This window comes from Pseudoalteromonas neustonica (genome assembly GCF_001653135.1).
In the GTDB taxonomy this organism is placed as follows: domain Bacteria; phylum Pseudomonadota; class Gammaproteobacteria; order Enterobacterales; family Alteromonadaceae; genus Pseudoalteromonas; species Pseudoalteromonas neustonica.
This window is the reverse complement of record NZ_BDDS01000005.1, coordinates 173015-341197: the sequence shown is the minus strand read 5'-3', so window position 1 is coordinate 341197 and position 168183 is coordinate 173015. Positions and strand designations below refer to the sequence as shown.

Annotated in this window: 150 protein-coding genes, 2 tRNA genes and 4 pseudogenes (1 of these 156 running past the window's edge); 77 read left to right on the top strand and 79 right to left on the bottom strand. The window is 39.7% G+C overall.

From position 1 onward, the window contains the following. Nucleotides 1-593 precede the first annotated feature (593 nt). On the bottom strand, nt 594-2087 hold the full coding sequence (gppA, locus tag A7967_RS10290) for a guanosine-5'-triphosphate,3'-diphosphate diphosphatase (RefSeq protein WP_054205209.1): 1494 nt from the start codon (nt 2085-2087) through the stop codon (nt 594-596). A 47-nt stretch (nt 2088-2134) separates the two neighbouring features. Then, nucleotides 2135-3412 carry an ATP-dependent RNA helicase RhlB gene (gene rhlB, locus A7967_RS10285; protein WP_054205210.1) on the bottom strand — a complete coding sequence of 426 codons (1278 nt, stop codon included), beginning with the start codon at nt 3410-3412 and terminating at the stop codon, nt 2135-2137. A gap of 91 nt (nt 3413-3503) precedes the next feature. Here rhlB and trxA point away from each other — a divergent pair, with 91 nt between their 5' ends. From trxA to A7967_RS10270, 3 genes are all read left to right on the top strand, one after another. Further along, the gene (gene trxA, locus A7967_RS10280; RefSeq protein ID WP_054205211.1) at nt 3504-3830 is read left to right on the top strand and encodes a thioredoxin TrxA; all 327 of its coding nucleotides are present in this window, start codon (nt 3504-3506) and stop codon (nt 3828-3830) included. 179 nt (nt 3831-4009) lie between these two features. Next, nucleotides 4010-5269: a transcription termination factor Rho gene (gene rho, locus A7967_RS10275; RefSeq protein WP_054205212.1), complete on the top strand. Its 1260-nt coding sequence runs from the start codon at nt 4010-4012 to the stop codon at nt 5267-5269. A 354-nt stretch (nt 5270-5623) separates the two neighbouring features. Continuing rightward, the gene (locus A7967_RS10270) at nt 5624-6883 is read left to right on the top strand and encodes a methyl-accepting chemotaxis protein (protein WP_054205213.1); all 1260 of its coding nucleotides are present in this window, start codon (nt 5624-5626) and stop codon (nt 6881-6883) included. On the opposite strand, the gene A7967_RS10265 is transcribed toward A7967_RS10270, so the two are convergent. Beyond that, entirely contained in the window at nt 6880-9702 is a 2823-nt protein-coding gene (locus A7967_RS10265; RefSeq protein ID WP_054205214.1) for an ATP-binding protein, read from the bottom strand. The two genes, A7967_RS10270 and A7967_RS10265, sit on opposite strands and share 4 nt — an antisense overlap. Before the next feature lie 79 nt (nt 9703-9781). Here A7967_RS10265 and A7967_RS10260 point away from each other — a divergent pair, with 79 nt between their 5' ends. Beyond that, nucleotides 9782-10378, top strand: coding sequence for a DNA-J related domain-containing protein (locus tag A7967_RS10260; protein ID WP_054205215.1), 597 nt, complete (start codon nt 9782-9784; stop codon nt 10376-10378). A gap of 3 nt (nt 10379-10381) precedes the next feature. Here A7967_RS10260 and dbpA read toward each other — a convergent pair whose 3' ends face one another. Then, nucleotides 10382-11770 carry an ATP-dependent RNA helicase DbpA gene (gene dbpA / locus A7967_RS10255; RefSeq protein WP_054205216.1) on the bottom strand — a complete coding sequence of 463 codons (1389 nt, stop codon included), beginning with the start codon at nt 11768-11770 and terminating at the stop codon, nt 10382-10384. Between the two features lie 190 nt (nt 11771-11960). Here dbpA and A7967_RS10250 point away from each other — a divergent pair, with 190 nt between their 5' ends. From A7967_RS10250 to A7967_RS10240, 3 genes are all read left to right on the top strand, one after another. Next, the gene (locus A7967_RS10250) at nt 11961-14039 is read left to right on the top strand and encodes a TonB-dependent siderophore receptor (RefSeq protein ID WP_054205217.1); all 2079 of its coding nucleotides are present in this window, start codon (nt 11961-11963) and stop codon (nt 14037-14039) included. Between the two features lie 129 nt (nt 14040-14168). After that, nucleotides 14169-15566, top strand: a complete 1398-nt coding sequence (locus tag A7967_RS10245) for a M20/M25/M40 family metallo-hydrolase (protein ID WP_054205218.1) — start codon at nt 14169-14171, stop codon at nt 15564-15566. Nucleotides 15567-15650: 84 nt separating this feature from the next. After that, on the top strand, nt 15651-16592 hold the full coding sequence (locus A7967_RS10240) for a tetratricopeptide repeat protein (protein ID WP_054205219.1): 942 nt from the start codon (nt 15651-15653) through the stop codon (nt 16590-16592). A 48-nt stretch (nt 16593-16640) separates the two neighbouring features. Here the strand turns inward: A7967_RS10240 and A7967_RS10235 are convergent, their stop codons facing one another. Further along, nucleotides 16641-18599 carry an alpha/beta hydrolase family protein gene (locus A7967_RS10235; RefSeq protein WP_054205220.1) on the bottom strand — a complete coding sequence of 653 codons (1959 nt, stop codon included), beginning with the start codon at nt 18597-18599 and terminating at the stop codon, nt 16641-16643. A gap of 469 nt (nt 18600-19068) precedes the next feature. After that, nucleotides 19069-19563, bottom strand: a pseudogene (locus tag A7967_RS10230) (DUF808 family protein); the annotation flags it as partial. A 92-nt stretch (nt 19564-19655) separates the two neighbouring features. On the opposite strand from A7967_RS10230, the gene A7967_RS10225 reads away from it, so the two are divergent. From A7967_RS10225 to A7967_RS10210, 4 genes are read left to right on the top strand one after another with little or no spacing between them, the layout of a single operon-like run. After that, nucleotides 19656-21686, top strand: coding sequence for a hypothetical protein (locus A7967_RS10225; protein WP_064435679.1), 2031 nt, complete (start codon nt 19656-19658; stop codon nt 21684-21686). A gap of 9 nt (nt 21687-21695) precedes the next feature. Then, nucleotides 21696-23774, top strand: coding sequence for a site-specific integrase (locus tag A7967_RS10220; RefSeq protein WP_064435678.1), 2079 nt, complete (start codon nt 21696-21698; stop codon nt 23772-23774). Beyond that, on the top strand, nt 23761-24762 hold the full coding sequence (locus A7967_RS10215) for an ATP-binding protein (RefSeq protein ID WP_064435677.1): 1002 nt from the start codon (nt 23761-23763) through the stop codon (nt 24760-24762). Before A7967_RS10220 ends, A7967_RS10215 begins: the two co-directional genes overlap by 14 nt. After that, nucleotides 24759-26168: a tyrosine-type recombinase/integrase gene (locus tag A7967_RS10210; RefSeq protein WP_064435676.1), complete on the top strand. Its 1410-nt coding sequence runs from the start codon at nt 24759-24761 to the stop codon at nt 26166-26168. Before A7967_RS10215 ends, A7967_RS10210 begins: the two co-directional genes overlap by 4 nt. Nucleotides 26169-26178: 10 nt before the next feature. Here A7967_RS10210 and qatD read toward each other — a convergent pair whose 3' ends face one another. The 8 genes and pseudogenes from qatD to merR all read right to left on the bottom strand — a co-directional run bounded on the left by qatD (nt 26179) and on the right by merR (nt 31731). Further along, nucleotides 26179-26931, bottom strand: a complete 753-nt coding sequence (gene qatD / locus A7967_RS10205; protein WP_064435675.1) for a Qat anti-phage system TatD family nuclease QatD — start codon at nt 26929-26931, stop codon at nt 26179-26181. After that, nucleotides 26928-27833: pseudogene (gene qatC / locus A7967_RS10200) on the bottom strand (Qat anti-phage system QueC-like protein QatC); the annotation flags it as partial. The pseudogene qatC and the gene qatD, both read right to left, overlap by 4 nt. A gap of 226 nt (nt 27834-28059) precedes the next feature. Beyond that, entirely contained in the window at nt 28060-28497 is a 438-nt protein-coding gene (locus A7967_RS10195; protein WP_008110853.1) for a MerR family transcriptional regulator, read from the bottom strand. Between the two features lie 113 nt (nt 28498-28610). After that, nucleotides 28611-30050, bottom strand: a complete 1440-nt coding sequence (gene merA, locus A7967_RS10190) for a mercury(II) reductase (RefSeq protein WP_064435674.1) — start codon at nt 30048-30050, stop codon at nt 28611-28613. Between the two features lie 20 nt (nt 30051-30070). Continuing rightward, nucleotides 30071-30490: an organomercurial transporter MerC gene (gene merC / locus A7967_RS10185; protein WP_064435673.1), complete on the bottom strand. Its 420-nt coding sequence runs from the start codon at nt 30488-30490 to the stop codon at nt 30071-30073. Beyond that, nucleotides 30490-30774 carry a mercury resistance system periplasmic binding protein MerP gene (gene merP / locus A7967_RS10180; protein WP_064435672.1) on the bottom strand — a complete coding sequence of 95 codons (285 nt, stop codon included), beginning with the start codon at nt 30772-30774 and terminating at the stop codon, nt 30490-30492. Before merP ends, merC begins: the two co-directional genes overlap by 1 nt. Before the next feature lie 46 nt (nt 30775-30820). Beyond that, complete coding sequence (locus A7967_RS10175; protein ID WP_064435671.1) at nt 30821-31168, bottom strand: mercuric transporter MerT family protein; 348 nt, start codon at nt 31166-31168, stop codon at nt 30821-30823. Nucleotides 31169-31359: 191 nt separating this feature from the next. Then, entirely contained in the window at nt 31360-31731 is a 372-nt protein-coding gene (gene merR / locus A7967_RS10170; RefSeq protein ID WP_064435670.1) for a mercury resistance transcriptional regulator MerR, read from the bottom strand. Nucleotides 31732-31943: 212 nt separating this feature from the next. On the opposite strand from merR, the gene A7967_RS10165 reads away from it, so the two are divergent. After that, nucleotides 31944-32477, top strand: coding sequence for a hypothetical protein (locus A7967_RS10165; protein ID WP_064435669.1), 534 nt, complete (start codon nt 31944-31946; stop codon nt 32475-32477). Nucleotides 32478-32775: 298 nt separating this feature from the next. Here the strand turns inward: A7967_RS10165 and A7967_RS10160 are convergent, their stop codons facing one another. The 3 genes from A7967_RS10160 to A7967_RS23345 are packed head-to-tail and all read right to left on the bottom strand — an operon-like array spanning nt 32776 to nt 35068. After that, nucleotides 32776-33042, bottom strand: coding sequence for a hypothetical protein (locus A7967_RS10160; RefSeq protein WP_064435668.1), 267 nt, complete (start codon nt 33040-33042; stop codon nt 32776-32778). A gap of 1 nt (nt 33043) precedes the next feature. Then, nucleotides 33044-34804 carry a KAP family P-loop NTPase fold protein gene (locus A7967_RS10155; RefSeq protein ID WP_024596196.1) on the bottom strand — a complete coding sequence of 587 codons (1761 nt, stop codon included), beginning with the start codon at nt 34802-34804 and terminating at the stop codon, nt 33044-33046. An 18-nt stretch (nt 34805-34822) separates the two neighbouring features. Further along, entirely contained in the window at nt 34823-35068 is a 246-nt protein-coding gene (locus A7967_RS23345; RefSeq protein ID WP_016899212.1) for a helix-turn-helix domain-containing protein, read from the bottom strand. 509 nt (nt 35069-35577) lie between these two features. On the opposite strand from A7967_RS23345, the gene A7967_RS10145 reads away from it, so the two are divergent. The 4 genes from A7967_RS10145 to A7967_RS10125 all read left to right on the top strand — a co-directional run bounded on the left by A7967_RS10145 (nt 35578) and on the right by A7967_RS10125 (nt 42314). Next, the gene (locus tag A7967_RS10145) at nt 35578-36477 is read left to right on the top strand and encodes a cation efflux transmembrane domain-containing protein (protein WP_013465880.1); all 900 of its coding nucleotides are present in this window, start codon (nt 35578-35580) and stop codon (nt 36475-36477) included. A 452-nt stretch (nt 36478-36929) separates the two neighbouring features. Continuing rightward, complete coding sequence (locus A7967_RS10135; RefSeq protein WP_013465882.1) at nt 36930-38222, top strand: TolC family protein; 1293 nt, start codon at nt 36930-36932, stop codon at nt 38220-38222. Nucleotides 38223-38293: 71 nt separating this feature from the next. After that, complete coding sequence (locus tag A7967_RS10130) at nt 38294-39190, top strand: efflux RND transporter periplasmic adaptor subunit (protein WP_058155246.1); 897 nt, start codon at nt 38294-38296, stop codon at nt 39188-39190. A 10-nt stretch (nt 39191-39200) separates the two neighbouring features. Beyond that, nucleotides 39201-42314 (top strand): efflux RND transporter permease subunit, encoded by a 3114-nt coding sequence (locus A7967_RS10125; RefSeq protein ID WP_064435667.1) that lies wholly within the window; start codon nt 39201-39203, stop codon nt 42312-42314. A gap of 98 nt (nt 42315-42412) precedes the next feature. Here the strand turns inward: A7967_RS10125 and A7967_RS10120 are convergent, their stop codons facing one another. Beyond that, nucleotides 42413-43300: a cation diffusion facilitator family transporter gene (locus A7967_RS10120; protein WP_008464143.1), complete on the bottom strand. Its 888-nt coding sequence runs from the start codon at nt 43298-43300 to the stop codon at nt 42413-42415. Next, a complete protein-coding gene (locus A7967_RS10115; protein ID WP_008464145.1) occupies nt 43287-44018 on the bottom strand; it encodes a transglutaminase-like domain-containing protein in 732 nt (243 codons plus the stop codon). The genes A7967_RS10120 and A7967_RS10115 overlap by 14 nt, the downstream gene beginning before the upstream one ends. A 79-nt stretch (nt 44019-44097) precedes the next feature. Here A7967_RS10115 and cadR (A7967_RS10110) point away from each other — a divergent pair, with 79 nt between their 5' ends. Continuing rightward, the gene (gene cadR, locus A7967_RS10110; RefSeq protein WP_008109677.1) at nt 44098-44487 is read left to right on the top strand and encodes a Cd(II)/Pb(II)-responsive transcriptional regulator; all 390 of its coding nucleotides are present in this window, start codon (nt 44098-44100) and stop codon (nt 44485-44487) included. A gap of 526 nt (nt 44488-45013) precedes the next feature. On the opposite strand, the pseudogene A7967_RS23340 reads toward cadR (A7967_RS10110), so the two are convergent. Then, nucleotides 45014-45376 (bottom strand): annotated as a pseudogene (locus tag A7967_RS23340) (recombinase family protein). A 433-nt stretch (nt 45377-45809) separates the two neighbouring features. On the opposite strand from A7967_RS23340, the gene A7967_RS10100 reads away from it, so the two are divergent. Together A7967_RS10100 and A7967_RS10095 are read left to right on the top strand one after the other, a co-directional pair. Continuing rightward, nucleotides 45810-46331 (top strand): DUF305 domain-containing protein, encoded by a 522-nt coding sequence (locus tag A7967_RS10100; protein ID WP_008109672.1) that lies wholly within the window; start codon nt 45810-45812, stop codon nt 46329-46331. Between the two features lies 1 nt (nt 46332). Next, nucleotides 46333-47064 (top strand): MauE/DoxX family redox-associated membrane protein, encoded by a 732-nt coding sequence (locus A7967_RS10095; protein ID WP_008109669.1) that lies wholly within the window; start codon nt 46333-46335, stop codon nt 47062-47064. 216 nt (nt 47065-47280) lie between these two features. On the opposite strand, the gene A7967_RS10090 is transcribed toward A7967_RS10095, so the two are convergent. From A7967_RS10090 to cadR (A7967_RS09975), 24 genes are all read right to left on the bottom strand, one after another. Then, entirely contained in the window at nt 47281-47631 is a 351-nt protein-coding gene (locus A7967_RS10090; protein WP_024602002.1) for a hypothetical protein, read from the bottom strand. Between the two features lie 50 nt (nt 47632-47681). After that, on the bottom strand, nt 47682-48053 hold the full coding sequence (locus A7967_RS10085) for a hypothetical protein (protein WP_008467865.1): 372 nt from the start codon (nt 48051-48053) through the stop codon (nt 47682-47684). A 10-nt stretch (nt 48054-48063) separates the two neighbouring features. Continuing rightward, nucleotides 48064-48486, bottom strand: a complete 423-nt coding sequence (locus A7967_RS10080) for a hypothetical protein (protein ID WP_008467863.1) — start codon at nt 48484-48486, stop codon at nt 48064-48066. After that, entirely contained in the window at nt 48470-49135 is a 666-nt protein-coding gene (locus A7967_RS10075) for a methyltransferase family protein (RefSeq protein ID WP_008467861.1), read from the bottom strand. Before A7967_RS10075 ends, A7967_RS10080 begins: the two co-directional genes overlap by 17 nt. Next, nucleotides 49128-49463: a DUF2933 domain-containing protein gene (locus tag A7967_RS10070; RefSeq protein ID WP_008467859.1), complete on the bottom strand. Its 336-nt coding sequence runs from the start codon at nt 49461-49463 to the stop codon at nt 49128-49130. Before A7967_RS10070 ends, A7967_RS10075 begins: the two co-directional genes overlap by 8 nt. A 9-nt stretch (nt 49464-49472) precedes the next feature. Beyond that, a complete protein-coding gene (locus A7967_RS10065; RefSeq protein WP_004589267.1) occupies nt 49473-49826 on the bottom strand; it encodes a cupredoxin domain-containing protein in 354 nt (117 codons plus the stop codon). A gap of 11 nt (nt 49827-49837) precedes the next feature. Next, on the bottom strand, nt 49838-52081 hold the full coding sequence (locus A7967_RS10060) for a heavy metal translocating P-type ATPase (protein WP_008109658.1): 2244 nt from the start codon (nt 52079-52081) through the stop codon (nt 49838-49840). Between the two features lie 101 nt (nt 52082-52182). Continuing rightward, nucleotides 52183-52596: a MerR family transcriptional regulator gene (locus tag A7967_RS10055; protein ID WP_008109656.1), complete on the bottom strand. Its 414-nt coding sequence runs from the start codon at nt 52594-52596 to the stop codon at nt 52183-52185. Between the two features lie 305 nt (nt 52597-52901). Continuing rightward, complete coding sequence (locus A7967_RS10050) at nt 52902-53324, bottom strand: hypothetical protein (RefSeq protein ID WP_036984768.1); 423 nt, start codon at nt 53322-53324, stop codon at nt 52902-52904. Nucleotides 53325-53471: 147 nt separating this feature from the next. Then, complete coding sequence (locus tag A7967_RS10045) at nt 53472-54308, bottom strand: formyltransferase family protein (RefSeq protein ID WP_008109649.1); 837 nt, start codon at nt 54306-54308, stop codon at nt 53472-53474. A 2-nt stretch (nt 54309-54310) separates the two neighbouring features. Next, entirely contained in the window at nt 54311-55006 is a 696-nt protein-coding gene (locus A7967_RS10040; protein WP_259413530.1) for a heparan-alpha-glucosaminide N-acetyltransferase, read from the bottom strand. Continuing rightward, nucleotides 54997-55872 carry a copper resistance protein B gene (locus A7967_RS10035; protein ID WP_008128029.1) on the bottom strand — a complete coding sequence of 292 codons (876 nt, stop codon included), beginning with the start codon at nt 55870-55872 and terminating at the stop codon, nt 54997-54999. The genes A7967_RS10040 and A7967_RS10035 overlap by 10 nt, the downstream gene beginning before the upstream one ends. Beyond that, nucleotides 55869-57743: a copper resistance system multicopper oxidase gene (locus A7967_RS10030; protein ID WP_064435666.1), complete on the bottom strand. Its 1875-nt coding sequence runs from the start codon at nt 57741-57743 to the stop codon at nt 55869-55871. Before A7967_RS10030 ends, A7967_RS10035 begins: the two co-directional genes overlap by 4 nt. A gap of 27 nt (nt 57744-57770) precedes the next feature. Further along, complete coding sequence (locus A7967_RS10025; protein ID WP_064435665.1) at nt 57771-58241, bottom strand: YybH family protein; 471 nt, start codon at nt 58239-58241, stop codon at nt 57771-57773. 15 nt (nt 58242-58256) lie between these two features. Further along, a complete protein-coding gene (locus A7967_RS10020; RefSeq protein WP_024601999.1) occupies nt 58257-59144 on the bottom strand; it encodes a CopD family protein in 888 nt (295 codons plus the stop codon). Between the two features lie 19 nt (nt 59145-59163). Then, nucleotides 59164-59511, bottom strand: coding sequence for a copper resistance CopC family protein (locus tag A7967_RS10015; RefSeq protein WP_064435664.1), 348 nt, complete (start codon nt 59509-59511; stop codon nt 59164-59166). 24 nt (nt 59512-59535) lie between these two features. Beyond that, nucleotides 59536-61368, bottom strand: coding sequence for a 2Fe-2S iron-sulfur cluster-binding protein (locus A7967_RS10010; RefSeq protein ID WP_064435663.1), 1833 nt, complete (start codon nt 61366-61368; stop codon nt 59536-59538). Then, entirely contained in the window at nt 61368-61979 is a 612-nt protein-coding gene (locus A7967_RS10005) for a PepSY domain-containing protein (protein ID WP_244507097.1), read from the bottom strand. Before A7967_RS10005 ends, A7967_RS10010 begins: the two co-directional genes overlap by 1 nt. Before the next feature lie 88 nt (nt 61980-62067). Next, nucleotides 62068-65232 carry an efflux RND transporter permease subunit gene (locus A7967_RS10000; RefSeq protein WP_064435661.1) on the bottom strand — a complete coding sequence of 1055 codons (3165 nt, stop codon included), beginning with the start codon at nt 65230-65232 and terminating at the stop codon, nt 62068-62070. Between the two features lie 14 nt (nt 65233-65246). Then, nucleotides 65247-67019, bottom strand: coding sequence for an efflux RND transporter periplasmic adaptor subunit (locus A7967_RS09995; protein WP_064435660.1), 1773 nt, complete (start codon nt 67017-67019; stop codon nt 65247-65249). Continuing rightward, the gene (locus A7967_RS09990; RefSeq protein ID WP_064435659.1) at nt 67019-68431 is read right to left on the bottom strand and encodes a TolC family protein; all 1413 of its coding nucleotides are present in this window, start codon (nt 68429-68431) and stop codon (nt 67019-67021) included. The genes A7967_RS09995 and A7967_RS09990 overlap by 1 nt, the downstream gene beginning before the upstream one ends. After that, complete coding sequence (locus tag A7967_RS09985) at nt 68431-68928, bottom strand: DUF411 domain-containing protein (protein ID WP_004589252.1); 498 nt, start codon at nt 68926-68928, stop codon at nt 68431-68433. Before A7967_RS09985 ends, A7967_RS09990 begins: the two co-directional genes overlap by 1 nt. A gap of 107 nt (nt 68929-69035) precedes the next feature. Then, complete coding sequence (locus tag A7967_RS09980) at nt 69036-69416, bottom strand: hypothetical protein (RefSeq protein ID WP_064435658.1); 381 nt, start codon at nt 69414-69416, stop codon at nt 69036-69038. A 485-nt stretch (nt 69417-69901) separates the two neighbouring features. Further along, nucleotides 69902-70291 (bottom strand): Cd(II)/Pb(II)-responsive transcriptional regulator, encoded by a 390-nt coding sequence (gene cadR, locus A7967_RS09975; RefSeq protein ID WP_064435657.1) that lies wholly within the window; start codon nt 70289-70291, stop codon nt 69902-69904. 79 nt (nt 70292-70370) lie between these two features. Between cadR (A7967_RS09975) and A7967_RS09970 the strand changes: the two genes are divergently transcribed. The 7 genes from A7967_RS09970 (at nt 70371) to A7967_RS09940 (ending at nt 78936) form a co-directional block, all read left to right on the top strand. Continuing rightward, a complete protein-coding gene (locus A7967_RS09970; protein ID WP_064435656.1) occupies nt 70371-71003 on the top strand; it encodes a cation efflux transmembrane domain-containing protein in 633 nt (210 codons plus the stop codon). A gap of 38 nt (nt 71004-71041) precedes the next feature. Then, nucleotides 71042-71767: a transglutaminase-like domain-containing protein gene (locus A7967_RS09965; RefSeq protein WP_064435655.1), complete on the top strand. Its 726-nt coding sequence runs from the start codon at nt 71042-71044 to the stop codon at nt 71765-71767. Further along, the gene (locus A7967_RS09960; RefSeq protein WP_064435654.1) at nt 71760-72668 is read left to right on the top strand and encodes a cation diffusion facilitator family transporter; all 909 of its coding nucleotides are present in this window, start codon (nt 71760-71762) and stop codon (nt 72666-72668) included. Before A7967_RS09965 ends, A7967_RS09960 begins: the two co-directional genes overlap by 8 nt. A 61-nt stretch (nt 72669-72729) precedes the next feature. Further along, nucleotides 72730-73080 carry a hypothetical protein gene (locus tag A7967_RS09955; protein ID WP_064435653.1) on the top strand — a complete coding sequence of 117 codons (351 nt, stop codon included), beginning with the start codon at nt 72730-72732 and terminating at the stop codon, nt 73078-73080. 82 nt (nt 73081-73162) lie between these two features. Further along, a complete protein-coding gene (locus tag A7967_RS09950) occupies nt 73163-74380 on the top strand; it encodes a TolC family protein (RefSeq protein ID WP_064435652.1) in 1218 nt (405 codons plus the stop codon). Between the two features lie 54 nt (nt 74381-74434). Further along, on the top strand, nt 74435-75724 hold the full coding sequence (locus tag A7967_RS09945; RefSeq protein ID WP_064435651.1) for an efflux RND transporter periplasmic adaptor subunit: 1290 nt from the start codon (nt 74435-74437) through the stop codon (nt 75722-75724). Nucleotides 75725-75735: 11 nt separating this feature from the next. Next, nucleotides 75736-78936: an efflux RND transporter permease subunit gene (locus A7967_RS09940; RefSeq protein ID WP_064435650.1), complete on the top strand. Its 3201-nt coding sequence runs from the start codon at nt 75736-75738 to the stop codon at nt 78934-78936. 157 nt (nt 78937-79093) lie between these two features. Here the strand turns inward: A7967_RS09940 and A7967_RS09935 are convergent, their stop codons facing one another. The 5 genes and pseudogenes from A7967_RS09935 to A7967_RS09915 all read right to left on the bottom strand — a co-directional run. Further along, nucleotides 79094-79441 (bottom strand): hypothetical protein, encoded by a 348-nt coding sequence (locus A7967_RS09935; RefSeq protein WP_064435649.1) that lies wholly within the window; start codon nt 79439-79441, stop codon nt 79094-79096. 13 nt (nt 79442-79454) lie between these two features. After that, nucleotides 79455-79772 carry a hypothetical protein gene (locus A7967_RS09930; protein ID WP_064435648.1) on the bottom strand — a complete coding sequence of 106 codons (318 nt, stop codon included), beginning with the start codon at nt 79770-79772 and terminating at the stop codon, nt 79455-79457. Further along, complete coding sequence (locus tag A7967_RS09925; RefSeq protein WP_064435647.1) at nt 79769-80806, bottom strand: hypothetical protein; 1038 nt, start codon at nt 80804-80806, stop codon at nt 79769-79771. The genes A7967_RS09930 and A7967_RS09925 overlap by 4 nt, the downstream gene beginning before the upstream one ends. 208 nt (nt 80807-81014) lie before the next feature. Then, nucleotides 81015-81377: a hypothetical protein gene (locus A7967_RS09920; protein ID WP_064435646.1), complete on the bottom strand. Its 363-nt coding sequence runs from the start codon at nt 81375-81377 to the stop codon at nt 81015-81017. A 362-nt stretch (nt 81378-81739) separates the two neighbouring features. Continuing rightward, nucleotides 81740-82177: pseudogene (locus tag A7967_RS09915) on the bottom strand (DUF808 family protein); the annotation flags it as partial. Between the two features lie 118 nt (nt 82178-82295). Between A7967_RS09915 and A7967_RS09910 the strand changes: the two are divergent. Continuing rightward, nucleotides 82296-82583 carry an MliC family protein gene (locus A7967_RS09910; protein ID WP_054205222.1) on the top strand — a complete coding sequence of 96 codons (288 nt, stop codon included), beginning with the start codon at nt 82296-82298 and terminating at the stop codon, nt 82581-82583. A gap of 76 nt (nt 82584-82659) precedes the next feature. Continuing rightward, nucleotides 82660-84681 carry a methyl-accepting chemotaxis protein gene (locus tag A7967_RS09905; RefSeq protein ID WP_054205223.1) on the top strand — a complete coding sequence of 674 codons (2022 nt, stop codon included), beginning with the start codon at nt 82660-82662 and terminating at the stop codon, nt 84679-84681. On the opposite strand, the gene A7967_RS09900 is transcribed toward A7967_RS09905, so the two are convergent. Next, nucleotides 84671-87304 (bottom strand): sensor domain-containing protein, encoded by a 2634-nt coding sequence (locus A7967_RS09900; RefSeq protein ID WP_231659038.1) that lies wholly within the window; start codon nt 87302-87304, stop codon nt 84671-84673. The genes A7967_RS09905 and A7967_RS09900 overlap by 11 nt on opposite strands. Before the next feature lie 168 nt (nt 87305-87472). Between A7967_RS09900 and ubiD the strand changes: the two genes are divergently transcribed. From ubiD to A7967_RS09875, 5 genes are all read left to right on the top strand, one after another. After that, nucleotides 87473-88939, top strand: a complete 1467-nt coding sequence (gene ubiD, locus A7967_RS09895) for a 4-hydroxy-3-polyprenylbenzoate decarboxylase (RefSeq protein ID WP_054205224.1) — start codon at nt 87473-87475, stop codon at nt 88937-88939. A gap of 106 nt (nt 88940-89045) precedes the next feature. Continuing rightward, on the top strand, nt 89046-89759 hold the full coding sequence (fre, locus tag A7967_RS09890) for an NAD(P)H-flavin reductase (protein ID WP_054205225.1): 714 nt from the start codon (nt 89046-89048) through the stop codon (nt 89757-89759). 126 nt (nt 89760-89885) lie between these two features. Continuing rightward, nucleotides 89886-90206 (top strand): hypothetical protein, encoded by a 321-nt coding sequence (locus A7967_RS09885; RefSeq protein WP_054205226.1) that lies wholly within the window; start codon nt 89886-89888, stop codon nt 90204-90206. A 77-nt stretch (nt 90207-90283) separates the two neighbouring features. After that, on the top strand, nt 90284-90997 hold the full coding sequence (locus A7967_RS09880) for a helix-turn-helix transcriptional regulator (RefSeq protein ID WP_054205227.1): 714 nt from the start codon (nt 90284-90286) through the stop codon (nt 90995-90997). 119 nt (nt 90998-91116) lie between these two features. Beyond that, nucleotides 91117-91530 carry a CBS domain-containing protein gene (locus A7967_RS09875; RefSeq protein WP_054205228.1) on the top strand — a complete coding sequence of 138 codons (414 nt, stop codon included), beginning with the start codon at nt 91117-91119 and terminating at the stop codon, nt 91528-91530. Nucleotides 91531-91546: 16 nt separating this feature from the next. Here A7967_RS09875 and add read toward each other — a convergent pair whose 3' ends face one another. The 8 genes from add to cyaY all read right to left on the bottom strand — a co-directional run bounded on the left by add (nt 91547) and on the right by cyaY (nt 101201). Further along, nucleotides 91547-92548: an adenosine deaminase gene (gene add / locus A7967_RS09870; protein ID WP_054205229.1), complete on the bottom strand. Its 1002-nt coding sequence runs from the start codon at nt 92546-92548 to the stop codon at nt 91547-91549. A gap of 151 nt (nt 92549-92699) precedes the next feature. Beyond that, nucleotides 92700-95381: a CHASE domain-containing protein gene (locus tag A7967_RS09865; RefSeq protein ID WP_054205230.1), complete on the bottom strand. Its 2682-nt coding sequence runs from the start codon at nt 95379-95381 to the stop codon at nt 92700-92702. A 39-nt stretch (nt 95382-95420) separates the two neighbouring features. After that, nucleotides 95421-96530, bottom strand: coding sequence for a heme biosynthesis HemY N-terminal domain-containing protein (locus tag A7967_RS09860; protein ID WP_054205231.1), 1110 nt, complete (start codon nt 96528-96530; stop codon nt 95421-95423). After that, a complete protein-coding gene (locus A7967_RS09855; RefSeq protein WP_054205232.1) occupies nt 96527-98374 on the bottom strand; it encodes a uroporphyrinogen-III synthase in 1848 nt (615 codons plus the stop codon). The genes A7967_RS09860 and A7967_RS09855 overlap by 4 nt, the downstream gene beginning before the upstream one ends. Continuing rightward, nucleotides 98375-99313, bottom strand: a complete 939-nt coding sequence (gene hemC / locus A7967_RS09850) for a hydroxymethylbilane synthase (RefSeq protein WP_054205233.1) — start codon at nt 99311-99313, stop codon at nt 98375-98377. 50 nt (nt 99314-99363) lie between these two features. Continuing rightward, nucleotides 99364-100200, bottom strand: a complete 837-nt coding sequence (locus tag A7967_RS09845; RefSeq protein WP_054205234.1) for a DUF2914 domain-containing protein — start codon at nt 100198-100200, stop codon at nt 99364-99366. A gap of 24 nt (nt 100201-100224) precedes the next feature. After that, nucleotides 100225-100881, bottom strand: a complete 657-nt coding sequence (locus A7967_RS09840; protein WP_054205235.1) for an alpha/beta hydrolase — start codon at nt 100879-100881, stop codon at nt 100225-100227. Next, nucleotides 100878-101201: an iron donor protein CyaY gene (cyaY, locus tag A7967_RS09835; protein ID WP_054205236.1), complete on the bottom strand. Its 324-nt coding sequence runs from the start codon at nt 101199-101201 to the stop codon at nt 100878-100880. The genes A7967_RS09840 and cyaY overlap by 4 nt, the downstream gene beginning before the upstream one ends. Nucleotides 101202-101335: 134 nt before the next feature. Between cyaY and lptM the strand changes: the two genes are divergently transcribed. The 8 genes from lptM (at nt 101336) to A7967_RS09795 (ending at nt 107499) form a co-directional block, all read left to right on the top strand. Next, complete coding sequence (gene lptM / locus A7967_RS09830; RefSeq protein WP_054205237.1) at nt 101336-101527, top strand: LPS translocon maturation chaperone LptM; 192 nt, start codon at nt 101336-101338, stop codon at nt 101525-101527. A 3-nt stretch (nt 101528-101530) separates the two neighbouring features. Beyond that, on the top strand, nt 101531-102784 hold the full coding sequence (gene lysA / locus A7967_RS09825) for a diaminopimelate decarboxylase (protein ID WP_054205238.1): 1254 nt from the start codon (nt 101531-101533) through the stop codon (nt 102782-102784). A gap of 63 nt (nt 102785-102847) precedes the next feature. After that, nucleotides 102848-103678 carry a diaminopimelate epimerase gene (dapF, locus tag A7967_RS09820; RefSeq protein ID WP_054205239.1) on the top strand — a complete coding sequence of 277 codons (831 nt, stop codon included), beginning with the start codon at nt 102848-102850 and terminating at the stop codon, nt 103676-103678. Further along, nucleotides 103675-104304: a DUF484 family protein gene (locus tag A7967_RS09815; protein WP_054205240.1), complete on the top strand. Its 630-nt coding sequence runs from the start codon at nt 103675-103677 to the stop codon at nt 104302-104304. The genes dapF and A7967_RS09815 overlap by 4 nt, the downstream gene beginning before the upstream one ends. Further along, nucleotides 104301-105266, top strand: a complete 966-nt coding sequence (locus A7967_RS09810; protein WP_054205241.1) for a tyrosine recombinase XerC — start codon at nt 104301-104303, stop codon at nt 105264-105266. Before A7967_RS09815 ends, A7967_RS09810 begins: the two co-directional genes overlap by 4 nt. Before the next feature lie 9 nt (nt 105267-105275). Next, nucleotides 105276-105998, top strand: a complete 723-nt coding sequence (locus A7967_RS09805) for an HAD-IA family hydrolase (RefSeq protein ID WP_054205242.1) — start codon at nt 105276-105278, stop codon at nt 105996-105998. Between the two features lie 7 nt (nt 105999-106005). Beyond that, nucleotides 106006-107127: a retroviral-like aspartic protease family protein gene (locus A7967_RS09800; protein WP_054205243.1), complete on the top strand. Its 1122-nt coding sequence runs from the start codon at nt 106006-106008 to the stop codon at nt 107125-107127. Between the two features lie 12 nt (nt 107128-107139). After that, a complete protein-coding gene (locus A7967_RS09795; protein WP_054205244.1) occupies nt 107140-107499 on the top strand; it encodes a HopJ type III effector protein in 360 nt (119 codons plus the stop codon). A gap of 294 nt (nt 107500-107793) precedes the next feature. Here the strand turns inward: A7967_RS09795 and A7967_RS09790 are convergent, their stop codons facing one another. After that, on the bottom strand, nt 107794-108099 hold the full coding sequence (locus A7967_RS09790) for a DUF6482 family protein (RefSeq protein WP_054205245.1): 306 nt from the start codon (nt 108097-108099) through the stop codon (nt 107794-107796). Nucleotides 108100-108184: 85 nt separating this feature from the next. Here A7967_RS09790 and A7967_RS09785 point away from each other — a divergent pair, with 85 nt between their 5' ends. The 3 genes from A7967_RS09785 to A7967_RS09775 all read left to right on the top strand — a co-directional run bounded on the left by A7967_RS09785 (nt 108185) and on the right by A7967_RS09775 (nt 110554). Further along, nucleotides 108185-108877: a pseudouridine synthase gene (locus A7967_RS09785; RefSeq protein ID WP_054205246.1), complete on the top strand. Its 693-nt coding sequence runs from the start codon at nt 108185-108187 to the stop codon at nt 108875-108877. Between the two features lie 81 nt (nt 108878-108958). Further along, the gene (locus A7967_RS09780; protein ID WP_054205247.1) at nt 108959-109333 is read left to right on the top strand and encodes a BlaI/MecI/CopY family transcriptional regulator; all 375 of its coding nucleotides are present in this window, start codon (nt 108959-108961) and stop codon (nt 109331-109333) included. A 9-nt stretch (nt 109334-109342) separates the two neighbouring features. After that, a complete protein-coding gene (locus tag A7967_RS09775) occupies nt 109343-110554 on the top strand; it encodes a M56 family metallopeptidase (RefSeq protein WP_054205248.1) in 1212 nt (403 codons plus the stop codon). Between the two features lie 127 nt (nt 110555-110681). Here the strand turns inward: A7967_RS09775 and A7967_RS09770 are convergent, their stop codons facing one another. Then, the gene (locus tag A7967_RS09770) at nt 110682-111065 is read right to left on the bottom strand and encodes an MAPEG family protein (protein ID WP_054205249.1); all 384 of its coding nucleotides are present in this window, start codon (nt 111063-111065) and stop codon (nt 110682-110684) included. 292 nt (nt 111066-111357) lie between these two features. On the opposite strand from A7967_RS09770, the gene A7967_RS09765 reads away from it, so the two are divergent. After that, nucleotides 111358-112239, top strand: a complete 882-nt coding sequence (locus A7967_RS09765; protein WP_197279073.1) for an EamA family transporter — start codon at nt 111358-111360, stop codon at nt 112237-112239. A gap of 65 nt (nt 112240-112304) precedes the next feature. Here A7967_RS09765 and A7967_RS09760 read toward each other — a convergent pair whose 3' ends face one another. From A7967_RS09760 to A7967_RS09750, 3 genes are read right to left on the bottom strand one after another with little or no spacing between them, the layout of a single operon-like run. Further along, nucleotides 112305-112622: a DMT family transporter gene (locus tag A7967_RS09760; RefSeq protein WP_054205251.1), complete on the bottom strand. Its 318-nt coding sequence runs from the start codon at nt 112620-112622 to the stop codon at nt 112305-112307. Between the two features lie 3 nt (nt 112623-112625). Continuing rightward, nucleotides 112626-114158 carry a carbon-nitrogen hydrolase family protein gene (locus A7967_RS09755; protein ID WP_064435645.1) on the bottom strand — a complete coding sequence of 511 codons (1533 nt, stop codon included), beginning with the start codon at nt 114156-114158 and terminating at the stop codon, nt 112626-112628. Nucleotides 114159-114215: 57 nt separating this feature from the next. Next, nucleotides 114216-115064 carry an MBL fold metallo-hydrolase gene (locus A7967_RS09750; RefSeq protein WP_054205253.1) on the bottom strand — a complete coding sequence of 283 codons (849 nt, stop codon included), beginning with the start codon at nt 115062-115064 and terminating at the stop codon, nt 114216-114218. Nucleotides 115065-115183: 119 nt separating this feature from the next. On the opposite strand from A7967_RS09750, the gene A7967_RS09745 reads away from it, so the two are divergent. After that, nucleotides 115184-116266, top strand: coding sequence for a GGDEF domain-containing protein (locus A7967_RS09745; protein ID WP_231659040.1), 1083 nt, complete (start codon nt 115184-115186; stop codon nt 116264-116266). Here the strand turns inward: A7967_RS09745 and A7967_RS09740 are convergent. Beyond that, nucleotides 116248-118569, bottom strand: a complete 2322-nt coding sequence (locus tag A7967_RS09740) for a penicillin acylase family protein (RefSeq protein WP_054205255.1) — start codon at nt 118567-118569, stop codon at nt 116248-116250. The two genes, A7967_RS09745 and A7967_RS09740, sit on opposite strands and share 19 nt — an antisense overlap. Nucleotides 118570-118793: 224 nt before the next feature. Between A7967_RS09740 and A7967_RS09735 the strand changes: the two genes are divergently transcribed. From A7967_RS09735 to folX, 6 genes are all read left to right on the top strand, one after another. Beyond that, on the top strand, nt 118794-122156 hold the full coding sequence (locus A7967_RS09735) for a response regulator (RefSeq protein ID WP_054205256.1): 3363 nt from the start codon (nt 118794-118796) through the stop codon (nt 122154-122156). A 189-nt stretch (nt 122157-122345) separates the two neighbouring features. After that, nucleotides 122346-122975 (top strand): YceH family protein, encoded by a 630-nt coding sequence (locus tag A7967_RS09730; RefSeq protein WP_054205257.1) that lies wholly within the window; start codon nt 122346-122348, stop codon nt 122973-122975. A gap of 60 nt (nt 122976-123035) precedes the next feature. Beyond that, nucleotides 123036-123872: an NAD(+) synthase gene (nadE, locus tag A7967_RS09725; protein ID WP_054454440.1), complete on the top strand. Its 837-nt coding sequence runs from the start codon at nt 123036-123038 to the stop codon at nt 123870-123872. 240 nt (nt 123873-124112) lie between these two features. After that, nucleotides 124113-124832, top strand: a complete 720-nt coding sequence (folM, locus tag A7967_RS09720; RefSeq protein WP_054205259.1) for a dihydromonapterin reductase — start codon at nt 124113-124115, stop codon at nt 124830-124832. Between the two features lie 25 nt (nt 124833-124857). Then, complete coding sequence (gene folE, locus A7967_RS09715; RefSeq protein ID WP_054205260.1) at nt 124858-125412, top strand: GTP cyclohydrolase I FolE; 555 nt, start codon at nt 124858-124860, stop codon at nt 125410-125412. Between the two features lie 4 nt (nt 125413-125416). Further along, entirely contained in the window at nt 125417-125776 is a 360-nt protein-coding gene (folX, locus tag A7967_RS09710) for a dihydroneopterin triphosphate 2'-epimerase (protein ID WP_054205261.1), read from the top strand. Here folX and A7967_RS09705 read toward each other — a convergent pair. Then, nucleotides 125773-126207, bottom strand: a complete 435-nt coding sequence (locus tag A7967_RS09705; protein WP_054205262.1) for a YqaA family protein — start codon at nt 126205-126207, stop codon at nt 125773-125775. The two genes, folX and A7967_RS09705, sit on opposite strands and share 4 nt — an antisense overlap. 94 nt (nt 126208-126301) lie before the next feature. Beyond that, complete coding sequence (locus A7967_RS09700; protein WP_054205263.1) at nt 126302-126673, bottom strand: DUF4870 domain-containing protein; 372 nt, start codon at nt 126671-126673, stop codon at nt 126302-126304. 89 nt (nt 126674-126762) lie between these two features. Between A7967_RS09700 and A7967_RS09695 the strand changes: the two genes are divergently transcribed. The 5 genes from A7967_RS09695 to A7967_RS09675 all read left to right on the top strand — a co-directional run bounded on the left by A7967_RS09695 (nt 126763) and on the right by A7967_RS09675 (nt 131135). Then, nucleotides 126763-127293 (top strand): TlpA family protein disulfide reductase, encoded by a 531-nt coding sequence (locus tag A7967_RS09695; RefSeq protein ID WP_054205264.1) that lies wholly within the window; start codon nt 126763-126765, stop codon nt 127291-127293. 100 nt (nt 127294-127393) lie between these two features. Further along, nucleotides 127394-128095, top strand: coding sequence for a spondin domain-containing protein (locus A7967_RS09690; protein ID WP_054205265.1), 702 nt, complete (start codon nt 127394-127396; stop codon nt 128093-128095). 10 nt (nt 128096-128105) lie between these two features. After that, complete coding sequence (locus tag A7967_RS09685) at nt 128106-128810, top strand: spondin domain-containing protein (RefSeq protein ID WP_054205266.1); 705 nt, start codon at nt 128106-128108, stop codon at nt 128808-128810. Between the two features lie 71 nt (nt 128811-128881). Further along, a complete protein-coding gene (locus A7967_RS09680; protein WP_054205267.1) occupies nt 128882-129610 on the top strand; it encodes a response regulator transcription factor in 729 nt (242 codons plus the stop codon). Nucleotides 129611-129653: 43 nt separating this feature from the next. Beyond that, nucleotides 129654-131135 carry a sensor histidine kinase gene (locus A7967_RS09675; RefSeq protein WP_054205268.1) on the top strand — a complete coding sequence of 494 codons (1482 nt, stop codon included), beginning with the start codon at nt 129654-129656 and terminating at the stop codon, nt 131133-131135. Between the two features lie 24 nt (nt 131136-131159). Here the strand turns inward: A7967_RS09675 and A7967_RS09670 are convergent, their stop codons facing one another. The 3 genes from A7967_RS09670 to A7967_RS09660 form a co-directional block, all read right to left on the bottom strand. Beyond that, nucleotides 131160-133340, bottom strand: coding sequence for a S9 family peptidase (locus A7967_RS09670; protein WP_054205269.1), 2181 nt, complete (start codon nt 133338-133340; stop codon nt 131160-131162). Nucleotides 133341-133556: 216 nt separating this feature from the next. Then, nucleotides 133557-137048, bottom strand: a complete 3492-nt coding sequence (locus tag A7967_RS09665; RefSeq protein WP_054205270.1) for a S8 family serine peptidase — start codon at nt 137046-137048, stop codon at nt 133557-133559. Between the two features lie 200 nt (nt 137049-137248). Beyond that, entirely contained in the window at nt 137249-140938 is a 3690-nt protein-coding gene (locus tag A7967_RS09660) for a S8 family serine peptidase (RefSeq protein WP_054205271.1), read from the bottom strand. 232 nt (nt 140939-141170) lie between these two features. Here A7967_RS09660 and A7967_RS09655 point away from each other — a divergent pair, with 232 nt between their 5' ends. Both A7967_RS09655 and A7967_RS09650 read left to right on the top strand, forming a co-directional pair. Next, nucleotides 141171-141641: a DUF2721 domain-containing protein gene (locus tag A7967_RS09655; protein WP_054205272.1), complete on the top strand. Its 471-nt coding sequence runs from the start codon at nt 141171-141173 to the stop codon at nt 141639-141641. Nucleotides 141642-141780: 139 nt separating this feature from the next. Next, nucleotides 141781-142233: a c-type cytochrome gene (locus A7967_RS09650; RefSeq protein WP_054205273.1), complete on the top strand. Its 453-nt coding sequence runs from the start codon at nt 141781-141783 to the stop codon at nt 142231-142233. 64 nt (nt 142234-142297) lie between these two features. On the opposite strand, the gene A7967_RS09645 is transcribed toward A7967_RS09650, so the two are convergent. After that, nucleotides 142298-142969 (bottom strand): cytochrome b/b6 domain-containing protein, encoded by a 672-nt coding sequence (locus A7967_RS09645; protein WP_054205274.1) that lies wholly within the window; start codon nt 142967-142969, stop codon nt 142298-142300. A gap of 172 nt (nt 142970-143141) precedes the next feature. On the opposite strand from A7967_RS09645, the gene A7967_RS09640 reads away from it, so the two are divergent. The 3 genes from A7967_RS09640 to A7967_RS09630 are packed head-to-tail and all read left to right on the top strand — an operon-like array spanning nt 143142 to nt 145005. Further along, complete coding sequence (locus tag A7967_RS09640; protein ID WP_082379035.1) at nt 143142-143993, top strand: AraC family transcriptional regulator; 852 nt, start codon at nt 143142-143144, stop codon at nt 143991-143993. A gap of 29 nt (nt 143994-144022) precedes the next feature. After that, nucleotides 144023-144709: an AzlC family ABC transporter permease gene (locus tag A7967_RS09635; protein ID WP_054205319.1), complete on the top strand. Its 687-nt coding sequence runs from the start codon at nt 144023-144025 to the stop codon at nt 144707-144709. After that, a complete protein-coding gene (locus A7967_RS09630; RefSeq protein ID WP_054205275.1) occupies nt 144706-145005 on the top strand; it encodes an AzlD domain-containing protein in 300 nt (99 codons plus the stop codon). The genes A7967_RS09635 and A7967_RS09630 overlap by 4 nt, the downstream gene beginning before the upstream one ends. A gap of 39 nt (nt 145006-145044) precedes the next feature. Here the strand turns inward: A7967_RS09630 and A7967_RS09625 are convergent, their stop codons facing one another. After that, nucleotides 145045-146199: an iron-containing alcohol dehydrogenase gene (locus tag A7967_RS09625; protein ID WP_054205276.1), complete on the bottom strand. Its 1155-nt coding sequence runs from the start codon at nt 146197-146199 to the stop codon at nt 145045-145047. A 158-nt stretch (nt 146200-146357) separates the two neighbouring features. Here A7967_RS09625 and A7967_RS09620 point away from each other — a divergent pair, with 158 nt between their 5' ends. Beyond that, nucleotides 146358-147227: a LysR family transcriptional regulator gene (locus tag A7967_RS09620; protein ID WP_054205277.1), complete on the top strand. Its 870-nt coding sequence runs from the start codon at nt 146358-146360 to the stop codon at nt 147225-147227. A 162-nt stretch (nt 147228-147389) separates the two neighbouring features. Further along, entirely contained in the window at nt 147390-147872 is a 483-nt protein-coding gene (locus A7967_RS09615) for a glutathione peroxidase (protein WP_054205278.1), read from the top strand. Nucleotides 147873-147914: 42 nt separating this feature from the next. On the opposite strand, the gene A7967_RS09610 is transcribed toward A7967_RS09615, so the two are convergent. Further along, nucleotides 147915-148103 carry a PA3496 family putative envelope integrity protein gene (locus A7967_RS09610; RefSeq protein ID WP_082355672.1) on the bottom strand — a complete coding sequence of 63 codons (189 nt, stop codon included), beginning with the start codon at nt 148101-148103 and terminating at the stop codon, nt 147915-147917. 398 nt (nt 148104-148501) lie between these two features. Between A7967_RS09610 and A7967_RS09605 the strand changes: the two genes are divergently transcribed. Then, nucleotides 148502-149299, top strand: coding sequence for a YggN family protein (locus tag A7967_RS09605; RefSeq protein WP_054205280.1), 798 nt, complete (start codon nt 148502-148504; stop codon nt 149297-149299). Nucleotides 149300-149355: 56 nt separating this feature from the next. On the opposite strand, the gene A7967_RS09600 is transcribed toward A7967_RS09605, so the two are convergent. Next, nucleotides 149356-150798 carry an aminotransferase-like domain-containing protein gene (locus tag A7967_RS09600; RefSeq protein ID WP_099458982.1) on the bottom strand — a complete coding sequence of 481 codons (1443 nt, stop codon included), beginning with the start codon at nt 150796-150798 and terminating at the stop codon, nt 149356-149358. 124 nt (nt 150799-150922) lie between these two features. Between A7967_RS09600 and A7967_RS09595 the strand changes: the two genes are divergently transcribed. After that, nucleotides 150923-151852, top strand: coding sequence for a DMT family transporter (locus tag A7967_RS09595; RefSeq protein WP_064435644.1), 930 nt, complete (start codon nt 150923-150925; stop codon nt 151850-151852). 59 nt (nt 151853-151911) lie between these two features. Here the strand turns inward: A7967_RS09595 and A7967_RS09590 are convergent, their stop codons facing one another. Continuing rightward, nucleotides 151912-152802, bottom strand: a complete 891-nt coding sequence (locus tag A7967_RS09590; RefSeq protein WP_082355671.1) for a diacylglycerol/lipid kinase family protein — start codon at nt 152800-152802, stop codon at nt 151912-151914. Between the two features lie 322 nt (nt 152803-153124). On the opposite strand from A7967_RS09590, the gene A7967_RS23100 reads away from it, so the two are divergent. The 4 genes from A7967_RS23100 (at nt 153125) to A7967_RS09575 (ending at nt 155019) form a co-directional block, all read left to right on the top strand. Continuing rightward, the gene (locus A7967_RS23100; protein ID WP_167349695.1) at nt 153125-153265 is read left to right on the top strand and encodes a hypothetical protein; all 141 of its coding nucleotides are present in this window, start codon (nt 153125-153127) and stop codon (nt 153263-153265) included. Between the two features lie 211 nt (nt 153266-153476). Then, nucleotides 153477-153567: transfer RNA gene (locus tag A7967_RS09585), tRNA-Ser, on the top strand. A 52-nt stretch (nt 153568-153619) separates the two neighbouring features. Then, a tRNA-Ser gene (locus A7967_RS09580) sits at nt 153620-153712 on the top strand. Between the two features lie 290 nt (nt 153713-154002). Beyond that, on the top strand, nt 154003-155019 hold the full coding sequence (locus A7967_RS09575) for an Abi family protein (protein WP_054205283.1): 1017 nt from the start codon (nt 154003-154005) through the stop codon (nt 155017-155019). A 227-nt stretch (nt 155020-155246) separates the two neighbouring features. On the opposite strand, the gene A7967_RS09570 is transcribed toward A7967_RS09575, so the two are convergent. After that, the gene (locus tag A7967_RS09570; RefSeq protein WP_054205284.1) at nt 155247-156029 is read right to left on the bottom strand and encodes an amidohydrolase; all 783 of its coding nucleotides are present in this window, start codon (nt 156027-156029) and stop codon (nt 155247-155249) included. Beyond that, nucleotides 156017-157159, bottom strand: a complete 1143-nt coding sequence (locus tag A7967_RS09565; RefSeq protein ID WP_054205285.1) for a methionine aminotransferase — start codon at nt 157157-157159, stop codon at nt 156017-156019. The genes A7967_RS09570 and A7967_RS09565 overlap by 13 nt, the downstream gene beginning before the upstream one ends. A 98-nt stretch (nt 157160-157257) precedes the next feature. Here A7967_RS09565 and A7967_RS09560 point away from each other — a divergent pair, with 98 nt between their 5' ends. The 5 genes from A7967_RS09560 (at nt 157258) to A7967_RS09540 (ending at nt 161749) form a co-directional block, all read left to right on the top strand. After that, on the top strand, nt 157258-157887 hold the full coding sequence (locus A7967_RS09560) for a methylthioribulose 1-phosphate dehydratase (RefSeq protein WP_054205286.1): 630 nt from the start codon (nt 157258-157260) through the stop codon (nt 157885-157887). Then, nucleotides 157884-158570, top strand: a complete 687-nt coding sequence (mtnC, locus tag A7967_RS09555; protein ID WP_054205287.1) for an acireductone synthase — start codon at nt 157884-157886, stop codon at nt 158568-158570. The genes A7967_RS09560 and mtnC overlap by 4 nt, the downstream gene beginning before the upstream one ends. Beyond that, nucleotides 158567-159109, top strand: a complete 543-nt coding sequence (locus tag A7967_RS09550) for a 1,2-dihydroxy-3-keto-5-methylthiopentene dioxygenase (RefSeq protein ID WP_054205288.1) — start codon at nt 158567-158569, stop codon at nt 159107-159109. Before mtnC ends, A7967_RS09550 begins: the two co-directional genes overlap by 4 nt. 31 nt (nt 159110-159140) lie before the next feature. Next, the gene (locus A7967_RS09545; protein ID WP_054205289.1) at nt 159141-159482 is read left to right on the top strand and encodes a gamma-glutamylcyclotransferase family protein; all 342 of its coding nucleotides are present in this window, start codon (nt 159141-159143) and stop codon (nt 159480-159482) included. Nucleotides 159483-159583: 101 nt separating this feature from the next. Further along, nucleotides 159584-161749: a winged helix-turn-helix domain-containing protein gene (locus tag A7967_RS09540; protein ID WP_054205290.1), complete on the top strand. Its 2166-nt coding sequence runs from the start codon at nt 159584-159586 to the stop codon at nt 161747-161749. On the opposite strand, the gene mtnA is transcribed toward A7967_RS09540, so the two are convergent. After that, entirely contained in the window at nt 161746-162768 is a 1023-nt protein-coding gene (gene mtnA / locus A7967_RS09535; protein WP_054205291.1) for an S-methyl-5-thioribose-1-phosphate isomerase, read from the bottom strand. The two genes, A7967_RS09540 and mtnA, sit on opposite strands and share 4 nt — an antisense overlap. A gap of 134 nt (nt 162769-162902) precedes the next feature. Here mtnA and mtnK point away from each other — a divergent pair, with 134 nt between their 5' ends. Continuing rightward, nucleotides 162903-164120: an S-methyl-5-thioribose kinase gene (gene mtnK, locus A7967_RS09530; protein ID WP_054205292.1), complete on the top strand. Its 1218-nt coding sequence runs from the start codon at nt 162903-162905 to the stop codon at nt 164118-164120. Between the two features lie 85 nt (nt 164121-164205). On the opposite strand, the gene A7967_RS09525 is transcribed toward mtnK, so the two are convergent. Together A7967_RS09525 and A7967_RS09520 are read right to left on the bottom strand one after the other, a co-directional pair. Beyond that, complete coding sequence (locus A7967_RS09525; RefSeq protein WP_054205293.1) at nt 164206-165687, bottom strand: FMN-binding glutamate synthase family protein; 1482 nt, start codon at nt 165685-165687, stop codon at nt 164206-164208. A gap of 116 nt (nt 165688-165803) precedes the next feature. Further along, the gene (locus tag A7967_RS09520; protein WP_054205294.1) at nt 165804-167582 is read right to left on the bottom strand and encodes a DUF885 domain-containing protein; all 1779 of its coding nucleotides are present in this window, start codon (nt 167580-167582) and stop codon (nt 165804-165806) included. 355 nt (nt 167583-167937) lie between these two features. Here A7967_RS09520 and A7967_RS09515 point away from each other — a divergent pair, with 355 nt between their 5' ends. Continuing rightward, on the top strand, nt 167938-168183 hold the beginning of the coding sequence (locus A7967_RS09515; RefSeq protein ID WP_054205295.1) for a GGDEF domain-containing protein. The gene runs 741 nt beyond the window's last position; 246 of the gene's 987 nt are visible here — the first part of the coding sequence; its start codon is at nt 167938-167940; its stop codon lies beyond the right edge, outside the window.

The window sequence follows — 168183 nt, the reverse complement described above, 5'->3', positions numbered from 1 at the left end:
TTCAATCTGAGCCATGATCAAACTCTTCAATTAAAAGTTTTTTCTGTTCTCATCCAATAAAGAATGAAGAACCTGCTCAATGAATTCTGAATTTATTTAATATCTTTCGATATTGAATTGACTGTGCCGAATAATTATTAAAAATAACTATTCTGTTGGTCACTCAGTTTCTCTTTCGAGAAATCACATTGAGACTCTAAATATGTTTGCCTTGCTTAGTAAACTAAGTTCGGCTGTTAGAACTCAATCTGCACGAGTGCCCACACAGATGATTGCTTTATATTGTTAAAGAACGTTTTGATTCGCTTTAGCGACTCAAGGGATGCGAATAATACACCTTTTATTTTTCGAGTCAATACTTTGCTTTAAATTTTCTTTTGGAATATTTAAAACCGAAGTTTTATTTAACTCTCTGATAAGTCCGTGCCTCGCTATACGTTGGCGTTTCCCGTCTCAGTGGGGTCGCATTATAGGGAGATCCAAAAACAGATCAACACTTTTTTTGAACTTTTTTGATTTAATTGGTTGTTCGAGTGAAATTAGTACAGAAAGGCGGTTTTTAATACTATAAAAGGGCTTTATAGCCCTTTTATCTACTTAACTATAAACTTCCAACCTGCCTTTTCTTGCTGTTTAGACTCTTGTTGAAGCTCACTTGCCATTAAAGGGTGTGCTTTTAACCAATCATTTTCAAATGATAGTGTTAAAGCCTCATTATTAGCAATTAAGGTAAGTTTTGGTAGCACATCATCTTGACGACGCATTGATAGAATCACTGCAATTCTTATTAAACGTGTTACGTATTGAGTTAACTGGGCATGACAACCTAAATAATCAAAACCATTTTTTTGCAGATCCGAACGATGTGCATTTGCAGTCGCCACTATTATCTTATGTTCTGATTGTGAGAACCCTGGCATCTCAGTATTTTCAAGAATATAAGCGGTGTGTTGCTGATATTGCTTGTACTCTATTAATAATCCAATTTCATGTAATTGTGCAATCGCTTTGAGCAAAGGCAATCCGCTTGTATCTAGTAGTTTCCATTGCTCACTAACTTGAAGCGCTAGCTGGCTGGAAAGATCTGCTACACGATTAGCTTGTTTTTGGTCTACATGATAACGCGCCATTAAACCATCAATAGTACGCTTACGAATGTTATGGTTATGAAACTCAGGGATCATGCTATACAAGACGCCTTCTCGGAGTGCTCCTCCGGCAAGTCCCATTTTGTCAATTTCAAGCGACTCAAATAAAGCAATCAAAATTGCTAGCCCAGAAACAAAGACTAATCTGCGTTCTTCACTTAAGCCTGGCAAATCTAATGCGGCAATAGTTTTATAGGTAATTGACTGCTCTTTAATAGCATTGAGTTTGTCTAGACTCAGTAATTCATCTAAAGATTGCGCGACCATAATTTCTTGGATCGCTTGCACTGTACCAGAAGCCCCAGAGGCAATTTCCCACCCAGCGCTCTTATAATCAGATGCTATTTCATCAATCACGAGACGCGCGGCTTTTATTGCTGCATTAAAATTGATTTCATTTAGCTGACAATCTTTGAAGTAGCGTTCAAGGTAGGTAACGCAACCCATATTTAGGCTTTTATAATGCAGTGCATCAAAACCTTTACCAATTACAACTTCAGTGCTCGCACCGCCAATATCGATCACTAACTGACGACCACTACAAGAAGAAGTATGCGCGACACCTTTGTAAATAGTTCGCGCCTCTAACTCACCACTGATAACGTTAATTTTATGGCCAAGAATTTGCTCTGCTTTAATTCTAAATACATCAGCATTTGTTGCTAAGCGTAAAGTAGCTGTGGCAACAATTGTAATATTTTTTTTAGGGATATCCTGTAGACGCTCAGCAAATAAGGCAAGACATTCCCAGCCTCGCTGCATTGCTTGCGTGCTCAGTAAATTATCGTCATTAAGCCCAGCAGCTAATCTGACTTTGCGTTTAACCCGGCCTATGGTTTGTAAGCCGCCAGCAATTGATTTAGCAATCAGCATATGAAAGCTATTTGATCCCAAATCAATTACTGCGTAAACATTTTTTTGCGGTTTAAGTTGCCCCACCGTTCAAAAACCTCTAGTTACTACTACGACTATAATGACGGTCGTAATTACGACCGTGCTTTTTGGTAATTATTATTAGGTCTACGTCCGCTGTTATTATTACGATTACGAGGACCTGTTGAATAGTTACGCTTTCTTTGAATAGTAGGTTTTGTTAAATCATCAAGCAATGCACTTTTATCGTAATGCGATAAAGGAATGCTATGTTCTATATATTCTTCAATTTCATGAAGGTTGTACGCGTATTGTTCACATGCAAAACTAATCGCTTTACCTGATGCGCCTGCACGACCAGTACGACCAATACGATGTACGTAATCTTCACAATCATCTGGTAAGTCAAAGTTAAATACATGACTCACTTCAGGGATATGTAATCCTCGTGCTGCAACATCCGTTGCTACTAGAAAATCTAGATCACCTTTAGTGAACTGCGCTAAAATTGATTGGCGCTTTTTCTGATTTACATCACCGGTAAGCATACCAACACGATGTCCATCTTCTTTTAACCATGCGTACACTGTTTCACAACTATGCTTGGTATTAGCAAAAACAATCGCTTTTTCAGGCCATTCTTCTTCAATCAAGGTTAATAACAGCTTAACTTTGTCTTCTTGAGATGGCTGAAATAACTCTTCACTGATTCGCTTGCCCGTTTTTACATCTGGCTCAACTTGTACATGCTCTGGGTTTGTCATGTGCTCAAACGCCAGCTCTTGAACACGATATGAAAGTGTTGCAGAAAACAATAAATTAAGGCGTTGCGATGTATCCGGCATACGGCGAAACATGTAACGAATATCTTTAATAAAGCCCAAATCAAACATACGATCGGCTTCATCAAGTACCACTACTTCGATTTCATTGAGGGTATAACACCCTTGTTTATATAAATCGATTAAGCGCCCTGTGGTGCCAATTAAAATATCAACGCCTTTTTCTAACTGCGCACGTTGTTTTTCGTAATCTTCGCCACCATATACTAAACCTAAGTTAAGATTACAGTGTGGCGCTAAAATTTTTGCATCTTTGTGGATCTGAATCGCAAGCTCCCGAGTCGGGGCCATGATCAGGGCTCTTGGATGTTTACTAGGTGCTTTGCTAGATTGTAATAACCGATGGCACGTGGCTGTTAAAAACGCCAACGTTTTGCCTGTACCTGTTTGTGCTTGACCCGCAATATCACGGCCATCACAAATAAAAGGTAGGCATTTAGCTTGAATGGGTGTGCAATATTCAAACCCACTTTCGGTTAACCCGGCAACCACTTCCGGTGCAATAGCAAAGTCTGAAAACTTTTTATCGGTCAAATGTGTCTTAGTCATAGCGTTTAAGCATAACGTTTAAACTTGCAATAAGAAACAAGAGTGTTTAAATACGCATTAAATAAATTCGCCTAACTTATCGGAGAGCGCAATGAGCGAGAAAATAATTCAATTAACTGACGATGGCTTTGAAGCTGACGTACTACAATCAGACAAACCTGTACTGGTTGATTTTTGGGCAGAATGGTGCGGACCTTGTAAAATGATCGCCCCTATTCTTAATGAAGTAGCTGACGAATTTGACGGCCGTGTTGTTATCGGTAAATTAAATATCGATCAGAATGCTGGCACACCACCTAAGTTCGGTATTCGTGGTATCCCTACATTATTACTTTTTAAAGATGGCCAAGTTGCAGCAACAAAAGTTGGTGCATTATCTAAAACTCAGTTAATTGAGTTTTTAGAAAATAACATCTAATATTGAATCTAAAAAAGGGCAAATGCCCTTTTTTAGATTTTTTTTGTATAAAGACTGGACGCTACGCCAGTGAGCTGCTAGTTTATAAAGCCAACTAATCCTTAGTTTACCAACGAACCTCTCTCATTAATTAATATCGATTATATGAGCATGATAACTGTAATAAAGAACCCACCAATATGCATTTACGCGAATTAAAAGACAAGTCGATTAAAGAGCTTGTAGACTTAGCTGAGTCCATGGGGCTCGAAAACGTAGCCCGCTTAAGAAAGCAAGATATAATCTTTGCTATCCTTAAAGCCCACGCCAAAAGTGGAGAGAACATTTTTGGCGGTGGTGTACTAGAAATCTTACAGGATGGTTTTGGTTTCTTAAGATCATCAGAAGCCTCTTACCTTGCTGGTCCTGATGACATTTATATATCACCTAGCCAAATTCGTCGTTTTAGTATGCGTACTGGTGACTCTATAATGGGTCTCATACGTCCACCTAAAGACGGTGAACGTTACTTTGCACTACTAAAAGTAAACGAAGTAAATTTTGATAGACCAGAAAATTCTCGCACTAAAATTCTTTTTGAAAATCTAACACCACTTCATGCTAACGAACGTTTACGTATGGAGCGTGGTAATGGTAGTACTGAAGATATTACTGCTCGAGTACTTGATTTAGCCTCACCTATCGGCCGTGGTCAACGTGGTTTATTAGTAGCACCGCCAAAAGCGGGTAAAACAATGCTACTGCAAAATATCGCGCAATCAATTACCCATAATCACCCTGATGCAACGTTGATGGTATTACTAATCGATGAGCGTCCAGAAGAAGTAACTGAGATGCAGCGTCTTGTAAAAGGCGAAGTAATTGCATCTACGTTCGATGAGCCTGCGAGCCGTCACGTTCAAGTTGCTGAAATGGTAATTGAAAAAGCAAAACGTTTAGTTGAACATAAAAAAGATGTCATCATCTTACTAGATTCAATCACTCGTTTAGCGCGTGCTTATAACACCGTAATTCCTTCATCAGGTAAGGTACTCACCGGTGGTGTTGATGCTAACGCATTACACAAGCCAAAGCGCTTCTTTGGCGCTGCACGTAACGTTGAAGAAGGTGGTAGTTTAACAATTATCGCAACTGCCCTTATCGATACCGGCTCTAAGATGGATGAAGTTATCTACGAAGAGTTTAAAGGTACCGGTAATATGGAACTGCACTTAAATCGTAAGATTGCTGAAAAGCGTGTATTCCCTGCAATTGACTTCAATCGTTCAGGTACTCGTCGTGAAGAATTACTGACGAAGACAGATGAACTACAAAAAATGTGGATTTTACGTAAAATCGTACATGAAATGTCTGAAATTGATGCTATGGAATTTTTAATTGATAAACTTTCTATGAGCAAAACCAATGATGAATTTTTTGACTCTATGAGACGTCAGTAAAACTATTCATATTAAAAAAGCCCGTTTAAAACGGGCTTTTTTTTTCTCTTATTTACCAACCTACCAATGATTATTTGTCTTACTCTATGCTTTACCCTATAACTTAATTAGTATGCAAAATAAAATCATATGAAGTGATTGCTGCTCTGCTAGGGCATGTTGACCTTTCGTGATTGATTTTGCAGCAGTGTGCTTGGTATTTAGGCAAGGCAGCGCCTATAGTGTGTGGTTGTTCCCCATAAATAGGCGATAATGCAGTATAAATGCCAAACATGCGCTGCCCAAAGAGTTCTTCCTAGGGGCGATTAAATACATTATTTTATCTGACAAAATTAAGATTTTAAGGTGTAACGGATGACAATAACTAAAAGTATTTTAATTCTAACTGGCTTTTTAATACTTGGTACGTGTCTAATATGCTACTTTTTTGACCTACAACTCTCTGCACTTTTGAGCTTATTATTTATAATAATGGTAGGTAATGGCACAACCTTACTCATTTATAAAAATGTTGTGTTACCAACTCCGCACTTAGATAACCTAGTCGAAAATTTAATCACCAGTGATTATATAAATTTCACTTTTCGTTTTGACGAAAAACCTAATATCACCCCAAAATCATGCTTTGCACTCAATGCAAGTTTAACCACCATAGAGCATATGTTTCATGAGATATATTGTACTTCATCGCGCTTACTCCCTATGGCAGATGCATTACGAGATACTTATGCTTCAATGACCCAAAAAGCCAGTATTCAACATGCACATGGTGAAGAATTAGCCACAACTATAGAGCACACTATACGTATATCCAGAGAGCTAGAAGGTGATGTTGAACTTATTTACACCTCTGTCGCCTCTGCAACTCAATCAGTTCAACAGACACGTATTGATAGCGATAATAGCCAAGCAAGCTTATCAAAATTAGCTACAAATATAGAGCAAACAAGTGAACATATGAAAGTCTTAAAACAAGATAGCGATAATATAGGTTCAGTGATTGAAGTAATAAATGCAATTGCAGAACAAACAAATCTATTAGCTCTCAATGCCGCAATTGAAGCGGCCCGTGCTGGCGAGCAAGGCCGAGGCTTCGCTGTTGTCGCTGATGAAGTACGTAATTTAGCAGCACGAACAAGTAATTCCACACAAGAGGTTCGTACTATGGTGGGGAAAATTCAAGAAAGCACTGATCGTGCTGACACTTTGATGCGCAATGCACTAACTGAAGCACAACAAACCGTTAAGCTATCGCATGCAACAAGTAACGAGATTAATACCATTGAACAAGCTATGCTGGCCATCAACGCACTATCAGAAAAAATTAACCATCAAGTTGCTCAACAAAAAATAATGTCCGATGAAGCCCAGTCAAACATTGAAGCAATGGTGGAGCTAAATTCGGATGCACTTTCGAGCACATTGATCCAATCGGTTTCCAGTGAAGATCTTCGAAATTTAGCAAAAAGCCTACATGAAAAGTTGGGGTTATTTCATGTTAGCGAGGGCATTATTGATAACACTCAACGTAATGATAGCGCTAGACGCAACGAAAACACCTCCAGTAGCAACCAAAACACGACCGCACCAACAAATGATATAGAGTTATTCTAAACCTTAAACTGCTCTAACTCATGGATTAATGACTCAACTAATTCTGTTAACCCTGTATTATTTTCGGCTTCGGTACTGTTTAACAATGCCTTATCCAATAATAATGCTGGTTGAATGACACTATCTAATGCGAACATTTGTGCTGCACCAAGGATCCGATGACTATCTTGTTGCAAAGCAGACAGGTCACCTTGCTGATAGTGATCTTTTAATGCATTTACTTCATCATCAAAGCTGGCTACAAAACTTCTGATTAGATCACTAACATCGATATCGATAGCCATTTCTTTTGAAGCTGGTAACACACTTAAGTGCTCGCTAAGTTTAGTGTAAAAATCTTCTTTATCTAGGGGTTTACTTAAATACCCCGAAAAACCTAAGGCCAGATAATCTGCAATTTCATGGCTCATTGCATTGGCTGTCAGTGCAAAAACCGGTTTATTAAAACCACACTTCTCTAGCAAATCGAAGGCTGTTAAGCCATCCATTATTGGCATTTGTATATCTAGTAAAACTACGTCGGGAAATTCACTAAGGCATTGTTCAACAGCTTCTTCACCATTGCTTACAGCAATAACATCTAGCCCTAAGGTGTTTAAGAAGCGTGTAATTAAGCGACGGTTATCCGGATGGTCTTCAGCAAGTAATACCTTCCCAGCCAATGTTTTCGCTGTAGTGGTTACTGGTAATGATGAAACTGGTATGCCTGGTAGATATTGTTTACATGGCAAATAAAGCATAAATTCACTGCCTTTACCGTATTCACTTTGTGCATTGATATAACCCCCCATCATCATAGCTAACTGTTGTGATAAACTTAAACCAAGCCCCGAGCCACCAAAGCGTCGACTGATTGTGTTATCCCCTTGTTGGAAACACTCAAAAACTATCTTTAACTGCTCAGCCTGAATACCGATACCTGTATCTATTACTGCAAACTGGACGCCCAAAGCGGTTTCATTGATGCGTAATGTAACCGAGCCTTGTTGAGTAAACTTAACTGCATTACTAAGTAAGTTGATTAAAATTTGCTTTACTCGCATCAAATCTAGCTTAACCCAGTACTGCTCACCAATTTGATTATCCAATGTAAGCGTCAAACCCTTGCTTCTCGCTTGCAAACTAGACATTGAATACACATCCATTACCAACTGCACTAAATCAAAATCACAAACACTCAGCTCTAAACGATTTGCTTCTATCTTACTGAGATCAAGCACATCATTAATGAGCTCTTTGAGATGATCACTGTGCTTTTTAATTACCAGTAACTCCGTACCTAATTGCTCCGTGTCATATAAACCATTTAATAAATCATCAGTTTGCCCCAAAATAGCTGTTAGAGGAGTGCGGATCTCATGGCTAATATTTGCTAAAAATTGGCTTTTCACTTCATTTGCTGACTGTAATTTTTGAGCAACAGATCGTAACTCTTGCGTACGCTTTTCAACTTTCTCTTCTAGTTGTACTTTAGCTTTTCTTTCAATTGTACGGCGATATAAAGCAACACTGCAGATCAAAACCAGTACGAATACTATCGCCAACAAAATAGTGAGTTGTGAGCGCTTTGCTATCTCTAACTCTTGTAATCGACTAGTTTGCTTCAGATCTTGAATCTCCTGATTCAATTTATTGGATTCAAATTGAGATTGAAACACATTTAGGGCTTTAATTATTTCCTCGCTTGTCATACTACGTTGATACTCTACAAATTTGTCATGTAAGTGCATCGCTCGGTCAAAATCACCTAAACTTGCACTTAACAACGCTTCAATTCCTAAGCCATCTCTTAAGCGCATTTCATCTTTGTATTGTTTCGCCAGCGCTATTGATTGCTCTAAATTTTTCTTTGCAGCATCAATATCACCTTTGACCAACTGTATTTTTGCTAACACATGCAAAGCGGCTAATAACAGCTGTTTATTATCAATTTGTCGTGCATATCCTTGTGCGGCATTTGAGTGATAATATGCAGCATCCAGTTCGTTTATTTTTAAATTAATGTTGGCTAAATTATTATGTCTTGTAGATAGTTGAAAGGCATTATTGGTACTTTGGTAATAACGTAAAGCCAACTGGTAGTAATGCAGAGCTAGTTGATTTTGACCCGACTCATCATATGCAACGCCCATATTACCGTGCACTTGAGCAACACCATCTTCATCGCCCAACGCTTGAAATACACTTAGTACTTTGCGGTATATTTCCAATGCTGAATCATACCGAGATAAACGAATATAAACCCCTGCAATATTATGCAAAATGTCGGCTTGATCTTGTGCACTGCCATCTTGCTCATAAATAACTTTAGCTTGCTGATAGTAATCAAGGGCTAGTTCCATATTATACATATCGAAATATGATAATCCTATATTACTCAATAAATTAGCTTGTTTTAAAGGGCTATTTAAACGAACGGCAAGACTTAATGCTCGACTATAATCAATAACGGCTTGTTGCATCAAACCTTGGTAATACAGCACCACACCCTGCATTTTTACAGCTCTAAAATGCAACTCAGGTAAATCATTAAAATCGCTGCCTTGCTCCAATAATTTATAGTAATGAAGCGCTTGAGTGTAATCGCTTATTTCAAAAGCATTTTTAGCCATTTCAGAATAAATAGCATTTTTTTGTTTATCTGATAGCTGCACTGAAGATAATAACTCACTAGCCAACAACTGTTTTTGAGGCCAATTTTCAGCCAAATCAAACTGCTCTAACATACTGCTTTGTTGCTTTGCAAAACTCGATACTGCAAAAACACTGATGTAGACCATGAGGCCAATAAGCAATGAGCGTTTCAACTGGCTCGGCATAATTATATCCTTGAAACTTTTGTAGCCGTGAAAGCTGTGATAGTTTGTCAAAGATACACTAATTACTAGATTGCAAACAATGCTTAACCCTCTGATTGATGAGATTTTTGAATTGATTTTAACAAAGCAAGTGTGGATGGTTCATACTTTAGCATTGAAATTAAAAGACCGTGGTGTCATTGATAATTTAGACCCTCTTCCTGAACGTGACTTATTTAAACGTAACTTTTTAATCATGAACGCTTTGTATCAGCTTCAACAGCAAGTATTGCCAACGCAGCAATTACTGATATCCAGTTTACATATTGAATTAATCACTGCGCCATCTAATCACTCAGCATTAGATGCAACTGATCCGCTACGTATTTACTACCTTGACTGGAATAATTTTGAGACATCCAGTGTTGAAATAGAAAAGTTATTAAATAGCTTTTGGCATAGCTTCACAACTAAGACTGGTTCGACATTAAAAGTAGATATAACAACCCGAGAACTGCTTTTAAAACGCTGGCAATTACCACCGCAAAGTAAGATAAAAGATGTGCAAAAACGCTGGCGACAGCTAGCAATACAATACCATCCGGATAAAACACACGGCAATGCAGATAAATTTAAACAATTGAAGAGTGAATACGAGCAGCTAAAGAGTAGCTGCTCAACAATATGTAACGGGTAATTATTAACGCGTTAAGCGACGAGCGCGAATTTTACGGCCTTTAATATTACCTTCGGTCAATTTACGTAGTGCAGGTTTTGAAGAGTTACGCTCAACGGCTACAAATGCTACGTTATCAAGTACATTAATTTTACCAACTTGACGCCCTGCAACACCATCTTTACCTGTTAGTGCTCCTAAAATATCACCTGCACGGACCTTCTGCTTTTTACCTGAATCAATCATCAGTGTCACCATTTCAGGCTTGTAAGGCGGTTTTTCTAGTAAGCTAAATGGTGGTAATTGCTCTGGTAAAAAGTCGCATTCATAGTGGTCACCAATTTGCGCCACTTTAAACTGCTCTGCATCACCGTAAATAGAACACGCAATACCTTTTTTACCCGCACGGCCAGTACGACCAATACGATGTACATGCGTTTGTGGGTCATGAGCAAGGTGATAGTTAATTACCATATCCATGTCGTCAATATCCAAACCACGCGCTGCAACGTCTGTAGCCACTAATATTGACGCGCTTTTATTCGAAAAATGGATAAGTGTACGCTCTCGATCTCGCTGCTCTAAATCACCATGCAATGAAACTGCACTAAACCCTTCATCAGCTAGATCGTCACATACTTGTTGAGTTTCAACTTTGGTATTACAAAACACCACACAGCTTTCTGGCTGAAACTTTAACAACAACAATTTTAATGTATTAAAACGTTGTTTGTTATTATCCATTTTATAGAAGTACTGTTTGATAGTGCTTTTTTCTTGCTCTTCTTCAACTTTCACCATTACAGGGTTACTTAACACCCGTTTAGCGATTGCTTCAATAGCGCGCGGGAAAGTAGCACTAAATAGTAATGTTTGACGTTGTTTTGGTATACGCTCGATAATTGCATCTAACGTATCTTGAAAGCCCATATCAAGCATTTGATCTGCTTCATCAAGCACTAAAGTTTCTACGTCGTCTAAACGTAACGTACCTTTGCGGATATGATCATCAACACGCCCTGGCGTACCAACAATAATATGCGCGCCGTGTTCAAGCGAGCCTATTTGCGGTCCAATCGATACACCACCACATAAGGTGAGTATTTTAATGTTATGAATGCCGCGTGCTAATTTACGCATTTCAACAGCAACTTGCTCCGCTAATTCACGCGTTGGGCAAAGCACCAAAGATTGAATACGAAAGCGCTTAACATTAAGCTTGGCCAATACACCCAAACTAAACGCCGCAGTTTTACCTGACCCCGTTTTAGCTTGTGCAATAATATCTTTACCTTCAAGTACTGGAGGAAGACTTTGAGCTTGTACAGCAGTCATGTGGGCGTAACCTAAAGTAGATAAGTTATCAACCAAACCTGATGGTAAAGCGAGTGATGAAAAAGCAGTAGCAGTCACAATAAATCCCGAAACAAAAAATAAATTAGCAAGGAATAGCCCTGCCTCTAGTTGCGCTAATGATAGCAGAAATCAGCCATAGCAACCATTAAGGCCTGTATTATAAATCAATCAATAAAGGCATTGTAAATAAAATCTATTTTCATTAAAAACCGCATCGCTTTTTATCTCACTCAGCCGGAACCATTTAATGAAACTTTGCCCGCTTTATCTTGCACTGCTTACCTCTGTAACCGCTGCACACGCCTCAACTACGGATGAAAACATAGAAAAAATTGAAGTTAAAGGTACTTACTTCAATGACTATAAAGTAGACCATGCAAAAGGCGCTATGCGCACATCAGCTTCATTGCTTGAAACCGCACAATCAGTCACCGTCATCACTGACACAATTGTGAATGAACAATTAGCCACAACACTGGGCGAAGTATTAACAAACGATGCCAGCCTAACCGCTGGCTCACAACAACGTAACCGCGAAGTATTTAATTTACGTGGCTTTGGGTTAAGTTCATCAACAGGTTACTTACGTGATGGTCATCAGCATTGGTCTCACTATCAACAGCCGATTGAGATTTTACAGCAAGTAGAAGTTATTAAAGGACCATCAAGTATTTTATATGGTCAATCAGGTCCTGGCGGCTTGGTTAATATGGTGACAAAAAAGCCAACTGCACAAACAATTTTTAATGCCGGTGGCGATGTCGACCAGCATGGTTCTACACGTTTTATGGTCGATGCCGCAGGTGCGCTCACTGATGCTGAAGATTTACGCGCCCGTGGTATTTTAGTAAAACAAGATGTGCAGTACTGGCGTGAATACCAAAATGGCGAAAACCGCGAACGCGACCGTTTTTTAGGTGCTTTCGTGGTTGATTACGATATCAGTGATAATGCATTAGTACGCGTACATTATGATCGTACAGATGATAAAGCAGGCCTAGATACAGGCGCATGGATTGATGAAAATACCAATGTAATTGGTGATGATAAAACAATTCGCGATATGTCTTGGGCATTTACTGATATTACAGTTGAAAACCTAGGCATTGATTTTAATGTGTTTTTATCTGACAACTGGCAAGTAAACCTTGGTTATAACGAACAGACGTTTGAACGCCAACGTTTTGAATCTTCACCAAGTAAAAGTAGTTTTAATGAGGCAACAAACAGTTATAAATCAAACCCGTACGATCGCTATGATGATTGGCAGTTTACCACCGCATTCGTTGATTTTATCGGTGAATTTGAAACTGCGGGCATTGAACATCAGTTTTTAATTGGTGCTAATTCACTTGACTACTTTTACCGCCAATTACGCACCTCTGCAGACTCTTTTAACTTCACTGCTGGTCAAAATGAGCCTGCTCGACCTGATATAAGCTATAAAACACCAGATAGAACAAGCGAAACTGAATACGATTACTACGGTATTTATATACAAGATTTAATTACTTTCTCACCACAGTGGCAAGTTTCACTTGGTGGTCGTTACGATAAACAAACGAGGAAAGGTAGAAATAACGAATCTTTCTTACCTAAATTCGGCGTGCTATATCACCCCAATGAATCAGCGACGATATATACTAGTTACTCTGAAGGATTTGAACCTCAAAACGAAACTATTAATAATCAAAATGATATTAATGATGGTATGAAGATTGATGCGGTTACCTCTGAGCAAAGAGAAGTAGGCATTAAATGGCAATTGTTTGATGATCGCTTAATGCTTAGCAGTGCACTTTTCGACATTAGCAAAACAGGCACGCTCGTTACTGAAGATTTACCTGTCGCTATTGGCGGTATAACAACTATTACCACTCAAATTGGTGAACAACGTCATAAAGGCTTTGAACTTGCAGCACAAGGGGCGGTAACTGATCGCCTATTTGTGATGGCATCAACCATGTATTTAGATGCAAATTACGAGCGCGATGCTAAATTACAAGGTAAACGCCCTGCAGATGCACCTAAATGGTCTGCATCATTTTGGACTCGCTACGAATTAAACGATGCGATTGCGTTCAATGCTGGTGCTTTTTATGAAGGGGATCGCTTTGCTGATAGTAAAAATACAATTACCAAAGACGCTTATACGCGTGTAGATGTGGGTGCAACTTATAAATTTGTTATGAGTAACACCGATATTAACTTACGCCTTAACGTTGAAAACCTATTTGATACCAACTACCTTGGCGGTGGTGGTACAAACAATGTAACGGTCGGCGAAGGCACTAGCTTACGTTTAGCAGCGCAGTTTAATTTCTAAATTAGTTAGTAATTTTAAAAAGCCCGCACGTTAAACTGCGGGCTTTTTACTTTTTATCTTATTATATTTTTTAAGTCGGTCATTTAATGGTTAAATAGTCGGTAAATATCTAACAAGCCAAGGTCAATAATGAAAAAAATCATCACAGGGGTTCTGCTTGCTAGCAGCTTTTTGGTAAGTGCAGCAGAGCCTGAGTTTACAGCTCAACAACTTAAGCAAGTAGCAGAGCTCAGAACAAATGCTAGCAACAGTGACTTAAGCTATCAATTACTGGAATCTCTTACTACTGAGATAGGCCCACGCCTTCCTGGTACAGAAAATGATAAAAAAGCCGTTGCATGGGCACAAGAAAAATTTCAAGCGCTGGGTTTTGATAAAGTATGGCTAGAAGAAGCCACGTTCCCTGAATGGCGCCGCTTCAGTGAAAGCGGTAAAATTCTTACCCCGAGTGAACAAACACTACATTTAACCGCACTTGGTCATAGTGTGAGCACACCAAAAGACGGTATTACTGCTGAAGTTATATTATTTGAAACCCTTGATGAGTTGATCGCAGCCCCAGCAAATAGCTTGAAGGGTAAAATTGCTTATATTAACTACCGTATGAACCGCGACATTGATGGTAATGGTTATGGCCCTGCCGTTCGTGCACGCTCAACTGGCTCTGTTGAAGCCGCTAAAAAAGGTGCAATTGGTTATATGATGCGCTCAGTCAGTACTGCACATCACCGTTTTGCACATACTGGTGGTAGCCACTATAAAGACGGTGTAACAAAAATCCCTAACGTAACAATTGCTAACCCTGATGCCGACCAAATTGCTCGCCTCATTGCGCTGGGCAAAAACGTTACTGTAAATATCAATGTGCAAAATGAAGATCGTGGTCAAGGTACTGGCTTTAATGTGATAGGCCAATTCAATGGTACCCAAAACCCTGAACAATATGTACTTATTGGCGGTCATCTAGATTCGTGGGATTTAGGCACTGGTGCGCTCGATGATGGTGCAGGTGTTGCATTAACAATGGCAGCAGCAAAACATATTAGCGAAATAAAGCGTCCTAAGCGTAGTATCCGCGTGGTATTATTTGCCGCCGAAGAACTGGGGTTATGGGGTGCTAAAGCCTACTTTAAGCAACATGCTAAAGAGCTTGATAATATTGTTGCCGCAGCTGAATCTGATTTTGGGGCTGATGTAGTATATGGCTTTGAGTCAAATGTATCTGCGCAGTCACTCCCGGTGGTGCGTGCTATTGCTAAACAACTTGCCCCACTCAATGTTCAATACATTGCAAAAAATACCGCTAACGGTGGACCTGACTTAATTCCATTGAAAAATGCCACCAGCGCACCTATTTTTGATTTACACCAAGATGGTACCGATTATTTTGATTACCACCACACGGCTGATGACACACTTGATAAAGTAGACCCTGAAAAACTGAAGCAAAATACGGCCGCTTATGCTGTGTTTGCTTTTATGGCTGCTGATGCTAGAACAACAATCAAACCAAAACCTGCAAAATAATACATATTTTCTTACAGTTTGCAGCTTTGCTTCTCACCTTCCTTGTTTTAACTTATGTAAAACAAGGAAGGGACCAAGGACTACATGCTACTTTTTAATACCAGCAACTCACTGTCATTCTTCAGCAAAACAAAAACCTGCCCACAGTGCAACAGCAATGACTATCAATTAAAAAACCATAGTCGCTTTTTACGTTTTACTATCCTACCTATCCTGCCACTGGCATGGCGATATAAATACCAATGTGCTAATTGCCGCCACAGCGAACCTGTGTCAATCATCAAATTGCCATTGTTAGAGCAACTGTCATTAGTAAAGTATTTTGCAGGCTCACTCTTACTGATATGTTTATGTATATATTTTTACGCACAACATCTTGAGGAACTCACAACAAAGAAAATGATTCTAGATTCACCTCAAGCATTTGATACCTATTTAGTAAAAGCTGACAAGTTTTCGCATGAACCATTACGTCCAGAAAATTTGAAAGTGGCACAAGTACTCGAGTTCGATGAAAAGTTTATTACCTTTCAAATCAGCAATTATCGTTACAAACGCGATAGAGCAATCACAATGGCAATGCGCACTAGCTTATTAGTGCAAAAAGATTACTTTTCATCAAAGACACTGACCTTACCCCGCAAGGAAGTAAAGCGCTTATACGATGACGGTGCTATTTATAATGTACTTCGCCCATACGCATACAGTTTATATGGTGGGTTTGTTATGTTTCCACCGACACCAAAACCCTTATATGAAGGTGTAAAGCTCAATAAGAATAATCAGCAAGGGATCGTATATTATAAAGATGGCTTATTTGAAGATGCATTTGAAAGCTTTTTGCTCGCCAGTAAGGAAGGTTCTCAGTGGGGACAACTTAATACTGCGCAAATGTATCGTGATGGTGAAGGTGTAACAAAAGATATAACTCAAGCTATCTATTGGTATCAGCAAGCCGCACAACAAAATAACCATAAAGCAAAAGTGCAACTCAAAGAGTTATGCCAAGAGAATAGCTGCAAATAAAAAATGGCAAGCTATAAGCTTGCCATTTTAATTATAAAGATCATATTTTTACAAGGTTAAATGCTGGTCTAAAAATGCCAACACCTGCTTATAATAACGAGTGCGATGCTCTGGCTTGTAAAACCCATGCCCTTCATCTTCTAATAACTCGTAAACATAAGGATGATTCGCTTTTTTAAGCGCGGCCACAAGTGATTCAGCTTGTTCAATAGGTGCTCGCTCATCTTCCCCACCATGTACTATTAACACAGGTGCTTTTAACTTATCGATATTGTAGCTTGGGGAGAAGGCCTTTAGTTGGGCTTCATCAGTGCCAAGTACATTTTTAAGGTAACGCTGACCACTCTCACGCTCTGCCACATCGCCTTCATCAAACATCAGTGGTAAATCGTAAACACCAACAACACCGATAGCACACTTAAACATATCAGGCTCTATAATCGCACTTTGCAAGGCTGAGTAACCACCAAAACTGGCCCCCATAATACACATGTTATTTTTATCAACAGTTCCCTGCTCAATTAGGTGTTTTACGCCATCAATAATATCGTACTGGATCTCAGCTCCCCACTTTCTATGCCCTGCATGCTCAAAGTTACGACCAAAACCACCCGAACCTCTAAAATTCACTTTTAATACCGCCATACCGCGATTGGCTAACAGCTGTGCATCGGGATCAAACCCCCACCAATCGCGCGGACCATGAGGGCCACCATGAGGCATAACAACCAGAGGCAAGTTTTTCTCTGTCGTATTGTTAGGGAGTGTTAAATAGCCATGAATAGTTAAACCGTCGCGGCTGGTGTAGCTAATTGGTCTTGTTTCAGCCATTAATTCAGGCTTTAGCCAACTACGTGCTGAAAATAAATAACGTAGCTTGTTAGCTTGTGCATTAAACATATAATAGTCACCAGGATTTCGGTCACTTGATGCAATAATGATATTGGTATTGCCATCTTCAGTGCTACTAACAAGTTGCACTTGATTCCCCTCCAACGCTGCAAGTAATGACTTTAAGTGCACACTCTTCTTTGACTCACTATCAACAAAAGCATACGTTGGATAATTTAACTCACTTTCAATGGCGAATAGCTCTTTTGATGTTTCATCCACCCAGATCTTCTTTGGCGATACACCTTCTTCTTTATGAATCAATTCCATTGCTTTGGTTTTTAAGTTGAGCTTGTACAAACCAGCAGCCTCACCACTCACTGACGCGGTTACATAAATTGAACTGCCCGTGCTATCAAAAGCGTGTAGCTGCACATCACCGTAAACCAAACTACCTAAATCAAGTTCTTGCCATTCCCCACCAGACTTTGCGCGAGTATAAATTGTTGAACTTATATAATCATCCGTTGAGACGGCTATACGCACATTACCTTTATGATCAGTTAAAAATTGTGCCATTCGAGAAGGTGAACGTGCTACCTTTCGACGGTGACCAGAAAACAAATCAACCTCATAAACCACAGTAAACGGCTCACTACTAGAAGACCACGGATAAGTCACTATTAACATTTTACGTTCATCAAAAACTAATGGGTCTAACAAGTAAGAAGTACCGTAAAGAGGTGTCGCCTTTTTCAAACGAGAGCCTGTTTGCATTTCCCCTTGATAGCCAACTAGGTACTTCACTCGAGAACCATCAGCATTTACAGCAAATAATTCACCATGATACTGAGGATGATCTTGCCATCCTTTTAAATATTCTTTTTGAAGCACTATTCGCTCATCGCTAACCCAGCTATAAGCACCCACTTGTGCATTATCTGGAAATCTCACGGCATGGCTAACCTGAAAGTTTCTAGCGTTGAGGATAACTAATATACTCTTTCCCTCAGGCTTACTAATAACAGATATATAACGACCATCAGGTGAAAGCTTAACTTGACTATATTCACTGCTTTTACTGAAGCTTTCTATAGAAAGCGACTTTGTACTTGCATAACTACTAACACTAAACTGTGCTATAAAAAAAATTAATACTAACAGCCACTTTTTCACGGCAATTCCTTTTTGATATTATTATTAAAAAAACACAACATTACCTATCATACCAACACAAAAACCCTCTTAGAAACGATTTATTTACTACCAGCATTAGTATGTCGTAATTGTCGAATAAAACTGCAGAGGTTTATAACGTAAACTAAGCCAAACAGAAGAGCAATCAACATGACCAGAAACTCAAACCTATAATGGATTAAAAATGCCAATTAGAATCACTACAAAATTAATTGGCCATCACAGCTTAACACTGAAGATAATTGACGAGTGATCGATCCATTTCTAGTTACTGAAAAACTTACTAACAGTGTTAAGTATTGATACCCATGAGCAGATAAACGAAACGATACTTACCCTTGATTTCGTGCTAAATAAAATACATCGTTAGGTAATCAAGCGAACTCTACACATAAACATTAAGTACCACCAATCAATTTAATAATACTCTAACACTTTGCCAACAAAGTTAAGTTGTCGGCTTTTTTGCTATAAACCTCACCATAATATGATGTATTAGCACAATCATCGCACCAGCCAACAAACCTAAAGTACCATCAAACAAAAGCGGCGCAATTACCTCTCCAACACTTCCTAAATGCGATAAACCATAATCAGTAACAGTTAGTTGCCAATGATGAAGTATACTAATACCGTGCACTAAAATACCGCCCCCCACCAAAAACATAGCCACAGTGCCTGCAAAAGCCAAAAACTGCATTAAACGTGGGGCAGCCGCTAGTAAACCCTTACCTAATATTTCTTTAAAGCGATTACCTGTTTGCTGGGCTTGTTTAAGCAAATATAATCCGGCATCATCCAGTTTTACTATCCCAGCAACGAGACCATATACACCTATCGTCATCAGTACGGCAATTACACTTAGTACAAGTGCCTGATTAAGTAAACTCGCTCCCGCAACAGTCCCAAGAGTAATTACTATTATTTCTGCTGATAAAATATAATACGAAAAGACATATAAATAGTATACTTTATTAGTTTATGATTTAGATAATGAATACTATAATTCAACCGTGTTTTTAAAGTGAAGTATTAATGGCAAAGAAGAAAGAAACTAGAATTACTCAATCATCTGCTAAAGATAATTCTAAGGTAACAAAACTTAATGTGAAAGGTGGTGATGGTCTTCCTGATTATCAACGTTTTTATACAGGTAAGCATTTACGCTTTTTCTTTGAATATGTGCAAAGTGAATCAGATCTTCTAACAGATAGAATTAACATTGGACAAAGAGACAACACCTTTAAGATCGTTAGTGATGGTAAAGATATAGTTGGAATTGAAATAGCTAAAACATTCAGTAGGTTGATAATGCAACATTTCAATATTAACAACCCTGTCAACGCTAAAAACTTTAACTCCGTTTGTGAGTCATTATTCAAATATATTGCAGAACACAACGAACAGCCAAAGATTTTCGAAGACATTACTTACACGACTTACGTTAATTTTATATTAAGTTCTCCGAATGTAGTCGCGGCACGAACAAGAAAATTATTCCTTAAGAGTATGTTGGCTTTACACCCATTCAGTAAAACTTTTAACTTATCATCTGTTGTTTACAAAGACAGTGAAGCGCCAATTAAAGACATCGATTTTGATCAATTTGTTGAAGGAAAAGATTATTCGGATCGGGTAATGATGCAGATGTTAGGCTATGTATTTTATGAGCTGGAAGTATGGAAAAAGCGCTACAATCAAATGCTAAATGTCTCTCCAGAAAGTCTTGGTGAAAATTATATTGATGTTTACTCAGCAAAGAATGAAACACTCAGAAAGTTGCTAACAAGTGGTAAAGAGGGACATGACCAGCTCTTCTTAAACTACCTATTACAAGTTAAAGAAGCTAGAGCCGGAAAGGAGATCACAAGACACAACATTCAAACAAACAAGATACGTAAAGTCTCTAAAACAGACGCATATCAAAATATTGGCGGCTTAAAGCTTTTTCAAGACTATTCGGATTACCTTCATAATAAAAAGTGGTCCGGGTATGAAAAGAGTAACAAACCCAAATATCACAACTATCTGAATTTTAAGACAGATCACCTACCAGTCACGTTAGCCCTTTACTTGATAATCTCCACTGGTAATAACCAAGAATCTATTCTGAGCATAAAGCGCAACTACAGAGGGAAAGCTTGGTATGAAAACTACGATGTAAATCTTGGTATTGACGAGGAAACACCAGCGTCTCTAAAAGAAATTAGAGTAGTAGGTTATAAGAATCGATGTGTAACAGGCGTTAAAGCGATACCAATACGTATCCCTATAAACTCACCTATATTCGAATATATGAAGCTATACGATGACATCGTAGATGATCCTCAACGAGAAAATTTCTTTGCATTCGATGTCGATGGAATAGCAAAGTTTTATGAAAAGTTCTGTGCCTCATTTGAAATCTTGGGGGATGACAATAAGCCACTTACGAGTATTCAAACGACTCGACTAAGAAAAACCTTCGCTGGGCACTTACTAACTCAGTTAGTTGAAGACGTTGAAAACGCAGATGACTTGGTAAGTAAAATGCGCGAAGCATTGAATCATCAAAAGTTCGACACAACCCTATTTTCATATATTTTGAAAACAGGTATGGGTAACCAAGTAATAAATACGGCTATTGTCGCCCTTACTTCAGATATGCTCGAAAAGGCGATGGAGTTCCAAGGTGATATTTGTGAGGATCAAAGTCGCTCTACATCTAACAAAGAAGTCTACCTGTGTGATTGCACCGATGATACTCAACCGACTCACAACCTTCCTATTGCAGAGAAATGCAAAAAATACGACATGTGCCTCGGTTGTGAACGGGCTGAAGTCTACGCTATGCATCTCCCCAACATCTGCTACAGAGTTTTACAATTAGAAGAAATAGCTAACGAAAACCCACTCACCTTTAGCGGTTTACTTGAAGACAGAAGACAAATTGCGCTGGATACAATTAATAAGTTCCAAATCAAACATAGTAGAGGTGTACAAGTTGTAGAACACGCATATTTTGAAGCATCCAGAGCGATGAAAGAAGGTCGCCCTTTGCTACCACCGATAATACAGTTTCAATAAGGAGATAACATGTCAGCAATTATCGAAGTCCAAAGTTATGAAAACTCTCCTTACGAAATAGGTAAACAACAATGGGAGCTGCTTGACGCTATTGCAAATAAGTATTCCCAGATGGACATGTCTAAAATATTACGTAATGGGAAATTCCTTGACCCTATATGGGAAGTCAAAGGTGGTAGCAACATACATACGGTAGACTTTAATCAGTTGTTTCCTGACAAGAAGCAATACCCTCTTGAGCTTATTTGTCGCGTTGTATGTTTTCAACTTTCAGTATTTCAAAATCTTGCGACGGAGACTAACTTCTCAAGATTAAGAAGCTTTGTCAGGCAAATAGTGGAGTCTGAGCATTGGAATAACATTATGTGTGCAGAACGAAATCAACCTTTTGAGATGTTTTCTGCAATCGAATCTAAGGCGATAACTAACATAACTCAAATAAGGTTAATCTCTAATGGAGGCATTTCTAACCATGCCTTCGATTTTTTAAACAAGTGCTACCACTTAAAAGACCTAGAAGATATAGGCGTCTTTCTTCTTGGAATGGGGTTACCTTGGGTTGAACAAAACATTGGTGTTAACGAGTGGCTTGAACAACAACGAGAAGTAACAGGCGTTATAAAGGAAAACACCTTTTACGCTCCAATGCCTTTTGAAAATGTCGCGAATATAGTTCAGCACGCTTTACCATTCATCGAAAACAGTGATGAGTTTTTAAACTTTTTTACAGAGTTTCAATTACTGCTGGATGGTTTTACAAACCCACACAATGCTAAAAAAAGCAAAAGGGTTAAAGATCTCATTGAACAATACGAAGAGCTAATTTCTCCCATGCTCCCAATAGAGTATGAAAAAACCAAGAATAATAATGGAAACTTTTATCCTGTTAACAATAAGTGGATATCCAATTTTTTCAATTTAGCCAAGAGTGCTTGCATCTGGATAATATTATTATCGAGCGGTTTAAGAAACTTTGACATTCGTAACCTGCGCATAGGATGTTGCCAGCCATCCAAGCGATATGACGGCATTTGGTGGTTAGTAGTTGACGTCCAGAAGACTAAAAACCGCCTTGTTATTCCTGTCGGTGAACCAGCGTATATAGCGACAAAATTACTAGAAGTGATCAGGTTTTCACCTGAAGGAGATTACCTCGTTAGCTCAAGTAAACATGTTGCAAGCAAGACTTCTTGGGGTAGAGAGTTAACCGAAGATGAAATTGGCAAAATTCGAAATGGAGATACGCTAAACGATATCCTAAAAATCTTGCCAAACACCTATAACTTCTCAATTGCAACTATCGCTGATGATGATCCTGAAGCAACTGCACACTGCGCAAGAGCAACTCTGGCTGGTTATATTGCACAAAACACCAATGCAGCAATTCTTATATTGAAGCGCCTGTTTGGTCACAGTAATGCGCTAATGCCAAATGAATATTTGTATAGAAACCCACTAGTTGTAAAAAAGCGAAACCAACTTCAAATGAAACTTAGTGAAGACATGGCGAACGATATGGCTCATGCCGTTACGTATAGACAAGTTGGAGGGCGCAATGGAGAAAGGCTTCTAAAAGGGGCTGAACATGTCAAATCAGAAATAGAGAAAGAGTTCCAGTTAAAAAATGAAAGCTTAACTGAAATGGAGTTATTTCAAACACTAGAGGAGCGCCTTAAAAACATATACTTAGATGACATAAAAAACGGTGAAACGTACTCACTTCTGACCCCAATGGCCGTAATTTGTAATAGAGCCTGTAACAATACCTCAGACAGTCCTTGTGCTGCGCAAAGTAATAACCAGAAAAGAATTTCTTCTGGTATAAAGAAAGCTATAACTAATGCCCTTAGTACGCTACCTAACCCATCTCAGTGTGTTGGTACAAGTTGTTCAGATGCCTTGCTAGGAAAGAAGTGGTCAAGAAAGCTGCTAGAAGACTTTGACTTTTTCCACAAGTACCGAAATGTTGCCGAGCCTTCATCAGCTATAGAAGAAGACGCACTAGCTTTCATTAAGATGTATGCGGAGCCATTGAAATCAATTTATGCTGATGAACGAAAAGAAGGTTACTTCGATGTTGTTAGATGATAAGAGCGAAGAAAAAATGAGCTATGATAAACGCTCTCATGATGAGCGAATAGCTGACCTAAAATCAGCATCTACTGAGCTATTTTCAAAGGCAAAACAAACAGGCAAAGTAACTGACGCCTCAATAGCTAAAATCATAAAGCACGCAAAAGTCCACAAAGACTATTTGTATAAGGACAAAATCAAAGATAAGAAGATTCAACAACGATATTTTGCGGTTCGGGATGATATTACGAAGTTTCGGGAAAACTTTAAAAAGCTGTCTGATAGTGAAAGTCCTCTTAGCAAAGAAGAGGAAAGATACGAGCAAGAAAAAGAGCGGTCTATTAATCTTGAGCAGCAACTAATTAAAAGTCGGGAACAGGTTGCTGGTCTATACGACCAAATAGCTACTCTTAAAAATAAGAGCAAAGATAAAAACGATGATTTAGTAAGGTTATCTCATCAAGCGCTTCAAGCAGGTAAACAAAGTAAATCTAATCACGTAAATTTTACCAATATAAAATACATATCCCCAGATAAATATTTAAGACGAAATGGCGTGTATTGCTTCGATGACTTAGCTTTAAGAGAAAGTGCTTGGTCTCGTTCTGAAAAAGAACTACATGCTGCATTAGAGCGAAACTTGCCAACAAGAGTTTATATACTGATTGGTCCTATGTGTGCAGGCAAAACTTATTGGTCTAATAATGCTAAAAGTTTTTGGCCTGATCGACACCCGGTTGTTATTGATTCAACTAACCTTAGCATTTTTCAAAGGATGAAATGGTTCAACATAATCAATCAATATATCCGTACCAACGATATACATGTTTGTGGCGTTGTATTTGAAACTCCTTTAGATATCTTGCTTGCGAGAAACAAAAATAACGAACCCGGTAAGAAAATGCCAGAAGCCACAATAAAAGAGAAGCATAACTCTATGGAATGGCCTGACTTAAAGGAAGAAAAGTTCAACGAGATAGTAGTAATCAGGAATAATCTGTGAAACTAGAATTTGCTCATAGAGGCTCAGCAGGCATCCCTATACCCTATATTATAGAGACAAATGAGGTTGAAACTAACGTCTTAGATTTTCTGATTTTTAGAAAACGTAATAGTAAATTGATCCATGACAAGCTAAGGAATGCTAGTGCTCAAACAATTCAAAATGATTCTCAACGGGTTAAGTACCTTATAAACCTGCTTGCCGAACAACAATATATCGATCATGAAAATAAACCTGTTATTGGTGTTCACTATAGTGAAGCGACATATGAGAATAATATGGAGCCGATTATAGAGCTTTTACGTCATAGAGATTGGAAAGAGGAGTCCATTCAGCAATACGTAAAAACATGGCGAAATTTCTACCGCTTTTTAACAGCGGTAGGGGTAGATCATTCAATGTTTATGCCTGACACAGTTGAGTCCACATTCGCACAAGACCAAGACGAAAATTTATTGTCGCATACCAGTTATGCTGAAAATTATATTGGAGAAAAGGAAACTGCGATTAATGAAAAGAATCTGGAGTTCAAGGACGATTATGTTGATTCCATTATTTCAATGTCCGACTTTTGGAGAATATACGAACATTTATATACTGTAGATGAAGTGTATGCGGTCATGGCATTTATCGAATTTTCAACACTATTGCGCGTTTCAGCTTTAGTTCGAGATTTCCCGCTAAAACAAACAAAGTTAAATCCGAACTTCGAGCCTTACGGAGTAGCTGTTAGAGACAATCAAAGAATACAAGACCTTTTCTACATTGCCAAAGGCGGCAAAAAGAAGGTGACTAAGCTCTCAATCTCAGCTCAAAAAATTTTTAATGATGAATACATTAACTCTGAGATTTGCAGCTATGAACAGCGTTGGAAAAAGTATCAAGACAATTACTGTAAAACAAAATGGGCGAAGAAGAAAAATAGAACTAAACAAATGAGGTTTTGCTGGCTTAACAAAAATGGTACTCCTGTTTCGGTGAGAGAATACCAAGCAGCCCTTGAAGGTGCAGCAAAAGAGTTAGGCATCGATATACATAGCCATATGCTACGACATACTGGTGCAACGCAGTTACTATGGCGATATATAAAAGAGCATAACCTCACCGCGTCGCATACAAATGAATTACTAATTGCAGATGCTCACATAATCTTACAGGGGCTTCTAGGGCATAAAAATATTGAAACAACAAAGATGTATGTGAAAACAATAGAGCGAATGATTCGTTCTGAAAAACTAAGCATGTTGTTGAATTCTGCCCTATCCATATCAAGAAAGCACCATGACGACCTGCTTAAGGATAATGAAACTTTATATGCTGGCCTTTCGGCTATGGAGCGTGCTGTTAATAGATTCGAAGAACATATGACTGGTAGCGACATCATTACGAGAGTTAAGAGAGCCTAAGATGTGAGATTCATAGAGATCGTGTCAATTGTGCATTGCCTGATGTTAAACACCTAAGGTTTACTGACAATTGCTCTGTTACCGAAATCTTATTTTTACACCAAATTTCTGACAGAAATTCAGTAACAGTATCAACATTTGAAGGAAACAGAATACTCCCCGCCACTTTGGCGAAAGGTCCATCAGTTTCGAGTAAAATCCTATCTTGAGGTATCCAAGATATTACTTTTTTAGCTCTGGCTGAAGTTAGCATGGCTGGGCCAATAGAAAAGAAACAACCTAGCTCGACGGCTTCTAGAACTTGTTTCTTAGTACCCAAAAACCAATGAAGAATGGGAATGCCAGCCTCAGGGTGCTGCCTAAGTTTCAGAAGTACCTCACCAGTCGCGTTGAGACTATGGATAGTTAGTATTTTGTCATCAAAGCCTTCACATTTTTTTAGAATATGCGTGAAAACCTCTAATTGATCATCAAAGTAATCAGCGTAACCTTTTGAGCCATCCAGTCCAATTTCTCCAATATATCTAGTTCTATCAACTAGCTTATCGAATAGTGCTAATTCATTTTTTCTTAGATGAGCAAGTTGAGGGTGAAGCCCCAAAGCCGTTTTGCAGTGCTTTATGCCACTTGTTAATTGGACAGTACCTTCAAAAGCTGAAGGCACCGTAGTTACTGATAGCACGTAATAATTACTGCTTTTTATATCGTTCAATACTTCTTGGTGATCAGGGTATAAGTCAACGTGGCAATGAAGATCCATCATGACGATATATCCGCTTGGAGAAATAACTCAACCTCTGCCAATCCTCGCTTAATAGTTGATTCTAATTTTTCTCTTATATTTTTATCTTGCGGTATCGGCCCCGACATTCGTAACCAAGAACGATAATTATCTGTCTGCTTCAACCGAATAATGGCAGCTTGAACCGCTTGCAGATCATCACGCGTATCTTTTTCTTTGATAAGCCCTTTCAACCGCTTCGTCTTGTATGGCGCATCTTGTGTGATACCAGCATGAAAAACTGACGCTCTTCGAATAAGGCAAGGCACACAATGCCCGCACTGTTTATGCTCTCTGTGCCAATGGCTGCATGAGACACTCAGGGGAACTACTTTTCTAATTGCGTCTTGATCAACACATTCCGCTAACATTTCACCTTTAGTTTTGAATTGATACGGGTTTACAAATTTGACATGAAACCCAGTGTCTCTAAGCAAAGATTCAAGCCTGCTTAGAAAATTAGGATGAGTAGTTCTAGTGCTATGGCTACCAATCCGTCTTCTGGTAAGCGGTGGATTTATAGAAATATAGCCATTCTCAGGGACGACAATAGTTTCAATTCTGCTATCGCAATTAGCATTTCTTAAGGCTGATATACCAAGTACCGCCATAGCTAGGAAGTTGAAACTTCTTCCCCTCATGCTAATCTCAGTTTTACCTTCTAAATGCTTGATAATATGAGGAGACATTGAATAGGACAATTCGCCGAATGGCGGGGATAATAAGTGCTTAATATCTTTCTGTTTCGCACCATCACCACGATAAGCGTGGCTAACCAAAAGCGGTTTTAAATTTGACTCTCCGTTTAAAATATCAATTGCACCAACTGCGCTATCAAGACCACCAGAAAAAAGGCAAACTGAGTTGAGTCCAATTAGTGATTTTGCCTTGGCTTTTGTGACTGCGCATAATGCTTGAAATTGCTAATCACTGAATGAGAACCAGTCCATCTAAGGCTCACTTTGATACGATTATAGTCCTTTTAGTCTGAATAACACCATAATTAGGGTCGTTGCTATTCTATATGCTTGATATATACAAGCTAACATTGATAGAAAACAGATAAGCTAACAAGTTTTTAGTCGAGCTATGAACTGTTCTATAATTGTTCTAATTGCAAAACTCTTCAATTTGGTTTGTTACTAGATTTAAAAATACTTTTCTATGCTCGATTTTAGTAAGTAGCAGCTTTTGGATGTCTTCAGGAACTTTTCTTTCTCCTGCATCTATTGCCATTAGTAATGGCTTGATATCAACTACAAGAAGACCTGCCGCCCTTGCTGCCCGAATGAACTTTAATCTCTTTAATGCACATAAGCCATAAAGTGAATGGCCTGACTTAGTTTTTTCTTCGCAGTGTACTAAGTTCTCAAGAACATAATTTCTTACCGTATGGACAGATGTTTGTGCAGCTAGTGCCAGTTGAGAAATACTCAAAGGAAAATCCAACGCATCATCATCACTACTAATGAACTTATTGATGTCAGGTATCTCTGTCAAAAAACTGACTTCACCAACAGGAATGTTTTCAACCTTAGATTTAATCATGATTTAGCATGCTTCCAATTTGTGTTGTTAATGGAATGCCTTAAGATATCTTGATTACATTCAATCAATTGGCACTCCATTAACATTTCTGTAAGTACATTACCGTTAAATGATTACCCTGCGCAGCAAGATAGCTCTTTAACGTCTTTGCTAAAGGTTTGAGCGCATAACTTCAATCCTTCAACCATCGTCAAATACGGAAATAGTTGACCTGCCAATTCTTCGACTGTCATTTTATTATGAATAGCAAGAGCCGCACTTTGAATCAGTTCTCCGCCTTCATGGGCTAAAATTTGTGCGCCTATCAGTTTCCCCGTGGATTCTTCAGCTACCAACTTGATAAAACCATCCGTTTCAAAATTTGCTAAAGCTCTTGGTACGTTTTCCATATCAAGTACACGACTTATCGTATTTATTCCTACCGCTGAAGCTTGTACTTCGGTTAGACCTACCGTAGCAACTTGTGGGTCGGTGAATATAACAGCAGGCATGGTAGATAAATCGAGTTGCGCATTTCCACCTGTCATATTAATTCCAGCCCTACTTCCGGCAGCAGCAGCAACATAAACAAATTGTGGCATATTGGAACAATCTCCAGCGGCATAAATGTTAGCTGTTGATGTTTCCATCATACTATTAACAACAATGGCACCACTTTTATCTGTTTCAACACCAACATTTTCTAAACCAAGCTTGCCAGTATTTGCATGGCGACCCGTAGAGATAAGCAATTTTTCAGCGATTAATGTTCCTTCGTTAGTTTTCAATGTAAACCCATTACTACCATAAGAAACATGACTTGCTTGCGTATTATTAAGTACACGAATGCCTTCTTTTTCAAAACATTCAGTCAGCTTTTCACCTAATAACGGATCTTCTGCATACAAAAGCGTATGTCGTGCTAATACTGTTACACTGCTTCCTAAACGGGCATAAGCTTGTGCAATTTCCAGAGCAACAACGGAGGAGCCGATAACAATCAAGCTACTTGGTAATTCTTCGGTAAACAAGGCTTCTGTTGATGTCCAGTAAGGCGTGTCAACTAACCCTTCAATTGGTGGAATACTTGGTGTAGAGCCTGTTGCAATTAAAATGCGATCTGCAACCAGCTCTTCTTCGCTACCATCAGACTTTTGAACTAGCAAGGTATTTTCATTTTTAAAACGTGCATAACCTTTAAGTAAAGATAGCGCTGGATTGCTCTCTAAAATACGTTGATATTTAGCATCGCGTAATTCTTCAACGCGAGCATTTTGCTGATGTGCTAATAAGGAACGGCTAAGTTGTGGCTGAATATTCTCTAAACCATCAAATGGGTTAGTACGTTGCTGGTGCGCTAATTGCGCAGCACGGATTAATATTTTTGAGGGAACACAGCCGACATTTACACAGCAACCACCGATAACATCAGCCCCCTCAATGATAGTAACTCTTGCTCCGCCTTCTGCTGCTTTAATCGCACTGGCAAAGGCCCCTGAGCCACTACCAATAATGGCTACATGTAATTGTTCTGGCTGAGTGTCATTTGACGAGCAACAACTATTCGTTGACATATTTTATTCCTCTTAAAAAGTTAAGCGGTACAAGTTTCATCATCACAGCGTTTATTCGCTGGAGAAACCATGTCCCAAATTGATACAACAACCATTAGTCCTAGCCCCGTATAAGTAACGTATGAACTCCAGCCGTACTGGAACCAAGGGTATAAAGAGAGTAAAACCAAAATTGGGCCAATTGAACCGATTAAACTACGGTGCCATTGACGATGGCTAAACCAGCCTAAAATATTCATTGCCAGCGCTAATGCTGCAAACAGTGGTAACAACGTATTGATAAATAACCCTTCCCACTGACTAAGAAATCCCATCCCAATTGCCGCACCTAGACTAGCTATCGCAGGAAAACACATAGCGCACCCCATTGCCGAAACAAGTGCACCTATAGAGCCTGCTTTATCTCCGATACGCGTAACAAGTTTTAAGGGGCTAAACATTACTTATTTTCACCTTTTAAATTTGATGGGTAGCCAGCGTTGGTAGTCGCTGCAATTAATGCATTGATGTTGGTTTTAGTGTCATCAAAAGAAACAACAGCTAGCTTAGGCTTGTAGGTAACTTTCGCTTTTTCAACGCCATCAACATTTTCTAATGATTTTTTAACTGTGATTGGGCATGTCGCACAGTTCATCGTTGGCACTTCCAGCGTAACTGTTTTTACTTCGGCAAAAGCACCAAAACTAGAAAGTGAAAGCAGTGCGGTTAATAATAATTTTTTCATAATTAGCTCCAAATTTTAAAATGTTATAAATTTCTTGATCTGTATATTAAGCAAACAAAAGTATCCAATAATTACTGGTCACTAAAATTGTCGCAACTATAGCGCTCAGCCAGAAAATGGCTTTTCGTTGTTGCTGTTTCTTAGGAATTGCACAGGCCGTTCCCGGCTCACACTCTTCTACTGGACGATAAATTTTCCAACCTGAGTAACCAAACAACAACACTACAAATGCGATAAATAATGGCCTATAGGGTTCAAATGCAGTTAAATTACCAATCCATGAGCCACTTACCCCAAGTAGTAACAGGAGCAAAGGACCTACACAACACACGCCTGCGCCTATTGCTGCGATGATGCCACCTATCATTGGAAGGTTTGATTCTTTTTGATTCATATGGATACCTCATTAAGTGATAATGCAAGTGTATTGTATGTACCTAAGTACGGAGTCAAGGGTGATTTATAAAAAAATTTATCTTGGATAATCTGCTACGACAGATAAGGGGAATAAGCTAACTTGAATTAAGGCGCAGAAGTAAAATTGGATATGCTGTTTTAGTGGGAAATGGTAGTTAAGTGAATCATTTACTTCGGTTGCAACGAATCAATTATTGGGCAGTGGCTATCGTCATCATTATTTTGGCATTGTCCTAAATGTTCTTCCAAAGCGTGTTCTAACAACAACAAGTCAGCCATCTTTTTTTGTACTGCGATCAGTTTTTTATTAGCTAATTCTTGTACTTTACTACATGGACTATCGTTTAACGCAAGTAACCCTTCAATCTCTTTCAGTGTAAAACCTAATTCTTGAGAACGCTTAATAAAGTGTATTCTGTTTACCGTTTCATTCGGGTAATGTCTATAGCCCTGCATAGGTTTGGGTGGCTGATTAATTAAGCCTTTGCGTTCATAAAAACGAATTGTCTCGACATTTACGCTCACTTCTTTAGCCAACATACTTATGGTTCGTTTAGACACGTTATCAATTACCTTACCGATTTTTTGTTTACTTACTTTATATCTAATTAGAGTGACCAGCAATGAATATGAGCTTTAACACCTGTGCTTTACATGCATAAACCAACGAATGGCATCTATACTAAATTAGAATATATTGAATAGTTCATATAAGGCATTAATAGATCAACAGATAGTCAAAGAGTAATTGCATGAATACATATCTAGAATCGGGAAGTATTGAACCACCGCGAATTATTGGACGAATTGTTCGCCTACTTTTAGGTATAATCTGTCTTGATTTAGTATGGCAAATTGTTGACGACATACCGGGAATGATTGACCGTGGGTGGCCCGTGAATTTTGTTAGTATTTGCACCATTGCTCTTGGTTTCTATCTGATTAAACCAGTCGTAAACTTAGGTTTTTCTGTCAAATGGGCTTGGCTAGTGCAACTTTCGATTTTTACAATAACATTGCTAACTCTTGGTTTAGTTTGGCAAGATAAAGATTCTCAAAATTGGGAGTATATTACCGCATGGCTTATGCTTTGGATGACGTATGTATATGGACATCTTGGCTTGTCATTTGTTTTATCAGCAATAATCAAAACTCCGGGTTGTGAAATGCGCTCTATTCCTCATTTATGGGGGATCTTATCCGGCCATAAATCATTGGAACATCATTGTCCCGGATTTATCAAAAGTATTGATCATTGGGAAAGTAAACTGAAAATAAATAGGTAACGATTAACACTTTGCATGCCCTAATCTGACCAAGAACTTTTACCGCTTAGCTCGTTTATCTTGAGCGCATTAGAATGACTTACAAACATAATTACATAAATTGGTAGCTTTAGGCTCTGAGCAGCCGTTATTAACCCAAAAGCTAATGACCGCTTTTGGCTACAAGTGATCAATAAGATTACTGACTGAATATCAAGTATTATGATTGAAAAACAAAGAAATCAATAAACTCTTATTTGTTTTAGTCCATTAAAATAAGCTACTTCAATATGAGTTCAGTCCCAAACATTATGAGTAGTCACACAAATGCTCTTCTGGCACTGGCAAACCTATTTGGAGGCGGTGTTGCTGTAGGTGAACCACCGATTTCTTGTTGAACCTTGTCATTGTCAATATCATTGCTATTGTCATTCTGATCATCAGCTTGATTATTATCAGAGCCAGCTTGCTCATCCCCATCAGTACCTGATGCAGGTTCTATTGTGACAGGATCTCCTTGCTCTGCCCAAGATGGAATAAGTGGACTCTTATTATTTGGTCCTGTTGACGATGCGGACGTACCCATATTACTTAGTTCCCTCTAGTTCTTTTAAAATTGGATTAAGCCATCTTTGGCGGGGCAAGCTTTTTAAAAATGTAAGAAGACTTAAGCTACATTTATCATCCTGCTTGGCAAGTAACACAGCCCCATAAATGCCTGTTGGTCTTTCGGTCCAATCACCAATCAACTTAAAGTTTTCAATCAAACCATCCATGACTGACATGTATTCTTCCTTCGGAGTTGTGGTAATCGCAGTAGAGTTAACGCCACTGACCCTTACCTTTTGCTTCATTAATTCTTCTACGAGTTTTTGAGCGGCTCCAGACATTACCGAATTAACAGCCCCCATTGGAATGCTTTCTCTGCTCAGATATGCCGCTGGTGTCAAATCCATTTCAGTGAACATGGGAGGTAATTTCGACCATTTATCAATAAAAGCTAGGTCGAGTTTCCACTCTTCAGGTAAATTAATTTCGTCAAATTCGACTTCTGAATTTTCAAGATCCGCTAATACTTTTGGATATCCGTTTTCCTTATCAATTAATTCATAAAGCTTGTTGGTAGCCTGAGTGCCTAAGCACCTCTCAAAAATTACCAGCTTAGTGATAGTTTTTTCATCAAGCTGCATTCCTCTGCGATGAGCGGTTTTCTTTCTCATCTTAACCTGATTGAGTAATCGCTTAACTATGCGAGGGTTGCCGTTAATGTTTGTGGATTCAGCTAATAGTGGAGCTAACTGTTCAGCAACCACAAATTTACTTCTGAGTTCGGAATGCTTTTCAATCTCGTGATCTTGAAGTAGCTCGTCAACGGTAATTTGTGGTTGTTTCCACGACAGCCTTAATGACTCTTCAAGGGCACATCTTATCGTTTCTAATTGCGCATCGGTAACGCCGTGATCTTGAGCAGTAAGCATCATTAAATATGCCCTTATCTCCAGAACGCCGGGTCTTGGTACATGCACAGGAATTTGAATAAGCTTGTCTAAATAATCAGTTTGATGTCGTTGAGATGCACCTTTGTGATACTCAGGCACTGCCAAGCGGATCATGTCCTCATCGGCGGCAATAACAAATGCAGTATTGGGTAAAAATAGAAATAACCTGATCGCCTCAAGGGTCGAAATAGCATTAAATGGAGAGCAGCGATCTAAATTATCGACATAGACAATAAGTGGCTTATCAAACTCCTTTAACAGATCAGAATATGCTTTTCGGAATTCTTTAATTTCTTTAGGAGGTGAAAATGATTTATTATCTTTGATCAAACCTTTGTTTTTCTTCGCGACATCCTTAGCGCCATCGACAGCACCTTTTACATCATCAACATCCAGTTCACCATCGTCACCACCACTGAATAGTCCCATGATCTTCTGTATACCACCCATAGTTGGTATACCAGCTAATGCTGCACCACCATCCATTAGCAATCCCATCAGTCTGATCTTATCTATTCGTCCAGCAAACTCTTTTGCTTTTGCACTGAGATTTTTATCGTCTGCTGCTTTTTTAACTAAAGTAGATGCAATTGTTTCTAGTAACGCCGCTTTAGCGTCATCATACCCTTGGAAAGTCCATGCATCGAAATGTACTTGGATATATTCTTGTTCATCACTTTCCAGAGAAGCCTTAGTAAGTTCAAGAATCGTCGATTTTCCAGCGCCCCAATCACCAAAAACGCCTATACTAATAGGCATTAACTCCTTTTCTGTTATAAGATCTTTTATTGACTCAGCCGTTTCATTAAAATTTAAGAAATCAATTTTTGATTCTTTATCAGACCACATAACGTCTCCTTTTATTTATTATTTCTTTTGTTCCATTCTTTCAATAATTCGGTGAACCGTGGGGCGGCTAACAGAATATTTCTTCGCTAATGCAGAGATCGATTCACCATTTAATTTATCTTTATATAATTCTTTCGCTTGTTTGTCTGATAAAGCAGGCAATCTGCCCATGTGTTTGCCTTTAGCTTTAGCCTCTTCACGACCTTCTGTGGTTCTGGCTTTTATAAGATCCCGCTCAAGTTGAGCGAATATGTGGCTACGCATAATGTTTGAGATTATTTCTCATCAAGCCAGATTGGGTGAGTACTAGGAAATCTTCGTCAGATTTGAGCCTGAAGCAGTCGTAAACGATGGTACAAAATTACTTCAGCTAAAATTCACTTTGATACGAAACCGGACATTAGGCTTAGCGTATCTCATGACAAGTGTTCCAACAATATAGTCGTTGCTCTTACTTTTAAATTTAAATCTTGTTTTAGATCCTCTGTACAATTAGTAACACACCAACGCGACTTTAATGTGGAATTAGGATCATCGGTTAATTTATTCTATCTAGATAGTTCTTCTATTTTTTATCTTTGATAAACATCGGTATAAAACGGGCAGTCCAAATAATGTTAGCAGTGTTTGCTGTCACTACCCCCCAACAATTATTTTCTTGGAATAGCTATTTGAGTTACTTCCCAATCTTTTCAAATTAAATAACTTTTTATTTGACTCTATAGCCACTATAGATTTTATACTTATTTTAATATTGTTTCGGAATGTTAAATATGTCAGAAAAATGTAGTGGTCAGTGTCAATCATCTCCTACCAACGAAGACGTAAAAATTGATACACAATTAGATAACTATAGTGGCGCGTTTGTCAGTACATATAAAGTGCCTCAAATGGACTGTCCTTCAGAAGAGAGATTGATCAGATTAGCACTTGACTCAATTCAGCCTTCAGTTGGATTGCAGTTTGATATTCCTAATCGCTTAGTCAAAGTTTTTCATGATGAAAATTTAGATGAGATAACAAAAAAGTTACAACAACTTAAACTCGGTGCAGAGTTAGAGTCAACTAAACAAAGTTGCAGTACAGAAGCTGCAAAAGCAAAAGACTTAGCCCAAAAAAATGAGATGAAAGAAGCATCAACCCTAAAATGGTTGTTAGCCATTAATGGAGTCATGTTTTTTATAGAAGTAATTGCTGGGATTATTGCACAGTCTGCTGGCCTAATTGCAGACTCATTAGATATGTTTGCTGATGCTGCTGTGTATGGTTTAGCTATTTATGCCGTAGGTAAAAGTATTAGCATGAAACTTAGAGCAGCACATATATCTGGTGTGCTTCAAGTTATTCTAGCGCTAGGTGCTTTGAGCGAAGTCGTAAGACGCTTTGTTTACGGTAGTGAACCGATCTCTTCTTTAATGATGATATTTGGTGGAATAGCACTAATCGCTAACGTTGCTTGTCTGTTTTTGATATTTGGCAACAAAGAAGACGGCGCTCATATGAAAGCGAGTTGGATTTTTTCCGCAAATGACGTTATCGCAAACGTTGGTGTAATTTTAGCTGGCTTATTAGTTACAGCAACAAGCAGTCGTTATCCAGATTTAGTGATTGGTTTGATAATTGCTCTTGTCGTTTTAAACGGTGCTCGCCGCATCTTACAGCTAAAGTATTAAGCAGAGAAATGAAAATAATGCACTCATCGTATATCAAATCAAATATATCATACGTGATAATGATTTTAATCGCGGTGCAGTCTGTGTTTTTTTCGCTAGAAGAGCTTGAAATAAACTTAAGTGAAAGTTCTTTTAGTTCATCACTAACTAAGTCTATTACCCCGCTAAAAGCTCCAGAAGACTCCAATATGCTTGAGGTGAATAATAGCAACTCTTCAATTGATAATTGTAATTTTTGTTGCTGTTGTCACTTATTTTTAAATGCTGATTCTTCCTGTAACATTTTCCAAGCAATAGAATATTTCCTTACCTACGCCTTAGTTTCTCCTGAGCTAAAAGGCTATATCTCGGTGCCATTCCGCCCACCTAAATACGCCTAAATTTTATAGAAAATTATGAAAGGTCAAATGTTAATGACCGAAAAAAACATATAAATTTATAGGAAAGTATACATGGCACTTAATACCTGTGTGCATCGCAAGATAGCAATTTTGAGGTGTGTAACACCTCGGCTTAAATATATCGCGTTTCTCGCGTTGTCACTTTTTACATTTAATGTTTATGCCTTTGAAAAGCAGTTAAATCTTCAAGAGGCAATTCAGTGGACGCTTAAACAAAATCCTGAACTCAAAATATTTGATTTCAAACAAACCGCATTAACAGGACAAGAACAAACAGCAAGTTTAAATCCTGCTTATGAACTAGAAGTTGAAGCTGAGAACTTTGCAGGCTCAGGTGAATTTAATGCATTCGACAGTGCTGAATTAACAGTCGCTCTATCTTCGGTTATCGAAATGGGAGATAAACGCTCAGCGCGGATTGGACTTGTTTCAAAATCAAGAGCACTACTCAATGCTGAGAAAGAAGTCTCTGCGCTTAATTTAATGGCTCAAGTCACTGAGAAGTACGTGGAAGTACTTGCAGCCCAACAAAGAGTTATATTGGCAGAAAATGCTTTGAGCTTAGCACAAGAAACGTTAGAGATTGTATCTCAGCGTAACCGCGCAGGTGCTACTCCTGAGGCTGAAGTGAAACGCTCAAAAGCAGTTATTGCTCAGGCTAACCTCACCCTTCAATCTGAACAAAAGCGCTTGGAATATTTGAAGCTCTCATTAGCAGCCTACTGGGGGGAAAACTCTGTAACCTTCTCTGAAGTACAAGGGGATCTTTTTCAGTTTGGCAATGATAGTGACTTTAACAGCCTTTTTGCGAAGTTAGAGAAGAACCCTGCTATTCAAATCTATGCAAGTGAACAGCGACTAAAAGAGGCTGAAATACAGTTAGCTAAAACAGAGTCAACGGCCAATATCAAATGGTCTGTTGGTGTTAGGCGCTCTCAAGAAGCCAATGATACGGCACTGGTCGCTGGCTTTAGCTTACCTTTGTTTGCTGAAAAGCGAAATTCTGGTGCAATCGCTAGTGCGCTAGCAGAGCGTGACCAAGTTGCCATAGAGAAAGAGGCGACTAAGTTGAGGTTTAGAAATCACTTACTACGAGCATACTCCAATAGAAAACAAGCCATATTAACAGCTAATTCATTAAAGCAGTCGGTTATCCCAATGCTTGAAGATGCACTGGAAGATACTCAAGACGCCTATCAAAAAGGTCGATATGGATATCTTGATTATGTATCGGCTAGACAAGAGCTGTTAAATGCTCGGCGAACCCTCATTGATGCGGCATCTGCTGCCCTAATTTATGGCGCAGAGATAGAAAAACTAACAAACGAAGCGCTGTCACTCTAAAAAAAGCATCACTTTAAGCTTAATAACAATTTATTGATTCAGTTATTAACTGAATCGTTTAGGAATTAAAAATGAAAAACTATTTACTCGCACTATTGATTTTTATTGGGTATTTGTCACCCATTCAAAGTGTTTTCGCTAGTGAAGATGAACATGAAGGCGAAGAAGGCATAAGCAAAATCGACAATAACATGGCAAAAAAGGTTGGTGTTGAAACAGCCTATTTAGCTTCAAAAACGTTGAACCAAACTATCCCTGTATACGGCTCTACGACGATAGGCGCTGAACAATTATTTCAAGTTGGCGCTAGATATAACGGCGTTATAAAGACAATAAACTCCACTGTTGGTGATACGGTAAAAAAAGGCGATCTATTAGCCGTTATTGAATCTAATGAGAGCTTAAATACTTATAAAATAACATCGCCTGTTTCTGGGACTGTTTTACAGCGAAATGGAAATATTGGCGGTATCACGCAAAACACTAGCTTGTTTGAAATCGTCAATTTTGACACCTTGTGGGCTGAATTTAAGGTGTTTACCAGCCAATATAATCAAATTAAAGTCGGTCAACCTGTTGATATTGAGCATGGTGAACAGGCATTCAACTCAACCATCACCAATATAATTCCAGCTAAAGATCAGTCTTATGTTTTAGCACGTGTACGTTTAAACAACACTGAGTTAAAGCTAACGTCAGGTCAATTATTAAAAGGCAACGTCAAAATAAATCAATTCAAGGTGGATTTAGCCGTTGAGAAAGTTGCTATCCAAGAACTGGGGGGACAATTAGGTGTATTTGTTAAAGAAGATGAAGAGTACGAATTTGCACCGCTTGTATTAGGACGTTCAGATAAGAACTATATCGAGGTTATTGGTGGCCTCAGTAAAGACACTGAATATGTAAACAAAAACAGTTATCTGATAAAAGCAGATATATTGAAATCTGAAGTAGAAGACGACGATTAGGAGACGCAATATGATTGAATCAATTTTGCGTCTTGCAATAAATAGGCGCTACTTAGTATTAAGCTTGCTGATGGTAATCATCGGCGTTGGTATGTGGAGTTATCAAAAACTTCCCATTGATGCTGTTCCAGATATAACAAACGTGCAGGTACAAATAAACACTTCTGCCCCCGGTTATTCACCTTTGGAAGCGGAACAAAGGGTGACCTTTCCTGTAGAAACAGCCTTAGCCGGATTGCCAAAGCTGTCTCACACCCGCTCCCTGTCAAGATATGGATTATCTCAAGTAACCGTTATCTTTGAAGAGGGAACCGATATTTATTTTGCTCGCAACTTAATCAATGCAAGATTAGCTGCGATAAAAGGCGTTATTCCCTCTGGCTTAGAGCCAGAAATGGGTCCTATTTCGACAGGGCTTGGCGAAATATTTATGTATACCGTACAAGCTTCTCCTGATGCTAAAATGCCTAATGGAGAGCCTTATACCGCTATTGCCTTAAGAGAAATACAAGACTGGATCATTAAACCGCAATTGGCTCAAGTTAAAGGCGTCATTGAGGTCAACAGTATCGGCGGCTACAACAAGCAATATCACATAACACCGAAACCTGAAAAATTACTTTTTTATCGTGTGAGCTTTGAAGAAATATCTGATGCATTACGTAAAAATAATGATAACCGTGGCGCGGGTTATATCGAGCAAAACGGACAGCAAGTTTTAGTACGCTCCATTGGGCAACTAGCGACAATAGATGAGATCCTCAATGTCATCATCAAAAAGAACGATGGTATTCCTGTAAAAATAAGTGATGTTGCCAATGTTGCTATAGGCAAAGAACTTAGAACAGGGGCTGCTACTCGTAATGGCATTGAGACAGTGCTTGGTACAACCATGATGCTGATTGGTGAGAATTCTCGCACCGTTGCTTTAGAAGTGGAACATAAGCTCAGCGAAATACAAAAATCTCTGCCAAAGGGCATTACCGCAGAGCCTGTTTACGACAGAACAACGTTAGTAGATAAAGCGATTGCAACCGTTACCAAAAACCTCGTTGAAGGTGCGCTTTTAGTTATTGTTGTGTTATTTATTCTACTTGGAAATTTACGTGCAGCTCTCATTACCGCTGCTGTTATCCCTATTTCCATGTTAATGACAATCACAGGTATGGTGCAAGCAGGAGTATCTGCCAATTTAATGAGTCTCGGCGCATTGGACTTTGGCTTGATAGTGGACGGGGCTGTCATCATCGTTGAAAACTCTGTCCGTAGGTTAGCACAGGCCCAACACAACGGTCATAGGCAAGACTTAAGAGAACGCCTAAATACCGTTTTTGAAGCCACTTCAGAAGTGATACGTCCAAGCTTGTTTGGTGTGGCAATTATCACTGTTGTTTACATCCCCATTTTCACGCTAACTGGCGTTGAAGGGAAAATGTTCCACCCTATGGCGGCAACTGTCGTTATGGCGTTAATTTCCGCAATGATCCTTTCAGTTACACTGGTTCCTGCTGCTGTAGCTGTTTTTATGAAAGGTAAAATCAGCGAAAAAGAAAGTGTTGTTATTCGTTCAACCAAGTCTATTTATGAACCATTGCTAAAAATGGCGTTGAAATTTCGTTGGGTTATCGTTTCATTTTCGACGCTCTTAATGGGGTATAGCCTTTGGTTAGCAACAACGCTGGGTAGTGAATTTGTTCCACAGCTAAATGAAGGGGATATAACAGTCCAAGCGCTAAGAATACCTTCTACCGGCCTAGAGCAATCAGTAGAAATGCAAGAAGTACTTGAGCAACGTATTAAAGCGTTTCCTGAAGTTGATAAAGTATTCTCGCGCATCGGCACACCAGAAGTAGCAACTGATCCAATGCCACCGAGTATTGCTGATATCTTTGTTATTTTAAAACCACGTAAAGATTGGGCCGAACCTTCAAAGCCAAAGAGTGAATTAGTTGAAGAAATGGAAGAGGTGCTAAAAAACATTCCGGGCAACAACTATGAATTCACTCAGCCTATTCAAATGCGTTTCAACGAATTGATTTCTGGTGTTAGAGCTGACGTGGGTATCAAAGTATTTGGGGATGATTTGGATCGGTTATTACTTACCGCAAAAGATATTCTAAATATTGTGAACACCGTGGACGGTGCTGCTGATGCCCGAATGGAACAGGTCACAGGTGTTCCATCTTTATCAGTAATTCCTAAACGAGAAGCGCTTGGTAGGTATGGTTTGAGCGTTACCGAACTGCAAGACTGGGTTGCTACTGCAATTGGCGGTGAATCTGCGGGGATCATTTATGAAGGTGACAGAAGATTTGAGTTAGTTGTTCGCCTACCAGAGCAAACAAGAACAGATATCGATGGCTTGAAGCACCTGCCGCTTCCACTTGAGGGTGGTAACTATGTGCCACTTGAAGAAGTTGCAGAGCTTAAATCAGAGTCTTTACCTGCTCAAATTAGCCGTGAGAACGGAAAAAGAAGAGTTGTGGTTACCGTCAATGTTCGTGGCAGAGATTTAGGCGGCTTTGTAAAAGAAGTGAAAGCTAAAATTAATCAGGAAGGAGAAATCCCAGCAGGATACTGGCTTGATTATGGTGGAACGTTTGAACAACTAGAGTCAGCGAGTAAAAGATTAAGCTTAGTTGTACCGATCACATTAGTTGTAATCTTAGGTATTTTGGTTATCGCATTTGGTTCATTAAAAGATGCATTAATCATTTTCAGTGGCGTGCCTTTAGCATTAACTGGGGGCGTATTTTCACTTTATTTAAGAGACATGCCCTTATCAATTTCGGCAGGTGTCGGCTTCATAGCATTGTCAGGTGTCGCCGTATTAAATGGCTTGGTTATGTTGGCTTTTATTCGAGATCTTTGGCATGAAAAAGGCGACCTTTACGTAGCGATCATTGAAGGTGCCATCATTCGTTTAAGACCTATTTTAATGACGGCACTGGTTGCTAGTTTAGGTTTTATTCCAATGGCGCTAAACACTGGAATTGGTGCAGAAGTACAACGACCACTAGCAACAGTCGTTATCGGCGGTATTGTATCTTCTACCATTTTAACTTTGTTTGTATTACCTGTTTTATATCAATGGGCGCATGGCTCTGAGAGTAACAAACAGTAATCTGACGAAATTTAAAGCCCAAAAAGCAGCTTAATTAATAGGTTATGCCTAATTAAGCTGCTTTTTATATTGTATGCCCAACATTTTATTGATAAAGCTTACTGCGCTTCATCCCGACAATTTTCATTTAAAAACTCAAACTCTATCGTTGTATGCGATAAATGATAGGAAGATAATTTAGCTGCAACTTCTTGTTTAAGCCTAATTAATTCTTTAACGTCAAAGTTGTCACTCAGCTCAAGGTGCGCTGTTAAAACGTGACTTTCACCATCTAGTGACCAAAAGTGCATGTGGTGGATACCATTAACTTCAGGAAATTCCATTAGTGATAGTTTAATACGCTTTTGAGTCTCTTTATCGGGTGCAGCTTGAAGAAATAAAACGAGTGTTGATTTCAGGTTTTTGAAAACATTAAACAAGATGAACAGCGTGAACCCTATTGATAAAAGGGGATCTAATATCGGCAGTTCAGCGAACAACAGTACGATAGAGACTATAAGAACGGCAACCCATCCAAGTACATCTTCAAGAAGGTGCCATGTCAGCACTTTCTCATTTAATGTTTCACCCGCTTTTAATTTTAATACCGCATATCCGTTAACGGCAACGCCGAGTATCGCTAGCCCTAACATCCCCTCGACTACAGGCATTTCAGGATTGGACAGCCTTGGAATTGCTTCAAATAAAATCCAAATTGAGCCAATGATTAAAACAATACTGTTTATCAATGCGCCAAAGAGAGTAAGTCTACGATAACCATAACTAAACTTATCTGATGCTTCTTTATCTGAAAAACGACTTAAAATCCACGCAAAACCTATTGAAAGACTATCACCAAGATCGTGAACTGCATCTGCCATTATCGCAGTACTGTTAGTGAGCCAACCACCTATAAATTCGATAATAGTAAATGTCACATTCAGAAAAAATGCCCAACCAATACGATCATCTTTAGAATGCTGATGACTGTGACTATGGTTGTGCATTTTGTACCTCCAGTGCTTTTGTATTTCTAATTTTTGATACATTCATATTAATCAAATGGCGAATCACACCTTGATACATCCAACGTTTTACTCCCGACAAATTAGTACCCTTTTCAAGATAAAACTCATCAGGGGAATCATAAAGCCCAAAGTCGTCATGAATACCTTCTTTTTGAATATAGGTATCTTGGCCGCACCAATTTGTGTTTGGTGAAGAGAAACACTTTGTTGCAACACCATAGACACAAAAGTCATCTTTTGCTTGGCTAAATTTCTGCTGTAGTGAGCTTAAGTATTGCTCATCCAATATAAAGCCCTCTAAGTTTATCCAGCGTCCATCGAAATAAACTTCTACCCAACTATGAATGATGTATTTAGGTGCTAACCAAAATACATAGCTAGGTATAGCCCCTTTTTGTAATTGCTGATCAATGGTAAAACCATGGAAACGACACTGGATACCTAGTCCACGCAATAGCGCCATTAACAGATTACCCTTAGTATTACATTGCCCATAACCATCTGCTAGTACATCGCTTGCTGCTATATCATCACTCTTGTTATAGCCAAACATTATTTCATCTTTCACAAATTGGTATGCTGCTCCAATTTTGTTGAAATCGTCTAAGCTTTGCCATCCTCGCTGATCGATCAGGGATTGGATATCTTTGTGTTCAAAATTAACGATATTCGTATTGTTTAAATATTTCTCGGTCATTTTTTATATATCCTTTTCGTTGCATACTTATACTACAGACTCTATAGTAACTATAGAATCAAATGTCTGGGGGAAATTGATGAAAATAGGCGAATTGTCTAAAAAATCGGGCTGTTCTATACAAACAATTAGATATTATGAAAGAGAAGGATTACTGTTAAATCCAAACCGTTCAGAAGGTAATTTCAGGCTGTATGATAGTAAAGCACTTAAACAATTGGAGTTCGTAAAACATTGTCGCAGCCTAGATATATCACTCAATGATATTAAACGTCTTATCGAATTAAAAAATAAGCCAGAAGAAAGCTGCTCTAGCGTTAATGCATTAATTGATCAGCAACTTGCACTAGTGAATAAACGCATGAAAGAATTAAGGGCGCTTAAAGCTGAATTACAACAGATGGCTAGTGCTTGTGGTTCGAACAATACTATTGAAGCATGCGGGATCATTAAGTCACTAGATAGTTAACTCTGTTAGAGGCATACGGGCAGAATATAGAACATTAATCGACTATTGCATGTCCTAAATGTGGACAGATAAAAACGGAAGAAATGCTGACAAATTCATGTCAGCGGTATCACAAGTATGAGTCACACAAGGTTTTGCCAAACTATTGAATGGTGACTGGTGTGTTTACTTCTCATATGGAACAGCAAAATTCCGCCAATTCTAGAACGACAAAATTAGTTGCAGCCGTTAATGCACTAGAGTGTTTAAATTGAAGTTTATTATTGACTCTTCAACGTCTGCTTTACACTCTGAATTTTCGTTAATAACTCAAAAGCTAACTTCCGCTTTTGGCTAAGTGAAGTCATAAGGTATTCATTGATGCTAATGTTCGCAATGTCGGAGGAGCTGCCGTTAGCAAATAGCATCAAATTATCGTAATATAACTGATTGAGTCTCAGATATTATGATTAAAAAATCATACTTTCATAAAAAGAGAGATTGGCGGCATCCCTTTAAAACCTTTCAGTCTAAAATGAGATCAATCTCAATCATTATGCACAGTCACAAATACTCCACATAGGTTGATCATGGCAGTGGCAAACGGATTATCATTTTTGGTATTGAGAGAGCCGTCGATAATATTCAAACAAGCACCTTTCTTATGGATGCTTTCAATTGCCTCAAGAATAGATTTTAACGACCGTCCCAAACGGTCGAGGCGAGTAACAATAACTTCATCACCTTCCCTGATAAAGTCGATGAGTTCCTAAAGCTTTTCTTCATTTCGAATCGAAGCACCAGACTGTTTGCCTTGGAATATTTTTTCACAGCCCTGAGCGTCCAACTTGGACAGTTGAACATTTAAATCTTGTTCTTTAGTTGAAACTCTTGCAAAACCAACTTTCATATATACGAAACCTGTAACTTTCGCACACCTTAACAATTAAATGAACGAAAGTATATTAAATAAATTTCGTACATGAACGTAATAAAAAATAGAAATTCGTACACTACGGATAGAAAATGAATGACAATTCTAACTATAAAGTGACTTAATTATTTCACACGCTTCACTTGTACACGAGCTTGCCATTTGTTGAAGCTCAGCTTGTAGTGCTTTGAGTTCTCCCATTAGATTGTTAACTAAAGCCAATTTAGCCTGTGTCTATCATAAGTTCAAAACTTAAACTTTAGATATAAGCTGAAATTGAGTCAATCGTATTACAAATACTCTTATTGATACTGGCTCATTACTTGCACTTTTTCGAGAACATGACCACATGTAGAGAATAATAGGCTAACAGTGGGAAATATTTACACTATCAATGTAAGGATTACTTATGAAATACTCAAGATTTGCTGCAATGATCATCACCTCAACCATTGCTATGTTTGTCATGATGTATCTCAACACTTACGCAGTATCACATATATGGTTTAGTGAAACGCGTATCTATATGGCGTTGTATATGGGAGCAGGTATGGCAATGATCATGCTGGCCTTTATGCTTGGCATGTACAGTAACAAGAAGCTCAACATGGCTATTTTTCTATTGGCGACAATACTGTTTGCCATATGTCTTTATCTTGTTCGCTCTCAAAGCACAATTTCTGACACTGCTTACATGAAAGCGATGATTCCTCATCACTCCATTGCTATTCTTACTAGTGAGCATTCAACTTTGGAGGATGTACGCGTGCGTGAATTGGCAAATGGTATTATTAAAGCCCAACGAAAAGAAATAAAAGAAATGGAATGGCTGATTAAAGATATTTCTGAAAATGGAAAGGTCAGCTCACAAGCTCAGGCTGAGCAACGACCGCTCCCAAAGTTTGAAGGCACACTGAACAAAGGAGACTAAGATGACTAAGACAGCTACCCTGTACAGAATGGTCACTGACGAACATATCTGCCCCTATGGTTTAAGGTCGAAAGATTTGCTGGAGAGGCAAGGGTATGATGTAGAAGATCATAAGCTCACGTCAAGACAACAAGCTGATGACTTCAAAGCTAAGCATGATGTCAAAACTACGCCACAAACCTTTATTGAAGGAAAGCGTGTCGGAGGATACGATGACTTAAGAGAGTATTTTGGTAAAGATGAAGCAGGTCAAACTGGCACAACCTACACGCCCGTTGTAGCCATTTTCTCGATAGCTGCACTTCTTGCTGTCGCATCTCAACATTTTGCTTCCGGCTCATTTATCTCCATCAGAACACTGATGCTATTTATAGCTTTTTCAATGACGCTCTTAGCGGTGCAAAAACTGAAAGACCTATACAGTTTCACAAATTCGTTTATTACTTATGATTTACTAGCGATGAGATGGATAAGATATGGTTATATTTATCCCTTCATTGAAGCATATGCAGGTATTGGTATGGTTGCCCAACTACAGCCTCTCGCAGTGGCACCATTTTCATTGTTTATCGGCACAGTTGGAGCAATTTCAGTTTTCAAAGCCGTTTACATCGACAAACGCCAGTTAAAGTGTGCCTGTGTAGGCGGCGATAGCAGTGTGCCACTTGGATTTGTATCGCTATCTGAAAACTTATTTATGATCGCGGGAGCATTGATTATGCTGCTGATGTAAAGGTATAGCTCTATTCGGCGGCCCCTTAACTGTTAAGATTAGACCTAGGATGCCAGCCCACACCTTTCTAATTCATATGTAACATTTTTTCTGTCGTACTGGCATCAAGATAACCAGAACTGAGCAAACAATCTCAAAGGTTGTACAAAATAACACTAAAGTTTTTTCATTAAGTTTTATTGTTATGCTCTTGTGGTGGCTTTCGCCACCACTTTATTAGTTTTCAAGTTCCACCATATCTTTCGCTGCAATGTCACCAGACACTAGCTTTACAGTTGCGAAATGATCATTCACAATTTTAGTAATTTGTACCGTTCCTACCTTTTCGATAGTGTAGGGATCTTCACCTTCACTCAATACTATTCTTTCATGGAATCTAATAACACTGTATTTTTGCCCAACCTCTGCGCCATGCTTAGCACCAATACAGATTAGAGTTCGATTATCAGAACTTTCTACTACCTGACCTCTCACCATGTATTTATGATAAAAAGTGGTATTGGAACAACCCACTAAATATAAACCGAATGTAAGCAATAAAAGAGCTTTTATATAGGGTGTTTTCATCACTGTTACCTCATTTGACTAACTAATTATCTATACACTTTTTTATGAATTCATTTGTTTTTCCGGCCAGCCCCCGAAGGTGCTTGATGACAACTCCAAGGCTTATGAACAGAGTTATCTTTGATGTTCTGATCAACAAATTTATAGTAACTTTCTTTAGTATGTGTCCACCAATCATCATGAACATCTGCGCCATACTTACGGATTACCTCCTCAATCCCATCAAGGCTTACGTTTGCGGCATCATAGGCAAGGTGTATTTCACCTTCTTTGATGTTGTAACTAACTTCATCTATACCAAAAAGCTGATCTATTTCTTTTACTAACTCGTCACAGCTTTCTTCTGTGACATTGCTAAGCTTTAGGTTTCGAACAACTAAATTTTGCTCTTTAACGCCAACTCTATGATTTAAATCGCTCATAATTTTTCTCCTAATGTTTGTGTGAATGCTGTTGATTGCTATCTTTCATTTCTTCCATTTTACGGTTCATCTGCGGCATCATGTTCCCCATCATTTCTAAATGATGTTCAGCCATCTTGATTTGTTGATGCATTGGCATTTCTTCCATGTTTTTGTGCATGGATTGCATCATCTTCATCATTGAACGGTGATGTTCAACCATCATCTGCTGTTGCTTTTCAGGATCTTTTTCAGTTTTAATGGCATGGACTTCCTTTTTCATTTCCATCATCTTTTTGTGCATTTCTCCCATGTTCTCATGTGGTATTGCCATGCCTTGATGCATATCAGCTTTGTTCGCACCTTCATGCTTATGCTCATTGTTTTGGGCAAATGAGCTAGTGGTTATAAGTAGTGAACTAATAAATAAAATTGATTTAGTTAACGTTTTCATGATTTTTACCTTCTACACTTTTATTAAAATTTGGGATCCAACTTGGTGTCGATTCCATATACCTGTGGTACTCCGAACCAAACTCAGCAATCGCTTGTGCTTCTTCGCGTTTCGCTAGCTTGACGTAAACAACGACTAAGATCGGAAACATCGCAAGTGTTGGGATTGTCGGCCACTGCAATAAAAAGCCGAACATGATTAGAATGAAAGCTACATACTGTGGGTGGCGACACCTTGCATACCATCCAGTTGTAGCCAATTGATGATGTTTTTGCGCGTGATGCAATACATTCCATGCTGAAGACAACATAAAGAAACCTGCAACAATTAACACCATACTCACTATATGAAATGGGTCCCAATGGGCATCACCTTGAAATCCAAAGAAAGTATGTAATAAATGCCCATTTTCATGCGCAAAGAAATTTACTTCTGGATAGGTCTCCGTCAGCCACCCCGACAGAAAATAGATAGTTAAAGGAAAGCCATACATTTCAGTAAATAGGGCAACAATAAAGGCAGAGAACGCGCTTAGACTTCTCCAATCAGTTGATGTTTTTGGTTTGACAAAACTAAAGGCAAAAAAGATAAAAATTGCTGAGTTCAGTATCACCATTGACCATAAGCCATAATCATATGTTTCATTCATCACTGCTCTCCTTTTTATGTGATTCCTTACGTGCCTTTTCTAACCCTTGTATGTAGCCATCGCGATAGGCTGCATTTTTATCCGTGAGTTCTTGAAAGCTCTCTTCCTTTTTTTCATCAGGCGCATGTGAATGATCGTGACCATGTTTACCATGACTGCCATGCATAAATACGTGCATCAAGGGGCATAGCAATAAAATCAAGTAGGGAAGAAATTGCAGCATATGTTGACCATGCTCAAGCACTAAGAAGTAGGTCACTGCGGCAATAAGTGCCAGTGCAGCCCAGCCTGTAGGTGTTGACCAAAAATTAGGGTGTTGATTTTTCATATTGCCCTCCTAAACGACTTTTAAGACACCGCGATACATTTGCATCTGACAGTGAAACTCATGCTCTCCCGGTGATAAGTTCAATAGGGTAATTTGAGTAATTTCATTTAATTTAAGCTGTTCGCTTATATCCAATGAAGGAATAAGCATTGTTTCAGCGCAGGGGGATTGATCTTTGCGCATAAACTTCAGAGTGACAGGTTGGCTAGCAGACACCTGAATTGAGGATGGGGAATACACACCATCCCTCACTTCAATGAGTACTTCATTACCTTGAACGATTGTTTTATTGGGTTTATATAGCCAAAACCACCAAACAATCAGCGCGATTAACATTAAGCCTAATAAGTTAATAACCATCATTGTGATTCTCCTTAATGCTCTTTTGCTTTAAAAAAGCGAAGTCGATTTGCATTTGACACTACAGTCAATGACGAAAACGCCATTGCAGCACCTGCAATTACAGGGCTAAGCAGAATGCCAAAGAAGGGATATAGAACCCCCGCAGCAAAAGGAATCCCGGCTACGTTATAGACAAACGCGCCAAACAAGTTTTGTTTGATATTTCGTAAAGTAGCTTTGCTTACCGCTATGGCATCAGCAAGGCCATGAAGTGAACCACGCATTAGGGTAATGTCAGCACTTTCGATAGCTACATCAGTCCCTGTGCCTATGGCGAAGCCAACATCGGCTAACGCTAGCGCAGGAGCATCGTTGATGCCATCTCCTGTCATACCAACAATTTCGCCGCCTTCTTGTAGCTCTTTCACCTTGTTGGCTTTATCTTCTGGCAGCACTTCAGCAAGAAACTCACTAATACCCACTTTTTTAGCTACGGCGGCAGCGGTTTCCTTGTTATCACCCGTTAACATGATGACGCGTATACCATTAGCCTGAAGCCGTTTGATAGCAGAGATTGAGTCTGACTTGATAGGATCTGCAACAGCAATGATTGCTGCAAGTTCACCATCTACAGCAAAGTACATAGGTGTTTTGGCTTCTTTGGCTAAAGACTGTGCTTGTTCAACAAAGCCTGTGAGGTCTATGCCTTTTAACTTCATTAGTTTATCGTTTCCGAAAAGCAGGGCTTTGTTGTTGCAGCTTGCTTCTACACCAAAACCCGTAATGGCGTTAAAGGCTTCAATTTTTAGTAACTCAATATCCTGATCTAACGCACTTTCAACAATCGCTTGCGCTAAAGGATGCTCTGAGCCGCTTTCTAAACTTGCTGCAAGCTGTAGTACGTCTTTTTCGTCAGTAGCTTTTGCTAAAATAATATCGGTTACCTTAGGTGCCCCTTCAGTAATAGTGCCCGTTTTATCTAAAATCATGGCAGTGATTTTAGAGGCGGTTTGCAGTGCCTCACCGTTGCGAATAAGCACTCCGGCTTCTGCTGCTTTTCCTACTCCCACCATGACAGACATGGGTGTTGCCAAACCTAAAGCACACGGGCAGGCAATAATAAGCACAGTAGTTGCTGAAACGATGGCAAAAGCAATGGCTGGCTCAGGTCCAAAGTTAAGCCATGCTAGCGCACTTAACACAGAGGTGATCATCACGACAGGTACGAAAAAAGCTGAAATAACATCGGCCAAACGGCCAATCGGCGGTTTTGAATTTTGTGCTCGTTTCACCATATTGATGATCTGTGCAAGCGCCGTGTCTTTACCAACGCGTGTGGCTCTAAATAAAATCATGCCTGATTTGTTCAAAGTACCTGCGACAACCTCATCTTCTTCAGCTTTTTCAGCAGGCATAGGTTCGCCTGTCAGCATGGACTCATCAATAGAGGTGTGTCCTTCCAATACCACGCCATCGACGGGAATTTTTTCACCCGGTTTTACCTTCACAATATCGTTAAATAAAACCTGCTCAATACCTATCTGAACTTCTTTGTTGTCACGAACCACGGTTGCTGTTTTGGCTTGCAAGCCGATAAGACGTTTAATGGCCTCAGAGGTTTTACCTCTGGCTTTGATTTCTAATGCTAAACCTAAATCAATTAAGCCAATGATCATGGCGGTAGCTTCAAAATAAACATGCCGTGCCATCAATGGAACAGCGTCAGGTGCAAACACGACAACCATCGAATACAACCAAGCCGTGCCTGTTCCTAAAGCAATTAGGGTGTCCATATTGGCTGAATGATTTTTGAAGCTCTTCCATGCTCCTACATAGAAATGCTTGCCTGAAAAATACATAACACCAAAAGTTAAAATGCCTACAACCAACCAAGAAATTCGTTCAAGGTTTGTTTCAACCGTCATTTCTCCAACTACAATGCTGTAGATCATCAAAGGAACGCCGAGTGAAAGGGCAATAAACGTATCGCGCATTAGCTTTTTGTAATATGCAAAATCCGCCGCCTCTTTCTCATCAAGCGCATCTGTTGCTGAGCTATCATCAATTGGCTTCGCGTTATACCCCACAGACTCAACAGCTTTGACCAATTCTTCTGTCTTAGCTGTCCCAGAAACTGTTACAGTCCTATCAGCAAAATTCATTTCCGCACTGACGACTCCAAGAGTTGCATTTAATGCCCCTTCAATTTTGCCTACACAGCTAGCACACCCAGCGCCTTCAATGATAAGCTGTTGGTTATGTGATACTTTCTCCAACGTATTCTCCTTACTTTTACACGAAGAGGATTGAGCTTTTGCCTGACAGCAACAGCCTGATTCAGTTTTTATATTTGTGTTAGTAGCCACCCTTTTTCCTCCTATGTTTTTTTAATTTGCTCAAAGTTTTCGATGAGATGACAAACCATGTTTGCAGTCGGTGCTTTGTCTTCCATTTCTTCCCATCGAGAAAGCGCAGAAGACATTTTTCCTCGAAGTGCCAACATTGCTTGAAACTGTTTTTCTGTTTCTTCGAGCCGCTCTTTGATCAGGCTTCTGACTAATGGGCACGCACTTTTACCATCTTCAGATTCATTAATAATTTCCTTGATATCTACAACGGAAAAACCAAGGTTTCTGGCACTTAAAATGAATTTAAGTCTCGATACTTCTTTATTCGAGTATGACTTGTAGCCGTTCACTGACTTGGCAGGTTTTAACAGTCCCAATCGCGAGTAATAGCGCACCGTATCAGCAGTCGTTCCAAGGCTTTTTGCCAGCTCTGCAACTTTCATGTTCACTCCTTAGTTCTTCACCTAAGTTTGTAATCTCACCTACAGCTTAGACCTGTGTCTAAGACACAGGTCAAGTGATTATTCGTGATTAATAATGCAAAAGCTAAAAACTAATTTTTTGGTAAAAGAGAAATCTCGGTCAAAATCGACAGTATTAATTACTGTAAATGGCAATAACTTGAGCATTTTCATAGTGCCTTCAAAATATCGTACTAATCGTTCAAAACAATTGATTATTTAAATCAATGAATAAGTCATTCTATTTTTGATGGGAGTGGCGAAAAAAAGACGCACTGATCCTGTGATTAGCCAATAATTGGTGGACGATAAAGTAAGAGATGGATACCAGATTTTGGTAGGGGTGTACGCTGTAGAATTAGCTCAGAATGAATATTGCAAATACCTTCGTCTTGCGCTTGCACAAGATAGGCATTTAAATGAAAGCTTGTACAAAAACCGCCTTCACAACAAACACAATCACCAGCTTTACATTTTTCACAGTCTTCATCACCATGACGGTTTTTAGAATCTTGCGAATTTTCAGTGTGATAGTGACTATTGTCAATCATTGATTGATGATGCATATTTTTGCTTGGTTGTATAATATGCGTGTCGGATGAGCCATTATGATGCTCTTCACAATTCATTGGTTTAGCAATCGCAAAGCCATGCTGCGTAAGCAACACAGTTATTATTACTATTTTAAACCACCTGAAAAGTCCAAACATTATCATTCCTTCTTTAGCACCTACAATATTAGCCACTTTATAAAAATAATTTTATGATCTTGATCAACCTTTGAACTAAAACCTACGTTCTAACCTAGCCCTTAAAGTCTGCTTCAAAACATTTTATACACACTTTTAATATACGAATTACTCTAGTACTGCTGAGTTTACTAGCACCATAGAACTTTTAAAAACAACAGCAAAGCCACCATTCATAGCCACACTAATCAGCGCTTGGTCTTCAAAAATTATGCTGCCTAGCTTGTAGTCATGTTTGAAATCGGCCACCTCTAATTGGCTGACAATAAAAAGCTCTTCATAAATTGTTATTAAGATGCCAAAATGCCCATATTGACGTATTGCTTGCCTAAATTGTTGAGTATCATTGAGCCACGACATGATTCTCCTTTCTATACTAGGTTGCTTCCAATAAGTAGCTAATCGTTTTTGTTGTGGCGTAGCACTCTCATAGATAGTTTCGAGATCATTTAACAAGGTTTGCAGTAAAGATTCCGCAAGTAAGCTTGACTTCACCATTAAGGAGGAAATGGATTCATTTTGTCCTACTTCAAATTGTTCTTGGAGTAAGATATCTCCGCCATCAAGCATATATGTGATTTTGTGTATGCTTACACCTGCAAATTCTGGTAGATCCACAATGTAAGTTAATGGCGTAGGGCCTCTACCTTTAGGTAAAAGTGAGGGATGAATATTAAAGGCATATTTTATATCTGTTATGGGCAGTCTATATCCATAGTCAGCAACGACAAAAAGAGTTACTCCAGATTTTATATATTCATCAAGTTCTTCTTTAGTCGGTCTTAAAGAATGTGTCATTATCTTATGTATGCCACAAATTCGTTTAACGATACTTGCGTTTTCCTCTACATCATTAATATAAACAGCTTCAACACTAAAGCCTTGGTTAACCATAAATGTTAAACAGTTTGAAAAGAGATTATTTCCGAAATAGAGGACTTTCATATTCAATTGATCCATTCGATAGCGCTAAAGCCAGCAAAAAGCAAAGGTTGGTGAAGTAAATAAATCAGTAAAGAGTGTTGACTAAGCAATGTCAAATAAGGGTTTATCGCATGTTGATTGGCGGGAGCCAGACGAAAGATTCGGAAATTTGCAGCCCAGATACCGAGCAAGGGCAAAGCCAACCAAGGAAAAAGAGTAACCAAGTCACTAGGATGTTTTGAAATATATTGTTCAATATAGCTAAAAGGCCAATTCCACGGTATTTCTATCGCTATGTATGCGCTAAAAATAAATAAAGATAGCAGCAAAGCAAGTTTAGGTTTCCCCACCAACCAAACTAATAGAAGTGTTGCAACTGCTATGAAGTGTAAAATACCAAAGTAAATCCAATGTTCTGGCAAGGTAAATAGTGAGGATAAAGTCACTAGTAACGCAGCACTAGATATCTTAACCGTTCGCCAAGCTAATTTCTTCGCTGATATACCACCTTGATAGGAATAAACCAGACTGGCACCAACAGAAAACAAGAACAAACTTACAATTATTGCTCTTAGCTCTTTCCAGAAAAAGCCGTTAGGTATGTCTGTTCTAATATAACCAAAATAGTTTAAATCCCAGACAAAATGAAAAGCTACCATCAATATAATTGCGGTAGCTCTCATTAAATCAATGTAGTTATTTCTTCGTATTAAAACCAAAATCTTAAACCGGCAACAAACTCAGTATCGTTGCTGCTCTGCTCGTTTAGCTTGGCGTAATCTGCTGTGCTACCAAATTTATTAGTCCACTCTACACCTACATAAGGTGCAAATTGGCGAGTAAATTCATAACGAACCCTAACGCCAATAGCAGTACTAGATAGCCCACTGCCTAGCTCATTTTGTTCATCGTCTTTACCATAAAATGTTATTTCAGCACGAGGCTGTATAATGAGCCTTTGTGTTAAAAGCAGCTCATATTCAGCTTCTGCTGTAAATGCTGTATTGCCGCTCTCACCTACATACGCTGTCATATCAAGCTCAAACCAATAAGGTGCTAAGCCTTGAATACCAAACGCTAACCATTGACGGTTTTTGCCTTCTTTATAATAATCGTAGCGAATACCGACTTGCGTATCCCAATAAGCCGAAATTGCATGACCCCATAAAATATCAGTTTGATTTTCTTCAAGCTTGCCATAACTAACATCGCCCTCGGTTTTTATCACTAATCGATTAAAGGTGGTGCCGTACCAAGCTTGTAAATCGAAAACAGCAGCATCGGCTTGTTCGTTATACTCAAGGCGATCACCTAAAATAGCGTAAAACTTATACTCATCTGCAAGGGTTAAGCGCTCGCCATCTGCTAAAGCATATGGCCCTTGCGTTAAGGTTGTGCCATTAGCATAAGCGTGTGGATCGCGAGCATTTTTAGGGGCATCGCCGCCTTGCGGCTGCATTTTATCGCCCGCCATATCGCCAGACATGTCGCCCATTTCAGTTTGAGCAAACACATTCAGGCTCAATAACGGTGCGCTAATTAATAGTGCACTAGTAAGTACTGTTGATAAGGTTAAATTTCTCATGATACAACCACCTCTCTAAACATACCTGCATCCATATGAAACAGTAAATGACAATGCCAAGCCCAACGACCAACATCATGTGGCGTAGTTAAAAAGCTAATTCTTTGGGCGGGCTGTACCATTATGGTATGGCGGCGAACTAACACATCGCCTTGATCGTTCTCCAAGTCGCTCCACATACCATGTAAATGCATAGGGTGTGTCATCATGGTATCGTTTTGTAAAATAACTCGTACCCGCTGATTATGCTTCATATGCACAGGGGTACTTTTACCAAACTCTAAGCCATCAAAAGACCAGCTGTAGCGTTCCATGTTGCCGGTTAAATGCAGCTCAATTTCGGCTTCGGGTGCTTGGTGGTCAACTATGCCATCAAGAGAGCGTAAATCTGCAAGTGTTAAAACTCGACGGCCGTTATTGCGCAGCCCAACACCAGGATCGTCTAAGTTTGTGCGTGGCGTATCAACGCGCATATCAATTGAGGCGCCATATTCTGTTTTAGCGTGGCGAACTTTCTGACTTGGAACAGCCAGTGGGTTTTTACCCATATTATGCTTACTATGGTCCATTGCCATTGCACCGTGGTCCATTGTGCTATGATCCATTGCCATTGCACCGTGGTCCATTGTGCTATGATCCATTGCCCCCTGATCCATACTGGTTTTGTCCATGCTAGCGTGGCCCATAGCGCTGTGATCCATTCCAGGCATAGCAGAGTGATCCATATTGCCCATCATATCCCGCATTGCTAACCACTCAACTGGGTCAAGTGCAGGCACTGGCGCATCAATATTAGCAGCGACAGACAAAGTCCCTTTGGCATAACCTGAGCGGTCCATGCTTTGTGCAAAAATTGTGTATGCGTCATTTTTAGGCTCAACAAGTACATCATAAGTTTCACCTGGACCAAAGCGAAACTCATCTACGGTAACGGGTTCAACATTTTGTCCATCTGCTTGTACCACAGTTAATTTTAACTCTGGGATACGTACATCAAAAAAGGTGTTACTTGAGCCATTAATAAATCTTAAACGTACTTTTTCGCCCGCTTTAAACAGCCCACGCCAATTAGCCATTGGCGCAGTACCATTCATTAAATAGGTCATTGCCGAAGCCGATAAATCAGCTAAATCGGTTGGACTCATTCGCATCTGGTTCCACATTTCACGTCGTTGAAGTGCATTAGCAACGCCGCTTGTTGCTATGTCATCAAAAAACTCAGGTACAGTGGGCTGATTAAAGTTAAACACATCCCCCTGAATTTTTAATTTACGGAATAACTCCATAGGATCATCATCAGTCCAATCAGACAATAGGATGACATGCTCATTGTCAGCACTAATAATATCCTTTTCTCTTGGCTCAATAATTAACGCCCCATACATACCGGTCATTTCTTGAAAGCCACTGTGTGAGTGATACCAATAAGTACCGCTTTGTTGTAACTTAAATTTATAAACAAACGTTTCGCCAGGCATAATGCCTTTAAAGCTAATGCCCGGTACACCATCCATTTGATACGGAAGAATGATCCCATGCCAATGAATTGAACTCGGCACTGATAATTTATTAGTTACCCTGATAGTAACGTCATCACCTTCTCTGAGGCGCAAGGTAGGAGCTGGTATTGAGCCATTGATTGTTGTAGCCATTCTTACAACACCTGTGAAGTTTACGGGTGACTCATCTATCACTAAATCTATTACTTCTCCACTTAGTTCGGGCGCAGTACCTGTTGAAGTTCCAGCAATCAAAGATGAAGCTGCATGAAGAACACTTGGAAAAGCAGCTAATACACCGCCAGCAATTACACCTTGTACAAAGCGTCTACGTGGCGTAGAAACTTGATGTAATGGATTTTTAATTCTCATTTTGTACTCCGTTATTTAACCAATAAATTAATGTGACCAATGAATGTGCTTAATCTTCCATTCACCATTTTGCTTTTCGAGAACCATTGTTTCCATCCCTTGATAATCACGTTCTTCACCATTGTAAGTACCTTTAGTTTGACTACGCGAGGCAGAGATAGCTGTATTTCCAAGTATCGTCACTTGATGTTCAAGTGTGTCGCTCTTCATCGCTGCTAAATACTTCATATCCGACAACATATGATGATGAGCATATTCATCAGCGCTCCTTTCAACGCGGCCTCCCTCGAAAATGGTGACATCATCCGCTAACTGCGCTCTAGCCTGTTTTTGATTGCCAGTTTCAAGTGCTTGATGAAATGCCAAAACAACTTTTGCGGCAGGGGTATCTATACCTTTAAACAAACCTTTGTCTTTGTTCTTATCACCATGAGCGTTTGCTGCGAAACTAAACGTCATTAATAAAACGAGTAATATATTTATTGTTTTCATTTTCATTCTCTCTTTTAGGTTTTAATTTGCAGGGCCAACAACACTAGTAAGCCCAGCCGTTACAGATAAAATGGCAAAAGCTACTAGCATTTCTATCGAGATAGATTTAGATAAAGCCTCTCTGCCTTGACTATTTTTAAGTTGTGGAACGAGTATTAGTTTATGTTTAGCAGCAAGTGCCAAAATAGACACTACAAGGGCCAATTTAAACAACAGTGTTTGTCCGTAACTTGAGCTTATTAGTGCATCAAGACTTCCGACCAATTGAATCACGAGCCAGAGGCCTGCTACCAACAATAGGCTCACTGTAAAACTTGCTTGTTTGCCAAAGCTTTCCATCAGCAAATGAAGTTCTGCATAACTTAGCTGATGGCAAGCCTGTTTTAGTGGCAATAACGCCCCAAACCACCATGCCATAACGAGCACATGCAAAATAAGCAAGCCTTTTTCAATTGTGCCTAACTCAGAAATATGACCCAGTAACGTGAATGAGTATGCAAGGATTAATAAACTCAACATTAAAGCGCTTTGTTTTAAGTACGAGTTCACAGCGAGTTTGAACCTTAAAGCTAAAGCGATTATTGCGGTAACTAGCCCAAGCGCTCGAAGCAAAGCTCCAGTGCCGACAGAGGAGTCCCACATAATAGCCAACATATCAGCGTCTATCGCCCCCTGAATTCCCTCTTCTGCCATTGCACCAGTACTGGCAAAGAACCAAGTAATATTAGCGATCAAAGCCATAACTATATAAGTTCTTGTCCACGTTAAATTCGCTATTACAGCATTAGTATGAGATTCATTATTCTCAAATATTTGCCTGAAAAATGTATAACCAGCAATACAGGCAAAGCCGACGTAAAATACAATTTTTGACAGTACAATGACTGTATTCCAGATATACATTTCCATATCAATCACACCGCCTATTTTAGTGAACCATAAAGCCGAAGCTATGTTTCATTTTATGACCATCGTTACCTAAGAAGGTTACATCCACAGTATAGTTTGCAGGAGCTAATTTAGGTAGTTTCCATGTAAATTTGCTAGTAGCGACTTTAGAAGGCTCGAATCCAAATTTAAATTCTTCGCCTTGTTTATTGGCCAATGAAACTTTTACAACCCGTACCTCTTTGGTGAACACCAAAGTTAACTCTTCTGGAGGATTCATTAGCATTGCATTATCAGCAGGCACACTTTTTTCAAGATGCACATGCGCAAATACCGCACTACTAAAAACGACACTGATTACGGTTAAAAATTTAATTAATGTTTTCATATATACCTCTATTTATTTAATGGATTAACGACTAAATTTATCTTTGAAAATTTGATTACTTGGAATCCCAGCATCTGTAATTATTTTTTCCACTTCACTCATCATTGCTTCTGGACCGCACAAGTAAAACTCAGCCAAAAGCAGTTCTGATTTTTGGTTCATATACGGCAGAAGTACTTTTTGAACATAGCCTGAGTGCCCTTGCCATTCTTCTGAAGGATTAGAAAGAGTAGGAATATAAGAGAAGTTTTTATGCTTCTCACTCAGTGACTTCAATTCATTATGGTATAGCAAGTCATCTTCAGTTCGCGCACCATAGATAAGAGTCAAACCACTTTTATCTTTATGCTTTTTCAACTGTTCAAAAATAATAGACCTCAGTGGTGCAAGTCCTGAACCCGCACCAATAAACACGCGACTAACTTTTTTATTTGAAGTGGCATAAAAATCAGAAAAAGGGCCTTTTGCAGTTATCGTTTCACCTACTTGGAGTGAACCTAAATAACTTGAACCTATTCCTGCTTTAAAACCATTCTTTGCGGTCTGCCAACGGATATTAAACATTAACTCATCAGACTCCTCGTCAAAGTTAACTAATGAGTAGTGGCGAGTTACACCGTTATGAGAAAATTTTCCATGATAGTAGCTATCCCAGTATTTTTCATAGCACTCTGGCATATCATCTGGACGTAAGCTATTCATCCCTGCTGGCACATCAAATTGCATATATGCACCAGCTTTAAATGCCAACTGTTTGCCTGATTTCAGCTTAAATTTCACTTCCTTGATAAAAGGAGTAATGAAGTTAGTCGCAACCACAACTAGCTCATGATTTTCAATATTGAGATCCGTATTAACTTCAATTGAGCTAATTTCAGAGAATCTGTGCTGACATCCTAACCGATAGCCTTCCTTAAGCTGCTCATCTGATAAATGTTCCTGCTCAGAAAGTGTGATAGGTAATTGAGTTGAACTTAAGAACACGCATTTGCCACATGTACCGCCTCCACCACAACTTGACGGAAGGTAAACATGTGAACTAGCTAATCCTTCTAATACTGTTGAGTAACCAGTTGCTGAAATGTCAGTAATGGTATTTTCATTGGAAAAGGTCACAGCCACTTTTTGCTTGTTGCTACTCCAAACAGGCTTCAGAAAACCGTTTTGATATTGCTGTATCAGCCAAGTTACGCCAGTAACTGAAAGTAATAGCGTTGAAAAAGCAAATGCAATGATCAACCAATGGTTAAACCCTCCAGAGTTGCCATAGTCCATAAAGTGAAGCTTCATCATCAGATCTTTTAGCCTGAAATCATCATTGGCATGGCGAAGCACTTGGCCTGTAATACTATCTAAATAAATAGTTGTATTATTCTCATCCTCAACGACAACTTGCCACATAGGATTTTGTTGCCTTACGTGATCAGAAAATGGGGGCTGAGATAACACTGGTGTAGTTAGCTTGCCCTCACCTGAATAGGAGTTTTTTGCCAAAGTTAGTACTTGTTCTTCAGACAGGTTAAATGGCTTTCCTGTTAAAGCATCAAATAGCTTTGAGTGAAGTTCTTGGTAGCTATGCTGGCCCTTATCGAACACAAAATGATAGTAAGGCTGATGTAAAATCCATATAAGTTTTACTTCTTGAGGTGCTTCATTAGTAATGTCTTTAATAGGGATAAATCTAAAGTCTGTAATGTTACCTTCATGATGAGAATGAACTCTAAGCTCATTACCACTGGCTTTACTGTGATCCATCAAATTGAAGTAAAGACCCGTTCCCAACCAAATAAGCAGTTGTAAACCAACAAATAAAGAAAGCCATTTGTGTAACGTAGTATTCAACTTAAATAGTCGCATCAAATGACTCCCTTTTTATTTGGGGAAAGCACTCGATAATAAGTCAATACAGCGCCAGTAATTGCGCCCATTAGACCTAGAGTTGCGACCAAGAACAAAAACCAGTTAGATACATTTTCACCATCATCATAATCCATAATGTGGAAACGCCACATCCAATCAAACAACCTCCAGAAATCATGTCGCTTGGCAACAAGTGCGCCTGTTTGTTGACTGATATAAAATGTCGGAGTGGCGAATTGGTCAAACGTTACTCTCCAAACGGGTAAGTGTCTTGGAGATAACTCAGCAGGCATATCTGTGATTGATTGAATCAGCCTTATGCCGTTGATTTCATGATTCATTGCGTAATGGTATTGCGCGATTTCTTTAGCTTTGACTTCATCAACAGGTGGACGAACAGCCCCAGTTTTAGCGTCAATTGCTACTTTCCCCTGATCTCCATTAATAAAAGAATACAAGGGACGGCCCATGCTTTGAGTAAGCGTGACTTGGCTAGCTTCTGGGTAATCAGCAGCAAGTTCTGCAATGGAGTAATCCACTCTTGCTAAATCTATTTTGACTTCCTCACTCTTAGCTAAGGACTCGCCATGTATATAGTGAATATCCATAGTCACCATATACACGCCAGTTATAGACCAGAACAGAAGTTGTATTCCGACAAATGCCATAAGCCATTTGTGATACTTTCTAACTTTGCTAAGCATTATTATCTAGCTCCAAGTTAGACAGTCCTTTGTTAAAGGCATTTACTTCAGGCTTTTTAACGATTGAATAAATTGCTGGAAGCACAATTAGAGTTAGCAGTACAGCACTTGTCATGCCACCTACCATTGGTGCAGCAATACGACTCATTACCTCTGAGCCAGTTCCTGTACCATATAAAATAGGCATTAAGCCGATAATGATTGTGGCTACCGTCATCATTACTGGACGCACACGCAAACCAGCACCTTGCAATAATGCATCTTGGTAGGCATCATCTGAGATGGCTTCTGCTCGCTCCTCGGCTTTTTCCTTCAGCTCAGCAAGTGCTTGATTGAGATAAACCAGCATTATCACGCCAATCTCAACAGCAACACCAGCCAGCGCAATAAAGCCCACGCCAACAGCCACAGAGAAGTTAAATCCTTCTAGATACATCAACCATAAGCCACCAATCATTGCCATCGGCAAAGTCACGATGATGATAGCCACTTCGCTAAACGCTCTGAAGTTTAAGTAAAGTAGAATAACAATAATGGCGAGTGTTAAAGGCAATACATAGGTGAGCTTTTCTTTCGCTCTTTCCATATATTCGTATTGCCCAGCCCAAGTAATTGAATAACCGGCTGGTAGTTTTAGATTATTAGCCAAGTGTATTTTTGCACTTTCAACATAAGTACCTACGTCAACACCGTCTATATCGATAAACGTCCAGCCATTTAATCGAGCATTTTCACTCTTAATCCCCGGCGGACCATTTTCTACTCGGATATCTGCGACATCACCTAGTGCAATGCGTTGTCCATTTGGTGTTACAACTGGCAACCTTGCAAGCTGCTCTGGAGAATCACGATAATCCTGCGGATAACGTAAGTTAACAGGGTAACGCTCTTGACCTTCTACCGTTTGGGTAACGTTCATACCACCAATAGCTGTAGAAACCACTTGTTGAACATCTTCGATATTTAACCCAAAGCGACTTGCCTTATCGCGTGAAATATCAACCTTGATATATCGTCCACCTGCAACTCGCTCAGAGTAAACTGATGCTGTGCCTGTAACTTCGGGTAAAATTTGCTCTATTTGTTGGCCGATTTCCTGAATCACATCAAGCTCTGGTCCGGCGACTTTAATACCCACAGGAGTTTTTATGCCTGTAGCTAACATGTCGATTCGGGTCTTGATTGGCATAACCCAAGCATTTGTTAAGCCCGGAAACTTAACCAATTTATCAAACTCAGCTTTTAACGATTCAGTAGTCACACCTTCTCGCCACTGTTCTTGTGGCTTCAACTGAATAAAGGTTTCAATCATGGTTAAAGGTGCAGGATCGGTTGCAGTTTCAGCTCTTCCTACTTTACCAAATACAGTTTCAACTTCTGGCACAGTGCGAATAAGCTTGTCTGTTTGCTGCAATAACTCCCTTGCTTTACCAATTGAAATACCGGGATAGGTAGTAGGCATATACATGAGATCGCCTTCATCCAATGGCGGAATGAATTCACTACCAATTTTATCTACAGGCCAAAAGCCAACGATAGTCACTAATATTGCTGCTACTATTGTCGATTTTGGAAACTTCATCACTTGCTTTAAAACAGGCATGTAGATAGCAATCAATAATCGGTTTAACGGGTTTTTCTTTTCAGAAACAACTTTGCCTCGAATAAAGTAGCCCATCAAAACAGGCACCAATGTGATCGCCAAGCCTGCTGATGCAGCCATTGCATAGGTTTTAGTATAGGCAAGCGGTGAAAACATTCTGCCTTCCTGCGCTTCCAAGATAAAAACGGGTAAGAATGAGACTGTAATGATCAGCAAGCTAAAAAATAAAGCAGGACCTACTTCACTCGCAGCCTTAGCTACTATTTGCCAACGGTTTTCATCTGTTAGCGGTGTTTTTTCCATATGCTTATGCATATTTTCAATCATCACTATTGCGCCATCAGTCATCGCACCGATCGCAATAGCGATACCACCTAAAGACATAATGTTGGCATTGATGCCTTGCATATACATGATGATGAACGACACCAATATACCTAATGGCAGAGTGACAACAGCTACAATTGATGATCGAAGATGAAATAGGAAAGCAACACAGACAATAGCAACGACTGCAAGCTCCTCTAGCAACTTGCTCCAAAGGTTATCAACAGCACGATCTATTAACTTCGATCTGTCATAAACAGGGACAATCTCCACCCCCTCTGGTAGAGAAGATTTAAGCGATTCAAGTTTTTCTTTTACACCGTTTATGGTTTGTTGGGCATTCTCACCAAAACGCATAACGACAACACCACCAACAACTTCGCCTTCACCATTAAGCTCTGCTATACCACGGCGCATTTGAGGCCCTAAATTAACGGTAGCAACATCACCAATACGCAATGGCGTGCCTTGTTCGTTAATACCAAGTGGAATTTTCTCTATGTCTCCAACTGATTGAATATATCCCGTAGCAGTAACCATGTATTCAGCTTCCGCCATTTCCACAACAGATGCGCCAGTTTCTTTATTGCCTCGTTTAAGTGCCATTTGGATATGACTTAACGGCACGTTATAAGCTCTTAACTTATCTGGATCGACTTGTACCTGATATTGCTTAACCATACCGCCAACGGCGGAAACCTCAGACACGCCCGGAACAGTTTGTAGTTCATACTTTAAAAACCAATCTTGAATACTTCTTAATTGGCTTAGGTCATGGTTTCCAGACTTATCTGTTAAAGCATAAATGTATACCCAGCCCACACCTGTTGCATCAGGTCCTAATTGAGGCTTTGCTGAATCAGGCAGGCTTGATGCTACTTGGCTTAAGTATTCAAGTACTCTGCTTCTAGCCCAATACAAATCAGTATCATCATCAAAAATGATATAGACGTAGGAATCACCAAAAAATGAGTAACCACGAACAGTTTGCGCTCCCGGTACTGACAACATCGCTGTAGTAAGGGGAAACGTCACTTGATCTTGCACTACTTGTGGTGCCTGTCCCGGATAGCTCGTCTTAATTATCACCTGCACATCAGAAAGATCTGGGAGTGCATCTACTGGCGTTTTTTGTAATGAGTACAAACCACCAAACGCGACAATTAAGGTAATCAACAAAACAAAGAAGCGATTGCCGATAGACCATCTAATAATTGATTCAATCATTATTTTTCCCCCACTTAATGATTAGAATGATCAACAGCAGCTTTATTTTCCTTGCCGTGTTGTTCATCTGATTCAAGAGAGATTTCAGTGATAACTAAGTCATCTCTAACCTCAAAAGTGAAAGTGACATTATCACCAACATTGAAATCAACTATTTCTATATTGTCCGCGACGATAAAATCCATCGTCGCAGCAGGTCTATCCCATTTCTCTATTGGCCCTCGGCTAATATTCAATGTTCGCATATCAATGTTAATGTCATTAATAAGACCAGATACCGTTGCCAAAGATACTTCTTCACTCATATCAGCAGGCTCACTCATGATATGAATTCCAGTAATTTCATATCCACCATCTTCGGTTTTACTCACTTCAAAGTGCAAAGATTGCCCAGACTTTAATGAGTCAATATCGACTTTTTCAGCCACAGTAAAATCCATAACCATCTCAGGCCAGTCCCAAGCTTCAGCAGGGCCATGCGAAATATTAACCATACGGTGTCCTGCCATAACACTATTAACATCACCTTGCATCCAAACAGAGTTAGGCACTTCATCATGAGTCATTCGTTTAAAGTCAGAGCTTTTACTTGATTCAGAATCAATCAAGAACTGAGCTGATGTCACCACAACGTCATCTTCATTTAAGCCGTCTAATATTTCGATGCTGTCGATATCAACCCGGCCAATCGTCACTTCGATAGACTTAAATTGCCCATCCCCCAAGGCAAGTACAACTCTGTCTTGTTTACCTGTGCGAATGACGGCTTCTTTAGGTACGAGTATCGTGCTATCAGATTGATTAGCGTGAATAGAGACTTGTGCAAACATGTTTGGTTTTAGCTGGTAATCTGTGTTGTCGAATTTCAATCGCACTCTAAGAGTACGAGTTTTACTGTTCAACGTTGGATAGACATAATCAACAACACCAGCCCAGTCCTCACCCGGTAAATAATCCAGAGTCATTGATACTGGCAATCCTTCTTTAATCAAAGCCGCATCACGTTCAAACACTTCTGCTTCAACCCAAACTTGATCTAACTGACCAATGCTTAATAAGGTGTTTCCCGGTTTTACATAAAAACCTTCCCTAATCTTCAAACCATCAACAACACCTGCTTGTGGTGAGTAAAAAGTGATTGTTTGCTGAACCTTTCGTGTCTTTTCTAGCTTTTGAACAAAGTCTGCTGAAAGCTGTAACGCTTTAAGGCGATCTTTGGCTGCTGAAATTAAAGAGCTATTATTGCGTTTTAACGCTATTAACAGCTCTTCTTGCGCATTAACTAACTGAGGAGAATAAAGCGTGTAAAGAGGTTGCTCTTTCTCTACAGGATTACCTGCTGCTTTGACGTAGAGCTTTTCAATCCAACCATCAACACGTGGGTGGATATGAATTAGCTTATCTTCATCATATTGAACGTAACCTACGGTTGAGATTTCAGTATGCATATTTTTAAGCTCAACAGGAGCAGTGCGAACCCCAAGATTATTCACTACATGAGGCGCGATTTTTACGGCTCCGGGGCCAAAGTCATCACCAGATGATTCCTCCTCATACACAGGAATTAAATCCATACCCATAGGCGACTTACCGGGCTTGTCCCGGCGGTAATTAGAATCCATCGGTGCAACCCAATACAGCGGTTTTTTCTCTGCTAATGTTGCTTCATCAGCATTGCTGTTTGAACCTGCACCTTGATATAAGCTCAATGCTCCAGCACCTAGTGCTGCTCCAATGATGATGGCGGCAACTAGTTTCAAATTTGGTGTTTTAGTATTCGTTGACATTATTTTTCTCCAAAGTGCTGATTCATTCTGTGCGAAGTGTGCATTGGCTTATGTTCAGCATTTGAGTTAGATTGAGAATGCGCAAAGAAATAGTTGATGCGAGCTACTGTTTTAAGTGCGTCAACATCAATTCTTAAGGCTGATATTCTGGCGTTTAATTCTGCGATTCTTGCACGAACAACTTCGGCAAAATCACCATCATCATTGGTGTAAGCCGTCAAAGACGCTTCCGCTTGGTCATGAGTTTGTTTAAGGAGTTGTTTTTGATAAATAGATTGTCTATCAGATAAACGTTTAAGCTGTCTAAGCTCCTTTTCCACCGCACTGATCATTTGTTTTGTTAGCAATAATTTCTCGGTTTTTACAGCTTCTGAATCAGCAATAGAAGCTGCAACTTGCTTATCTTGCCTATTCTCAGTGAACAAGGGTAAATCAAACGTTACCCCAACAGAAAATAAATCAGCTCGGCTATCACCAGAGGGCATATTGTCGCGATAGGCATAACTAGCATTAACACCCCATTGCGGCTCATATTGCTGTTTGGCTAACTCAATTCCTTTTTCTGAAGCTTTGCGTTTTATATCAATTGCAAGTATGGCTGGGTGATTCGAAAGCTCCTGAGCCAATAGATTTCTTGAGTAATTAGATGCTTTTAGGACTGTTGGATTATTCAGAGTAATTGCAGGTAACTTTTTAGAAACCCTAAACTCTAATGGTTGCGCGTCAAAGTTGAATGATTCATTCAAACGATCCGCATCGTAAATATGAAGCCACTCATTGAGACGAGCGATTGTCGTTTCTAGTTTCTGCTTTTGCGAAGTTAATCTGTCATCTAACTGCACGATTTCCAACTGAGCACGAATAACATCTTGCTGTCTAGTTTTACCAACAACGTTTGAATAGCTAGCTTTAGCCACTTCCGCCATCTGCTCAAAGAGAGACCAATCATCTTCAATCAATTTAATAGTTTGTTGGGCTAAGTAAGCATCTAACCAAAGTTGTGACACTTGGCTTTTCAACTTAGCTTTACGATCCTCTCGTAACAGTGGAAATTTCGTGGACTCAATTTGTAACTGGTCTTTCTTGATCTCTAGACTGTCGCCTCTCGGAAACATTTGAGAGACGCCAACCTTTAGCTGAGTCATTCCTTCCTGATCTAAATCCCAAGTATCTGTTGGTAAATTCATTATCCCTAGCGATACTTTCGGATCAGGCAAAGTACCTGAAGCAATACTTCTATTTTCAACTGCACTTTGTTTCAATCGGCTACCATGAAGCCAAGGATCATTTTGCTGAGCTAAGGTGATAGCTTGTTCAAGCGACACTACTTTCTCAGCTTGAGCTGAGAATACAGATAAGCCGAGTATTAATGCAGTTGAAAGTGAAGTAAGGTTTGAAGAGTTCAATTTCATTAGAATTGCTCCTCGTATGTCTTAACTTTTGCATAGACTTTGCTCGTTCCATCTTTAAATAGAATTAACACGTTGTATGGCATAAAGCGGTCATCGACTTCCATACCGGGAGAGCCAACTGGCATTGCTGGAACTGAAAGCCCAATCGCATTGGGATGTTCTTCTGATAAGAACTGCTGAATAAATTTAGCAGGTATATGACCTTCAAAGGCAAATCCATTTCTACTCACTGCCGTGTGGCATGAACGGTAATTAGGTTTGATACCATACTTAGTTTTGATGTTGCCGATGTTTCGGAAATCTTTGGAATGCGCAACGATCCCTTTGTCTTCAATATGAGTTATCCATTTTTTACAACACCCACAAGTAGGGGTTTTATAAACGATTAACTCCAAAGGTGTTACGTCGTTATTGTGTGCATGGTTATGTTCGTTGGCGTTTGCAAACGCAGGTGAAAGCAGCATTACTACTGCTATTTTTAAATACTTATTGATCATTTTTGCCCCCAGACATCGCTGGAAAATATCTATAGCGCTACTACGCTATATTGACTAACAGAAAAATTTATTACATGTGCGCGAAATTTGGGCGCACTAATCCTGTATTAGGCAAAAATCGGTGGACGATAAAGGGAAGTGGAAATTGAATGAGGTTGTTTAGATTGCAGAGCAGCTACAGATTCACTCAATATTTGAATATCTGTCGAATCAATACTGGAATTTAGGACTGTAGTAGATGAACAAGCATTTGCAGGACAAACACATTCAACATCACAACAATCTTCTGTTTGACCATTGCTGCTTTTATTCATTTCACCGTGGTTCATTCCTTCATGATGACTCATCTTGGAATGATCCATGTTCATGTGTGACTCGTGAGAACCTGACGACATTTCGCAAGACATAGCAGAATACGCAAATGCTTGCCCTACAAAGGCAACCAGCATAAACGTTATTACTAAGACTTTTGAAAATGCTTTAGACATAAAATTCTCTTACAAATACACAACTCCAATACTAATGTAAATTTTCGACTAAGTAAATTGATACTGTGTAAACATTTATGAATATTTGATTATCGTCAGTTTTTTCAAAGGGGTACATGTAGCATTCATAATCTCATTTGACGGTTAGTAGTCAAAAGTTATACCAGTGCACATGGTTGATACATCTCTAATTCTGACTCGTTTATCTTGTAAATGCATATACATCCCCGTCAAAGGTATTGATATACAGCGAAGGAGTATGCTCGCTTATTGATAAACAATACGTCCTTAATGACATTAATTTAATGTCTCATAGACTCAAAATGGTCACGTTAGGTGCTCACGATACTAGCGACAAATCTGTATTGTTAGTTGAGAGAGTTTGTCGGGGAACTCAAATCTGTTCGTGTGGGTAAGAAAATAACTATTAATTAGCCTGTATCAATAATCAAGGTGAGTTAAAAAAGAGTCTTTTATACATCACTTTAGCTATCTAATGACTTAATTATCCCACACCCTTCAATGGTATTATCAGAATTACACGTACTAGCCATTTGTTGTAATTCGTTTTTTAAGGCTTTTAATTCTTTCATGCGTTTATTTACCAAAGCTAATTGTTGCGCAATCAGCGCATTTACACTTGAGCAACTTTCCTCTGGTTTATTTTTTAGGTCGATAAGACGTTTAATATCTATAAGAGAGATATCGAGACTGCGACAATGTTTTACGAATTCTAATTGCTTCAAAGCGGTAACGTCATACAACCTGAAGTTACCTTCTGTACGCTCTGGATCAGAAAGTAATCCTTCTTTTTCATAGAATCTAATAGTTTGTATAGAACAACCGGATGTTTTCGATAATTCACCTATTTTCATAATATTTCCTTTTTAAACTTGACTCTATAGTTACTATAGGTTTTACACTTGAATTATACAAGTAAGGCGGAGTTAAAAAATGAGCGGTTGTGGCTGTGAAGTAGAATTAAAAGATGACCAACAAAAAACAGTGCTTTATTGGCTTTTAGCTATAAATGCCACGATGTTTGTATTTGAAATTGGTTTAGGTTGGTTATCTGAATCAACCGCATTAATTGCTGATTCGTTAGATATGCTAGCTGATGCTATCGTCTATGCCATTGCCTTATATGCCGTGGGGAAGTCAATCCAACATAAAGCTAATGCAGCATTAGTTAGTGGTTATTTCCAATTGGGGTTAGGGGTTCTAATTTTTCTCGATATAGCTAGACGAATAGTTGGAGAAAGTGAGCCTCATTCTTGGTTTATGATTGGAGTTGGTTCTGTGGCTTTAATCGCTAATGTCATTTGTTTGATGCTTATACGAAAACACAACAATGATGAAGTGCATATGAGGGCTAGCTGGATATTTTCAGCTAATGATGTGATCGCAAACCTTGGTGTCGTATTCGCTGGCATACTTGTCATGGTGCTAGAACAACGCTGGCCTGATATTGTTATTGCTAGCATCATTTCAATGTTAATTCTTCGAGGCGCTTACATGATATTAACGGATGCCAAACAAGAATTAGTATCGGCTCAATATACATCTGAAGTATCAGATAAAAAATAAACAATCAACCTGCTGCAATTCAAGGTAAGGAAGCTCTTATGAATCAAGAATATCTTAAAAAAACTGAGATAGTCAATTTTGAACACCCCACTATCCAATCATTAATAACAGAGCGAAAATGGCATGAGCTTGATGACTACAACAAGATTGGCACTGCTTATCAGTTTGTAAAAGACGAAATACTATTTGGCTATAACGAAAGCGACGATATTTCCGCAAGTGAAGTTTTATCTGACGGATACGGGCAATGCAACACTAAGGGCAACCTTTTAATGGCCTTATTACGTGGATTAGGAATTCAGTGCCGATTTCACGGGTTTACAATAGATCAGCAATTACAAAAAGGAGCTATTCCTACCTATGTCTTTTGGTTAGCGCCCAAATACATTATTCACAGTTGGGTTGAAGTTTACTTTGAAGGACGTTGGATCAATTTAGAGGGCTTTATTTTAGATAATCAATATCTCACTTCAATACAGCAAAAGTTTAATCAAATAAAAGACAATTTCTGTGGTTATGGTGTTGCAACAAAATGTTTTTCATCACCAGATACAGATTGGCGCGGAACCGACACATATATTCAAAAAGAAGGGATTCACGACGACTTTGGACTTTATAATTCCCCTGATGAGTTTTACCTTGAAAAAGGCACTAATTTGTCTGGAGTCAAACGCTGGATGTATCAAAAAGTGATCCGCCACCTAATAAATTTCAATGTCACTAATCTAAGAAAAAATAAAGCGCTGGAGGTACAAAATGCATAGTCATAGTCATAGTCATAGTCATAGTCATCAACATGGAACAGACGACAGAATTGGTTGGGCATTTTTTCTGAATGTTACCTTTACGATCATCGAATTTATTGGTGGTTGGCTCACCAACAGTACCGCTATTATGGCTGATGCGGTGCATGACTTAGGAGATAGTTTATCGATTGGCTTTGCATGGATATTAAGTCGTTTTTCAAACAAAGCAGCGCCAGATAAATACAGCTATGGTTACCGCCGACTTACACTGTTCGGGGCATTGGTAAATGGCGTTGTGTTAGTAATTGGTTCAATTTGGGTGTTGTTTGAAGCAATTCCAAGGTTATCTAACCCTGAAATGCCTGTGGTTGAAGGAATGTTAGGGCTTGCGATACTCGGTGTTGCCGTCAATGGATATGCCGTATTCAAATTAAAAGCTGGTGAAACTTTAAATGAAAAAGTACTAACTTGGCATTTACTAGAAGATGTTTTCGGTTGGGTCGCTGTTCTAATTGTTTCAATTGTATTGTTATTTGTAGAACTGCCAATACTAGACCCACTGCTATCAATTGGTTTTACATTATTTATCTTATTTAATGTTTTCAGAAATCTAAAATCTACACTTGTTTTGTTTCTTCAAGCCGCACCAGATGAAGAAACTCAACAAAATATCAAACAAACTTTAATTCAATTACCTGAAGTTAATGGGGTTCATCACATGCACTTTTGGTCGTTAGACGGAGAAAGTCATGTACTAACAGCTCATTTGGAGTTATCTAAAAACTCAAGTGTGAATGAACTCGTGGCATTAAAACAAACTATCGCAATTGAACTTTCAGAATATCATTTGTCTCATACAACCATTGAGTTTGAGTTTCCCAAAGAAACTTGCAGAGATGAGCATGAAAAAGAAACATAGAGCTAGTCTCAACTGTCGCTTCTTGTTATAGTTTTATCTCACAATTTTATGGGTGTCTATTTTGAATTTCACTGTTGCTTTAAGGATAATATTAGTTCTTTCGATTGTTCTACAATCGATAAGCTCTATTGCGTCTGCAACTTCTGAGAATCATCAAATCGATGTAGAGCACCTGCAAACTCAACATGACCATAAAGTTGATCGCGATATTTTAAATGAAAACGCTGATGATGAACCTCATGATATCAAGGATTGTCATCATTGTGGTCATTGTAGCGGCAGCCACTTATCTTGGATATTAATTAGCAATTCAAATAGTGCAACAAAGTTATATAACAACAACCTAATACCTTATCAATTCGATCAAACAAAAGAATTTTTAGACGCTATATTACGCCCTCCTATTTCTTAAATTTCTAAATTTATATCCGTCCATTTATCGATTAAAAATCGGTAAATGAGAGATGATTAATACTTAAAATTTAAGAAGTCTTATGTATAAATATATAAAAAATACAGGCACTTGCCTGTCATTCTGCCTGCTTGTAAGTATTTCATATGCCGCTTACAGCAAGCAAAAAAGTGAGTCGTGGTTAGACACACAAATAAATAAAGATCCCGAAATAATTGAAGCAAGAGAGTTGTTAATCGCAAGCAATCATCATGCAAAAAGCTTAACTCAGGCAATATATAACCCTGAGCTTGACGCAAGTTTTGAGAAAGAAGGTGATTTTAATAACTATTCAATCGGTTTGAGTCAGACCATTGATTTTTGGGATAAACGCTCTGCCAATACGTCAATTGGCGAGATAACTCTTTATGCCAGCCAGCAGCACTTATTGAATTTAATCGATTCAAAAAAGGCCGATGCGTTAATTGCTTTGACAAATTGGCAATCAGCGAAAGATACTGCACAGCTATCTACGGAGAGAGAAAGTCAACTGCAAACCTTACTTAGTATTGTGGAAGACAAACAAAAGGCGGGAATACTTGAGCCTCTAGATGCTGAGCTGGTTTACTTAAACTTGTCTCAAGTTTTTAGTGAAATAGCTGAAGATCAAATCGAGCTAAAAAATGCTGAGGTTAAAGTTAAAGAGCTGCTGCCTGATTGGACACCAGAGTTAGCCAGTAAAATCTCTATTGATTTCGATGTTGAAAACTATTCATACAAAGCTGAATGGATTGAACAACACCCCCAAGTACAATTCGCTAAAGCAAAATGGAAAGAGCAACAAGCTAAAGCACAACTAACAACCATTGAGAATAAAGCTAATCCCACCATAGGGATTAGCGCAGGAAAAAATAGTGACGATAATATCGTTGGCTTAACATTCTCTATGCCTTTGAATATCAGAAATAACTATTCCGATGCTACTAAAGCGGCATATTCAGAAGCCGTTGCTGCGGAAGCTTATTTCCAATCCATTTATCGAAAATGCTCTTTTGAAGCTCAGGCCAACTATGAATCCCTCATGATCAGTAAAAAATACTATCAGCGATGGCAAAACCTTATGCAAAACCGAATTGATAATAGCGCGAGGTTGCTAAACGCTCGTTGGGAGGCTGGAGACATCAATACTTCAGACTATCTAATAGCGTTGAGCCAAAGAGCTGATGGATTGCACTCAGGCATTCAACTAGAAAAACAATTTAGACTCTCTGAAATAGCCTTCATTTGGAGCATGGGTCAATTATCTAAGTTTAAGATTTAATTAGTTAAAACGGCAATTAGAAATCTTAAACGTTAAAAGAATATAGGTAAAAAAATGAATACATTATTTAGCAAAAAATTATTAGCAATAGTAATTAGTGGACTTTTTTTAGGTGGGACATTAAGCGGTGAAGTGTATGCTCTACAAGTAAATACAATTGAACCTGTAACAGCAAATCCCAAAAAACATAAACACGAACACTCGGAAAGTGAAGAAAATCATGTAGAAGAAGGCCATCAGGAAAATGAAGGCAACCATTCTGAAAAAGACACAGAACATGACGAACATGGTCACGACCAAGAGAGCAAAAATAAAGAAACTGAAGAGGAACATGAAGAAGGTATTACTCTAAGCCCTCAAAAAATGTCACTAGCCAATATTAAAGTTCAAAGCATAAGACCTGATTATCAATTCAGTACAATCTATGCGCCCGGAGAGGTCAAAGTAGATGGTTATAGCAGCTATGTCGTTTCTCCCCGTACCGAGTCAGTGATAATAAGCAGACATACTGCACTCGGTGAACACGTAGAAAAAGGACAAAAGCTGGTCACCCTATTTAGTGAAGCAATGGCTCAAGCTCAAGCTGACTACTTGATTGCGTCAACTGAATGGCAGCGAGTAAAGAAATTAGGCAACAAAACAGTAAGTGAAAGTCGTTTACTTCAGGCTCAAACCACATTTAACGCCACATACGGAAAACTTATCGCACTAGGGTTAACTGAAAAAGCTATAAAAGACATATCAAATAAAGACATAACTTCGTTTGGCCAATATTCGCTAGTAGCTCAGCGAGAAGGAGTAGTTTTACAAGATGACTTCACCCAAGGCCAACGAGTCGATGCGGGTGATACTATCATGCTTTTGGCAGATGAAAATAAGCTGTGGGTGGAAGCTAAAGTATCACCCAACAAAAAGCTCAATCTATCAATCAACTCTCCGGCAATAGTTAAATTAGAAGGAGAGGATTATAAGGCAAAAGTTATTCAGGAAGCCCACACGATTGATCCCATCACTAGAACTCGAATCATTCGCCTAAGTGTTAATAATGCAGATGACAATCTCCATTCAGGCATGTTTGTTAAAGTATATTTCCAATTTGCCACTGAACAAAAAGTTATGGCCGTTCCAGAAGAAGCGCTAATTAGAAGTGCGGACGGAGATTGGACCGTATTTGTTGAGGATCATCCCGGTGAATTCAAAGCGACAGAGGTTGAGTTAGGTCGTTCTCTAGGTAATTTCAGAGAAATATTTGGTTTAGAAAGTGGTACTCGTGTGGTCACTCAAGGAGCGTTTTTTGTTGCTTCTGAAATAGCTAAAGGCGGATTTGATCCGCATAACCATTAAGGAGAGCCGCTATGTTTAATAAAATTATAGATTGGTCTGTAAACAACCGACTCCTTATTTTGATTGCCTTATTTGCCACTATTGTTGGCGCAATAATGGTGATCCCAAAACTGAACTTGGATGCTTTCCCTGATGTGACTAATGTTCAAGTCGCGGTTAATACAGAAGCGCCGGGGCTTGCCGCAGAAGAAGTAGAACAACTCATCACTTATCCGATTGAAGCGGTCATGTATGCGTTACCTGATGTTGAACAAGTACGTTCAATTTCCAAAACGGGGCTGTCTGGCGTTACTGTCGTTTTTAAAGAAGGGACTGATATCTATTTTGCACGGCAGCTCGTCTTTGAACGGCTTCAAGCTGCAAAAGAGTTGATACCTGACGGTGTAGGTACGCCTGAAATGGGACCAAATACGTCTGGGTTAGGTCAAGTATTTCAATACTTGCTCGTGTCAGATAAAGACGCAGGATATGACTCAATGGCGCTCAGAAGCCTCAATGATTGGATAATCAAATTGCTAATTATGCCAGTTGATGGTGTCACAGATGTCTTATCTTTCGGAGGTAATGTTAGGCAATATCAAGTGAACATAGCTCCCTCTAAGCTCCTTGCATATGGATTGTCGCAAGAAGATATCGTTAATGCACTTGATAGTAACAATGCCAACGTTGGCGGTTGGTATATGAACCGAGGACAAGAGCAGCTTGTTATTCGAGGAACGGGTTGGTTCGAAAGTGGTGAAGCAGGCATTAGCAACATTAAGCAAGTACCTGTAAAAACCGTAGATGGTACTGTTGTGACGGTTTCTGATGTCGCCAAAGTTGAACTAGGTAGTGAAATTCGACAAGGTGCGGTCACTATGACCCGTAAAACGTCCGAAGGAAAAGTTGAAAACCTAGGTGAAGTTGTATCAGGCATTGTACTCAAGCGTATGGGTTCCAATACAAAAGCAACCATTGATGGTATTAATGCACGAATTCCACTAATCAATCAGGCATTACCTAAAGGTGTTCGATTCGAACCCTTCTATGATCAAGCTGATTTAATCGAACAAGCTGTCAGTACTGTAGTCAATGCACTAGCACTTGCCTTTATCTTTATTTGTATCGTGCTTGCCCTGTTCTTAATGAATTTAAGAGCAACGTTTCTTGTTCTTATTTCCATTCCAATATCGGTAGGTATTGCATTAATGATCATGGCTTGGTGGGGAATTTCTGCCAATCTTATGTCACTAGGTGGCATTGCCGTAGCTATTGGTATGCTTGTGGACGGCTCAGTGGTCATGGTTGAAAATATGTTTAAACATTTAAACCACCCTGATTCAACACACCAACAAAGTGTAGAAGCACGTGTTCCTAGTGATGATACTGATCCCTTTGCAATAGAAAAAGATGATCATGGTATCGAGTTGCGGCTAAAACAAGCAGGCAAAGAAGTGGCTCGCCCAGTATTTTTTGCTGCTTCTGTCATTTTAGTCGTGTTCTTGCCTTTGTTTAGCTTTGAAGGCGTCGAAGCAAAATTATTCCAGCCAATGGCAATTAGTATTATTTTAGCCATCATTTCAGCTATTGTTGTTGCCTTGTTTATCGTACCAGCACTCGCCACTTTCATGTTCAAAAAAGGCATAAAAGAAAGAGAAAGCTTTGTCGTTAAACCTTTAGATAAGCTATATAAAAAGGGGCTTAAGTTTGCACTTAAACGTACCAAGTTAATTGTTGTTACCTCGCTAATTATGGTTGTTTCGGCTTTTTCAATTATACCTTACATAGGTACTGAATTCGTTCCAGAGCTAGAAGAAGGAACAATTAACTTAAGAGCAACTCTTGCTCCTTCTTCTAGTTTAGATACTGCATTGATGGTTTCACCTATATTAGAAGAAAAGTTGATGGCATTTCCTGAAGTTACTTATGCGCTAAGCCGTATCGGGCGACCTGATATTGGCGGCGATCCTGAACCAGTTAATAACATCGAGATTTATATCGGACTTAAACCTGTATCCGAGTGGACCAGTGCTTCAAACCGTTATGAACTGCAAAACAAAATGGAACAATCGCTTGAAGAGTTTCCGGGACTTTTACTGAACTTTTCTCAACCAATTGCCACCCGTGTAGATGAGTTACTATCTGGTGTAAAAGCACAACTAGCGATAAAGCTGTTTGGGCCAGACCTCAATCAATTGGCAGTTAAAGGGCAAGAAATAGAATCGGCAATTAAAGAAGTTGAAGGCGCTAGAGATGTTGCGCTTGAACAAATAGCTGGTGAAGCTCAATTAGTTGTAAAGCCAAACAGACAAGAGCTTTCACGTTTTGGCCTATCGGTCGGTGATATAATGGAAGTGATACGAGATGGTATAGGTGGAGTTGAAGCAGGACAAATCATCAACGGGAATGAGCGTTATGATATATATGTGCGTTTAGAAAAAGAATATCGTAGTAATAAAGAAGCTATTTCTGATATTCGCATTCAGTCTCCAACAGGGGCTTGGGTTCGTCTTGGTGATGTTGCAACAATCTCTTTTGAGTCAGGCCCTCCGCAAGTGAGAAGAGATGATGTGCAACGACGTGTTGTTATCCAAGCCAACGTACAGAATCGAGATATGGGCAGTGTTGTTGCCGATATCAGACAAGTAATCGCCGAGAAAGTCGATTTACCTGCTGGCTACTCTGTTGCCATTGGTGGTCAATTTGAAAGTCAACAACGAGCACAACAACGGTTAGCTATAGTGGTTCCTTTATCTTTGGCGCTAATTGCTCTTTTGCTTTACTTCGCATTTGGCTCAGTTGGTCAAGCCATGTTGATTTTAGTTAATGTCCCATTAGCTGTTATCGGTGGTGTTTTCTCCTTATATTTCTCTGGGCAATACTTGTCCGTACCAAGCTCCGTTGGCTTCATTACACTATTTGGTGTTGCAGTGTTAAATGGTGTGGTTATGGTTGAAAGTATAAACCAGCGAATTAGAGATGGCTTAGAAGTCACTGATGCTGTTTTTGAAGGAGCAACTTCTCGTTTGAGACCTGTTCTTATGACAGCAATAACATCTGCATTAGGTTTAATACCGATGTTAATGTCAAATGGTGTAGGAGCTGAAATACAACGACCACTGGCAAGTGTTATAGTTGGTGGTTTGATAACAGCAACATTACTCACATTGTTTGTTTTGCCTGTTTTATATCGCTGGTTCTCCAAAAAGAAAATTGAGGAGTTATCCCGCTAATTCAATTTTCATCAATTGTGAAGCTTCCGAATCAAGGAATATGAATTGGAAGCTTCGCTTTATTGCTATCACTAAAAAGCTAGCTATTACGTAAAATTACTAATCTGATCGAATATTGAATTTGTTGAAGTCATTCTAGACTCCTTATTTTCGTTATTTAATGACTTTTATGTTGAGACTTAAGTTGCTCTCTCATTTCTAAAACTCGATCTGCCGAATAAGCTCCTGCTCTCATAACAACCAATTCAACAAACGAAATATCAATTAACTTGTGGTCAACATCAATCACATAGTAACTCCCATTATGTGTGGTTATTTCTAGTTTATCCTCGACAGCAGTTTTGCTAATAATCTTTGAAGTTACTATTTGCTCAAATGGCCGAAATCTGAATGTTTCATCGTCAATAACCACCCCTGATAAAAACTCGCCAATAAATGATTTTTCAAATTCTTTATAGTCATAGACTGAGACTATGTAGGCATCCTTTAAAAATGTTTTATCCATGTGTTACTCCCTACTAATAGCTAGCAGGGAGCATATCTCGCAACTCTAATAACTCATTTGGAGAATACATACACTCATGCATTAAATTGAACTCAAATACATTTACATCAAACTCTTTTGGTTCAGCATCTAAGGTATAAAAGTCAGCACCAAAAGTTCGGAACTCAAGGCCATTGATTTCGATAACTTTTGTTGTGAACAAAACTTCTCCCTTTTTACCGCAATCACTATCTTCAGCAAATGTGGCGTAAAGCACCTGTTCAACTTTTTCCTCTGTATCAGATTGAATTGAGATAAGTGTGGCGTTAGTCAGTTTGATTTTTGGTCTCATGCTTGTGCTTCCTTGTTATCCTCAATGCTAAACGGGCGAAAAAAACTTAGATATTTAACCCCATCGACTTCTAGTAAATTCTTGTCAGCATCAAAATGTGACAGAACACTAGATTGATACAACGAAATGTATTTTTCATAATCTATGGTGTTAAAAAAATTGGTATCAACGCGACGGGCATAGAAAATTAAGCTCTGCTGGTCTATACGAATAGTAAACTTTTGATCTCCATCTACGTTTTTGACCTGTAGACATAAATCGGGTTTGTGCCAATCAGATACATAGGAAGGAACCAGTGGGAAGCCATAAACCAAATAACGCATGCCCTCGATTTTGAAGGTTGTTGGACTGAACTGAGTCTTGCTTACTTTGCCGCTGTTGAATAGTTCGAGTGTCAACATCAGCCAATGTTCATGTTTCGAAAAGCTATTTCCGTCAGATATACAGCCTTCGAATTCACCATCATGGTTTACATGATTGATGTACATGTATTTTTTAATGTTATCCAAGGAAAGCTTTTCAAACGGAAACTTTGAAGCGATGAGCCTGAAATAACAACCATGAACTTTTAAATCTGCATATTGAACTATCAACGGATCATCAAAGGCATCAAAGTATGGTCGCCACTCTAAGCGGAAGTCAGCTCCTGTATTTACAATAAACTTGGCATCTTCAGGTAACCCTAAAGCTTGGTAGATCACTGAAACTAACTCTAATGTTTCGATATCTACCAGCATCAGGCTTTCAATGCGGTTTGCCATTGACTCAATTTCTTTATGAAGCGACTCAATGATTTCTTGATCATCATATTCATTGATCATCAAGTATTTCAGGGAATCGTGCTTTAGAATTGAATCCAGATTTTCCTGTTCAAACACCTCAGTGAGACAATTATGGGTATCAGAAAAATGAGGGCTGTTATAAACACCTCTAGCCCACAGACCTTGTGCGTAAAGATCAGGAAACTCTAATAACTCAGCAAACTCTTTAGCTTGTTTGTTAAGCTTATTCTTTAATTGGTATAGCGAGATCATATAGTTCTCCAAACAGTGCTTGCAAACAAACAATGGCCTACTAACACACTGTTTATCTGACTATTTGAATCACCAAATTTTTCGGATGCTCCGCTTCACTGCTCATATTTTTAACGAAAAAAATATGCGTAGGCGTAGGCTGTCCGGTCAGCCTTCATCTTATAATATCGCCAAAAAACAAAATGACAACTTACGTATTTGTACAAATTTATGTAGATATTTTGAGTTTAAACTCTGAAAAGCTAAGCCCAAAAAGGGATATGACCAATTCTTCATTTATATTGGAGCCGGGAAATTTTTTTTCAAAATTTCCGATGATGCTATCTAGGTGGCTAGCCAATATTTTTACTAAAAATATTTCCGAGTTTGGTGAGAGAGCGGAAAGTACTATCAATGGATTGTCAAAAGATTCAGCTTTTATTTTTACTAGTAAATCACTGTAACTGTCACAGCCGTATAGACAAATAGATACTCCTTCTTGGGCCTGCCCAAGGGGAATTGATAACTTTTTTGACAACCTCTTTGCCTGACGCTTTATATTACTTATAAGCGCTTCTGATTCAAAAGACATACGCACACCAAAACATAACAACTAAGGTCCACAGCACCCAAGTCATTACATCTTCAATGTATGATTAATCTTTTAAACCCAGAGTAAATCCATTTCGTCCGCATGTGTGGAAACTGGCTTCTCTGAAAAGCCACCTATATTGTTACAGTTATATGTGTAAAAGTGAATTAGTGCTAAAGGGTCTTAGAAACGAAAACTTAGTAATTCGTTGGGTTTGAGTTTCTTAACTCTCTTAATTCAGTTAAGAAACTCTAAAAGTATACTGTTACCAAAAAAATAGAAAAACAAAACGGTATACTTGATTTTCCATAAAGCACATGCTATATATAGATTATAGGAAAGTATCCTATCTAACTTTTCATATTAAGAATAAAATCTGTCCGGATTGCCCCTTTTATTTTTTGTTTTTCATATTCAACTAAATCAATATCTGCCGCCTCATTATGATCATTAGATTTAGCCGCAGGAAAAGCTTTCTCCACTAACTTTTCAGCACCTTCAAAACATAAAAAAAGACCACCAATCATTAATAAAGGCGTTATCAACCACGGCAGCCACACACTGATCAACAATGCCGCAGGAACTAACATGGTTTTATTTAAAAATGAGCCTTTAGCAACAGCCCATACAACGGGTAATTCTCGATCTGCACTTACCCCTGTCACTTGCTGTGCGTTTAAGGCTAGATCATCACCGAGCACACCCGCCGTTTTTTTAGTCGCAACCTTGCTCATAGTAGCTATATCATCCAATAGCGCAGTTATATCATCAAGCAATGTTAAAAGGTTTGTGCCTGCCATCCTTGTTCCTTAAATTTTAAAATTATTTGATTTTAACATAGCGTAAAGCGACACTTTCACCAACGGTTAATTTTCGTTTGCTATGCTGTGCAAATACCATAACTCAAGGATACCTTTTATGTATAAAGCACTACTATTGACTACGAGCTTATTAATCACACTCAGCGCCTGCACACAGCAGGAGAATATTGATACATTTACATGTGATAGCAAACTCAACGCAACCATAACCAACCAAGATGAAGAGTCTGCAACGCTTGATTACAATAAACACCAATATCAACTAATAAGGCAACGCAGTGCATCAGGCGTAAAATACACCAACGAAAACGTGCTATTTTGGACTAAAGGCAAAGAGGCTATGCTGATTATCGATGGCAATAAATACCACTGCAATTTACAATAACTCAATATCCTCTCATCCTTATATTTTATAAAAAGACTGCTACACTCATTATTTAGCCTGTATTTATGAGTGTGCTATGCAAACAATTGCAATAAAATATAAAGTGGTATTTGCATTTTCCGCAATTGGTCTGCTGATGCTAGCCAGTAGTAGCTTTTTTTATTGGTCTCTTGGCAAAATTAGCATCGCGAACTCAGATATTGAAACGCTCGCAGTCCCTGTGCAGCAGCAAAGTAAGGCACTGCAACTATCACTGCTGTCGATCACTAAATTTAATGCCGTCGCGTATAGCCAAAGTACAGTAGTAAAATTACAGCAAGAGCAGCAACGCGCAATAGCTGAGCAAAAAAAGCTAAACGAAAAGCTCTCTCAACTGCAGCAACAGCTACAAGATCAGCCAAAAATGCAATCGCTACTATCACTTATAGGTAATAGCTATACAAACCTCGCTGAGACTAGCTCCAGCATGTTCAGTGCAAAAAAATCTGGCTTAGACGCTGGCATTGCTGTCGAAAAATCAAGCAGTTTTTATACAGTGAATCTCGCTACTTTAAGTAACGCGCTACTTGATTTAGAGCTTTTAGAAGTAACCAGTCAACAACAGCGATTATTGGATTCAATCGTGGGTACTGCAACTCGAATAGATGATCTACTTTTCACTCTTGCCAGTAATGTAAAAAGTATTAAGTACATTAGTTCACTAAAAGTGCTTAGCGAGCACCAACAAGACACCGATTTTTTACTTGATAATATTCGCTCAAACTTTACCTATTTACAGCAACAAGCCAGTGAACTACACAATGCAGCAAACTTTACGTCTCTTACAGCTCAAATGGCTGACGTTAATGAACAACTAGCTACCATTTACCAGCAGCAAAATACAATGCTTACTAATCGCATTTTAGCCGAAAAAACATTCACAGATTTTCAGCAACAATTTCAAGATACCGAACAACTAATAATCCAACTTACTCAACTTGCTGATCAACGCTTTACAGCCTTACAAAACGATGCAAAGTCAACAATAAGTACAGGCTCTACATTGGCTGTAATTATTAGCCTCATACTGATTTCATTTGCAGCTTTGATCTCTGTGCTGACTACAAGATCAATGCTTAAACCCTTAAATGCGGTAAATAAAGCGCTATCCAGAATAGCATCAGGAGATTTATCAAGACGTACTCACCCACGCAGTGATGATGAGTTCGGCGCATTATTAAATAATATTAATCGGCTCAGTGATGATTTAAGTAAATTGCTCGTTGATATCAGCGACAATGCACATACTTTGGACCAATCAGCAATTAGCACCAGCGAACAAGGGCAGCAAATGACTCTTGCAGCACAGCAGCAACTTACACGAATCGCAGACGCGACATCACTTGCCGAAAATATGCTAAACAATTCTCAAACAGTATGTGAACAAGCTGATATTACCTCTAATGAAATAGCCAATGCTTCGCAATTTGCTAATGACGTAAACCAAATTGCTGATAGGAATAGTCAGCGAATTGAAGCGCTACTTACTCGTCTTGATCAAGCAGTACTTTGTACAGAAGAGCTCACGCAACACACCCAATTAATTGGCGCAATTGTAGATACTATTAGCAGCATTGCCGAGCAAACTAATTTACTTGCCCTCAATGCTGCGATTGAAGCCGCCCGAGCGGGTGAAAATGGCCGCGGTTTCGCTGTTGTGGCCGACGAAGTTCGCTCTCTTGCTGCGCGAACGCAAAGTTCAACGAGCGAAATCCATACCATGATCCAAACGTTACAACATCAAGCCAGTTCTGCCCATCATGAAATCAACGATGGCCAACAACAAGCACAACAATGCGTAACAAACAGCAGTGAGCTAAACCAAGCAGTCGATAAAATAAAAAGTACCTTAGCCACAATTAACCAAATGAGTCAGCAAATAGCTAACTCTTCACACCATCAACTTGATAACAGTAATGATATTAAACAAATCATGGCTAAAGTAACTATACAAGCACAAAATAATGCTAACCACGCCAACACTTTAGCCAGCCAAAGTGAGAATGTAAACCAACTAGCTCACTCTTTAGCAAGTGCTGTTGAAAGGTTTAAATTTTAATGTGCGAGCTATTCGCTTCTAAAAACAACTCAAATTCATCATTCGGTAAGCCCTTACTATATAAAAACCCTTGTATGTAATCGCAATTTAAATTGCGTAGAAAATCCTCTTGCTCTTGGGTTTCAACCCCTTCGGCAATCACTTTTAGTTTTAAATTATTTGCCATGGAAATAATGGCACTGACCAAAGCACAATCTTCAGTGTTATCAGGTAGTTCTTTTATAAACTCGCGATCAATTTTGAGCTTAGTTAACGGAAAGCGCTTTAAATAGCTTAAAGAAGAGTAGCCGGTCCCAAAGTCATCTATTGCTAAACCAACGCCTTGGGCGCGAATTGCTTGTAATTGCTTTAATGTTGTATCACTACTATCTGCAAGCACTGTTTCAGTAATTTCAAGACTTAAACACTCTGCTGCGAGTCCTGTTTCAGCCAAGCACTCTTTAACTAATTCAGATACATTCTGTCGGACAAACTGCACACTAGAGAAGTTAACCGTAATAAAGAAGTTACCATCGAGCTTACAACACCAGTTACTGGCTTGCTGACATGCTTCACGCAATACCCATGCGCCAATTGGCACTATCAAGCCTAGCTCTTCACAAATAGGGATAAAATCAGCAGGCGAAACATGACCTAATTCTGGGTTATACCAACGCAGTAGAGCTTCGCAACCGAGCCTTTCACCATCAATACTTATAATTGGTTGATAATGAATCGTAAACTCATTGTTACTGAGCGCTTTGTGTAACGCCCCCTCAAGCTGACTGCGAGCTTGTGCCTGTTCATGCATGCCTGGTGTAAAGAACTCAAAACAGTTTCGCCCCTTTTCTTTCGCTTTATACATTGCACTATCTGCATTGCGAATAAGAATTTTACGCTCCAAGCCATCATCAGGGTAAAGCGTTATACCCATACTGCCCGAAACAAATACTTCATGCTCTGCGATTACAAAAGGTGAGTTCAAAGCATTAAGTACTTTTAACGCAATATGTTCAATTTGATTAACAGTATTGATGTTCGTCAGCAGGAGAGAAAACTCATCCCCTCCTAAGCGCGCAACAAGGTTACCACTACTCATACACGCCTTTATTCGTTTTGACGCCTCTAATAATAATAAGTCTCCCGTTGCATGTCCGAGGGTATCATTCACACTTTTAAATCGATCTAAATCAATAAAGCAAATAGCTAAGCGTTTTTGCTCTGCTTGAGCATGCAACATTTGCTGATCAACCTTATTATAAAAGTGCTGCCTATTTGGCAAGCCTGTTAACGTGTCTAAATTAGTTTGTAGCCACATTTCTTGTTCATTTTCTTTGCGTAAGCTAATGTCGTTTAGAATTGCCACAAACATTTCTATATTTTTTGTATCATCAAAAACGACTGCAATACTCAGCCAGCAAGGGTAAATACAACCATCTTTACGTCGGTTCCATATTTCACCTTCCCACTGCCCTTGTGTATTTAATTGCAAATACATCGCTTTGAAAAACTCACTATTATGTCGGCCAGAGTTAAGTAAACTTGGCGTTTTCCCTAAGGCATCATCTTGTGAGTAACCTGTAATATTTATAAAAGCACGATTCACCATAATGATTTCGTTTTTGCCATTGGAAACAAACACTCCCTCATTAGTAGTCGCAAAAACAGTACTCGCTAAACGTTGTTGACGTCGCGTGGCTATACGCTCTGAAATATCATGTATAAAATGAATGCTTCCCAAGTGACGAGCATCATTATCAACCACTTTCGTACAGGTATATTCCCCCCAAAAATTTCCTTCTGCACCTTTATATTCATGCTCATTAATTGCATCGCTAGATAGTGTTTGGCTCACCTCAAACTCATACATAAAACGACCAAAAAGTGGCATTTTAGCGGTTAGTATTTGTTGTGCTTTTTTATTTGCAGCAGAAATACGTTGGTTCGGTTCAGCAAAAATAAGTAAGTCATCAATACTATCAAAAATAGCTTGCAGCTTAGAGCTATCTTGCTGCGCTGCTCGCTTTGCTCTTCGTAATCGTGTTGCCAGTACACTTAAAATTAGTAATAGTACGCATAGTAAAGCAATTGAAATAATCGCTAGTAAAAGCTGATCACTTTGCTTCTTTTCTATTTCACCTATTTGTATACGAATTAGCTCTTCGAGGTTTTCTTGGTAACGCCATAACTCTTTTTCTAAACTTCGTTGTGAAGAGATATCATGAATCACCGACAACAGCTGTGTTTTACCATTAACATTAAAGGGGGTTGAATAGACACTGACAGTACGCATATCACCGCTTGCTAAACGATGTTTAAAAACAAAATAATTACGACCTTCAGTACGTGCAGCTGCACGCTCTTGTGCCACCTGCTCGTTAGTAAAAATATTAATTTGCTGAATAGATTTTTTTTCCAGCTCACTTACATTGAAACCATAAAATAAGGCCGCGGCATCATTTGCTTGAACAATATCACCTGACTCAGGGTCAATAATTAACATAATAGCACTGTGGTTTTTAAAAAGAGCCGGGGAAATAATAGTGGATAAATCATCGGCAGCAATACCCGTACGACAATGAAGGCAGGCCATAAAAATAATTACTTTTAAAATTAATACCTTATAAATAAAAGTTTTGCGCAAGTGAACCCCCCTTTCTTATCTAAAGTATAACTATAGCCCAATGAAACTTTAATGTGAGAAAGGCAATAAATGAAAAATAATAATGTAGCATAAACAAAGCCGAGTAAACTCGCTAATAAAAATGACTCAAGTATAATGACTCTAATTTAAGCCTTAAAGCAGCCGACAATGAAATATAAAGATCTCCGTGATTTTATCAAATTACTAGAAGAAAAAGGTGAGCTTAAACGTATTCACCAAGAAATTGACCCTTACCTAGAAATGACCGAAATAGCCGATCGCACGCTGCGAGCTCAAGGCCCAGCTTTACTGTTTGAAAACCCCAAAGGGCATTCGATGCCTGTTTTAGCCAACCTATTTGGCACACCTAAACGTGTTGCTATGGGCATGGGTAAAGATGATGTTAGTGAGCTTCGTGAAGTTGGTAAACTACTGGCATTTCTAAAAGAGCCAGAACCACCAAAAGGCATTAAAGAAGCGCTAGGGCAAATTCCGGTATTTAAGCAAGTACTTAATATGCCAGCCAAAGAAGTAAAAAAAGCACCTTGCCAACAAATTATCATTGAAGGCGATGAGGTAGATTTAACTAAACTGCCAATCCAACATTGCTGGCCTGGCGATGTAGCTCCCCTTATCACTTGGGGCTTAACCGTCACCAAAGGACCTTACAAAAAGCGTCAAAACTTAGGTATTTACCGTCAACAATTACTTGGTAAAAATAAAATAATCATGCGCTGGCTTTCACACCGTGGCGGCGCACTTGATTTTCAAGAATGGTGTAAAGAAAACCCTGGCGAACCTTACCCTGTATCAGTCGCACTTGGCGCAGATCCTGCTACAATTTTAGGTGCAGTAACGCCTGTACCTGACACCCTAAGTGAATACGCATTTGCTGGCTTACTTCGTGGTAGCAAAACAGAAGTAGTTAAGTCGATATCAAATGATCTACAAGTGCCTGCCAGTGCTGAAATCATATTGGAAGGCTATATCATGCCTGGTGAAGTAGCGCCAGAAGGTCCTTATGGCGATCACACTGGTTACTACAATGAAGTGGATGAATTTCCAGTTATGACCGTCACGCATATGACGCATCGCAAGGATCCAATTTACCACAGTACTTTTACCGGCCGTCCACCAGATGAACCTGCAATTCTAGGCGTTGCACTAAACGAAGTATTCGTACCAATCTTACAAAAGCAATTTCCTGAGATTGTCGATTTTTACTTACCGCCTGAAGGCTGCTCATACCGCATGGCTGTCGTGACCATGAAAAAACAATACCCTGGCCATGCTAAACGAGTAATGATGGGTGTATGGTCGTTTTTACGTCAATTTATGTACACTAAGTTTGTAATCGTGTGTGATGACGACGTCAATGCCCGAGACTGGAACGACGTAATTTGGGCTATTACAACACGCATGGATCCCGCTCGTGATACAACTTTAATTGAAAATACACCGATTGACTATTTAGATTTTGCATCACCTGTTTCTGGCCTTGGTTCTAAAATGGGTATGGATGCAACCAACAAATGGCCTGGTGAAACAACGCGCGAATGGGGTGAACCTATCGTTATGGACCAAGCCACTAAAGACCGTGTTGATGATATTTGGCAAAGTCTTGATATTCTATAGTTTGATCATCTAACTGATGAATTAACAGTCTATAAAATCCCTGTGCAGATATGCTAGAATTGAGAAATTCGAATGCGTATCTGCAAACAGTGCTAAAAGGTAAACCATGCAAACATTACATGCTGACGTTGTTGCTATCAGCCCATTAACTGAATTTGTTCACAAAGTTATTTTAAAACCAATTGAAAGTGTTAAATTTGAAGCAGGCCAATACTTACAAGTTGTGCTTGGTGAGAAAGACAAGCGTGCATTTTCAATTGCTAGCCGTCCTTCACAGTGTGACGAGCTTGAATTACATATTGGCGCATCTGCAGTTGACTCATACGCCATGCAAACCCTTGAACATTTACGTGATGCACACACTAACAATACCAAAGTAACCATTGAAACGGGCTTAGGTATTTCGCAACTACGCCTACAATGCGAACGCCCGATTATTTTACTCGCTGGCGGCACTGGTTTTTCATACGCAAAATCAATGGCTGATCATTTAAGCGAAATTGGTTGTGACCGCCCTGTTTTATTTTATTGGGGTGTACGTGAAGAATCGGCTTTATATGCACACACTGAAATGCAAACGTGGGCTAATAGCCGAGAAAACTTTACTTTTATCCCTGTCGTTGAAAACCCAACAGTCAGCTGGACAGGCCATACTGGCTACGTACATAAAGCCGTGATGAGCGATATTGCCTCCCTTTCGCCATATGATATTTACATGGCAGGGCGTTTTGACATGATTGGCATCGTACGAGATGATTTTATTGCTCATGGTGCAATCCGCGAAAACATGTACGCTGACGCATTCGCGTTTATTAAGTAATAAAAAATCCATTATAGCCAGCTTAATTATTTCAATTGCACCAAATTGATATAATTAAGCTGGCTACTGACACTCCCTGACAATACATTATGGTTTACTGTTCGCTCTTAAACAAGGAGCACAATTATGACCACTAACGTAATCGAAGTTATCACTTTTAAACTAAATAACGACACAGATTTGGCACAATTTCATATCGCCAATAATACCTTCCAAAACTTTATCGACAAGCAACCAGGAGTGTTTTATCGCTCACTTGCTAAACAAGCAGAAACCCAGCAATATATTGATGTTATATACTTTGCGACTCCCGCAGATGCGAAACGAGTGAGTGATATGTTTTTTGAAAACGAGCAGTGCCAACAATTTGCAGCATTAATTGAAAAACAAAGTGTACAATTAACCCATTACGAAGTATTAAGCCAAACAGCTTGCCAGCAAAGTTGAGCTACCTAAAGTCTGAGTTAAATTACTTCCCAAAAATCCGCTTAAATACATTAACTTAAACGATAAAGGATACGTTCGTGCATAAATCAGAGCGGCTGTTTCAATTAGTAAATATGCTAAAAGGTCGCCGCTTTGCGGTTACTGCAAATGAACTTGCTAATCGACTGCAAGTATCTCAACGAACCATTTATCGCGATATTCAACACCTTCAAAGTTCTGGCGTGCCCATTGAAGGTGATACGGGGGTGGGTTACCTAATAGCACACTACGATCTTCCCCCAATGATGTTTACATTAGAAGAATTACAAGCGCTTCTACTAGGTAGTAAAATGGTGAGTGCATGGACTGACCCACAATTAGCTGCCAAAGCCCAAGCTGCAATAGCTAAAATAAATGCCGTATTGCCTGAAAAGCTAAAACAGCAAGTCGAAGAATTACCTTATTTAGTGTCGGCCTTTAACCATGATAAAACCCACCAAGAAATTACATTGCAACTTCGTAAAGCTATTACCAATAAAACCTGTATTGAATTTCATTACCTAGATGTTAACCAGCAGCCAAGCCACCGCATTGTAGATCCTCTTGGGCTCGTATATTGGGGCGCAAAATGGACGCTCATCGCTCACTGCCAATTACGTAATGACTATCGGGAATTTCGCTTAGATCGCATCCAAAGCATTACCTCACTAGCGAATACATTCAACACCAGTTCACACAAAAGTCTCTCACACTATATTGAGTTAGTTAAAGCAAAATACCACGTTGATATTGATTGCCCGGAAAATAAATAAATTACCAACAACTGGTGATCTGATTGTTTTAACCTATCAGAGCAATCAACATAAACAATTTCCCAAAAACCCATTCATTAACCATACTTTGTACAAGTCATTAACGGGGAGAGACCCAAATGTTAAATACAAAAGTAAAAGATTTTATGCAACGCAAACTACCCAATATCACACCTGAAACTGAAATGACTACGGCTATTTCAGAATTACAAAAATTCAAACTGATGGGGGCACCTGTATTTAATGAGGATAAGTGTTTGGTAGGTTTTATTTCTGAACAAGAACTACTAAAGCCATTAATGCAAAATAGTTATTTTTGTGATGGCGTAGTCAAAGTAGCTCAGCTGATGCAAACTGATGTGGTTACCGTCAGCGGTGATACCAATATTATTGAACTAGCCGAACAAATGAAAACGGGAAAGCCAAAAAATTACCCTGTTGTAGAGGGCACAACGGTGATTGGTATGATTGGCCGAAGCGATATTCTTAAAGCTCTTTTTGACAACTACTTAAGCTGTCAAAAAGAACATTAGGTGGCGTACGTCGCTGCTATTTAGCAGCGGCACTCTGTTTTAACTGTTGCTTTTCAGCATCACTCAAATAGGCTATCTCGAGTGCATTTACTTGCGCTTTTTCCATGTCAGCTTGCGTCAGACCAGCCGCTGGTGCGGCAACTGCATATTCATGCTCAATTTCAATGCCTTCAACAGCAGGATCATCCGTATTAATACACGCTAAAATACCATGATCTAAAAAGCGTTTCAGTGGATGCACATCTAAGCTAGCAACGGTACTCGTTTGCACATTACTGGTTAAGCATGATTCAATGCCTATGCGATTATCTCGCAGGTAGTCCATTAGCTTTACATCTTCAATCGCTTTTACACCATGGCCAATACGCTCTGCTCCAAGCTCATTAATTGCTTGCCAAATACTTGCAGCACCAAGTGCTTCGCCCGCATGAATAGTAGCGGCTAGGTAGGCATTTCGGACCTGTTTAAAGTGATCAACAAATAGCTCTCCCGGAAAACCAATTTCATCACCGGCTAAATCTACAGCCACTAAATCACTTTTAAATGCAAGCAACGCATCAAGCTCTTGTTGACAAATTTTGGTGCCATAAGTACGTGACATAATGCCAATTAAATTAGCTTTAACACTGCTGCTTTGAGTGGCACTTTTTATACCATCAACCACGGCTTCTACAACGCCTTGCGGATGCAGCCCTTGGCTTTGCGCCATATAATAAGGGCTAAAACGAAGCTCAACATAATCTAAACCTTGCGCTTGTGCATCTTCAATGTTTTCAATTGCAATACGACGACAGGCATCATAATCACCCAGTACGGCGACACCCCAATCTAATTTTTGCAAAAAGGCCATTAGGTTTGGTTCTGGATCAATGACTTGCACATGCGGTATTAGCGCCGCCACATTATCGGCGGGTAATTTGATATTGAACTGACGGCCCAAATCAAGAATAGTTTGCGCACGAACATTACCGTCTAAATGGCGATGGATATCTAGCAAAGGGAGTTTTTTATTAATCATAATTAGCACTCAGTCAGTTAAATTTGCGCGGATCATACGCACTTAAATAGGTAATTCAAGTTTAGATGATTTTGTTTTCTTTATTGAGGTCATTTGTCTGCATGACAAAGATGAAAACATTTAAAATAAATGCCAAAAACGCTTTATACACTTATTGTAAATAATGCCACATCGTTTTAAATAATTTATCAGCATCAATTGGTTTAGTTAAGTAATCGTCCATACCTGTTGCTAATGCTTTTTTCGCATCCTCATCATGCGCATTTGCTGATAAGCCAATAATAGGCAGCTCGCTCATAAATAGCTCATTACGAATAACCTTAGTCGCTTGTAAACCATCCATATTAGGCATTTGAATATCCATAAGAACTAGGTCATAAGGTGTCTGTGACACTTTTTCAATCGCCTCAAAACCATCATTAGCAATATCCGCAACGCACCCTTTTGTTTTTAATATTGCAGTTGCAACATGTTGGTTTAGGGGGTTGTCTTCTACTAATAATATTTTAAAATCAACAAACGATAAGCTGCTTGTATCTATATCGTTGAAGCGTGTTTCTAACTGCTCTGTTTTTGCTAGCGGTGAAATGCGTGGCAAAGTAAAAGTAAATGTAGAGCCCAGCCCTTGTTTACTTTCCAGGCCTATTGCTCCTCCCATCAACTCAACCAGCTTCCTACAAATACTTAAGCCTAAGCCTGTACCACCATACTGGCGTGAAGTAGAACTGTCAGCTTGTGCAAACGGTTGGAATAATTGCTGTTGAGCATTGTCGTTAATACCTATGCCTGTGTCATTCACACTAAAATAAGTAACGCTCTCACTTTGCCATATTTTTAATGTAATAGTCCCTGTTGCGGTAAACTTAATGGCATTATTTAGTAAGTTTAATAACACTTGCTTTAGCCGAATTGGATCGGTATCTATCTGTAATTGTGCGCCACGATCTAACTCCAACTGCAAATTGAGTGCTTTAATATCCGCCTCAAATTGCACTAAGTTCATAACCTCATCAATAAGGTGATTAACCTTTATGGGTTCTTGTGCTAAATCAAGCTTATCGGCTTCCATTTTTGAATAGTCGAGCACATCATTCAGCACCCTCAAAAGCACGCTAAGTGCACCATCAGCTTGTTCTATGTAACGGCGACCTTGTTGCCAATCTTGCTGTTGCAACGCTAAATAATGCAAACCTTTAATACCGTTTATTGGTGTGCGTACTTCATGACTCATGTTCGCTAAAAATTGGCTTTTGATTTGACTCGCTTCATCTGCTTTTTGTTTTTCTTGACGTAAAATCCGTGTTTGCTGAGCGACTTGCTCCCTCACCTGAATATTAGTACCCGTTACTGATATCAAGAAGGTAATTAACAACCAAACAAATAACATACCCACTATTTGTGCAAGCCAATACATGACCCATGATGTTTTTGATTTAGGCTCAAATAGCTGCACTTGCCAAATACGTTTTCCAAGTAAAAGTTGATACTCGTTTAGCAATTCAACATTCGCACTTTGAGTTTGATAAATTAATTGCTGATCATTCTCATCTGTTACATCGTAAAAATGGGCGCTTATCTTACTGTCATGATTAAACCATAACGATTGAGATAAGCGCGATAAACTCACCACCCCAACAACAAACCCTTTAAAATCACCCTGAGTATCTAAATCTCCAAACACAGGGAAGAAAAACAATACACCATTACCATCAGCATTACTTTGGACTAACCCTATAGGTTCACTTATTACCAATTCATTCAATGCTTTTGACATCATTAACGCATCATATCGCTGCTCATTGGAAGCCAAATCAAACCCAAGTACAACCTCATTTCCTACTATTGGATGGGCATATTGCACAGGGTAGTACTCATCTCGAATTGAGACAGGCTGCCAGCTTTGTCCTGATGACTTTTCTTTAATATAAAAATCATCAACCCCTTCAAGCTGAATACCCTGTTGGTATTGGGTTAGCTCGGTTTTAGTAACACGCGGTACCCATTCAAATGCTAAAATTTCATGGCTATAATCCAACTGCTTTGAAGTGAAGCGCTTAAACTCTTGGTAATTAACCTCATCACTACTGGCAAAAAAGGTCGCGAGAAGAGTCAAATGCCCTGTTATTTCAGATATTTTATGATTGATTTCAGATTGCACAGCAGCAACCTTAGCACTTTGTTTTTGAATGTTTTTTTCTTTTTTGACACTAGCCGCAGCGTAAAAACTCAGGCTAATCACCATATAGATAAATAACGAAGGGAGAATAACCTGTAGTCGATGGCGCATTTGTGAATAATTGAACGCTGCCAATATTAGCGGTGTAAAAATCAACACCCCTATACTGTCGCCAATCCACCATGCTATAAAATTATCAACGGCGACATGGGCAGGAATAACCTGATTATAAACTAACAGTGTAGTGCCTATTGACGCTGCAATAACACAACAAATAGGGCCTGCAACAATTAAGCTATGAACGCTGCGTTTTAAAGATGATAAATCTAAAGGGGCTTTAATTACATTTACAATGAGGTAGCTACCAAACCACGCCTGAAAAGTTGCAGCTAAAGAAACTATTAAAGCCTGAAGGAATACTTGCCAATGTAATATATCAACAACACGATCAAGGTGAGCAAGATTAGTAAGCAGTGCACCGAGCAAAATCCCCGCTAAAGCTCGGCGCCCACATAATAAAAAACCAGCTAAAGCGATACCCGATGGCGGCCATGAAGCAACAGCATATCCATCAACAGCCAATAATAAATTACTAAAAAAACCAGTCGTAAAATAAGCAAAAGCAAGGCTAACAGTCAGAGTAAATATATTCTTCATATGCTCTGGCGCTCCTATGCCGATATAAGCCTATTTAGATTATAGGTAAAGATCCAGCGCTTTTTGTGGCTGTGCACTTTTACTATAACTAAGCTGAGCTTGTGCTAAGTAATCTTTACTGTTTTCAGGGTTTAACGCCTTATCAAATACACGTGCAGCAAGCTCGTATTCGCCATGTGCATTCGCTAAACACGCTAGCGATAGTAATAAGTCTTGATTATCTGGTTCTTTTTTCAGCGTATCTTGTAAGCTCGCCTGTAATTTCAGCGCATCTCCCGGTGCAGAAACGTTTAATACTTTGGCAAGATCATTATGTTGCTCTGATTTTTTAAGCATTTTTAATAAAGTTAGCTCAATTTCATTTAAACGCCCTACTTTTGCCATCACAGATAAATAAGCCATATGCGCTTTTACTTTCAAGCTTTTTGAGAGCTGTTGATATTTATCAATTAACTGCGAGTGCGGCTGTGCCATAAAATAAGCTGTGAATAATGACGACCACTGTGTATCGGTTAATGCTTGTTTACTTAATAAACGTGGCATAAATTGCTCAAGAGCCGTCCACTTTTGTTGTTGAACTAACACTTCCGCGTACATTTTCAGCTCTAATGCAGTTGCTTTTTTAGCTTCGGCTAATGCTTTTAAATCACCAGTCACCGTACTGCAATCGCCTGTGGCTAACCAAAGTTTAGCTGCTTTTAATTGATTTTCTGCTGAAATTTTCTCAAGTAAGGTAATTGCTTTATTTATCTCACTTTTTTGCAAAGCGGCTTTGGCTAATAAAGCATAGCGTACATCATGCCAATTATCTGCCACACTATTGTTTTCCAGCGCAAGCTCTAACTGCTCACTATCGCTGTTAATTAAACTCCAAATACCTTGTTCAATGGCTGCTTGCTTGCGCTCTTCACTGCGAGCAAAAAAGCGATGACGAGTATTACTGTATAAAGACCAAACATAGCGAATGAGTTTATAAGTAACATACAGTCCAAGTGCAATAACTAAAAATGCCGCACAAAAAGCAACAATTGAGCCCTCTAATGTAGTGTGATTAAACGAGATAAGTACATAGCCAACTTCACCGATTAACAAGGGTGATACAGCAAGCAAAATTGCAATGGCTAAAATAACCAAAATAATGCGTATCATTGTGCCCACTCCTTGACCTGCTCAGTACTTTTCAAAGTGATTTCAGGGTTAAAGTTTAGTGACTCTTTATTTAAGCCTGCCAATGTTTTAAGTACACTTTGTGTATGTGGATCATCTTGCTTAAAGTAATCGCTCACTAATACATGAGCTTGGTTTAAAGCGGTAAAATATATACTTGCTTGTTTAGTTAAAAGTGCATCTTGCGCTTGAGATAAATACAGACTTAAACGCTGCTTAATTAAATGACGCTCTTGCTCTGTTAATAAAGGCTCAATTGCAATATCTTCACGTTGACGAATTTTAATAAAATTATCTTGCAGCTGTTCCCATGTTTTAGCTACGTTTTGTTGCCAGTCACTGACATCTTCACTCAAAGCATCCTGCTTCGTCGTAGTTGCTACTTGTGGTAACGCCACCGCATTAAAATCTAACTTATCTATTTGTTCTAACACACCGTGAAGTTGTAAATAAATCGCTTCAGCAGGGATCGGTTTTACGATACTAAGCGCTTGCATATCACTATGAATTGCTTGGCGAATAGCACCGGTTCCTGGATGCTCTGCTAGTAAAGCATCTAATCGCGCCAGCACTGCGGCTGCACCTTTATAATCTTTCTCAGCCCATAACTTAAACTCGGCCATGCGTTGTAAACTTGTGACTTCGTGCGGATTAAGGCTGTATGCTTGTTGCTGAGCACGTTGCAATGCACTCTCTAGTTGCTTAGCTGTATTATCCGCATTCTCAGCCAAACTAGCAGCTACTTTTTGCTCACTATTAAATAACGCTTGTTGCAGTGTTTGCTGCGCTGCTTTCACTGCTTGCAATTCTTTACTCAATAATTGATTGTCAGCAGATAGCTGAGTAACTAATTGATTGGCTTGCTGCTCTGTATTAAATTTTTGATAAAATTGATAACCCACACCCGATGCAACGATTAGCGAGATAAGCAACGCTAAGCTGCCTGTTTTACTTATTTTTTGTTTATTATTTTGGTTCATCATGGGTTCTTTTTTAGCAGCTGGAGAAGTTGCCGCTGACTTTGCTGTTTGATTAGTTGATGATGCTGTTTTTACTTCAGCTGCCGGTGTTGTTGGCTTTGCATGTTCGCTCATAGTATTACCTTGACTGATGCAGGTAAACATAGCGCTATCGCTCGCACCTGCAGCAATGTGAATATTTTCCGAATTTACATGTTGTAGCTTGAGGTGTTCACAAATACGACTGCTAGCAACATAAAACTGGCACTGTCTTAACCATTCTAGTTGTTTTAAAGGAAGTTGATTAAAAATAGCATCAACCGCCGCATTACTAGTAATGACTATACCTTTAACATTAAGGCTTTGCCAGTGGTCTAGCCAGTTGCTTGGTTCCCCTTCGATTGGGGCTCGCTGATAAATCACTAAGTTATTTAAAAAAGCACTGCGCTGCTTTAATATTTTAGCTATTGTAGGACGACCATCTTTCCCCTTAACAAGCACAATATTTTGCCCGTCAATCTGTTGCAGCGACTGTAATGCAAGTAAACCTTCCGAATCATGCTGCTTAGGCACAGCGGCACGCACACCAAACCCTTGCCAAATGGCCTCTGCGGTTTTTTCACCTACAGCGTAAAACTGCGCTTTGGTGTTTATATCTGGTTTAAGTGCTAATAAAGCTTTGACCGCATCTTGGGAGATAAAAATAATTTTATCTGCGTTCAACAAAGGGGTTAATTGAGCGCTTTGTAGTGTGAAGTAATCAAGTGTTAAAACTGGAAATAAGGTCGCCTGATAACCCCCTTGCAGCAGCTTTTCTGCAAGGTCAGCGCCTTTTCCCTCTGGGCGAGTTATCAGGATATGTGACATTTATGCGTCTCGGTATACGTCAGCTAAAATTTTATCTGCACCTAATGCTAGTAGTTGCTCAGCTAATTGCACGCCCAACGCTTCTGCATCAATCGTGTTACCGCTAATTTCAGCACGTAGTATTTCACTGCCATCGATAGCGCCCACTAAGCCACGAAGATGAACCTGTTCGCCATCAACTAAAGCATAGGCACCAATAGGAACTTGACAACCTCCTTCTAAACGACGATTCATAGCACGCTCAGCATTCACGCGAATACGCGTTTCACTGTGCTCAAGTGGTGCAAGCAATGCTTTGGTAGCCTCGTCATCAATACGACACTCAATACCAACAGCCCCTTGTCCATTGGCCGGTAGCGATACTTCAGGCTCAATAAACGCTTTAATACGCTCATGCATGTCAAGACGAATCAAGCCAGCCGCAGCTAAAATTATCGCATCATATTGGCCGTCATCAAGCTTTGCTAAACGGGTATTTACATTACCGCGTAGATCACGAATCTCTAGATCCGGGCGCAACGCACGAATTTGACACTGACGACGCAAGCTTGAAGTACCCACAATTGCACCTTGTGGTAACTGCGCAATATCAGCGTATGTATTGGACACAAACGCATCGCGCGGGTCTTCACGCTCACAAATCGTGTGCAGCGCTAAACCTTCGGGAAAATCTACAGGCACATCTTTCATTGAATGCACGGCAATATCAGCACGGCCATCTAACATAGCTTGTTCCAGCTCTTTAACAAATAACCCTTTTCCACCAATTTTAGCCAGAGGTGTATCTAAAATAATATCCCCTTGAGTCGACATCGGCACGAGCTCAACAGTAATGTCTTTATGAAAATGCTCAAGTTGCGCTTTTACAAATTCTGCCTGCCAAAGTGCTAAGGCGCTTTTTCGGGTTGCTATACGAACGAGTTTATTTGTGTTTGTCATAATAAAAAGTATCCAATTTATGTTCTTTACTTAGCCCTGCGCTGCAGCGTTTATCTGGCTAATATACGAAATTCTTTTTGTGCTAATAAGTGACCTTGCTGATCAATCACGTCAACACGCCAGTGGCCAAGTTGCTCTGATAAAATATGCTTCTTTGAATAAGTACGATAACGCGGTGATGTGACATCAAGTTCAATACTAGCCATTATTTCGTTTTCATAACGCCAAACATGGGTCACTTTTTGCCCTTGTAAATTTTTAAGCTCACTAAAAAAAGCTATAGTATCAACAAATTCACCAATTCGAATATCCGCTTTTAAGACATTAACAGGCTCGCGCCCCACTACATCACGCGTCAATACTGCTCGGCTTACTTTGTCTGTATCTATTTTTGCACCCAACGCAACACTTGCAACATGGGCGGTACTGGCAAAACTTTTTGGCTGAGCGACTGTTGAATCAGTCTCATCTGATACTGTCGTAATGTCAGCTTCAATATTCAGTGCTGTTGTTTCACTTAGTTCTGACTCATCGTTATTAGCGCTCTGTAAATCAATGGCATGTTCAATCTCAGCCATCGAGTTATTTGTAATTAGCGCAGGCTCAACCTGCACATCATCACTTTGTTCAATTATAGGCGTAACGAAAGGGAGATCTTCATCAGCACCCTTCGTAGAAACTAATATCGGTACGTCATTTGACACATTAGGCAGATCATTTTGCTCAGCATTAACCGAGCCCAATAGGCTATAAGTAAAAACAACTAATGCAAATAAACCCAGTAAAGTCACAGTGGCAATGCGTTTCCAATGCCATTGATAGGTTACTGACGGTGCACTTGGTTCTGCACGCCTCATATTTGCTGTAATTACTATTTTTTGTTTCATTTTAGCCTCGGTTACTCAACACTATTAACTTAAGCGAGCAATTAACCATTGGCGAATAGCCGCTAGTTCTTCCCCACAAACCTGATGGCCCATTGGGTATTCTTGCCAACTTACATCCATGTTATGCGCTGATAATATGTCAAACGCATGACGACCCGCGCCGTAAGGCACAACCTGATCTTGGCTTCCATGAGCCATAAATACAGTTAAGTCTGTATGTTTTGCTTCTGCGGTTAATTTCTCTGGCACGCACATATACGTTGAAAGTGCCATTACTCCTGCAAGCTTTTGCTCTAAACGTGGAGCTAAATGCAGTGAAACAACACCGCCCTGAGAAAAACCAGCCAATATTATTTTATCTGCTGGAATACCTTTTTCAATCTCATGGCTGATCAACGCTTCAACTTGGGCGGCAGATTCCCGTACCCCAGTTTCATCCGCACGTTTATCAAGATCCATTGATTTAATGTCATACCACGAGCGCATTGCCATGCCACCATTAATAGTGACGGGTTGCACCGGCGCATGTGGAAATACAAAGCGTACGCCTAAATCATCAGGAAGTGAAAGTTGAGGTGCGACCGGTAAAAAACCATCACCAGAATCGCCTAGGCCATGTAACCAAATAATCGTTGCTTGATGCTTTGCTTTAGCTGGATATTCAACAAACTCTAAACTCATAATTCAGACTGCCATTGTACAGGTTGGCCGGCTTGACGAGTTGTTGCTTCATTCATAAACTGCCAAAATTCAGCACCAGAGCGGTTATCTATCCATTTATCGCCACGTAATTCAAAGTGGTGACCATTAAATTTTGTTGCAACCCATACTTGATGTAATGGTGCTTGCTTATTAATTACAATTTTACTGCGATCGGCAAAAATAATCTCCAAAATACCTTGTGCAGATTCATAATCAAGATCGGCTTCACAGTCATCCACTTGCTCTTCAATTGTGAACATAAGTGCTTCGGCTAATTGGTGGTATTCATGATCAGTCATTATTATTTCCTTTACGGCAGTAGGATAAATTTGCTTACGGTTAGTGTAACAGGAATAAAATCATCCGCGAATAGCTGCATTTTTTAGATATTCTGTTAATCTGCGATTATAAAGCCAGCAACACGATTAATCTAATGAAAGAGATGCATCTTAAAAAATTAAAACGACTTACCCCTCTTGGTGTACTACTTATCGCTTTAGCTGGTTGCGGACAAAGCGGACCACTGTATTTGCCTGAAGAAAATACGCAGCCAAATCAAACAGAACAAGTAACTGAATCAGTAGCAAACCAAGACACGCCAACAACCGAATCGAAACAGGACTAACAAATGGACTTTTTTGACTATAAAAATAATCAGCTGCATGGCGAAGACATCGCTGTCAGTGACATAGCAGCACAATATGGTACACCTTGTTATATTTACTCACGCAAAACATTTGAACGTCACTACCTTGCGTTTGCACAAGCGGCTAAAAACCATAAAAATTTAGTGTGTTATGCCGTTAAAGCTAATTCAAATATTGCAGTATTAAATGTGTTGGCTCGCTTAGGTTCTGGTTTTGATATTGTCTCTAAAGGTGAGCTTGCCCGTGTTATTGAAGCGGGTGGTGATGCCAGTAAAGTGGTTTTTTCCGGTGTTGCAAAAACAGCTGACGAAATTGCTTATGCGCTAAAGCTTGGAATTAAATGCTTTAATGTTGAATCTGTATCTGAACTTGACCGTATATCTGAAGTAGCCAATGAGCTTAATTTGGTTGCGCCAATTTCGATTCGTGTTAATCCTGATATTGATGCAAAAACTCATCCCTATATTTCAACTGGCTTAAAAGAAAATAAATTCGGTATTGATATTCTCACTGCAGTGAGCGTTTATCAATATGCCGCTTCATTACCTGGTTTGAAAATCACCGGTGTTGATTGCCATATTGGCTCGCAGCTCACCGAAATAAAACCATTTTTAGAAGCGTTAGATAAAGTACTCGCCCTTATTAATGACTTAAAAGCCAATGGTATTGAGCTAAGTCATTTAGATATTGGCGGTGGTTTAGGCGTGCCATACAATGGTGAAACACCACCACATCCAAGTGAATATGTGGCTCATATCACTGACCGTTTAACTGACTACCAACACCTAGAGCTGATTTTTGAACCCGGCCGTGCCATTGCCGCCAATGCTGGGATTTTAGTAACAAAAGTTGAGTTTATTAAGCAAAACCAAGATAAGTTCTTTGCAATAGTTGATGCGGGCATGAACGATATGCTGCGCCCTGCGTTATATCAAGCATGGCAAAATATTGTGCCGGTAACGCCACGCAATGACGATACCCCCACACACAACTTTGATATTGTTGGGCCGGTATGTGAAACAGGTGACTTTTTAGGTAAAGACCGCATGCTTGCACTACAACAAGGGGATTTACTTGCCCAACGTAGTGCCGGTGCTTATGGTTTCACAATGAGCTCAAATTACAACTCGCGCCCGCGCGTAGCTGAAATTATGGTTGATGGCGAACAAAGCCATTTGATACGCGCTCGTGAAACTGTCGAAAGCTTATGGCAGGGCGAGAAAATTTTACCATAAACTTTTTGTAACACGGCTGCTCTGTGGCATGATTAGCGCAGAGCAAATCCGAATTAGAGCGCTATGTTAGTTAATTTTTCCAAAATGCACGGCCTAGGCAACGATTTTGTTGTAATTGATAACATTACACAAAACGTTTTCTTGTCACGAGATCAAATAAAAAAACTGGCCGATCGCCATTTCGGCATTGGCTTTGACCAATTGTTAATGGTTGAAGCGCCCTATTCTCCCGATCTTGATTTTCACTATCGTATTTTTAATGCTGATGGCAATGAAGTCGAGCAATGTGGCAATGGTGCCCGCTGTTTCGCCCGCTTTGTGCGGATGAAAGGCCTGACCAACAAACACAAAATTACTGTGTCTACAAAATCAGGTAACCTCACCCTGTATATCGAAAAAGACGGCCAAGTGACCGTTAATATGGGGCACCCTAATTTTGAGCCAAGCAAAATCCCGCTTAAAGCCACTAAACGTGAACTGACATATATTATTCGTGCACAAGAACACACTGTTTTTAGCGGTGCGGTCTCAATGGGCAACCCTCACTGCGTATTAGAAGTTGACGACATAGTAACAGCCGATGTCAGCACGTTAGGACCATTGCTTGAGAATCACGAGCGCTTTCCGCAGCGCGTAAATGTAGGTTTTATGCAAGTAATAAACGAAGAGCACATTAAATTAAGAGTGTGGGAGCGCGGCGTAAACGAAACACTAGCCTGTGGTACAGGCGCATGTGCTGCGATGGTCATTGGCCAAATTCAAAATAAGCTAGCCACCACAGTGCAAGTTGACTTACCAGGCGGAAGTTTACAAATTCGCTGGCAAGGTGAAGGTCACCCAGTGCGTATGACAGGCCCTGCGGAGCATGTATTTGATGGTCAAGTTGCCTTATGAGTAACATTCCCAGTAAACTAACAAATGAACAAGTTAGTGAGTTTTTGCTAGAAAACCCTGATTTTTTACTGCAAAACCCAGCACTGTTAACGCAACTTGAATTGCAACAGCATGCTCAAGGCGCCACCTCTTTAGTGCATATTCAGCAGCGTCAATTGCGTGAACATAATGCAATGTTAAAACACAAAATTGATGAACTTATTGAACACGCAAAAGAAAACGAGCAAATTTATAGTTTATTTAGTGAGTGCCACCGCCAACTGTGGACTAATTATGACTTTAAAACGCTAGCAGTAAACTTACGTAATATTATTTGTACCAATGCGGCTATTAGTGAATGCCATTTACTTAAGTATGACACTAAGTTTGATGATTTAATTACACATCGCTTAATGAACGATGGTACGTACCTTGGCCGTGTAAGCCAGCAAGAACGCGATTTACTGTTCCGCCCACAAACACAATCAACTGCGCTTTACTTAATTGGCAATAGTAAACACCCAGTGGCTATTTTGGCATTTGGCAGTGATGATGCAAACCACTTTGAACCCGCCAAAGACAGCCTGTTTGTGCTTGAATTTGTACGCTCATTACAATTGAGATTACTGGAACTTGAGCTGGCATGATCGAGCCGCAGCCGCCAAGTGTTGATGAATTGCATGAGCAATTAAGCGACCAGTGGCGCACACCTATTCAATCATTTAGTGATTATCTGCGTTTTGAAAGGCAATACTCTCCACATACGATCACCCAATACACAACGCAACTGAACTTTGCTGCGTTGTATTTCAGTAAGCTATGCGATGATTGGTCAAGCGTACAAGGTGAACATATTCGCCGCTACAGTATGCAGCTCAGAAGCAAGCAACTGAGCGGGCGTACAATTAGTTTAAAGCTCAGCTGCATTCGTAGTTTATATAAATTTTTAAAAGCTAAAAATATCGCCCAACAAACACATTATCATAACCCTGCAGAGGCAATTAAAGGCCCTAAATTTGCCAAGCCATTACCTAAAAATCTTGATGTAGACCAAATGGCACGGTTACTTGATATTCAAGATGACGACCCTCTTGCGATTCGTGATCAAGCGATAATGGAATTAATGTATTCTTCTGGCCTACGTATAAGTGAGTTAGTTGGTGCTAACCTACAAGATATAAACCGCAGCGCCAAAGAAATTTTAGTACGGGGTAAAGGCAGTAAAGAACGCTTATTACCCGTAGGCGGTAAAGCATTAGAATCATTAAATAAATGGCTAAAAATACGCCCTCAATTTGCTCATCCTGACGAAATTGCGGTATTTGTTAGCAGTAAAAAATGCCGAATATCAGCACGTCACGTTAGGTCACGCATGCAAGAATGGGGAATAAAGCAAGGCATAAGTAGCCAAGTCCACCCGCATAAATTACGCCACTCTTTTGCATCTCATATTTTAGAATCTTCTGGTGACTTACGCGCTGTGCAAGAGTTATTAGGGCATAGCAGCTTATCCGCAACACAAGTTTACACTCATTTAGATTTTCAGCATTTAGCAAAAGTGTACGATAACACGCACCCTCGCGCCAAAAAGCGCACAGACCCAGAATAAGGAGCTTTTATGATCCGCTTTAATCGTGCTATTTCCCCTTTTTCCGTGCTTAGTTTTGACTTAGACGATACCTTGTATAACAATCGCCCCATCATTAAAGCCGCCGTACAGGCGCAGTTTGACTATTTAAACTCACTCACTCAGTGGCAAGCACAAGGTAGACATTATTGGCAACAATGCCGTGACCAAGCAGCTCAATCAAATCCCGCTTTAATTGATAATGTAACCCTATGGCGTAAACACACGCTTATGCTAGGGTTAAGTAAAATTGGTTATCAAGATGCTGAACTCGAATATCATGTAAATAATGCCTACACAGCATTTACTGACGCGCGCAGCAATATTGTCGTCAGTGAACAGGTACTCGAATTACTCTCCCAACTAGCTAAGCAATATCGCTTAATTGCTATTACAAATGGCAATGCTGATGTTGAACAGTTTAACTTAAAGGGAGTGTTTGAACTCGTATTACAAGCTGGCATGCATGGAAAAGCCAAACCACACCCAACCATGTTTGAGCAAGCTTGCGCGTATTTAAATGTCGCTCCACAGCAAATTTTACATATTGGTGATAGCTTAGATTCTGACGTACACGGCGCTCATAATGCAGGTTGCCAATCTGTGTGGTTAAACGATCAGCATATTAATTATGCTTACAAGGGGTTACCTGACATAGAAATTGCGAATGTGTTTGCTCTCAAGCAATTACTTAATTCTGCATCAGGGCAATAAAAACAGGATGCAAAGCACGCTATACGTCAAAGTCATCACACTGTTATTATTGGCCTCAGTCGCTTTAAATGGCTATTTTTTATGGCCAAAAGAGCAGGTGCAATTAGCATCAAAGCCGACGTTAATAACACACGAAAACACCTTGATAAATGATAAAAGCAAAACCAATCCGCTATATGAACAAGCCACAGCTGATTTTCAGCAACAGCGTTTTTCTCAGGCGGTTACAAGCTACCAAAAACTAAAAAAAATACACCCTTTACACGCTGAGCGCCTTTATTTTCACTGGCTCGATACGCTCGATAATTGGCTTAAAAATAATGAGCTCACCGTTGCAGATACTTTTTTACAAGCGTTTTTAAACAAGTACCCTTATGATATAAAAATGCTACGTCTTAATGCTGAGCACTTAGTTAAAAATCAGCAAATTCATCAAGCGATTGTCGCGTTTTTTTCTTTAAATTCATTCGCAAATGAGAGTGAGCAAGCTGTTATTTTACAACGCTTACAGCAATTGACCTTCGCACAAATAAATACGTTGAGCAAACAACATGCTTGGCAAAAAATCGTTTCTCAAACTTCTGTGTGGCTTGATTATGATAACGACAATCCTCATTACTTACTCGCATTGGCAAATGCGTATTATCAACTCGATGATATAACCAGCTCACAATCAACTTTAGAGCGCTTTGCAGTGGAACACCCGCTACAAAAACAAGTTGATGAACTACAAATGCAGATAACACATGCACAAAGTGGTGTAGATTTAATCTCACTCAAATCATACGGCGCGCACTATTTATTAAACATGCAAATCAATAGCTCATTCAATACCGAGCTAATGATAGACACCGGCGCGAGCTATACGGTGATACCCAATACAGTATTTCAAGCATTACGACCAATACCAGACTATATTGATAGCATAAGAGTTAATACTGCCAACGGCCAAGCAATTGCGCAGCGCTACCAGGTAGATTCCATTTTAATTGGCAAACAATATATTGAGAACTTTGAAGTATTAGTAATTGATAGTCATAGTGACTATGGATTGCTTGGTATGAACTTTTTACAATTGTTTAAATTTAATATAAACCAACAAACTAATCAGCTAGAGCTAGCTAAATAATTAAGGATAACTATGACACTCAATGACTTTTTAAGTCGCCTAGCGGACGAACCACAGAATATCGCTTTTGCAGATACAATGGCCGTGATCGAAGCAAATTACACATTTACACCTAGCGCATTTAATAATCATGGGCTGAAAAGCACTGCAACTGAAAACAATGGTTCATGTAAAATTTTTGCTTTTGCCAAACTCAATCAGCTAACGAAACAAAACACCTTAGATTGCTTTGGCGCATTTTACCGTGATGACGTTCTGAAAAATCCTGATAACAACGACCATATGAACATTCGTACTTTTATGTTGGCACCAGAGGCAACACCGTTTTTAGGTCTCACTTTTGAACAGCAGCCGCTATCAGAAATAGCCTAAAATACCCTAGTGCGAGTTGAACTTTGTGGATTGAAATTTGTTCAATCTAGGGGCGATTTAATCGCGGCGCGAGGTTTGTAACCTAGCGGGATCGATAACTGCTCCTGCGTTATTCTACTGGCTCACATCCATGTGAGAATAAGTAAAAATCGAGTAACAAAGAGTTAATCGCCCCTAGGAAGAACCCTTTGGGCAGCGCATGTCTGGCTTTATACTGCTGCAAAATTAATCACGAAAGGTCAACACGTCCTAATAGCGCGTTCTACATTGAATAGTCTCGCGCTACTAACAAATTTAGTATAAATGATTTTTACCATAAGGAACTTCTAACATATTGCTCGCTGTTTTTTCGCTTTGACCACACATTTCATCGTATGCACTGGTATGGCGTAACACCATTTGTGCGTAGCTCAAATGATCAAGGCGCTTTTGAATATGCAATGGACTCAGCCCTCGAATAAATTCACCTTTTTCGTCAGTGACATAATATTCAACGTTATTAATCATTACTGATACTTGGTATAACGCCATTTCCAATGAATGAACAATGACTTTTTGTAACGGTTGATGATCTTTAAGTTCTGATAATTTAATAGCCATGATCTGACCTTTTTAGTATTAGGTTAAATTATCTGTACGCAGGTTTGATATACTTTGATCAACTTAAAACCAAATGAATTAATTAATGACTGAACAAACTCGCCTTGCTAAATATATCGCTCATGCGGGTGTTTGCTCTCGCAAACAAGCCTCTCGCTTAATTGACGAAGGCATAGTAAGTGTTAATAACCGCCCAGCAAACCATATTGACCATGTTGATGATAACGACAATATACGTATCGATGGCAAACGAATTCAAGGGCGTGCTGCGTTAACCTATTTTGCTTATAACAAACCCGTTGGCATTGATTGTAAACTCAATCCAAATGATGCAAGTAGCCTCATTCACCATTTACCTAGTGGTACGCGTGTTTACCCCATTGGCAGACTTGATAAAGATTCCCGAGGCCTCCTAATACTCACTAACGATGGCGAGTTTTGTAATCAACTGATCCATCCTGACTTCCACCAGCCAAAGCGTTATTTAGTGACTGTTGATAAACCACTTGATGATAAATTTTGCCAAACAATGGCAAAAGGGGTGCCTGTTGATAAGCACATCACCTTGCCTTGCACAGTTGAAAAAATAGCTGAGCACCAATTTAGCATTATTTTAAAACAAGGCCTTAACCGACAAATACGTAAAATGGCGCATTATTGTGGCTATAAAGTTGTTGATTTATACCGTGAGCAAATTGCCGACCTTAATTTAGCGACTCTCAACTTAACTGAAAACACCCACCTTAAAATAGACAAATCTAACATTTTAAAAAATTAATTTATTTTTCATAAACTAGTTGCAAATTATGATTACAGGTGTAATCTGTTATTGAAGATTACACTTGTAGGCAATATATTAATGATTGAGTTATCTAAAGCAGAATTTGAAGTGCTTGATGCCCTGTGGGTTAACTACCCTGCCACAGCAAGCCAAATTATCGAACGCTTAAGTGACGAAAAACAATGGCACGAAAAAACCATTAAAACTTTACTCGGACGCTTAGTAAAAAAAGGCGCTCTGAGCTTTGAAAAAGACGGTCGCCAATACATTTACACGCCTTGTATGGAGCGTGCTGAATACACACTAAAAGAAAGCCAAAACTTTATCGAACGCTTTTTTAGTGGCCGTATTGCACCTTTGGTAAGCGGCTTTGCTAAATCCGAGCAACTTTCTCAACAAGACATCAATGAGCTAAAAAAAGTGATTGATGAGTGGGAAAAACAGCAAAAGTAAGGGATTACTATGTTAGAAATTACCTTTAACTGGCTTATTGAACAGCAATTATTAATCAGTGTAATCATATTCAGTTTACTCATTTTAGAGCGCTATTCGCTTAAGTGGCTCAGTGCAAATTTTGTGTATAAGTTATGGTTATTACTACCCGTTGCACTGCTGCTCGTTAATTTACCCGCGCATTTAAAGCCATTACAAAGCTCGATTATAAGCACGATGCTGATCACCCCAAATCAAGCACTGAACACTCATTTCAGTATTAGCTGGGCACTATTGTATAACGTAGTGCTTGGGTTATTGCTTATTGCTACGATTGTGACGCATCAGCGCTTTATCAAGCAATTAAGACTAACCAAGCTTAATGATGAACAACTGACCATCAGCAACCCTAATATACAGTTACTACAAAGTGAGGTCGTCAGTACCCCCATGGTGATTGGCCTATTTCGTACTCAATTAGTGATGCCAACCGATTATATGCAAAAAGTCGATAGTGCGTCATTAGCACTGATCATAGAACATGAAAAAGTACATATAAAACGCGCCGACAATTTATTCAACATGCTGCTATTAACAACCACCTTGGTGTTTTGGTTTAACCCATTAGCATGGCTTGGCTACATCAGCTTTAGGCGTTTACAAGAGCTTTCATGCGATGAAAAGGTACTCAAAAATAAAACCACCCAACAACGGATTTTATACAGTAAAGCGCTAGTAAACTGTGCTGCAAATACCCGCACCGGCTTAATGGCATATTCACACTATGGAGATAAAAACACGATGTTACAACGACTCAATCAAATCAAACACACTGGTAGTAGCTCAATTATTGCCAAAGGCGCACTCCTGATTTTTGCTGCGGGAATGCTAAGTAGCTTTGCTATTGCAAAACAACCTGATGGGATGAAAAAAGTGGATAAAATCACGCCAATTATCCGTATTGAACCAAAATACCCCACTCAAGCCGTCGAACAAAGTATAAGTGGCTCAGTAGTATTAAAATACGATATTAGCCCAACAGGAAAAACACTTAATGTATCGGTTGTCAGTGCTAGCCCTGACGGTGTATTCAATAAGGAAGCTAAAAAAGCGCTAAAACAATGGGAATATAAGCCGTCGGATTCAGGCTTTAAAGATTTGCTCGTACAGTTAGACTTTGCAATAAATGATGATTATAAATCAAAAGATTTAATAGAAAAAATTACGGTTGCTTCCAAGTAAGCATTTGTACCCAAAGACCCCAAAGCAAGCGCCTTGTTTAAGCCGCTTGCTTTGGCGTTTATACTGCAGCAAAATCAATCACGAAAGGTCAACACGCCCAAGTAACCTCAGCTTTTTAATCAACGTATTACATACTGACCGCAATCATTGCCACGGCAGAACCTAAGCCCACAAACCACACCAATGAACGTAATACATCTAAATTTAAGTAATAAAAAACACAATATAATACACGTGCAATAATATGGGTAATAGCGAGCAATTCGGTTACCTGATGAACACTGTTTGTCCCTAACACCACCGCCAAAGCCACTGCGAATACCGCCAAAGCTTCAAAACAGTTTTGATGTGCAGCTAAAGCTCTTGCGCCAAACCCTGTTAGCTTAGTTTGCTGGTCGCGCGGATGTTTATTATCGTAGCCATCGAGTTTGTTCATCGCGAACGCCACCGGAGCCTTAGCAAAGTAAGGCATCAGTACAGCAAGTAGTGCGCAAATAAGTAATATCGTCATTGTTATTCCTCGTTAACCTGAGTTTAAGTTAGTTAAAATTTTAATCAACTTAGCACAGCTAAACTCAACTCGTTATAACTTAAGACACAATTCGAGTAATAAAAAAGCCGCGAGCGCTTATATAAGCAATCGCGGCTAGCAATAACATCACACTAACTATAGCGCAGCGTGAGGTATTTGAAACTGTGGCATATTGTCGCAGTTGATGAATATTCATAAGCGGTAATCCTCCCTCGCTTTAAACTTCGCTGCCTGTTAACTTACCTCTCACTGCTATTTTTTTGTAACGATCATGATCTGGATATTTTTCACTTTTTTAGCCGCCTTTATGCAAGCGTGGCGTAATGCACTGCAAAGTAAATTAAGTAATGATATGAGCGTAGCGGGTGTAACATTAGCGCGCTTTATTGTTGCCAGCCCTATTGCCGCGATTTATCTCTATTCACTTTATCAATACCAGCCGACTGCTATGCCCTCATTTAATAATACCTTTTGGGCCTTTATTGTAGGTGCAAGTGTGATGCAAATTATTGCTACTGGTTTAATGGTTAAGCTATTTAAAATGAACAATTATGCTGTGGGTGCTGGGCTTGCAAAAAGTGAAGCGCTGGTTGCCGCAATTCTAGGCGTACTGTTTTTTGGTTCTGCACTGAGTTTACTCGGTTGGTTAGGGGTGTTTTTAGGCGCTATCGCTGTATTGATACTCAGCGGTATTACTAAAGTTAAACAGTTTAATTTAACCACCGCCTTGCTTGGGCTTACCTGTGGCACCTGCTTTGCGCTTACTTCGTTGTGGGTGCGTGAAGCAAGCTTAAACTCGGGCCTATTATTTCCTCACTCTGCAGCATGGGTCTTACTATTTGTGATCAGCCTACAAAGTATTATGTTACTTGTGTATTTAGCTATTAAAGAGCCGCACACATTAAAGCAAATGTGGCGCTATAAAAGAATGGTCAGCTTAGTGAGCTTCTTTAGCTGTATAGGATCAATTGGCTGGTTTAGTGCCATGAGTTTACAACATGTCCCCTACGTTAAAACGCTGGGGCAGGTAGAGGTTTTCTTTACCATGTTGATCTCGGTGTTATGGCTCAAACAGCCTTTAAAGCGCCAAGATACCGCGGGGCTTGTATTAATCGCTATTGCCGCGGTATTGGTAATGTTGCCCACCAATTAAATAACTTCCACTTAAATAAAAAGCGGCTCACCAAGTAGCCGCTTTTTATTTTTTAGTTATTCCACTTAATGACTTATTTTTAAGGTAATTACACCGCTGATAATCATTAATACACCGGCTATACGGCCAAATGTAGCGGCATCATTATAAAAAAGGATCCCCACTATAAATGTCCCGGCCGCGCCAATACCAGTCCATACAGCGTAGGATGTCCCCATTGAAATATCACGCTGTGCCAGCCATAACATAAAGCCACTGGCAACCATAAACGCCACGGCAACACCTATACCCAACCAACGATTTTCACCCTCTTGTGACATTTTCAATCCAACAGGCCAACCTATTTCAAGCAGGCCTGCGATAATTAAATACACCCATGCCATTTTTTAGCTATCCCTCTTTTTCAAAATAACGTCGTATAAGTCTTCACGACGATCTTTTAAGTTACGGACGGTGCCTTCGCTGTGGAGTACCTTTAACTTATCCATATCTAAATCACTGAATAACAGCATTTCAGTATTGGGAGTGGCCTCGTTGAGCGTCGCATCGTGTGGGAATGAAAAATCCGACGGAGTCAGTACGGCTGATTGCGAATATTGCACATCTAGGCTTTCTACTTCTGGTAAATTGCCGACAGAACCTGCAATGACTACATAGCATTCGTTTTCAATGGCGCGAGCCTGTGCACAATGGCGAACACGTAAATAACTGTTTTTAGTGTCTGTCCAAAATGGTACAAACAGAATGTCGAGCCCTTGCTTTGCTAAAATGCGCGACAATTCAGGGAACTCTACATCGTAACAAATTTGAATACCCACACGCCCTGCATCAGTTTCAAACACCGCTATTTTATCGCCACCTTGGATCACCCAATCATTTTGCTCATGCGGGGTAATATGAATTTTACGTTGCTCATCAATTTTACCGCTACGGTGACATAAATAGCTGACATTATAAATTTTATCGCCTTCGGCAAGCGGCATTGAACCGGTAATTATATTGGCGTTATATTCAATCGCCATTCGCGACATCGCATCACGAAAAGTCTCTGTGTATTCAGCTAAATAACGAATTGCTTCGGTTTGATTTCTTTGTTCGCTGAGCCCCATTAATGGGGCATTAAAAAATTCAGGGAATAAAATAAAGTCACTTTTGTAATCAGATACTGTGTCTACAAAATACTCAACCTGCGTGAGCATTTCCTCAACCGATGCAACACTACGCATTTGCCATTGCACAGCACCAACTCGCACTATCGATTTGGTCGATTCGAGTACAGTGTCAGTTGGTTCAAACATAATGTTATTCCACTCAAGCAACGTGGCATAACCAACCGAGTTTTGATCTTCAGGCAAATACTTTTTAAGCAATCTTTTAACCTGAAAGTCGTTCGATAATTGAAAGCTCAATATAGGATCATACAGTTCCTTATGATCCACCTTGGCGATATATTCTGTTGGTGTCATTTCATTGCTGTGATTGTAATAACGAGGAATACGCCCGCCCGCTAAAATGGCTCGTAAGTTATACTGACGGCACAATTCTTTACGTGCATCATAGAGTCTGCGGCCTAAGCGCATACCTCGGTGAGTTGATGAAATAACAACATCAAGCCCATACAACGCATCGCCATCGGGGTCACTAAATACCCGATCATGACCGTCAACAATATCTTCGTAGGTATGTGGATTTGAAAAACGTGTGTAGTCAACTTGCACACTGAGCGCAATCCCTACTAATACACCATCATCAACCATACCTAATTGACCTTCTGGGAATTGGTCTATCAACCTAAAAATAGTATGGCTAGGCCATGCCCCGCCTAAATCAGGATAGGCTTGGTCCATCAATGTTTTAATTTGTGGATATTGTTCTTTTGTTAAGTTACAAATCTCTAGATGGGTCTTTTCTGCCGGCATACACAACTCCTTTAGGCGTAGGACATTAGTTTGTGGCCACCGCAGTGGCCAAATTTATTATTTTAAGCTTCGATAAAACAGTGTAGTAACGCGCTCTTTTGGTAACCACCCTGCAAATTCAATATTCAACTGGGCAAGAGGATCCGCTTTTAGTACATGTTCTAAACTGGCATTATCTTTCATCGCATTGAGCATAATTGCTTTTGCTCTAGCAACCAAGTCACGATATACCACCAGCTCTGAACGCTTGCTTAGCGGCCCATGACCAGGAATAATGTGCGTGTTATCGTTAATGCTTAGTAAAACATCGTCAACCGCATTTAATATGCCGTCAACACTACCACCACTGTCTACATCTACAAATGGTAAACCACCTGTATTAAAGAAGATATCACCCATGTGCACAATATTTTCTGATTCGAAAAAAACAACGGCATCGCCATCGGTATGCGCATGAGGGTAATGCTTGAGCTTGGCGTGCTCGTTATTGAAATGCAACGTTAAATCATCATTAAAACTGATGCGCGGTAAGTAGTCAGAGCCCACACCATGCTTTTCAGTTAATCGCTTATGTACATTATTATGTGCGATGACATGAGCCCCCGCTTTCGCAAAGTTTTCATTACCCCCAGTGTGATCGCCGTGATGGTGTGTATTTATGACAAACTGAGCACTGCCGGGTTTTAATTCAGTTAACGATTGCTTGATCTGCTCAGATAACGTTGCAAACTGGTCATCAACAATATAAATGCCATCGTCACCAACACTTGCAGCAATATTGCCACCTTGGCCAAATAATACATACACATGCTCACTGATTTTTTGTGTTTTAACAACGCTTTGTTCAGCATGACAACTTAAACTTAAAAGTGCTGACGTAATGAATACCGGAATTAATTTTTTCATTATTGTTCTCTTATTTTATATGTAGGATAAATATAGAACGTTATGCTCATTATTTTCGCTCAAATTAATTTTTTATCTCCTATACTTTTAAAATGACTCACTCACATTTAGGAGCCCTTTTGACAACATCAGAACAACCCCTACATGCAAGTCTTGATGACGTTGAGCAAGTGAAATTTCAAATTATCAAAAAAGTGGCGTACTTTGCCTTAGCAACCCACGTATTACTGATATTATTTTTTGCGCAAATTGGTGCTCTGACTTTAGCAATTGTCAATATTTTTAGTGTCCTTGCTTGGGGCTCTGGGATCTTTTTAATAAGCCAAAGGTTGCATGCATTAGCCTTGCGAATATTTTGCATAGAAGTGGTATTACACTCGATTTTGGCATGTGCAACATTAGGATTAGAGCTCGGTTTTCAATTTTATCTATGGACCATTTCGTCAATGCTGTTAGTTGATTATCAGCTTAAATTGAAGCAAGCTGTGATTTACAGTATGACATTAATAATTACCTTTGCTGGATTGTATTTTTTCTTTGCTGATGTCACTTACAACTATGCATATGTATCACTTTTACCTTACATTAATATTATTAATATTATTATCGCCGGGCTTCCCATGATTTATGCATTTAGCTTGATCAGAGAGATCTCGATTTCACAGCGTATTGAATTAACTGAAATGGCAGCAAAAGATCACCTTACTAAATTATATAACCGGCGTTTTGCTAAACAGTTAATTATAGAAACTCGTCAAAAAAGCATCATGGCCGACAACCAAATTTGTGTAGTTATGGCTGATATAGATATGTTTAAACAGATCAACGACACCTATGGTCATGATAAAGGTGATGCTATCTTAACGATTATTGCAAGCGCACTAACAAACCAATTAAATTCAACCGATATTATTGTACGCTGGGGTGGCGAAGAGTTCTTGATCGTCCTCGCTAATACTAATGAAGCGGATGCTTTTGTACGTATTGAAGCATTACGCAATCACATACAAGCGCTATCACTTTTATCTATTAAACCAAATCTAACCATTACTATGAGTTTTGGTTTAATAGAATGGCGTCCTTTGGCATCATTAGAAAAAACATTACAACAAGCCGATGCTGCACTTTATAAAAGTAAAAACGATGGCAGAAATATGACCACCATCGCCACACCAGAACAAGACTACATGATAGGTGTATAATTTAGACTTACAGGTGTTATTACAATTTGATGGTTCAGCTTTTGCGGTAATAATGGCGTGAGTTCCGCTGCAATATAGCCCATGAAACCCGCTCGATAAAAAGGTGATAACGGATGCCCAGATTGCCCTCCAGGAATAGCCATTACTGCTTTATCTAGGTGGCCTGGTTGAGCTATAAATCGCTGTGAAGCACCAAAGTTTGGCCCTTGCACTGCTGGCATAAAACTATCACCAAACCCTGCCGCTTTAGGCATATTTAATAAATTACTTAATTGAGGGATCTGCTTTGAAAACGGATGTTCAATGACTAATTCATTCACCTTACCCCATTGCCAATTTTGAATATCACTGCCAAATTCCAGCGTTAAATTTTCAATCGTTTTAATAAACGCACCGACTAATTGAGCATCCCAACTTTTAAATTGAGGATTGAGCCAACTGCTTGGCTGCTGCTCAATTAATTGCCAAATTGCAGGCTCTAAATCACGCTTAATATAACGCAGCGATCCACCCTCGGTTTTTAGCTTTGCCTGCATTGCACTAAAGGCAATGTTAATTACTTCATCACGATAGCGCCTTACTAAAGTGTACCCTATAGACTCTGCACATGCGCACGCTTGCCAGTTTTCAACTGCGCTAATATAGCGCTTATTCTCAAGACTATTTTGATTAAGCTGCCTAAGCAACAAGGTATGCCATGGCTTTAAAAAGCGCGCCTCATTATCATGTTGTAATTGATTAAAGTCAGCTTCAGTAAACTGCTGTTTTTCGTTAAGCCGGTCACGTATTTGACTAGAACGTGCGCCAAGCGCATAACCACCATTACCAAAACGCTTATTATCTTGCGCTGACACAACGCGAGAATTACCCGTCCATAAACGACCATTTTCAGGGTTTTTAACGTCCGGCCTAATTAATTCATTATCCTGCCACTGCGCTGAATAATCACTTTCCTGCACAGCGAGTTCACTAGGTTGAATACGCCCAGGAATTGCCCCCATATTTTTCCATGCGGCATTCCCCTGACTATCGACCACCATTAGGTTTTGTACGGGTATACCCACATCACTTGCAATTGTCAGCGCATCGTCAACCGTAACTGCCTGCTCGAGTTTTAGTAAATCCATATCAACCGCATAAGATTGATGTGCAACCCAACTTAATGCGTAACGTTTACCGCTAATTTCACGCACTGGTCCATAATTACTGAGCGTAAGCTCATAGGGCTGTGTTGTACCATCAGGCAACCTAATTTGCTCTGTCACTTGCCAAGTTTTACTCTCTGCATCAAGCGCAACCCAATCAGCCGTATCAAGGTAACCGTTCGTGAAACCCCAGGCGATTTTATTATTAGTTCCCACCACGATAGCCGGCGCGCCGGGTAAAGAAACCCCCGTTACTTGAGTCGCTTGCCCCGACACTACATAATTAAGTTGAGCTCGATACCAAATAACAGGAACCGCCATCGATAAATGCATATCGTCAGAAAGCATACCCGCACCCGTTTGTGTTAATTGCCCTGTGACCGCCCAGTTATTACTGCCACGCTCTTGATTAACTGCAATTGATTGCCATGCATAAGCATCTGGTATTGCAGGATCTTGCTTTCGCAGCTGCGGTATGTCATCTATGTATTGACTAAGGAGACTGCCATCTAATGCTGCTTGGAATTTACTTGGCTGCGTTAAAAAGGCCACCATTTCTGCGCCATATAATTGCTCTATTTGTATTAACGCTTTATCTCGTTCGAATGTTGCCGTTTGCAAATCCAAATACATACTAAAAATCACCAGTAAACTATCTTCACTGCGCCACGGTTTTTGAGCCGCGCCAGTTAATATATATTCAAAACTAGCAAACCCTATTTGCGCTAACCCTTCATTGACACCCGCAGCATAGCTTTTTAGCAATAGCTGATCAGCCGCTGGCAACTGCTTAACAATCGAGACACTACGTTTACGCAATTGATGAAAACGCATTTTTTTATCCAACTCTAAAGCTGCCTCACCAAATAGCTCACTCAATTCTCCTGCTGCGTTTCGGCGCAATAAATCCATTTGAAAAAACCGATCCTGCCCATGCGCAAAACCTAAACCATAGGCAGCATCATTTCGGCTATTAGCATTAATCACCGCTTGCCCTAATTCATCTCGGGAAATTGTCACTTTGTTACCGACTTCATGGCTGTGTCCGTTACCATCAAGAGTTGGTAAGCTTAATGACAGAGCACCATAAATGATACCGGTAGCAGCAAGCCCTAAAATCAGTACTGTTAGTCCCAACCACTTAATAATTTTTAGCATGAACGTAATCCTTACAAATGAGTTGCCCTATTCTAAGCATACTTTTATGAAAAAATAATGTTCATTTATTGAAAAATGAAACAAATCAAAACGAAGGACTTTAAATGAGCTAACAAGCCAAAAAGCTGAATAAAAACATATAGTGTAATTTTTCCACACTATTTTTCTTTCCGTGATAAATTGACTATAGTTGAACAGTCTAACCATAAAAAGCTTAATCACTAATGCCGTTGTCACAAACACAAGATCACAAACAAATATATAAGTTTAAGCTGGCATTTTGGTTGTCACTTACTTTTATAGTGCTTACGAGCCTAGTGTTAGATCAAATAAGTTATAGCCGCGCTAAAGATGCGCATCGCTTGCTTATCCTATCCGAAATTAGCACCTATCGCACACGCCTAGAATCAAAGCTTGTTTCTAATATCCAATTAGTACGAGGCTTAGCTGTTGCTGTAGCGGCGGAGCCCAATTTAGATCAGCAGCGTTTTGCACAAATTGCTGCACCATTATTTGATACCTCATCAGAGCTGCGCAATATAGGTGGAGCGCCAGATATGGTGATCCGCATGACCTACCCATTAAAAGGTAACGAAAAAGCCATTGGCTTAGATTTTCGTAAAAATAAATACCAACGCGCAGATGCCCTTCGCGCTCGCGACACTAATCAAATAGTGATGGCAGGGCCGCTGACTTTAGTACAAGGCGGTGAAGCACTGATCGCCCGAGTTCCTGTTTTTACCCCACCAGAACAACTGTTCTGGGGATTGCTTTCTGTTGTACTAGACATTGAAAAAATTTATAAAAATTCAGGTATTTATGAGCTTGAAAAAAATTATGACGTGGCCATACAAGGCCGCAATGGGTTAGGAACTAAAGGTGCTTTTTTTCGGGGTTCAGCAGAAATATTGGCCCGCGACCCGCTAGCATTTAATTTAAACTTTCAAGGGGGGGAATGGGAAATTTATGTCACCCCTAAAGCAGGCTGGGCCCCTCCAGGTTCAGCCATCTGGCCATTAAGGCTCGCCATATTAATCATTTGCGGATTGTTAATATGGGCATTTATGTTCTTCTTAAAAATGCTAAACCGCCAGCAACAAAGTGAAAAAATGCTGATCACCATGAGTAATATTGCAAAAATCGGCGCATGGTCATTTAGCCTTGAAAATCAAAAAGTTTATTGGTCTGATATGACCAAAGAGATTTTTAAATACCCGCTGGATAAGCAACCAGATTGGCCCACAAACCTTAATTACTTTAAACAAGGTGAAAGTAGAGACACGATAAAAAAACTCATTGAGCGCGCAATTAAGTTTGCCGAGAGTTATGAGGTTGAACTCCAGGTGATGAACTCTGAAAGTGAATCGATTTGGGTGTTAGTTCACGGTGAACCGGAGTTTCGTAACGGGCGCTGCGTGCGTATTTTTGGATCCTTGCAAGATATTAATACCCGTAAAATTGTTGAGCTAGAAAACAGTAAAATTGCACTTCATAATGAAGTTCTTGCATCTTTGACCGTTAATAATGCTGTTTTAACCGGCTATTTAAAACAATCTAAAGATATTATCACGCAGGCTATTTGCCAAGGGCTCACTGTTGAGCGCGCAAGTATATGGCTTTTTAATGAATCTAAAACCCAACTAATTCCTTTTGCTTATCATGGTAAAAATGTACATGAACATTCGATGCTGCAAGTATGGGAAAGCACTGAGCTCCATGATTTTTTCATTGCGGTAAACAAACAAGCAGTCGTCGATGCCTCAAATGCCAAAAGTCATAAGCTTACAGCCCCACTGAGTCAAAGTTATTTAACGCCTTTAGGCATTCAATCAATGCTCATCGCCAGCCTTTCCGGCGGAAGTGGGACTATTGGCATTGTGTGCGCCGAACAATGCCAACATCCTCGCGTGTGGTCACGAAACGAAGAAAGCTTTTTAATTGCAGTTGCCGCTTTAATTGGCAGCTTACACTCTAGTGAGCAACGCATTGAAACAGAGCAAAAATTAGTAACCGCTAAAGAGGCCGCTGAACAAGCCGTTGCTGCTAAAAGCGAGTTTTTAGCCAGTATGAGTCATGAAATACGCACACCAATGAATGGTGTATTAGGCATGCTTAATATTGTGCAACAAACTGTGCTTGATCAACAACAAGCGCATCATATTGAATTAGCACAATCGTCAGCACAATCGCTGCTGAATATAATTAATGACATTTTGGATTTTTCTAAAATTGAAGCAGGCAAATTAGATATAGAAGAAGTGGCTTTTAATTTACCTAAATTACTCGGTGAAGTAGTCGAATCTTTTGCCTTGAAAGTAGAGCAAAACAATACTAAATTAATTTTAGACGCCACTCGAATAAACGTTAATAAGATCGTTAGTGATCCGAATAGATTACGCCAAATTATTAATAATCTATTAGGCAACGCAGTAAAATTTACCACCGATGGTGAAATTATTGTAATTGCTGACTTAAAAGACACCACCGATGGGACTTTCCTACATTGTTCTATTATTGATACTGGAATTGGGATTAAACTAAATAAACAAGCCACTTTATTTGATTCATTTACTCAAGCTGACACCTCAACTACACGCCAATATGGTGGTACGGGCCTTGGTTTAGCTATTGTAAAGCAGCTATGCCAATTAATGGATGGAGAAATTAATGTTACCAGCGTGCATGGACAAGGAAGCACTTTCACATTCTCCATCAAAGTAAAACCATTGCTCAGTAAAGCCAGTGACTTGCCAAGCCATATCATTAAAAATAAACATATATTAATTATTGAAAACTGCCCATTAAATAGCACGATTGCAAAAAAACAGTTAACGACATGGGGAGCTGAAGCAGAAATCATTAATGATTATTCACAAGTGGTTGAAATAATAAATGAGGAGCATAAAAATCCAGACGCCATCTTGCTCGACTATTATTACTTTAAACAAGTAAATAATCATGATATCCAACGCTTAAAAGCATACATTAGCAAACATAAAATCAAGCTTATCTTAATGGCGCCTATGAGCTTATCTCAAGAAGATGCCAAACTAGAAATCAATGTAGATTGCATGATTTTCAAACCCCTGACTCCTTCAGATTTATTTGACTCTTTAGCAAATGAGAAGTTTATTGAGCAACAGCTTAGTAATAGCTCGCCAATCACTGATATTAAACTAACCAACCAAGGCACTGAAAATATTTCCACCTTATTGCTTGTTGAAGATAATAAAGTCAACCAAGTAGTCGCTTCTGCACTACTCAAACAAGCGGGTGTTAATTTCGATATTGCTGAAAATGGTTTGCAAGCTATTAACCAGTTAAAAGAGCGAGTCAAACAACCCTACCAATTGATATTAATGGATTGCCAGATGCCAGAAATGGATGGCTACCAAGCGACGCAAGCGATTCGTAATGGGGACGCCGGCGAGCTTTATAAAAACATAACGATCATTGCCTTAACAGCAAATGCAATGCAAGGCGATAGAGAAAAGTGCCTAACAGCAGGAATGGACGATTATTTAACTAAACCACTCGATGCAGGCGCACTTAACCCCAAACTACAGCAATGGCTTGGCAAACAATAAACGTGTAAGCTCAGAGTCAGTAATTTGAATTCAGGATAATAAAGCTATCTCCTGCGGCTATTTTAAACGCTAACTGCGTTGAACTCACTTGCAATAGGCCTGCTTAAAGGATAGTAAATAATTAAATCAATGTGTTAATAAATATCTTAACCCCAGTTTAGGTTAAGTAACAAAAAGAGAACATTTATTATGCTACTTAGCGCAATTCAACAACGAGTCATTGGTTGTTTGCTTGAAAAACAAAGTACAACACCCGAACATTATCCACTTTCACTTAATGGATTGACCAATGCCTGTAATCAAAAATCGAATCGCGACCCCGTACTCGCTCTAAGTGAAGCACAGGTGCAAGATGCACTTGATGAACTTACTACACAACGCTTGGTAACAACCGATGAGGGTATTTCTGGGCGAGTAAATAAATACGCCCACCGTTTTTGCAATACCGAATTTGGTAGCCTGCAACTGACTGAACAACAACGTGCAATTATTTGTTTACTGCTTTTACGAGGCCCACAAACACCGGGTGAACTACGAACGCGTAGTAACCGCTTAGCTGAGTTTACTAATGTAAATGAGGTTGAAGCTGCACTTAATGAGTTAATTGGCGCAGAGCATGTTGTTAAACACCCTCGCGAGCCGGGTAAGCGAGAAAGCCGCTACAGTCATTTGTTTGCCGATCAACAAAGTGCACTTGAAATTCAACCAAGTGCAGCTATTTCACCAGAACTAAAAGGTGATGACCTGAATGATTTACTTACTGAAATAAACGAGCTAAAAAGCGAACTGCAAAAAATAAAACTGCATTTGGGGCTTTAAATCCCCCTTTTGAATTACATTATAATAGTGACAATCAGCATATTTAATTAGGAGCCCTGCATGCGCGCCCAGATCATGGCAGAAATGAAAGTTCAGCCAAATATTAACGTAGCAACCGAAATTACTCGTCGTGTTAACTTCATTAAAAGTCGCTTAATAGCCGCCCACTCTCGCTCTCTAGTGTTGGGTATTAGCGGCGGTGTGGATTCCTCAACATGCGGGCGTTTATGTCAACTTGCTGTCGATGAATTGAACAACGAGCAACAAACAGACCGCTACCAATTTATTGCCGTACGCTTACCCTATGGCGTGCAAGCGGATGAAGATGAGGCACAACTTGCAGTTGAGTTCATTCAGCCAAGTAAACGCATGACTGTGAATATAAAACCTGCCGCTGATGGTATGCATGACCAAGCGATTGAGGCTGTTGTTGGCTGTGGTGAAGCACTGCCTGAGCAAGCACAAATTGATTTTATAAAAGGCAATGTAAAAGCTCGCCAACGCATGGTTGCCCAATATGAAATTGCTGGACTGTGTCAAGGCTTGGTTGTGGGCACTGACCACAGCGCAGAAAACATTACCGGTTTTTACACTAAGTTTGGTGATGGTGCATGTGACTTAGCGCCTTTATTTGGCTTATCAAAACGTCAGGTTCGTGCGTTAGCACATCAATTAGGAGCGCCTGACTTACTCGTAAATAAAGCACCTACAGCCGATTTAGAATGTGATCGACCAGGCCTTACTGATGAAGAAGCGTTAGGTTTAAGCTACGAACAAATTGATGATTTTTTAGAAGGCAAAAATGTAAGTGACGACGTAAACGAAAAGCTCATCGCCATTTATCTGCGTACTCAACATAAACGTCAAGCGATCCCAACTGTTTACGACGAGCTTTAAGCAATCAATACTCAACCAGCATGGCTTCAAGGGCAATTAATAGCAGTGAAAACGAATTAATTGCCCTGTTTTTACTTTTGTACACACTCACTGCCAGTGATTAAAGTGTAATGGCTGATCCCCGTAATTATTTTTTACGTATATCAAATACATCTTTACGCTATAAGTGAAATATTACTGTAATTTAGTTTATAGTTAATGGCACTGAAATATAGCGTTAAACAGAGAACACTGAATTTTATGACATCGCCCATTTTGATAACAGGCGCAGGCCAACGCATTGGTTTGGCGTTAGCAGAGCATTTGCTCGCGACAGGACAAGACATCATCGTCACTTATCGTACTCGTCACTTGTCTATTGATGATTTAGAGCGTAAAGGCGCTACATGCCTGTACGCTGACTTTAGCCAGGATGATGCTATTTACTCATTCATTAATGAATTGAAGCACCACACAACAAGTTTAAAGGCGATCATTCATAATGCATCAAGTTGGGACTGCGAAGCGAACAACCCTGACAGCGCTGCACTTTTTGATAACATGATGCGCATTCATGCAAAAACACCATACCTAATCAATTTGCAGTGTGCTGATCTACTATTGGCTTATCAAAATAAAAATAATACTCCCGCTGATATTATTCATCTAACCGATTATGTTGTCGAAACAGGCAGTCCAAAACACTTAGCTTATGCTGCCAGTAAAGCTGCTTTACATAATTTAACTAAATCATTTGCCGCTAAATATGCGCCACATATAAAAGTAAATGCCATTGCACCATCGCTGATAATTTTTAATGACGATGACGACGAACATTACCGTGCTAAAACCTTAAAAAAATCGCTAATGGGTATTGAGCCAGGCTGTGGTGAAATAATTAACAGTGTCGAATTATTACTAAATAGTCATTACATCACAGGGCGCTCCTTACCTGTTGATGGTGGCCGACACTTAAAATAAATAATTTAAAAGGATTGAGAGATTTATGCATAACGAATTAAAAAATAGTTACCAAGAAATTATTAGTGCTGTGGGCGAAGATCCACAACGTGAAGGCTTACTAGATACACCAAAACGCGCAGCAAAAGCGATGGAGTATTTAACAAAAGGGTATCGTCAAACATTAGATGAAATCACTAATAACGCCGTATTTACGTCAGATGCGGATGACATGGTGTTAATTCAAGATATTGAACTTTACTCTATGTGTGAGCATCATTTACTGCCATTTGTAGGGCGTTGTCATATTGCTTACATTCCTAACGGTAAGGTATTAGGTTTGTCTAAATTCGCGCGCATTGTAGATATGTACGCACGTCGTTTTCAAATTCAAGAACAACTTACCCACCAAATTGCCAAAGCCGTTGAAGAAGTAACAGGCGCCAAGGGTGTTGGTGTTATTGTTGAAGCAAAACACATGTGTATGATGATGCGCGGTGTTGAAAAGCAAAACTCAAGTATGCGAACATCTGTTATGCTGGGTAACTTTAGAGCCGATCCAAAAACCCGCAATGAGTTTTTACAGCTAATAAAGGGCTAATAGCATGGCGAATGCGATTATTAACGTCACCAATTTACGATTACGCACGTTTATTGGCTTTAACCCAGAAGAACGTGAAAAGAAGCAAGACGTAGTGATCAATCTTGAGATTCACTACCCTGCAGATGAAGCCTGTGAAACTGATGAAGTCGACCAAGCGCTAAATTATAAAGTGATCACAAAAGAAGTAATCACTATCGTCGAGCAAGGGCACTTTTTGTTATTAGAAAAGCTCGTTGCTGAGATATTAGCCGTATGTCATAGCCACAGCAGTGTGAATTACGCAAAAGTACGCGTTGATAAACCCCATGCTTTGCGTTTTGCAGACTCAGTATCTCTGACATTAGATTGGGTTAAAGCCTAAATTAGTGTGTCTAAACCTAGGGCAAAGGCCAGCACCACTAGATAGCGTGCGCCTTTGCCAAGACTTACAATCCACAAAAATGTCCACCAGCGTACTTTAAAAATCCCCCCGACAACGGTCAGTGGATCGCCAACAATGGGCAGCCATGCAAACAACAAGCTATACACACCATATTTTTCAAAGTGAGCTGTAGCCTTATCAATATTTTTCTGCGAAACAGGAAACCACTTACGCTCCTTAAAACGCATAACTTGCGTGCCTAACCAATAATTTACGCAACTCCCTAATACATTACCAAGCGTCGCGCACAACCATAATAACCAAAGCAAATACTCTCCTTTGGCAACCATTGCCGTTAGTATCACTTCCGATGAACCGGGCAGTAAAGTTGCCGAAAAAAACGCAGTAAAAAATAGGGTTATATAAGCCATGCCAACCTTTAAATTAAGCAAATAAAAACCCAGCAATTTGCTGGGTTTTATAATACGACTAATAGTAACTTAAAATAACGAGTGAGCTATGTAATTACTTAATCAAATTTAAGCTCAGCGGATAATTAAACTCTTTTCCATCATTGGTTTTAATTGCGCCAACAACCACCATAATGAACGAAAAGATAGCCACTAGAGGCAATAAGATAACGCCAATTACAGCGAACATTAAAATAAAACATACAATATAAGCAATTAGCATCGTAATTTGAAAGTTTAATGATTTACGACCATGCTCAGCAACAAGTGGCATTTCATCTTTTTTTATTAACCACACTATCAATGGGCCAATAATGCTACCCATAGGCACAATAAACCCCGTTAACGCACTCAAGTGACATAACATCGCCCACATACGCTCATCTTTAGTCGTTACAACTGGTTCAACCTGTTGATTATCTTCCATTATCATCTCCTTGTTTATTTATCCTTTATCCTGAGTGTTTTCTGGCATAATGTCTAGATTATAATCAACATAAATAAAAGGAACTTAAAATGAAACCCCTATTAAGCCATATAGCTGCATTATGTTTAACCTCTTTTGCCTTAACGGCCTGTAGTAATAATGCTCATACACCAGAGCAAATGCCAGCTGCCACTGCAACCACTAACGACAAAGGTTATCAAACTTACATCCAGGCAGGTGAACATTTTAAGCAAAACACCTTTACTGATATTGATAATCAAGAAGTGAAACTAGGTGATAATAAAAAGCTGGTTATTTTATTTGCCACATGGTGCTCTGACTCACAGCGGGTTATTAAGCAAATTCAAGCATCGCCACTGATCAATGATACTCAACTACAAATCATTGCCATAGGCCGAGAGGAAACAACACAGTCTCTTACCCAATTTGCACAAGATTATAACCTTGAATTTTCACTCATTGCCGACCCTGAGCGTGCCATTTACAGTCAATATGCAAATAAAGGGATCCCACGCTTAATTTTACTTGATGAGCATAACAAAGTAATAAAAACACTCATTGGTGAAGATCCTAATACCCTCCAACAGGTTGTTTGGTAAGGTTTAACTATACTGTGATAAAAAAGTGATAAGTTTGTGAGGCTTTCATGATGTCGGTATTTGATACTCGTACTCGAATCATCAATTACAGGAACTAAAAATGAAAGCTTCTACCCTATCTCTCGCTGCAATTGCAGTACTAGCAAGTCAATCAGTTATGGCTGCAGAACTTGAATTAAAACTTACTAACCTTACTCAAGGCATTCACTTCACGCCGATTTTAATTACTGCACACAATAACGAAGAGCACTTATTTGAAGTTGCAATGCCTGCATCAACGGCACTGCAAACAATGGCTGAAGGCGGAAATCTTGATCCATTAGTTGCACAGGCAACTGCCGCTGGCAGTGATATGGCAGCTAATCCAGCTGCTGGGTTATTAGCCCCGACCACATCAACAATGACTACACTTATGACAACTGACGGTAATGATTACCTGTCGGTTACTGCAATGTTACTGCCTACCAATGATGGTTTTGTTGGTCTTGATAGCTGGAAAATCCCAACAGAAGCAGGTACCTACACTGTTTATTTAAATGGTTATGATGCTGGTACTGAAGCAAACGATGAACTTGTCGTAGCGGGTTCTGGCGCGCCGGGCACACCAGGTATCCCAGCAGCTCCAGGTGGTAATGCAGGAACTGGCGGGGCAGGTTTAACCAGTACCGAAAGCAACACGAATGTACATATCCACGCAGGTAATTTAGGTGATGACGATCTAAGTGCTGGTGCCAGTGATTTAAGCAATACAGTGCATAGATGGTTGAACCCTGTTGCGAAACTCACCGTTACGGTTAAGTAGGAGCGCTGTTATGTTACGTTTTAATAAAAGCTTAATTATTATTGCCCTTGGAGCGAGTTTAGCTGCATGTGGCGATTCAAATAACAATGAAGTCGTTACACCGCCGACTCCTGAACCTGTTAGTTATCAATTTAGCGTAGAAGTAAGTAACTTAACCGCTGGGCAACCGTTCTCACCTGTTGCACTCATCGCACACAATGAAGGTAACTTATGGCAAATAGGTGAAAGTTCATCAGCAGCGTTAGAGTTAATGGCTGAAGGGGGTGATAATTCAGAGTTACTAAATTTTGCCTCTGCAATTGCTACCAGCTCGGGTGATGCACCGGTAGGCCCTGGCGCGCAAACGACCTTAACAGTCACAACCAGCAGCCTAGAAGAATTAAAATTATCACTTGCGACAATGATGGTGAATACAAATGATGGTTTTACCGGTCTTAACTCTATTGATGTGTCCGCATTAACTGTAGACGAAGCATTAACTCACTTCACATTCGCGTATGACGCAGGAACTGAAGCAAACTCAGAAGCAGAAGGTTCAATTCCAGGTCCTGCAGATGGGGGAGAAGGGTTTAATGAAGCACGCGACGATATAGACCTTGTTTCTATGCATCCAGGTGTTGTAAGCCAACAAGACGGGCTGTCTGGCTCCACCTTAAACAGCGAACACAAGTTTGATAATCCGCTAGCTAAAATCGTTATTACACGGACACAGTAATCATTAAACTGCCTAGCAGTTTAGGGGGAAGTTAGAGCTCATGGATGGGCTTTTTCCATTAGGATGACTGTATGCGCCATGAAAAAATATTAATCGTTGAAGACGATCGAGCTATCGGCCAATTAATTATTACCCAGCTTGAACCACTTAACTTACACATTGAACATGTAGAAAGCGCAGAGTTAGCGCTAAAAAAAATAGCAAAACAACCTTACGGTTTAATTTTACTCGATATTAATTTGCCACAAATGGATGGCTTAAGTTTGTGTCGTAAAATTAAAGAGCACTATCCCACCACGTCGGTTATTTTACTCACCGCGCTAAGCTCAGATATGGATCGAGTCATTGGCCTTGAAATGGGTGCTGATGATTATATCTGCAAGCCTTTTTTTGCACGTGAGTTACAAGCGCGTATAAAAACTCAATTACGCCACCGCGCCCAAATACTTGCTGCAAATCCTAGTGTTGAGGAAGCTATCGCGACTGAAAAAAATATTCAGCTAGGATCGTTGAATATTGAGTTTTCTAGCCACCAAGTATACCTCGCTGAGCGGGCTTTAAATCTCACAGCCACAGAATTTGATTTGCTCGCCTACTTTGCTCGCCACCCAAACCATGTTTTTAGTCGCCAACAATTACTCGATAAAGTATGGGGTTATCAACATAGTGGTTATGAGCATACCGTAAATTCTCATATTAACCGATTACGCGCTAAGCTTGAACTACACCATCAAGCACCTTTTATCGAAACAGTTTGGGGAGTCGGCTATAAATTAAATCCGACTCAACTGAGTAACTGATTAACGAAATAACACAGCTCAAAAAGCAACGGGTGAAAATCACATGAATTTATCTCTGTATCAAAAACTAGCATGGTCTTTAGTCGTTATTTTTTGTTTTATTTGCGCACTTGTTTACGGTTGGAGTAAGCAACTTGAACAAACTTCTCAGCATCATGGCGAGCAAAATTTACATCTACAACTTGCGGAACATTTAGTACAAGATAACCCGCTCATAAAACAGGGTATTTATGACTATAAAGCGCTTGAAAACCTATTTCATACTTTAATGTTATTAGGCCCTGCTTTTGAATTTTATTTTGTTGATCCACAAGGAAAAATCCTCACTTACTCAGCCGAACCAGGAAAAGTAAAGCGTAGCCATATAAACCTCACACCATTAAAGCGATTAATTACCGATCCAACAATTACGCCTTTATATGGCGATGACCCGCGAGATAATAATAAACAAAAAATATTTTCTGTTGCACCTGTTTATAATCAAGACTCATTGCAGGGTTATTTATATGTGATTATTGGTGGAGAAGCCTATGACACCACTCTTAACAATATCAAAGCCAATGATAGTCTGTGGCTGGCTGTACTTTGGTTAGCGGCAGCTTTGTTATTTTTGTTTGTTGCAATGCTGGTTTTATTCCGCTTTTTTACCGCTCCAATTAAGAAGTTAGCAGCCGAAGTAAGTCTTATTGAAGCCGCTAATTACAGCTTAACCGATAGCAAACTATCTGCCTATTCAAATAAAAATAATGAAGTAGATAATCTTGGTAGAGGCATTCAAGCTATGCTCACGCGCATTGATGAGCAATTCAAAGCCCTAGAACAAAGCGACAAGCAACGCCGCGAATTACTCACTCATTTATCACATGATCTGCGTACGCCGCTGGCATCATTGCAAGGGTTTTTAGAGGTGCTAAACCAGCCTCATCGCCAATTAAGCACGCAAGAGCGTCAGCACTACCTTGACGTTTCTAGTGATAACTGTCAGCAGCTAAAACAATTAATAGAGCAAATATTTGAGTTAGCAAACCTAGAAAATGGCCAAGTGAAAATTCACCCAGAAACCCTTAATTTAGGTGAGCTAATTTACGATTGTGTTGCTAAGTTTTGTTTAACAGCCGATCACAAAGAAATTAATTTAAGTGTTGAGCCCGCAATTTGCGATTTTACCGTCGTTGCCGACATCGCCAAACTGGAGCGGGTTTTAAGTAACTTAATTGATAATGCGATTCGCCATACCCCTAGGGGTGGAAAAATCATTGTACATGTGCAGGATGTAGGATCTGAGCAGCTTTATGTGGATGTTAGTGATACGGGCGTTGGAATTAATCAAGATGAATTAACGGCAATATTTGAACCTCATTATCAAGCCAGTAATTCAAATAAAGCGGGCCGTCAACAAGGTGGCTTAGGCTTAGCTATTTGCAAAGGCTTATTGCAACTAATGAACAGCGAGATTAACGTTCAAAGTGAGTTGGGCAAAGGTACTCAGTTTCGATTTAATCTACCGCAAAAAATTAAGGCGTAACCTCTGTCACGCCTTGATTAATCGTTACTTTTTAATACCTGCTAGATCTAACATAAAGGCATAATTAAGCGCCGTGTCTTCAAGGCTTTTAAAACGCCCTGATGCACCGCCATGACCTGCTTCCATATCGATTTTAAACAGGAGTTTGTTATCATCTGTCTTAAAGTCACGTAGTTTCGCGACCCACTTTGCAGGTTCAAAATACTGCACCTGCGAGTCATGTAAACCAGTAGTAACCAACATATTTGGATACGCTTGCTTACTTACTTGGTCATACGGAGAATACGACAGCATATAATCATAATATACTTTGTCGTTTGGATTGCCCCACTCGCCGTATTCATTGGTTGTTAATGGCAAGCTTGCATCAAGCATCGTCGTAACTACATCAACAAATGGTACAGCCGCTACCATCCCTTGATAAAGCTCTGGCGCTTGATTTGCCACAGCCCCCATTAATAATCCACCCGCACTGCCGCCCATAGCAAAAATTTGCTCTTCATTGCCATACTGCTGAGTAACTAAGCCTTTGGTAACATCAACAAAGTCATTAAAGGTATTCTTTTTATTTAGTAGCTTGCCGTCTTCATACCAAGGGCGACCAAGCATTTGAGAACCACGAATATGCGCAATCGCAAATACAAAACCACGATCAAGCAAACTCAAGCGACCACTTGAAAAACTTGGATCCATTGTTGCGCCATATGATCCATAAGCATATTGCAATAATGGGTTAGTACCGTCTTTTTTGAATTTATCTTTACGATAAACCAAACTTACGGGTACTTTTACGCCATCACGTGCGGTAATAAATAGTCGCTCTGATGCGTAGTTATCTGCGTCAAAATCCCCCATAACTTGTTGTTGTTTTAACAGTGTTTTAGCGGTGCTATTTAAGTCAATATCATACGTTGAACCAGGGGTTGTCATACTGGCGTAATATACACGCAAACTTTGGCTATCTAATTCATTATTGCCGTAAGCATGAATCATATAACTGCTATCGTTAAAGCTCAATTGTTGCTCATCGCCAGATGTTAAATTACGTATCGTTAAACGAGACTGACCCATTTCACGCTCTTTATACACCAGGTGATCGGCAAACAAGTCGATACCTTCAAGTTTAATCTCATCACGTGCTGGGATCAGCGTTCGCCAATTCGCTTTATCATGTGCTTTGTCTTTGTGCACAGTCATAAGCTGAAAATTTACCGCGTTAAGATTAGTGACGATATAATAAGTATCGCCATGTTTGGCAATGTCATACTCAAGGTTTTCTTCGCGTTCGATTAAGCGTGTTGGTTTTGATTTGGCATCGTTAGCATCAATCATAGAGACGCCTGAGGCACTCGTACTGCCATGCCAAATATAAATTTCTTGCTTGTCTTTACTTTTACCAAGGCCAGTGTAATAGCTGGTATTTGTCTCTTCGTACACTAATTCATCTTGTGCTTGTGGCGTACCTAAGGTATGGCGGTAGACCTGATAGCCAAGCAACGTTTGTAAGTCTTTTTTAATGTAATAGAAGGTCTTATTGTCGTTAGCCCAGACAATATCGCCATCGGTCCCTTCGAGCTTATCTTCTAGTAATTTACCCGTGTTTAAATCTTTCACTAAAATAGTGTAAATACGACGACTTACCGTGTCCTCACCGTACGCTAACAAATTACCATTTGGGCTTACAGACAAACCTGTAGCCGAATAATAATCGTGATCTTTGGCAAGCTCATTTACATCTAATATAACTTTTTGATCAGTACCTTTAGCATCGCTACTGCGAACATAAGTTGGGTACTCGTTTTCACCACGCGTTTGCGATGAATAATAAAAGTCACCACTTTTAGTGGGCACTGAATCATCGTCTTTTTGAATACGCCCTTTTAACTCTTCAAACAGCGTAGCCTGCAACGTTTTAGTGTGTGCTAGCATTGCGTCTGTATACGTATTTTCAGCATTCAGATGTGCAATAACAGCCGGATCTTTTCGCTCATCATCACGCATCCAATAATAATTATCGGTGCGAGTATCACCATGAATTTCCATTGCAAATGGTACTTTATTAGCCACTGGCGCCGTTACACCTGCCATATTAATTTCCTGAGATACGCTAGCTTCACTAGCATTTTTTTGCTCTGGTGCTTTATTGCACCCCGCTAGTACAGCCAAAGATAATGCTGCCAGCGCAAAAGATTGAACAACTTTCATGATAAATAAATTCCCTTAAGTTATATAAACCAATTAGGCAGGCTCTTTAAGCTTCACTGCTATTGAATTGGTCTTATTATTTTTATTCCTTAAGCAATATATCTGATTACAGAGAACTTACTATATTGCTTTGTAACAGAATGTAAAAAGGGAGCCTAAGCTCCCTTTTATTTTTTAATTCTCAATTACTCATTAGTAATTGTTAATTATAACTTCTTATTTTTGTTTACGACGACGCATAAATGCGAATGGTGCCGCTAATAAAGTTAACCAAGCTAAAGAACCTGAACTTTTCTTCTTAGGTTCTGGAACCGGTGTAACAACAACATTTTCATCGAGGTCAGTAATATTAACTGTGATAAGTGCAGGTGCTGATACGTTACCTTGAACATCAATAGCAACAACTACTAATTCAGCTGATTGAACGCCTGTTTCAAAGTCAATCATCTCACTGTTGCTAACAACAACTTCACCATCATTATTAACATCAAACCCTTGGTGCGTTTTAGATTTAACGTAAAACTCTGAAATAGCTAAATCTTTATTTGACTCAACAACAGCAATTGTACCAATAACTAAACCGTTTTCAGAATTTTCAACTACGCTAAACGTCGCATTTTCAAGCGTTGGAGCTGAAATGCTAGGAACCGCTAGATCTGCAGTAGTAACAAGCTTAACTACATCTTTTAATGATGTAGATGTAAATGCAAATGGTGCTGTTGCATTCACGACAGCTCTTTCACCTGGAGCAAGTTCAGTAACAGGTGTATTTTCACCATCAAGTGTAGTTAGGCTAACAGGTGCAGAAGTACTGAACGGCGTAGACCCTACGATACTATCTGTTTCATAATATACACCACCTCTATATGATGCATAACCAGCAGATGCTTTAATATTTAACGTATCACCTAAGTTATCTTGCGTTAGGCCAATTAAGTTACTACATGCTGAAAAAGTAATAGTATCTTCACCAGCTGACTGATAAAGAGGTGTTACATACTGTAAGGTTTCCACGCCATCAGCACCAATAGTACCAATTACTGTTCTTGCACGACCTGGAGTTGCCGTAGCACGACCGCGGTCATTGTAGTTTTGCACTAAAAAGTCATAAGCGCCATCGTTGTTAGTATCAATATCTAAACGGTAGCCAGCTTGGAACACATGTGTAAGCTCATCACGTAATTGAATTGAGGCTGTAAACAATACGCCTGACTCACACCCTGAAGCAGCCAATGCATTGAATGTCGTAGAAAGAATGTTAAATGGCGCTTCTTCTACTGATTTTTCAACGCCTACAGCTACGATGTTTTCAGCTAATGTAGAGACAGTTGTTGCACCTGTATTTTCAACAATCAGCTGCATTGAATTACCTACAACTTCTGAAGCAAGACTTAGTTCAGTTGCCGCTTTCGGTAGTGCATGGTAAACAATGTGTAAAGCATGATCTGAATCTGCATCGTCTACATCATCAAATACTAATGCACCATCAAACTCAGCTAGCGTCAATGCTGGACTGCGCGCTGTAATATCTTCAGCACTAAATGGATTATCAAGTGTCCATGCATGTAATTTGCTTGGATCAACAGTTAACGTTACATCAAACTTACTAACTTGTCCTGGAACGATTGTTACGCTCGCAGGGATATCCCAGCTAATCGCGCCACTATCTTCATCGTTCGTATAGCGTGCTTCTGTACGTAAGTTATATGTCTTCGCTTTATTTGAAAAATTCTTAACTGTTACAGTTTTTGTGAATGATGTTACTTCACTGAAACGTTCAAGACCAAATGATAAAGCTGCTTGTTGAGTGCTATATTCAACACTATCAACCCATGCTGCTACTGGTAAGTTAACTGCCTTCTCAACGTCAACTAGACCTGCACCGATCATACTGATTGGTGCCAACTCGCTGTCAGGTGCTATGCTAACCGGCTCATTTGTAACATTTAAGTTTGCTGAGTTCATCAATGTTGCTTTAATCTCAAGCGCATTACGCTCTGGGTGCGCTTCACGTACTAATGCAATTGCACCCGCAGTGATTGGTCCTGAGAATGAAGTACCTGAAGCAGGTGCCAACTTATCTTGCGTACCTGTCGCAGCAACCATAATACTTGTACCTGGCGCTGTAATTTCTGGCTTTAATAGACCATCCATAGAAGGACCACGTGAAGAGAAAGTAGCTACTGCACCAGCTTTAATTACTTTTTTACCAGTAAAACTATAAACTGGTTGCTCACCTGCTGCTAATTTTTCTTTTAACAACACTCCCACTTCTTGTGTTACAGAAACAGTACGAATTGTTACTGCTTCAGCACCTGGACTTGCGGCCATTCCTGGAGCTGCACCCGCCGCATTGTTAGCTAAAACAACAAACGCAGCACCTTTCTTTTGTGCATTTAATGCTTTAACTGAGAAACCACAACCGCCACGGTCAATAACCACCGCTTTGCCTGTAAAGTCAACATCATCAGCAAATGCATCACAACCATTTTGATTTGCATCAGGGTAAACTAATTCAGCGTCATCACTACCAAATGTAAATTCACCTTGCGCACCGAAGCTTGCAGAACCTAATTCAACTTCGGCACCATCAACAGTCCCACCTAATACGTCTGATTCTAATGTTGGGTGCGTCATCGCGCCTACAGATAAAGCATTAGGCGTAGTACTTGGTCCACCAACACGGAAAGGATGGTCGCTATCATTACCCGCTGAAATAACAACATTAACACCTAAATCTACAGCTTTTTGGATAAGAAGCTGTGCGCCACCATCAATATAAGTGCCACCAAACTCACCACCAAGTGACATATTTATTACATCAACACGGTCAGAAATATCGCCATCACCATTTGGATCCATTGCAGATTCTAAAGCAGCCGCCTGTGCTGCACCAGAACACCCACCACCACATACTGAATAAACATAAAGCTCAACTTCTGGGGCTATACCTGTTACAGAATGAGAAACCGAAGTACCGTGACTTGTAGGTGCATTTGCCTCCGTTGGTTCAGCCGGATCATTTTCAATTGGATCGGCATCATCACGCACGTAATCGTAACCACCTTGCACTTGACCTTGTGGCCATGCAACTGATGTAGGATCTGCTTGTGCAGCGTCATAAGCTTCGACAGTACCAGCACCACCAAAGATTTTGTGAGTGTAATCAATACCAGTATCTAATACTGCAACTGTTTGACCCTTACCTGTCACTACACCAGTGCTAACTAAAGGAGAGGCATTTAAATAATCAGCCGATGCAGCTACATGTAATTCATAGTCATACATAGGTAGCACTTTCGCTACTCGTGGATCTAATGCAATTTTAGCTAAAGCTTCAGGAGTTGCTTCTACTATTAGTGTAGGTGCTAACACTTTAGTGCGACCGATAATTTTTGCATCGAAATCAAAGCTGCTAAGTTCAAGTGTTACTTCTGATTGTACTTGCTCAATTTGCGCCATTGTTGCGCGGCTATCACCTGCTTGATAAATACCTTGTGTCATCAAATCTGCAGCTGTCGTTGCATTTAACACAATCATGTGAGCCGAAGGTGACTGCTCTTGCACATTATCAGCTGTATAAGCTGTTGTTGTGTAGTTATTTAATGCAGCTACGCTGTTTACTGTTTGTGCGTTCACAGCTGTTGCCATTAACGCTGATGAGACAGCAAGAGATAAGGCTGTTTTTGTAATTAACTTGTTAGACATAAATTCCCCAGACGAGATTATTGTTATTAAGTGTTCCTTAAAAGGAACTGACAGTTCCGAATACTACACCATCAATAAACAAAAAAACAACATCTAAACAATAAATGTAACAGTCGTTACTTATGATTACAGGTTAAAACAAAAACACCGCCAATTGGCGGTGCTTTAATTCAGGTAAATATTACCTAATAAAAACCAGATTATTTTTGCTTACGACGACGCATAAATGCAAATGGCGCAGCAAATAACGTCAACCAAGCAAGTGAACCACCTGAACTTTTCTTCTCTGGTGTTGGTACAACAACATCTTCGGCTGGGTCTTGTGTCACTGCAATAATGACCTCCACAGCTTCAGATGTATGACCCATAGAATCGACCGCAGCTACCATTACTTTAATCTCAGTTATTGCTTCATAGTCAATACTGCCTGCGACTTTCAGTTCACCTGTAGCTGAAATACTTACAAGCTCACTGCCCGTCACAGTATAACTAGCAATTGGTGTCGCATCCGCATCAGGGTCTGTTGCTGTTACTGAACCAATTACAGTATCCACTGCTGCATTTTCTTGCACAGAGAAACTTTGTTCTGCATCAACAACGGGTGTTACTTCAGCGCCTTCATCTGCAATATTATTTATAGTGACAGTAACCATCGCCGACTCAGAAATATTTCCAGCGGTATCAGTCGCAACGACTTCCAGTTCAACCATCATCAGACCTGCTTCGTAGTTAAGCATATCTTGATTCATCACAGTAACTTCACCCATTTTTGAAACAGATATAGCCGTAGAAGTAGAGCTTAAAACAATGAACTCCGACACTGGATTAGCTAAGTCAGCGCCATATGTTACTTCAAGCATACCGATAACAGTGCCATTTACCGTATTTTCATCAACCGAGAACGCTGCATCAGTAACCATTGGTGCTGTACCACTGTCTGCGCGAGGTGTCGCAACTAAAGGTGCTGAACCTGAACTAGACAGGACCATAAAGTCTTGTCCTGCATTCATCAATGTTCCTGACTCGCCGGGTTGCAACTCAGTGATTTGATTTTCATTACTATCAACCACAGCTGCTAGCACGTCGTTAGATGCGTCTCTAAATGTATAAGTACCCATTACGGTATCACCAGAACCCGTCGCGATAGGTGTCCATGTCGCTTCTTCTGTTCTAAAGCGAACATTGGCTGTTACTGTATCGATGCTTTCAGCAGTTAAACCAAATGCACCTAAACAACTTTGCATTGTGAAATGATTATTACCGATAACTTGATAGATATTATTTAGATTACCACTGCCTGAACCATAACCATGTGTAAAGGTAAGTGCACTTCCTGGTTCTACATCGTCAGAAAACCATTCGTTTTTACCATTTTGAACCGTGATGTCATAAGTGCCATCTTGATCTAAGTCAAAATCAGCCATGAACCCACCCACGTATGTGTGAGTAATACCTTCATTGAAGATCATTGTTGTTAGTGTTACAAAACCGTCTGCACATATATCAGTAGAAACTGCGAATGTTTCAATTGATCCACCGACAATATCAAAGCGCTGATCTTCATCAACCTCACCTGTTGCTACAACTGGCGCAAATACTGGTTTAAGCACTGTCGCACCGGTATTTGTCAATTTATGCATTGGACCTTTCTCAGTCATTTCAGGTGTTACCGTTACCTGTGCATTTGCTTTTGGTAATACGTGATACACAAGGTGGAACGCTTTCATATCCCCTTCAGAGAAAACAAGCGCACCGTCTAATTCAAGGTTCGTTAAATCTGCTGTGACAGCCTCAGAACCAACATTAGATGCATCCAATGTCCACTCTGGCAAGGTTGAAGGATCAATTTTTGCCATTACGTCAAATGACATTGTTTGACCTGCAGGCACAGTGATTGTTGCAGGGTATTGCATTGTTAACGAGTTACGCTCTACATCATTTGCATAACGCTGTTCTAATGAAAGTGTATAAACTTTATCAACGTTTGAGAAGTTCTTCACTTGAACCGTTTTAGTCAGCTCTACCATTTCAGCGGCATTAACTAAACCAAACGAAAGCGCAGCTTGTTTAGTGTCTTTAGCCCAGGCTGCAACTGGTAATTCAGCTGCTTTTTTAACATCAACCAAGCCAGCACCGATATAACTAATTGGCGCAAGTTCGGCATCTGGATTAATTGCGCGAGGCTCCATTGTTACATCAAGATTAGCAGCATTCATTAATGTCGCTTTAAGCTCAAATGCATTGCGTTCTGGGTGTGCTTCTTTAAGAAGGCTCATCGCACCAGCGGTTATAGGGCCAGAGAATGAAGTACCAGTAGCACCTGTCAAGCCATCACCTAAACCTGGGTGAGCAGTCATGATATTTACACCTGGAGCGGTAATTTCAGGTTTTAGTAATCCACCCATTGAAGGACCACGTGATGTAAAGTCAGCAATTGCCCCAGCTAGTACAAGGCGCTCTACAGCAAGGGTAAATTCTTTCCCTTCTTTAAGTGCCATACCCGTTTCTAAGTTAACACCAACTGATGGAATCGTTACGGCAGCATCAGAGCCCCCCATAGGTGCCGGTGTACCATCATCTGAATTATTGGCGATAATCACAAATGCAGCGCCTTTAGCTTGTGCTGCCAATACTTTTGTTGTAAATGCACAGCCACCGCGGTCAATAATCACGCCTTTACCTGTAAAATCAATACCCTCAGCAAAGTCGACACACGCAGTTTGATTTTCAGCTGGGTAAACCAGCTCAATATCACCCGTGGCAAAACTAAATGCTGTTTGAGGACCGAAACTAGCTGGTTGCACGGTGACATCTTTACCATCAACCATGCCATTACCGATACCTTGGTCGCCCGTTGGGTGAGTCATTGCACCTACAGACAGTGCATTTTCAGATGTACTAGGTCCGCCAACAATAAATGGATATGCGCCGTCATTACCCGCTGAAATAACAACGTTAGTACCTAGTTTAACCGCTTTATTAATAAATAGACCTACCGCGTCATTTGCAAAGTCACCATAATCACCACCCAGTGACATGTTAATAACATCAACACGGTCGGAAATGTCACCATCTTTATTCGGATCCATTGCATTTTCAAGAGCAAGTAACTGGGCTAAACCAGGACAACCACTGTTACATACTGAATATACGTAAAGATCAACATTTGGGGCAATACCATTTACTGAATTAGAAACGTGTGTACCGTGGTTAGTGTTAACATCGATTGGATCGGCATCATCATTTATATAGTCATAGCCGCCTTTGATTTGCGCTTGCGGCCAATCAACACTTGCTGGATCTGCCACTGCAGCATCATATGCTTCTTTAGTGCCCGCCCCACCAAATGCTGCGTGGGTATAATCAACACCAGTATCAAGCACAGCAACTTTAATGCCTTGGCCTGATGCAACACCACTTTCAACTAATGGTGTCGCCATTATGTAATCAGCGCTATCTGCAACACTTAGCTCGTAATCATATACTGGGTAAATCGCCTCTACTTGTTGATTATTCAATAAACGTGCTACGTCTTCTTGATTACCGTTAACGACGATTGAACTCACTAGAGTAGACGTTTTTGCAATGACTTGTAGCTGCAAATCCATAGAAGAAATAGCTTGCTCAACACTTGTTTGCGCTACTAAAGCTTGCGTACGAACAGCTGAAACGTCAGTACTTACTACTTGAGCTGTTGCAGGGGCATGCAGTTTAATCAACCAGCTAGATGCTTCGCCGCGAACCTGTTCTTTTTTTACGCCAGCTGTAGATTGGACATTTTTTTGAGACGTCAGATTATATTTTTCAAAATTATTAGCATGAGCTGATGCGCAAAAAGCACTTGCGACAGCAAGAGCAACCGCCGTTCGCTTAATTGAATTAGAATTCATAGTATTCCCCTGGATATATAATGGTTATGATTGTTTTTATTCGAGACTTTAAGTCATGTACAATATAAAACCATAATGTCGTAAATAACAACTATTTTATCACCTATTGTTTACACTTTATTTCTTAAAACAAAGCGACTAACATTAATAGGTTGATTTTAATTGAGTTTTAAATGCCCGCCCTTGTAAATGAATGTAAACATAAACGCAACAATACCCAAAAGAGAAACTGATGAACAATGAAGTTATCAATATATTAACAATGGCTAAGGTAATACAGACAGCTGTAGCGCCGGTATTTTTGATCACAGGTATTGCCGCAACGTTGGGCGTATTATCAAATCGTTTAGCACGAATAACTGACAGAGCCCGCCAACTTGAACGTAAATTGAAGGTCAGTACTGATGAGGAATTTAATACCTCGCTAACCACAGAGCTCAGAGCACTACTAAAACGATCTCGCTTTATCCATATCGCATTTAGTTTAAGTGTATTAAGTGCTGTACTTGTGTGTGCCGTGGTTATGCTGCTGTTTTTATCGCATATTCAGGCAGTTAATTTAGGAGTCACTATCGGTAGTTGTTTTGTCGGCGCCATGGCGTTACTGATTTGTGCGTTTATGTCACTCCTTGGTGAAGTATTCTTAGCCACGCGCAGTATGCGCAGAGGAATGATATTTGCCGACATAGATATCAATGACTAAAAATATGAATCAAAAACGATAACTTAAGTTTAATGGTTAAAGCTAAGTTAAGTTTAACCGCAATAAACTTGAATAATATGACCTACTGATATACAACAACGGTTGTTAACGCTATGAATACAATTAAGGGGCGAAAGGAATGAAATTAAAACAGCTATTTTTAGGCACAGTATTATCAACATTAGCGCTGGGCGCATCAGCTGAATCTGTATTTGAAGAGCCAAGTGATGCGATTGAATATCGCCAAGCTGCATTTTCAATGATCCGTGTACAAATTGGTGATATGGGCGACATGCTAAAAGGCAAAGTAGAGTTTGATGCACAACGCTTTCAAAAGCGTGCAAATAATGCAGCAGCATTGTCTAAAATGCCATGGGAAGCATTTGGCGCTGGCACTGATAAAGGCGATACATCTGCCCTTCCAGCAATTTGGAGTGATAACGAAACCTTTATGAAAAAAGCAACTGCATTTCAGCAATATGCTGATGAGCTAGCCGTTGCTGCACAATCTGGTGATAAAAAGCTAATTGCCAAAGCTTTTGGTCCTTGGGCTAAAGGCTGTAAAGATTGCCACACATCATTTAAAGATTAATCTTTGAACCGATAAGCTTTAAACAAAATGGCGCTCAATCAGCGCCATTTTTGTTTTTTAATTGCTAACTAACTAAATAACTTAGCGGCTCTGCGCCCCACGTCATCAATAGTCCACTTAGTAATACAACAAAAATAACAATTGCTAACCAAGGCGATTTGGTTACTTTAACCTCTGTATTACCTGCTTCTTTGTCCGTATACCCGGTGACCATCGCTTTAACTAACCTTTTGCCTTTAATGCGGTAAATAACAATTGCCACAACGTGTAAAATAATCGCATAAAATAATAAGTCGAAATTTGTGTGGTGCAACCAGCCCGCCCACTCAACCACATTATTAGAGGCATATTGCACCAATGGTCCGTCGGTTAAAATATCGTCCGTGGTCATTAAGCCACTCACTAACTGCACCAATAACAATGCAAAAAAAGCGAGCACCATATAACTGCCCGCAGCACCATGACCCACTGGCTCATTAGTTTGTTTAAACGATTTGATTGCCGCAATAGGAGAATGTAGTAATGCACTTAACTTCGCCGTTTTACTACCAATTAAGCCCCATATAAGACGCGTTAACAGCAGCGCTAATGTAAAAAAACCTGCGATAAAATGCAGTTCCATCATGCCTTCTTCAGCACTAAAATACAGTGTGGCAATTGCTATTACGAGTAGCCAGTGAAAGCTACGAATAAACCCATCCCATACTTTAATACGTTTAACCACTTGATCATCCATCGTAATAACTACCTCTTAAATATATACTCTATAATAATGCCACAGACTGCTTTACACGACTATTTCAACGCGGCGAATAACCGCAGGTATAACGCGCAATTTTTTACAAGCTTTGTATATTGGTTTAGATATACTCAAAGCTATAAGAGCTAAAATAACAAAAGCGGCGCCAATGAAAGATGAACAATCAACTTTTTATCACCATGAGAAATTAGGCGGGTTAGAGGCTTTACAAGCACGCTTTACTCATCAGAATTTTTCACGCCATAGCCATGAAGGCTACACCATTGGTTTAATTGATTGCGGCGCGCAAAAGTTTTATCGCAGTGGCAGTGACCATATCGCACCAAAAAATAGTATTATTTTAGTCAATGCCGACCAAATTCATAATGGCCAAACAGCAACCGAAGCAGGCTGGTCATACAGAGCAATGTATCCGCGTCCAGAGCAATTTGACGCACTTTCTCAAGAGTTAATAGGTATTCGCTGTGGCGCACCTTATTTTGATTTTGCTGTTTACAACAATCGCTCACTTACCCACCAATTAAATCAACTACTTAATTGCTTAACAACTACAGTGAAAAATAATAACCAACTGCACACTGAAAGCTTATTTTACAGTGTGATGACTCAGTTAATGCTTTCATTTAAACAAGATTACCGACAATTAAAACAACTAAAACCCAAAGCAAACCTTACACATGCACAGCAATACCTTGATGAATATTGCTGTGAAGAGATAAGCCTTGAGCGAATAGCCGCCCTGAGTCACATGAGTCCATTTCATTTTATTCGCCAATATAAAAAACAATATGGTTTAACTCCTCATGCATACCAAATACAGCGCCGTATTCGCCATGCAAAGACATTGTTAAAACATGGTTTAAATGTCAGCCAAACAGCAAACGAATGTGGCTTTCATGATCAAAGTCACTTACATCATCACTTTAAATCTCGCATTGGCATTACGCCTGGCCAATATAGAAATCTATTTAGCAGTTCATTAACGAAGGATACACAGTGAAAAAGGCATTACTTAAAGGTTTTTTAGATATGCTACCGCTGTGTTTAGCAGTGATCCCATGGGGTATTTTATGTGGATCGTTAGCGGTACAGAATGGTTTTACAGCTCTCGAAACACAAGCTATGTCACTATTGGTTTTTGCAGGCTCAGCGCAACTGGTTGCCATTGAACTAATGGCTGGTAATACGCCGTTATTAACTATTTTATTTACTACTTTTATTATTAGTTCACGGCATTTTTTATATGGGTTAGCGGTACGCCACAAAGTAATAGATCAACCTTTGCGTTGGCGCCTACCTGTAAGCTTTGTACTCACTGATGAATTATTTGCATTTTCTCACCACCGCAAAGCCTACCGTACAAAAACGCGTTTAACCTATGCGCTAAGTGCCGGATTTAGTTTTTATATAGCGTGGAATTTATGGACTTTTATTGGCATTGTAGCAGGGAGTTTATTGCCCGATTTAACCACCCTCGGTTTAGATTTTGCCATTGCCGCAACATTTATAGCGCTGGTTATTCCTGGCATAAAAAACCTTGCAACCTTAGCAACGGTTGTAACCGCAGGCATAGTTGCTAGCGTTTTAAAAAGCCAAGGGTTTGAGTTGTGGTTGGTTGTTGCTGCACTGAGTGCTATGACCGTGGGGTATATTATTAGCCGTGTTATTAGTCGCACAAATAGCCAAATACATATAAAACAGGCGCCTAAATCATGATGACAACTATTTTATTAATGGCCTGTATTACTTTTTTTACCCGTTACTTATTTTTACACCGCGCTTTGCCCTTTAAAGTCGGACCAAAAATGCAGCAATTTTTAAGCTTTAGCGCCCCTGCAGTGCTCACTGCTATTTGGGTGCCTATCGTATTTGTAACAGATAATGGTATTAACCTAAACTGGCAAAACCCATACCTCAGCGCTGCAGTTGTCGCAATTATTGTCGCGTATAAAACGCATAATATTTACTACACAACGCTGGCTGGTATGGGCCTGTTTTTAATTTTGAATTAGCGCCAGATCAATGCGCCAATTCAATTGCCGATACTGGCGCTAAACACTGGCAAGTAAAACAGCACGGCTCTTTTCAAGAGTAACTTGCTCTCGCTCACCGAGCGCCGTCATGCCGTGGCGCTCAAGCTGCTTAACAATTATATCTGCCACTTCTTCACCTAAGTTGTAATCACTTAGACGAGTTGGCATGTTTACACTATGGAAAAACGCCTCTGTTGCAGCAATTGCTTGCTCAATAGCGGCATTTTCATCGCTAATGTCAAGGCCTAAAACACGTTGTGCATATTGTAAAATTTTACCGCGTTTCGTTTCTTTTTGCTCAGCCATCATACGTGGCAATACAATCGCTAACGTTTGTGCATGATCAAGGCCATACACTGCCGTCATTTCGTGCCCTAGCATATGCGTTGACCAATCTTGCGGCACACCAGCACCAATTAATCCATTTAAGGCCATCGTTGCCGACCACATAATATTAGCGCGCACTTTGTAGTTGCCTGGCTCACTAAATGCTTTTGGGCCTTCTTCAAGTAAGGTCATTAAAATACCTTCAGCAAAACGATCTTGTAACTTAGCGTCTACATCGTACGTTAAGTATTGTTCCATAGTATGAACAAACGCATCAACAATACCGTTAGCTACTTGGCGTTTAGGCAATGAGTAAGTCACTGCAGGGTCAAGCACAGCAAATTGCGGTTGTACAAATGGGCTAGCAAATGGCAATTTGTCATGACTATCAAGGTTAGATACAACACTAAAGGTATTTGACTCAGACCCCGTTGCTGGCAAAGTTAGCACTACACCTAACGAAATCGCTGACTTAATTTCACCACCTTTAGCTAAAATATCCCACGGTTCACCTTCATAATTTGCCGCTGCAGCAATAAATTTACTGCCGTCAATAACAGAACCGCCACCAACAGCTAAAATATAGTCAATCTGTTTCTCTTTAACTAAAGCAACCGCTTTCATGCACGTTTGATAACTTGGGTTTGGCTCGATACCTGCAAATTCAAACCAAGTATGCTCACTTAACGCATTACTTACTTGTTCATAAATACCATTTTTTTTGATGCTGCCGCCGCCATACGTAACCAGTACTTTTGCGTCAGTTGGGATCTCACTTTTAATTAATGCGACTTGTTGTTCGCCAAAATGAATTTTTGTTGGGTTTGCAAAACTAAAATTTAACATGCTTGCTCCATTAATTGATTATGCATAATGCGTGGTGACCAAATGATTGTAGACTTTTAACGTTTAAATTAAAGATTAAGATCAGGCAATCACTTTTGCACAGCTGCAACAATGAATGATATAAACTATAATTACTTAATATTTTGAGAACATAATATATGTGGCAAGGCCTTGATGAATTTTTACATGTCGTTGAACATGGCAGCTTTACCCATGCAGCAAAAGCTATGGAAGTGTCAACATCTCATATTAGTCGCCAAGTACAACAATTAGAAAACCGCTTAGGCTCAGTGCTGTTTCAACGTACCACCCGTAAAATAAGCTTAACTGACGCAGGGCGTGAATACGCAGTTAAACTCAAAGCCATAAAACAAGAACTTATAGACGCTAATAATCAATTACAAGGCGAACAACGCAGACCCAAAGGCCTTATTCGCATTACCGGCGCGGGGGAATTTGTCGCAACTAATGTAGCACCCAAAATTGTTGAATTCGTAAAACGCTACCCTGACGTGGAAGTCGATATGGACTTTAATAATCGCAACGTTGACCTCGTAGAAGAAGGTTTTGATTTAGCCATTCGTTTTGGGCGTATGCAAGACTCGAATTTAATCGCGAGACCACTATGCCCTCGCATCATGACGCTCGTTGCAAGCCCTGACTATTTACAACAAAACCCCGCTCCTACAACACCTCACCAGCTCACTAAACATAATTGCTTAGTGGCAATGGGTAAACGCTGGCGATTTAATTTTAATGGCGAAATCAAAGAAGTAAAAATTACTGGAAACTGGCGCAGTAATCATCCACGCGCATTACTCAGTGCAACATTGGGTGGATTAGGGATTGCCCACTTAGCTTGCGATATTGTTGAGCAATACGTGCAACAAGGCCAATTAGTAACGCTGCTTGATGAATTTCAAGTCACTGATAATGCATCTTGGTTAGTATACCCACGCAAAGATTTAATGCCGTATAGAGTACGTTTATTGATTGAATATTTACTCACAAGTTTTAGGGCGTGTTGACCTTTTCAGATTAAAATTCGTTCAATCCTAAGGCGATTTAATCGCGGCGCGAGGTTTGTAACCGAGTGGGCTAAGTAAAAATCGAGCAAAGCTAGATTTAAGCTGTATGTCTGTCACAACTCAGGATAGAATTTACCAAACAACAATAATAAAGTGAGCATCATGAACGACTTTCACCAACTTTCAGCCACAAACTTACAGGGCCAAACATTTGATTTTAGTAACCTTGAAGGCAAAGTGGTTTTAATTATTAATACCGCCAGCAAATGTGGCTTTACACCGCAATACGAAGGCCTGCAACAATTGCATGCAAAATACGCCGAGCAAGGATTGGTTATTATTGGTTTTCCATGTAATCAATTTGGTCAACAAGAACCTGGAAACGCTAAGGATATCCAGCAGGGCTGTTTAATTAATTATGGCGTTGACTTTGTGATGATGGGCAAAGTAGATGTAAACGGCGAACATGCACACCCCGTGTTTAGGCATTTAAAATCAGCCTTACCAGGGTTTTTGAGTCGTAAAATAAAATGGAATTTCACAAAATTTTTAATCGGCCGCAATGGCGAACCTATTAAACGTTTCGCTCCTTTTACCAAGCCGCAACAAATCGAAAGCACGATCATTAAAGCACTTAAAAACTAAAAGCAATAAAGAGGCATACGCCTCTTTATTTTAAACTGTTGCTTAGTGATTCATGTACTCATCAAAGTCATCATCACCTAAGTTTTTACGCAAGCGTTTTTGCTCCAGGTAGTCTTCCAACTTTTTCTTCACCTTTTGCTTATTCTTGTCGTGTTGATTACGCCCAACCATTTCGTACTCGTCTTCAACAAAAGCGTCATCTAGCGCATCGTAACTAAATGTCTTACCCACAACCCACTCCATAAAGTGTTTGAGACCAATGTAGGATTTTTATCACTGCCATTGGTAAAATTAAAATGTTCAGTGCGCTTATTCAACATAGTGAAGCGCACCAAAGTAAAGCCACAACCCATTCTAAAATGATGTTATGTCAGTAATGTGAATAAATAGCGTTAAATTTGAATTCTGGAAAGTGAGACTTTTTTATCGAAACGATAAACATTATTTATGCTTATAAATTTTTTAGTCATTTTGACTAAAAATTAGTTTTTTTATCATTTAATAGACCAATCAAAAAATAAAGAAAAGACCCTAACAACATGATTATTAATATTAATTTTTTTTGGCATCAAACTTGATAACAACTAAGTAAGCATTCGTTATAATCAACACATTAGCAGGATATAAAAATGAAAAAATTACTTTTAGTAGGTTCTTTATTTATTGCCACAGGGGCAATGGCGCACAATGATAACGACTCGCATATTTCATTTAGCGGCGATTCGTGCAAAGTAGAGTTTCAAAATGATGTTCGCATTAAACCAAACGAACTCGAAATTTTTACCGCTAACGATCACACCATGACTTTCACTAACAATGGCGAGCTCATTGTTGATGGCCAAACATTGGCATTAGATGAGCAGCAGCGTCAAGCAATCAGCGACTACTCAGACAGCCTACGAGGCCAGCTACCTGAAGTTGCTAACATTGCACTTGAAGGTGTAAAAATTGCCGGCGTTGCAATTGAAGAAGTCGCCAATGCATTTAACATCCAAGGTCTAGACAGTATTAATGACCTAATGGCAGAGATTCAGGTTGAGGTAGAAAATACCTTTTATCAACAAGGTGCCTTTGTAATGGGCCAGCAAAGTTTCAATGACTTTGGCGAAAATTTTGAAAGCCATTTTGATGAACAAATTGAAAGTGCCGTTGAATCAGCAATGATGCAATCAATGGGCAGTATTTTGATGGCATTAGGGTCTGAGTTAATGGGTGCCGGCGGCGATATGCAAGCCTTTGAACAGCGTATGGAAAATATGGGTGCACAAATAGAAGAAAAGGTAGAACTGCAAGCAAACGCACTGGAAAAACGTGCTGATGCATTATGTGATAATTTTTCAACGATTGCAGCGCAAGAGCAGCAACTTGTTAAATTAGTACCAGAGCTAAAAAATTATCAATTATTTAGCTACAAACAAAACAACTAAACTCATATAACAATTTGATATCCCTTTAGCAGCACTCTTTTAAACGTGCTGCTTTTTTACTTTTTAGCTAAATGTATTAACTCACCAAGTTTAATAATTGCTTGCTCGACTCGTTCATTCCAAGGCAAGCCATAACTTAACCGTATACAGCTGCGATATTTATTCGTTGCCGAAAATATATAACCCGGTGTAATACTAATACCATTCTCTAGCGCGAGTTGAAATAGCTTAATACTGTCAAAGCTTGGCCCTAAATCAACCCAGACCACGCAGCCACCTTGCGGATCACTAATACGTGCCGTGGCAGGAAAAGCTTGCTGCAAACACCAAATCATCCGCTCTTTATTGGTACGCAGACGCTGCCTAAGTAATTTTAAGTTACGCTCATAATCACCACTGGCCACAAACTCATATAACGTCCATTGATTAATTAAAGATGTTGAGCAGCTTAGTGCTCGTTTATAACGCCTTGCGCGCGCTGCAAACTTTCCCGCAATTAACCAACCAACCCGATAACTCGGAGCCGCTGTTTTTGAAAACGAAGAACACGTTAACACGAGCCCCTTTTTTGAATACGCTTGTGCAGGTATGCCTCGCTCGGGAGTAAAATGCAAATCGCCGTACACATCATCTTCAATAAGCACTACATCTTGTGATTCTAATAGCTCAACTAATTGTTTACGCTTATGATCCGGCATAAAGCTGCCAACCGGATTGTTGATCGAAGTTGAAAACACACAGGCTTTAATATCGTGATCTTGCAAAGCTTGGTTCAGATCATCAAGCCAGATCCCATCATCAGGACATAGCGGGATCTCCAGTGCTTTAAGGCCTAAACTCTCGATCAATTCAATGATCCCAAAATAACAAGGTGACTCGATCGCAATCACATCTCCCGGCATTGTCGCACATTTTAACGCGATCGCTAGAGCCTCTTGTGCGCCATTGGTGATCACTAATTCATGGCTATCAACCCCAATACCAAAATCTAAATAACGATGGATCAACTGCTTTTTAAGCGGCGCAAAACCATCCATCGCCCCATAGTTTATTGCACGACTCCCTGCAATCGACATTACCCGACGCATGGTCCGGCTAAGCATTTTATCGGTTGGGGCTGCCGCAACAGGGTTTGCAATACCAAAAGGCACCACATTCGCTTGATGGATGGCATCGTATACTTGCTCAATTAACACCTGCATATTAACTGATACAGGCGCGCGGCTCAGCTTTACTCGTTTAGGCCGAGCAAGTTGTGTATTAACTGTTTTTAAAAAGTAACCAGACTTTTCCCGCGCTTCAACAAGACCTTGTGCCTCAAGAGACTGATAAGCCAATTTTACAGTCGGGATGCTCACATTGAGTTTTTCGGCCATTTTGCGTAATGAAGGAAGTTTCTCACCAGGGAGCAGTGTGCCCTGCTCACTTAAATCGCGAACAAGTTGCATGACTTGCTGGTATAAAAAATCATGATTAGTTTTACTGATCACTAACGACATTGCATTTGCCTTTCACTCAAAGCACCCCAAATCTGTATAGGTTGCATTTATAGTTTTCTGTGTATGTTAAGTATACAGAAGCGAACTAAAATGAACACTTCATCTTCACACTTGGACCAAGGCCATGAAAAGTATCGCGCTGTACACTCTCACCGTTTTGATTTGGGGCTCTACGTGGCTCGCTATTGAATTTCAATTAGGTGACATCGCCGTTGAAGTTTCGCTATTCTATCGCTTTAGCCTTGCAGCTATTTTGATGTGGATGTGGGTGGGCGTAAAAAAACTCCCCATGAATTACACCCGCCGAGACCATGGTTTTTTTGTTTTATTAGCGTTGTGTAATTTTGGACTTAATTATTTGGTTCTTTACTGGGCACAAAATTACTTAACGTCAGCCATGACATCCATTGCTTTTTCAATGCTGCTCATAATGAATATTATTAATACCCGCTTATTCTTTGGTAAACCTATCGCCAAACGTATTTACAGCGGCGCTATTTTAGGTGTTTTAGGCATCATTTGCTTGTTTTGGCCACAGTTACAGCAGTTCGACTTGAGTAACGGGGTGTTGGTCGGGTTACTACTTGCTCTCAGTGGTACCTTTGTGGCTTCATTAGGGAATATGGTCAGTGTTCGCAATTCTCACCAGCAAATAGGTGTTATGCAAGGTAATGCGTGGGGCATGCTATATAGCGCGATTGGGCTATTATTTTACGTCATTATTAGCGATGCTCAGTTTAGCTTGTCGGCACCTGCAAGCTATTGGTATTCATTAGTTTATTTATCTGTATTTGGCACTGTTATCGCATTTGCTTGTTATTTTGCATTACTAAGAAACATAGGCCCAGAACGCGCCAGTTATGTGATTGTATTATTTCCTTTAGTTGCCGTTGCACTGAGCACATTATTTGAAGGGTTTATCTGGCAAACGAATACGTTTATAGGCTTTAGTTTAGTGCTGGTAGGTAACGCCATTGTACTAACCCCAACAAAACGAATTAAAGCATTTTTTGCAGCGCGGTCATTGCATCAAAAAAGCTCCATCCCCGGTTAGAATACGTTTTAAACGTAACTAACCCCAAAGCGCCTACTTGTTAGGCGCTTTTTTTATTTTTAACTGCATACTTTTTTTATCTCTAACTGTATAGAGGTACACGTTGGCACACAAAAACGTAGGGCTCGTGGATGCACTTGAATAGAAGCAGGTGTTACACCAATCAACTCGCCATCGGCTTCAATAGGTAAATTAGGTGTATTAATGGTTGCAACCGTCACGCGTTGATACTCAAGTCCTGTCATTGTATGGTGATTGCGTAGTAATAAACGCATAAAACTATATAGGTTGCCCAACAACCCACGCGCAGGCATGGCATAGCATTCCAAGTAACCACTGTTCAATCGTGCCTTAGGTGCAATAGCCAAGCCGCCACCAAAATAACGATGGTTCGCAAATACAGTGATTAGATTTTTATACGCATACTCACGCCCTGAAAAATCACTGGTGATATGCGTACCTTTATAACCTAATAGATATTTAAATCCTGCCAAGCTATAACCAAGCGAGGACCGAGCAGGTTTTGTCTGCAATGCTTTGACAACATGAGCGTCAAAACCAACCCCTGCAATATTGACAAAATAACGGTCATTTATTTGCCCAACATCTATTTTGACATCACCTTGACTAAAAACCGCCGTGCGCCACTCTTTATCAGAGCAGCCAAAGCCTCGTGAAAAATCATTCCCTGTACCTAATGGCAATAACGCCAACGAACACGAAAGTCCCACAAGTGCATTAACAGCTAAATTGAGTGTACCATCCCCTCCAACCACCACTGCACGTTGATAATATTCCGCGCGTTGAGTTATTTTTTTGCAATCTGGATGAAAATTTCCCGTGGTATATATTATTTCAGTACTTATTTGTCGTTGATTGCACTCATGGAGTAACCAATCACATACTTTTTTATGATTTTTATTTGTACTTGGTTTAATAATTATCAACATCGTAATATCAATCTACCCACCCATTCAAAAAAACACATTAACAAAAGATAAATTAATCTGAATAATTAGTCACTTTTTTTATTTCACAATGCATAAAAAATAAAAAATAAAATTAAAACCCTTTAAATACAGACCAAAAACAACAACCAACCTTCATAACCATGCAGTTACCACAGATCATAAAATCTGAACTGCACGTTAAAAAAATATATTCAGATTAGTTATTTCTATCCGACCACCCTAATTTTTATCGTTTTATTTTTGTGCAATTAAGCGTCAGAATAGCCCTGTTGTCAAAACAGACATAACCCGGAGCAAAGTAATGAACCCAGTAAATACATTAAATGAAAATGCAGCAACGCATGTTGCCGTAAAACCAACCAATCGCAAAGCAAAAATGCTCGCTAAACTTAACCGTTATGGTAAAAAGCTAGCACTTGGCGGCGCAGTTCAATATAAGTAACCACCCAACCATGGTTACTTTAGCGGTGCAGCAAACACCCAACCACTAAATGAAAACACTTATTTAGCTCCCTCGTTTGCTGCAACCCCTTCTTAAAACACCTCAAAAACACTTAATTTCAAAAAAAAACCACTTTTTAGAACAAAAAACCAGCAAACGATCTTTTTCCTATTTACACAGCCCACACACCTAAGTATTATCTTGCGTCAACGGAGAGATGGCAGAGTGGTCGAATGCACCGGTCTTGAAAACCGGCAGGGGTTTATAGCCCCTCTAGGGTTCAAATCCCTATCTCTCCACCATTATTACTTTTTGGTGGTTCACTCGACTATCAAAATGAAAAGTTTATGCGCTGGAGAGGTGGCCGAGTGGCCGAAGGCGCTCCCCTGCTAAGGGAGTATAGGGTTTGTAGCTCTATCGAGGGTTCGAATCCCTCCTTCTCCGCCATTTAATAACGAAAAAAGCCCCGCAATTTATTGTGGGGCTTTTTTTGTTGTTAAAAATGGCTGAAGGCGGGTGAGAACCCTCGACCAGGGTTCGACAAAATGTCAGGAACATTTTGGGCCGCTGCAAGCGCCTCCCGCGATTGATTACATGGACGTAAGCAAGCCCATCCCCACGTTTGACTACGATTCTAAATTTAAAAGAATACAGTTCTTTAATATATTCTATAATTCAAGTTCGCAATTAAGTTTTAAGTTATAATTGGTACATAAATAGGTTATTAGGTGATTTTTTTGGCATACAATAAACCATGGACAGACTTTGATGATCAATTACGCAAATTAAAAGATCGAGGGTTAATAATTACTGATGAAGTCAAAGCGTTAGAGTACCTGCAACGCATAGGCTACTACCGATTATCAGGTTATCTATATGCAGTTAGAAAACAAGGGGGTCTAGTTTGTAAGCTAGATAAAAATTTAAAACCTATTAGAAAAAAGAAAGAGAGTAAACATTTATATGATGAATACTGCCAAGGTGTAACTTTCGCAAACATTATTGATCTTTATGTATTCGATAAAAAATTACGTCAGCTATGCCTTGACGCCCTTGAAAGAATAGAAATTGCACTTAGAGTTGATGTAGTTCATGCCCTAGCTAAAGAAGGCCCTTTAGCATACACCAATCCAATAAATTTCAATTCTGATTTTGGAATAAAATGCTCACAAAATAATGGCTTAACCAAACACCATACTTGGATTTCATCCGTTGCTAAAAACTGCACTAGGAGTAAGCAAAAATTTATAGAGCATATAAAAAATGAATACGGCTACCCATTGCCATTATGGGCAGCCGCAGAAACATGGGATTTTGGATGCCTAGCAATCGCTTACAACGGACTTCCGTATAAAGATGCAAATGCTATTGCCGAAAAATTTGGAATAAAAAAAGAGAAAAATAACGCTTCCGGACAGATTTTTTCATCATATATAAATGGGTTACGTTATTTACGAAATGTATGTGCTCATCATTCTAGATTGTGGAATTTAAATATAACAGAACAACCAAGTAACACAGGTAACCATTATTCTTGGCTAGAATTTGCAAGAAAAAATCCCCACTTTCAAGCTAGGCCATTCTTCCTTTTGTGTATAGTAAATGAATTACTAAAAGTCATAAATCCAAATTCTAAGTGGGGAGATAGGCTGAAAGAACATATTAGTACTTTCCCAAATATTCAAAGTGCCAACATTAGTGTATATGGTATGGGTGTCCAGGATAAATGGCTAGAATGGGATATTTGGAAATAAAAACCCCTCTTCAAAAAGAATTAACTTTAAGAGAGGGGCCGTGATAGGGAAATTTTAGTCAATATTGACCAAAACGTCAACAGCCCACTGTAATTCTCTTTGCGAAAGCATGAACTCCGATAAAAACTCATGAATATAAACTAAAACACAAACCACACCGAGTTATCGAAGCTCTTTCACCTTGTATTTTGTAACACTCAACTTGGTCTACAGACATATCTCGAACTTTACTTGCAACCACCCAAACTAAACCCATCGGCATCTAAATGCGCCGGAAAACTTTGCTTAAAGAGCTCAAGCGGCTGTTTGTCCAAAGTGATAATAACAACATCAGCTTTGTTATCAGTAGCGGCTGCTAGCATATCACCTTTGAAATCATACACTGCAGTGCCGCCATTATGCGCAACGCCATTGCCATCTTCCCCCACACGGTTCACACCAACCACATAGCACTGGTTTTCCATCGCACGCGCCATTAATAGGGTATCCCATACATTACGCCTTGCTGCGGGCCAATTGGCGACATTTATCATCACATCGTAATCGTTACGATTACGTTGAAAAACCGGGAAGCGTAGGTCATAACACACTTGCGGTAAAACCCTAAAACCATTAATGGTGAATATTTGCCGCTGCTGCCCAGCTTTTACAAAATCACCTTCTTTACCCAAACAAAATAGGTGGCGTTTGTCGTAAAACTTAACCTCACCACTGGGCCACACCCAGTAAAAACGATTGGCTTTTTTGTCACCTTGCTCTACTAATACTGAGCCTGCAACCACTGCATTGGCCGATTTAGCTGTCGCGATTAACCAAGCAAGTACTTGACCGTTTTCCGGTTCAGCGCAATCGAGGCTTATCGCAAAGCCGGTGGCGAACGTTTCGGGTAATAAAATAAGATCAACCGCTTTATCTATATTAGCTATTTTATTGCCAAAATTTTCCAAGTTAGCAGCTTTATCTAACCAGTTAAGCGAGGTTTGCACCAAAGCGAGCGTTAAAGTTGACATAAAATCTCCGCAGCTTGCAGCAAAGTTTCATCGCTTTTAGCAAAGCACAAACGAATTACTTTATCGTGACTTGGTTGTTGATAAAACACACTCAATGGGATAGCAGCAACGCTCGCCTGTTCAACTAGCCATTGGCAAAACTCAACATCATTTAACTCAGACACATCACTGTAATCGAGTAGCAAAAAGTAAGTGCCTTCGCTGGGCAAAATAGTAAAGCGGCTACCTTTAAGAGCATTACTGAGCACATCGCGTTTTTGTTGATAAAACTCACTAAGCTCATCCACATGCTCTCCTTGTTGCTCTAACATATCGGCTAATGCATGTTGTGCAGGCGTAAAACTTGAAAAGGTCACATATTGATGGATTTTACGAAACTCCACAGCCAAGCTTGCTGGTGCGATGCAATATCCCATTTTCCAACCCGTACTGTGAAATGTTTTACCGAAACTTGAAATAACAAAGCTTTTTGCAAATAGCGCATCATCACGCAGTACACTTAAGTGAGGCTGCCCATCAAAGGTAATGTGCTCGTATACTTCATCGCTGATGACATATAAATCATGCGCTGAAACTATCGCTTTAAGGGCATTTATATCTTGCTGCTTTAATGTTTTCCCACTGGGATTATGTGGGGTATTTATAATTATTGCGCGGGTGTTTTTATTTACGGCACTGGCAACAGCTTGCCAATCAATCACATAATCTGGCGCATGTAGCGCAATATTAACCGACTTACCGCCTGCCAGCTCTATTGCCGGTTGATAAGAGTCATAAGCGGGGTCAAATATAATGACCTCATCGCCGCGACGTACAATAGCTTGAATTGCAACAAATAATGCCTCTGTAGCGCCTGATGTAACGGTTACCTGCTGATCGGCATTAATTTCTGCACCGTATTTTCGCTGTGCTAATTCAGCTATTTGTTGCTGTAGTCGCGGCACACCACTTGAAGGCGAATATTGATTCATTCCTTCTAATACATAATGGTTCAGCTGTTTTTTTAGCAGCTCTGGCGCGTCAAATTCAGGGAAACCCTGCGATAAATTAATTGCTTCATATTGATTTGCTAAAGTGGTCATTTGACTAAAAATACTGGTGCCTAAATTTGGCAATTTACTTTCAAACACTGGTTACCCTTAATGATGGTTTTGCGCCCAAAGCGATGCTATCATTGCTTATAAAAGAAGTATAGCCGTCTAAATCGTTTTAGTAGCTCGAGGATTATATGCATAACAATACCGCTATTTCAGAACTTATAGAAGCAGGAAAATGGATCAGTCAACGTGGTTGGGTTCCTGCAACAGGTGGCAACTTTTCAGCTCGTACAACCACCGGATTTGTTGTAACTGCCAGCGGCTTTGATAAAGGTCAGCTCGGTACTCATACCTTTATTCAGTTAGACCATAATGGTGATCGCAGCGCGGGTTCAGCCAAACCTTCTGCCGAAACAGAGCTGCATTTATGCATGTACAAACTCATTCCTTCAGCTAACTTTGTATTGCATACCCACTCTGTTGCAGCCACGGTACTATCGCGGGTAGTTAAAGGCCACAGCCTTGATTTACAAGGCTACGAAATGCAAAAGTCAATTGCAGGCAATACGTCACATTTAGACACACTTAGTATTCCTATTTTTGATAACGACCAAGATATTGATCGCCTAAGCTTATTAGTAAGTGACCATCACTTACATACGCCGATTGAGTATGCAGTGCTTATTCGCGGCCATGGTCTATATGTTGTAGGGCGTGATATTCGTGAAGTACGTCGCCACTTAGAAGGCTTAGAGTTTTTATTTAGTTGTGAGCTTGAGCGTTTAAAATTAGAAGGTATTTCAGCAGAGGCAAAAGTATGATCAAGGCATTATTAACTGATATTGAAGGCACAATTACCCGAATTTCATTTGTTAAAGAAGTGCTGTTTCCTTATGCCGCTGCGCGGTTACCCGAATTTGTAAAAGCAAACCAGCAACAAGACGCCGTAGCTGAACAATTAAATGCCGTAAAAGAATTTATCGAGCAGCCAGATGCCCCTATAGATACGGTTATTAGCACCTTGCTCAAATGGGTTGCCGACGATAAAAAAATTACCCCACTTAAGCAACTGCAAGGTTTGATTTGGCAGGCGGGTTACGAAAATGGTGATTTTACTGGTCACTTATATCCTGATGCCTACCAGTTTTTACAACAGCAAAAACTCGCAGGTCAGCAGCTTTATGTGTATTCGTCAGGTTCAGTAAAAGCACAACATTTGATTTTTCAATACTCCGATTTTGGTGACATCCGCCCACTATTTACTGATTACTTTGATACCAAGGTTGGTGCAAAACAAGAGCAATCATCGTATGAAAACATTATTACGCAACTGCCATTTGACGCAAATGAAGTGTTATTTTTGAGCGATGTGGTTAGCGAGCTTGATGCAGCTAAAGCCGCAGGCCTAAATACGTTGCACTTAATCCGTGATGGTCAAGCCTGCTCGGTTGAACATAATTACATTAACGATTTTAGCCAGTTTACAGCGGAGTATTTAGCATGAGCCAATTAACTATTTTTGCTGACTGTAATGGCGAAAATGCGCTTTTTACAAGTCATGACAACAACGAGATAGCCGCAGAGTTAAATAAGGTCGGTGTACGTTTTGAGCAGTGGCAAGCAAGTGCAGTGATCACCGCCACTACTAATAATGAGGAGATCATTGCATCTTATAACACCGATATCGAGCGCCTAAAGCAACAAGGGGGCTATCAAACTGTTGATGTAATTTCATTGGCTAAAGGTAACCCCTCAGCGGCGGATTTACGCGCTAAGTTTTTATTTGAGCACACCCATAGTGAAGATGAAGTACGCTTTTTTGTGAAAGGCCAAGGGTTGTTTTGCCTACACATTAACGACAAAGTTTACCAAGTGCTGTGCCAACAGGGTGACTTGATTTCAGTCCCTGAACTCACGCCGCATTGGTTTGATATGGGCAGCGATCCTGAGTTTACCGCGATTCGTTTGTTCAATAACACTGAGGGCTGGGTTGCACAAAGCACAGAATCAGAGATTGCCAAGCAATTTCCGTTATTAGATTAACGACCTGTTATTTAAAACCAAAAGGCTAAAAATGGAAAAGCTATTCTCATACGGTACGCTGCAATTAGAGCAAGTACAGCTTGATACCTTTGGCCGTTTGCTTGAAGGCCAAGCCGATACACTACAAGGTTACGTAATAGGTGAAGTTGAGATCTCCGATGCCGCCGTGCTGAAAAGCAGCGGCCAACGGTTTCATCCTGCATTAATTAAAACAGGACTGGCGACAGATACAGTAACCGGCACCATTTTTACTATCACCGCAGAAGAACTCGCCAACGCAGACAACTACGAAGTTAATGATTACGTACGAGTTGAAGAGATATTTAGCAGCGGTATTAATGCGTGGGTGTATGTAGCTAAAAGCCTAATATAGCTTACATTAGTTTACAAACACCCAACAAAAATACCCTAAAGACAAACAACTTCTGTTATTATTCTTTGTGATAAAAGCAATATATAATTAAAGGATTAGATATGGGGCTGGCGCGTTTTCTCACTCAAGGAAACTTAATATTAGTTGGCGAGTGGCAACTAAATATTGATCAGCAAAGTATTAGTGACGGTGATAACGTTAGGGAATTAGAACCCCTACTGTTCAAACTATTATGCTATTTTATTGAACATAATGAACGAATAATTCCTCGCCAAGAACTTGCTGAAAATATTTGGCAACAAAGTCATGTAGATGATAATGCTATTAACCGCGCCATCTCTGAGTTAAGAAAAGCCCTCAAGTCAGCAAAACAGCCCGGCCAGAGTATCAAAACTCATTACCGAGCTGGCTACAGTTTATTTATTTCAGTGAACTCAAGCGCAATTAGCGCTGAACCAGAACTTGCGGTAACCAAACCTATTATAACCCCTTTAGTTCCACCAACACTGCAACCGACGAGAACACCGATAAAAGTATATTGGCCTTGGACTATGGTCTTGCTGCTCTTAGTGATTTGCCTTTTTTGGTTTTATCAAGAGCAACCATCTGCCAGCAATGAAACACAAAGCTCCATGCCTTTTCTTACTTTAGAAGCTGAAACTATTTCTTGGCATAAGGGAAGTTACTATAACTTATTGCTTCCCCCTGATAAAAGTAAGCTGGCTTATATGGTTACCACTGCCAAACCAAGCGTAACAAGCGAAACAAGCAACATGTATGTGATGGACTTGGGCAGTAAAAAAGAATATTTGATTGATGCTGGCAAAGTTTATATTCAAGGTTGGTCAAGTGATGGTGAACGATTATTTTACATCAAGTGTAAGAAAAATAATAAATACCAGTGCCAGCAATGGCAAGCCAGTAATTTTATTTCTAAAGAGATAAAAAAGATGCCCCTACCGTATAGCATTACAGGGGGTGAAGAACTAACTCAGTACACGGAAATTGGCGATACAGCAATATTTCGTAGAAATAACTATCGTGGACTTACCCACCTCAATGCACTCTATGCCTATGATAAAAAAACAGGTGAGGAGCTGCGTATTACTACACCCAATATAACAGGTACTGGTGACTACTTATTAACATCGCTCTCAAATCCCGATAGAATTATCTTTGAGCGCCATAACGTTAGCCAATCTGAGATTTACATGGCTAACCTTGATGGGAGTTCGTTGAAGTTATTAACGACGTACACCCACAGAGCATGGGCGGCTACCTATGACAAAGATGACAACACTCTAATTTGGTACAACCGCTTTAATTCGACAATTGAGTCATTTTCGCTCGATACTATGCAGCTAGGGCAAGTGATTGAAGCCCCTGTAAAAGCGGCAAATTACGCATACCCACTTGATAAGCAAACCATATTAATCAGTACCGACTTACACGATTTAGATGTCAATATCTTTGATTTTAAAACGGCAAGCATGGAGCATATTGCCACAGCAAATAAACATGAGCGCGATGGCGTAGCACTGAAAAATGGTGATATCTACTTTGCCGATGCTTATTACCACGATAAACGCGAACATTGGTTAAAAACGAGCAACCAATTTATCAACATTACTGATCAGTTAGGCACTGATAATATAATTATAGCTGCTGATGCTAATAGCTCGCATTTATTGAGCTACAACAAAAGTAGTTATCAACTCTCCATTTTGAATGCCACTGATTACCATGTGATAAAACAATGGACGATGCCTGGCCATATTCACAGTGCTGTAATGCGTAACAATAAAGTGGCTATAATCTATACGGATGCCACTAATCAAAACAACCAAATAATGCTGTTAAATACTGATAATGAAAACACTGTAATGAGTGACATCGACACTCCACTTGCGCTTGCTTGGCTTGATGACGATCAGTTAATTGTGCATACAAAAAACACGCAATTTTTAATACTTGATAGCCAAACCAATACTTATAAAGAATTTGCAACACCAGATAAACTAACGACAATCAAACCCTCTATAGTGGCTATAGCAAGCAATGATAAAACATTATTTGTGGCAACCGATTTAGAAATATACAGTACGACTTTAGATACAATGCAAGATGTTAAAAGTTTAGTAAAAATGAAGCCAACAAACTATGTAATGAAGCTAAATGCCCAGAATGATAAGTTAGCTATTTCACTTGTATCTACCTACAACCCAAATAGTATTGAACTTTACACAGAGCATAAACCAAATGACTAAAAGCCCCTCAAAGCGCCTCGCTTAATATCAGCTTGGCTATACACTCCAGTATCCAGTACCCAGCCCGTGATAAGCTTTGCGGGCGTTACGTCAAATGCTGGATTGTAAACTTTTGCGTTAGTCGGTGCCCAAAGCGCCTCGCCAAAACTGCCGCTGACACCGCGTACCTCTGCTCCATTACGCTGCTCTATTTCTATCTCTTTGCCGCACGCCGTGTTTATATCTAATGTGGTTAGCGGCGCAACAACATAAAATTCAATATCATGAAAGTGCGCAAGCACAGCTAAATTGTAAGTACCTACTTTATTTGCAAAATCGCCATTGGCGGCGATACGGTCTGCACCCACAAAAATTTTATCCACTTTGCCCGCGGCCATTAAACTTGCAGCCATGTTGTCGCAAATTAAAGTATAAGGGATTTGCCAGCGCTCTAATTCAAATGCAGTCAACCGCCCACCTTGTAACAATGGCCTAGTTTCGTCTACCCACACATGAATGTCACCATGGCGCTGCTGCGCTTTATAAATCACCCCAAGCGCAGTGCCTATGCCTGCAGTAGCTAACGCTCCCGTATTACAATGAGTCAGAATATTATCGCCACTGTTAACGAGTTTTGCTCCGTGAGTTGCCATTTTCTCGCACAGAGCAATGTCTTCGTTGAACAGCTTTACTGCTGTGTTTATAACTTCAGCTACATAATCTTGCTGCTGTAATGCCACCCTTAGTTTCGCCATGCAATGCATTAAATTAACAGCGGTGGGACGCGTAGCTTCAAGGTCATCAATGGCTTGCGCTAAAACAGCTTTGGTTGTGTCTTGTTCAGCCAAATAAGCAATTAATAAACTAGCACCTAAACCAATCAATGGAGCACCACGAATTTTTAAACTCAAAATTAGCTCTCTCATGGTTTTTACATCACGGCATTCATGCCACACCTGTTGATGGGGCAATAAATACTGATCCAATACCATTAAGGTATTATTTTGGAATTTTAAGCTGCTAGCGATTAAATCTTGCATATGAGTTGGACCTACCAATATAAAATCTGCTGCTATTTTACATCAGTTTTAAAAACCCACAAGGCGGAAGTGTAGACTTCCAAACGGTTAAAGGTATAGAATGCTATTGTTCCTGAATTAATAAGAGAAGCCCGATGGCCAAATACTTTGCGTTTAATGCCCAGCATGCGATTGATTATATTAAAAATCTTGTAAAAGAAGAGGGATATGATTTTTTTCAGCCAGATCAAACTTTAACTGCGTATGAGTTTGGTGATGGTAATTTAAACTTAGTATTTAGAATCAGTGATGAGCAAAATAACAGCGTTATATTAAAACAAGCACTGCCTTATGCTCGCTGCGTAGGAGAATCATGGCCATTAACACTTGATAGAGCACGAATTGAAGCTGAAGTGTTAGTTAATCATGGCGCTATTTGCCCTGAACACACAGCCAATGTATTGCATTATAACCCCGTATCAGCGTTAACTATTTTAGAAGATCTGGGTCATTTACAAATTTTACGCACCGCACAAATTAACGCAGAACACTTTCCATTGCTTGGCCAGCATGTAGCCCGCTATTTAAGTTATACGGGATTTTATAATTCAGATTTTTACTTAGCCGCTCAGGATAAAAAAGCGAAAGTCACTCAGTTTACCAACCCTGAACTTTGCCAAATTACTGAAGACTTATTTTTTAACGATATTCTGCGTGAGCATGAGCGAAATAACTACCCTGCACAATTACAAAGCACGGTGAGTAAATTACAAAGTAACGCTGCGCTACATTTAGCAATCGCAAAACTCAAAGCGCAATTTTTATCATGCCCGCAAACTCTGCTCCACGGTGATATGCATAGCGGCAGCATTTTTGCAGATCAAAGCACCACTAAGATAATCGATCCTGAGTTTGGTTTTTTTGGCCCTATAGGCTTTGATATCGGCTCATTTATCGGCAACTTATTATTAAATTACTGCGCTCAAAACGCCCGCATTAGTGAGTTTGTTATTCGCCGCAACTATCACAGCCACTTACTGACTTGCCTGCAAGAAAGCTATAGCTTATTTGAACAACAGTGGCTTGCGCTAATTGTAAAGCAAAGTACTGATTTGAATTTGCAAGCAAATGGCTACGCTGAACACTTTATGCAACAAGTTTTGCAAGATGCTATTGGCTACTGTGGTGTTGAGCTTATTCGCCGTACGATTGGCTTGGCTCATGTTGCCGATATTGATGGTATTGAAGATGAACAAGCCCGCTTAGATGTACAGCGTCACACCTTAGCGCTGGGCGAGCAGTTAGTACTCAACGCCCATACCTGCAATAACAAAGAGGAATTTTTCTCTTTATTAATAAGCCAACTAAATTAAGTGTATAAATATAGCAAAAGGCACTTTATTAAGTGCCTTTTTATCAACCTACTTTGGGCGGGCCCTATTACCTAGCCCCTTTAAATTACTGATAATTTTCATACATTTTATCTAGTGGTTCTGATAAGCCATTTTCCTGCACAACCCGAACATGTTCACGGCTGAGTTCTCGAGCACTAAATACACCACATGAGTGCGCAATTAACCCCGCCCCATAATGAATATACTTGTTGTAATTAGCGACACGCTGCGCCTTGTCAGCTACATCAAGGCCGCGCTGCAAGCGTTCATCGTGTGTTGTTATACCTGTTGGGCAAGTGTCCTTATTGCACTGCAATGCTTGAATACAGCCCAGGGCAAACATATGACCACGTGCAGAAACAACAAAATCTGCGCCAAGCGCCAGTGCCCAAGCCACTTTTGACGGCACAATTAATTTACCCGATGCAATCACCTTAACCCGCTCTCGTAAGCCATGTTTTTCAAGCATGCTAACGACTAAAGGTAGACTCTCTTTTAAGGGTAATCCAACCGAGTCCATTAAAGGTTGAGGTGCCGCGCCGGTGCCACCATCAGCACTATCGATAGTAATAAAATCGGGCGCTGATTCGATACCGCGATGGTTTATTTCTGCAAACAAGGTTTCTAGCCATGCATAAGCGCCTATAACGGCTTTAAAACCGGTAGGCTTACCTGTTGTTTCACGGACTTTTGCAATCATATCAAGTAAGTCTGACGGATTTTTAACCTCTGGATGACCATTTGGGCTGATTGAATCTTGCCCCTGTGGAATGCCCCGAATAGCTGCAATTTCAGCATTAACTTTTTTACCGGGTAGCATGCCTCCTTTGCCCGGTTTTGCTCCTTGGCTCATTTTTATTTCAAACATCTTAACTTGCTCATAAGCCGCAATCTCTTGAAGCTTTTTAATGCTCAAATTGCCTTGCCCATCACGCACACCATACTTAGCCGTGCCTATTTGGAAAACTATATCTGCGCCCCCCTCTAAATGATAAGGGCTTAAACCGCCTTCGCCTGTATTCATCCAGCATCCTGCAAGCTTTGCACCTTTTGATAAAGCACGCACTGCAGGTTTAGATAAGGCACCAAAACTCATACCTGAGATATTAAATAAGGAGTTTGTTGCATAAGGTACAGTACAATAAGGCCCAATTATTACAGCGCTTGGCTCGAGGGCTTCTTCGTCTAAGGTAGGAAACGCACAGTTCATAAACATAACTGTACCAGTGACTTCTAAACTCTGTGTTGAACCAAACGCTGATGTACGGTCAACATTCTTAGCCGCTTTGTACACCCAACTGCGATCAGCACGGTTGAAAGGCATTTCCTCACGATCCATGGCAAAGAAATACTGACGAAAAAACTCGCCTTGGCGCTCAAAAAAATATCGAAACCGGCCAATCACCGGGTAGTTACGCCTAATAGCTTGTTTTGATTGAGTTACATCTGCAATATAAAAATAAATAACCACTAATACAAACAAACCCAATGCCACAATAAATAAACTGGCAAACACATCTATACTAAAAATTATAAAATCACTCATCCAACGCCCCTTGCTGGTTATTTTATTCCAGCAAAGAGCATATAAGCAGATCAAATTTCAAGCAAAGAGTTTTATACCCTAGGACTTCAAATTGTTGGGCCTACACTGAATAACGGTTAGCTTTTCTGTTTAGCTAATTCAGCTTGAATATACAAACGAATTTGTTCCTCAAGAACTGACAGAGGGACTGAACCATGGCGAAGTATTTGATGATGGAATTCACGAATATCAAAGTTCTGCCCTAGTGCTTGCTCTGTTTCTTGGCGTAAACGCTTAATGGTTAACTCACCGATTTTGTAAGATAACGCTTGCGCTGGCCATGATATATAACGGTCAGTTTCTGTTTTAACGTTATGTAACGACAGGGCCGTATTTTCACTCATAAAGTTCATTGCACGCTCACGGCTCCAGCCATACATATGCATACCCGTATCAACAACTAAACGTGCAGCACGCCACATTTCATACGTTAAACGGCCAAAGTTACTATATGGGTCTTGATAAAAACCAGCCTCAAGTCCTAAATATTCAGAGTATAAACCCCAGCCTTCACCAAATGCTGACAAGTAAGCGTCGCGGCGATAACTTGGTAAATACTCTAACTCTGCGTTGAGCGATATTTGTAAGTGATGGCCTGGCACTGCTTCGTGCAAAGTTAACGCCTCTAATACATACAAAGGACGTTTATCCAGCGCATAGGTGTTTACCCAATAAAAACCGGCTTGATCGTCACGGCTTGAACCAGAATAACGTCCGGTTGTATATTTTGGCGCAATACTCGCAGGTACTGGGGCTACACCGTAAGGCATACGCGGTAAGGTATGAAATAGTTTAGGTAATTGTGCATCCATTTTTTTAGCGATAAACGATGCTTCTTTTAATAACTCTTCAGGAGTTGTTGCGTAAAATTGTGGATCCGTACGTAAAAAGTGCACAAATTCGGCAAACGTGCCTTCAAAACCAACTTGCTTAATCACCTCATCCATTTCACCACGAATACGCGCAACTTCTTTTAAGCCAAGCTCATGGATTTCTTTTGGCGTCATATCTGTAGTGGTGTAATACTTGGCGCGATTAGCATAAAACGCCTCACCATTTGGTGTAGTTGAAATGCCTATTTCGCTACGCGCACCCGGTTGATACTCTTCATTAAAAAACGTTAAATACCCCTTGTAAGCGACAATCACCTGATCTTTAATTATTTTTTTGGCTTGTCGTTGTAAAACTGAAAACTCATTATCACTTAATCCGGCAGTGTTAGTTAAAAATGGCTTATAAAATTCCGATTGCGTTACATCGTCAACAATGTAGGCGTTAATTGAGTCTTGATACCCGATTAAGACGGCTTTCGGTTGTGTTAAACCAGCTTGCAAGCCTTTACGCATCCAGCCAATATTTTGCTCAAAAAAGCGGGGAACTTGCTGCAAACGTTTAAGGTAAAGCTGGTAGTCAGCAGCTGTCTTATAATCTGAGCGCGATACCATAAACGACAAACTCGAATGAAAACCATATTCAGATGTCAGTGGCATGTAGTGTGCATTAAACACATATTCATCGACACTGTTTTGCACTTGAGCGCGGATTATAGTGAGGTTTATTCGATTTTCTTCATTGAGTTTATCTTTATCTATCGCGTCTAATTGCGCTAATAGCTGAATATTTCCTTGGTATTTTTTTTCAAGAAACTCAGCTGATAAATTACTTAATAAGTAGCCATCTACTCCTGCGGGGTTACTGTACGGGCTAATACTTTTACGATAGTCAACAATCGCTTCAGCGGCATCCGTAAATTGTTGGTCGCTGTTTATATCGGTCATTTGACACGCACTCAACGAACACACAAGAGCTAGGCTCAATAATGAGTGATGGAAAATATTTGAGCGTGGTTTTTTCATAGTTTTAGAGCTCTGTGGCATTAATGGTAAGGCTAAGCTAACCCAGTAAGACTAAAACAATCAAAAAAATGCGACTAAGAGACTTTAAAATAAGGCTAAATTAACAGCAATTATTGCCTAGTACTTAATCAGTATTTTTTTACATTAGTGCTATTGTTGAGAAAATCAGCGATTGGAAAGCAAAAATGCAACTTTTGCTTCTAAATTGTGTTTTTTAGCTTTTAAATTCACTCGATACAGATTAATGTATTGAGGAAATAAATGCTAGGATAGCCCAGATGTCTCATGGATTGAGTTATTTAATTTAGCTGTTACGCGTATTTAGTTGGTATAAACAATGATGTTCCATGATTCCATGGCTATTGCTCAAGAAAAAATGACCAAGGTATGTATCTTTTTAGAACATCATAGTTTACCGCCGTCACCTCTAAATTATCAGGTAGTTTACACTTTCGTTAGCCAAGTCAATTCCGACCTAAGCACAACGATTGATCGCGCAATTGCCCAAGGGCAAATAATTGATTCTGTTTATATCGAACAACTTTATTTTGACTACATCGATCAGGCTCACAAAGCTGAAACCTCCATGGTTCGCAATGTC

Coding starts and splice junctions, on each gene's coding strand:
- A7967_RS10215 (WP_064435677.1), top strand. CDS start 23,761: ATGTTGTTAGATGATAAGAGCGAAGAAAAAATGAGCTATGATAAACGC.
- A7967_RS09855 (WP_054205232.1), bottom strand. CDS start 98,374: ATGTCACATATCCTGATAACTCGCCCAGAGGGAAAAGGCGCTGACCTT.
- A7967_RS09700 (WP_054205263.1), bottom strand. CDS start 126,673: ATGGAAGATAATCAACAGGTTGAACCAGTTGTAACGACTAAAGATGAG.
- A7967_RS10075 (WP_008467861.1), bottom strand. CDS start 49,135: ATGAATGAAACATATGATTATGGCTTATGGTCAATGGTGATACTGAAC.
- A7967_RS10095 (WP_008109669.1), top strand. CDS start 46,333: ATGACTAAGACAGCTACCCTGTACAGAATGGTCACTGACGAACATATC.
- cyaY (WP_054205236.1), bottom strand. CDS start 101,201: ATGACTGATCATGAATACCACCAATTAGCCGAAGCACTTATGTTCACA.
- A7967_RS09945 (WP_064435651.1), top strand. CDS start 74,435: ATGAATACATTATTTAGCAAAAAATTATTAGCAATAGTAATTAGTGGA.
- A7967_RS10045 (WP_008109649.1), bottom strand. CDS start 54,308: ATGAAAGTCCTCTATTTCGGAAATAATCTCTTTTCAAACTGTTTAACA.
- A7967_RS09540 (WP_054205290.1), top strand. CDS start 159,584: ATGGGGCTGGCGCGTTTTCTCACTCAAGGAAACTTAATATTAGTTGGC.
- lptM (WP_054205237.1), top strand. CDS start 101,336: ATGAAAGAGATGCATCTTAAAAAATTAAAACGACTTACCCCTCTTGGT.
- A7967_RS09910 (WP_054205222.1), top strand. CDS start 82,296: ATGTATAAAGCACTACTATTGACTACGAGCTTATTAATCACACTCAGC.
- A7967_RS09865 (WP_054205230.1), bottom strand. CDS start 95,381: ATGAAGAATATATTTACTCTGACTGTTAGCCTTGCTTTTGCTTATTTT.
- A7967_RS09925 (WP_064435647.1), bottom strand. CDS start 80,806: ATGATCTCGCTATACCAATTAAAGAATAAGCTTAACAAACAAGCTAAA.
- A7967_RS10070 (WP_008467859.1), bottom strand. CDS start 49,463: ATGAAAAATCAACACCCTAATTTTTGGTCAACACCTACAGGCTGGGCT.
- A7967_RS10080 (WP_008467863.1), bottom strand. CDS start 48,486: ATGAAAACGTTAACTAAATCAATTTTATTTATTAGTTCACTACTTATA.
- ubiD (WP_054205224.1), top strand. CDS start 87,473: ATGAAATATAAAGATCTCCGTGATTTTATCAAATTACTAGAAGAAAAA.
- trxA (WP_054205211.1), top strand. CDS start 3,504: ATGAGCGAGAAAATAATTCAATTAACTGACGATGGCTTTGAAGCTGAC.
- A7967_RS10160 (WP_064435668.1), bottom strand. CDS start 33,042: ATGGGTACGTCCGCATCGTCAACAGGACCAAATAATAAGAGTCCACTT.
- lysA (WP_054205238.1), top strand. CDS start 101,531: ATGGACTTTTTTGACTATAAAAATAATCAGCTGCATGGCGAAGACATC.
- add (WP_054205229.1), bottom strand. CDS start 92,548: ATGATTAATAAAAAACTCCCTTTGCTAGATATCCATCGCCATTTAGAC.
- A7967_RS10050 (WP_036984768.1), bottom strand. CDS start 53,324: ATGTTTGGACTTTTCAGGTGGTTTAAAATAGTAATAATAACTGTGTTG.
- rhlB (WP_054205210.1), bottom strand. CDS start 3,412: ATGACTAAGACACATTTGACCGATAAAAAGTTTTCAGACTTTGCTATT.
- A7967_RS09790 (WP_054205245.1), bottom strand. CDS start 108,099: ATGGCTATTAAATTATCAGAACTTAAAGATCATCAACCGTTACAAAAA.
- A7967_RS10250 (WP_054205217.1), top strand. CDS start 11,961: ATGAAACTTTGCCCGCTTTATCTTGCACTGCTTACCTCTGTAACCGCT.
- A7967_RS09905 (WP_054205223.1), top strand. CDS start 82,660: ATGCAAACAATTGCAATAAAATATAAAGTGGTATTTGCATTTTCCGCA.
- A7967_RS09620 (WP_054205277.1), top strand. CDS start 146,358: ATGTGGCAAGGCCTTGATGAATTTTTACATGTCGTTGAACATGGCAGC.
- A7967_RS10225 (WP_064435679.1), top strand. CDS start 19,656: ATGGCAAAGAAGAAAGAAACTAGAATTACTCAATCATCTGCTAAAGAT.
- A7967_RS10000 (WP_064435661.1), bottom strand. CDS start 65,232: ATGATTGAATCAATTATTAGATGGTCTATCGGCAATCGCTTCTTTGTT.
- A7967_RS10175 (WP_064435671.1), bottom strand. CDS start 31,168: ATGAATCAAAAAGAATCAAACCTTCCAATGATAGGTGGCATCATCGCA.
- A7967_RS09845 (WP_054205234.1), bottom strand. CDS start 100,200: ATGAAACAAAAAATAGTAATTACAGCAAATATGAGGCGTGCAGAACCA.
- folM (WP_054205259.1), top strand. CDS start 124,113: ATGACATCGCCCATTTTGATAACAGGCGCAGGCCAACGCATTGGTTTG.
- A7967_RS09600 (WP_099458982.1), bottom strand. CDS start 150,798: ATGTCGTTAGTGATCAGTAAAACTAATCATGATTTTTTATACCAGCAA.
- A7967_RS09750 (WP_054205253.1), bottom strand. CDS start 115,064: ATGAAAAAATTAATTCCGGTATTCATTACGTCAGCACTTTTAAGTTTA.
- A7967_RS10240 (WP_054205219.1), top strand. CDS start 15,651: ATGCTACTTTTTAATACCAGCAACTCACTGTCATTCTTCAGCAAAACA.
- merP (WP_064435672.1), bottom strand. CDS start 30,774: ATGAAAAAATTATTATTAACCGCACTGCTTTCACTTTCTAGTTTTGGT.
- A7967_RS09990 (WP_064435659.1), bottom strand. CDS start 68,431: ATGAAATTGAACTCTTCAAACCTTACTTCACTTTCAACTGCATTAATA.
- hemC (WP_054205233.1), bottom strand. CDS start 99,313: ATGACAAACACAAATAAACTCGTTCGTATAGCAACCCGAAAAAGCGCC.
- A7967_RS10270 (WP_054205213.1), top strand. CDS start 5,624: ATGACAATAACTAAAAGTATTTTAATTCTAACTGGCTTTTTAATACTT.
- A7967_RS09660 (WP_054205271.1), bottom strand. CDS start 140,938: ATGAATTCTAATTCAATTAAGCGAACGGCGGTTGCTCTTGCTGTCGCA.
- A7967_RS10120 (WP_008464143.1), bottom strand. CDS start 43,300: ATGCACAACCATAGTCACAGTCATCAGCATTCTAAAGATGATCGTATT.
- A7967_RS09695 (WP_054205264.1), top strand. CDS start 126,763: ATGAAACCCCTATTAAGCCATATAGCTGCATTATGTTTAACCTCTTTT.
- A7967_RS10195 (WP_008110853.1), bottom strand. CDS start 28,497: ATGATTAAATCTAAGGTTGAAAACATTCCTGTTGGTGAAGTCAGTTTT.
- A7967_RS09770 (WP_054205249.1), bottom strand. CDS start 111,065: ATGACGATATTACTTATTTGCGCACTACTTGCTGTACTGATGCCTTAC.
- A7967_RS09680 (WP_054205267.1), top strand. CDS start 128,882: ATGCGCCATGAAAAAATATTAATCGTTGAAGACGATCGAGCTATCGGC.
- A7967_RS09810 (WP_054205241.1), top strand. CDS start 104,301: ATGATCGAGCCGCAGCCGCCAAGTGTTGATGAATTGCATGAGCAATTA.
- A7967_RS09780 (WP_054205247.1), top strand. CDS start 108,959: ATGATTGAGTTATCTAAAGCAGAATTTGAAGTGCTTGATGCCCTGTGG.
- A7967_RS09605 (WP_054205280.1), top strand. CDS start 148,502: ATGAAAAAATTACTTTTAGTAGGTTCTTTATTTATTGCCACAGGGGCA.
- A7967_RS09860 (WP_054205231.1), bottom strand. CDS start 96,530: ATGATACGCATTATTTTGGTTATTTTAGCCATTGCAATTTTGCTTGCT.
- merR (WP_064435670.1), bottom strand. CDS start 31,731: ATGTTGGCTAAAGAAGTGAGCGTAAATGTCGAGACAATTCGTTTTTAT.
- A7967_RS10245 (WP_054205218.1), top strand. CDS start 14,169: ATGAAAAAAATCATCACAGGGGTTCTGCTTGCTAGCAGCTTTTTGGTA.
- A7967_RS09950 (WP_064435652.1), top strand. CDS start 73,163: ATGTATAAATATATAAAAAATACAGGCACTTGCCTGTCATTCTGCCTG.
- A7967_RS09995 (WP_064435660.1), bottom strand. CDS start 67,019: ATGTCAACGAATACTAAAACACCAAATTTGAAACTAGTTGCCGCCATC.
- A7967_RS09590 (WP_082355671.1), bottom strand. CDS start 152,802: ATGTTGATAATTATTAAACCAAGTACAAATAAAAATCATAAAAAAGTA.
- A7967_RS09785 (WP_054205246.1), top strand. CDS start 108,185: ATGACTGAACAAACTCGCCTTGCTAAATATATCGCTCATGCGGGTGTT.
- fre (WP_054205225.1), top strand. CDS start 89,046: ATGCAAACATTACATGCTGACGTTGTTGCTATCAGCCCATTAACTGAA.
- A7967_RS09885 (WP_054205226.1), top strand. CDS start 89,886: ATGACCACTAACGTAATCGAAGTTATCACTTTTAAACTAAATAACGAC.
- A7967_RS10260 (WP_054205215.1), top strand. CDS start 9,782: ATGCTTAACCCTCTGATTGATGAGATTTTTGAATTGATTTTAACAAAG.
- A7967_RS09805 (WP_054205242.1), top strand. CDS start 105,276: ATGATCCGCTTTAATCGTGCTATTTCCCCTTTTTCCGTGCTTAGTTTT.
- A7967_RS09675 (WP_054205268.1), top strand. CDS start 129,654: ATGAATTTATCTCTGTATCAAAAACTAGCATGGTCTTTAGTCGTTATT.
- A7967_RS09560 (WP_054205286.1), top strand. CDS start 157,258: ATGCATAACAATACCGCTATTTCAGAACTTATAGAAGCAGGAAAATGG.
- A7967_RS09985 (WP_004589252.1), bottom strand. CDS start 68,928: ATGATCAATAAGTATTTAAAAATAGCAGTAGTAATGCTGCTTTCACCT.
- A7967_RS10025 (WP_064435665.1), bottom strand. CDS start 58,241: ATGAAAATGAAAACAATAAATATATTACTCGTTTTATTAATGACGTTT.
- A7967_RS10090 (WP_024602002.1), bottom strand. CDS start 47,631: ATGAAAACACCCTATATAAAAGCTCTTTTATTGCTTACATTCGGTTTA.
- A7967_RS09980 (WP_064435658.1), bottom strand. CDS start 69,416: ATGTCTAAAGCATTTTCAAAAGTCTTAGTAATAACGTTTATGCTGGTT.
- A7967_RS09520 (WP_054205294.1), bottom strand. CDS start 167,582: ATGAAAAAACCACGCTCAAATATTTTCCATCACTCATTATTGAGCCTA.
- dapF (WP_054205239.1), top strand. CDS start 102,848: ATGTTAGTTAATTTTTCCAAAATGCACGGCCTAGGCAACGATTTTGTT.
- A7967_RS09685 (WP_054205266.1), top strand. CDS start 128,106: ATGTTACGTTTTAATAAAAGCTTAATTATTATTGCCCTTGGAGCGAGT.
- A7967_RS09935 (WP_064435649.1), bottom strand. CDS start 79,441: ATGGATAAAACATTTTTAAAGGATGCCTACATAGTCTCAGTCTATGAC.
- A7967_RS09570 (WP_054205284.1), bottom strand. CDS start 156,029: ATGTCAACTTTAACGCTCGCTTTGGTGCAAACCTCGCTTAACTGGTTA.
- merC (WP_064435673.1), bottom strand. CDS start 30,490: ATGTTTAGCCCCTTAAAACTTGTTACGCGTATCGGAGATAAAGCAGGC.
- A7967_RS09670 (WP_054205269.1), bottom strand. CDS start 133,340: ATGAAAGTTGTTCAATCTTTTGCGCTGGCAGCATTATCTTTGGCTGTA.
- A7967_RS10265 (WP_054205214.1), bottom strand. CDS start 9,702: ATGCCGAGCCAGTTGAAACGCTCATTGCTTATTGGCCTCATGGTCTAC.
- A7967_RS09730 (WP_054205257.1), top strand. CDS start 122,346: ATGCTACTTAGCGCAATTCAACAACGAGTCATTGGTTGTTTGCTTGAA.
- cadR (WP_008109677.1), top strand. CDS start 44,098: ATGAAAATAGGCGAATTGTCTAAAAAATCGGGCTGTTCTATACAAACA.
- nadE (WP_054454440.1), top strand. CDS start 123,036: ATGCGCGCCCAGATCATGGCAGAAATGAAAGTTCAGCCAAATATTAAC.
- A7967_RS10125 (WP_064435667.1), top strand. CDS start 39,201: ATGATTGAATCAATTTTGCGTCTTGCAATAAATAGGCGCTACTTAGTA.
- A7967_RS09645 (WP_054205274.1), bottom strand. CDS start 142,969: ATGGATGATCAAGTGGTTAAACGTATTAAAGTATGGGATGGGTTTATT.
- A7967_RS10135 (WP_013465882.1), top strand. CDS start 36,930: ATGGCACTTAATACCTGTGTGCATCGCAAGATAGCAATTTTGAGGTGT.
- A7967_RS23345 (WP_016899212.1), bottom strand. CDS start 35,068: ATGCGTAGCCACATATTCGCTCAACTTGAGCGGGATCTTATAAAAGCC.
- folE (WP_054205260.1), top strand. CDS start 124,858: ATGCATAACGAATTAAAAAATAGTTACCAAGAAATTATTAGTGCTGTG.
- A7967_RS09615 (WP_054205278.1), top strand. CDS start 147,390: ATGAACGACTTTCACCAACTTTCAGCCACAAACTTACAGGGCCAAACA.
- A7967_RS10220 (WP_064435678.1), top strand. CDS start 21,696: ATGTCAGCAATTATCGAAGTCCAAAGTTATGAAAACTCTCCTTACGAA.
- A7967_RS09815 (WP_054205240.1), top strand. CDS start 103,675: ATGAGTAACATTCCCAGTAAACTAACAAATGAACAAGTTAGTGAGTTT.
- A7967_RS10010 (WP_064435663.1), bottom strand. CDS start 61,368: ATGCGACTATTTAAGTTGAATACTACGTTACACAAATGGCTTTCTTTA.
- A7967_RS09525 (WP_054205293.1), bottom strand. CDS start 165,687: ATGAGTGATTTTATAATTTTTAGTATAGATGTGTTTGCCAGTTTATTT.
- merA (WP_064435674.1), bottom strand. CDS start 30,050: ATGTCAACGAATAGTTGTTGCTCGTCAAATGACACTCAGCCAGAACAA.
- A7967_RS10165 (WP_064435669.1), top strand. CDS start 31,944: ATGAATACATATCTAGAATCGGGAAGTATTGAACCACCGCGAATTATT.
- A7967_RS09705 (WP_054205262.1), bottom strand. CDS start 126,207: ATGGCTTATATAACCCTATTTTTTACTGCGTTTTTTTCGGCAACTTTA.
- A7967_RS23100 (WP_167349695.1), top strand. CDS start 153,125: ATGAACCCAGTAAATACATTAAATGAAAATGCAGCAACGCATGTTGCC.
- A7967_RS09765 (WP_197279073.1), top strand. CDS start 111,358: ATGATCTGGATATTTTTCACTTTTTTAGCCGCCTTTATGCAAGCGTGG.
- A7967_RS09965 (WP_064435655.1), top strand. CDS start 71,042: ATGAATCAAGAATATCTTAAAAAAACTGAGATAGTCAATTTTGAACAC.
- A7967_RS09545 (WP_054205289.1), top strand. CDS start 159,141: ATGGAAAAGCTATTCTCATACGGTACGCTGCAATTAGAGCAAGTACAG.
- A7967_RS09595 (WP_064435644.1), top strand. CDS start 150,923: ATGAAAAGTATCGCGCTGTACACTCTCACCGTTTTGATTTGGGGCTCT.
- A7967_RS09735 (WP_054205256.1), top strand. CDS start 118,794: ATGCCGTTGTCACAAACACAAGATCACAAACAAATATATAAGTTTAAG.
- A7967_RS10115 (WP_008464145.1), bottom strand. CDS start 44,018: ATGACCGAGAAATATTTAAACAATACGAATATCGTTAATTTTGAACAC.
- mtnK (WP_054205292.1), top strand. CDS start 162,903: ATGGCCAAATACTTTGCGTTTAATGCCCAGCATGCGATTGATTATATT.
- A7967_RS09775 (WP_054205248.1), top strand. CDS start 109,343: ATGTTAGAAATTACCTTTAACTGGCTTATTGAACAGCAATTATTAATC.
- A7967_RS10145 (WP_013465880.1), top strand. CDS start 35,578: ATGTCAGAAAAATGTAGTGGTCAGTGTCAATCATCTCCTACCAACGAA.
- A7967_RS10035 (WP_008128029.1), bottom strand. CDS start 55,872: ATGAGAAATTTAACCTTATCAACAGTACTTACTAGTGCACTATTAATT.
- A7967_RS09875 (WP_054205228.1), top strand. CDS start 91,117: ATGTTAAATACAAAAGTAAAAGATTTTATGCAACGCAAACTACCCAAT.
- mtnA (WP_054205291.1), bottom strand. CDS start 162,768: ATGCAAGATTTAATCGCTAGCAGCTTAAAATTCCAAAATAATACCTTA.
- A7967_RS09755 (WP_064435645.1), bottom strand. CDS start 114,158: ATGCCGGCAGAAAAGACCCATCTAGAGATTTGTAACTTAACAAAAGAA.
- A7967_RS10020 (WP_024601999.1), bottom strand. CDS start 59,144: ATGGAAATGTATATCTGGAATACAGTCATTGTACTGTCAAAAATTGTA.
- mtnC (WP_054205287.1), top strand. CDS start 157,884: ATGATCAAGGCATTATTAACTGATATTGAAGGCACAATTACCCGAATT.
- A7967_RS10065 (WP_004589267.1), bottom strand. CDS start 49,826: ATGATGGTTATTAACTTATTAGGCTTAATGTTAATCGCGCTGATTGTT.
- A7967_RS09940 (WP_064435650.1), top strand. CDS start 75,736: ATGTTTAATAAAATTATAGATTGGTCTGTAAACAACCGACTCCTTATT.
- A7967_RS09625 (WP_054205276.1), bottom strand. CDS start 146,199: ATGTTAAATTTTAGTTTTGCAAACCCAACAAAAATTCATTTTGGCGAA.
- A7967_RS09930 (WP_064435648.1), bottom strand. CDS start 79,772: ATGAGACCAAAAATCAAACTGACTAACGCCACACTTATCTCAATTCAA.
- A7967_RS10005 (WP_244507097.1), bottom strand. CDS start 61,979: ATGGATATTCACTATATACATGGCGAGTCCTTAGCTAAGAGTGAGGAA.
- A7967_RS10030 (WP_064435666.1), bottom strand. CDS start 57,743: ATGAGAATTAAAAATCCATTACATCAAGTTTCTACGCCACGTAGACGC.
- A7967_RS09665 (WP_054205270.1), bottom strand. CDS start 137,048: ATGTCTAACAAGTTAATTACAAAAACAGCCTTATCTCTTGCTGTCTCA.
- A7967_RS10155 (WP_024596196.1), bottom strand. CDS start 34,804: ATGTGGTCTGATAAAGAATCAAAAATTGATTTCTTAAATTTTAATGAA.
- A7967_RS09840 (WP_054205235.1), bottom strand. CDS start 100,881: ATGAGTTTAGAGTTTGTTGAATATCCAGCTAAAGCAAAGCATCAAGCA.
- A7967_RS09640 (WP_082379035.1), top strand. CDS start 143,142: ATGAAAGATGAACAATCAACTTTTTATCACCATGAGAAATTAGGCGGG.
- A7967_RS09630 (WP_054205275.1), top strand. CDS start 144,706: ATGATGACAACTATTTTATTAATGGCCTGTATTACTTTTTTTACCCGT.
- A7967_RS09650 (WP_054205273.1), top strand. CDS start 141,781: ATGAAATTAAAACAGCTATTTTTAGGCACAGTATTATCAACATTAGCG.
- A7967_RS09740 (WP_054205255.1), bottom strand. CDS start 118,569: ATGCTAAAAATTATTAAGTGGTTGGGACTAACAGTACTGATTTTAGGG.
- A7967_RS09920 (WP_064435646.1), bottom strand. CDS start 81,377: ATGTCTTTTGAATCAGAAGCGCTTATAAGTAATATAAAGCGTCAGGCA.
- A7967_RS09690 (WP_054205265.1), top strand. CDS start 127,394: ATGAAAGCTTCTACCCTATCTCTCGCTGCAATTGCAGTACTAGCAAGT.
- folX (WP_054205261.1), top strand. CDS start 125,417: ATGGCGAATGCGATTATTAACGTCACCAATTTACGATTACGCACGTTT.
- A7967_RS09800 (WP_054205243.1), top strand. CDS start 106,006: ATGCAAAGCACGCTATACGTCAAAGTCATCACACTGTTATTATTGGCC.
- qatD (WP_064435675.1), bottom strand. CDS start 26,931: ATGATGGATCTTCATTGCCACGTTGACTTATACCCTGATCACCAAGAA.
- A7967_RS09760 (WP_054205251.1), bottom strand. CDS start 112,622: ATGGCATGGGTGTATTTAATTATCGCAGGCCTGCTTGAAATAGGTTGG.
- cadR (WP_064435657.1), bottom strand. CDS start 70,291: ATGAAAATAGGTGAATTATCGAAAACATCCGGTTGTTCTATACAAACT.
- A7967_RS10085 (WP_008467865.1), bottom strand. CDS start 48,053: ATGAGCGATTTAAATCATAGAGTTGGCGTTAAAGAGCAAAATTTAGTT.
- A7967_RS09795 (WP_054205244.1), top strand. CDS start 107,140: ATGACACTCAATGACTTTTTAAGTCGCCTAGCGGACGAACCACAGAAT.
- A7967_RS10130 (WP_058155246.1), top strand. CDS start 38,294: ATGAAAAACTATTTACTCGCACTATTGATTTTTATTGGGTATTTGTCA.
- A7967_RS09970 (WP_064435656.1), top strand. CDS start 70,371: ATGAGCGGTTGTGGCTGTGAAGTAGAATTAAAAGATGACCAACAAAAA.
- A7967_RS09655 (WP_054205272.1), top strand. CDS start 141,171: ATGAACAATGAAGTTATCAATATATTAACAATGGCTAAGGTAATACAG.
- A7967_RS09550 (WP_054205288.1), top strand. CDS start 158,567: ATGAGCCAATTAACTATTTTTGCTGACTGTAATGGCGAAAATGCGCTT.
- A7967_RS10055 (WP_008109656.1), bottom strand. CDS start 52,596: ATGAAAGTTGCAGAGCTGGCAAAAAGCCTTGGAACGACTGCTGATACG.
- A7967_RS09960 (WP_064435654.1), top strand. CDS start 71,760: ATGCATAGTCATAGTCATAGTCATAGTCATAGTCATCAACATGGAACA.
- A7967_RS09635 (WP_054205319.1), top strand. CDS start 144,023: ATGCTACCGCTGTGTTTAGCAGTGATCCCATGGGGTATTTTATGTGGA.
- A7967_RS10015 (WP_064435664.1), bottom strand. CDS start 59,511: ATGAAAACATTAATTAAATTTTTAACCGTAATCAGTGTCGTTTTTAGT.
- rho (WP_054205212.1), top strand. CDS start 4,010: ATGCATTTACGCGAATTAAAAGACAAGTCGATTAAAGAGCTTGTAGAC.
- A7967_RS10100 (WP_008109672.1), top strand. CDS start 45,810: ATGAAATACTCAAGATTTGCTGCAATGATCATCACCTCAACCATTGCT.